Origin of the sequence: Mucilaginibacter terrae (genome assembly GCF_031951985.1) — a bacterium.
GTDB classification, from domain to species: Bacteria; Bacteroidota; Bacteroidia; order Sphingobacteriales; family Sphingobacteriaceae; genus Mucilaginibacter; species Mucilaginibacter terrae_A.
Genome location: NZ_JAVLVU010000001.1, coordinates 5,015,173 through 5,245,858 on the forward strand (window position 1 = coordinate 5,015,173; position 230,686 = coordinate 5,245,858).

179 protein-coding genes, 1 tRNA gene, 1 other RNA gene and 1 pseudogene (2 of these 182 running past the window's edge) are annotated in these 230,686 nt (G+C 42.6%); 110 read left to right on the plus strand and 72 right to left on the minus strand.

Translation table 11 applies throughout. From position 1 onward, the window contains the following. Nucleotides 1-1,173: the 3' portion of an FAD/NAD(P)-binding protein gene (locus QE417_RS21620; protein ID WP_311953651.1), read on the plus strand. 561 nt of this gene lie to the left of the window's left edge; only the last 1,173 of its 1,734 coding nucleotides appear in the window; its start codon lies off the left edge, out of view; its stop codon occupies nucleotides 1,171-1,173. A gap of 23 nt (nucleotides 1,174-1,196) precedes the next feature. After that, entirely contained in the window at nucleotides 1,197-1,778 is a 582-nt protein-coding gene (locus QE417_RS21625; RefSeq protein WP_311953654.1) for a DUF1543 domain-containing protein, read from the plus strand. Between the two features lie 244 nt (nucleotides 1,779-2,022). Here QE417_RS21625 and QE417_RS21630 read toward each other — a convergent pair whose 3' ends face one another. After that, nucleotides 2,023-5,520 (minus strand): alpha-L-rhamnosidase, encoded by a 3,498-nt coding sequence (locus QE417_RS21630; RefSeq protein ID WP_311953657.1) that lies wholly within the window; start codon nucleotides 5,518-5,520, stop codon nucleotides 2,023-2,025. Nucleotides 5,521-5,749: 229 nt separating this feature from the next. Between QE417_RS21630 and QE417_RS21635 the strand changes: the two genes are divergently transcribed. Next, nucleotides 5,750-7,384, plus strand: a complete 1,635-nt coding sequence (locus QE417_RS21635; RefSeq protein WP_311953660.1) for an ABC-F family ATP-binding cassette domain-containing protein — start codon at nucleotides 5,750-5,752, stop codon at nucleotides 7,382-7,384. Between the two features lie 114 nt (nucleotides 7,385-7,498). Here the strand turns inward: QE417_RS21635 and QE417_RS21640 are convergent, their stop codons facing one another. From QE417_RS21640 to QE417_RS21655, 4 genes are all read right to left on the minus strand, one after another. After that, nucleotides 7,499-8,158 (minus strand): hypothetical protein, encoded by a 660-nt coding sequence (locus QE417_RS21640; protein ID WP_311953662.1) that lies wholly within the window; start codon nucleotides 8,156-8,158, stop codon nucleotides 7,499-7,501. A 20-nt stretch (nucleotides 8,159-8,178) separates the two neighbouring features. Continuing rightward, a complete protein-coding gene (locus tag QE417_RS21645) occupies nucleotides 8,179-8,721 on the minus strand; it encodes a hypothetical protein (RefSeq protein WP_311953664.1) in 543 nt (180 codons plus the stop codon). Between the two features lie 78 nt (nucleotides 8,722-8,799). Beyond that, the gene (locus QE417_RS21650) at nucleotides 8,800-9,246 is read right to left on the minus strand and encodes a hypothetical protein (protein WP_311953665.1); all 447 of its coding nucleotides are present in this window, start codon (nucleotides 9,244-9,246) and stop codon (nucleotides 8,800-8,802) included. A gap of 65 nt (nucleotides 9,247-9,311) precedes the next feature. Continuing rightward, nucleotides 9,312-9,791: a hypothetical protein gene (locus tag QE417_RS21655; RefSeq protein WP_311953666.1), complete on the minus strand. Its 480-nt coding sequence runs from the start codon at nucleotides 9,789-9,791 to the stop codon at nucleotides 9,312-9,314. 204 nt (nucleotides 9,792-9,995) lie between these two features. Here QE417_RS21655 and QE417_RS21660 point away from each other — a divergent pair, with 204 nt between their 5' ends. Together QE417_RS21660 and QE417_RS21665 are read left to right on the plus strand one after the other, a co-directional pair. Further along, a complete protein-coding gene (locus QE417_RS21660) occupies nucleotides 9,996-11,993 on the plus strand; it encodes a sensor histidine kinase (RefSeq protein WP_311953669.1) in 1,998 nt (665 codons plus the stop codon). Then, the gene (locus tag QE417_RS21665) at nucleotides 11,986-12,621 is read left to right on the plus strand and encodes a response regulator transcription factor (protein ID WP_311953671.1); all 636 of its coding nucleotides are present in this window, start codon (nucleotides 11,986-11,988) and stop codon (nucleotides 12,619-12,621) included. Before QE417_RS21660 ends, QE417_RS21665 begins: the two co-directional genes overlap by 8 nt. A 112-nt stretch (nucleotides 12,622-12,733) precedes the next feature. Here QE417_RS21665 and QE417_RS21670 read toward each other — a convergent pair whose 3' ends face one another. The 10 genes from QE417_RS21670 to QE417_RS21715 form a co-directional block, all read right to left on the minus strand. Further along, on the minus strand, nucleotides 12,734-13,366 hold the full coding sequence (locus tag QE417_RS21670) for a nitroreductase family protein (protein ID WP_311953674.1): 633 nt from the start codon (nucleotides 13,364-13,366) through the stop codon (nucleotides 12,734-12,736). A gap of 61 nt (nucleotides 13,367-13,427) precedes the next feature. Further along, nucleotides 13,428-13,850 (minus strand): organic hydroperoxide resistance protein, encoded by a 423-nt coding sequence (locus tag QE417_RS21675; RefSeq protein WP_311953675.1) that lies wholly within the window; start codon nucleotides 13,848-13,850, stop codon nucleotides 13,428-13,430. A 22-nt stretch (nucleotides 13,851-13,872) separates the two neighbouring features. Beyond that, complete coding sequence (locus QE417_RS21680) at nucleotides 13,873-14,358, minus strand: type 1 glutamine amidotransferase domain-containing protein (protein WP_311953679.1); 486 nt, start codon at nucleotides 14,356-14,358, stop codon at nucleotides 13,873-13,875. Continuing rightward, entirely contained in the window at nucleotides 14,348-14,551 is a 204-nt protein-coding gene (locus QE417_RS21685) for a hypothetical protein (protein ID WP_311953682.1), read from the minus strand. Before QE417_RS21685 ends, QE417_RS21680 begins: the two co-directional genes overlap by 11 nt. A gap of 24 nt (nucleotides 14,552-14,575) precedes the next feature. Further along, on the minus strand, nucleotides 14,576-14,977 hold the full coding sequence (locus tag QE417_RS21690) for a DoxX family protein (RefSeq protein ID WP_311953684.1): 402 nt from the start codon (nucleotides 14,975-14,977) through the stop codon (nucleotides 14,576-14,578). Next, complete coding sequence (locus tag QE417_RS21695) at nucleotides 14,978-15,397, minus strand: MarR family winged helix-turn-helix transcriptional regulator (protein ID WP_311953687.1); 420 nt, start codon at nucleotides 15,395-15,397, stop codon at nucleotides 14,978-14,980. Nucleotides 15,398-15,660: 263 nt separating this feature from the next. Then, on the minus strand, nucleotides 15,661-16,692 hold the full coding sequence (locus tag QE417_RS21700) for a glycosyltransferase family 9 protein (protein WP_311953688.1): 1,032 nt from the start codon (nucleotides 16,690-16,692) through the stop codon (nucleotides 15,661-15,663). 47 nt (nucleotides 16,693-16,739) lie between these two features. Beyond that, the gene (locus tag QE417_RS21705; RefSeq protein ID WP_311953689.1) at nucleotides 16,740-17,303 is read right to left on the minus strand and encodes a D-glycero-alpha-D-manno-heptose-1,7-bisphosphate 7-phosphatase; all 564 of its coding nucleotides are present in this window, start codon (nucleotides 17,301-17,303) and stop codon (nucleotides 16,740-16,742) included. A 16-nt stretch (nucleotides 17,304-17,319) separates the two neighbouring features. Further along, complete coding sequence (locus QE417_RS21710; RefSeq protein ID WP_311953692.1) at nucleotides 17,320-18,609, minus strand: glycosyltransferase family 4 protein; 1,290 nt, start codon at nucleotides 18,607-18,609, stop codon at nucleotides 17,320-17,322. A gap of 11 nt (nucleotides 18,610-18,620) precedes the next feature. Further along, complete coding sequence (locus tag QE417_RS21715) at nucleotides 18,621-19,577, minus strand: glycosyltransferase family 4 protein (protein WP_311953694.1); 957 nt, start codon at nucleotides 19,575-19,577, stop codon at nucleotides 18,621-18,623. Between the two features lie 285 nt (nucleotides 19,578-19,862). On the opposite strand from QE417_RS21715, the gene QE417_RS21720 reads away from it, so the two are divergent. The 13 genes from QE417_RS21720 (at nucleotide 19,863) to QE417_RS21780 (ending at nucleotide 40,907) form a co-directional block, all read left to right on the plus strand. Beyond that, a complete protein-coding gene (locus QE417_RS21720; protein WP_311953695.1) occupies nucleotides 19,863-21,581 on the plus strand; it encodes a carbamoyltransferase family protein in 1,719 nt (572 codons plus the stop codon). Next, the gene (locus QE417_RS21725) at nucleotides 21,578-22,552 is read left to right on the plus strand and encodes a glycosyltransferase family 2 protein (RefSeq protein WP_311953697.1); all 975 of its coding nucleotides are present in this window, start codon (nucleotides 21,578-21,580) and stop codon (nucleotides 22,550-22,552) included. Before QE417_RS21720 ends, QE417_RS21725 begins: the two co-directional genes overlap by 4 nt. 2 nt (nucleotides 22,553-22,554) lie before the next feature. Then, nucleotides 22,555-23,574, plus strand: a complete 1,020-nt coding sequence (locus QE417_RS21730) for a glycosyltransferase family 9 protein (protein ID WP_311953701.1) — start codon at nucleotides 22,555-22,557, stop codon at nucleotides 23,572-23,574. A 78-nt stretch (nucleotides 23,575-23,652) separates the two neighbouring features. Next, on the plus strand, nucleotides 23,653-24,234 hold the full coding sequence (locus QE417_RS21735; RefSeq protein ID WP_311953703.1) for a sigma-70 family RNA polymerase sigma factor: 582 nt from the start codon (nucleotides 23,653-23,655) through the stop codon (nucleotides 24,232-24,234). A gap of 98 nt (nucleotides 24,235-24,332) precedes the next feature. Then, nucleotides 24,333-25,301, plus strand: coding sequence for a FecR family protein (locus tag QE417_RS21740; protein ID WP_311953706.1), 969 nt, complete (start codon nucleotides 24,333-24,335; stop codon nucleotides 25,299-25,301). Between the two features lie 154 nt (nucleotides 25,302-25,455). After that, on the plus strand, nucleotides 25,456-28,887 hold the full coding sequence (locus QE417_RS21745; protein WP_311953709.1) for a SusC/RagA family TonB-linked outer membrane protein: 3,432 nt from the start codon (nucleotides 25,456-25,458) through the stop codon (nucleotides 28,885-28,887). Nucleotides 28,888-28,911: 24 nt separating this feature from the next. Then, nucleotides 28,912-30,702 (plus strand): RagB/SusD family nutrient uptake outer membrane protein, encoded by a 1,791-nt coding sequence (locus QE417_RS21750; protein WP_311953711.1) that lies wholly within the window; start codon nucleotides 28,912-28,914, stop codon nucleotides 30,700-30,702. 109 nt (nucleotides 30,703-30,811) lie between these two features. Further along, on the plus strand, nucleotides 30,812-31,756 hold the full coding sequence (locus QE417_RS21755; RefSeq protein ID WP_311953713.1) for a hypothetical protein: 945 nt from the start codon (nucleotides 30,812-30,814) through the stop codon (nucleotides 31,754-31,756). A 23-nt stretch (nucleotides 31,757-31,779) separates the two neighbouring features. Then, complete coding sequence (locus QE417_RS21760; protein ID WP_311953716.1) at nucleotides 31,780-34,101, plus strand: GH92 family glycosyl hydrolase; 2,322 nt, start codon at nucleotides 31,780-31,782, stop codon at nucleotides 34,099-34,101. A gap of 47 nt (nucleotides 34,102-34,148) precedes the next feature. Beyond that, nucleotides 34,149-35,564 (plus strand): alpha-L-fucosidase, encoded by a 1,416-nt coding sequence (locus QE417_RS21765; RefSeq protein WP_311953717.1) that lies wholly within the window; start codon nucleotides 34,149-34,151, stop codon nucleotides 35,562-35,564. Nucleotides 35,565-35,602: 38 nt separating this feature from the next. Beyond that, nucleotides 35,603-37,876, plus strand: coding sequence for a GH92 family glycosyl hydrolase (locus QE417_RS21770; protein WP_311953719.1), 2,274 nt, complete (start codon nucleotides 35,603-35,605; stop codon nucleotides 37,874-37,876). A gap of 11 nt (nucleotides 37,877-37,887) precedes the next feature. Continuing rightward, nucleotides 37,888-39,027 carry a TlpA disulfide reductase family protein gene (locus tag QE417_RS21775; RefSeq protein WP_311953721.1) on the plus strand — a complete coding sequence of 380 codons (1,140 nt, stop codon included), beginning with the start codon at nucleotides 37,888-37,890 and terminating at the stop codon, nucleotides 39,025-39,027. 167 nt (nucleotides 39,028-39,194) lie between these two features. Next, nucleotides 39,195-40,907, plus strand: a complete 1,713-nt coding sequence (locus QE417_RS21780; RefSeq protein WP_311953724.1) for a S1C family serine protease — start codon at nucleotides 39,195-39,197, stop codon at nucleotides 40,905-40,907. A gap of 32 nt (nucleotides 40,908-40,939) precedes the next feature. On the opposite strand, the gene QE417_RS21785 is transcribed toward QE417_RS21780, so the two are convergent. Beyond that, nucleotides 40,940-41,254 (minus strand): phosphoribosylpyrophosphate synthetase, encoded by a 315-nt coding sequence (locus QE417_RS21785; protein ID WP_311953726.1) that lies wholly within the window; start codon nucleotides 41,252-41,254, stop codon nucleotides 40,940-40,942. A gap of 310 nt (nucleotides 41,255-41,564) precedes the next feature. Between QE417_RS21785 and QE417_RS21790 the strand changes: the two genes are divergently transcribed. From QE417_RS21790 to QE417_RS21800, 3 genes are read left to right on the plus strand one after another with little or no spacing between them, the layout of a single operon-like run. After that, on the plus strand, nucleotides 41,565-42,068 hold the full coding sequence (locus QE417_RS21790) for a MaoC family dehydratase (protein ID WP_311953729.1): 504 nt from the start codon (nucleotides 41,565-41,567) through the stop codon (nucleotides 42,066-42,068). A 13-nt stretch (nucleotides 42,069-42,081) separates the two neighbouring features. Then, on the plus strand, nucleotides 42,082-42,846 hold the full coding sequence (locus QE417_RS21795) for an alpha/beta fold hydrolase (protein ID WP_311953731.1): 765 nt from the start codon (nucleotides 42,082-42,084) through the stop codon (nucleotides 42,844-42,846). A gap of 10 nt (nucleotides 42,847-42,856) precedes the next feature. Continuing rightward, nucleotides 42,857-43,090 (plus strand): DUF2630 family protein, encoded by a 234-nt coding sequence (locus QE417_RS21800; RefSeq protein WP_311953733.1) that lies wholly within the window; start codon nucleotides 42,857-42,859, stop codon nucleotides 43,088-43,090. Nucleotides 43,091-43,469: 379 nt separating this feature from the next. Here the strand turns inward: QE417_RS21800 and QE417_RS21805 are convergent, their stop codons facing one another. Continuing rightward, complete coding sequence (locus tag QE417_RS21805; RefSeq protein WP_311953734.1) at nucleotides 43,470-44,240, minus strand: alpha/beta hydrolase; 771 nt, start codon at nucleotides 44,238-44,240, stop codon at nucleotides 43,470-43,472. A 392-nt stretch (nucleotides 44,241-44,632) separates the two neighbouring features. Here QE417_RS21805 and QE417_RS21810 point away from each other — a divergent pair, with 392 nt between their 5' ends. From QE417_RS21810 to QE417_RS21820, 3 genes are all read left to right on the plus strand, one after another. Then, nucleotides 44,633-45,790 (plus strand): PAS domain-containing sensor histidine kinase, encoded by a 1,158-nt coding sequence (locus tag QE417_RS21810; RefSeq protein ID WP_311953735.1) that lies wholly within the window; start codon nucleotides 44,633-44,635, stop codon nucleotides 45,788-45,790. A 202-nt stretch (nucleotides 45,791-45,992) separates the two neighbouring features. Then, nucleotides 45,993-47,039 (plus strand): alpha/beta hydrolase, encoded by a 1,047-nt coding sequence (locus QE417_RS21815; protein WP_311953736.1) that lies wholly within the window; start codon nucleotides 45,993-45,995, stop codon nucleotides 47,037-47,039. Nucleotides 47,040-47,349: 310 nt separating this feature from the next. After that, a complete protein-coding gene (locus QE417_RS21820) occupies nucleotides 47,350-49,806 on the plus strand; it encodes a tetratricopeptide repeat-containing sensor histidine kinase (RefSeq protein WP_311953737.1) in 2,457 nt (818 codons plus the stop codon). Nucleotides 49,807-49,921: 115 nt separating this feature from the next. On the opposite strand, the gene QE417_RS21825 is transcribed toward QE417_RS21820, so the two are convergent. The 5 genes from QE417_RS21825 to QE417_RS21845 form a co-directional block, all read right to left on the minus strand. Then, a complete protein-coding gene (locus QE417_RS21825) occupies nucleotides 49,922-51,424 on the minus strand; it encodes a GH1 family beta-glucosidase (protein WP_311953738.1) in 1,503 nt (500 codons plus the stop codon). Nucleotides 51,425-51,520: 96 nt separating this feature from the next. Then, nucleotides 51,521-52,687 (minus strand): IPT/TIG domain-containing protein, encoded by a 1,167-nt coding sequence (locus QE417_RS21830; protein WP_311953740.1) that lies wholly within the window; start codon nucleotides 52,685-52,687, stop codon nucleotides 51,521-51,523. 18 nt (nucleotides 52,688-52,705) lie between these two features. Next, complete coding sequence (locus QE417_RS21835) at nucleotides 52,706-54,304, minus strand: RagB/SusD family nutrient uptake outer membrane protein (protein ID WP_311953741.1); 1,599 nt, start codon at nucleotides 54,302-54,304, stop codon at nucleotides 52,706-52,708. A gap of 16 nt (nucleotides 54,305-54,320) precedes the next feature. Continuing rightward, entirely contained in the window at nucleotides 54,321-57,707 is a 3,387-nt protein-coding gene (locus QE417_RS21840) for a TonB-dependent receptor (protein ID WP_311953742.1), read from the minus strand. 188 nt (nucleotides 57,708-57,895) lie between these two features. After that, nucleotides 57,896-59,068, minus strand: a complete 1,173-nt coding sequence (locus tag QE417_RS21845) for a FecR family protein (protein ID WP_311953745.1) — start codon at nucleotides 59,066-59,068, stop codon at nucleotides 57,896-57,898. Between the two features lie 231 nt (nucleotides 59,069-59,299). Here QE417_RS21845 and QE417_RS21850 point away from each other — a divergent pair, with 231 nt between their 5' ends. Next, nucleotides 59,300-60,205, plus strand: a complete 906-nt coding sequence (locus QE417_RS21850) for a glycoside hydrolase family 16 protein (RefSeq protein ID WP_311953747.1) — start codon at nucleotides 59,300-59,302, stop codon at nucleotides 60,203-60,205. A gap of 77 nt (nucleotides 60,206-60,282) precedes the next feature. Here QE417_RS21850 and QE417_RS21855 read toward each other — a convergent pair whose 3' ends face one another. Both QE417_RS21855 and QE417_RS21860 read right to left on the minus strand, forming a co-directional pair. Continuing rightward, nucleotides 60,283-60,882, minus strand: coding sequence for an RNA polymerase sigma factor (locus QE417_RS21855; RefSeq protein WP_311953749.1), 600 nt, complete (start codon nucleotides 60,880-60,882; stop codon nucleotides 60,283-60,285). 368 nt (nucleotides 60,883-61,250) lie between these two features. Then, nucleotides 61,251-62,405, minus strand: a complete 1,155-nt coding sequence (locus QE417_RS21860; RefSeq protein WP_311953751.1) for an amine oxidase — start codon at nucleotides 62,403-62,405, stop codon at nucleotides 61,251-61,253. 339 nt (nucleotides 62,406-62,744) lie between these two features. Here QE417_RS21860 and QE417_RS21865 point away from each other — a divergent pair, with 339 nt between their 5' ends. Then, nucleotides 62,745-63,935, plus strand: a complete 1,191-nt coding sequence (locus QE417_RS21865; RefSeq protein ID WP_311953753.1) for a glycosyltransferase — start codon at nucleotides 62,745-62,747, stop codon at nucleotides 63,933-63,935. Further along, the gene (glf, locus tag QE417_RS21870; RefSeq protein WP_311953756.1) at nucleotides 63,935-65,059 is read left to right on the plus strand and encodes a UDP-galactopyranose mutase; all 1,125 of its coding nucleotides are present in this window, start codon (nucleotides 63,935-63,937) and stop codon (nucleotides 65,057-65,059) included. The genes QE417_RS21865 and glf overlap by 1 nt, the downstream gene beginning before the upstream one ends. Nucleotides 65,060-65,203: 144 nt before the next feature. Here glf and QE417_RS21875 read toward each other — a convergent pair whose 3' ends face one another. Next, complete coding sequence (locus tag QE417_RS21875; RefSeq protein ID WP_311953758.1) at nucleotides 65,204-65,755, minus strand: hypothetical protein; 552 nt, start codon at nucleotides 65,753-65,755, stop codon at nucleotides 65,204-65,206. Nucleotides 65,756-66,003: 248 nt separating this feature from the next. On the opposite strand from QE417_RS21875, the gene QE417_RS21880 reads away from it, so the two are divergent. The 17 genes from QE417_RS21880 to pgl all read left to right on the plus strand — a co-directional run bounded on the left by QE417_RS21880 (nucleotide 66,004) and on the right by pgl (nucleotide 88,805). Continuing rightward, nucleotides 66,004-66,600 (plus strand): Crp/Fnr family transcriptional regulator, encoded by a 597-nt coding sequence (locus QE417_RS21880; RefSeq protein WP_311953760.1) that lies wholly within the window; start codon nucleotides 66,004-66,006, stop codon nucleotides 66,598-66,600. Nucleotides 66,601-66,748: 148 nt separating this feature from the next. Then, the gene (locus QE417_RS21885; protein WP_311953762.1) at nucleotides 66,749-67,543 is read left to right on the plus strand and encodes an alpha/beta fold hydrolase; all 795 of its coding nucleotides are present in this window, start codon (nucleotides 66,749-66,751) and stop codon (nucleotides 67,541-67,543) included. 52 nt (nucleotides 67,544-67,595) lie between these two features. Continuing rightward, nucleotides 67,596-68,015: an OsmC family protein gene (locus QE417_RS21890; protein WP_311953764.1), complete on the plus strand. Its 420-nt coding sequence runs from the start codon at nucleotides 67,596-67,598 to the stop codon at nucleotides 68,013-68,015. A gap of 579 nt (nucleotides 68,016-68,594) precedes the next feature. Then, nucleotides 68,595-69,155, plus strand: a complete 561-nt coding sequence (locus QE417_RS21895; RefSeq protein ID WP_311953767.1) for an RNA polymerase sigma factor — start codon at nucleotides 68,595-68,597, stop codon at nucleotides 69,153-69,155. Nucleotides 69,156-69,259: 104 nt separating this feature from the next. Beyond that, nucleotides 69,260-70,231 carry a FecR family protein gene (locus QE417_RS21900; RefSeq protein WP_311953769.1) on the plus strand — a complete coding sequence of 324 codons (972 nt, stop codon included), beginning with the start codon at nucleotides 69,260-69,262 and terminating at the stop codon, nucleotides 70,229-70,231. A 221-nt stretch (nucleotides 70,232-70,452) separates the two neighbouring features. Then, nucleotides 70,453-73,797, plus strand: a complete 3,345-nt coding sequence (locus QE417_RS21905) for a TonB-dependent receptor (protein ID WP_311953773.1) — start codon at nucleotides 70,453-70,455, stop codon at nucleotides 73,795-73,797. Nucleotides 73,798-73,809: 12 nt separating this feature from the next. Continuing rightward, nucleotides 73,810-75,222 (plus strand): RagB/SusD family nutrient uptake outer membrane protein, encoded by a 1,413-nt coding sequence (locus QE417_RS21910; RefSeq protein WP_311953774.1) that lies wholly within the window; start codon nucleotides 73,810-73,812, stop codon nucleotides 75,220-75,222. Nucleotides 75,223-75,230: 8 nt separating this feature from the next. After that, nucleotides 75,231-77,804: a zinc-dependent metalloprotease gene (locus QE417_RS21915; RefSeq protein ID WP_311953776.1), complete on the plus strand. Its 2,574-nt coding sequence runs from the start codon at nucleotides 75,231-75,233 to the stop codon at nucleotides 77,802-77,804. 9 nt (nucleotides 77,805-77,813) lie between these two features. Beyond that, the gene (locus QE417_RS21920) at nucleotides 77,814-78,905 is read left to right on the plus strand and encodes a TlpA disulfide reductase family protein (protein ID WP_311953778.1); all 1,092 of its coding nucleotides are present in this window, start codon (nucleotides 77,814-77,816) and stop codon (nucleotides 78,903-78,905) included. Nucleotides 78,906-79,018: 113 nt separating this feature from the next. After that, complete coding sequence (locus QE417_RS21925; protein ID WP_311953780.1) at nucleotides 79,019-80,272, plus strand: amidohydrolase family protein; 1,254 nt, start codon at nucleotides 79,019-79,021, stop codon at nucleotides 80,270-80,272. A gap of 583 nt (nucleotides 80,273-80,855) precedes the next feature. Beyond that, nucleotides 80,856-82,844, plus strand: a complete 1,989-nt coding sequence (gene tkt / locus QE417_RS21930; RefSeq protein ID WP_311953783.1) for a transketolase — start codon at nucleotides 80,856-80,858, stop codon at nucleotides 82,842-82,844. A 33-nt stretch (nucleotides 82,845-82,877) separates the two neighbouring features. Next, on the plus strand, nucleotides 82,878-83,336 hold the full coding sequence (locus tag QE417_RS21935; RefSeq protein WP_311953785.1) for an RpiB/LacA/LacB family sugar-phosphate isomerase: 459 nt from the start codon (nucleotides 82,878-82,880) through the stop codon (nucleotides 83,334-83,336). Beyond that, nucleotides 83,333-84,463 (plus strand): transaldolase, encoded by a 1,131-nt coding sequence (gene tal, locus QE417_RS21940; RefSeq protein ID WP_311953788.1) that lies wholly within the window; start codon nucleotides 83,333-83,335, stop codon nucleotides 84,461-84,463. Before QE417_RS21935 ends, tal begins: the two co-directional genes overlap by 4 nt. Beyond that, complete coding sequence (locus tag QE417_RS21945; protein ID WP_311953791.1) at nucleotides 84,464-85,072, plus strand: HAD-IA family hydrolase; 609 nt, start codon at nucleotides 84,464-84,466, stop codon at nucleotides 85,070-85,072. It begins immediately after the preceding gene. Nucleotides 85,073-85,105: 33 nt separating this feature from the next. After that, nucleotides 85,106-86,515, plus strand: coding sequence for an NADP-dependent phosphogluconate dehydrogenase (gene gndA / locus QE417_RS21950; protein WP_311953794.1), 1,410 nt, complete (start codon nucleotides 85,106-85,108; stop codon nucleotides 86,513-86,515). Between the two features lie 32 nt (nucleotides 86,516-86,547). After that, nucleotides 86,548-88,050, plus strand: coding sequence for a glucose-6-phosphate dehydrogenase (gene zwf, locus QE417_RS21955; RefSeq protein WP_311953796.1), 1,503 nt, complete (start codon nucleotides 86,548-86,550; stop codon nucleotides 88,048-88,050). Between the two features lie 17 nt (nucleotides 88,051-88,067). Beyond that, nucleotides 88,068-88,805, plus strand: a complete 738-nt coding sequence (pgl, locus tag QE417_RS21960; RefSeq protein ID WP_311953799.1) for a 6-phosphogluconolactonase — start codon at nucleotides 88,068-88,070, stop codon at nucleotides 88,803-88,805. Nucleotides 88,806-89,048: 243 nt separating this feature from the next. Here pgl and QE417_RS21965 read toward each other — a convergent pair whose 3' ends face one another. From QE417_RS21965 to QE417_RS22035, 15 genes are all read right to left on the minus strand, one after another. Beyond that, nucleotides 89,049-90,167 (minus strand): FAD binding domain-containing protein, encoded by a 1,119-nt coding sequence (locus QE417_RS21965; protein WP_311953802.1) that lies wholly within the window; start codon nucleotides 90,165-90,167, stop codon nucleotides 89,049-89,051. An 8-nt stretch (nucleotides 90,168-90,175) separates the two neighbouring features. Then, nucleotides 90,176-90,565: an MFS transporter gene (locus QE417_RS21970; RefSeq protein ID WP_311953805.1), complete on the minus strand. Its 390-nt coding sequence runs from the start codon at nucleotides 90,563-90,565 to the stop codon at nucleotides 90,176-90,178. Beyond that, entirely contained in the window at nucleotides 90,534-91,337 is an 804-nt protein-coding gene (locus QE417_RS21975; protein ID WP_311953808.1) for an MFS transporter, read from the minus strand. Before QE417_RS21975 ends, QE417_RS21970 begins: the two co-directional genes overlap by 32 nt. A 133-nt stretch (nucleotides 91,338-91,470) precedes the next feature. Then, complete coding sequence (locus QE417_RS21980; protein ID WP_311953811.1) at nucleotides 91,471-92,061, minus strand: Crp/Fnr family transcriptional regulator; 591 nt, start codon at nucleotides 92,059-92,061, stop codon at nucleotides 91,471-91,473. 249 nt (nucleotides 92,062-92,310) lie between these two features. Further along, nucleotides 92,311-93,150 (minus strand): endonuclease/exonuclease/phosphatase family protein, encoded by an 840-nt coding sequence (locus QE417_RS21985; RefSeq protein WP_311953813.1) that lies wholly within the window; start codon nucleotides 93,148-93,150, stop codon nucleotides 92,311-92,313. Between the two features lie 21 nt (nucleotides 93,151-93,171). Then, nucleotides 93,172-94,956: a RagB/SusD family nutrient uptake outer membrane protein gene (locus tag QE417_RS21990; RefSeq protein WP_311953816.1), complete on the minus strand. Its 1,785-nt coding sequence runs from the start codon at nucleotides 94,954-94,956 to the stop codon at nucleotides 93,172-93,174. A 24-nt stretch (nucleotides 94,957-94,980) separates the two neighbouring features. Continuing rightward, nucleotides 94,981-98,574: a SusC/RagA family TonB-linked outer membrane protein gene (locus QE417_RS21995; protein WP_311953819.1), complete on the minus strand. Its 3,594-nt coding sequence runs from the start codon at nucleotides 98,572-98,574 to the stop codon at nucleotides 94,981-94,983. Nucleotides 98,575-98,705: 131 nt separating this feature from the next. Further along, on the minus strand, nucleotides 98,706-99,680 hold the full coding sequence (locus QE417_RS22000) for a FecR family protein (protein ID WP_311953821.1): 975 nt from the start codon (nucleotides 99,678-99,680) through the stop codon (nucleotides 98,706-98,708). 81 nt (nucleotides 99,681-99,761) lie between these two features. Further along, nucleotides 99,762-100,361: an RNA polymerase sigma factor gene (locus QE417_RS22005; protein WP_311953824.1), complete on the minus strand. Its 600-nt coding sequence runs from the start codon at nucleotides 100,359-100,361 to the stop codon at nucleotides 99,762-99,764. A gap of 817 nt (nucleotides 100,362-101,178) precedes the next feature. After that, nucleotides 101,179-102,861 carry an endo-1,4-beta-xylanase gene (locus QE417_RS22010; protein ID WP_311953827.1) on the minus strand — a complete coding sequence of 561 codons (1,683 nt, stop codon included), beginning with the start codon at nucleotides 102,859-102,861 and terminating at the stop codon, nucleotides 101,179-101,181. A 25-nt stretch (nucleotides 102,862-102,886) separates the two neighbouring features. Then, on the minus strand, nucleotides 102,887-103,843 hold the full coding sequence (locus QE417_RS22015) for a DUF5627 domain-containing protein (protein ID WP_311953829.1): 957 nt from the start codon (nucleotides 103,841-103,843) through the stop codon (nucleotides 102,887-102,889). Between the two features lie 53 nt (nucleotides 103,844-103,896). After that, nucleotides 103,897-105,657, minus strand: a complete 1,761-nt coding sequence (locus tag QE417_RS22020) for a RagB/SusD family nutrient uptake outer membrane protein (protein WP_311953832.1) — start codon at nucleotides 105,655-105,657, stop codon at nucleotides 103,897-103,899. Between the two features lie 20 nt (nucleotides 105,658-105,677). After that, nucleotides 105,678-108,707 (minus strand): SusC/RagA family TonB-linked outer membrane protein, encoded by a 3,030-nt coding sequence (locus QE417_RS22025; protein ID WP_311953835.1) that lies wholly within the window; start codon nucleotides 108,705-108,707, stop codon nucleotides 105,678-105,680. Nucleotides 108,708-108,745: 38 nt separating this feature from the next. Further along, a complete protein-coding gene (locus QE417_RS22030) occupies nucleotides 108,746-110,653 on the minus strand; it encodes a RagB/SusD family nutrient uptake outer membrane protein (protein WP_311953838.1) in 1,908 nt (635 codons plus the stop codon). Nucleotides 110,654-110,664: 11 nt separating this feature from the next. After that, the gene (locus QE417_RS22035; protein ID WP_311953842.1) at nucleotides 110,665-113,844 is read right to left on the minus strand and encodes a SusC/RagA family TonB-linked outer membrane protein; all 3,180 of its coding nucleotides are present in this window, start codon (nucleotides 113,842-113,844) and stop codon (nucleotides 110,665-110,667) included. A 1,342-nt stretch (nucleotides 113,845-115,186) separates the two neighbouring features. On the opposite strand from QE417_RS22035, the gene QE417_RS22040 reads away from it, so the two are divergent. Continuing rightward, nucleotides 115,187-119,278: a two-component regulator propeller domain-containing protein gene (locus QE417_RS22040; RefSeq protein WP_311953844.1), complete on the plus strand. Its 4,092-nt coding sequence runs from the start codon at nucleotides 115,187-115,189 to the stop codon at nucleotides 119,276-119,278. Nucleotides 119,279-119,774: 496 nt separating this feature from the next. Continuing rightward, nucleotides 119,775-120,995, plus strand: a complete 1,221-nt coding sequence (locus QE417_RS22045) for a hypothetical protein (RefSeq protein ID WP_311953847.1) — start codon at nucleotides 119,775-119,777, stop codon at nucleotides 120,993-120,995. 79 nt (nucleotides 120,996-121,074) lie between these two features. Here QE417_RS22045 and QE417_RS22050 read toward each other — a convergent pair whose 3' ends face one another. Beyond that, entirely contained in the window at nucleotides 121,075-122,583 is a 1,509-nt protein-coding gene (locus tag QE417_RS22050; RefSeq protein ID WP_311953848.1) for a DEAD/DEAH box helicase, read from the minus strand. 311 nt (nucleotides 122,584-122,894) lie between these two features. Then, nucleotides 122,895-126,053 carry a PAS domain-containing protein gene (locus QE417_RS22055; RefSeq protein WP_311953850.1) on the minus strand — a complete coding sequence of 1,053 codons (3,159 nt, stop codon included), beginning with the start codon at nucleotides 126,051-126,053 and terminating at the stop codon, nucleotides 122,895-122,897. Nucleotides 126,054-126,182: 129 nt separating this feature from the next. Between QE417_RS22055 and QE417_RS22060 the strand changes: the two genes are divergently transcribed. Next, nucleotides 126,183-126,566: a response regulator transcription factor gene (locus QE417_RS22060; protein ID WP_311953852.1), complete on the plus strand. Its 384-nt coding sequence runs from the start codon at nucleotides 126,183-126,185 to the stop codon at nucleotides 126,564-126,566. Between the two features lie 776 nt (nucleotides 126,567-127,342). Here QE417_RS22060 and QE417_RS22065 read toward each other — a convergent pair. Next, nucleotides 127,343-128,248, minus strand: coding sequence for an AraC family transcriptional regulator (locus QE417_RS22065; RefSeq protein WP_311953854.1), 906 nt, complete (start codon nucleotides 128,246-128,248; stop codon nucleotides 127,343-127,345). A gap of 396 nt (nucleotides 128,249-128,644) precedes the next feature. Between QE417_RS22065 and QE417_RS22070 the strand changes: the two genes are divergently transcribed. From QE417_RS22070 to QE417_RS22145, 16 genes are all read left to right on the plus strand, one after another. Next, on the plus strand, nucleotides 128,645-129,445 hold the full coding sequence (locus QE417_RS22070) for an SDR family NAD(P)-dependent oxidoreductase (protein ID WP_311953855.1): 801 nt from the start codon (nucleotides 128,645-128,647) through the stop codon (nucleotides 129,443-129,445). A gap of 31 nt (nucleotides 129,446-129,476) precedes the next feature. After that, nucleotides 129,477-130,703 (plus strand): enolase C-terminal domain-like protein, encoded by a 1,227-nt coding sequence (locus QE417_RS22075; RefSeq protein WP_311953858.1) that lies wholly within the window; start codon nucleotides 129,477-129,479, stop codon nucleotides 130,701-130,703. A gap of 22 nt (nucleotides 130,704-130,725) precedes the next feature. Continuing rightward, nucleotides 130,726-132,375, plus strand: coding sequence for a sodium:solute symporter (locus QE417_RS22080; protein WP_311953860.1), 1,650 nt, complete (start codon nucleotides 130,726-130,728; stop codon nucleotides 132,373-132,375). Nucleotides 132,376-132,977: 602 nt separating this feature from the next. Next, on the plus strand, nucleotides 132,978-134,369 hold the full coding sequence (locus tag QE417_RS22085) for a SusC/RagA family TonB-linked outer membrane protein (RefSeq protein ID WP_311953863.1): 1,392 nt from the start codon (nucleotides 132,978-132,980) through the stop codon (nucleotides 134,367-134,369). Further along, a complete protein-coding gene (locus QE417_RS22090; RefSeq protein ID WP_311953864.1) occupies nucleotides 134,329-136,251 on the plus strand; it encodes a SusC/RagA family TonB-linked outer membrane protein in 1,923 nt (640 codons plus the stop codon). The genes QE417_RS22085 and QE417_RS22090 overlap by 41 nt, the downstream gene beginning before the upstream one ends. Before the next feature lie 14 nt (nucleotides 136,252-136,265). Beyond that, nucleotides 136,266-138,179 (plus strand): RagB/SusD family nutrient uptake outer membrane protein, encoded by a 1,914-nt coding sequence (locus QE417_RS22095; RefSeq protein WP_311954694.1) that lies wholly within the window; start codon nucleotides 136,266-136,268, stop codon nucleotides 138,177-138,179. Nucleotides 138,180-138,212: 33 nt separating this feature from the next. Beyond that, nucleotides 138,213-139,454 (plus strand): DUF5000 domain-containing lipoprotein, encoded by a 1,242-nt coding sequence (locus QE417_RS22100; RefSeq protein WP_311953866.1) that lies wholly within the window; start codon nucleotides 138,213-138,215, stop codon nucleotides 139,452-139,454. 23 nt (nucleotides 139,455-139,477) lie between these two features. Further along, a complete protein-coding gene (locus QE417_RS22105; protein ID WP_311953868.1) occupies nucleotides 139,478-140,710 on the plus strand; it encodes a DUF4998 domain-containing protein in 1,233 nt (410 codons plus the stop codon). A gap of 165 nt (nucleotides 140,711-140,875) precedes the next feature. After that, nucleotides 140,876-142,816, plus strand: a complete 1,941-nt coding sequence (locus QE417_RS22110; RefSeq protein ID WP_311953871.1) for an SGNH/GDSL hydrolase family protein — start codon at nucleotides 140,876-140,878, stop codon at nucleotides 142,814-142,816. 155 nt (nucleotides 142,817-142,971) lie between these two features. Next, nucleotides 142,972-145,293: a glycoside hydrolase family 95 protein gene (locus QE417_RS22115; protein WP_311953875.1), complete on the plus strand. Its 2,322-nt coding sequence runs from the start codon at nucleotides 142,972-142,974 to the stop codon at nucleotides 145,291-145,293. A gap of 130 nt (nucleotides 145,294-145,423) precedes the next feature. Beyond that, the gene (locus tag QE417_RS22120) at nucleotides 145,424-147,358 is read left to right on the plus strand and encodes an alpha-galactosidase (protein WP_311953877.1); all 1,935 of its coding nucleotides are present in this window, start codon (nucleotides 145,424-145,426) and stop codon (nucleotides 147,356-147,358) included. A 20-nt stretch (nucleotides 147,359-147,378) separates the two neighbouring features. Beyond that, on the plus strand, nucleotides 147,379-149,580 hold the full coding sequence (locus QE417_RS22125; RefSeq protein WP_311953880.1) for an alpha-galactosidase: 2,202 nt from the start codon (nucleotides 147,379-147,381) through the stop codon (nucleotides 149,578-149,580). Between the two features lie 815 nt (nucleotides 149,581-150,395). Then, nucleotides 150,396-150,986: a TetR/AcrR family transcriptional regulator gene (locus QE417_RS22130; RefSeq protein WP_311953882.1), complete on the plus strand. Its 591-nt coding sequence runs from the start codon at nucleotides 150,396-150,398 to the stop codon at nucleotides 150,984-150,986. Nucleotides 150,987-151,113: 127 nt separating this feature from the next. After that, nucleotides 151,114-151,923 (plus strand): SDR family NAD(P)-dependent oxidoreductase, encoded by an 810-nt coding sequence (locus tag QE417_RS22135; protein WP_311953885.1) that lies wholly within the window; start codon nucleotides 151,114-151,116, stop codon nucleotides 151,921-151,923. 22 nt (nucleotides 151,924-151,945) lie between these two features. Further along, nucleotides 151,946-152,716, plus strand: coding sequence for an SDR family oxidoreductase (locus QE417_RS22140; RefSeq protein WP_311953887.1), 771 nt, complete (start codon nucleotides 151,946-151,948; stop codon nucleotides 152,714-152,716). Nucleotides 152,717-152,739: 23 nt separating this feature from the next. Next, the gene (locus tag QE417_RS22145) at nucleotides 152,740-153,741 is read left to right on the plus strand and encodes an NADP-dependent oxidoreductase (protein ID WP_311953888.1); all 1,002 of its coding nucleotides are present in this window, start codon (nucleotides 152,740-152,742) and stop codon (nucleotides 153,739-153,741) included. A gap of 259 nt (nucleotides 153,742-154,000) precedes the next feature. Here QE417_RS22145 and QE417_RS22150 read toward each other — a convergent pair whose 3' ends face one another. Further along, complete coding sequence (locus QE417_RS22150; RefSeq protein WP_311953890.1) at nucleotides 154,001-154,369, minus strand: response regulator; 369 nt, start codon at nucleotides 154,367-154,369, stop codon at nucleotides 154,001-154,003. A 242-nt stretch (nucleotides 154,370-154,611) separates the two neighbouring features. On the opposite strand from QE417_RS22150, the gene QE417_RS22155 reads away from it, so the two are divergent. The 13 genes from QE417_RS22155 to QE417_RS22215 all read left to right on the plus strand — a co-directional run bounded on the left by QE417_RS22155 (nucleotide 154,612) and on the right by QE417_RS22215 (nucleotide 168,573). Further along, a complete protein-coding gene (locus QE417_RS22155) occupies nucleotides 154,612-154,971 on the plus strand; it encodes a response regulator (RefSeq protein ID WP_311953893.1) in 360 nt (119 codons plus the stop codon). Nucleotides 154,972-155,048: 77 nt separating this feature from the next. After that, nucleotides 155,049-156,116 carry a PAS domain-containing sensor histidine kinase gene (locus QE417_RS22160; RefSeq protein WP_311953896.1) on the plus strand — a complete coding sequence of 356 codons (1,068 nt, stop codon included), beginning with the start codon at nucleotides 155,049-155,051 and terminating at the stop codon, nucleotides 156,114-156,116. Nucleotides 156,117-156,667: 551 nt separating this feature from the next. Next, a complete protein-coding gene (locus QE417_RS22165) occupies nucleotides 156,668-157,276 on the plus strand; it encodes a Crp/Fnr family transcriptional regulator (RefSeq protein ID WP_311953897.1) in 609 nt (202 codons plus the stop codon). Between the two features lie 45 nt (nucleotides 157,277-157,321). Continuing rightward, entirely contained in the window at nucleotides 157,322-158,107 is a 786-nt protein-coding gene (locus QE417_RS22170) for a sulfite exporter TauE/SafE family protein (RefSeq protein WP_311953899.1), read from the plus strand. A gap of 2 nt (nucleotides 158,108-158,109) precedes the next feature. Then, nucleotides 158,110-158,670 carry a YeeE/YedE family protein gene (locus QE417_RS22175; protein ID WP_311953900.1) on the plus strand — a complete coding sequence of 187 codons (561 nt, stop codon included), beginning with the start codon at nucleotides 158,110-158,112 and terminating at the stop codon, nucleotides 158,668-158,670. After that, nucleotides 158,667-159,077: a DUF6691 family protein gene (locus QE417_RS22180; protein WP_311953903.1), complete on the plus strand. Its 411-nt coding sequence runs from the start codon at nucleotides 158,667-158,669 to the stop codon at nucleotides 159,075-159,077. Before QE417_RS22175 ends, QE417_RS22180 begins: the two co-directional genes overlap by 4 nt. 11 nt (nucleotides 159,078-159,088) lie before the next feature. Next, nucleotides 159,089-160,423, plus strand: coding sequence for an MBL fold metallo-hydrolase (locus QE417_RS22185; protein ID WP_311953905.1), 1,335 nt, complete (start codon nucleotides 159,089-159,091; stop codon nucleotides 160,421-160,423). Between the two features lie 250 nt (nucleotides 160,424-160,673). Next, nucleotides 160,674-161,003, plus strand: a complete 330-nt coding sequence (locus QE417_RS22190) for a hypothetical protein (protein WP_311953906.1) — start codon at nucleotides 160,674-160,676, stop codon at nucleotides 161,001-161,003. A gap of 94 nt (nucleotides 161,004-161,097) precedes the next feature. Then, complete coding sequence (locus QE417_RS22195) at nucleotides 161,098-162,489, plus strand: TolC family protein (protein ID WP_311953907.1); 1,392 nt, start codon at nucleotides 161,098-161,100, stop codon at nucleotides 162,487-162,489. 7 nt (nucleotides 162,490-162,496) lie between these two features. Beyond that, nucleotides 162,497-165,739, plus strand: a complete 3,243-nt coding sequence (locus QE417_RS22200; RefSeq protein ID WP_311953908.1) for an efflux RND transporter permease subunit — start codon at nucleotides 162,497-162,499, stop codon at nucleotides 165,737-165,739. Between the two features lie 7 nt (nucleotides 165,740-165,746). Further along, entirely contained in the window at nucleotides 165,747-166,829 is a 1,083-nt protein-coding gene (locus QE417_RS22205; RefSeq protein ID WP_311953910.1) for an efflux RND transporter periplasmic adaptor subunit, read from the plus strand. 8 nt (nucleotides 166,830-166,837) lie between these two features. Then, nucleotides 166,838-167,266: a MarR family winged helix-turn-helix transcriptional regulator gene (locus tag QE417_RS22210; protein ID WP_311953912.1), complete on the plus strand. Its 429-nt coding sequence runs from the start codon at nucleotides 166,838-166,840 to the stop codon at nucleotides 167,264-167,266. Nucleotides 167,267-167,427: 161 nt separating this feature from the next. After that, entirely contained in the window at nucleotides 167,428-168,573 is a 1,146-nt protein-coding gene (locus tag QE417_RS22215) for an IS481 family transposase (protein ID WP_311948188.1), read from the plus strand. 13 nt (nucleotides 168,574-168,586) lie between these two features. Here the strand turns inward: QE417_RS22215 and QE417_RS22220 are convergent, their stop codons facing one another. The 10 genes and pseudogenes from QE417_RS22220 to QE417_RS22265 all read right to left on the minus strand — a co-directional run bounded on the left by QE417_RS22220 (nucleotide 168,587) and on the right by QE417_RS22265 (nucleotide 176,301). Then, nucleotides 168,587-169,549 carry an ISAon1 family transposase gene (locus QE417_RS22220; RefSeq protein ID WP_311953915.1) on the minus strand — a complete coding sequence of 321 codons (963 nt, stop codon included), beginning with the start codon at nucleotides 169,547-169,549 and terminating at the stop codon, nucleotides 168,587-168,589. After that, a pseudogene (locus QE417_RS23750) lies at nucleotides 169,542-169,898 on the minus strand (ISAon1 family transposase N-terminal region protein). The gene QE417_RS22220 and the pseudogene QE417_RS23750 overlap by 8 nt, the downstream one beginning before the upstream one ends. Before the next feature lie 169 nt (nucleotides 169,899-170,067). Next, nucleotides 170,068-170,152 (minus strand) — tRNA-Ser (locus QE417_RS22230). A gap of 104 nt (nucleotides 170,153-170,256) precedes the next feature. Then, entirely contained in the window at nucleotides 170,257-171,234 is a 978-nt protein-coding gene (locus QE417_RS22235) for a YihY/virulence factor BrkB family protein (protein WP_311953920.1), read from the minus strand. A gap of 10 nt (nucleotides 171,235-171,244) precedes the next feature. Beyond that, a complete protein-coding gene (locus QE417_RS22240) occupies nucleotides 171,245-171,652 on the minus strand; it encodes an acyl-CoA thioesterase (RefSeq protein ID WP_311953922.1) in 408 nt (135 codons plus the stop codon). Further along, nucleotides 171,652-172,707 (minus strand): endolytic transglycosylase MltG, encoded by a 1,056-nt coding sequence (gene mltG / locus QE417_RS22245; RefSeq protein ID WP_311953925.1) that lies wholly within the window; start codon nucleotides 172,705-172,707, stop codon nucleotides 171,652-171,654. The genes QE417_RS22240 and mltG overlap by 1 nt, the downstream gene beginning before the upstream one ends. A 20-nt stretch (nucleotides 172,708-172,727) precedes the next feature. Continuing rightward, nucleotides 172,728-173,066 carry a rhodanese-like domain-containing protein gene (locus tag QE417_RS22250; protein ID WP_311953927.1) on the minus strand — a complete coding sequence of 113 codons (339 nt, stop codon included), beginning with the start codon at nucleotides 173,064-173,066 and terminating at the stop codon, nucleotides 172,728-172,730. Next, the gene (locus tag QE417_RS22255; protein WP_311953929.1) at nucleotides 173,023-173,838 is read right to left on the minus strand and encodes a PASTA domain-containing protein; all 816 of its coding nucleotides are present in this window, start codon (nucleotides 173,836-173,838) and stop codon (nucleotides 173,023-173,025) included. Before QE417_RS22255 ends, QE417_RS22250 begins: the two co-directional genes overlap by 44 nt. A 178-nt stretch (nucleotides 173,839-174,016) precedes the next feature. Further along, nucleotides 174,017-174,934: a methionyl-tRNA formyltransferase gene (gene fmt, locus QE417_RS22260; protein WP_311953931.1), complete on the minus strand. Its 918-nt coding sequence runs from the start codon at nucleotides 174,932-174,934 to the stop codon at nucleotides 174,017-174,019. A gap of 113 nt (nucleotides 174,935-175,047) precedes the next feature. Beyond that, complete coding sequence (locus QE417_RS22265; protein ID WP_311953934.1) at nucleotides 175,048-176,301, minus strand: exo-beta-N-acetylmuramidase NamZ family protein; 1,254 nt, start codon at nucleotides 176,299-176,301, stop codon at nucleotides 175,048-175,050. Between the two features lie 99 nt (nucleotides 176,302-176,400). On the opposite strand from QE417_RS22265, the gene QE417_RS22270 reads away from it, so the two are divergent. Next, complete coding sequence (locus QE417_RS22270) at nucleotides 176,401-177,621, plus strand: ABC transporter permease (RefSeq protein WP_311953936.1); 1,221 nt, start codon at nucleotides 176,401-176,403, stop codon at nucleotides 177,619-177,621. Nucleotides 177,622-177,623: 2 nt separating this feature from the next. Here QE417_RS22270 and QE417_RS22275 read toward each other — a convergent pair whose 3' ends face one another. The 6 genes from QE417_RS22275 to QE417_RS22300 all read right to left on the minus strand — a co-directional run bounded on the left by QE417_RS22275 (nucleotide 177,624) and on the right by QE417_RS22300 (nucleotide 183,601). After that, nucleotides 177,624-179,129: a hypothetical protein gene (locus tag QE417_RS22275; RefSeq protein WP_311953938.1), complete on the minus strand. Its 1,506-nt coding sequence runs from the start codon at nucleotides 179,127-179,129 to the stop codon at nucleotides 177,624-177,626. Next, a complete protein-coding gene (locus QE417_RS22280; RefSeq protein ID WP_311953941.1) occupies nucleotides 179,126-179,677 on the minus strand; it encodes an RNA polymerase sigma factor in 552 nt (183 codons plus the stop codon). The genes QE417_RS22275 and QE417_RS22280 overlap by 4 nt, the downstream gene beginning before the upstream one ends. Before the next feature lie 36 nt (nucleotides 179,678-179,713). After that, nucleotides 179,714-180,151, minus strand: coding sequence for a hypothetical protein (locus tag QE417_RS22285; protein ID WP_311953943.1), 438 nt, complete (start codon nucleotides 180,149-180,151; stop codon nucleotides 179,714-179,716). A 69-nt stretch (nucleotides 180,152-180,220) separates the two neighbouring features. Next, nucleotides 180,221-181,024 carry a nucleoside triphosphate pyrophosphohydrolase gene (mazG, locus tag QE417_RS22290; protein ID WP_311953945.1) on the minus strand — a complete coding sequence of 268 codons (804 nt, stop codon included), beginning with the start codon at nucleotides 181,022-181,024 and terminating at the stop codon, nucleotides 180,221-180,223. Nucleotides 181,025-181,429: 405 nt separating this feature from the next. Further along, nucleotides 181,430-182,104, minus strand: coding sequence for a tRNA (5-methylaminomethyl-2-thiouridine)(34)-methyltransferase MnmD (gene mnmD / locus QE417_RS22295; RefSeq protein ID WP_311953947.1), 675 nt, complete (start codon nucleotides 182,102-182,104; stop codon nucleotides 181,430-181,432). 135 nt (nucleotides 182,105-182,239) lie between these two features. Continuing rightward, nucleotides 182,240-183,601: an MBL fold metallo-hydrolase gene (locus tag QE417_RS22300; protein WP_311953949.1), complete on the minus strand. Its 1,362-nt coding sequence runs from the start codon at nucleotides 183,599-183,601 to the stop codon at nucleotides 182,240-182,242. 159 nt (nucleotides 183,602-183,760) lie between these two features. Between QE417_RS22300 and QE417_RS22305 the strand changes: the two genes are divergently transcribed. Both QE417_RS22305 and QE417_RS22310 read left to right on the plus strand, forming a co-directional pair. Then, nucleotides 183,761-184,273, plus strand: a complete 513-nt coding sequence (locus tag QE417_RS22305; RefSeq protein WP_311953952.1) for a hypothetical protein — start codon at nucleotides 183,761-183,763, stop codon at nucleotides 184,271-184,273. Nucleotides 184,274-184,372: 99 nt separating this feature from the next. Continuing rightward, entirely contained in the window at nucleotides 184,373-185,239 is an 867-nt protein-coding gene (locus QE417_RS22310; protein WP_311953954.1) for a DUF808 domain-containing protein, read from the plus strand. 2 nt (nucleotides 185,240-185,241) lie between these two features. Here the strand turns inward: QE417_RS22310 and QE417_RS22315 are convergent, their stop codons facing one another. Together QE417_RS22315 and QE417_RS22320 are read right to left on the minus strand one after the other, a co-directional pair. Continuing rightward, complete coding sequence (locus tag QE417_RS22315; protein ID WP_311953957.1) at nucleotides 185,242-185,634, minus strand: group III truncated hemoglobin; 393 nt, start codon at nucleotides 185,632-185,634, stop codon at nucleotides 185,242-185,244. 88 nt (nucleotides 185,635-185,722) lie between these two features. Continuing rightward, entirely contained in the window at nucleotides 185,723-185,968 is a 246-nt protein-coding gene (locus QE417_RS22320; protein WP_311953960.1) for a hypothetical protein, read from the minus strand. 78 nt (nucleotides 185,969-186,046) lie between these two features. On the opposite strand from QE417_RS22320, the gene QE417_RS22325 reads away from it, so the two are divergent. Then, on the plus strand, nucleotides 186,047-186,805 hold the full coding sequence (locus tag QE417_RS22325; RefSeq protein WP_311953963.1) for a response regulator transcription factor: 759 nt from the start codon (nucleotides 186,047-186,049) through the stop codon (nucleotides 186,803-186,805). Between the two features lie 81 nt (nucleotides 186,806-186,886). Continuing rightward, nucleotides 186,887-187,288, plus strand: a complete 402-nt coding sequence (locus QE417_RS22330) for an energy transducer TonB (RefSeq protein ID WP_311953965.1) — start codon at nucleotides 186,887-186,889, stop codon at nucleotides 187,286-187,288. A gap of 54 nt (nucleotides 187,289-187,342) precedes the next feature. On the opposite strand, the gene QE417_RS22335 is transcribed toward QE417_RS22330, so the two are convergent. The 7 genes from QE417_RS22335 to QE417_RS22360 form a co-directional block, all read right to left on the minus strand. Next, on the minus strand, nucleotides 187,343-188,014 hold the full coding sequence (locus QE417_RS22335; protein ID WP_311953966.1) for a hypothetical protein: 672 nt from the start codon (nucleotides 188,012-188,014) through the stop codon (nucleotides 187,343-187,345). Nucleotides 188,015-188,181: 167 nt separating this feature from the next. Further along, nucleotides 188,182-188,646 carry a hypothetical protein gene (locus QE417_RS22340; protein ID WP_311953969.1) on the minus strand — a complete coding sequence of 155 codons (465 nt, stop codon included), beginning with the start codon at nucleotides 188,644-188,646 and terminating at the stop codon, nucleotides 188,182-188,184. 10 nt (nucleotides 188,647-188,656) lie between these two features. Continuing rightward, nucleotides 188,657-188,851, minus strand: coding sequence for a DUF3289 family protein (locus tag QE417_RS23715; protein ID WP_376717536.1), 195 nt, complete (start codon nucleotides 188,849-188,851; stop codon nucleotides 188,657-188,659). 327 nt (nucleotides 188,852-189,178) lie between these two features. Next, nucleotides 189,179-189,673, minus strand: coding sequence for a hypothetical protein (locus tag QE417_RS22345; RefSeq protein WP_311953971.1), 495 nt, complete (start codon nucleotides 189,671-189,673; stop codon nucleotides 189,179-189,181). A 44-nt stretch (nucleotides 189,674-189,717) separates the two neighbouring features. After that, nucleotides 189,718-190,695, minus strand: coding sequence for a hypothetical protein (locus QE417_RS22350; RefSeq protein WP_311953972.1), 978 nt, complete (start codon nucleotides 190,693-190,695; stop codon nucleotides 189,718-189,720). A gap of 27 nt (nucleotides 190,696-190,722) precedes the next feature. Continuing rightward, nucleotides 190,723-191,790 (minus strand): hypothetical protein, encoded by a 1,068-nt coding sequence (locus tag QE417_RS22355; protein WP_311953974.1) that lies wholly within the window; start codon nucleotides 191,788-191,790, stop codon nucleotides 190,723-190,725. A gap of 291 nt (nucleotides 191,791-192,081) precedes the next feature. After that, the gene (locus QE417_RS22360; RefSeq protein WP_311953975.1) at nucleotides 192,082-194,148 is read right to left on the minus strand and encodes a M13 family metallopeptidase; all 2,067 of its coding nucleotides are present in this window, start codon (nucleotides 194,146-194,148) and stop codon (nucleotides 192,082-192,084) included. 396 nt (nucleotides 194,149-194,544) lie between these two features. Between QE417_RS22360 and ssrA the strand changes: the two genes are divergently transcribed. From ssrA to QE417_RS22455, 19 genes are all read left to right on the plus strand, one after another. Then, nucleotides 194,545-194,912: a transfer-messenger RNA gene (gene ssrA / locus QE417_RS22365) on the plus strand. 247 nt (nucleotides 194,913-195,159) lie between these two features. Further along, nucleotides 195,160-196,377: a site-specific integrase gene (locus tag QE417_RS22370; RefSeq protein WP_311953977.1), complete on the plus strand. Its 1,218-nt coding sequence runs from the start codon at nucleotides 195,160-195,162 to the stop codon at nucleotides 196,375-196,377. 205 nt (nucleotides 196,378-196,582) lie between these two features. Beyond that, the gene (istA, locus tag QE417_RS22375) at nucleotides 196,583-198,106 is read left to right on the plus strand and encodes an IS21 family transposase (RefSeq protein WP_311951058.1); all 1,524 of its coding nucleotides are present in this window, start codon (nucleotides 196,583-196,585) and stop codon (nucleotides 198,104-198,106) included. A 27-nt stretch (nucleotides 198,107-198,133) separates the two neighbouring features. Then, entirely contained in the window at nucleotides 198,134-198,883 is a 750-nt protein-coding gene (gene istB / locus QE417_RS22380) for an IS21-like element helper ATPase IstB (RefSeq protein ID WP_446670065.1), read from the plus strand. Nucleotides 198,884-199,278: 395 nt separating this feature from the next. Further along, on the plus strand, nucleotides 199,279-199,665 hold the full coding sequence (locus QE417_RS22385) for a hypothetical protein (RefSeq protein WP_311953981.1): 387 nt from the start codon (nucleotides 199,279-199,281) through the stop codon (nucleotides 199,663-199,665). Between the two features lie 480 nt (nucleotides 199,666-200,145). Then, nucleotides 200,146-201,027, plus strand: coding sequence for a helix-turn-helix domain-containing protein (locus tag QE417_RS22390; RefSeq protein ID WP_311953983.1), 882 nt, complete (start codon nucleotides 200,146-200,148; stop codon nucleotides 201,025-201,027). 92 nt (nucleotides 201,028-201,119) lie between these two features. Beyond that, nucleotides 201,120-202,022 (plus strand): alpha/beta hydrolase, encoded by a 903-nt coding sequence (locus tag QE417_RS22395; protein ID WP_311953985.1) that lies wholly within the window; start codon nucleotides 201,120-201,122, stop codon nucleotides 202,020-202,022. 146 nt (nucleotides 202,023-202,168) lie between these two features. Beyond that, nucleotides 202,169-202,909: an SDR family NAD(P)-dependent oxidoreductase gene (locus QE417_RS22400; RefSeq protein ID WP_311953987.1), complete on the plus strand. Its 741-nt coding sequence runs from the start codon at nucleotides 202,169-202,171 to the stop codon at nucleotides 202,907-202,909. Between the two features lie 10 nt (nucleotides 202,910-202,919). After that, complete coding sequence (locus tag QE417_RS22405; RefSeq protein ID WP_311953990.1) at nucleotides 202,920-203,987, plus strand: SDR family oxidoreductase; 1,068 nt, start codon at nucleotides 202,920-202,922, stop codon at nucleotides 203,985-203,987. 11 nt (nucleotides 203,988-203,998) lie between these two features. Continuing rightward, complete coding sequence (locus QE417_RS22410) at nucleotides 203,999-204,739, plus strand: SDR family oxidoreductase (RefSeq protein ID WP_311953993.1); 741 nt, start codon at nucleotides 203,999-204,001, stop codon at nucleotides 204,737-204,739. Nucleotides 204,740-204,751: 12 nt separating this feature from the next. Then, nucleotides 204,752-205,198 (plus strand): hypothetical protein, encoded by a 447-nt coding sequence (locus QE417_RS22415; protein WP_311953996.1) that lies wholly within the window; start codon nucleotides 204,752-204,754, stop codon nucleotides 205,196-205,198. 1 nt (nucleotide 205,199) lies between these two features. Further along, a complete protein-coding gene (locus tag QE417_RS22420) occupies nucleotides 205,200-205,379 on the plus strand; it encodes a hypothetical protein (protein WP_311953999.1) in 180 nt (59 codons plus the stop codon). 3 nt (nucleotides 205,380-205,382) lie between these two features. Further along, on the plus strand, nucleotides 205,383-206,204 hold the full coding sequence (locus tag QE417_RS22425; RefSeq protein ID WP_311954002.1) for an aldo/keto reductase: 822 nt from the start codon (nucleotides 205,383-205,385) through the stop codon (nucleotides 206,202-206,204). After that, nucleotides 206,204-206,644 carry a nuclear transport factor 2 family protein gene (locus tag QE417_RS22430; RefSeq protein ID WP_311954003.1) on the plus strand — a complete coding sequence of 147 codons (441 nt, stop codon included), beginning with the start codon at nucleotides 206,204-206,206 and terminating at the stop codon, nucleotides 206,642-206,644. The genes QE417_RS22425 and QE417_RS22430 overlap by 1 nt, the downstream gene beginning before the upstream one ends. Before the next feature lie 11 nt (nucleotides 206,645-206,655). Further along, nucleotides 206,656-206,973 carry a putative quinol monooxygenase gene (locus QE417_RS22435; protein ID WP_311954005.1) on the plus strand — a complete coding sequence of 106 codons (318 nt, stop codon included), beginning with the start codon at nucleotides 206,656-206,658 and terminating at the stop codon, nucleotides 206,971-206,973. 10 nt (nucleotides 206,974-206,983) lie between these two features. Beyond that, nucleotides 206,984-207,292, plus strand: a complete 309-nt coding sequence (locus tag QE417_RS22440) for a putative quinol monooxygenase (protein WP_311954007.1) — start codon at nucleotides 206,984-206,986, stop codon at nucleotides 207,290-207,292. A gap of 5 nt (nucleotides 207,293-207,297) precedes the next feature. Beyond that, nucleotides 207,298-208,347 carry an aldo/keto reductase gene (locus QE417_RS22445; RefSeq protein WP_311954009.1) on the plus strand — a complete coding sequence of 350 codons (1,050 nt, stop codon included), beginning with the start codon at nucleotides 207,298-207,300 and terminating at the stop codon, nucleotides 208,345-208,347. A 17-nt stretch (nucleotides 208,348-208,364) separates the two neighbouring features. Continuing rightward, nucleotides 208,365-209,123, plus strand: coding sequence for an SDR family NAD(P)-dependent oxidoreductase (locus tag QE417_RS22450; RefSeq protein ID WP_311954012.1), 759 nt, complete (start codon nucleotides 208,365-208,367; stop codon nucleotides 209,121-209,123). A gap of 22 nt (nucleotides 209,124-209,145) precedes the next feature. Then, complete coding sequence (locus QE417_RS22455) at nucleotides 209,146-210,801, plus strand: amidohydrolase family protein (RefSeq protein WP_311954015.1); 1,656 nt, start codon at nucleotides 209,146-209,148, stop codon at nucleotides 210,799-210,801. 791 nt (nucleotides 210,802-211,592) lie between these two features. On the opposite strand, the gene QE417_RS22460 is transcribed toward QE417_RS22455, so the two are convergent. Both QE417_RS22460 and QE417_RS22465 read right to left on the minus strand, forming a co-directional pair. After that, complete coding sequence (locus tag QE417_RS22460; RefSeq protein WP_311954018.1) at nucleotides 211,593-212,693, minus strand: alpha/beta hydrolase-fold protein; 1,101 nt, start codon at nucleotides 212,691-212,693, stop codon at nucleotides 211,593-211,595. A 120-nt stretch (nucleotides 212,694-212,813) separates the two neighbouring features. Further along, on the minus strand, nucleotides 212,814-213,935 hold the full coding sequence (locus QE417_RS22465; RefSeq protein WP_311954021.1) for an alpha/beta hydrolase-fold protein: 1,122 nt from the start codon (nucleotides 213,933-213,935) through the stop codon (nucleotides 212,814-212,816). A 623-nt stretch (nucleotides 213,936-214,558) separates the two neighbouring features. Between QE417_RS22465 and QE417_RS22470 the strand changes: the two genes are divergently transcribed. From QE417_RS22470 to QE417_RS22505, 8 genes are all read left to right on the plus strand, one after another. Next, complete coding sequence (locus QE417_RS22470) at nucleotides 214,559-215,230, plus strand: helix-turn-helix domain-containing protein (protein ID WP_311954024.1); 672 nt, start codon at nucleotides 214,559-214,561, stop codon at nucleotides 215,228-215,230. A 10-nt stretch (nucleotides 215,231-215,240) separates the two neighbouring features. Further along, on the plus strand, nucleotides 215,241-216,755 hold the full coding sequence (locus tag QE417_RS22475; protein ID WP_311954026.1) for a gluconokinase: 1,515 nt from the start codon (nucleotides 215,241-215,243) through the stop codon (nucleotides 216,753-216,755). Nucleotides 216,756-217,282: 527 nt separating this feature from the next. Beyond that, the gene (locus tag QE417_RS22480) at nucleotides 217,283-218,119 is read left to right on the plus strand and encodes a fumarylacetoacetate hydrolase family protein (protein WP_311954027.1); all 837 of its coding nucleotides are present in this window, start codon (nucleotides 217,283-217,285) and stop codon (nucleotides 218,117-218,119) included. After that, nucleotides 218,116-219,711 (plus strand): aldehyde dehydrogenase (NADP(+)), encoded by a 1,596-nt coding sequence (locus QE417_RS22485; protein ID WP_311954030.1) that lies wholly within the window; start codon nucleotides 218,116-218,118, stop codon nucleotides 219,709-219,711. The genes QE417_RS22480 and QE417_RS22485 overlap by 4 nt, the downstream gene beginning before the upstream one ends. Before the next feature lie 23 nt (nucleotides 219,712-219,734). Next, a complete protein-coding gene (locus QE417_RS22490; RefSeq protein ID WP_311954033.1) occupies nucleotides 219,735-221,450 on the plus strand; it encodes an IlvD/Edd family dehydratase in 1,716 nt (571 codons plus the stop codon). Between the two features lie 16 nt (nucleotides 221,451-221,466). After that, on the plus strand, nucleotides 221,467-222,783 hold the full coding sequence (locus tag QE417_RS22495; protein ID WP_311954036.1) for a gluconate:H+ symporter: 1,317 nt from the start codon (nucleotides 221,467-221,469) through the stop codon (nucleotides 222,781-222,783). 146 nt (nucleotides 222,784-222,929) lie between these two features. Beyond that, nucleotides 222,930-226,112, plus strand: a complete 3,183-nt coding sequence (locus QE417_RS22500) for a SusC/RagA family TonB-linked outer membrane protein (RefSeq protein WP_311954039.1) — start codon at nucleotides 222,930-222,932, stop codon at nucleotides 226,110-226,112. A gap of 10 nt (nucleotides 226,113-226,122) precedes the next feature. Further along, nucleotides 226,123-227,637 carry a SusD/RagB family nutrient-binding outer membrane lipoprotein gene (locus QE417_RS22505; protein WP_311954043.1) on the plus strand — a complete coding sequence of 505 codons (1,515 nt, stop codon included), beginning with the start codon at nucleotides 226,123-226,125 and terminating at the stop codon, nucleotides 227,635-227,637. Nucleotides 227,638-227,927: 290 nt separating this feature from the next. Here QE417_RS22505 and QE417_RS22510 read toward each other — a convergent pair whose 3' ends face one another. Continuing rightward, on the minus strand, nucleotides 227,928-228,425 hold the full coding sequence (locus tag QE417_RS22510) for a hypothetical protein (protein ID WP_311954045.1): 498 nt from the start codon (nucleotides 228,423-228,425) through the stop codon (nucleotides 227,928-227,930). A gap of 250 nt (nucleotides 228,426-228,675) precedes the next feature. Here QE417_RS22510 and QE417_RS22515 point away from each other — a divergent pair, with 250 nt between their 5' ends. Together QE417_RS22515 and QE417_RS22520 are read left to right on the plus strand one after the other, a co-directional pair. Then, the gene (locus tag QE417_RS22515) at nucleotides 228,676-230,439 is read left to right on the plus strand and encodes an alpha-L-fucosidase (protein WP_311954050.1); all 1,764 of its coding nucleotides are present in this window, start codon (nucleotides 228,676-228,678) and stop codon (nucleotides 230,437-230,439) included. A 123-nt stretch (nucleotides 230,440-230,562) separates the two neighbouring features. Then, nucleotides 230,563-230,686, plus strand: the start of a protein-coding gene (locus QE417_RS22520; protein WP_311954053.1) for an RNA recognition motif domain-containing protein. 242 nt of this gene lie beyond the right edge of the window; only the first 124 of its 366 coding nucleotides appear in the window; it begins with the start codon at nucleotides 230,563-230,565; the stop codon falls past the right edge of the window.

The following is a 230,686-nucleotide window of genomic DNA, read 5'->3' on the forward strand; positions in this document are numbered from 1 at the left end:
TCGCCTTACCCGCCTCAAAAAATTGCCCTTCATGCCAATCACCCGGTAGCTGTTCGCGGTTCATCGTTAACAGCCATTGATGCGGTACGCACGCTGGCCCGCCATAACGGGGAGTTTAGTAAAGGGGAAGACGGAATTTTAAAATTTACCGCTAACCCTCAAAGTGAGCATTTTAGAATTGTGATGCACTCGCGAGAGGGTTTGCTGCCTGCAGTTAGGTTTCATTTACAAGATACACACCTGGGTAAAGATACCGTACTAAGCCCCGAAGAGGTTCAGGCTAACCGCGATGCTAACGATGGCTTTTTGAGTTTAGATTACGTTTTTGAGCAAAATTTTAAAGCAGGTATACGTGCCAACGACCCGGAATTTTATGAGAAAATAAAAGACCTGGATATGGAAGGCTTTGTTGACCAGGTAATGGGAATGCGCGAAAATATGGACCCGTTTGAATTGCTTAAACTGGAATATGCAGAAGCCGAGCAGTCTATTAAACGCAGAGAGTCGGTTTACTGGAAAGAAATGTTGGCTATCCTGAGTTTTGCTATGAATTACCCGGCTAAATATTTTTCGGCCGAGGACATGCTGAGATTGCAAAAAACATTGATGCCGCTTATTTCGGTAGTTATTGCCTTTGTGCCCCAAAGCTCGGCCGAAACCTTGCTGGCATTACATCAGGCCGACAGGCTAACCATGGTAGCGGTGGGTAAAGAGAGCGAAGTAATTCCGTTAGATGAAGGCGGTGTACTTTACCGGTACAAAAATGAACAGGGTGAAGTTATAGAGAGGCAATATCCATTATTTGTAGATTGCATAGGCCAACCCCATTTAAATTATGATGACCTGCCTTATGAAAGCCTTGCCCAAAATAACACCACCAGCCGTGCCCGCTTACGTTTTAAGGATAACGGGGTAGGGAAAGAGTTGAAACGTGAAGGCAATAATAATGTGGTTAAGTTTGAAAACGGCGACTATTATCTTACCGTATCCGGATTGGCAATTAATGACCATTTTCAGGTGGTTGATGAATTTAATGCCCTTAATGAACGTATTTATGTGATGGCTGTACCATTTATTGGTGGTTATAACCCCGACTACTCAGGGTTGGATTTTTGCGAGGCAGCCTCCGTAAAAATAGCCGAACGTTTGTTTAACACTGCGGTTGTAGCTTAGTAAGCTTCTTTTCGTTACCTATTATGGAAAATCAAACATTACCTGCACCGCTCAAACTATTCATGGTGTTGCTGGGCTCCAAAGCTCCGCAGCGTACAGTTGAACAGCATGACTATTTTTTCGGCATAGCATACAATTTGCGCGACCTGGTTACGCAAATGCAGGCTTTTTGGCCCGAGGCAGGCAATAGTTTGCATATCGATGGCTGGCGGGAAGTAAATGTGGTTGACGGGTATGCAATAAACGTAATGCCCAACAAGGGCCAATCGTCTTTGTTAAGGCTTTTCTTTATCAACCTTGGCGGGTACCAGCACGGCAAGCTCGAAGAGCAGCATTACAATTTACTTACGGTTAAAGAAGATAAGTCGGGCGCCCTTGCAGCCTCTAAACTTACACCTTTCTTTAAAAAAAGTACCATTGCAAAAGTAAAAGGGGCAAATGCTCATATTGATGAAAAATATGGCATTGATGTAGATGATGTATACCGCATTGAAGATGTACTAACGCAACAGGACAAAACCATGTACCACATCCAAATTACTCCCCGTTCACAACAGCCCGATGATGAAATTCACCTCGGCTATTTCAAGCTGAATAAGTTATAATACTAAAAAAGCTGTAACGTGTAGGTTACAGCTTTTATCATTAATCTTTCTTCGATTCTTTTACACAGTTGGGAACAGTTTTACCATTCTTTTTCTTGGTACCTTCCTTTTTGTAACCAGACCAGCATGGGTCTTTTTCTTTTTTTGTTGCCATAGTAGATGTTTTTATACAGTATGTACAATCATCGTTCCATTAAATAAGCCAAAAACTACTGGTTTTAAAAACCTTGCAATAGTGAGGGGATTATTTTTGAATTACTTCAAATTGATATTTACCCGGTGCAACTTCAAATCTATAATTACCGTCCGCGTTTTTCTTTTCGCTTATCTTAACTTTCAAAGTTTGTCCATTTTTTTGTTTAACCAGTTTAAATATGGAAGTTCCTTTAAGTATTACGGTAGCGCTGGTGTTAGCCGGCACGTTGATGTTATAAACTACCCCACCCGTTTTTAAAATCCATGAAGATTCGATCCGCCCGTACATAGAATCATAATACCCTTTGGCGTGTTTCATTTTTCCTTCAACATCAGGTTCCGGCGCTAAAATAAAATGCTTGAACCCTGGCGATAATGCATCTCTTTGAATGCCTGATGAATGTTCAAGCAACCATGCGCCTACGGCACCAAATGAGTAATGATTAAATGAATTCATGTTGTTGTTACCACCAAAGCCATCAGTATGGGTGTAGGAGTTCAAACGTTCCCAAATGGTTGTTGCGCCTTGCTTTACAGGGTACAACCATGATGGATAGGTGGTTTGCAATAATTGCCTGTATGCAGTTGATGTATTGCCTGTTTGTGATAAAGCAGATGAAACCCATGCGGTGCCTATAAAACCTGTCATTAAAGAATAAGGCGGGTACAACTGTCCTTTATCGTTCGTGTTTGCCCGGCTTACTGTTTCAACAAAATTGGCGGCAACTTTTGTTTTCAGGTCTTCGTTAACAATTCCGAACGCAAGTGGTACGGCATATGAGGTTTGTGTGTCTACAGGTTTATTTCTAAATGCAGTTTTCCCGGTTGCTTTATCAATGTAGGTGTTATTGAAGAAGGACATCCGCTCCAAAGCCAGTTGTTTATAGCGTTTATAATCGTTGGTTTTGCCCAGCAACGCGGCAATTTCTGCTATGCGTTGCAAATCATAAATATAGTACGCTTCCCATAATAAACTCTTCTCGGTTTTATCGTACTCGGGGCTTAGCCAGTCGCCCAGGCTTGCCCAGCGGGTGCGGTTCTTATCATCCATAACATTAGTTTGCGCATCAATTTGCGCAGTCATAAATGTGATATATTTGCTCATGGCCTCATAGTGCTCCTTCAGCATATCAACATCTTCGTATTGCTGATAGCTTTCCCAGGCTACTGTTATGCCCGCGCTTCCCCATAAAATATCTCCAAAGCCCCCGCCAAGCGGCGCCACATCCGAAAAACGGCCATCATCTCTTTGTACATCACGCATGGCCAGCATATGCCGCCTTAAAAACTGCGGTATATTAGCCAGGTAAGTTGCCGTTTTAGAAAACACCGATATATCGCCGCTCCAGCCCAGTCGCTCATTACGTTGCGGACAATCTGTAGGGATGGACATGAAATTGGCCAGGGTAGACCAGTTGATGTTCTCCCATAAACGGTTAACCAACGGATCGGAACATTCGTAACCTGAACTGAACTGATGAACCGAACTTAATACAACTCCCCTCACAGCAGCAATGGGCAAGGCCTTTTGTATACCTGTAACCTCAATGTACCTTAAACCGTGATAAGTAAAGCGCGGTGTAATAAATTCGTGCCCGCCACGGGCTATGTAAATTTCCTGAGCCATTGCCGCTCTGATGTTTTCGAGCATGATCATACCCGTGTTGCCTTTGTAAGCAGGTAAGTTGGGGTATTTAACTTCTGCAAACCTGAGCGTAATTTGCGTTCCGGGTTGCAAACCATTAAGTTCGATCCGGGGCACACCGGCAATATTCTGGCCAAGGTCGTAAACAAACACACCCGGTCTAACTTGCTCTACACTTCGTGCCGTTAGTTCCTTAACTTTCTTAACCGTTTCGCCAAACTGGCCGGTTATTGAAAGGTGGCTGTATTTAGCTACCGATGGCGTGTTTGAATCAGGTGGGCTAAGGTCTGTATTAATATTGCCTTCGAGCTTTACCTCAGTCGCTTTTTTCCAGCGCGAATCATCGTATGCCGATGTTGACCAACCCTGTACAGCAGTTTCTTTGCGTGCATCATACACTTCACCCTGAAAAAAACTTCCGTAAATTACAGGGCCGTTATTATTGTAGCGCCATGTTTCAGGCAAAGAAACGATCACTTCTTCCTTGCCATCCTCATAAGAGACAACAAGTTTGGCAAGAAGCGATTGCCGGTCGCCAAAAAAATTCCAGTTGTCGCCGCTGTAGGTACTTCCGCCGCTCCACCAACCCTCGCCAAGTATGGCGCCAATGGCGTTTTTACCGGCAACCATGTTTTTGGTAACATCAAAGGTTTGATATAACTGCGTGCGGGTATATTGGGTTAGTCCCGGGTTAAAGTAATCATCGTTTACACGCTTACCGTTCATGTAAACATCATATATGCCGCGCGCCGTTACATAAAGGCGGGCTTTACGAATGTTACTGCCTTTCGTATCGAAGGAGCTCCTCATCATGGGCATTGAATTTCGGCTCGGGTCATATATTAGCATTGTGGGCTTATTGGTTCCGGTAAGTAGTAAAGGCTGTTTATAAGAGGTATGCAATACATTGGACGGCCCCCTGAAATTACTGACGACTAAGTTGGAGAATGAAGCAGATTGATGTTCGGGAACTTTAAAACCAATATTGGCCAGTACCGGGAATGCGATAAAATCGCCTCCCTGGCCTATTGGGTTGAGCCCTAAACGGCCTATATGGTTTTCTTTACCTTCGCCATCCACCCAAAATTCTGTATTCCCCATTACCGATGATAGGTAAATGGTGTGCTTATTGTACCTGTTATCTTTATTAATAAGCGCAAGCGGCAATGGCAGGGTTTTTATTGGTTTATTAGCTTGATCGCCCGGTTTGTAACCCGACCGGTATATATTTAACAATGCTGCTGCACCGGTATTTAATGGCGCTATATCAAGCTCTACAAAAATGCTGGAGCTGTCTTTGCTGCTTTGTATGCCATAATAGTTTTTGTTTTTATCGAGCAGGCGCTGGTCGTTGGCGCCGTAAAGTAGCCCCCCACGGGTACTTTGGGTTTCGGAGTTGAGTTGAATTGTAAAATTCAGTTTAAAAACAGGCAAATATTGTGCATACAATAACATATCATCATCGCCGCCGCCAATCCACTTCGCGCCGCTCCAGGCAGTCTGCTTATCATCCATTAATCCCGTCTCGAACCATGAGGCGGCAGTATGTACCTTACTTTTCAAATCCCAAACCTTAACCACCCATTGGTAGCGGGTACGTACTGCTAAAGGTTTTCCGTCGTAAAGGATATTTAATGATTTATCATCAGTAACCCTACCCGAATTCCATGTTGTTTTGCCGGTTTCATCGGTTACTATTACCATGTAAGCTTTTTGCGCTGCACCGGGGGTGTTTGAAATCATCTGCCAGCTAAAACGTGGTTTTTTAACATCAATTCCGAGTGGAGTTGCGGTATACTCAGTTTTGAGACCAGTAATTGTTACATCATATGCGGCAAATGCATAGTGTACAAAACAAAAAAGTAGCAGGGTATATAAACAGAAGGGTTTAAATATTTTCATAACAGGCTTATTCACAAATAAACGTTTTATAAGGATAACCTGCTACAAGTTTTGAACTGTTTTCCTTATCCTCAATAATGCTTTCAATCTAATCGTATAATTAAACGGTAATATGCACTTATCATGTCGGGTTTTTCAGGGCATGTTTGGAGAACATAAAACGTAGCTTGGGCATCATAACAACTAAAGCCGATGCAATGGTTATATTTGCCACAAAATCAATATTACTGTGATCAACGTAAATAATATTTCCGTTTCGTTTGGTGGAACCACCTTGTTCAGCGATGTAACTTTTTCCATCAATGAAAATGATAAAATAGCCCTCATGGGTAAAAATGGTGCAGGTAAATCTACCATACTTAAAATTATAGCGGGTGCTGCCAAGCCAACTACCGGTAATGTAACCGGACCTAAAGAAGCGGTTATTGCCTATTTGCCGCAGCATTTGCTTACCCATGACAACGTTACCGTTTTTGAGGAAACCATGAAAGCTTTTGCGGAGGCCAATCAAATGCAAAAGGAGTTGGATGAAGTAAATGAGCAGCTTAATATTCGTACTGATTATGATAGTGATGAGTACATGAAGCTGATCGAAAGGGTATCAGAACTGAGCGAAAAAGTTTACACGGTAGAAGAAACCAATTATGACGCTGAGGTAGAGAAAGTGCTCAAAGGATTGGGTTTTGAGCGCAACGACTTTAACAGGCAAACTTCTGAATTTTCGGGCGGATGGCGCATGCGTATTGAGTTGGCCAAGATATTATTGAAAAAGCCTGATTTGATCTTGCTGGATGAGCCTACCAACCACATGGATATTGAGAGTATACAATGGCTCGAAGAGTTTTTGGTTAACTCGGCCAAGGCGGTAATGGTTATCTCGCACGACCGTGCCTTTGTAGATAATATCACTAATCGTACCATAGAAGTAACTATGGGGCGCATTTACGATTACAAAGCTAAGTACAGCCACTACCTGCAGTTACGTGCCGACCGCCGCATACATCAACTCAAAGCTTACGAAGAGCAGCAGCGTTTTATTGCCGATAACCAGGAATTTATTGACCGTTTCAGGGGCACCTACTCAAAAACATTGCAGGTGCAATCGCGTGTAAAAATGTTAGAAAAGCTGGAAGTGATCGAAATAGATGAGGTGGATACCTCGGCATTGCGGTTAAAGTTTCCGCCTTCACCGCGTTCGGGCCAGTACCCGCTCATGGTAGAAGATCTGACCAAGACCTATGGCGACCATGTAGTGTTTAAAAATGCATCAATGGTTATTGAACGGGGAGAAAAGGTGGCCTTTGTTGGTAAAAACGGCGAAGGTAAATCTACCATGATCAAAGCTATTATGAATGAGATAGATTTTGAAGGTAGCTTAAAGGTTGGGCATAATGCCAAAATTGGATACTTTGCGCAAAACCAGGCAGCTTTGCTTGATGAAAGCTTAACCGTTTTTGATACCATTGACCAGATACCATTAAGTGACAACACCATAAAAATTAAAGATCTTTTGGGTGCGTTTATGTTTAGCGGCGATGACACCACTAAAAAGGTTAAAGTACTATCGGGAGGGGAGAAGACGCGCCTGGCTATGATCAAGCTGCTTTTGGAGCCCGTAAATTTGCTGATACTGGATGAGCCCACCAACCATTTGGATATGAAAACCAAAGACATTATAAAGGATGCGCTCAGAGATTTTGACGGTACCTTGATCTTGGTATCTCACGACCGTGACTTTTTGGATGGCTTGGTTACCAAGGTGTTTGAATTTGGTAACAAGCGGGTGCGCGAACACTTTGAGGATATTAAAGGCTTTTTGGCCTACAAAAAGATGGATAGCTTAAAGGATATAGAACAAAGCTAATTCTTGCATAAAGTTACCTGGTCCCTGTTACTTTATCAGGGATCAGGTAAGAACGATATTGATAGAATGTTCATTTTACTGCTCATTCTAAAAAACCATCAAGGCACGAAATGCTTACATTCCGGCTGTTAATTTCAAATTACCAATATACAATTTGGCGTTGTTATCAAATTGCCAGGGCCCGCTGAAGTAAAAATATTTAGCAGCTTTGGGCATAAACATAACCGTTTCGGCCAGTTTGTTATCATCCAGGTATACGGCCATCTGCCTGCCATTTACTACCAGCTTAACATGAAGCGGCCTGTTAGCCGTTGCCGAAAGGTCGAACGTGGTATTGGCTTCCTTGTTGTCAAGTTCATAGTTGCCAATATTAACAGCATCGGCATCAGGGTAGTGCAGTTGCACAAATGCTCCACCATTACTAATGTGCTCTCTTACCGCATTATCTTTTACAAAACCAAAGCAAACCGGCGCTATATCTTTTATTTGTTCGGCAACTGCGAGCACGTCAAATTCAAAAGTGAACTTAGCGGGGAGCGGAATGTTTTTGTTAAGCTTATAGGTTGCCTTATCGCGTATCAGCAGCCATTTTCCTTCGTGCCCGGTGGGGTGTGCAACTATGGCAGCCGCATTTGTTTTAATACTGCGTGGCGACGCGCCTGTTTCATATGCCGAAAAATCTTCACTAAAACCACTGTTTTGCGCAGCTGATTTTAGAGCGAAAAAGCTGCTCAGTATACTAAGCAACCCGGTAATTAAAAAGTATTTTTTCATGGTTTGATGGTTAAGTTTAATCAATTATATGGAGCAGAAAACTTACCGTCTGTTACCGTCACAAAATCATTGCCGTCAAGCCGTCTCAGCTTTCCCGAAAACGTTCCTTTAACACCCCATTTGGTCAGGCTTGTTATTTTCAGGGTAAAATTGCTGCCATCAACATCACCTCCATTGTAAATAGTGGTGCCTACAATTTTGCCGTCTTTCATGTTCTGTATATAGTATTTCCCGGCCAGTAGCAAATCGCTTTCGGAGTCCACAGTATAAGTGGCTTCTTTGGCACCTTCGGTGCTCTGCATGTTAATGCCAAATCCGGTAACCATATCCTCTTTTTCCCACCCGCCAATAACTACAAAATGCACAGTATCGGTAGCGGGCTTATCATTCGCATTTACAAAGTAGTTGAATTCACGCTGCACGCCGTTAATTTTGCAAGTCAGGTATACTTCCTGGTCGTCGGTAGCACCGCCACCATTTTTACTACATGATGTAAAGTTTATTAATATGAACGCTATAACTGCAAGTAGGGCAGTACGCGTAAAAGTTAGCTGCTTTTTCATAAGGTAGTTAAACATTTAACTGCCGGGATGAATTGCTTCAACCCGGCAGCTGTGATTAAGATGTGATAGGAATTTATGTTATTTTAATTTGATGGAGATCTCCCCATCGTCCATACCGTCAATATTCTTTTCGGCAAAAACATCAGGCGCAGCCTTTTGCAGCGTTTTTAAAATATCGGTGGTTGAACCAACATGCTGCAAAACAATCGAAGAACCCGATGCACTGTATTTCATCTTGGTGCTTTCAATACCTTTTGCCGTTTGCAACTTGTCGTTTATTGCTTTTAATGTCGAAAAATCAACACCCGTAAGCTTAACCGTTGTCTTTTCAGTTGAAGTACCATCCTTTTTTTTACCAAACAGACCCAGTATCTTATCGCCGGTGCTCTTGGTACGGTCGGCGGTACGGCCTGCACGGTCAGCTTTGTCGGTAGCTCTGTCTACCTTGTCTAAAATAGCCTGGGCTTTGGTAAGCGTAGACCCGAATACCATCAGGGCTGCACAAATAATCATGATCTTTTTCATAGTTAAATTGATTTTTAATAAAATAATATACCTGAGAATGATAGCTTAATTTGTTCAGTGCTTATTTAGTAAGTGTAATCGCGGGTAAGGTCGGTAGCTTTGCTAACTGTAAAGTCTTTTAAATCTTCCTTCACTACACCGTTAATTTCAGCCTTGTAACTTACTTTGTAGGTTTCATTTCCGGGGCTTAGGCATTGTATACCCGCACTAATATTACTTAGTGGCTTAATTGATTCAATTACATAGGTTTTAGTGCTGCCACTAAAATTGTTTTTACCCAGGCTCACGCCGCTTTGGTTGTTTTGTACCTCGCCGTTTACTTTCCAAACCGTAGATTCGGAAGGATTATTGGTTAAACCAACCATTACGAACGACAAATAAGCAGACTCGGTAGCACCGGTAACCGTAATAGTAAATTTTGCGGTACGATCTCCGGATGCAGGGGTACTGTCATCACTGTCTTTTTTACCGCATGAGGTTAAACCTGCAATGAGGACGACCAAGGCAATAGCCGCGACTAATTTTTTTGAAAGATGCTTTTTCATAGTTAAAATATTTAATTGATAGATAGACCGCAAAACTATTGTAAGCCATATTGAAATGAAATCCCTTGATTAGTGTGTTTTTTACTACTGATTTTTAGGTATTTTAATTGCTTTTTAAGCAACATTGCACTTGGTTATGATTTTTAGGTTGATATTTGATATTTTGGGGATACCATCCCCGGATATTCAAAGTGTTGTTACCTGATGAAAAAGTACCTGATTTGCCTGTTTCTAATTTCTACCATAATTGCCCACGCACAGCAGCAGGTTCCGCTTGATGAAAAGCGGCACGTAGACAGCCTGGAAACCATATTACGGTCATCCAAACCAGATAGTGCCAAAACAATAGCCAGTTTTATGCTGGTGGAGTATTGGAAGTTTAAAGACACTACTAAAAGCAAAGTTTTCCTGTTAAAAGGGGAAAAACTGGCAGGTACCTCGGCCTACCTCAAGGCCTTATCCCATTTTTACGAGGGGCAATACTATTTTAACTGGAACACCGGTAAAGCGGCAGCAGCCTTTGCAAAAGCACAAAAAGCGTTGGCGGCATTTCATACACCGGTAGCCTACGGCAGGCTGGCAGCCGCGTGGTACAATTATGCATTAATGAACCGCGATAAAGGCTACGAGTTTATTACACGCATAGTAATGGAGCATGTATTGCCCAATGCGCAAAAAGCCGGTGATAAAACCATGCTTGCCCATTTTTATACCCAGCTATCAACCATATTAATGAATAACTATCAGTTTGCAAAAGCCAATAGTTATAACGATAAAGCAATTGCCTTATTAGAAAAAACAGATCCAAAGTCAACCAATCTTCTTTTCGCTTACCTGAGTGGTGTTAGCATCAACTGTTACAACCAAAAAACTGCGGTCGCAAAGGAGTTTTTGCAAAAGGCACAGGCCATGTTAGCACCATTTCCTGCTTCGCTTAATTATACGCTTTATTACTACAACGAGGCCTTGTACTATACCACGGTAAAAATGTACCCTCAATGTATTACAAGTGCAGATAAAGGAATAGTTTTAGCCAAAAAGTACAATCAAAAGCAGTTGTATCAACAATTTTCATTTCGCAAGTATGAAGCTTACGTACAGCAAAAAAACTATGCTAAAGCACAGGCAATTTTGTTGAATATTGTTAAAGAAGGTACGCTGCTGGCAACTGTAAATGATAAAGCTATGATCTATGGCGAATTAGCTAAAAACAGTAACCTGCTTGGCGATTATCATGAAGCTTATCTTTGGCAGGCGCGGTACCAGCAACTTACAGACAGTATTCATAAAACCCAAACTGAATTTAAGATCAGCGAGTTGGAAACCAAATACCGCTCGGTTGAAAATCAGAAAAGAATATCCCATTTGCAAGCCCAGAATAAGCAAGCCAAACTCCAAGCCAAAAATGAGCACCTTTTTAACTGGTTGCTGGGTACCGGTTGTTTATTGTTACTGGCCGTTTTGGGTATGGTGATGCTTAATGCGCGTAACCAACGCAAACTGGCAGCCCAAAAAGAGATAAATCACCGGCAACAGTTGCATGAACTTGAACAAAAGCAACAGCTTAAAATAACTAAGGCCATGCTTGATGGAGAAGAGCACGAGCGGGAACGCGTTGCGCGCGATTTGCATGACGGGTTAGGCGGTATGCTGGCCGGTGTTAAAATTGGGTTATCGGGGCTTACCGAAACCAAGAGCGATTACGCGCAGGATAAAGACCTGTACCGCATCATCAGTCAGCTCGATTCATCGGTAACCGAATTGCGGCGTATTGCCCGGAACTTATTGCCCGAAACGCTATTGAAATTTGGCCTGGAGGTGGCACTTAAAGATTTGAGCGAATTTTATATGCGCGATGGTTTACACATTGATTTTCAAACTTTTCATATTAGTAAAGATATACCCTTGTCGGTTCAGCTCAATATTTACCGCATAGTTCAGGAACTGCTTTCTAATGCCATAAAGCACGCACAGGCAACCAACATCCTTTTACAGTGCTCACAAAACGACTCGGTGTTCTTTATAACCATTGAAGATGACGGCATAGGTTTTGATACCGCTATCCTGAAAACCCGTAAGGGCATGGGTTTGGAAAACCTCAAGAACCGTATAAGCTACCTGAAAGGGAAGTTTGAATTACGTTCGGCCATTAACGAGGGGACATCCATTAACATAGAAATTAGTATCAACGCCGATGTTTGAAATACGCACTGCAATTGTTGATGACCATCCTATTGTAATTGAGGGGTTAAAAACCTTACTTGCTAATGAAACCAACCTGAAGATCATTGGTGGCTTTTGCAGAGGTGAGGAACTGTTATCTTACCTTGAAAATAGCACGCTCGACCTTGTATTACTGGATATTACCCTGCCAGACATAAGCGGTATTGAATTATGCCAAAGGATTAAGCAAATAGCCTTAACTACAAGTATACTCATATTAAGTAATCATACCGAACGTAGTATTATTATGCAGGCCATACAAAACGGTGCAAGTGGTTACCTGCTCAAAAATAGTTCTGTAGATGAGTTGCGGCATTGTATAGCCGAGGCTATAAAAGGCAATGTTTGTTACAGCAAGGAGGTGATGGAAATTATTAGCCGGCCATCTAAAAATGAGCTGCAAGGGTTACCAAGGCTTACACGCCGGGAAAAAGAAATACTCGGGCTTATAGCAGCAGGCAAAACCAGCCAAATGATAGCCCATGAATTGTTTTTAAGCCCACTCACCGTTGATACACACCGGAAGAACCTGATACAGAAATTTGGTGTTAAAAACGTGGCAGAACTTATTATGGAAGCAAACCGGCAGCAACAATTTAATGATTAGTTTTAAGGCTTTAAAAGTGTTTAAACTAAAAAGAGTTGCTATGTATAACAACTCTTTTTAGTTTTAAACTTTTTATGTGTTGCCTAAACTAAATTTTGCGGTTAAAAAACAATTACTTGTACTCTATCACAAATTCTTCGATTGGGTTGCGCACTTTTTTCATCGGTGCCAGCCAATCTGTTTCATCGCGGTATCCTAAATATAACAACGTTACGCTTTTTAAGCCTAAAGATTTAAGATCAAGTAATTCATCAACCAGGGCATTGTTAAAACCTTCTGCCGGAGTGCTGTCTATCTTAAGCTCAGCCGCTTGTGCAAGGGCCATTGCAAAGGCAATGTATGATTGCCTTGCGGTGTGTGCAAAGTTTTCCTCGGGAGTTTCATTCAAATAAATATTCTTGATCTTATCGGTATAGCTGCTAAACCTTCCGCGGGGCAAGCCTCTTTCATCGGTTATTCGATCATAAATGGTATCTATCCGCTCGGCGGTATACCTGTCCCATGCGGCAAATACCAGCACGTGCGAACAGTCTAACATGGCATCCGAGTTAAGCGAACTTGGTGCAAGTTTCTCCTTGATCTGCTGGCTTGAAACTACCAGTACACGAAACTGCTGCAGCCCCGAAGATGTAGGTGCCAAACGTGCGGCTTCTACAATTTTATCAATATCTTCCTGGCTTACTTTTTTAGTAGGATCGTATCTCTTTGTGGCATATCTCCACTTTAAATCTTCTATTAATGACATTTGATGATGTTTTATAAACAGCGGGACTAAATGCTGTTTATTAAGCCCCGCTGTAAAGTTTTTAATTATTGGTAACGGCTAATTTCACTTCAACATTACCACGGGTAGCGTTGGAGTAGGGGCAAACCTGGTGCGCCTTGGCTACCAGTTCGTTGGCTTTGTCCAGTTCAATTTCTTTAATATTTACATCAAGCTCTACAGCCAGGCCAAAACCACCCGCATCATTTTGCCCAATACTTACTTTGGCGGTTACGGTGGTTCCCCCGGTCGAAATCTTTTCCTGTTTTATAACCAAACTCAGGGCGCTGTCAAAACAGGCAGCATAACCTGCCGCAAACAATTGCTCGGGGTTAGTATAGTCATCATTGGCACCTCCAAGCGCTTTGGGCATTCTAACCTCAAGGTCTAAAACGCCGTTACTGCTTTTTACATGGCCATTACGGCCTCCGGTCGCGGTTGCATCCGCGGTGTATAACACTTTCATTTTTAACTCTTATAGTGAATAATTATTTTAAACGGGCTATCATTTTTTCGGCAACACTTTCAGACGATGCCGGGTTTTGCCCCGTGATAAATAAGCCATCTTCAACCACGTGTACGCCCCAGTCTTCTACCTTGCTATAGTTTGCACCTAATTTTTGCATTTCAGTTTCTACTAAAAAGGGCACCACGTCGGTTAGTTTCACGGCTGCTTCTTCGGTATTTGAAAAGCCGGTTACGTTTTTGCCTTTTACAAATGGCTCGCCGTTTTCAAACTTTACGTTTTTAAATGCACCGGGTGCATGGCAAACTGCGCCTACTAATTTGCCACTGTTGTAAAAATCCAGTATTAGTTGTGCCGATTTGGTGTCGTTAGCCAAGTCCCACAGCGGGCCATGGCCACCTGGGTAAAATATGGCATCAAAGTCTGATGCGTTCATTTCCGCAAGCTTATGCGTATTGGCAATTACCTCCTGTGCCTTAGCATCGCTGTAATAGCGTTTAGGTGGCATCGGTTTGTGCCGATGGTGCTTCGCTGTTAGGGTCAATAGGTGCCTGTCCGCCTTTAGGGGTGGCTACCACAACCTCGTAACCAGCATCGGTGAAAGTATAATATGGGGCAGCAAATTCTTCAACCCAAAAACCTGTTTTATGGCCGGTATTGCCTAATTCATCGTGTGAGGTAACTACAAATAAAATTTTCATTGGTGGATTTTTTTAATGATATAATTATTGGTTTTTCTTTTTGAGTGCATTGGTACTCCATAGCGCCCATAGGATAAGTACAGGTTGAAAAAACAATCGTATCAGTCTGGCCTTATCGGTATTAAGGCCAAAGGCATCTACTTTATTAATGTACTGAGAAATATTACCCGGGAAGATCAATACAAAGAAAACGGCGGTAATAATGCCAACCCATTTTCTGTTTTTCACTATAAAAATGAGCGCCAAACCTAAACTGATTTCTACTATACCTGATAATACAACCGTTAGATCCGGGTGTACAGGAAGCCATTTAGGCACTTGTGCCAAAAACTCAGACCGGTTGAAGGTAAGATGGCTTACACCGGCAAAGGCCAGGAAAGCACCCAGCACAATGCGGGCAACGCTTCGTATTTTAGAGGTATGCATTTATTTATGTAATACTTTGTTTAACAGGGATTTTAGCTGCAGGAGTTCATCAATAGACATGTTGGTGCATTTAACCAATTCCAGTGGAATATGCTTCGCTTGCTCTTTCAGTTGGGCTCCTGATGTTGTTAATGTGATGATCACGATACGCTCATCCTGTTTACCTCGCGTTCTGTTTACTAATCCCTTTTGTTCTAATCTTTTCAAAAGGGGGGTAAGAGTTCCGGTATCGAGGTGCAATTTTTCGCCTAATTGATTTACGGTCTGCTCTTTATGTTCCCACAAAACCATCAATACCAGGTATTGAGGATAGGTGATGTTTAATTGAGCCAGCAGTGGCCTGTATAAATTCGTTAAATTTCTGGAAAACGCATATGCCGGGAAACAGATTTGATTTTCGAGTTTCAGTAAATCTTCCATGATATAAAAACGCGTTATATTCATAAATGTTTTGCACAATATAATTTTGCACAATTATTTTTTATACTTCATGTTGTATGGCAAAGAGCGAACTGTTTTAAATTAATAATGATTAGTTGCCATGAATTGTAGGCATCAACTGATATTAGGTTTAAAAGAGCAAAGGCGATATAGATACCGAAAGGTACTTGGTGAGTTACGCAAGCCGAGATACTTAAGCTTGAGTGTGTAGGAATATATTTAAAAAGTGGTACAAGCCCAAGCTAAAGTGAATAAGCCTTAACTTTGAGCGTATCTATTGCTTTTAATATTTCGGTAACAGAAGGAATGGCTTTGAAATCTTTATAAATGCTGCTACCCAAATGGCGTATTATCTCGTTTTTACTACGTAAATTTTCCGGTACGCTGAATTCAAGTATTTGATTGGGGGAGTTCCACGGCGTATGCTGCGGATTGGTTTGCGCATATAATATAACAGTGGGCGTTTTAACTGCCGCAGCAATGTGAATGGTGCCGGTGTTTACCGATACCAGCATGGGTGCTATACTAATAAGCGTTATAAATTCAGATAGGGAAAACATACCACCGGCAGATAGTGAGCCTGTTCCAATTTTATTTTGAAGCTCATCAGTTAGCGGTTTTTCAGATGCCGATCCTGTTAGTAAAACCTGGTAGCCTTTTTTAACAAGCTCTTGGCCCAGTGCAACCCACCGATCTGCTGGGTATTGGCGTTTTTCTTCGCTTACCCCTGCATGCAGTATTAACCAGGGGTAATTAATATCAAATCCTTTGTCGGTAAGTTTTTGTGCTATTACAGGCTGCAATTCATGATCTACAGAAAGCAATAAGTCCTCATGATCAGTGTATGCACCTACCGATGCAACTAAGTCCAAATCACGGCGCACCTGGTGCTTAATGAGTTCGTACGGTTCTTTATCGGGCACCCAATCTGTTATTAAATGATATGGGTTTTCGCGGCAATAGGCCAATATGCGCGGAATACCGCTCAGGTAGGCCAGCATGGCTGTTGGTAAAGGGTTTTGACTAAAAACTGTAAATACTACCGCTGCATCAAAGTTTTGTTCCCTCAATTGGCCTATGATCTCGTTGAATTTTGACGGATCAGGCGCTTCAGCGGTTTTAACCCAAGGTAGGTCGTAAATAATAGCATCGTCAATTTCGGGCATATGTTTTATAATGCCCTTTGCCATGCTTGATGTAAGCACGGTTATTTTAGCGCCAAAGGTTTCTTTTAAGGCACGAATGGCCGGAGCGCTCATGATAAGATCGCCCATGTTATCGGGCCTTATGCACAATATGTTTTTGCAGTTTTGCCAGCCCGTCATGCCAGTTGCATATGTAAAATATCTTTTGCTGCCTGGTTTATGCTGCTGCATATGTAAGTAGGGGCACGCATAGGGCCTGTAAGCCACTCGGTTTCGTTGCCGTTATTAATCAGGATGGTTTTACACCCAGCCCGGTTACCCGCTTCCACATCGTTTAATATGTCACCTATCATCCACGATTCTTTTAAATCTATATGATGTTTGTTGGCTGCTTTTAATAACATGCCCGGCTTAGGTTTGCGGCAATCACAATCAATAGCGTAGTTCTCAACCTTACCTTCAGGATGGTGAGGGCAATAGTAAAAACCGCTCAAGCTAATTTCATAAACTTTAAGTAGTTCTCTTAAACAGCTTTCTACAGCAGGCAGCATGCTTTCACTGAACAGGCCGCGCGCAACACCTGCCTGGTTCGATATAATGATAAGCTTATAGCCATCTTGCTGTAAGCGCTGCAAACCTTCAATGGCATCGGGTTGGATGGTGATAAGCGCCGGGTCAACATTGTAAGGTATATCGGGTATCAGCGTACCGTCTTTATCTAAAAAAACTGCTTTTGCCATCGTTTGAAAGAGGATTTTAGGCAGCTTGTATTTTACTGTTTGATAGCAAAGCAATACTCTCTTTAGCCACCGGCTGCGTGCAGCGGTACAACTGATTTACATGGTGAGCTACCTCAGCCCATGTAAAGTGTGTATTTACGCGTTCAATGGCGTTGTGGCTAAATTCGTTACGTACTTCTTCATTATTAAGCAACCATGTAATTTTTTCGCCCAAAGCATCCGGGTCATGAGCGGGAACTAAAACGCCTGTTTCGCCATCGGCCACGCTATATTTTATGCCACCAACATTCGATCCTATTACGGGCGTACCGCAAGCCATGGCCTCTAATGGAGTTATGCCAAATGGTTCGTACCATGGTGTGGTAATAAACACATCGGCCGCAGCATAATAGTATTTAAGCTGATCGCGGTTTTTGCGGCCGGTAAAAATTACCTGGTTCTCCACGTGGTGTTGACGCACAATATCTATCAGCCTGGCATATTCAGGACAGGTTTCTTCTTCCAGTTCTTCGCACTCGCCGCCAACTATAACCAGTTTAATGGGTTTGCCGGTAGGCTTTACTTTGGCTAATGCCTGTATCACATTATCTACCCCCTTGCGGGGCACCATGCGGCCTAATTGTAAAATCAAATGTTCGCTTTGTGGCAACCCGGCAATTTTACGTGCACACTCTTTATCAATAGGGTAAAATTCGGTAGCGCTGAAACCACAGGGAATGATGGTGATTTTATTTTTTGGAGCGTTGTAATAATTAATGAGGTCATCCATATCCTGTGGGCATTCGGCAATAATATGGTTGGCCTGCTGCACGGCTTCTTCTTCAATAGTAAGGCGTTCTTCGGGGAATTTATCTTTTTCGGCCTGATGAATACGGCGTACATGGCCTAATGCATGGAAGGTGACCACAAATGGTATGTCCAATTCCTTTTTAATACCCATAGCTACCCATGCCGACATAAAGAAGTTGGCATGTACCAGCGAGTAATGCAGTTGACGGTTAATCATGAAATTGATCATGTTGTTTTTAAACTCGTCCATGTATTGCAGAATTTCTTCCTTAATAATTACTTCTGCCGGACCGGCGTTAACGTGTATAATCCTTACACCCGGCGACCAGTTAACCACTTCCTCAATTTCGGTGCTTTCGCGGCGTGTAAAAACATCAACAAGGTACCCAATGTGGGCAAGGTGTTTAGCCAGTTGAGCTACATAAACATTTTGGCCACCTGTATCAACTCCGCCAATATTGGCCAAAGGGGAGGCGTGCTCACTTATAAAAGCAATTCTTTTTTGCTGAAATTTCATAATCACGATGTTTAGGCCTGTAAAACCGTTGAGCTTTTACGGGCAGTTACTTCGGCAAATAATTGTTCCCAGTCGGCTGCAAAACGTTGGATGTTGAAGCGCTTTAAGGCTACTTCTCGTCCGTTGTTTCCAATCTCTCGGGCAAGTTCAGCATCGGCAATTAAAAGGTTCATTTTATCAATAAGGTAGTTGATATCGGTATGGATAAAGCCAGAGTAGCCGTTATCAATCACGGCCGACAATTCGGTTGTAGCCAAACCCACTACAGGTATTCCCATCATCATGGCCTCACAAATTGCAAGGCCTAAGCTTGTGTAGCGTATAGGATTAAAGAAAAAACGGTAATGGCTCTGAAACTCGGGCAACTGCGGGTGCAACACTTCCCCTAAACCTAATTCACCTGTTCCCATACCCACAAGATCAAGCGGTACCTGCTCGCGTACTTCTAAAAATACATCTAAGCCCAGCAAGCGGCCGCGGGATGGCAGGTTATTAATTACCACAATACCTTTAGCAATATTGCCTTTGTATGTAACAGGCGAAGTGGTTACACCATGTTCAATAACCCGGGTAGGTGTGCTGTTGCTATCCCACATCAAGCGGTTAAAGTGCGTAACGTGTACCAGTGTTACATCGGGCGTATCTAATATATGTTGGGTATCTGTTGGATGCTGGCGTGGCGGATCATGCTCAATGTACACCTTGGGCAGTTGGCGTTGCTCTTCAGATAGGATTTCAAATTGATCTTTAAGATAATTTTGATTGGTTTGATACAGTATGCAATCAAACTTATGGTTTTTCACTTCCTCGGCCGGTATCTCAATTACATTATCGCCAAACGGAAATGTTTCGCCCCGGCCATAATAACCTTCGGTTTTTTGGGGCTTCGTTGGGATGTAAATAGTGTAATTGCCTTGCGACAGATAGAACAGGTAGCTACCGTGTATGTGCCAGGTGAAAATTTTCATAAGTAAGAAAGCTCTTTAGTGTTGTTTGCTTCGCCATAAAGACAACAATAGAACCGCTTTATTTACTTATAGTTTTAAAATAGTATTTTTAATTAAATTATTTCATAATGAATTATAATTATGGCAAAATGTAACCTGCAGTATTTATTGAATTGGTAATTTTAATTAGATTATTTACCTGTTAGATTTAATAATTAAAAAATTTACTTAAAAGTAAACAACGCGTATGGGCGTTTGTAGTATGGTGTAACAAACCGAAAATTATAAAAGTTACACTTTACTATAATGTACGTATTAGGCATCAACGCTGTATTTCACGACTCGGCAGCGTGTATTATTAAAGACGGCGTTTTGCTTGCCGCAACCGAAGAGGAGCGATTTACCCACTTTAAACATGGCAAAAGGCCGGTGCCATTCTCAACCTGGGAACTACCATTTCATGCCATTGATTACTGCTTAAAGATAGCAGGGATTCACATCAATGATGTTGACCACATTGCATACTCATTCGACCCATACCTACTTATTGGCGAAAAATATCGTGGTAAATCAACTATCGAAATTCCCTTTGAAGAAGGTCGATCACATTTAGGAGATGATTTTAAAAATGTATGGGACCCGCTGTTTTTGTCGTCCATAATTAATGCTCCCGGTCAGTTGCGCGATGGGTACCCTCATCACCTGCAAAAGCGTTTTGTAGGCTGTAACATACCGCGCGAAAAGTGGCATTTTGTAGAGCACCACGTATCGCATGCTGCCAGTGCGTTTAATTGTTCGCCGTATAAAAACGCAGCAGTAATGACGGTTGACGGCAGGGGAGAACAGGCAACTACAACCTACAACATAGGCAGCGGCAATCAACTGGATAGGATAGGGCAGGTAAACATGCCGCACTCATTGGGTTTACTTTACGAAGATGTAACCACTTACCTCGGTTTCCTGCATTCATCAGATGAATACAAGGTAATGGCATTGGCATCATATGGCAAGCCCGATTTTGTTAAAGATTTCCGCGAGATAGTGCATTTAGGGAATAATGGTCAATACACCATCAACAACCAGCGCCTCGAAGAACGCTTCGGCCCTCAGCGTTTACGCCACGAAGATTTTACTTCGCATCATTTCAATATTGCCCACTCGCTGCAATTGGTTTTAGAAGAAAGCATGCTGGAGCTTACCGGCTGGCTGCAACAAGAAACAGGTGAAGAAAACCTTTGCCTTGCCGGTGGCGTAGCGCTAAACTGTGTAGCTAATGCCCGTTTACGTGATCGGGGAGCATTCAAGAATATTTGGGTACAACCCGCCTCGGGCGATGACGGTACGGCATTAGGTGCTGCCCTTTGGGTTGATGCCAAAGCGCGTAATACAGATGAACGTAATTTTGAAATGACGCATTGCTACTGGGGACCAGAATATACCGATGAGGAAATCGAAAAATCGATGAAACTGTGGAAGGTGCCTTATCGAAAACTCAATAACATTGCTGAAGAAACCGCCGATATATTGGCGCAAAATAAAATTATTGGCTGGTACCAGGGTCGCATGGAATTTGGTCCAAGGGCATTGGGAAGCCGTTCTATATTGGCATCGCCCATAACTGCCGAAATGCAGGCAAGGCTGAATGAGGTGAAAGATCGTGAAGATTTTCGCCCGGTGGCGCCTGTGGTGTTGGAAGAAGAAGCAGCCAATTGGTTTGAAGGCGCACAATACTCGCCGTTTATGCTTTTTGTATACGATGTAAAAGCCGACAAGGTTGATAAAATACCGGCGGTTACGCATACCGATGGCACTGCGCGCATACAAACCATTAATGAGCATCAGCATAAAAACTATTATGACCTGTTAAAGGCTTTTCAGCGCAAAACAGGGGTGCCGGTATTGGTAAATACTTCGTTCAATACCTTGGGTAAACCCATTGTTTGTACGCCAAGGGATGCTATCGAGTGTTTTTGGACTTCGCCTTTTGATGCTTTGGTTATTGGCTCTTTTGTGATAGAGAAATGAGCATAATAGCATCGGTTGTAATACCTACTTATTGTCGTCCGCAATTACTGCACAAGTGCCTCGAAGCATTGTTGCAACAGCAATTTGATAGGGAATCTTACGAAATTATTGTAGTGAGCGATGGCCCTGACGATGAGACAAAAAAAGAAGTAGAGCAATTTGCAGGCTACGATAAGCCCAAAGTAAGATACATTGCCTTGCCGGTAAAAAAAGGCCCTGCTGCCGCCCGTAATTTAGGCTGGCAAAGTGCCAAAGGCTATGTAATTGCATTTACCGATGATGATTGCCTCCCGCAAAAAACATGGTTACAAAACATGGTGAACAATTGTGCGCCGGGACAAGAAATTGCGCTAACAGGTAAAGTAGTTGTGCCTTTTAATAGCGAACGGCCAACCGACTACGAACTTAATACCGCAAACCTGCAAACGGCCGAATTTATTACCGCAAACTGTGCCTGCGCAAAAACAGTCCTCGAAAAAACAGGAGGGTTTGATGAAGAATTCAGTATGGCCTGGCGTGAGGATAGTGATCTGCACTTCAGGTTACTAAGTAAAGGCATTCCGATTAAAAGAGTGGGAAATGCGATAGTTGTTCATCCGGTGCGAAGTGCCCTGTGGGGGGTGAGTATAAAGGAGCAAAAGAAAACCATGTATGATGCCCTGCTTTACAAAAAGCACCCAAAACTATTCAGGAAAAGGATCAGGCCTGTATCGCCTTACCTGTATTATGCCATTGTAGTTGCTTTTGTGTTGATGCTATCAGGAATGATTTTTCAAGAACAAAATCTCACAATTACTGGTGGTGTTGCATGGTTGAGCTTTACGGTGTTGTTTATTTATAAGCGGTTAAACGAAAGTGATCTATCGCCAAAGCACGTTGCCGAAATGGTAGTGACGTCCCTTTTTATCCCGTTCTTGTCGGTTTATTGGCAGTGGTACGGTGCTGTTAAATACCGCGTATTATTTATATAACTATGAAATTACCTACCGAAGAGATAAAAAGCATTGCCATTTTCAGGGCCTTGCAGTTAGGAGATATGCTATGCATTATTCCTGCCATACGTGCTTTGCGCAACGCCAACCCGCAAGCCAAAATAACGCTTGTTGGCTTGCCTTGGAGCAAATCGTTTACCGAGCGGTTTAATCAATATTTTGACGATTTTATTCATTTCCCAGGCTACCCGGCATTACCCGAGCAGGTTTTCAACCCGGCCGATTTTCCCGCCTTTTTAGTGGATGTACAAAGCCGAAAGTTCGATTTAGCAATACAAATGCAAGGCAATGGCTCGGTGGTTAACCCCATGGTTGAACTTTTTGGGGCACACTATACCGCAGGCTATACCATTGAAGGGCATTATGCGCCCGATAATGGTTTATTTATGCCTTATCCTGATCATGGTCATGAAATAGAAAGGCATATTGCCTTAATGGAATTTTTAGGAATTAAATCACAGGGCACCGAACTGGAGTACCCCCTTATCGAAGATGATGAAAGCGCTTTGGCCGCGCTGCAACTGGGTATCGAACCTGGCCATTATGTTTGTGTGCACCCCGGTTCGCGCGGTGCATGGCGGCAATGGCCTGTTCAATATTTTGCGGCACTGGCCAATTATTGTGCCGGGCAAGGTTATAAAGTGGTAATAACCGGTACCAAGGAAGAGGCTGCTATTATTGACGACGTGATCTTGCACATGAACCATGAGCCCATTAACACAGCCGGGCAAACCAGCATGGGGGCGGTAGGTGTGCTTATCAAAAAATCGGCTTTGTTGATCTCCAATTGTACTGGCGTATCACACATGGCGGCGGCGTTTAAAACCCCAAGTATAGTCATTAGTATGGATGGTGAACCACACCGCTGGGGGCCGTTAGATACAACAACTCATCGTACTTTCGATTGGTTGAAATACCCCGATTTTGATTCGGTGTTTAATGAGCTTAAACAACTGTTAACAGTTAATACTAAAGTCAACGCCACTCCATTATTAAAATAGAAGCTTAAAGATAATTGTCATCATAATTTTTTAATACTTTTCTTATAATTTCATAACTTAGGCAATTAAACTATTGAATTGACTGAGTATAATTTATATACCGATGCCGAACTTGTTCATCTTTTAAAAGAAGGTGACGAGATTGCGTTTTCGGCTATATATGATAAGTACTGGAAAGTTTTGATGGGTTTAGCCTACAATCATACTAAAGACAGATTTTCTGCAGAAGAAATTGTGCAGGAGGTTTTTTTAAGCTTATGGAAAAGGAAGAATGAACTGGCGATCAATTCCCTTAATGCTTATTTAGCAACCGCTGTCAAGTTTTCCATATTTAAGCAAATACGCCAGGTTAAGCTTCGCGAGGCACTTATTCAACACCATTACTCCCCCGGTGTGTGCGACAGGCTTGAAGACCAGATCAACGCCAAATTTCTTCAAGAGTATATTGATGGTATTGTTGAGGAGTTGCCCGATAAATGCAAACAGGTATACATCTACAGCCGTAGGGATGGGCTTAAAAATTCAGAGATCTCATTAAAAATGAATATTGGTGAAAAAGCTGTTGAAGCCCATATTACCAAAGCCCTGAAATTAATACGCTTAAATTTAAAAGAAATTGGAGTTTTGATGTGCGTAGCAGTCGAAAAAATAATTTTTTGATCGCTTTTTTCTGCGTTTTGTAAAAAAAAACACTTATTTTTCTTTCTGTATATAGGGTATTTTACTCTTTGTAGTACTTCATTGTAAAATAACAGTTAATGGAGGAAAAATACTTAGATATATTAATCCAAAAGTATCTTAATAATACAGCAACTGCCGAAGAAATTAGGGCTTTGCATGACTGGTATAGATCTGTGAATGATGAAAGTCATGTTTTGCCTTACATAACATTGGAAGAGGAGCAGCATGCAAAGCAAAAAATGCTGTTAAAGCTGCAAAAACAAATTACGGCTAATAAACCTGCCGATAAGAAAGTACGTGCCTTTTACAAATATGCCGCCGTTGCAGCTGTGCTTATTATTGGAGTTTTTCTGGGTATAAGGCTGGAGTATTCAAACCGCCAGTTTAATGAGGCCGAAAAAACAACAATTGTAACCGGCTTTGGGCAACGCAAAATTATTCACCTTAATGATGGCTCAACAGTTTGGCTAAGTGCCGGTAGCAAAATAACTTACCCGGTTGCTTTTAAAGGCAAGCTGCGCGAGGTAAACTTTTTAGGCGAAGCTTATTTTGATATAGCCAAAGACAAAGCCCATCCTTTTATTATACATACCTTAAATACAACCACTAAGGTGTTGGGTACATCTTTCAATGTAAAAGCATTTCCTAAGCAATTAACTGTGGAGGTTGCTTTGGTTGAAGGAAAGGTATCGTTTAAAGGTCAAAAATCTGAAGTGATTTTATTACCTCATGAGCAGGTGGTTTACAATAAAACAGCCGGCACTTTAACCAAGAGCAAGTTTAGCGATGCAAATGATGTAGTTGCCCGCCGGGAGGGTGAATATAAGTTTGATAATATGCGTGTTAACGAGATTGCTGAAGAACTGACCCGAAATTTTAACGTAAATATAACGGTAGAAGGAGAGGTGAAAAATTGCACATTTTTTGGCCGGTTAAAAAAAGGCGAAACAGTTGACAGGTTTCTTAATAAAATGGGGCTTATTGTAAATGCATCGGTTTCTAAATCAGGGAATGGTTATTTAATTAAGGGAGGGGGATGTAAATGACCTAACCTTACTCTTCAAAAAAAGGCCTTCAAATTGCCCTGCGCTAACAGTAACAATGTTGAAGGCTGGTCAAATGCGTAAACTTTCAGCAAATACGATAAGGTTGGAGCCGGTGCCGTAGTTGCTATTAATCACATTTAAATTAAGTAAAGATATGAATTTTAATGTATCCCTTAATAAGGGAGGCAAACTGCTGCTTTTTATGAAAATCAGTACTTTAATTGTCGCGGTTATTTGTAGTGCTATGTTGTCTGTTACCGCGGCAACGGTTGAAGGCCAGGTGCTAAATACCAAAGTTTCAATTGATATAAGCGAAGTCAAATTAGACGACGCCATATCCAAAATTTCAAATGCTTCGGGTGTTAAATTTACCTATAACGGCACTATAGTTAATAGTGGCATTAAAGTAAGTGCACATGCCAAAGGTTTGGCTTTGAGTACGGTATTGGATGAATTGCTTAAACACACACCGTTTGTTTATAAGGCTATTGATGATGAGATAATTATTACTACAGGAAAGAGAATAGCCACTTATTCTGCCATGCAGCGTATCCTTACCGGTAAGGTAACTGATGAAAGGGGCCAGCCACTTCCCGGAGCATCGGTAAAAGTAAAGGGTAGCGATAGGGGAGCAATTACAGACGCAAAGGGTAATTACCAGGTGCAGGTGAATGATGAGAGTGAGGTTTTGGTGTTTACATTTATTGGTTACAAAACCAAGGAGATTGTTGCGTTGGGTGTTAAAACCCTGGATGTACAATTAGAACCTAATCCCGAAAATGAATTAAAAGAAGTTGCCGTAGTAGCTTTTGGTACACAACGCAAGGTGAGTATTGTAGGCGCACAATCAAGCGTTAAGGTGAGCGAACTTAAACAACCGGTTGCTAATATTACGAATGTGTTGGCAGGTAGATTGGCTGGTGTGGTAGCGGTACAACGCTCGGGCGAGCCCGGTGCAACCGCTTCCGATATTTGGATCAGGGGAATTTCTTCATTTAACACAAGCGGTCCGTTAGTGTTGATCGACGGCGTTACACGCGGCGATAATGTGAGCGGAACATCACTGTTAAACAATATCGATCCTGAAGACATTGAATCATTCACTGTTTTGAAAGATGCATCTGCCACAGCAGTTTACGGGGTAAGGGGTGCAAATGGTGTAATATTAATACAAACTAAAAAAGGTGTAGCAGGAAAGCCTGCCATTAACTTTAATTATTACGAAGGCATCAGCACGTTCACCCGCCTGCCGGAAATGGCCGATGGTGAAACATACATGAATTTGGTGAACGAGGCGCTTACCACACGTGGCCGCACACCTAAATATTCCAATGAGTACATCCAACGCACTATTAACAAAACCGACCCTTTATTATACCCTGATGTGGACTGGTTTGATGCTGTTTTTAATAAGCATAGCCGTAATCGTCATGGCAACCTCAATATAACAGGCGGTGTTCCAAGCGCCAAGTATTTTGTTTCTACAGGTTATTATGAAGAAACAGGTTTATTAAAAACCGATGACCTGGCTCAGTATAATTCGACTTTAAAATATTCGCGCTATAATTTTACCAGTAACCTTAACCTCGAAATAACCAAAAGCACGAAATTGGATCTGGGTGTACAGGGCTTCGTTTCTAACCGTAATGCACCCGCTATTTCGAGTAGTGATATTTTTTCGCAGGCAATGACTATTCCGCCGGTTGAATTCCCGATAATGTATCCGGGAAACCGCATACCGGGCCGCAGCGCAAACGGAGACCAACGTAATCCGTACGCAGATCTTACTCGTCGTGGTTATGCAAATTCCTTCAACAATCAGATTTTTTCAAACATCAGATTAACCCAGGATTTGTCTGTTCTTACCAAGGGCTTAACCTTTAGTACGATGTTTTCGGTGGATGTAACCAGTGGGCGCAATATTACCCGTACCAAAAGAGAGCCCACTTATTTCCCTAATGCTGATAAACCTTATAATGATGATGGCACACTTAACCTGGAAAGAACTTATGATGGTGATGGCAACTATCTTAAATTTTCTAATAACAGCTTCTTAGGACGAAAGTATTATACCGAGTCGTCTCTTAATTATGACAGGACGTTTGGTAGCCACAGGGTGGGCGGCTTGCTTTTGTACAATCAGGAAGATCGTACCAATGCCATAGGCTCATCTGATCAGGGTACTAACGTGGCCAATAACCAGTTTATTAACTCTATTCCTTACAGGTTACGTGGTATTGCTGCAAGAGCTACTTATTCCTACAAGGATCGTTATTTTGCTGAGTTTAATATGGGCTACAATGGTTCTGAAAACTTTGTTCCCACACGCCGGTATGGCTTCTTTCCAGCCTTTGGTATAGGCTGGATACCATCTCAGGAGAAGTTTTTTGAGCCTTTAAAAAATATCATCACCTACTTTAAAGTACGGTACACTAACGGTTATGCAGGCGAGGATCTTAATGGTGCCAGGAGGTTTGCCTATATCGACATATTGAATGATAACGCATCGGGTTATGGGTTTGGCAATAACGGGCAAACTAACTTTTCCGGGATCAGCATTCAGGACTATGCAGTTGATGTAACCTGGTCAAAATCACATAAACAAGATTTAGGCATTGAGCTAAAAACACTGAACGATAAACTCTCATTAACGGTAGATTTTTTTAAAGAACATCGTACCGGTATATTTTTAAGGCGCGGTGCCGTACCGTCATACGTAGGGTTAGTACAATCGCCTTACGGCAACCTTGGCGTTGTAGATAACAAGGGTGTAGAGGCAAGCTTACAAAACGATATTACCATTGGCAATGTAGGCCTTAATGTGCGTGGAAGCATAACTTACAATAAAGATAAGGCAATAGAGAACGATCAGCCTACGCCTACCTATCCATGGATGGATGCAAGAGGCACCAATGTACTGGCACAGTTTGGTTATATAGCCGAAGGTTTATTTAAAAACCAGCAAGAAATTGACAACAGTGCCGTTCCGGGTGCCAGGGAAAACATCCTGCCCGGCGATATAAAATACCGTGATTTAAATAATGATGGCGTAATTAACGCATATGACGTTACCCGTATAGGTCGTGGTGATATACCTGCTATTGTATATGGTTTTGGCCTTAATGTAAGTTATAAAAACTTTAACCTGGGCGGCTTTTTTCAGGGCACGGCACAGGCTCAGCGTTATATATCAGGTAAGGCAATTCAGCCGTTTTCAACCGATGGAGGTATAAGCAATGCCTATGCAATTGCAACTGATAGGTGGACTCCTGAAAACCCAGATCAAAATGCCATGTACCCAAGGCTGGCCTACGGCGATGCTGCCAATGCAAATAATACACTCACCAGCTCATGGTGGATCAAAGATGCCAGTTTTATTCGCTTAAAAACTGCAGAATTTGGTTATACATTCCCCAAAACTGCATTCCGCAAAATAGGTGTTAAAAGTGCCCGCATTTATATGATGGGTTACAACCTGATCACTATTAGCAAATTCAAGCTATGGGACCCGGAAATTAATACCGGAAATGGCACGACCTATCCAAACATAAAAACCCTTTCGCTGGGTATTAACGCACAGTTTTAATCACACGAACATACTAACACTGTTATGAAAAGAATAGCCATCCTTGCCATCATATTAATGGTTAGCATGAACATATCCTGCAAAAAAGATTTTTTTGACCAGGTACCAGATGACCGCCTTACACTCGAAGAAACTTTTAACAGCCGGGATGCATCAGAAAAGTTTCTGGCCAATGTGTATAACTTCATAAAAGACGAGTCTGAACAACGTTTCTCGGTGCCTTGGACAGCCGGTAGCGACGAAGCCGATTTTGTTTGGGGGTTTGCGCCAAGCAACAATATTAACAATGGCACTTATGATGCCTCAAGCGGTTTTATTAATACTTACTGGCAGTCATATTACCAGGCAATACGCTCGGCAAGCATATTCATGGCCAATATTGATAAAGTGCCCGATTTACCGGCATCGCTTAAAACACAGTATAAGGCCGAGGCAAAAGCGCTCAGAGCATACTTCTATTTTCAATTGATGCGTTTGTACGGCCCCATAATACTTATTGGGGAAGATGTTATTGCAGCCGACGCCTCTTTTGAGGAATTGCAAAAGCCCCGTAACTCTTATGATGAATGCGTGAATTATGTGGTTGCTGAAATGGATGCTGCCGCTGCCGCGTTACCGGTTACGGCTAACACCGCAAATTTAGGCAGAATGACGAAAAGCATCATTTTGGCTTATAAAGCAGAACTGCTGTTATCTGCCGCCAGCCCGCTTTTTAATGGTAATACCGATTATGCAGCTTTGAAAAACTCCGATGGGAAACAGCTGATTAATCAAACTTTCGACGCCACCAAGTGGAAACGTGCGGCCGATGCGGCTAAAGCTTTTTTAGACCAGTTTGTTCCCGGAACTTACACGTTGTTTAAAAAGAACGATGATAACGGAAATTACAGCGCCTACCTGTCATGCCGCGACGTGATGCTGGAGAACTGGAACAAGGAAGTGATTTTTGCACGTGATCAAAATAACATCCCGGGGCTACAATATGAGCGCGTACCGTACCACCAGGGTTACAGCGATGAGGTAAGAGCAAGCGGCGGGCTGGGTGCTACTCAAAATATGGTTGATGCCTATTTTACGGCCAACGGACGGTCAATTGATGATTCTGCTTCAGGGTATGTATCAAGCGGCTATACCGGCTACCAGGCACCCGGCGATGACCGGATAAGGGGAGTTTGGAACGCATGGGCCAATCGCGAGCCGAGGTTTTACGTAGGAATTACCTATACTGGCAGTAAATGGTTGAATACCAACTCCGGTGAAGTTATTACAGACATATTTGCCCACGGCAATTCAGGAAAAGCAACCGGCGGGAACGATTATTCGACCACAGGCTACATGGTGCGTAAAAATGTAAGTACCGGCACATGGTACGATGGTGGACGCTCATTGGTAATGCTGCGCTTGGCGCAATTATACCTGGATTATGCCGAGGCGCTTAACGAGGCCGAACCGGGCAACGCAGATATTCTGAAATACCTGAACTTAATACGTGAGCGTGCAGGTATCCCTCAATATGGCAGTTCATCGCTTCCGGCTCCTGCATCGCAAGCAGCCATGCGTGAAGCGATCAGGAAAGAAAGACGTGTAGAACTGGCGTTTGAAAACGTGCGCTTTTTTGATGTAAGGCGTTGGAAAATTGCCGAGGATACACAAAAGGGACCAATTAAAGGTTTAACTGTGGATGCTGATCCGCCTAACTTTTTCAACGTGGTTACTCTGGAAACACGCGTTTTTCAAAAGAAACACTACTTGTTTCCAATTCCACAGGCTGATATAAACAGCGATAAACAGCTAAAACAAAACACCGGCTGGTAAAAGCAACTATAAAAAGTAACATCAGGAGCCTGTAATGCAGGTTCCTGATTCATTCTCAAAGATTGGGCTACAGGATAGCCTATGTCTTAATTTTTAACAAACTACCTTAATGAAATCTATCTTCACTTCGGCAATGGCAATTAGCTTGCTCATCGTTGTCATATCATGTTCATGCTCAAAACCTAAGCAAACGGCTCCGTTTAAGTCGGTTAACGATAAACCGGGCGCTCCCCCCAAAACATGGAAAGAACATTGGTTCGAGCATATAAAAACAGTTAACCTGGTTTATTATGATGATAACGTAGCGTTTTATTATGATGATGGTGTAGATAAATCGGTTACCTGGCCATTTAAAGCAATGTCTGATGTTTGGGGCTATGTTAAAAAAACATATGGAGCTTACGGCGATTCATCAAGGCTATATGTAATATTTCATCAAAACTCTTACCCTGGCGGGCATCCGGCATCGTATTTTGATGCCAGTCATGATTACCGTAACACGCTTGATGCGGGTTTAAACTCATGGACAAACCCAACAGGCGAACAAATAGGAATGCCTATACACGAAATTGGCCATATTGTATGTGGTGCCAGTAATGGGGTACAGGGAGCACCATCTGATGCCATTTGGGGCGACAGTAAATTTATGGAGATTTTTAACTACGACGTGCTGATGAATATTGGCCGCGAAGATGAGGCTGCAAGAGTTTATCAGCAAATGGTTGATAAAAATCCCTACGAAGATTATCCGGGCAGGAAGTATCCGGGGGTAAAATGGTTTATTAATTGGTTTTATCCCATATATACTAAGTATGGTAAAGCGGAGCTTTTAAATAAATATTTTAAAGTAATTGCCGCTAATTATCCCAAACAAGGCAAAATGTACAAAAGAGACAGAGATATGAGCCTTGGTGAGTTTGTACATTTCTGGAGCGGAGCGGCCGGAGCCAATTTAAATGAACAGGCCAGGTTTGCATTTGGCCAATACTGGACGGCTGATGTACAAAACGATTTTTTACAGGCGCAAAAAGACTTTCCGAACGTGAAATATTAGTCATGGTTGTTATTTATAAACAAATGATCCAAGTCCAAAAAGCTGTTATTAACCAGCGTAAACTGTATCTTTTTTTGTTGATATTGTTATGCAATGCTGGTGCTTACGCGCAACAAGTTAAAACTGTATCTGATCCGGCCGATTGGGTAAACCCCCTGATGGGCACCGACTCGAAGCCCGAACTCTCCAACGGAAATACTTACCCGGCAGTTGGCACACCATGGGGAATGAACTATTGGTCGGCGCAAACCGGGGGCATGGGAGATGGGTGGATGTATACCTATTCAGCTGATAAAATAAGAGGGTTTAAACAAACGCATCAGCCTTCGCCATGGATGAACGATTACGGGCAGTTTGCAATTATGCCTGTAACCGGGCATATGAAATTTACTCAGGATGCACGTGCAAGCTGGTTCAGTCACAAATCCGAAGTGTCAAAACCCTATTATTACAGCGTTTACCTTGCCGATCATGATGTGCTGGCCGAAATGACCACTACGGAGCGCGCTGCCCATTTTCAGTTTAATTACCCACAGAGCGATAGTTCTTTTATTGTAATTGATGCCCTTGATGGTGGTTCTTACATCAAAGTAATTCCTAATGAAAATAAGATCATTGGTTACACCACTAAAAACGCGCGTAGTAACCCGGTGAATTTTAAAAATTACTTTGTTATTTATACCGATAAGCCATTTGCTCTTGCCCGCACATGGCATGGTAAAACCCTGGCCGGTGCCGATTCGCTTGAACTCATGGCCAAACATACCGGGGCTATCATTGGCTTTAAAACCACGAAAGGTGAAAAGATTCATTTGAGGGTAGCCTCGTCTTTCATTAGTTTTGAACAGGCCGAACTCAATTTAAAGCGCGAGATAGGTAACAATAATTTTGAGACTACTAAACAAAAAGCGCATAAGAGCTGGAATGATGTATTGGGACGATTACAGCCCGAAGGTGGAAGCTCAGACCAGATCCGTACTTTTTACTCCTGCCTGTACCGCACGGTAATGTTTCCAAACAAGCTGTACGAAGCAGATGCTCAAAACAAGGTAATACATTACAGTCCGTATACCGGTAAAACCATGCCGGGTTATAAGTTTGCCGGAACCGGATTTTGGGACACCTTTCGTGCGCTTTATCCCTTTCTTAATCTCATGTATCCATCTATCAACAAAGAAATGCAGGAGGGGCTAATTAATGATTATAAAGAGGGAGGGTGGCTTCCCGAATGGAGTAGCCCCGGTTATGCCGATATTATGGTGGGTAATAACTCGGCATCAGTAGTAGCCGAAGCTTACCTCAAGGGCCTGCGTGGATATGATATTAACAAACTATACGAAGCTTTAGTGCATGGCGCTAATAATGAGGGTCCCATCAGCGCTACCGGTAGGTACGGTGTAAAATACTACAATGAATTAGGCTATGTGCCTTATGATGTTAAAATAGATGAAAATGCCGCACGTACACTGGAGTATGCTTATGACGATTTTGCCATATATCAATTGGCTAAGGAACTCAAACGTCCTCAGTCCGAAATTGACCTGTACAAAAAGCGCAGCCAAAACTACCGCAACTTGTTTGACCCGGCTACGGGGTTAATGCGCGGAAAAAATAAGGATGGAAGCTTCCAATCGCCGTTTAACCCTTTTAAATGGGGCGATGCTTTTACGGAGGGTAATAGCTGGCATTATTCATGGTCGGTGTTTCATGATATTCAGGGATTGATTAACCTCATGGGAGGGCAAAAAAAGTTTGTATCTAAGTTAGATTCGGTTTTCTTACTGCCTCCGGTGTTTGATGACACTTATTATGGCGAAGTGATACACGAAATACGCGAGATGCAGATCATGAACATGGGGCAGTACGCACATGGTAATCAACCCATTCAGCACCTTATTTATTTATACAATTACGCCGGTCAACCCTGGAAGACACAATATTGGGCCCGTGAGGCAATAAACCGGTTATACAAGGCCACGCCCGACGGATATTGCGGCGATGAAGATAACGGTCAAACCTCGGCCTGGTATGTTTTCAGTGCTATGGGTTTTTACCCTGTTTGCCCCGCAAGCGATCAATATGTATTAGGTGCTCCCTTGTTTAAAAAAATGGTACTGCATTTAGAAAACGGTAAAACAGTTAGTATAAATGCGCCGCAAAACAATGCAACTAACCGTTATGTATCAACCCTTAGTTATAATGGTAAGCCGTATTCACTCAACTGGTTGAGCCATAAAACCTTGTTAAAAGGCGCCACGCTTGAGTTTAAAATGCAGGCAACGCCAAACAAGTTGAGAGGTACCAGGCAAGCCGATTTCCCCTTTTCATTAACTAACTATAAATAACAAATAAAATTAACTGCCGGGTTTACACCGGTAAAAACGGATCACATATGTTATCTAAAAAGCTTAAATCAATTTTTTTATCAGCATGTGCGTTATTAGCACTTAACGTAATATGCAAAGGCCAGGGTGCCAGGCCAGTTACTAAACACTCATTAAATGAGTTGCAGCAACAGTTTGTCGACCTGCGGTTCGGTATGTTTATTCATTTCAATATACCAACCTACATGAACCAGGATTGGCCCGATCCGGAGGCTCCGGCCAGCTTATTTAATCCTAAGAAGTTGAACGCCGATCAATGGGCCAAGGCAGCTAAATCAGCCAATATGAGTTATGGCTGTTTAACTACCAAACACCATAGCGGTTTTTGCATTTGGGATACCAAAAGTACCGATTACAATGTGATGAACAGCCCTTACAAAAAGGATGTGGTAAAGCAGTTTACTGATGCTTTCAGGGCTAATGGCTTAAAAGTAATGTTGTACTATTCTATTTTAGATACCCACCATAAGTTGCGCCCCAATCAAATTACACCCAAACACATTGAAATGATTAAAACGCAGCTTACCGAATTGCTTACCAAATACGGTAAAATAGAAGCGTTAATAATTGATGGGTGGGATGCGCCATGGTCGCGTATCAGTTACGATGATGTGCCGTTCGAAGATATCTATTATCTCATCAAATCTTTGCAGCCCGAGTGTTTGGTAATGGATTTGAACGGTGCCAAATACCCTGCCGAAGGATTGTATTATACCGATATTAAAACCTATGAAATGGGGGCAGGCCAGCGCATGGCAAAGGATAGCAAAAGAATGCCGTCACTTGCTTGTTTACCTATTAACCGCGCCTGGTTCTGGAAAACTGATTTCCCGGAAAAACCGGTAAGGGAACCGCAAAAAATAGTGAGTGAGCTTATAAAGCCTTTAAATGACGCAAGCTGTAATTTTATTTTAAATGTAGCGCCTAATCGCGATGGTTTAATTGATGAAAATGCACTGGCAAGTTTAACAGAAGTAGGTAAACTTTGGAAGAATGATGGCCCTACCACCAAACTTTCGCCGCTCGAAGCACCTATTATTTCAAGCAATATTGCTATTAACCAGGCTGCTAACTCCAGCTGGAGCGATGATATGAACATTATGGATTTTGCCAATGACGATAAATATGATTCGTCGTGGGATTCGAACCCAACAGTAAAAGAACCATGGTTTGAAATCGACTTCAAAAACGAAAAAAGCTTTAATGCCATTGTAGTTGCCGAGCAAAAAGCCAACATCAATAAATACAAATTACAGTATTGGGATGGTGCAGCCTGGAAGGAGCTATTCAATGGTACCAATACCGATCGTATTAAGCTTCATCGCTTTAACAGGGTGTGGGGCAGCAAAGTTCGCATTAATATAGAAGGTTATGCTCAAACACCGTCAATTGCCGAGTTCCAGGTATTTAACGAAAGACGATAGATCTGAGAGGTTTCTAATCCCCAATAACTTCATTTTTTATGATGAAAATTAATATATGTGCTTGTTTTTTGCTTTGGGCAACTTTAGCACAAGCCCAGCAAAAGTCTAAATTTACAAGCTACGTAAACCCGTTTATTGGTACCGGTGCGGTTGATAAAAATAGCTTATCCGGAAGCAACTTTCCGGGGCCTACCATGCCTTTCGGCTTTGTTCAGATTAGCCCCGATACACAGGATAATCCCGACAATCCTGCTTCGGGGTATGATTATAATGATAAAACCATAGTAGGTTTTAGTCATACCCATTTAAGCGGTACGGGCGTGGCCGATTTGTTCGACGTATTGTTTATGCCCGCCACCGGGCCAATACTACCTGTACCCGGCGATGCCAATAAACCGCAGAGTGGTTATCGTTCGCGCTTTTCACATCAGGATGAAGCCGCCCGGCCAGGATACTACCAGGTTAAACTGCAAGACTATGGCATTAATGCCGAACTTACCGCAACGGAGCATACAGGTATACACCGTTACACCTTTCCTAAAACCGGAAATGGGCATGTGATCATAGATATGGATCATTCCTTAAATAAAAAGCGCGATTACTGGTCGTGCAAAATTATTGGTGCTGAGATAAAGGTTGTGGACAATAAAACCGTAGAAGGCTACCGCATTATTACAGGTTGGGCAAAGCTCAGGAAGGTATATTTTCATGCCGAATTTTCGCAGCCCATAGTTAGCCAAACCCTGTTTAACGGCAGCCAACCTTTTGAAAGCATTAACATCATTAATGGTACAAACATTAAAGCTGCGCTCAATTTTAACACCACTTCAAATCAGCAGCTTTTAGTAAAGGTGGCTTTATCACCGGTGAGTATTGACAATGCCCGGCAAAATATGAAAGCAGAGTTGCCTGGTTGGAATTTTGACGAAACGGTTAATAAAGCAAGCAGCGCGTGGGAAAAAGAGCTAAGTAAGATCGAGATTGAAGGTACCCAAGAACAAAAGCAGATATTTTACACCGGCATGTACCACGCGTTTACGCAGCCCAATAACATGGCCGATGTAAATGGTGATTATCAGGCTACCGACATGACCATTAAAAACGCGCCTGATAAAAAGCATTATTCAACATTTTCATTGTGGGATACCTATCGTGCTGCGCATCCATTGTATACGCTTATACAGCCCGAGCGCACAGCAAATTTTATTAACAGTATGATGCGGCAGTATGATACATACGGTTATTTACCAATATGGCAATTGTGGGGCGATGAGAATTATTGTATGATAGGCAACCATGCCATACCAGTTATTGTTGATGCTGCGTTAAAAGGGCTTAAAGGTTTTGATTTAGATAAAGCTTATCAAGCAGTAAAAGGTTCTTCAAACATTGATCACCCTGGCTCACCATTCGCTGTGTGGGAAAAGTATAAATACATCCCCGAAGACCTGCAATCACAATCGGTATCAATTACGCTGGAAATGGCTTATGACGACTGGTGCGTTGCCCAGCTGGCTAAAAAGTTAGGGAAGAACGATGACTATGAGCATTTTATGCAGCGCTCGGAGTTTTACCAAAACCTTTACGATAAGCAAACCGGTTTTTTCAGGGCTAAAAATAAAAACGGTGATTGGATTGCGCCGTTTAACCCGCTGCAGTATGGAGGTAACGGTGGCAACCCTTATACCGAGGGCAATGCCTGGCAGTACTTTTGGTATGTGCCGCAAAATATACCGGGCTTAATCAAGCTCGTGGGCGGAAATAAAGCTTTTACGGCTAAGCTCGATCAGTTTTTTTCTTTAAAAGATCTTCCGGGCGAGGTAAATGGCAATGCCTCCGGTTTTATTGGCCAGTATGCACATGGCAACGAGCCCAGTCATCATGTGGCTTACTTGTATAATTATGCCCAGCAACCCTGGAAAACGCAAAGCTATGTTGCCAAAGTATTAAACGAACTCTACAACAATTCATCATCAGGCTACTCGGGTAACGAAGATTGTGGACAAATGTCGTCCTGGTATATTTTCAGTGCAATGGGCTTCTATCCGGTGAATCCGGCAAATGGCCTGTATAGCATTGGTTCGCCTGTTTTAAAACAAGCTATAATTAAGCTTGATAATGGAAAAACATTTACAGTAACTACACAAAATGCTGCAAAAGCAAACTGCTACATCCAATCGCTAAAGTTAAATGGTAAGCCTTATACGCATACCTACCTTACCCATGAAGATATTTTGAGAGGCGGAAAGCTTGAATTTGTAATGGGCAGCAAACCTAATTATAAGTGGGGCACAGGCAACACAAGTAACTAAAGAAACAACGTATGAAAATTAAGTTAATAGCTATTATTTGCCTGCTGCCCGCAATAGCAGTAGCGCAAAAGTCAAATTTCACAATCTCGGGACAGATAGGAAAACTTGGGAAACCAGCCAAGGTATATATAGATTATTCGGATAACGGCACCAATCATGAAGATTCGGCCCTGGTTATTGATGGTAAGTTTAAGCTTGCCGGAATGGTAAGCGGCATTACCACCTCACGCATATCGCTCGACCATACAGGTGAAGGCAAGGCACATTCCATTTATGCGCCCAATGCCGATGTGGTTTATATTTACTTTGGTAAAGAAAACATAGTGTTTCGTTCTGCCGATTCATTGGCAAATGCCGTAGTTGCCGGTTCCAAAGTTTATGATGAATTTCAGGCTTACAACAAACAAATAGGGGGTACTATAATGGCGCTTACCAAAGCCGTTAATGCTGAATTTTCCAGCGGTACACCCGCGCAGCAAAAGGATACAGCCTTTATTAAGGCCGTTGATGCCCGCTTCCGTCGTAACATAGAAAAAAGAAATGAAAAGCAATTTGAGTTTGCCCGAAACAACCCTGACTCATACTTCGCCTTGGTTGCGCTTTCCGAATCGGCAGGTACTAAAGTTGATGTAAATAAGGTTGAGCCTGTTTACAAAGCCCTGAAGGCCGAATATCGAAATACCGATATGGGCAAAGAGCTTGAGCAGCGCATAGAAGCTGCAGGCACCACTGCAGTAGGTGTACAGGCACCCGAATTTACGCAGAATAACGTAGAGGGTAAACCCGTTTCACTTTCAAGCCTCAAAGGCAAGTATGTGCTTATAGAGTTTTGGGCAAGCTGGTGTGCGCCTTGCCGTGCAGGCAACCCCAACCTGGTTAAGCAATACGAACTTTATAAAGACAAAGGTTTTGAAATAATTTCGGTATCGCTTGATAACGTGAAAGACAGGTGGATTGATGCGATAAAAAAAGACGGCTTGCCATGGTTACAGGTATCTGATTTAAAGGGCTGGAATAATGCCGTTGGACGCTTGTATGGTGTACGGGCCGTACCTCAAAGTTTTTTGTTAGATAAAGAAGGAAAAGTGATTGGTAACACCCTGCGTGATGAAACACTTAACGCTAAACTGGCTGAGTTATTCAATAACTAATCTGGTTATTCCATCTGTTTACTACAATCAATTATATAAAAAAACAGATACGAGGGTTAAATACCCTTTCATCTCAAGAAGCCATCAGGCAATAGTTTAATAGTTATCCCTCCCGGAAGCCGGAATTTTTCCGGCTTCCCTCTTTTTTAATGTTATCCCATTTTTTTATGATTAAGATTAAAAGCAATTATGTCATCATCACCATATGCTTTATAATAATCTTTACACTGGTAACCCGCGCACAAACCAGTAGTATAAGGCAAATAAAAAATAATGTAAGCGGCTTAACCAAGGGCGTTCATTATGCAATTGCTAAAGGTTATCAGGCATCAGTATTAATGTGGCAAATTGATGCCGAATCAGGCGCCCGTATGAGTGCTCAGTTTAGCGGTGTGGTGGTAAGTAAAGATGGTGTTATACTAAGCGCGGCTCATGTTGTAATGCCCGATAAAACGTATAAAGTGATGTTTCCGGATGGCCGCGAATGTGTGGCTAAAGGTTTAGGACGCATAACCATACCTCCAACTTTTATGCTACCTGATGCCGCTATGCTAAAAATTACAAGGAAAGGTGCGTGGCCATTTGCAGAAATGGGATGGTCATCCATATTAAAAGTTAATACGCCATGTATAAGTATTGCTTACCCCGAGAGCCAGGAGCAACGTAAACCAATGGTGAGATTTGGTCGAATTACATTGCTTAAAAATGAATACGGGTTCCTTCAATCGAGTTGCGTTATGGAGCCGGGTGATTCAGGAGGGCCTTTGTTTGACTTAAATGGCCGGGTTATTGGTATACATAGCGGTATTCAAATACCCGAAGTAATTAACTACGAAGTGCCAATTGATACCTATCGCAAATTTTGGCAAGCGTTAAGCAGGCCGGTTAACTATACATCTCTACCTTCTGATTCCGGTATAGTTACTGTTGATCCTTCAATTAAAGAAAGCAGCACAATATTTAACTCAAAAGATGTAATTGAATATTTAAAATCAAAGTTGGGCTGCGTAAAAATCAGCAGTGTAATAGATGGGCAAGAACAGCAAATTTTAGCAACCTTGCTATCAACAAAAGGTATGGTGGTTAAGCCTGCATACTATAATAAATCAATATTAGTAAGCAAAAGCTCACAGGTAGGCGAGCGGCCTGTAATTACAACGCCCGGCGGTAAAGCTATTAATGCCAGGGTAATAGCACGAAGCCAAACAAACGACCTTGTTTTGCTACTTGCAGATCATGTTGTTGAGGGGGGCATAAAGTTCGATAAGCTTAAAACTGATGCCATTGACTTTACAAACTTAGGCATGTTTTTAATTTCTCCCCGTCCTGATTCTGCTGCTAAAATCGGAGTGTTCGGAAGTTTGCTGTTAAATCTGCCTAAAATAACGAGTTACGGGTACATTGGCGCAGCAACCGATGTTAAAAACGATCAACTGATCATAACATTTATTCAACCTAACAGTGCAGCGCAAATTAGTGGGTTGCAAACCGGTGATGTAATACAAGCGGTGGATGGCAAACGGGTGGAAGATGCGCTTGATTTTTTAAAAGCACTTGAAAAGTTTAATGCAGGAGATACCACCTCAATCAAAATATTCAGAAATAACAGCGAGTATACTAAACGGGTAGTGTTAAAATACCCTCCGCAAAAGCCAGCAACACATCCGGCCGATTTGTTTGCCGGCGGAAAGAGCTTGCATAGGGATGGTTTTAACAAAGTGTTTGTTCACGACTCAGCCATAAAAGCAGCCGAATGCCGAGGCCCTGTATATGACACTAATGGCAGATTACTGGGCATTAATATAGCCAGACTGAGCAGAACAAGCACAGTAGCCATACCTGCAGCCACAATTAAAAAAATTGTATTAAGTAATTTATAACCAAGTCGTGTAAGTAAGTGATACCTTCACATTTAGCGCATGGTATCCATATCAATTCTTAGTTTTTTGATGAGTGCCTCATCAGCAGTTGTGGCATAGGCGCCGTAAGCTTCCACTAATACTCCCTTTTGTCTTTCAATAGTGCTTATACCATACAGTATGCTGCTATCCGAAGGATCTGTTTCGCCCTCAAACCTGTAAACTTTATCTACATGAAATTCTTCGGCATAAAATTGCTTGGAAAGTTGTGGACAATCCAGGTAGTTTTCTTTCAAATTGAAATCTAAATCATATCCATTGCTGCGGAGGTCGTTCAGTGCCTCGATGAGTGTATCAAATGTTTTCATAGCCTATTATAGTATAAATTGTATGCCAGGTATTAAAGTTTTGGAAAACAGTACTTTATTGAATTTTTTCTAATCTTCAAAATACTATTATTCGTCAATTTACTAAACATAGTTTAAGGTACAATACATTCTTAACATAAATAAGATTATACATCTTAATTAACAGCACTTGAGCGCTAATAATCCGGATGATCTCATAAAATAACGTTATGTCGTTATTGGTAAAGTGATAAAATAGATGTTAACTATTTGTTTTTCAGTTAAATAGTAATTGGTTGATTGTTTGGTAACTGTATCTGAAAATTAAGCTATGCAAACAACCAATCAATCAAACGCAGAAAAGTCATTTGATCCAAACGACTTCCTGATCGTGCCAGCCCGGTCATTTGAAGATCTGCAGGTAGGCGAAATATTCCGCGCCCCAAGCCGCACGCTCACTGATGCGCATTCAGCTGCATTTCAAACCGTATCATGTGATAATCATCCGGTTCATTATGACAACGTATGGGCTCAAAAGCACGGGCATAAAGCGCCGGTAGTACACGGTTTGCAAGTATTAGCTTTCACCGCTCCAGGTGCCACAATGTTCCCTCATGTTATTGGCGAAGTATTTATTGCCTTTACAGAATTGAACTGCAAATTTTTAAAAGAGGTTAATTCCGGTGATACCTTATACCCGGCCATCCGTATTATTTCACTTACTCCGCAGGGTGCCACCGGAATAGTGGAAACCGAAGCTACCATACACAATCAAAATGGGGAGTTGGTGTTAACCGGAACCCACAAATATTTATTAAAAACAGCTGCTAATTAAATCAATAAAAATCATGGATAATATATTAAAAGATCAAGTGCCTGCCGGACAAAAAAACTTCGTTTTAGTTCATGGAGCTTGGCAGGCACCGTATGCCTGGAACACCGTTAAAGAACTATTACTTGCCGAAGGCTTTAATGTTTCAGTAATACAATTGCCCGGTCACGGTGCTGATAATACACCACATAACTTGCTGCATATGGAAACTTATATTAACCATGTGGCCGGTGAGATTAAAAAGATTGGCTTGCCTGTAATTTTGGTTGGCCACAGCATGGCAGGCATTATTATATCAGGTGTAGCCGAAATTTTGCCGCAAACGGTTGATAAACTGGTTTATTTAGCTGCCTATCTTCCTAAAGATGGAGATTCGGCTTATTCCATATCGCTTAATGACAAACAATCGCTGCTGGGAGCATCACTGATCGTATCTGAAGACCAGGTGGAGTTTGACATTAACAAAGAAGATGTAACCCATATTTTTTGCCAGGATGCGACCGATGAGGTTAAACAGCTTGTAATGGAAAATTATCGCCCGGAACCAGGCGCTCCTTTTGGCGAACCTGTGGCGCTGAGCCATGAAAGTTTTGGTAGCGTTCCGAAGTATTACATTGAAACCGAATTGGATAACGGTATTGGTAGTATCCTGCAAAAACAAATGATTGCTGCTGCTGCTGTTAAAAATAGCTATGCTATTAATAGCGGTCACTTACCGGCACTATCCAAACCAAAAGAAGTGAGTGAAATTTTAAAACAGATAGCATTTCAGAACAATTAATTATTTTATTATGGAAGACGGCCAAATACTACATCATATTAAAAAACTAACAGAAACCGAAGAGCAGCTTTGGACAAAAGCAGAGCTTAATGAGCAAGAAGTTGATCAGTTGCACCGCATGAAACTGGAGCTTGACCAATGCTGGGATTTATTAAGGCACCGCAGGGCTTTAAGAGACTCTGGTCAAAACCCCGACAAGGCGCAACCGAGAGATATAGATTCTATTGAGAATGATGTAAAATAATTGTAATAATAGTCTCTTTACAGTAGGCTTGTTACATGTTTAACTCACTTTTATAATCGCAGTTATATTTGAGATTTCAACCATTAAAAGGGCAATAACCATAGGGGTATTGCCTTTTTATTTGCGCTTAAATTAGTGAGCTTAATTAAGGTTTTTACCTTTCAGGCTATTTTATAAGGTAATTGTTTCTAAAATACCTGTTTTTAAGTCTCATTCAGAAAAAGGAAGCTTCTTTACGATGCTTCGAAAGAAACTGGTAAGGTTATTTCCCATTGATGCGTATTATTCAATCGGGAGCGTGTGATACAAACTAAAAGCCCTTTTTTGCAGCTTTAACCGAGCCGCAAAAAAGGGTTTTAAAATGGTGTTTAATTTATGGTTATTTACCATTTGCAGCTGCTTCAATAACTGCAGCTACAGCTTTGGCCTGATTCATAAAAAGAGTATGCCCACCATTGATATGGGTAACTTTAGCATTTGCTCTTTTATTCATGGTATCTTCTAAACCCATATTTATAGTTTGGTCATTTGATGGTTTTACGGCGTAAACGGGTTTGTTTTTCCAGGCTGCAATGGTCACTTTATCTGTAAAGGCTTTTACTGTTAGCGGTATCTGCGAATCAAACATGAAGTTAGATTTCTCTATGCTTTCTCCGCTGGCAAAGGTTTCTCTGAATGTTGATTTGGCCAGGTAAACATTGCCTTTATCATCAGGGGGCAAAATTCCCTTTGGCTGCTCTTTCACAGTTTGCACCAAATCTAATGTAGATTCACCCGCATCTGGAATAAACGCAGCTACGTAAACCAGGCTACTAACTTTGTTGGAGTTACCTGCCTGTGTTATTACAGTACCTCCCCACGAGTGTCCAACCAAAACTGCAGGGCCATCCTGGCGTTCCAATGCAAAATTGGTGGCAGCCACATCGTTTTCAAGTGAGCTGGTTGGGTTTTGAACCAAGGTTACTTTATAACCATCATTAACAAGAATTTTGTAAACAGCTTCCCAACCCGATGCATCAGCAAATGCGCCATGAACTATCACAATATTTTTTACTTTGGTTGTTTGGGCTTTAAGCGAAGCAGGGCTTGCTAAAGTTAAAAAGGCCACTGCTGCAGCGGCAATCATTTTAGTTGTGTTTTTAGTTTTCATGAATTTGTTTAGCTGTATCAATTCATGAAATGTGCCATGGGTTAAATAATTGAAATTCAAATCATTGAATCGATTTTCTGATATGTTGATTTCGCGTTATACCGTTTATTTACGAATACGGCGCCGAAGCAATTGTGCAAGTTAACTTACAAATGAAATATGAAGAAACTATATACTTTTAGTTAGAGACTATGATCGTATTGCTCAATGCTGATTAACTACTGCACTTTAATAAAATAGCGATATACAGTAATTTTTGGCATTAATGCATTTTTTTTAATATTCTGATTTTCAATGTTTTGTGTGTTTGGTATGGGCTTTGGTTATAATGCTGTATTAACAATAGATTAATAACACGGTGCCCCAATTGTGGGCCTGCAACCACTCTCATTATGACACCTTATCTTTTAGACCAGCAAATTTCAGCCCCGCTTCTGGCTCTTACGGCCAGAAATTCAGAATCTTACAATGATTCTTTTAACAACCATATTTTCAATGAGATCTTTACTCATTCGAATATTGGGGTGTGGACACTTAAAGAAAAATCTTTACGCTTAAAGGTATCTTATGGCTTTCAGTTACTTTTAGGCCTTGCAGAGCAGCAAGATTATACTTTCACAGAGATATTTCAATTTGTTGCCCATTCGCAACGGTATCGGGTTGTAAAGGAGCTTAAAAGAGCTTGCAAGTGTGGTAATAACTTTGCCATTGAGTTTAAGTGCAAAGCAAATAAGCCCGGGGTAGAAGGGAAGTGGTTTAAATTAACAGGTAAAAGTTCTCATCATCCTAAAAGTTCAGGTGTGAGCTACCTTGGGTCGTTAACAGATATTACGGAAACTAAGAATCTGGAAACCTGGAATAGTGACCGGTTAGCTTTATTAGGCCATGAATTAAAAGGTCCTTTAAGTGCCATCAAACTCTATTTGCAACGGGCTCATAAAATATCAACCGAAAATAATATCAAGGATGCCGCCCTGTTTTTAAGCAAGGCCGATGACCAGGTTTCTTCCATGGCCTATTTAATGGAGGATTTGTTAACGTGCTCCACTATCGAGAATAAGCAAATGAACCTTGATGTAGAATACTTTGATCTGTCATCTATTGTTGAGCCAGTTATTGAAGAAATGAAATTGAAACACACAGATTATCATTTTATAAACTGTGTACCTGCAGCCATCAATTTAAGGGCCGATAAAAGGAAAATTAATCAGGTTATTAAAAATTACCTGACCAATGCAGTAAAGTATTCATTACCTGGCTCTGAAATTACTATTGGGGCACGTAACAACGACGGAAATTTGATCGTATTTGTAAAAGATACTGGGACGGGTATGGATCATGAGCACCTGGAAAAAGTATTTGACCGGTATTACAGAGTAAACGGCACCATGGCCGAAGGGCACGGACTTGGACTATACCTGGTTAAGGAAATTATTTCCCGTCACGGTGGAAATGTTTGGGTGCAAAGTGTACCTGATCAAGGCTCTGAGTTTTACTTTTCTATCCCCAAAAGCACAAATACTTTTAAACAAAACCATGGCTTAGTTTAAGCCATGTACTTTGGTGTTATACATTATCTGCCAGCCGTAAATCAACGGTATTTCACCAAATAAATTTCAGTAATTATTCATAATATTCTGATTGTTAGGTTCTTGTTGTTTGGATGGTAATTTGGAACTGATAAACAGTTGTTCCAAATTCGAGCTAAGCATGAGCCTTCAAATCGAGAGCAAAATAAAAAACAAAATCATCATGAAAACAGAACAAACTCTAAAAACAATGCTAATGGTGTTGGGCACACTTTTAGTATTTAACGGCGCTAATGCGCAACAGGTTGATGCAAACACCGACCAAAACATTGAGAAACAAACCCGTGCTTTTTTGAAAATCTTGAACTCTTCGGGAGGCAAACCACTTGAAACGTATTCTCCTAAAGATGCCAGAGCTGTACTCTCAGGTCTTCAGGCATCTGTTAAGGTAGATTTATCAGGTATTGCCATTACAGAGAAAAAGATACAGCAAGACGGTATGACCATCAGCCTGCATATTGTTAAGCCGGCGGGCGTTAAAAAAGTATTGCCTGTGTTTATGTATTTCCACGGCGGCGGGTGGATACTGGGCGATTTTCCAACACACCAGCGCCTGGTTAGAGACTTAGTTGTAAACTCGGGTGCAGCAGCTGTATTTGTTAATTACACACCATCGCCCGAGGCACAATTTCCGGTTGCCATTAACCAGGCTTATGCTGCTACCAAATGGGTTGCTGCTCATGGTACCGAGATTGGCGTAAATGGCAAAAAGCTTGCGGTAGCAGGTAACAGTGTTGGCGGTAATATGGCTGCGGTGGTTTCATTAATGGCCAAAGATAAAAATGGACCAGATATTAAACTGCAGGTGTTGTTTTGGCCGGTTACTGATGCCAATATGGAAACGGCTTCATATAATCAATATGCCGAAGGCAGGTTTTTAACTAAAGGATTAATGAACTGGTTTTGGAACAGCTATATCCCCGAGCCGGGCAAGCGCAATAATGTGTATGCATCGCCGCTGCAAGCACCTATTGAGCGCTTAAAAGGCTTGCCCAAAGCAATTGTTGAAGTTGCCGAAAATGATGTTTTGAGAGATGAAGGTGAAACTTACGCGCGTAAAATGAATGAAGCCGGAGTACCGGTAAGTTTAATGAGGTACCAGGGAATGATTCATGATTTTGGATTGTTAAATCCGCTTGCAAAAGTACCTGAGGTGCAGAGTGGAATTTTACAAGCAGCCGGTGAGCTTCATAAAGCATTGTTTAATTAAACGGTTATTACAGTTAATTACAATTCCTTTTGAAAGTATTATTATCATTTCGTAAAATAACGATATATCGTTATTTTACGAAATGATTTTGCTATATAAGTATTTGTGAATCAAAGTATTGATTTATGGTAAATTGTTTGATAGTTTTATAGTGCTCAAACAACTGAAACACATACCATTAACCATTAATGAAAATTGGACATCTCAAGCACTTATCATCAGTCATTTGTAAGGCAAAGAGTACTTTTAATTTATTATTTCACTGTGCATTCAGTTGCTCCTGTATACGCCTTAAAAAATCATGGTGCGTATGAAAGTTTGGATGTATTTACTGAGATTCTTACTTGTTTTAACTCCTTTCAGCCTTGCAAAGGCATCAGATGATACAGACTTAAAAAACGCACTACCCGATCTTTTACATCAATATCAAACAGCCGAAAGTGATATTGATAAAGCAAACAGCGCATTGCTAATAGCTAATTTTTATTTAAATAATAAAAGTTATAATCTGTTTTTAGATTCGTCCCTCCATTATACTCAAGTAGCCCAAAAACTAAGCCGTGGCATTAGCTATAATAAAGGCGTTGACGATGCCCTTGTATTGCAAGCCAAAATTTGGATCGAGAAAAAAAAAGTGCCTAAAATTACTGAGCTAACTAAAAACGCTACCGGATCACTCAAAGTAAGGCTTCACATTCTTTTGGGACTTTATTGGTTGGAAAAGCCGGGTTCGGACAAGGAGGATATGAACCAGGCTAATACTGAATTTAGCCTTGCCCGGAGTACTGCTCTTAAAGCAAGGATGCCCACACTTGCTACCTTAGCCGAAATTTACCAATTTAAATTATTAAAAGAGAACCAATGCGACTCAACCCTTTGCGCACAAAAATTTAATAGTGTTATTAACAGGTCCCTACGCCTTCGTAAGCCCGGACTGCTTGCAAAGGCATGGATAGAAAGGTCTAATCACTGCTATACTATACCTGATCGTGTAAATCTGCTTAAAACGGCTTTATCGTACTCAAAAGGTTTGCCTAACCAGGGAACTGCAATTTGGATAAAAAAGGAATTAGCTGATATGAACCTCCAGGAGGGTAAGCTCGATTCTGCAGAGCAGAAGTTATTGGAGGTTGTAAAATTATATAAGCTTGCCGGATATAAAAATTTGCAATTTACGTATGATCTGCTGATTGCCGTTTATAACAACAAGGGGCAGTATAAAAAGGCAATGTTTTACGGTATTGCTGCCGAAAAATGTGCGGAATTTACCGGTACAGATAAAGGCCTTGATCATTTTTACTACAATATATATCAAACTTGCGAATACTTAGGACAAAAGGCATTGGCCTCTGAATATTTAAAAAAAAGCATAGCTGAAACTGCTAAATCTCCAAACTATTTTCCGTATGGACTTTACCGGGGAGTTTTGTGGGAAAATATACGCAGCGGAAAGGCGAAAAGTGGCTTGGATGAACTTAAGAAGACTATAAAATTACACCCGCCTTTACCCAGCGATGAGTTATTTATTGCAACCCTTTTTAGTGATTGTTATGTTGCACTGAACAAACTTGATGTGGCTGAAAAATATCATGATCAGATAGCCGGGAAAGTTAAAAACTTAAGAAAGGATTATTCATACTATCAATGGTGCAGATGGGTGATCCCTTTTTACATGGCTCGTGGCAAATATTACAAAGCAAAGCCTTTTCTTGCCGAATTGCTGAATGCACCTCCAGGTATTAATCCACAGGGCGAAGTTGCAGTAGCACATTTTAATCAATTTAAAATTGATTCTGCTGAAGGCCGTTATCTTGATGCTATAAAACACAGTAATACCGGGCATAAAATACTCGATTCGATTTCTAATGCAGACAAGGTAAAACAGTCGGCCGAACTGCGCTTACAATATCAAACTGAGAAGAAAGAAAAAGAAAACCTGAAGCTCAGGAACAGAAATCATGTACAGCAAAGTGAAATTGAAAGAAGTTCTCTTGAAAAGAAATTAATTGGTACCGGCTTATTTGCGTCCTTTATAATCGTAGGGCTTATGTTGTACTTGTACAGGGCAAAACAGCATAGTAATAATGTGTTAAAAGTTCAGCAAAATGAAATTCAGTCACAAAACCGGCAATTAAACCAGTTGGTTGGCGAAAAGGAATGGCTGATCAAAGAAATACATCACCGTGTAAAAAACAATCTGCAAATAATTTCAAGTCTTTTAAATACTCAGTCGGCGTATCTTAATAATGAAGAGGCCAAAACCGCAATACGTGACAGCCAAAACCGTATGCAGGCTATTTCAATTGTTCATCAAAAGTTGTATCAATCAAATGACCTGGCAACCGTTGAGTTTAAGCTATACCTGGAAGAGCTTGTACAAAGTATTTGTGACTCATTTAGGTCAAAGCTAAATGTGAAATTTAAATTTGACGTAATTGAAGCCTATTTAAGTACAGCTGAATCGGTACCAATTGGTTTGATGCTTAACGAAGCTATAACCAACAGTATTAAATATGCATTTGCTCAAACCCAGTATCCCCAAATTACTGTTTCCTTAGCCCGAGCTGCTGATGGGATGTATATATTAACAATAAAGGATAACGGGCAAGGCCTGCCGGAAGATTTTGATATGTACAATTGTACGTCATTAGGTATTAATTTAATGGTGGGGCTTACCGAGCAGTTAGGAGGTACGTTCTCTATAAACAGCAACCATGGGACTATCATTACCATAGTTTTCCCTCCGTTTTTGCATGGTGCCGAGTAATGCACAATTAAGTAAAATAAAGCAACAGCAATACTCTTCAGTATTGCTGTTTAATAAGTTTAATGAACATATCAATGTAAGGGTTGCAAAATACCATAGGAAGCAGCACTATACATCAAACTAATTCGTTTTTTAAAGCAATGGTTTTAAAATATGCTGCACTTGCTTTGGGGATACGCTTTAGGTTTTTATAATTAAGGTAAAACAGCCCGAAACGGATTTCATATCCGCTGGCCCATTCAAAATTATCCATCATGCTCCAGTAGAAATAACCTTTAACAGGTACATTATCAGCCGTTGCTCTTTGGAGCTGGGTGAGGTAATTGCGCATAAAGGTTATCCGGTCGGTGTCATACACGTGTCCGTCTGCCGTGAGTTCATCAGAGCCGCTACAGCCATTCTCGGTAATGTATATTTCTTTTGCGTTCCATAAAATCTGTGCGTTTTTTGGGCCCCAGTATAAACATTCGGGGCCAAGCACCTGCCATTCTGAGGTACTACGGGGCTGTGATTTGGCAAAAGGAATAAACCGGTAACCTTCAGGATTATTGGCTGCCTCAACATATTGAGACGGCATATAAATATTTAGTCCAACAAAATCTAATGGGCTACTGATAATCTTTAGGTCTTCGCCTGTAAACTGCGGCGCGTTTGCACCAGCATTGCTCAAAAAACGGTCGGTATACCGCCCATCCATAATCACACTTAAATAACCGGCATTTTGCTCGCGCATAGCTAATTGAGAAGCCTTGATGTTTTCCGGGGTTTCAATGATCGGAACCGGCACATCCAGATTTTCTGCTATACCCACTTTAACACCCGAAGCTGTACGTGCCCTTATGGCCTGAACGGCCAGCCCATGTGCTAATACGGCGTTATGTCTCACCTGGTAGAGTGCTTTTTTATCCAGTTTTAAACCCGGTGCAAATTGTCCGTTACCATATCCCAATTCAACAAACGTTCTGATCTCGTTCATGGTAAAAAAATGTTTTACCCTGTCTCCCAGCTTATTTGCTACGTAACCTGCATATTCACCAAAAATATGTGCGGTTTCGCGCGATTGCCATCCATTATATTTATCGTGCAGCGCCTGCGGCAGATCCCAATGATACAAGGTAGCGAACGGTTGAATTCCATTAGCCAAAAGCTCATCCGTTAAGCGGTTGTAAAAATCAATACCTTTTAAATTTGGTGCCCCTTTGCCATCTGGAAAAATGCGCGGCCATGCTATAGAGAAACGAAACGACCGGGTGTTCATTTCTTTCATCAGCTTAATATCTTCCTTGTAACGATGATACATGTCACAGGCCACATCCCCATTCTCATTGTTTTTGATCTTGCCGGGTATGTGTGAAAAGGTATCCCAAATAGACTTTCCCCGTCCATCTTCGTTTACAGCCCCTTCCACCTGGTAAGATGCCGTAGCTGTGCCCCAAAGAAAACCTTTCGGAAATGATTTGTTGTTCACCCGGTTGTATATTTCCGGTGTGTTGGTATTAGTGGCAATATTGGTGTTTGATGTTAAAACAGGTACTGCTGAAATGCCCGCGATAGTAACTCCGGCCTTAATAAACTTGCGGCGATCTAAGTCCTGGTTCTTGGTTGGTTGTTTTGGCATATAATGCTAAAGTGGCGTTATAGTATATTTTATAGTGAGGTTTATATGGTAGTACTAAATGAAGTCGCTAACTAAATAGCGACTTCATTTCATTGGCTATATAAATCCAATATCATCAATGTAAATAGTTTCAGGTGCAGAAATTCCGCTCAATTCCTGGATGCGAAGTTGTTCCATGATCACCGGTCGTGTTCCGAAGCTTGTTAACGGAATGGTGAAATCTGTCCATTGTCCGGCTTTTAAGGTAACTACCACACCCTCGTTATCACTAATGGCTTGTTTGCCATCTTTATCGGGTCCCATCACCATTATACGCACCACGTTACCATCGCTTCCGGGGCCACCATAAATGGAGAGTTTAATGGCCGATTTGTCTGCAAGGCTTATAGTACCGCCAGCATTGCCTATTTGAAAACCGGCATAGCCGCCTAAATAAGTAACAGCAATGGAGTTACTGCCTCTTTTTACAGGTGATGTATTACTGAAATTTGGTTTATCGCCACCATTCCAGCCGCCAATCCACCAACCCTTGGCCAGTGCATCATCATAAATAAGGTACTTGAACCCAAAGGCAGTTTGTGATTTGGCTACACCGCCGGGTGTGGTTACATAAATGTAGGCCTGTACAACCCCAGCCGGTACTCTAACCTGAATTTGCGTAGGAGTAGGGGTGCCTACAATGGTAGCAGGGGTATTATCAAATGTAACTTTACTAACACCATTAAAATTAGTACCGGTTAAAGTGACAATATCACCGGCACTGCCTGCTAACGGGTCAAAGTTGGTAATAGTTGCGGTTGGCTGCTGTATTACAAAATCGAAATCGGTACGGCCTTTATTGGTTACAACGGTAAGTTTATTGGGTTGATTGCTGCCCCACGGGGTATTGATTGGTATGGTAATGATGATACTTTCGGAGGTAACCAGCGCCGGATTAAAGTAAGCCGGAACGCCATTGAACAGAACCTGTGAGGTTGATTTTAAATTAGATCCAAGGATTGCATAGAGGCCATTTAACTGCCCGCTGGTAACCGTAGAATCGAACGCCACTTTTTTAATTTTATCTGCTACCGAACTTGAATCAAGGTTGATGCGCGTGGTTACGTTTCTCAGCGTTGAGTCTTTGCTAACTGTTCTTACCCGGCTGATTACCGGCGTGCCCGAGTCCTCGTTTTTATCTTTTTTACACGAGGTAAATAAGGTAATCAGGCATAGCAGCATCGATATACCCCAAGTAATCTTTAAAATATTTTTACTTTTCATCTTGAATTTCTTTAGCTGTTATTTGAAAACATATGGAACCGGAGCTTGGTTAAGCTTTGCATTTTGCGCAACCTCGGTGGCCGGGTAAGGGAATACAAAATTTGCGTTGGTGGGTGTAAATTTTTGAGAGTAAGTAACCGGTGGTTTATCGGCACTGTAAATGCCACGTTCCTGGTTACTGATAGCTGCGATAGCCTTAGGATGCTGGTTTGTGAGAATACCGTTCCAGCCGTCCATGCGGTAAAGATCGAACCAGTAATCACCTTCAAAGGCAAACTCAACCCGGCGTTCGTGCAAAATAGAAGCCTGGGTAATGGCAGGTAAAGGGTTAAGGCCTGCGCGTGATCTTACCTTGTTAAACGGAATTAACGCGGCAGGGGCAGAAGTTGTGGCTCCACCGGCCAATACGGCTTCGGCCTCTATCAACAGTACATCTGCATAGCGCATTAAGTAAGTGTTGTTACCGGCCGAAAACTGTGCACCTAAGCCGCCATTGTCTGAAGGGGTTCCTACTACATATTTTTTAACCGCCGCGCGGGTGTCCTGTGCGTTTACATCACTCGGTACGGTGAAGCCTCCATTGGATTGGTTTAGCTCCGGGTATTTGGCACCCGCCAGCATAATTGTTGCATAAACACGCTGATCGCCGGGCTCGTAAGCCTGCTGTAGATCTATTGTAGGGCCAACAACGGCATAACCATCACCTGTGCCGGTAATAGTAGAGTTGTAAGCAAATGATGATTGCAATGAATTACCATGCCCATAAGATCCGCCGCCAAGCCACTGTATGGCAATAACCGATTCCTCGTTGTTGTTATTTGATGTTTTAAACAAGTCATTATATGTTTTGCCCTGAACATCAGCACCAAACAGTTTAAACTCACCACTATTAATAACCTTTTCGGCACAAGTGCGGGCATTGGCATAATCACCCAAATATAAGTAAACCTTTGCAAGCAATGCCGTAGCCGATCCGCTGGAAACATGCCCCTGGGCCTGCGAAGAGCCGCTGCGCACCATAGCTGTACAATTTGCTTCAGCAAATTTCAGATCGTTAACAATAAACTTGTAAACATCACTTACCGGGTTAGTATTGATCTGGAAATTGTCAACATAATCCAGGCTGTTTTCAATGATCGGTACGTTTCCCCATATCCTCACCAGGTGAAAATAAGCCAACGCACGCATCAGCCTCGCTTCGCCTAAGGCATTGTTTACTACTGCCGTTGGAACCGATGCCGGTACATTATTTTTCAGGTTATTGAGCAGTGCATTTGACTGGGCCACAACAGTAAACAGTGATTTCCAGCCGTCACTCAAAACCAGGTTATCACCGGTTACCGCAAATTTTCCAAAGTTGACCACATCACTTGAGTAGGTCCGGGCGTTACCGCCATATAGTTCGGTTATCGACCAACTGGCCTGGTTGTTCCAATGAAACCATGGCGCATTATACAGCGCATTGGTACTTGACTTCACCTGATCTGTATTTTGATAAAAATTATTGAGCGTAAGGGCACTCTCGGGCGGGCGGTTAAAAAACTCTTTTTTGCATCCGGCAAGCGTAAGGGCACTTAACAATATAAAAGCTGGTATATATTTAATATGTATTTTCATTTTGTTACCTCTGTTATTAAAATTCTGCATTTACACCAAAAGTGATGGTTCGTGGAATGGGGTATCTTCCAAGGTCAATATTGGTTTGAAAAACATTTTGGTTAGCAGATCCTATTTCAGGATCGTACCCTTTGTATGGGGTAAATGTGTAAAGGTTTTGTACGCTTGCATATACCCTTAACCGGCTCAGGCTTACACGGTTGATCAACTTAGCCGGTAAATTATATCCTAAGTTGATATTTTGTATCCTGAGGTATGATCCGCTTTCAATGTAACGGTCTGATATAACAAGGTTCGGGTTATCGGTACCTCCCTTTGGCGCCGGAATGTTTGAACCGGTGTTGGTTGGTGTCCAGAACCCGGCCACTGAAGCCAGTTGGTTTTGGTACAAGCTGGACATACCACCAATGGTACGGTTAAGCACATTTAAAATTTTTGCTCCGTATGAACCATTCAAAAATATCGATAGGTCGAATGCCTTAAAGCTGAAATTGTTGGTAAACCCATAAGTGAATTTTGGGTTCGGATTTCCCAGTGATGTTTGGTCATTCTGATCGATCTTGCCATCATTATTCAGATCCTGATACTGTATATCGCCCAGCCAGGTACCGCTTTGGGTAGGATTAATAGGGCGGCCAAACTGAACAGGGGCACCACGCAGTTGGGCATCGTTTTGGAAGATTCCGGCCACCTTATAGCCGTAAAATTCACCAATGGCGCTACCAACGGTGGTACGGGTTACAGGTAAATGCAGGAAACCGTTAACCACTTCGCCAATAAGCGGGCCGCTGTTATTGGCCAGTGATACTACCTTGTTGGCATAGTGAGAAAAGATGAGGGTTGAGTTCCATTTAAAATCTTCACCGCGTATGTTTTGCGTCCTGATCGTGAATTCAAAGCCCTTATTTTGCAAATTTCCACCATTAATGGTTGGCGGGTTAATACCCCCAAGATAGTTGGCATCGCCTATTAAATAAGCCGGCAAGGGTTGTTGAAACAAGAAGTTTTTCGAGGTTTTATTGTACCAGTCAAAAGTCAGGTCAATACGGTTACCAAACAAGCTTGCATCAATACCCAAGTCGGTTTGGATAGAGGTTTGCCAGGTAAGGTTGGGGTTAGGAATTTGGTTGAAGAAAAAGCCGGTGCCCAATCCTGTAGCTGAAGGAGTTAAGGATGAGCCGAACAAATACCCGCCTACATCCTGATTGCCTACCTGTCCGTATCCAACGCGTAGTTTTATATTATCGGCTACGGTTTTAAATTTTGCCATAAAAGGCTCATCCGAAACTCGCCATGATGCCGCGAAGGAAGGAAAGTAACCGGTATTATTTTCCGGTGTAAAGTTTGATGATTTATCGGCCCTTATGGTTGCCGTAATACTGTATTTGCCATTGTAAGTGTAGATACCACGAGCGTAAGCAGATTCAAGTACGCCACTGCCTTTAAACTCGTCATTTCTTGCTGTTGCTGCGTCGCCTAAGTTAAGGGTTTGCACATCGTTGCTGAAAAACTTTTGCCTGTAGGCAGACATACCCCGATAAGTATACTGCTGCACTTCGTGCCCTAACAGGGCGGTTACAGCATGTTTTGATTTAAAGGTATGCGAATACGTTAAGTACTCTTTCCAGTCCCAAAAGGTGTTTTGGGTAGTCAATTGATTTAATGATGCCGTGGTATTTACGTATTGTCCCCAGGCATAAGTTGGGTTAAACAGGCGGTTATCTGTAAAATTGAAATCGCCTCCCAGTTCTGACCTTAATGTTAGATCTTTTGACAAGCGGATATCAGCATACATATTGCCATTGATCTTATTGCGGATAAGATTATTAGTTATGCTTAAAGCCTGTGCAACCGGGTTAATGGCACCGCCTACCTGGTTAGCTGGTGGGCCTGCATACGAGCCGTCGGCGTTTAATACCGCTATGTCTGGCGCATTAAGTAGTGCATTATAAATTATGCCGTTATTGTCACTAAAAATAACGTTCTCGTTAGTACGGCTGCCAGATAAGGTCATACCTACATTCAGCCAGTTTTTTACCTGGCTGTTTACGTTCGAACGGAACGAATAGCGGTTAAAGCCCGATCCGATCACCATACCATCCTGTTTGAGGTAACCGCCCGACAGGTAATAGTTCGTACCTTCCTTGCCGCCCGAAATTGAAACCTGGTGGCTTTGCATTACGGCAGTGCGGAAAATTTCCCGCTGCCAATCCGTTCCCTTACCCAAAAGGCTTGGATCAGCAAATTCCGGACGCACGGCGCCATACAATTCGCCTAAGGCATTTTGCAGGTTGGCATATTGCTTCAGATCCATCATTTTAAGATACTTTGCAGGCTGCTGAAACCCCAGCCAACCATCATAGGTTACCTTAGACGCAGAGTTTTTACCCCGCTTGGTAGTAATGATAATAACGCCGTTAGATGCGCGGCTACCATAGATAGCGGCTGCTGATGCATCTTTTAATACATCCACAGATTCGATATCATTAGGATTGATGAGCGATAGCGGACTAACCGCAGTTTGATCATTATTAATGCTTTGTAATGGCGAAGTGCGGCTGGTACTGGCATTGGTTGCGTCACCTGAAACAGGTACACCATCTATCACATACAAGGGTTCGTTACTGCCACTTAAAGAGGTAATACCCCTGATGTGTACTGAGGTTGAACTCCCCGGTGCTCCGGAATTTTGAGTAATGGTAAGCCCTGCAGCTTTACCCTGCAGCATTTGGTCAATACTGGTTTGGGGCACATTTTGAATATCCCTGGCCGAAATGGATGAAACAGCGCCGTTTATATCTCCTCGCTTTTGCGTTCCATAACCAATCACCACCACGTTGTCAATTGATTTAACCGATTCCTGAAGTATAACATTGATCGTGGTTTGATTTTCTACCACAATTTCCTGGGTTACAAAACCAACGTAACTGTAACTTAGCGTTACGGTACCATTGGCAACCGCAATACTGTAATTACCGTTAGGGTCGGTAACGGTGCCGGCGGAAGCACCTTTAATTTTAACGGTTACGCCTGCAAGGGGCTGGCCTTTGTTGTCAAGTACCTTACCCTTCACGGTAATGGCTTGTACATCCGTTGTGGCAGATCCCGTGATCCGGCGGCGTAATACGACCGTCTTATTTTTAACAACATAGGTTAAGGGCTGTCCTTCAAAGCAAGAGGTTAAAACCTCCTCCAGCGTTGCGTTTTTAAAGGATAAATTTACCGGACGGGCACCTTTCAGCATCTCATCGGTATATAAAAACTGATATTTACTTTGGCGTTGTATTTCCTTAATCGCTTTTAACAAGGACGTATTCCCCTGATCTATGGTTAAGGTTTGCGCGTGTGTCGCGAAGGACAATTGAACAAAAAAAGTGATCAACAGTAAGAAGGTAATTCTCATAACCCGCAGTAATTTATGGGTGAAAGCAGTCGGCTTACACTCTGACAGAGCGTAAAAATTCATATATTTGAATAGTTTGGTTTGAATTGATTTATAATTGGCTCACAGTTATTTAAGTAAAAGCCAGACATTGACCGGGAGCGTTGCACCGCTTCCGGTTTTTACCCGAACTTTGATAGGAGTAAAGGTTAAGGCATAACTATAACGCTCCTTTCTTTTACTTTAAAATGAACCAGCCCGGTTGATTCCAGGGTGCTTAAAACCTCAGACAGGTCTTTTGAGCGTGGCACCGTACCCACGAACCCTTCATTCGTTATTTTGCCGTGATATTCAATGTCAACGTTGTACCAACGAGACAATTTCCTCATAATTCCCTCAATCTTTTCATGAGAGAAGTTGAAATTGCCGTTCTTCCATTCTATTGATTCCTCAGGATCGACCCGTACGATCTGAATTTTGCTGTTAACCCGTGCCTGATCTCCCGGAACCAGTATCTTGCGCTCTTCTCCTTTGGTAACCTGCACAGAGCCTTCAAGAAGGGTAGTGTTTGTGCTCGCTTCATCCTGGTAAGCCATCACATTAAAGTGGGTTCCTAATACTTTAATTTCCTGCTCGTTGGCATTGATGATAAACGGCTTCGCTTTATTTTTAGCCACTTCAAAGTAGCCTTCGCCTGTAAGTTCAACACGTCTGCTGTTACCCTCAAAGGTCACCGGGAAACGCAGCGAAGATGAAGCATTCAGCCAAACTTTGGTTCCATCGGGCAGGATGAGCTGATACTGTCCGCCTGCCGGTGTAGTGAGCGTATTGAAGGCAACATGATCATTTTTTTGGTTACCCAGTTCGCCATTATAAGTAAGCCTGCCTTTATCCATTTCAATAAAGGTTACGTTACCGTTGGTTGATATTTTACCGCTACTACTATTATTTAACGTTAATTTTTTACCATTCGCCAGGGTGAGTTCGGCCTTGTTGCTACCGGGTACTATAGTGGCTGATGGACGCTTTTGGGTAAGGGAGTTGTTTGGCTGACTAATTGGCCTTAAAAAGTAAAATCCAAGTGCAGCAATAAATAATATGCAAGCGGCAGCCCATCGCCACATAGGGTACCGCCTGGCAGGTAATTCCCGTACAACTCCCGATTCCATTACGTTGCTGAAGATCTGTTCCTTGTCAATTCCTTGCAGTTGTTCCTCAGGTTTGATATGCTCCCACATAGTTAGCATCGAATCATGCAACTCTTTATGGTTGCCATCCTGCTTCAAGGCCACCATCAGTTCCAGCAATTCTGTGCGCGTACATTTATTGTCGGCATATTGCTGCAATAAGTATTGCAATCTTGATTGTTGATCTGGTATCATATTAGAAAATGAATGAGGCTTGAAGGAAAGCTTTCTCTTGGTTTATAGGAAGAAGACGAATGAAGTTTTAAAACGTACTGCCTTGAAAAAAATATTTTTTCAACGGAATTATTTTCATCCTGAACAGTACGATTACCCTATCAGAGCGTCTTGTTAATAATTCCAGATCATATGAAACCTGATGATCGAATACCCGGAATTTATTTTTAAAACCAATTTAAAACCAATAGTATGAACAAAAAAATCAAAACAGCATTCCTGTTATCTATGGGGGTAGTGTCTATTGCCCTGATGTCATGTCAAAAGGGTGACGATTCATTAGCCACAAAAAAAACTGCTGTGGAAAGTACCGACAATGATAAAGCTTCGGCATTAGGACCATGGACCCGCTTGTTTACCGACGATTTTAACAACAGCAACAGTTTTAATAACTGGACTAAGGCAAACCGGGCCGATTACAATTCAGGTATTTGTATTTACGACCCTAACGTGCCGGTTACCGGTAATTATGACTCTAAAAATGTGCTGGTGTTAACAGCTACTAAAAATGGCAGCACCTATAAATCAGGCCTCATTAAGTCTAACTTTTCTTTTAAACCCAATGCAAATGAAGAATACCGCACAAGTGCTTCAATAAAACTGGTAGCCATAGACGGTACCACCTGGAAAGACTTCACACAAACTTATGGTGCATGGCCGGCTTTTTGGACAGTGCAGGAAACCAACTGGCCTGTTAAAGGCGAAATAGACATTGTAGAGGCGTACTCGTTTGGCAATTATGCCAAGTACGCAAGTAATTTATTTTACGGCACCTCTGCCAATAATAACCAACTGGGTAACACCTGCGAAAAACCTTACAATGTAAGCGCAGGTTGGCATACGTATGACGAGTATTGGAAAAATGTAAATGGAAGTGTAACGGTAACTATTCAGCTTGACGGGGTAACCGTTTCTACTTACACAAACGCAATTAACGGCAACTTGCAGCTGCAAAATTTTGGTCCGCACAATATTATCTTCAATCTTAACGTAGGTTCCAATAGCAACGTAGGCATATTTAATAACAGCCAGATAAACCTTTTTAGTAAAACCATGATGTGGGTTGATTATGTAACTGTTGATAAACGTACCTTATAAGGCAACTGAATAATTACTAAACAAAACGGCTCCCTGTTTAAATACAGCGGAGCCGTTTTGCTTTTATGATAGTTTGTTTATCGCAACAATTTTAGCAGTAAGATAACCAGCAGATAATCATGATCAGGCCGCTGACTCAGGTGCTTCCGCAGATGTTTTAAGGTTTCTGACAAGTGATTTTTGACCGTACTTTTCGAAAGGTTCATCATCTCAGCAATTTCATCATGGCTCATTCCATCTAATTTGCTGAGTTTAAAGATCTGCTTTTTCTGTTCAGAAAGTTCTTCCAGTGCCTGGCCAATAAGCAATTGCAAATCAGCAAGGTTCAGTCTTTCTTCGATGTTGTTTTTTTCATCATTTAACTGCACACTGATCATTTTGATCAGGTTGGTTTCCCGGGCCAATTTACGCAGGTAATCAATTGAGCGGTTACGGGCAGAACTGAAAAGGTAGGCCTGAAGACTATCAATTTCCGTAATAGTTGAACGCGTTGTCCACAGTTTCAAAAATATATCCTGTATGATCTCTGATGTTGCTTCTTCTGATTTGTTAAATTTAAAGACATAAACAGACAAACGGTTGAAGTAAGCATCATAAAGTTTCCTGAATGCTTGTTCATCTCCGTTTGAAACACTAATGAGTAAGCGTCGTTCTTCGAATGGATCAATTGACAACAAAGGCGTATCTTAAAAATAATTGGTAGAACAATAATATCAATTATTAATCAGCTTAGCATATTTTTCAAAATAATAATCTTGCATCCACCAATGGGTAGGTATTACATTACTTGAAATTTTTAGTTTATGATGGGGGTAATAATAAAGCGCCACAAGATTTGCGACTTCTGAACATCACGGAGCACTCGGGTATTATTTGCCTTTGTTCCAATCAGCCGGCCGTTTAGCTTACTAAACATAGCAATCAGTCCTACTACTACTACTAAACCATGGATGTTATATATACTGCTGTGGTTTAGTATAACAGTCAACACGCGCTTATATAAAACAATATTTTAACTTCTTTTAGGGTTATTCATATTGGTCATTTAATAAATCAAACGCTGAGAATTTCTTAAGGCTTTTGCGTATGGTTCATTTAAAATTCTAACCGATGTTCCATCTTCCAGATGCACTTCGTCCCAAAGGCCGCTTTGGTGCCAGTGAGTGAGGTTGTCCCAGTCGGGCCGGTCAATAATAGGGTATAGGCATATTCCCCAAAAAGGAACGCCTTGTTGTAATACTTTGAAGCATTGTTTGCTGATAAAATCAATCCATAACGGCCGGTCTTCTTTGGGGTGGCTGGTTTCTGTTAATACGATAGGCTTATTATAACGATTATATGCTTCTGTCAGCAATTTGCTCAAAGGCCTCCAGCGTGGGTCTTCCTCTTCATTTAACCAGGGTAAAAACTCATTAAAGCCAACTACCCATTGGTTATTATAGTAAAAGTTAACACCCATCAAATCCAGCATATCGGGCGATCCCCCAAGCTCGGGGCAAATGCGCCCAACCAATATATCCAACGCCTGATACTGTTCATCATGTACCCGGGCAGCCTCTTCAATTTCAGCTTGAGTAGCATAAAGAGGGGGCACAATATTAACAATAGGTTCGGTGGTAAGTATGCGAATGCCGGGGTCAATCTCTTTCATGGCCTTAATACCGGCAATGTAAGCACGCATCAAGGCATACTTTATGGTCCAGCCCTGACCGGTGCAATAGGGTGTAGTTCCGGCTGCCTCGCCACCCAACCATGATATAAAGCTTACCTCGTTAATAGGAGTTACTATTAATGTGTCTGTTGGATATAGTGCCCTGTAAAACTCAACAAATGCACCACAAACACCCACAAAACGTTTGGTAAAATGCGGATGCAACGGGCTAAGATCATCTGGGTAACCAAAATGGCATATATCCCATATTTGCTGAATACCATTCGCTTTGCCTTGTACAAGCATGGTTTTAACTACACTAAAATCGTAATGGTAAGGCTGCTTTTCTACATAGCTCCAGCGGATGCCTTCCCTAACCGTGGTAATACCAAAATCTTTAATATCGTTATAATCGCTATTTAAACGGCTTAAGTGATGTGTGGTGTTAATGAGATCTACCCGGTCGCCTACGGTATTCAGTTGGTCGGTGCATTCATAGCCGCCCATCCAAAAAGATTGAAACGGACTGCTATCATCAGAAGTATGCATGTGGTTTTTTTAATTATTAAGTAAGTTTAGCTCATGACTAAGTTGGAAGTATTTTGCTGGAGACCATGATATGGAAGTCATGAAATTTTACATCGGGATGCTTGTAGCAACAAGCAAACGTGGTTTTTGTTGTAATAAGTGTTAGCCAAGCGCTATATATATATCCAACCCGGTTAAAACGATCTCTGATGTGAGAAAAAAGATTTTCACACCATACATACCAAAAGGCAAGGTAATGATAACACTAAAATTTACAGATATTGAATTAAATAATAATTTATATTTTTTACTTTAAAACAATTGCAGCTATTGGCACTTTTAAAATAAACAAGTAAATATATGCAGTTAAATAGCGATCAGTCGATGGATCACTTAGGGCACGAATTGAAAGATCTGCCGAAAAACCTGGTTTGCTTTTCCCATCTCCGGTGGGACTTCGTATTCCAAAGGCCACAACATCTATTAACCCGCTTAGCAAAAGCCATGAAGGTTTTTTATGTGGAAGAACCGGTAGTTATTGCTTCGGAAAAGCTTCCACATTATTTATTGCAGCAACGGAGCGAGATCACGCTTATTATACCCCAACTTCCGGCTGGCTTAAACCCGGCCGAATCTGTAAGTGTACAGGAGCAGTTGTTGGATGATTTCATGATAGAGCATCAAATAACCAATTATGCTTTTTGGTATTATACCCCCATGGCGCTCGAATTTAGCCGGAAATACAAGCCCGAACTTACAGTTTTTGATTGTATGGATGAGTTGTCGGCATTTAAGTTTGCGCCTGAATCACTCAAGACCTTAGAAAAAGAATTATTAAAAAAGGCTGATGTTGTGTTTACTGGCGGGCATTCCTTATACGAGGCCAAAAAAGATAAGCATACTAATATTTATGCTTTTCCGAGTAGTATTGATAAATCGCATTTTGCCAAGGCAAGAATGCTAAAAAAAACTGCAGAAAATCAGGATGCCGCATACAGGCCAAAACTGGGATTTTATGGAGTTATTGATGAACGCTTTGATGCTGAACTTATAAAAGGAATAGCTGATGCGCGCCCCGATTGGGATTTAATGCTTTTGGGCCCGGTGGTGAAAATTGACCCTCAAACTTTGCCTCAAAAAGATAATATATACTATATAGGCACTAAAAGTTATGCCGAATTGCCTGATTTGATGGCCGCGTGGGACATAGCCTTGATACCATTTTTGCTTAACGAATCTACACGCTTTATAAGCCCAACCAAAACCCCCGAATATTTGGCTGCAGGATTGCCAGTTATATCAACCGCCATCAGGGATGTGGTCAATCCTTATGGTGAACTTGGTTTAGTATCCATTGGTGATACACCAGCAGAATTTGTAATGCTTAGCGAAAAGGAACTCGATCGTAAAGATAAAAAGGAATGGCAGCAAAAGGTCGACCTGTTCCTGTCTAACATCTCCTGGGACATTACCTGTGCGCAGATGGTAAGCGTAATGAGTACTGCATTAAACCCGGCGCCGGTTTTTCATAATACCTTAGTTCAGTCGTGATGTTTGATTACTTGATAGTAGGGGCGGGTTTTGCGGGCAGTGTGTTGGCAGAACGTCTTGCGGCAGCAGAAAATAAAAAAGTGCTGCTGATAGATAAAAGAAACCATATTGGCGGAAATGCTTATGATCATTATGATAATGAAGGTATCCTGATTCATAAATACGGGCCTCATATTTTTCACACCAACAGCCAGGAAGTTTTTAATTATCTGTCGAAATTTACTGAGTGGAGGCACTATCAGCACAAGGTATTGGCCGATCTTGACGGACAGCAGGTGCCGGTACCCATCAATTTAACCACCATTAATACGCTCTACAACTTAAACCTGAGCAGTAATGAACTCGAAGGGTTCTTTGCCGGTAAGGCAGAAGACGTTAAGCAGGTGCGTACCTCTGAAGATGTGGTGGTTAAAGCGGTGGGGCGCGATTTATATAACAAATTTTTTAAAGGCTATACCCAAAAGCAATGGGACTTAGATCCCTCAGAGCTTGATGCATCGGTAACGGCAAGGGTACCTACACGTACTAATAAAGACGATAGGTACTTTACCGATACATACCAGTCGATGCCGCTAAATGGTTATACCAAAATGTTCGAAAACATGCTTAACCACCCGAACATTAAAATTATGCTGAACACAGATTATCATGAAATAACAGATGATATCGCGTTCAATAAAATGATCTTTACCGGGCCGGTAGATGAGTATTTTGATTATTGTTATGGTAAGCTGCCGTACCGCTCGATCAATTTTAAATTCGAGACATTGGATAAAGAGCAATTTCAACGGACAGGAACGGTCAATTACCCGAATGATTATGCCTTTACCCGTATTACCGAGTTTAAGTATTTAACCGGGCAAAAGCATCATAAAACCAGTTTAGTATACGAGTTTCCAACAGCAAACGGCGATCCGTATTACCCTATTCCCCGACCTGAAAACGCTGAACTATATAAAAAATATAAAGCCCTGGCCGATCAGTCAGACACTTACTTTGTTGGCCGTTTAGCCACGTACAAATACTACAATATGGATCAGGTGGTTGCCCAGGCTTTGAGCATGTATAAAAAAATAAAGGCAGAGATTACTATTAAACCAATGCATAACGAAGCTGCTGCGTAAACCAATGCTTTTTTTTAAGTTCAATATATTATTATAAAAATAACTAATTGTTAGTGCATGTGTACCGGGCACAATGTGATTAAAATACCACATGAACACAGCAAACGAGCCGGTTAGGCCAGCATTAACCACTGCTTCGCCAGGTTAAACTGGTGCGATGCCAGTTGTGGTACCGACGATAACAGACCTAATGTTATCGAGTTTACCCAAACAGTAATGTGTGATATTTTGAGCTGGGAATTTTTCATGAATAATATCTTGTAAGGTCTTGATGTATACTTTTTCAACGGAACCAGAATTTGAGGATGTTAAAGCCACAGTATCTTGTATTGGTATTCCAGGCTCGGCACGGTAATTTTTCAATACCATACCCTGAATTTGTGTTGAGCCATCTGGAATGAAGATATTTATGATTTGTGCTCGTTTCACATCAACGGTTAAGTCGCCATTATTCATGATAAGATTCTCATCTTTACCCAGCTGAGAATCTGGATTATGCGAAGCAAGGCCGAATAATGATTGCCCGGAGTTAGTTAAATAAGCCGCAAGAAAAACGAGTTTTTCAATTTTTGATGGGGTCTTCTCAGCCACCGCGGATATGACCATGCCACCAAGCCTATGCCCCACAAGCATTACTTTGCCATTTATGCCCGACATGGCACTAAGCACTTTATCTCTGTAAGCGTTAAGTAGCACTGGCTACAAGTAATACGAATAATGTAAATTTTTTGATGATCTCGATGGCCTAATTGTTTAGGACATCACAAACATCGTCCTATGCTGCTGCAATAACTTTAACCCAGGTTAAAAATCGAAAAATAGTGAATAGTCTGTTAAACACATATAGGCATAAATAGAAATTAATGTTATTCTTGATAATAAGAAGCAGCAGTTAGCTTACTGGATTATTATTTGATTTTAGTTAATTTGATTTTTTTTATTGTATGTCAGAAAGCAAAACTGAAATTGAATTACTTAGAACAGTATTGGGATCGGCCGGAATGAAAGCCGAAGCTTTTGACCTGTCGTTGCCGTACTGGAAATTGAAGCATTACAAAAAAGGCGAGTTTTACAACGAATATAAAAACGTATGCAAACACCTCGGCTTTGTAATTAATGGCGTTTTTAGAATTTATAGAGTAAACAACGACACGGGTGAAGAGAAGAACATGTTGTTTTTTACCGATCATCAGTTTGTAGCATCTTATAAGAGCTTTTTAGCGCAAACGGCTTGCGATTATTATACTGAAGCAATGGTCGATTCGCTTATATTATATATACACATAGATCACCTGAATGAACTCTATGGCAAATCACACCCTTGGGAACGCTTCGGAAGAATTGTTGCTGAAACGGCTTTTCATGAAGTTATGATCAATACCGAAGGATTTTTATTTAAGACGCCCGAAGATCGTTATCGTGAGATGATGGATAAGCATCCAAATATCTTTAATTCGGTGCCGCTGTATCATATTGCTTCGTATCTGGGTATTCAGGGGCCATCTTTGAGCCGCATACGCAAAAGGATGGTTAGCAAGTAGCATTGTCGTCTTTTAATACTGTTCGATATACTAAATTCTATCTCAAATAAATTTTCATCCGTTTAATTCGATTTTAACCTGGGTTAAAATTATCTCGGGTGGATAGTCGGATGTTTGTGATGTCTTAAACAATTAGGCACTAACAAACATGAAATCTTCAATCATTATTCTGGCTTTGAGCGTATTAGGTTTTACTGCTAAAGCACAACACTCAAACAACAACAACTCAAAAACCATCGTACTTGTTCACGGAGCCTGGTCTGACGCATCATCATGGGATGCTGTTACCCCGCTACTAAAAGCCAAAGGCTACGAGGTGATCAATGTTAACCTCGCCGGTCATGGAAAAGATACCACCTCGTTTGCCGGTATCACCTTTCAAACTTATGTTGACCAGGTAAAGGCTGCCATCGGCTCACGCAATAACGTTGTCTTGGTAGGCCACAGCTTCGCCGGACTGGTAATTAGCCAGGTAGCCGAAGACGAACCCACACAGATCAAAGAACTGATCTACCTTGCAGCAGCTTTGCCGCATGATGGCGACAGTTTGCTTTCACTGGCTAAAGGTGATCCGGCATCCCACATTGGCAAATCTCTTACCATCGATCAGCAGCACGGCGCAGCCATCATTGCAAAGGATGCCGCAGCTGATATTTTCGCTGCTGACGCACCACTACAGGTTCAGCAATATATTGCCGCTAACCTTAAACCAGAACCCCTTGCGCCGCTGGCCACTCCGGTACACCTAACCGAAACCAACTTCGGCAGCGTTAAAAAGATGTACATCCATACCGTTAACGACAATGCCATCAGCTACCCTGCACAGCAGTATATGGTAAAAGCTGGTAAAGTGGCCAAAGTATATACCCTGCAAAGCAGCCACACTCCTTTCATTTCCATGCCTGGTAAACTGGCCGATATACTCATCGCTGAAAGAAAATAGTAACTCATTTAATAACAGATCAAAAATTTTTAACTCATAAAATCCAAAAATTATGAAACGTATTGCAAAAGCCTATTGGAATGGCACTTTACAAGAAGGAAAAGGGACAATCAGCACTCAAAGCACTGTGCTTAACGAAACTCAATATTCATTTAAAACGCGCTTTGCTGATGGCGTAGGAACTAATCCTGAAGAATTGATTGCCGCGGCACATGCGGGATGCTTTTCAATGGCACTAAGCGCTACACTCGCACATCATAACATTACTGCCGGAGATATATTTACCACAGCTACCGTTGATCTTGATATGCAGGCATTAAGCATCACGGGCATTCATTTGGATCTAAGAGCCAGTATGATCTATGGAGTTGATGAGGCCACATTTAATGAAATTGCAGAAGGCGCAAAAACACATTGCATTATTTCTAAGGCGTTAAATGTGCCAATTACACTCAGCGTTGTTTATGCATAATTGAACATTAAAACATTTGCTTAATAAAAAAAACCTCACTGGGTAATACCAGTGAGGTTTTTTTATTGGAATAGTATGATCAACTTTTTGCTACCTCGATGCTTCTGTCTCGAATTTCAATCATTTCCAGGTGGGTTTGAAATAGGATGATGTTTGTGGGGGATGCGTTGTAGGGTCTTCGGAACGCGGCATGGTAAACAGCGTAAGCAAGCCAACTACGGCAACCAAAAAGAAAGTTGATCAGGGTGAACTGATAATTGTTTAACGGCGAAATTTGTGATTTTCCTGACTGCCTTATTTAATGATCTTTATAGTCTACTGCTCGTTGAGATAAGCGCTGTTGCTACAGTTGCTATATCAGCCTCCTGATGCTTTTGTTTGCATGCCGTTACCAGGGTAATGGCTGCTAAGGCGATGCTAAGTATTTGAAAATTTTGTTTGGCTTTGGGCAATTTAAGTGGTTTGTAGCAATCCCGTATCCCTTATTCTACAGAAGGTCATATAACAATGATTTAAAATAACTTATTTCAACTGTAACTGAATTGTTATAAATTAGTGAATTATTATTAGCTGATAAGGATGCGCGGTTACAAAGAGGCGACGGATGAAGATCTATTTTTGTGGTTAAAGGAGGATGATGAGCGGGCATTCAACAATTTATTTGAACGTTATTGGGATCGTTTGCTCGAAACCGCATTTTATAAATTACAATCTCAAACCGAGGCCGAAGAGGTTGTACAGCAAATATTCCTCGATATTTGGCGTAACCGTGCGGTAACCCAGCTTAAATATACTTTCCGTACTTACATATCGGCTGCATTACGCTACTCAATTTATGCGGCCATTGCCCAGCGCAAAAAAAACAACCAGGTTTCTATTGATTCGCTCGAAACAGATGATTTTATTGACGACAGTACGCGCGAATGGTTAACATTTAACGATGTGCGTGATAAATTAGAACTTTTAGTGTCGCAATTGCCCGAAAAATGCGAATTGGTTTTTAGAATGAGCCGTGAAGATGGAAAAAGTGTAAAGGATATAGCCGAAGAGTTAAATATTTCGACAAAAACGGTAGAAGCTCATATAACTAAGGCGTTAAAAGTAATAAAATCAGGTATAAACCAGCTTTGGTTGTTCTAATTCTCTACATTAGACTTTAAATTTAATATTTTCTTAAAAAAAACTTAAACTGCACTAAGGGGTGTGCCTTGCTTTTTACACTATATAGTTGAAAAGCAAAATAAATGCCCGACATACAACCTCATTATATCAAAAAAATCACCCAAAAGTTTATGCAGGGTACCATTAGCGGTGCCGAAGCAGAACTCTTGGAACAATGGTATGCACAACACCCCCAACCTAAACCCGAATGGTTTTTAAATAATGAAAGCCGCGAGGAACTTAAACACCGGCTGTACAATAATATAAGTAAAGAGATAAAGCCTGTTAAAAAACTGTACCCGGTATGGGCAAAAATTGCCGCTGCGGTACTTATTGTTGCAACGGCGGGTATAGCGGTAGTTAAGCTGCAGCAAGCCGACCCAATTGAGCAATATACCGTTAGCAATGCACCCGGCCATGTACGCAAAGTAATGCTGCCCGATCATTCATTGGTTTGGTTAAAGGGTAACAGTAGTTTAGATTACCCCGAGCAGTTTAGCGATAGCACCCGCAACGTAACACTGCACGGCGAAGCCCTGTTTGAGGTAAGTAAAGACCGCCGCCATCCTTTTATTATTAGCACCGGTAATTACGTAACGCGTGTGTTAGGCACCAGCTTCAATATCAGCTCAAATAACACAGGCGCATTTAAACTTACCGTATTAACAGGTAAGGTACAGGTAAGCTCTACTGTAAATAAGGCTATGCAAAAACCGGTATTGGTTATGCCCGGCAAAGAGTTTGAAATGCTGAGTATGGTGGCACTGCCCCGGGTAGTTGTATCAACACTTGACCATAAGGATGCAGTGGTATCGGGGACGCAATACCCGATGAATTTTGAAGAAACAGGTTTTGATGAAATTAAGCGCAGGATAGAAGAGAAGTTTGATGTTACCATAAATACCGTTGCGGCGAGCTACCAACAGTGCCGCGTATCGGCCAATGTAACCGATCAATCGCTCCAAAACACGCTTAAAGTAATTTGCGCCGCTATTGGCGCCGAGTATACAGTGAACAAAAACATAATTACCATTACAGGAGGAGGCTGTAACTGATGAACTGAACTATACCCGCATAAAAAAAGCAGGAGTGCTACCAACACGCCTGCCCAAAATAGCTTTAGAAGCAACTCTCTGATTAATTTACTACTAAACCCAAACAAATGTACAAGAAATTGTTCAAATGGCCATCCTATGCTCTAAAAATAGGGTCGTACAGTAACTCCAGCGCAGTAGGAACGCCGGTTGCAAATGTTTCCCCCTTTTTAATACGGTTAATGAAGCTTTCGCTTTTGCACATACTATTGATTGCGCTTACGTTCCAGGTAAGTTTCTCTTCGCCCTTAAAAGCGCAGGAAATTTTGGAGCGCCGCATTAGTATTGCCCTAAATAACCAAAACCTCGAAGCCGCTTTAAAGAAAATAGCCGCCAAAGCTGAAGTAAGATTGGTTTATAACAATGCTATCTGGAAAAAGGCTGCCAACGTAAGCATAGCGGTTACCAACACCCGCCTGCGCGATGCTTTAGACGAAGTGCTTTCCTCATCCGAACTTTCATATGAGGTAATTAATGATCAGTTCATCGTACTTAAACAAAAACCGGCTAACAGAAAGGCAACAGTTGAGGTGCCCACGGTTACTGCCGAGCCCGAACAGCAAGTAGCAATGGCTGGTTTTGTGGTTGATGGCACCGTTACCGATGAGAATAACGAACCGCTACCCGGCGTAACTGTTAAGGTTAAAAATGGCTCGCAGGCAGTTATAACCAGTGAAAAGGGTAGGTACGCCATCGGCGTTTCGGCGCCTAACTCTGTATTAGAATTTTCGTTTGTTGGTTATAAAACTGTTGAAACCAAGGTTAGCGCTACTGCAACTATCAACCTTAAAATGCAGCCCGACCCGGGTAAGCTTGATGAGGTGCTTGTTATTGGTTACGGTACCACCACCCGTCGCACGAGTACTGGCTCGCAGGTCGGTATTACTGCCAAGGATATACAAAAGCAACCTGTTACCAACGTGTTACAAGCATTACAGGGCCAATTACCGGGTGTATTTATTACCCAAACCAACGGCTTACCGGGTGCGGGCATAAACGTGCAGATACGTGGTGTTAACTCGCTGAATCCGGCTCCGGCAAACGCTGCCAGGAATTTACCACTTTACATTATTGATGGTGTACCTTTCTTATCAACACCTATCAATGCGCAAACCACGGGCGGTACACTGCCATCTGCAGAAGGTGCAACAAGCCCCATGAACTCTATAAACCCGAGTGACATTGAGAGCATTGATATACTGAAAGATGCCGATGCAACTGCGATCTATGGTTCGCGCGGCGCTAATGGCGTTGTGTTGATCACTACCAAAAAAGGTAAAAGCGGCAAAACCACACTCGGCGTAAATATATCTACAGGCGCTTCTAAGGTGGCACACTTTGTTGACATGTTAAGCACACAACGTTACCTGGCCATACGCAGGCAGGCATTCATCAATGATAACATTACCCCTACTGTGGCCAATGCTCCTGACCTTTTAGTTTGGAACCAAAACGTTGATAATGATTTTCAGAGAACGCTTTTAGGTAAAACAGCACGTACCTATGATGCCAACGTTAACGTTTCGGGTGGCGAGAGGAATACTAACTTTTACCTAAGCGGCACATTTCACAAAGAAGGCAATATATATCCCGGTGAACAGGGTTATTATCGTGGTGGCGCAAATTTCAGCCTTAACCATTCATCCTCCGACCAGCGTTTCAACTTAGCTTTCTCAACAATATACTCGGCCGATAAGAACAACATCAGCACTACCGAACTTACAAGTTTTGCTTATACCCTTCCGCCCAATTACCAGTTGTACAACCCCGATGGCAGCTTGTTTTGGACACCGGCGTTGAACAATCCCTTAGGTTATCTTTATCAAACCAATGATAACAAGACCAGTAACTTATTAAGCAGCCTGGCGCTTAAATACACTTTGGCAAAAGGCTTAGACCTTAAATCGACCTTTGGTTATTCTAAATCAGACATGGAGCAATATGCAAAAAGGCCGTTATCATCATTGAACCCTACACCACCTTTCAATGCACCGGCACCAACGTCAGGCTCTGTTCAATCAGCATACAACTATACCAATACCTATATTATAGAGCCTCAGCTAACTTACAAAAGCAATATATGGAAAGGGACACTTGATGTGTTAGCCGGTGGTACATGGCAATTCACACAATCGAAAATGCCATACAATATAACAGCTACCGGTTTTGCATCTGATGCGTTCATAGATAACTTGTCGGCAGCATCCACACGTAACTTAACTACATCGTCCGTTGATTATAAGTATACCTCGGTATTTGGCCGTGCTACCTATAATGTGCAAAACAAGTACATCGCTAACTTCACCTTCCGTCGAGATGGCTCGTCACGTTTTGGCCCTAATAAGAGGTTCGGCAATTTTGGATCGGCTGCAGGTGCTTGGGTATTCTCAGAAGAAGACTTTGTAAAGAATACGCAAAAATGGCTAAGTTTCGGTAAACTGAGAGGAAGCTACGGTATTATAGGCAGCGATCAGATAGGTAATTACGCATACCTTGATAATTACTTTGCCAGCTCAGCTACTTATAATAACATTTCGGCTTTGACACCGGTACGTTTGGCCAACGCTAACTTTCAATGGGAATCGACCCATAAACTTGAGATAGGACTTGAATTAGGTTTTTTGAAAGATCGTTTATCATTGATAGCATCGTACTACCGTAGCCGTACCGGCAATCAGCTTATAAATTATCCGATAAGCGCTCAGGCGGGGTTTACCGCTTACCAAAGTAACTTAGGGGCCAAAGTTCAAAACTCAGGTTTAGAACTTAACCTGCGCAGTACCAACATACAAAGCAAGGATATTACCTGGATAACATCATTTAACATCACGCAAAATCACAACAAACTTATCTCCTTCCCTGGGATAGAAAGAACTTCATACTATACTCAGTATATAATAGGCAACCCGATTAGTTCATATTATTACTACCAATACAGGGGTATGGACCCTAATACCGGTTTGCCGGCATTTAATGACCTAAATAACGATGGACGTATATCGAACGGTTTGGTGGCGATAGGACGTGGTGACCGCTATTATCTTGGCACGCCTTACCCTAAGTTTTATGGTGGTTTAACCAACTCTATTACTTACAAGCGTTTTAATCTCGACTTTACCTTCCAATTCGTGAAACAAAAAGGACGTAATCTTTTGCCTTCAACATTTAACCCACCCGGCTTCATGACCAATGCCGCTGCAGATGTGGTAGAGCAATATCTTGCGCTTGGCTCGATCCAAAGATTAGCAACTACAAGTTTTGGCGCAGCATATACAGGCTACTCGAACTATAGTTTTTCTGATGCAACTGTTGTTGATGCTTCATTCATCCGCATGAAAAATGCAAGCTTGTCATACAGCTTACCTGCCGATTGGCTAAAAAAGATCAGCGCGCAAAGCCTAAGGATCTTTGTACAGGGACAAAACCTTTTTACCATTACAGGTTACAAAGGCTTCGATCCAGAGTCACAATCGGTAGCAACTCCTCCGCTCAGAACCATAGTTGCAGGCCTTCAGTGTTCATTTTAATTATTAAAGATCATGATCAGGAAAATAAAACATTTAACAGTTGTATGCCTTGGTGCTGCCATTTTGGGCAATACGGGCTGCTCCAAACTTATAGAGATAAAGCCACCGTTGAACGAAACCTCAGCCGCATTGGTCTTCCAGTCTGATGCAACAGCAAGAGCAGCGTTATCGGGCATGTACAATACGTTCTCGCAAAGTGCAACTCAAAACACTTCGCTTACCGTTAACAACACTCTTTTGGCCGATGATGTTGTATATTTAGGGGCAAATACATCGGCACGGGAATTAGCAGCTAACAGCTACACCGTACTGAGCACCATATCAACAGATCCGTTTAATACCTGGTACAATATCATATACCAGGCCAATGCCATAATCATTGGCATGCAAAACAACACGGCTATCTCAGCACAGACTAACAGACAGCTTACGGCCGAAGCAAAACTGATGAGGGCGTACTGTTATTTTTCGCTGGTGAACATCTTTGGTGATATACCGCTTGTATTAACAACAGATGCTACCATTTCCGCTTACCAACCGAAAGAAACAGCAGCCAACGTTTATCAGCAGATCATACGCGACCTTACTGATGCAAAAGCTAACCTGCTTGACAATTACGCTGTTACCGGGCAAGACCGTATAGGAGTCAACAGATTCACTGCCGCCGCATTACTGGCCAGGGTATATCTTTTCACGGGCCGCTATGCCGAAGCTGCATCAAATGCATCTGAGGTTATCGCATCAAATCTCTATAGCCTTACTCCGCAGGCCAATATAGGCACTGCGCTATTTGTAAAAAATAGCGCCGAAAGCATCTGGCAATTACCGCCGCCAATTAACCCTACCTTTCAATATACCAATGAGGCCGGCGCATTCATCCCTACCTCTTACACGCAGGATAATATATTTTACCGTATAAGACCTGAGTTCACCCAATTGTTCGCTTCTACAGATCTACGCCGTACCCGCTGGATGAATGATGCCATTATAAATGGAGCTACGTATAGCGTTCCGTTCAAATACAAATACCGCACCCAGGCGCTTGCCGTAGCGGCGGGCGTTACCGAATACCAGGTCATATTGCGTTTGGCAGAACAATACCTGATACGCGCCGAGGCACGGGCCCGGCTGGGTACAGATCTGGCAGGTGCACTTAGCGACCTTAACACAATTCGTACACGCGCAGGGGCTGTTACTACCAATACATCGGTACAAGCTGCGCTACTTGATGAGATCGCACTGGAGAATCGCAAAGAATTCTTTTGCGAACAGGCTTTTCGTTGGAACAATTTAAGACGTACCGGCCAGGCCGATGCGGTGCTGAATGCCCTAAAGAGCACTTACAGGCCAACATCTAAATTATTCCCTATACCACAGGTCGCATTAGATACCAACCCCAACTTAACTCAAACACCGGGTTACTAAACAGCAACATGAAAAATAACATATTTACTACTAAAGCCAGGCAAAAAAGCCTGGTTTTAGCCACTGCTTTGCTTGTAGTTTCGGCAGGTTCGTGCAGTATCTTCAAAAAAAAGAAGGCTAAACTGGTAGCGGCTACCACGGCGGCGGCCAAACCCAAGGTTGATACGGCGCGTAATGTGCTTAAGCCTTACAGCGAAATCATTACAGCTAAGGCGGTAACGCAAAAAGGGTTGTTTACCGTTCATAAAATTAATGAGCGCTACTTTTTTGAGATACCCAACAGCTTACTTAAAAAAGAGATACTGGCAGTAACCCGCCTTAGCAAATCAACCCCGGGCGCCGGTAACTACGGCGGCGAAGAGGTTGGCGAGCGTACGGTATTTTGGGAAAATGGCCCTAATAACAAATTGTTCCTCAAGGTATCGGCACTGGTAAGCGTGGCCGATTCAACCAATATGATAGCCAAGGCTGTGGCCAGCTCTAATTTAGATCCTATCATGGCGGCATTCCCCATCAAAGCTAAAAGCAAAGATTCGTCGGCAGTGGTTATTGATGTTACCGAGTTTTTAATTGGCGAGAACCCTTTAATGGCGTTTGATGCCAGCGCAAAACGTGCTTACAGTTTAGGCATGCAACTGGCCGACAGATCATACATCGAAAGTGTAAAAAGCTTTCCTATCAATACCGAGATTAAATCCATCAGAACATATATGGCCGCCCCGCCAACAGGGCCGGGAGGACCTTTACCTGCTGCAAGCCTTGCGGGTACTGTTACCCTGGGTATGAACTGTTCATTTGTACTATTACCCGAAAAGCCAATGCGTGTGCGTTATTTTGACCCGCGTGTAGGCTTTTTTGCCGGTGCTTACAACAAGTACAGCGATAACCAGCAAAAGGTAGAAAAAGAGACATTTATTCACCGCTGGAGATTGGAGCCAAAGGATGAAGACATCGAAAAATTCAAACGCGGCGAACTGGTTGAACCTAAAAAACAGATAGTTTATTACATAGATCCAGCTACGCCTAAAAAATGGCGTCAGTACCTAATTTTAGGTGTTAACGATTGGCAAAAAGCTTTTGAGCAGGCCGGTTTTAAAAATGCCATTGTAGGTAAAGAATGGCCTGAAAGCGATACTACCATGAGTTTGGACGATGCCCGTTTTTCGGTTATCCGCTACTTTGCATCGCCGCAGCAAAATGCCTATGGTCCTAACATTGCCGACCCTCGTACTGGCGAAATTATTGAAAGCCACATTGGCTGGTACCACAATGTAATGAGCCTGGTACACCGCTGGTACATGATTCAGTGTGGTGCTGTTGACCCGCGTGCCCGCAAAAATAAGTTTGATGATGCACTGATGGGCCAGTTGATCCGCTTTGTGTCATCGCACGAGATCGGTCATACGTTGGGCTTGCGCCACAACATGGGCTCGAGTAGTACCGTGCCGGTTGAAAAGCTAAGGGATAAAGCCTGGGTTGAAGCACACGGCCATACCCCATCAATAATGGATTATGCCCGTTTTAACTACGTGGCTCAGCCCGAAGACAATATCAGCGAAAAAGGCCTGTTCCCACGTATTAACGATTACGATAAATGGGCCATACAGTGGGGCTACAAACCAATTTTTGGTACTGCCGATGCCGAGGCTGACAAGAAAATATTGAACCGTATTACCATTGACAGCCTTGCCCGCAACAAACGCTTGTGGTTTGGTGGCGAGGGCCGCGATTACGATCCGCGCTCGCAATCAGAAGATTTGAGCGATGATGCTATTAAAGCCAGCTTATACGGCATTAAAAACCTGAAACGCATTGTTCCGCAACTTATAAACTGGACCCGCGAAGATGGTGAAGACTATAGCGATCTGCAGGATATGTATAAGGAAGCTGTTGGCCAGTTTGACCGCTATGCCTACCATGTTATGAAAAACTTAGGCGGCGTAAAAATAACGCCTAAAACTTACGATCAACAGGGAGCCGTATATGAGCCAGTTAGTTTAGCTAAACAAAAACAAGCCATTAAGTACTTTAACGAACAAGTATTTAAAACGCCTACATGGTTATTAAATAAGCAAATATTAAATAAAATAGAGCCAGGTTACGATTTTAATGCGGTTGAGAAATTGCAAAGCGGCATTTTGGCATCGGTTACCTCACAAAGCCGTTTGTACCGCATGATGGTTAATGAGCGCGATTATGGTAAAGGGGCTTATTCACCGCGCCAATGGTTGAACGATCTTAAATCTGGAATTTTTACTGAATTGAAATCAGGAGCAACCATTGACCAGTATCGCCGTAACCTGCAAAAAATGTATGTAGGCAGCATTATTACCATGTATAATAAGCGTTTTGCACTACAGGGTTCGCTTGATAATATTTTGGCGAGCGTTACTCCAACTGATGTTTTGCTGTACTCAAACGTTAAACCGTTGGCCTTTGCACACCTGAAAGAACTGCGTACCGATATTGGCAGCGCCATTGCCCGTACCAAAGATGCCGACAGCCGCATTCACCTGCAGTACTTAAAGCAAATGCTGGATAAGATACTAAACGAAACGCCTATACCGGGCCTTAATTACTAACCAGCAATTATGAAAAGTACAGGTAAAAATATCCTGCTGTTAAATCTACTACTACTTACAATGATAGGTATGCTGGGCTTTACTAAGCCCGGCTACCTTATCACAGGTAGTGTTTCGGCACCTGATGGTACAGTTTTTAAACTTTTCTACAGGTATGGCGACAAAGTAATTGCCGATTCTGTTGCTACAAAGAATAACACCTTTTCTCTCTCGGGAACTTTTCCTGAACCTGTGGTGTGTACGCTAAGCAATTCGGCAAACCAGCAAATCAAAATTTTTGTTGCCGAAAACAGCACTATTAAAGTTGAGGGCAAGGTTGAGCAGTTTGTAAACGCATCAATTACCAATAGTAGCGAGAATGCACTTTATAACCATTTTAACAGCAGCGCTCATGCAATTTCGGGGCGATACCGCGCCATGTTGAAGCAAAGCGGTGCCGCCATACGCGATACCGGCACCACAGCGTACAAAGTATACAAAGCAAGTCATGATAGTTTGGTGCAAAGCTTTGTAAAGCAGCATAGCAGTTCAACCGCGGCTGCTTTAGCCATAACTGATAGCTATGTAACCAATCCCGATAGGGTACGCGCGGCAGCCTGTTACAGCCTGCTATCGGCCAAGGGTAAAGAAACCATATATGCCAGGCGTATAAAACAGTTTTTTGAAGCCGAAAAAGTAATAGCACCGGGCCACAAAGCCCCCGATTTTACCCTTACCGATATTAACGGCAAGCCCGTAAAACTGAGCGATTACAAAGGAAAGTACATCCTGCTCGATTTTTGGGCCAGCTGGTGCGCACCGTGCCGCCACGAGCATCCGCTTATGATTGAGCTGTATAAAAAGTTCGGAGCAGATAAATTGACCTTCCTCAGCGTATCAATGGATGCCGGCAGTGCTCAATGGAAACAGGCGGTTAAAACCGACGGCCTGGTTTGGACACAACTGAACGATGCACAATCGATGAATGGCCGCGTGGCCGATGTTTATGGCATTAAAAGCCTGCCCTTTAATTGCATAATTGACCCCAACGGGCAAATAATCGCCACCAAACTCAGGGGCGAACAATTGTCGGGCTTTATTACTAAGCTTTTCGATAAGTAATGTGCCGGTTTAAATTAAAAGAGTTTTAGTTCTTCATTTGAGTTAATAGATCAGAAAAAGGCATTCCGCGAGGGAGTGCCTTTATTTTTTGTGTTACAAATAAAGTTATTACCATGAAATTGAATCGTAGTATGTACGCTAAATTACTGTTGCTGTGTTTGTTGTATGTTTGTGTAGGCAGCAGTACAGGCGCTGCAGATAATGATAGCACGCTTACCCTACAAAACGTAAACCTTGTTGATGTAGTTAACGGTACCGTAAAACCGCAAATGGCCATAGTTATTAAAAATGGCAAAATTGCAAAAATTGGTAACACCCAATCGGTAAAACCGCTTGGTAAGATAATGGATATGCAAAACGCATATGTTATACCCGGCTTAATTGATGTACATGCACACGTTACGGCTATGTTCAAGCCTAATGAAGAAACTACCTACAAGCACCTCAATTATTTTTTACGCCATGGCATAACTACCGTGCGTGATGCAGCTGGCAATGCCCCTGTATTGCAAAAAATGCATAAAGAAGTTAATGAAGGCAAAATACAGGCTGCCGATGTATACTACTCGGCATTTATGGCCGGTAGGTGGTATTATGACAGGGGGGTAGGTGCCCGCCGCGAACCTTACACCGCCTGGGAGCAATGCGTAAACCCCGGCGATGATTTGGATAAGGCCATGCAGGCCGCAAAAGACTGTGGCGCAACCGGCTTAAAGCTGTATCATAGTTTTGATAAAGATTTTTTAGTACAAATAGTAAAGGCCGCAAAAAAACACGGACTTAAAATTTGGGGCCACGCCATGATGTACCCGGCCAAGCCGCACGAGGTTGCAGCCGCTGGTGTTGAGGTTATATCGCACATTTACATGGTCGAATCGTACAGTACCGATACCCTCATCCGGTTACGCAAAACACCACAGCGGTATAAAGACAGCATAAAACTGGCAGTAAATATTAATGAGTTTTGCCGGGCAATGAAGCAAAATAACGCCATACTCGACGCCACCATCTGCGTATCGTACCCGCGCGAAAAATGGGTATTGCCAATGCTAAAACGAATGCACAACAAAGGCGTTAAAGTTGCCGCCGGCACCGACCAGATAGTGGACCTTGCTGCACCATATCCGAGATTAATGGACGAACTGACTTATTACGCCGATAGCTGTGGATTTACCAATGCCGAAGCTTTACGCACCGCTACCACCAACGCCGCCGAAACGATTGGTATGGAAAAGCAAATAGGAACAATAACCGTAGGAAAACGGGCAGATCTGGTAGTTTTAGAAGCAAACCCATTAATTAGCCTTAAAAATTTAAGGCAGCAGGTTTTAGTTATTCAATTAGGTAGAATTGTTCAGAAAGAATAAAATCATTGACTACTCAAATACACGCTAATTGAAAACGATCTTTAATAATTTAGTGGTCGGAGTTTAGATTTCGTGAGCAGGAGCTTCAATACTTGAAAAGTTTTCTTGGGAAAAAAACTGGTAATTTGAAGCTTTAATTAGGATGGTAAGCATGGTAGATACATATAAATATTAAATACGGATCGCTAATAGAAAGGCTGATATTGCCATAAAGGCAAAGACAGATGTTAACTTTGCGGGAGTTACTTGTCACTATTGTAAAAATTAAAAATGCCGCTGTGGTATCGCCATTTATGTTCATTTTGCTGCTTGCCGTTATGGGTAGCCGACATGATTTGAAACGTTGCTCATTAATGGCACTATTTTGGGCATTTTTAAGCCCCTGAATGGAGTATATCAAGATCAACGATGAATGTTTATTAATGAGCATCGTAAATTTCAGGTTTTAGCGGAATTATAAAACCGATATATCAATGTGATTTTATAATGACAGTTGAGGGAAACAAGCCCCCTCATAATATAGTTATGAAGATGTACCTTGTACAACAATTAGCTTAATTGTTCATATAATTAAAACATCACTATGGCAAACAACGCATCCGCCGACATTGAACAGCTCAGTATTAATACCATCAGGTTTTTAGCAACCGATATGGTGCAGAAGGCAAACTCCGGTCACCCAGGTTTACCTTTAGGGGCTGCCCCAATGGCTTACGTATTATGGAGCAAGTTTTTGAGATTTAACCCTGCCGAACCCCAATGGCCCAACCGCGACCGTTTCGTATTGTCGGCCGGGCATGGTTCGGCGCTGCTATATGCGCTGCTGCATTTATATGGGTATGATCTGCCCTTAGATGAGATCAAAAAATTCCGCCAGTTAGGTTCTAAAACTCCTGGGCACCCCGAATCTACCTTAACACCTGGTATCGAAGTTACCACTGGTCCGTTAGGACAAGGCTTTGGCAATGGTGTAGGTATGGCTATGGCTGCTGATTTTTTAGCTGCTAAATATAACAAAGACGGTATAAACCTTACAGACAACTATATATATGGTATTGTAAGTGATGGCGATTTGATGGAGGGCGTGGCTGCCGAAGCCGCATCACTTGCCGGACACCTTAAACTGGGCAAACTTATATATCTATACGATGATAATTTAATATCGTTAGATGGCCCTACTAACCTGGCCTTTACCGAAAACGTGGCCGAACGTTTCAGATCATACGGTTGGCAAACCCTAACAGTTGAAGATGGTAACGATTTAATAGGTATTGAAAATGCTATCCGCGAAGCGCAGGAAGAAAAAGAAAAACCCACGCTTATATCGGTAAAAACCATTATTGGCTATGGTAGTCCGCAACAGGGTACCAACAAGGTACATGGTAATGCATTGGGCGAAGATAACCTCAAAAAAACCAAAGAATTTTTTGGCTGGGACCCGGAGAAAACATTCTTCATTCCGGATGGCGTGAAAGAGCATTTACAGGGAGCAATTGACCGGGGAACAAAATTGCACGAAGAATGGAAAGCCACTTTTGATACCTATAAACAAAAATACCCTGATGAGGCTCAACTGTTTGCAACCAGTCAGGATGGTGAATTGCCCGAAGATTGGGACAAAGATATGCCTGTTTATAAGTTAGATGAGCAGCTGGCAACCCGCCAGGCATCAGGTAAAGCACTTGAGGCCTTGCGAAAAAATATTCCGTGGCTATTGGGTGGTTCGGCCGATTTGGCCAGCTCAACCGAAACACCGGGCAAAGATGGATCAGACGGATTTCAGCCGGGTAATTACGGCGGCCGCAACATTTGGTTCGGCGTGCGCGAACACGGTATGGGTGCCATTTTAAACGGAATGGCATCGTATGGTGGTACCAGGGTTTATGGCGGTACGTTTCTTACGTTTTCTGATTACATGCGTGGTTCAATTCGTTTGGCGGCATTAACCAAAGCTCCCGTAACTTACGTGTTTACGCACGATAGCATTGGTTTGGGCGAAGATGGTCCTACGCACCAACCCGTTGAGCAGGTATCGTCACTCCGTTTAACACCAAACTTAACCGTACTACGCCCTGCCGATGCTTATGAAACTAATGAAGCCTGGAAAATTGCCATGAGCCGTTTAAAAGGGCCGGTAGCATTGATCTTGTCGCGACAGAAACTTCCGGTTATCGATCAGCAAAAATATGCCCCGGCTACTAACGTATGGAAAGGTGGCTATATTTTAAGCGAAGCCGAAGGCGGTAACCCTGAAGTAATATTAATGGCAACAGGCTCAGAAGTGCATTTAATATTAGAAGCGCAACAACAACTGGCCACAGAGGGTATTAAAGCCCGCGTGGTAAGCATGCCATCTTTCGAAATATTCAACCAGCAGGATAAGCAATACCAGGATGAAGTATTACCGCCAACCCTGCACAAGCGTTTGGCTGTTGAAGCAGGTGTAACCTTAACCTGGTATAAATACATTACTGCCGAGGGCGATGTGATTGGGATTGATACCTTTGGCGAATCGGGTGAGGGTAACGCTGTGTTGGCTCATTTTGGTTTCACAACCGAAAATGTGGTTTAAAAAGGCTAAAGCACTTCTAAACAAATAACACTTATGAAAATAGGAATTGTGGCCGACCATGCCGGGTTTGAAGCCAAAAAGCAATTGTTAAATCAGCTTGCTCAAGCCGGCTATGATGCCAAAGACTACGGTGCCTTTGTATATGACGCTGCCGACGATTACCCCGATGTGGTTGTCCCGCTTGGCGAGGCCATTGCTAAAGGCGAGGTAAACAAGGGTATAGCCGTATGCGGCAGTGGGGTAGGCGTATCGGTAGCGGCCAATAAAATGCCCGGCGTAAGGGCAGCTTTAATTACCGATGGGTACTCAGCCCATCAGGGTGTTGAGCATGATGATATGAACCTCATTTGCCTGGGTGGCCGCGTAATTGGCCCCGCCCTTATTTGGGAAATTGTAGAATTATACCTTAAAGCAAAATATGATGGCGGAGAGCGTTTTCAGCGCCGCCTTGATAAAGTTATTGCCATAGAAAATAAATATTTGAAACCATGAAAAATCCATTAGCACGTATACCCGAATTTGGCCAAAGCATTTGGCTCGACTATATAAAAAGATCGTTTACCCAAGGTGGCGAACTTAAAAAACTGATTGACGAAGATGGCCTGAGAGGAGTAACCTCAAACCCGGCAATTTTTGAAGAAGCGATAGCGCACAGCAGTGACTACGATGATACCATAGCCGAGCTTAATCAGCAAAACCTATCGGCCGAGGAGGTTTTCCTGAAGATCGCCATAGAAGACGTACAAACCGCAGCCGATTTATTTAAAGGCGTTTACGAGAGTACCGATGCACTTGATGGGTATGTGAGTTTGGAAGTATCACCATCGCTTGCGCTTGATACGCAGGGCTCAATTGACGAAGCGCGTAGCTCATGGAAAACCCTGGACCGCAAAAACGTAATGATCAAAATTCCGGGAACAGAGCCGGGTTTGCCAGCTATTAAAGAATTGATCAGTGATGGCATAAATGTAAACGTTACCCTGCTGTTTAGCCTGGAACGATATCGTGCCGTAGCCGAAACGTATGTTGACGGTCTTGAACAACGTGCCGCCCGCGGCGAGGCAATTGATCATGTGGCATCGGTAGCGAGTTTCTTTCTAAGCCGGATAGATACCGTAGTTGACCCACTGCTTGATAAAATTATCAGCGAAAATGGCGACGATCATACTATAGCTTCGCAACTAAAAGGTAAAATAGCTATTGCCAGCGCCCGCGATGCGTATGCCATTTATAAAGAAGTATTTGGCTCAGAACGTTTTAAAGCACTGGAGGCAAAAGGCGCAAAGCCGCAACGTTTATTGTGGGCGAGCACCGGTGTTAAAAACAAAGATTATTCACCCTTAATGTATATTGAGGCATTAATTGGCCCGGATACGGTAAACACTGTTCCGAAAGAAACACTTGAAATTTACCGTGAGAGCGGCTCTCCGGCTGATCGTTTAGAGAATGGCATCGGTGAAGCCCGCCACGAACTATATCTGCTCGAAAACAAGTTAGGCATCGATTTAAACGCAATTACCAAAAAGCTGGAAGAAGAAGGCATTCAAAAGTTTATTAAGCCATTTGAAAGCCTGATGAAAGTGATTTCTGATAAACGCGAACAAATAAAAGCAGAGTAAATGGAACAGCCCATTAAAGTACTATTGCTTGATATTGGTGGTGTGTTATTAACAGATGGCTGGGAAACCTCATCCCGAGAAAAAGCTGCTGTTCACTTTAACATTGATGCTGTTGAGCTAAATCAACGGCATCGCAATGTTTTTGATGCATACGAGTCGGGCCGCATGACCTTGGATGATTACCTGCGTTTGGTTGTTTTTTACGAGGAACGATCTTTTACGCCAGACGAGTTCAAAGCGTTTATGATGGATCAATCGCAACCTTTGCAGCAAACCATCGATTTTATGCTGGATTTTAAAGCCAAATATAAGCTACCCATAGTGGCAGTAAATAACGAGCCCAAAGAGTTAAACGAACATCGCATCAATAAATGCGGGCTTAAAACTATTATCGACTTTTTTGTATCATCGTGCTATGTACACATGCGCAAGCCCGATCCTCGTATGTACCATCTGGCTTTAAATTTGGCACAAGTTAAACCTCATGAAGCACTTTATCTTGACGATAGAAAAGTTTATACCGAACTTGCTTCGGGCTTAGGCATTAAAGCCATACAGCATACATCGTTATCAAACACTATTCAACAATTAAAAACGTACGGCTTTTAAGCAAAAGATCAATTTAAACATCCTCACATTATTATGAAACAATATGAATTTGGTATAGTAGGTTTAGGCGTAATGGGCCGTAACCTGCTTTTCAATATGGCCGATCATGGCTATGCAGTGGCCGGTTTAGACCTTGACCAGGATAAGGTAAATGCCCTGCACACCGAAGCAACCGATAAACAAGACGTTCAAGGCAAAACATCGGCAAATGAGTTTGTGGGTTTACTAAAATCGCCCCGCGCAATATTACTTTTAGTGCCTGCTGGCAAACCGGTTGATGGTGCCATTGCCAGTTTGACCCCGTTTTTAGAGAAGGGTGATATTATTGTTGATGGCGGAAACTCTTATTTTACCGATACCGAACGCCGCTTTAAAGAACTGGAAGAAAAAGGTATTCACTTTTTTGGTATGGGTATTTCGGGCGGTGAAGAAGGCGCACGCTTTGGACCGAGCATGATGCCCGGCGGCGACCCGGCTGCCTATGAAAGACTAAGACCTGTATTTGAAGCCATTGCTGCCAAAGTTAACGGCGAACCTTGCGTAACTTATATGGGTACAGGTTCGGCAGGGCATTATGTAAAAATGGTGCATAACGGTATCGAGTATGGTATTATGCAACTCATTTCAGAAATGTATGATTTGCTAAAACGCGGGCTGAACTATTCTGATGACCAGTTGCAGCAAACTTTTGAATCATGGAATGAAGGCGAACTCAAATCATTTTTGTTGGAGATAACCGGCATCGTACTTAAAAAGGTTGATGACGAAACCGGCAATCGCCTGGTAAACATGATACTGGACGTAGCTCGTGCCAAAGGTACCGGTAAGTGGACATCGCAAAATGCAATGGATATTCAGGCTGCTATACCGGTAATTGATACCGCCGTAGCCATGCGCGATTTATCTAAATACAAAGAAGAACGCGTTAAAGCTGCCGAAAAACTGGTTTGGAACAACACTGAAAATGATACCGATGCCCACGGTGGTTTAATAGAGCATATTAAAAAAGCCTATCATTTTGCCGTGCTAACCATTTATGCACAAGGCATGGCGCAATTGCAACTGGCATCTAAAGAATATGGCTACGGACTTAAACTGGCTGATATTGCTAAAATATGGCGTGGTGGTTGCATCATACGTTCCACAACACTGGAAGATTTGATGCAGGCTTACTTAAAAGACCCGGAATTGCCAAACCTGATGCTCGACGATGTAATTGCAGGTAAGCTGGTTAATACACAGGAAGGAGCCCGCTTCAGCGTAAAATTTGCTGTTGATAAAGGTATTCCCGCACCGGCACTAATGTCGGCCTTAGGATATTTTGATGCATACCGCAGTGCCCGTTTGGCCACAAACATCATACAAGCCCAGCGCGATTATTTTGGCGCTCATACTTATGAGCGAACCGATAAAGAAGGCAAATTTCACACCCAATGGGATTAATCAAATCATGATCCACAACAAATTTTAGCCGAATGAAAAACAATAAAAAAACACCACCCACCATTATCGTAATATTTGGTGGCACCGGTGATTTAGCTAAGCGCAAATTAATACCTGCATTTTATAACCTGTTTAATGATGGTTGGATGCCCGAGCAATTTGCCATTGTTGGTTTAGGCCGTACCAAGCTCGATGATGAAGAATATCGCGAGAGGCTGCACGATGGCTTGAAAGAGTTTTCGAGAACCAAACCTACAGATGAGCAATGGGGTAAGTTTAAAGACAGTGTTACTTATTTCGTATCAGATATTGGCGATAAAAATTCATATACCGAGCTGGCCGGCAAATTAGACGCTATAGACCAGCAATGGGGAGGCCGTGCAAACAGGTTGTTTTACATGTCGGTTGCGCCCCGCTTTATTGGCGATGTGGCCAGTAATCTCTCCTCATCGGGTTTGGTTACCGATGCCGAAAAGGACAGGGTGGTAGTAGAAAAACCTTTCGGGCATGATAAAGAAAGTGCCATTGAGCTTAATAATTTGCTAACCAGTGTTTTCCAGGAAAAGCAGATATATCGCATTGACCATTACCTGGGTAAAGATACCGTTCAGAATATATTGGTATTTAGATTTGCCAATGCGCTGTTTGAACCTATTTGGAACCGCAACTTTATTGATAATGTGCAAATAACAGTTGCCGAGCAGGTTGGCGTGGAAGAAAGGGGAGGCTATTATGAAAGTGCAGGTGCTTTAAAAGATATGATCCAGAACCACCTGCTGCAGTTACTTTGTATGATTGCCATGGAGCCACCCATATCATTTGAGGCCGAAGAGATACGTAACCGTAAAATTGATGCATTGAGAGCGGTTAGGAAAATACAACCTGAAGACGTGCACCATTATGCCGTACGCGGACAATATGCCGAAGGCTGGATGCAGGGTAAAAAAGTGCCCGGCTACCGCGAAGAACAGGATGTTAACCCTCACTCAAACACTGAAACTTTTGCCGCACTAAAGATTTATTTAGATAACTGGCGCTGGCAAAATGTGCCGTTCTATCTTCGCACGGGCAAGCGTATGCAGGAAAAAACATCCTCCATCACCATTCAGTTCCGCCCTGTGCCACACTCCACTTTTGAGAGCACCCAGGCCGATAGTTTGGCACCTAATAAGTTAACCATTAACATACAACCGCAAATGGATATACGCTTGCGTTTTATGGCAAAAGACCCGGGTCTTGAAATGGATCTGACTTCGGCCGAAATGGTGTACGATTGTGCCTGCGGAAAAGTATCACCCGAAGCTTATGAAACCCTGTTATTGGATGCGATGCTGGGGGATGCTACCTTGTTTATGCGCAGCGACCAGGTTGAGCAAGCCTGGGAGGTAATTACACCAGTGCAAAAAGCATGGGAATCACGTCCATCTTTAGATTTCCCTAATTATACGGCAGGTTCATGGGGTCCCGAGAGTGCCGAAGCATTGATAGCCCGTCAGGGGCATACCTGGTTGGTAAACAAGCATCCTGTAACCTGATAACAAAGAGAATTAATATGATGCTTAAAGTATTTGATAATAAAGAGGAAATAAGTGCAACTGCGGCGCAATTGTTTATTGATATTGCCCAAAAGGCAGTAAGTGAACGTGGACGGTTTACTGTTGCATTAACCGGAGGCACATCGCCCGATGCATTGTACACGCTCCTAAGCTCGCCTGCATTTAAGGATAAGGTTGACTGGGCGCATACTTTTATTTTTTGGGGCGATGAGCGCTGGGTACCGCTAACCGATGATAAAAGCAACGCTAAAATGGCCCACCGCACTTTGTTGAGCAATGTTCCTATCCCTGAAAGCCAGATTTTTTATATGTGGGCCGATGGTAAAAGCCCCGAAGAATTTGCACAGGAATATGAGCAGCAGGTAAGGCAGGTTTTAGGCGATGCTTTAAGTTTCGACCTCGTGCTGTTAGGCATGGGTGGCGAAGGGCATACAGCTTCCTTATTTCCATATGAACCGGTTTTAAAAGAAAAAGACAAACTGGTATATGCTTATTTTCTTGCCTCGCAGGATATGTTCAGAGTAACATTAACCGCTCCACTAATTAATAAGGCCCAAAATATTGTGGTTATGCTATTGGGAGAAAGCAAAGCAGCTGCATTGCACGAGGTTTTAGAAGGCGAGCATAATCCTGAACTTTACCCCGCGCAATTATTAAATCCCGAAAACGGTAAACTGTTGTGGCTGGTAGACCAGGCAGCCGCAAAAGATTTAAAGGGCAATTACAACTCGTAAAATATACCATGTGAATATTTACTTTTAGGTACACAGCCTTTACAATAGGATAGGTGAGTTACTAAAAGGAGAAATTTGACGGTTTCAAAAATTTAAACGGCTTGCAATTAATTTGCAGGCCGTTTTTGTTTACACTAAATGAAAAGCATCCGGAAGTCAATTAAAAGAATGCCTGAATTTTACCGGCGAAAGGATGGTTTTAGTTTAGTGTGTGCTGCTGCTTAAACGTTTTGACAATGATGCTTATTTAAAACCAAGCCCGCTTTGAGCAGCCAATTGTTTTCCGTGAATATCCAATGCGGTAGCATGCCTGGTTTGATGTTCATTCCATTTTTGCAAAGCCGTTTCAAGATCCTCATTTTCTTGCAAGCTCATGGCTAATGTAATTGCATCCCTATATGCCTTGGCAGTTCCGGAAGCGGTATGCGGCCTGACTAAAGAAGCGGCATCACCCAATATAACCACACGGCCTTTATACATTTGCGGCGTTTTCATATCTAACATCACCTGTACAAAAGGATTAATTGTTTGACGCACACGGTTACTTAATATAGCAGGCAGTTCATGATCGGCCAGGGTGTTGAGTTCTTGTCTGTTCTTGCTGCTGAGGTACCCGGCTGGAACGGTGTACTCGCGCTTTTGGCCATTTTTATCGGTTAGTAATTCCGCTAATTCTAACGGTGTTTTATTTTGGTACCACACCCAGTTATATAAACGATTTCCCTTATTTAATTCGCCATTAGGCCCAGGTACCAGATAGCAAAGCAGGTGTGAGCCGGCATACGGGTAAATCGAAAACTTATCGGCAAAAAAGTCAACCTCTTCTTTGGTTAGATCCTGTTCCGCGATCAATCCGCGGTACGCCACATAACCGGCATACTTTGGATGGATGTTAGGAGCGATGTGATTTCTCACAACGGAGTTAAAGCCATCGGCACCAATTATCAGGTCTGCAGTTTTCACTTCGCCATTTTTAAAAATGGCTGTTACCTTTCCCTGTTCTTCTTCAACGCTATCCAACTCGTAACCCGAAAAGTATTTAGAGGATGGAAAAAAATTCTTCAGTTGTTTCCAGATATAGTTCCATGAAGTAAAAATTGTATCGTTGGGGTAAGTAAGTACAGCGTGTCCATTACTGTCTAATACCTGCCTTTGAGTAGCCGGTACACCGAAAACTGCTTTTGGCGCAATACCGCGTTCCATCAAATATTCCATCATGTCTGGCTGTATCACCAGTCCTGCACCCCTGTCTTTCATGTCGCCCAACGAGCGTTCATAAATTTCCACTTCAAATCCCTCGTCAGCAAGTGCTATAGCTGCACACAGTCCTCCAATAGAACCACCAATTATGATAATTTTCATGATTATAATTATTTAGAGATAGGTTTAGTGGTAGCAACATTTACAATAGCCATAATTGCTAAAAGCGCCATAAAGGATGTTGACCAGCTCCAGCCACCGGCGTTATATAATTGTATAGCCAGGTAAGACCCTAATGCACCACCTATAAAGTAACTGGTCATGTAAACTGTGTTAATACGGCTGTTAGCCAAATGGTCTAATGTGTATATTACCGCAATATTGGTAACCTGGGTAGCCTGCACACCAATATCTAACAGAATAACAGTGATCCATATGGCCGAAACAGTGCCTGGAAACACCTTTAATATACATATGCTTAGCAAGGTTAAACTTGTAGAAAACAGCAGTGACCTTGATGGTGAGCCTTTATCGGCCAGTTTGCCAAATAGTGGCGCCATAAGTGCGCCCGCCGCGGCAAGCAAACCGAACATACCTATGCCCGAAGCTGGATAATGAAAGGGCGCGTCGCTGAGGGTAAAAGGTTAACGTAACCCAAAATGCACTTAACGTTCCGAAGGCAAGCATGCCGGTTAAGGCAGTACGGCGCAGTAGCGGAAACCTGCCCAGTTGTGCAAGCGTAGATTTTAACAAACCGGCATACGTACCGGTAAAGCGTTCGGGCATGGAAGGAAAATCGGCCTGCATGAGTATAGCAGTGCCCAATACCATAGCCGCCGAAATAAGATATACATATTGCCAGCCTAACCACCCGGTAATAAAACCGCTGAACACGCGGGCCACTAAAATACCTACCAGTATTCCGGTAAATATCTGACCTACTATTTTGCCGCGATTCTCCTTAACCAGGCTGGCTGCCATAGGCAATATCACCTGTGCAACAACTGAAAATATGCCTATAAGAAGGCTCCCGGCATATAACGTTATTAAGTTTGGCGAAAACGCTACCAGTAATAAAGACACGATCAACCCGACCTGCAAATACAGGATCAGTTTTTTACGCTCTATCATATCACCTACCGGTGTTAGAAAGAACAAGCCTATACCATACCCAATTTGAGACAGAACTGAAATACTTCCCGCCTTTTCGGTACTGATATGAAATTGCATTGCAATTGCATGTAAAATAGGCTGGCTGTAATAAACATTAGCTACGGCTATACCGGCGGTAGCTGCCATAATAAATACCTGGGTTCGTGTGAGAGATGCCATTGTATTGTTGTGATGTTACTTTAATAATTGTCCTGAATGGACAATACAAAGGTGCCACAGGAGAGGCTTCTGTACCAATGAACTGGTTTAGGAAATAAGGGCGAACTGGTTTAAGAAAAAAAGTTGAACTAAATTAACTTTCCCGTGAAACGCGCTTGTTACGTAGCTTGGAAAGGTATTCGGTGGTCATTCCTAAAAATGAGGCCAAAGCATATTGAGGCACTTTGCTAACAATGGATGGATAGCGTTCTAAAAAGAGTTCGTAGCGTTGTTCGGCGGTCTTGGTTAAATTTACGATCACCCTTCGGGCCATGTGCGCTGCTGTGTTTTCGGCCAGTATGCGGAAAAGGGTTTCATAAACATGCTTACTTTTTTTGAGCTGTTGTTCCGCCTCATAACTAATTTGCAATACCACACTGTCTTCCAGTGCCATAACAAACATTGATGCCGGTTGCTGAAATATATAGCTGTTATAGTCAGATATCCACCAATCGTCAATGGCAAACTGTATGGTGTGTTCCTGCCCCTCATCACCTATTACATAAGCGCGAAAACTACCTGTTACTACGTAATACCTGTATTTAGCAACAAACTCCGGCTGTACAATAAACTGCCGTTTTTTTACCTTGCTAACTTTAAAGCTTTGGCAAAATTCCTCAAACTCTTCATCGGTAAAAAACAAGCGTTTATGAATATGTGCTTTAAAGCTTGTGAAGTCTGTCATGCCGGATAGCCGTTAATTCTTGACCACAATATACGGTTTGGAATAAATAATACGAAGAAGTGCAGATGGTAAACATGATTTTCAGGCAGTAAGCAGATTGCTCCGCCTACCCCAATCCTGACTTAAGAAGCGGTATTTAATTTTTTTGGGCTTGTTTTGCTAATACTTGATAATCTTCCCCGGGGGGTAAAATAAAAAAGCGCAGTATTCTTTTGAAAACTGCGCTTTTTTAAACCATAGGTTGCTATTTTATTTTAACTCTAACTCCGCTAAAACCGGAAAGTGGTCAGACGGGAATTTACCGTAATAGGTATCTGTTAAAATTCCCCACTTGTTTGCGGTAAATGATTTGGTCATAAATATATGATCAATCACTTCCTGGCCGCGTGGCGTTCTGAAGCTGTTGAACGAGGCATTATTGGCATAAGGGTATTTAACTTTCGTATAAGTGTCTGATAGCAGACCAGACTCGGCCAGCTGTTTGTACCATTCGCTGTTTCTGTCGCCGTTGAGGTCACCGGTTAAAATTGCAGGAATATTGCCTGCTATCTCGCCAATTTTTTTCAATATCAATTTGCTGCTTTCTTTACGGGCAACTACGCCCTGGTGGTCAAAATGCACGTTGAAAAAATAGAACTGCTTTTTAGTTTTCACATCCTGAAGAAAAACCCATGAGCATATGCGGTTGCAGCAGGTAGCATCCCAACCTAAGCCGGGTTTATCGGGGGTTTGAGACAGCCAGAAATCACCACTTTTGAGTAATTTGAACCGGCTTGTTTTATAAAAGATCGCCGAATGCTCGCCACCGTCTTTACCGTCGTCACGGCCTTTGCCATAACGGGCATATTCAGGTAACGCAGCGCTCATATCATCCAATTGATTTTTAAGCCCTTCTTGTATACCTAAAACATCAAACCCGTGAAAACGGATAAGATTGGAAACCACCGGCGCACGGTTTACCCACAGATTACCTGTATCGCGCGGATTGTCGAATCGTATATTGAATGTGCCGACTGTTATTTGTTGTGCGCTTACTAAATGCGTTGCAGATAGAATTAAAGCGGCTATGAACCAAATTTTTATTTTCATTTTGTAATAGTTGATAGATAATTATTTCCAGTCTGGATTTTGTTTCAAGTTTGGATTGCGCTGCAAATCAGCCAATGGAATGGGATAATAGTAGTTTCGGTCATCCCATTTTCTTGGTACTTCATTCATCCATATTAATTCTCCAGATGTTCCGTTTTTTAACAATTGTGAATTCACGGCATTAGCTGTTCCAATTTTTGGTGAAACATTAACATAGGTAACACCAGCCACGGGGGTAGGCGCAGTACCTTGATAAAAAGCAACGTCCAGTATGCCGTCTTCGTTCAAGTCCATTGGCGTGTTTAATGCCGGTACATAAAACCCATTCCACTCCTGTTCCATTAACGGGCCTCTTTTCCATCTCAAAAGGTCCGAAAAACGGAATCCTTCCAAACTTAATTCAATGCCGCGCTCCCTGCGTATCTCTAAAATGGTTGGATCGGTTATCCCCGGAAAGTAATTATCAACAAGATACTGATCAACCACGGTAGGTTTGGCAGCAAGCCCCCCGGTAATGCCTGCTCTGGCGCGTAAAGCTCCTATGGTGGCCGCCCATTCGGCGTTGGTTAACGTACCTAATTCTGCTTTTGCCTCTGCAAAGTTCAGCAGCACCTCAGCATAACGGAATAAAGATACGGCATTAGTGTTCAATGCGCCTGCATCCAAGCTTTCGTCGTCCAAAGTCCATTTTATAGGCTGATAACCCGTAAAGGTATACGAAAATACAGGAGGGGCAGGCACTAACTGACCATTGCGCAAACGCTTGTAATCACCCATTCGAATGGTTTGTTTCAGGCGCAGGTCGCGGTTTTTAACCTCGTCTTTAAATAGTGTGGTACGATAAGTTGGGTCGTTAGTATACGGAGTGCCGTCCAGTTTGAGGTAGGTGTTTATAAAAGTGCGTGTAAAGCTGGCTTTTGCACCGTAAGTACCGCTTGTCCACCACCAGTTTGCCTCATTTAATATGCCCAAACTTGCATCAGCTACAGCTGCCTGCAAAACCTCCTGGGTATTTGGGGCAGTGCTGGTAAACACCTGGCGGTATGATGTTCCGGGCCCACCATTTGTGTTTATAGAGAACCCTCCGTTTTTCATGATCTGGTCTGCAGATGATACCGCTTCATTTAACCAGCGGTCTGCGGTGCCGGTAAGACCCAGCTCTGCATGGTATTTTCTAAAGGTGCCTTCAAACAAGCATACTCTTGATTTAAGCGCATAAGCCACCCATTTAGTAACAGTTGTACGGCTTGGATCGTTAGTGGCCTGAATATTAGTACAGGCATAATCTAAGTCGGCCAGTACAGAGTCCATAACCAGCGTACGCTTATCCCTGCCAGCTGTGAGTGACGGATCATCGGCGTTTAGCGCCTTGTTGATCCATGGCACATCACCAAAACGCTTTACCTTTTCCATGTAAAAGTATGCCCTGAAGTAACGGGCAATTCCAAGGTAGTTTTTGCGTGTGGCAACCGGTACGGCCGGATTGTTACAGTTTTCAATAAAATAATTAATCTGGCGAAGATCACGCCAAACCCAGCCTGAGCTGGTGTTTGCGCCGAATGCTCCCGGGCGAATAAAGTCGGGCACGGCTTTTACAGCCAGGTAATCTGACATGGCATCCTGACTGGTTGAATTTTTGGGAAGGAAATCAAGGCCGTAAAATGCGTTCGTAGCTATTTTTAACCCGCTTTCGGTTCCAAATACGATTTCTTTTGAAGGAGTGGATTGGGGTTGCTGATCTAATTTTTGACAGGCTGCAAAGGTGATACAACCCAATAAGATCATGATAATATGTTGTCGTTTCATTTTGATCTGGTATTTGTTTTTTGTTTAAAAGCCAATGTTTAAGCCCAGAGAGTAACTCTTTAAAATTGGATAGTTATATCCGTCACCGTTGGTGGCATTTGGGTTCAGGTCCTGGTCAACAGGAACTGCGTTCTCAACATCAATGGTGTTTTTAACAATTTTGTACATAGGTGAGTAAGTAAACAGGTTTTCTCCCGAGAAAAATACTTTGGCACTGCGTGCGCCAATACGACTTAGCCATTTGGCCGGTAGCGTATATCCTATTTGCAGGTTTTTCATGCGCAGGTAGGCCACGTTTTGGAGGTAGCGGGTTTGCGCCACACCCAAAGTACGGTTAGTATTGCTTGATGCCGCGCGCGACATGGTACGCGGAAAGTAAGCGTCGGTGTTTTCAGGCGTCCACATGTTGCCTAAATGAAATTTAGGAATGTTGTTGTAAGGGCGGTTGTATTGTCCCCAAAACATTTCGGTTTCGGTGCTTGGATACCATTGCTGCTTGCCCACACCCTGAAAAAAAGTAGAGAAAGAGAAGTTATGCCAGTTTGCACCCAGATTAACACCGTAAGTATACCTTGGTGCCGAATTGCCTATAATTCTTCTATCGCCCGATTTGCCTACTTTGTTTTCGCCAACGTTTATAAATCCGTCACCGTTCAGGTCGCGCAGTTTAATATCGCCCGGAAACCATAAGCCAGATGGAGAAGCGCGCATTTGAGGGTCTTGCTTGGCGTGCGATGCAATATCAGCCGCATCTTTAAAAAAGCCTTCGGTTTCATAACCCCAAATCTCACCTAAAGTCTGTCCTTCGTAGTAATCGCTCAGCAGCTTATCCGGATTATTATATTTGTCAATTTTTGTCTTATTATCAGCAAGCGTTAACCTTACGTTATAGCTGAACGGGCTTTTACCGGCACCAATGCGGTCGTTCCAGGCTAATGATAGCTCCCAGCCGCGTGTGGTTAAGTTGGCGTAGTTACCTTTTGGCGCATCGGCCCCAAAAACGGCCGGGGGAGTAATGGCCGATGTAAACATATCCGTTGTTTTACGCGAGTAAATATCACCACTAAAGCTTAAGCGGCCGGCAAGCATGGCAAGGTCCAAACCAATGTTTGTTGTGGTCGATGTTTCCCAGGTCAAACCATCGGGCAATACAAAATCCAAACGGGTGGTTGCCGGGCGTGTACCATTAAGGATTACTCCGGATTGGCTGATAGGGAAATTTTCGACAAACCGGTAAGATGGAATGTTACCATTGCCTAACGAGCCGTACGAGGCACGTAGTTTTAAGTCGGATATCAATTTATCTGAAACCTTCCAGAACGGTTCGTTATTAATTCTCCATCCGGCAGATACCGACGGGAAGAAGCCATAGCGTTGATAAGATGGGAACTTAGAAGAACCGTCATAACGTGCATTTACCTCAAGCAAATATCTGTCTTTAAACGAGTAATTGAGCCTCGAAAAGCCTCCCGAAATAACCCAACGCTCATAGCCACCTGTACCGCCTGCAGGAGTAATGTACTGACCAACGGTGAGATTTGGGTCCATAGCGCTTTCAAACAAAATACCATTGCGCTGCACAGCAACCCTGTTATAGGTAGATTGTTCAAAGTTGTAACCCACCATTGCTTTAAAGTAATGATCGTTACCAAAGTGGTTTTCGTACTCAGTGTAAATATTTGTTGCCAGGTAACGTGTTTTACGGGTATCAAACATCAAATCGTTGGTTGTGGTACCTACATAGCCAGTTACACCTTTAGAGTTACTGTACGGCACCTGCACTCTTCTCTGATTTCTGTCTTCATTGGTGTTACGGAAGGTGAAATCGGCGTTGATACGAAATTTATTATTGAAGAATTTGCTCCTTAAACTGGCAATGTTTCTAAGTACTTCTCTGCGGGTATCCAAGCCGTTTTTGCCATAAATAAAGTCGCCCACTGTGTATGCCGAAGCAAACGTTAACGACCCGTCGGGATTGAAGAGCGGCATTGTAGGCTTACCTTCATCAGCAATGTTCCTCCATATACCGCCGCCTTCGCCCACGTTTATCGGGTTGTGGTAGTTCATAACAGAGTAATCGGTATTGTTTTCAAAACTCAGCCACGGAAAAACTTGTATAGAGCCTCTTCCTCTTAAGTTTTTCATGTTGTAATCGTCACTGTTATACCTGAACAAGCCCGATTGATTTAACATCCGGCCCGAAACTAAATAAGTTGCCCTGTCACTTCCGCCGCTAACCGAGAGGTTATTTTCCAATGCCGTATTATGGTCTTTATATAAAGCCTTATAATAATCGGTACTGCCGTAATAGGTATATTCGCCGGTAGTTGGGTTAACTTCCACTTCATTATACGGCTGGCCCGATTCTGCTCTTCTTTTAAACTCGTCGAGGTATGCCTGCGAAAATTTTTGTGTTTTATTGGCATTTTGAGGAAAGGCACCGTCGCCGTTAACAAACGCTTCGGCAAACATTTTTGCCCAGGTATAACCATCGGTTACATAATCGGGCCGGGTTACCGGAGCTTTGAAGGCAAAATTAGTGCTGTAAGAAACATTAGTTTGCCCTTTTTGGCCTTTTTTAGTAGTTATTAATACCACACCAAATACTCCTCTTGCCCCATAAATAGCGGCCGAAGCTGCATCTTTTAAGATGGATACGGTTTCAATGTCATTGGGGTTTAGTAAACTCGGGTCGCCTTCAAAACCGTCGATCAAAACAAGTGCGCTTCCGCCCTGGCCAATAGATGTGGTACCCCTGATGTTATAGCTGGGCGATTGTGTGGGCTTGCCGTCCAGCATTTTAAGATTAAGGTTGGGCAGCAAGCCCTGTAAGCCTTGACTTAGGTTGGTAATGGGCCTGTTTTCAAGGTTTTTTGCAGTTATCTGGTCAACAGCGCCGGTAGCATTAGCTCTTTTTTGAGTGCCGTAGCCTACCACAATTACCTCGTTTAAACTACCGGTTTCGGCTTTTAAAGTGATATTTAGCGGCGCGTTTTCACCATCTTTTACTACTACCTTAGTTAAGTTTAAGGTTACGTAGGATACAAAGCTTACAGTTAAATTGTAAGTGCCGGCCGGAACGCTTATTTCAAAAGCTCCGTCGGCTCCAACCATGGTTGCTTTGTTAAGCTCTTTAATAAGCACCGTAGCACCTGGCAATGGTTCGCCCTGCTCATCTTTTACCGTGCCCGAAATTCGTGCAGGTGCCGCATTACTTACTTGTTTTACAGGCGCAATAACCACAGGTTTTTGCCTTTCTACCTTAAGTAAAATATGCTCATCATCAACCTGCTGTACCGACCCCTGATAACCTGATAGTAATTGTTTAAGGATGTTAATCACTAATTCGTTATCAGCATTCAGGCTAATTTGTTTATTGGAGTCAAAGTTGTTTGAGTTATAACCAATTTTAAATGGTGTTTTTTGTTCGATAAGTTTGAATACGTTTTTAATACTCTCGTTTTTTACCGAAATGCTGATGCGCGTAGTGTTCATGGTTTGTGCATCGGCCGAAAATGACGGTGTTGTAGCGGTAATTAAAATGAGCAATATGCCCAGGAAAGCAGGGAATTTCCTGAAATTGCTTTTGATTGAAAAAAATTGATAAAGATTTCTCATTTTTACTAATGTTATTACTATGATTTAGGAATCGTTGAAATGACATGGCCTGCTGCTGCAGCAGCCATAAACAGGCAGGTGTTCTCAAGGCATCAGCCTGTTTTAGTTTTTAATAAAGCGTTATATCATAATTAGTGGCAGTTTTTAGCGTGTATGATGATTTTGTTTTGGGCAGATTTGTAAGTGATGCCGGTTAGCTGATTAAGCACCCTCAATACTTCAGAAAGCGGTTCGCGCGAAAACCCTATTGTATAATTACATTTTCCTACCGGCTTATCGGCAAGCTCAATATTGCAGTTGTAACGGCGTGATAAAGCCATTACTATTTCCTGTATATCGGCATCTTCAAAATAAAGTCCACCGTTTTGCCACGAAGCAATTTTTTCTGCATCGGCGGTAGTAATTGTATAGTGCTGGTTGTTTAAATTATAATTAAGCATCAGGTTATGCGTAAGTATGCTGCCCAGTTGTTTAGCATTTCCTGTTTGCTTTTTTTCGCTTACACGCACCCGGCCCTTCACTACGGCCACTTTAATATTGCTTTCATTATCATAGGCATGCACATTAAATTCGGTACCTAATACGCGGGTTTGCAATTTGCCGGTACTCACTATAAATGGTTTTGAAGCATCATGTGCAACCCTGAAGTATGCCTCACCCGAAAGCTTTACATTGCGTTTTTTTTCATTAAAATCAGCACTAACAATAAGTTTTGACGATGCGTTGAGCACAACCTCTGTACTATCAGGTAACCTGATAATTTTTCTTTCGCCGGCTACTGTGCTAAATTGTTGCCTGGTTACAACAGGGGTGGGTAATGGTTTGGTATAAAGTATATATGCCAGCGGTATTAATAACAAAGCTGCCGCAATGCGCATGTAGGGGCGCATAATTGTGTAAACGTTGCGTGGTAATGCAATACTTTTTGCTACCTGTTTGCGTGAGGCTTTAAGTAGTTTTTCTTCAGTATTGTGTTCAACATCCGGAGAATTCTTATCGAGAATGCGAAGCCAGTTCTCTATCCGCTGTGCTTCTTGGGGTGTGCAGCTCCCCTCACGGTATTTTTGCAGTAAAATTCTAACCTGTGCCGATTCTTTATGCTTCATCTGCACCTATAATCGGCCTTAACGGCAAATAGTACCGTTAAATAATCATCAAAAATCTGTTAAATTAAATACCGGATGCGGTTAGCAGCAAAAGCATACCTTTAAAACCACTATAAGCAAAGAGATACTTTCCATACGATTAAAGCGCATTTGCAGTCGCTTAAGAGCAATGGTTAAGTTGTTTTTTACCGTTTGTTCTGATAGTGACAGGCGGGCAGCAATATCTTTCACCGGCAATTGTTCCTGGCGGCTAAGCGTAAAAACATTCTTTATGCTTTCGGGCATTTTGTCAACCTCGATGCTAAACCACTCCTGCAATTCTGCGGCAAGTAAACTTTCGTCTGCTGCGGGCGCAACTTCTGCATTATATTCGGGCAGTAAAGCTTCATAGTTTACAATTTCGCGGTTGGCCGCCACGTAATAGTCAATCACTTTATACTTGGCAGCTTTATATAAATAGGGTAAAAGAGAATCATCTATGTTAATCCCGAAACGATTATTCCATAATGATATGAATATATCCTGAACGGCTTCCTGTGCGTTCTCTGATGAACTAATGCGGGAATTGATATACCTGAACAGAACCCGATCATATTTTTTCATAAGAGATAGCAGTGCCTTTTGATCGTCGGCCTGCATCTGGCTCAACAATTTGGTGTCTAAAGGCTGATTGCTTTTCATCGCCTCAAACCTACGAGCGATGCTTTAAGTGATTGTTACGGTTACATCAAATAAATTGTTAAATAAAATAGTAGTATGCACTAATCCATCTGCAGCCGGAAGCCACAAGCAGGTGAATTTTTTTGGTAGTGAGTAAAACAAGCTGTATTCGGATCAAGACTATTTTGCATTGCTTTTCTGATCAGCATAGGAAATACGATATTGCTGATTTGGTTTTAAATAGACCAAATTCTTTTGAAAGTCGAACACGGTATTAAATCTTTTCAGCACGTCGCTTCCCAAATAATGCACGTTGATTCCTGGCATTGGCTTGCCTTGCGTCATAATTTGCGCGGGAAGCTTTTACGACTGGCAAAGATGTTTGCCCGAAACCATAAAATGTGATGTCATTAGTGCCAGGACTAATTGATATTTCATGGAAATTTATTTCATGATGATGGGGCACTTGAACAGCTCAATCTCTTTGAGTTGTCACTATTATTTTCCGAAAGCCTAAAGTACTTAATAAGTTAAATAAACAACCTTTCTTTACGCCACCGAAGTTATGCCCAATAATCATACGGATGGCTGCCACTAACAACCAATCAAATCTCCGGCCTAAATAGTTAATCTCATTGGTGGTTAACTAAGCGGCAGGGGAAACTTTTGTAATTCTCGCCAAAAACCAGATTCTCCGTCGTTAAAAAAGGGACGTAAGAATCTGGTACATTAAATTTAAAGCGAGAAGAAGCTGTATCCACAAATTGCACCTGGCAATTTTATAAAATCGCCGTACGGGCAAATCAAAATGTGCTATTACAATTTATAAAGCGACGATTTATTTTTTAGATAGTGCTTCAACAACTCCTGTAAATGCGGGTTTTCTAACAAAGCTTTCGTTCCATAAGCCAATGGGTTCTCCGGCACGCCATGATGAGTTTGCCGGGCTATCAAGCGGGCTCCATATGCAAATACCGTATTGCTGAGCTTTCGGAATTATTTCAAAGTATTTCTCGATAACGTAGCGGTACATGTCTTTTTGTTCTGCATACTCTGCAGCGGTTACCGTTGGTGTTTTTTTGTCTGATATTCCCATATCTAACTCAGACACTTTTATCAGTTTACCCGTAGCAGCAAGCAGCCTGAACATTTCATCAACTTTTGATCTGTCTAATTTCGAATCGATATGCATTTGCGTGCCTATCCCGTCTATTTTTACACCCTGCTTTTCAATATAAGCAACATAATCAATTAGTCCGCGGCATTTATTCAAATTATACTCCAGGTTATAATCATTAATGAAATGAATATCTGTTGGATTTCCATATTGCCTTGCCAACTGAAATGCTTTTACAGCATAGTCTTTACCCATATAATCTTGCCAGTAAAACTCATCGGCTTTTAATGTACGCCCAACTCCGGTTTTTAGCTCTGCCGGTTTGTTGTCGTCCATGGGCTCATTAACCACATCCCAAACTTTTACATAACCTTTGGCTGCGGTAACCATTCCTTTTATCCATTGGTCCATAGCATTGGTGATGAGCGTTTTTTTCTCTGCGGCCGTTTTTTCAACAGTTGTTACACCACCTTTTTCGTTATACTTTTTCAGTGTAATGTTATCAAAGTAATAACTGGTGGCGTTTTTGCCCAAATTAAAAGCAATGGCGCCACAGGTGGCCATTTCGGTGGTTACAGTGATTTCTTTTGTATAGGTTGTCCATGTAGGAGTTGCTGATAAAGTGCCAAAGAAATCATAATGCTTATACTGCCCCGGGGAGGTATGAGCCTGGGTGCCAAAAGAGGCGTTAGCATCTGAACGTATTTTCATGCTTAGCTCATACTTTTCGCCCACGGCTACAACCGGCGAAAATTTCAGGAAAAACTGTGCATTCCAATCATTAGCCTGTACGCTGGCATTAGTTAGCTTTAATGCCCGCCCAACCCCGTTAAAACCACCACCCGCAGTTGTAAAACTTTTTACAGCAGTGCCCGATGTTTCATAGTTTGGCGCGTCATCAGTTTCAAAATCGGCTGATGTAACCAAATCCCAGGTAGGACCTGATGGTGCCGATGATACGGTTGGCGCTATCAGTTTATTTAGGTACGTTGCGTTTTGGTTGGCATGCCAGGCCAGTGTATGTCCGTATATGGTTATGCCAGCATCTTTAGCAGTGGCTATCAATTGCTCCACACTTTTTAATGACAGCTCGCCATTGGCCTGCACAACGGCACCATGTTTCATCTCATAACCCAATGTTATCTCATCAAAATTACTGTTGATAAGCCGGTACATTAAGCCTTTGCTAACATAGTCATTTAATGAAACTGCTGCTCCTAATTTAAAACCGGGCCGGGCCTGCCTGTCTAAATAAGATTTTAATGGTTGGTAAGAATTAATTTGCTCCTGTGCAGTAATTGTTGCTGGTTTTTCTACATTAAACTCAAGTGCTTCTTGTTTAGAGCAGGAAGCTAAAGCTATTAATCCGGAAAGGGTTAATGCTGATATGTAATTTTTTTTCATTGTGTTTCGATCTGAAATTCGTTAACTACTTAGTGGGATTGAATGTCTCCATTTTCACACCACGGTCACGCATAACAAGGGTATCGGTAGCGGCAACACGCAAGTCGGTTGCTTCAATCTGATAGTTCAGGTAAAGTGCATCACGATCTTGTGATCCCCAACTGTTTTTTTCGCCCCTTTTTACAAACTTTCCGGTACCTGTAGCGGTAAATCCTGTTGCGGCGGCAGTAACTGTACAGTTGCCATTAGCATCAAAAGTTAAAAGCAGCGGACAGTTTACATCAATATTACCGGCACCTTTAAGTACTATAGGCAGTTCAGCCTGTCTTAAAGATCTTGTAGCAAGTGCTTTTATCTCGTCTTTTTCTACATATTGATTTCTCCTGATAATAGTTTTAGTTAACTCCGGGTGCCCGTTTTTACCTTCTACCACATCTTTTCCACGGCGCAAATAATTCCCTGCCCATGTATTGATGTACTTAACGGCGTATAAAGTGAAATTTTTCGCCCTCATAATAGAGTCGGCATTAGTAACGGTTGTCATCGTTATCGGGATCACGTAGGTAGCCTTGGTGGTAAGCGGGTCGGCAAAATAGGCATCGGTTAACTGTACCTCCACACCTCCGGCAATTTTGCCTTTAGGTATTACGATGGTATTAGATGCCAGGCGGTAGTAGGAGGCGGGCATCGGTAACACATCGCCACTATAATCAGGTGGGTTAAATTTCAAGCCCTGTGTTAGTGCGTTATTAACCGCAATGCCAATGGTTACATCTGCTTTGTTTGAATAAACACCACCAATGGTGGCCATTATCTGACATTTGAATTGATTATCAAGCGAAGTGTCAAACAAGTCTTCTCCCAGCGTTATTGTTCGCACAGGGTATTGATAGGCAAAATATACAGCGTTGTGGGTATAGTCCGCGAACACTACGTCTTCATTTTTACATGACGCCAGCGCCACGAGTAAAAACAAACCCACAATTTTTTATTCTTTTCATCACTTTAGTATTATCTATTTAATTGTTTTGATTACTACCAGCCGGTATTTTGCTGAATGGCGTTAAACTTTAAAGTTTCGCTGTAAGGTATAGGCCCATAAATCATAAAACTTTGGTAAGACCTGCTTTCAACCGTGATAGGCAAATAGTTGGATTGCGAAATATTTACGCCTGTTGCCGCTTCGTTTAAACCAGCGTTCCAGCGGCGTAAATCCCAAAACCTGAAACCTTCAAAGCACAGTTCCAATCTCCGCTCGTTTCTGATCAAAGTACGCATTGCACCTTGGTCACCTTTTATCGATTCAAGGTAAGCGTCGCCGTTGGTAAGCCCAATGCCGGCACGCTGGCGTATCTTTTTAATTACATCGTAAGCAGAGTAAGCACGTGGGCCGTTTCCTAACGGGCCATAAGCTTCGTTAGCGGCTTCTGCATAGTTCAAATAAATTTCGGTGTAGCGTATGTGCGGGCGGTAGTGCTTTTGGTTGCTTATAGAGCTCGCGTTGCGGTTAACATCCTGGCGCAATAATTTACGCATGTAATACCCTGTACGGGTAGATGTTTCTACTTTGTTGAGTCCATCATTCGTATTCCTGTCGTTAGCTGTGTAAATTGTTGTATTACCCGGACCGGCTGTACTGCCATTTAACAGGATGTAGGCTGCTAAGCGAGGATCGCGATTGGTATACGGTGCCGCATCACTATAATTACTACTGGCACTACCAATTGGGTAACCATTAAGAGCCGGAAACGCGTTTACCAGATTTTGGGTAGGATTTAAACGGCCCAAACCAGATAGCGTAGGAGGGAAGTGGTCTGCTTCCAGATCGCTGTTCTGCGCAATACTGGTACGCCACATTATCTCAGCCGGATTGGCACCCGAACCGAGGCCATCAATCTGGTTGCCACTTCCGCCGGCATACCAGGTAAGGCCGTTGGTGGCAAACCCATTCAGCCCGCCGTTTAGGTCAATAACCGCAGCAGCAGCCTCTGCCGCATTTGCCCAGGTAGTTGTAGAACCGCCTGCATAAGCCGGACTTGCCGCCATTAAGGTTGCTTTTGCCCGTATGGCTTTTGCAATTCGTGCGGTCATTCGCTGGCTAAATAATTTGCCAAATACCCGGTTATAGGTTTCTGTAAGTATGCCGCTGTATTTTGCCGGAATTTCTGTTGTAGATGATATATCCTTATAATCAAGCGGAAGCAGTTCCTCAGCACGGTTAAGGTCGCTATAGATCTGTTGCACACAGTCCTCAAACTTTGCCCGTGGTTGGTTAAAGTCAGACGTAGGCGACTCCGGTGTAAGTAAAATAGGGTAACCGTATAATGTGCCACCAATTTTACCGGCGTGCGCTTGCAGCATGTAATAGCTAAAAAGCGCCCTTAAGCCATAGCCCTCGCCCTTTAACCGGTCTTTAAACATTTGATTAAGCGTGGGGTTCTGTGCATCAAAAACTACCTTATCGGCTTCTGTCAAAAACATGTTAATGTATTGTATGGCAGCCTTTGAATTGGTCCACTGGTCAAGCGGGTTAAAGCTGGCTGTCCATTGCCCGGTAGCTACTTTAGAGAAATTATTATTTCTATCGTTGCTCACGGCATCATCTGTAGCCACGTCACTAAATACCCAGCCATTTGTGGGTATACGGGTATAGCCATTTAAAAGTAGCCCGTGTGCAAGCAGCGGCTCATCATAAATGTTCTCAAATTTGCCATTATTCTGCAGGCCGGGTTCAACAAACTTTTTGCAGCCGCACAGTGCAAGTATTGTTATAAATAGTATTGGAAATTTTTTCATGTTGTAAATATTTATAAGCCTTAAAAGCCGGCTTTTACGCCTACATTATAAAACCGTGTTTGCGGCGCCGTTCCAATGTTCATCTCCATTAATTTTCTTTCTTTAGCAATGGTTAGCAGGTTAAAGCCACTTACATACATGCCGAGAGATTTTAAGATATTTCCTTTGATTACTCCCTCCGGCAAATCGTATGAAAGCTGCACCTTTGAAAGATCGAACCTGTTGGTACTGTATAACCAGAAATCAGAATTACGGAAATTATTATCACTGGTTAAGGTGGTTAAGCGTGGAAAGGTTGCAACATCTTTTGTTGCCTCGGTCCAGCGGTTACGCACAACTTCAGAATACTTGTCTTGCCCGTCTACCCAAAAATAAGAGCTGTTTTTCATGGCTTTAGCGCCAAAACGCCCGGTGGCTAAGGCAAAAAAGGTAAAGTTTTTCCAGCGGGTAGTGAGGTTGAAACCCAATGTAAGCGGGGCGCCATTCCAACCACCACGGCCAAGGTAAACTTCATCCTGGTTGTTAATTATTCCGTCGCCGTTTACATCCTTGTACTTGATATCGCCGGCCTTAACCTGGCCAAATGCAGGCTGAGGAGCACCCGTTCCGCTATTGGCGGCTGTAGCTTCTGCAGCGGTCCTGTAAAATCCTTCGTTCTGCAGGCCCCAAATGGCATCCAGTGGTTTTCCCTGACGGTTTTGGTACGAATTGGCAAAGAACTCGGCGCGTTTAGTGGCTTTGGTGGTATAATAAGTTGCCGTTGTACCAAATATCCATTCTACTTGTCCCGAACGCTTACGTACATTGATGTTAAGGTCAAACCCGGTGCGTTGATCTGCATCAAAATTTACATAAGGAATAAATGATGAATTAAATACAGAGAAATAGTTAGGGAAAAGGAAAGTACTCTGAATAGCATTATCTACAATTTGATTTCTGAACACGTTTGCAGAAACTGATAATGTGTTGTTAAAAAAGGCACCGTCAATTCCTAAAGATATTTCGCGGCGTTTAGCAAACGTTAATGCCGGGTTAGCACCTCTGCGCGAATCGGTTGTTTGTGAAAGGGTTCCGTCATTCCAACTGTAATATGAGCCATCGCGCTGTGTATAGATATTTTGATAGTAAAAATAATCTGCTACATCCAGGTCGGTATAAATTATACCCGCTGATGCGGTAAGCTTAAGGCTGTTAACGAATTTACTGTTTTTTAGAAACGATTCTTCACTTATTCTCCAGCCAAGTGATGCTGTTGGCGAAAAACCGTATGCTTTATCGTCCATAAATTTTGGTGAATAAACCATTGCACCGGTAAAATCAGCATAGTATTTCTGTTTGTAATTATAACCAACCTGTAAACCTGTGTTTGAGTTAGTAACGTTTTGGTATTGAGCTGACTGTGCCTGGCGGTAAGCCGCACCTACCAGTAAAGCCGAGATGTTGTGTTTATTGGCAATGCTGGTGTTGTAATTAAACTGGCCCGAAAAAGAGATGGTTTGACGGTAACGGCTATCAGATATATTTTGTATACCTGTGCGGGTATCGGTACCGTATGGTGTTAGCGAACCAATAACGTCTTTTCCGTTGTAGCTGGTCCAGTTTGGCTGGTACACGGTGTAGCCATTGTTGTAGCCCTGGTTATAGCTGTTTTGGTAATCTACGCCAAGACTGGTAGAAAATGAAAGTCCTTTCAGCAATCCTGCCAAGTCGGCATCCACACCTGTGGTAAATTGCAACTGCCGACTGATAAATTTGTTGCTTCCGCCGGCGTAAATAGCGGCAAAGGGGTTAGTTTGATCAAGCTGCGTACCGCCGAGAAGATATTTACCGTCAATTATATTAGAGCTTCCATTGGCAATAATATTTGATGGTGCATCAGTGCCTTCAATATAGCTTAGGGGTATAAGCGGTGTAAACCTTAACGGGCGCAAGGTTGCGGCACTTGCCCAATAATCGGTGTTAACACCTCTGCCGCTGTAAAATACCGCGCTTGCATCAACGTGAGCCTTTAAAAATTTGGTTAGCTGCATATCTACATTGCCGCGTACGTTGATCCTGTCATTAGTGTTATTGGTTTTAGCAGCTCCAAAATTGAGCAGAGAACCTGCAGACCAAAAACCGATATTGGTATAATACCGTGCACGTTCGTTACCTCCCGATATTTCGGTTGTAATGTCATACCGGTTAAAGCTGCGTTTAAGGTATTCTGATGAATAATAATCAACGTTTGGATAACGGTAAGGGTTGGCACCCGAAGCATAATTGTAAATATCTTCCTGGGTGTACAGCGTACCTAAACCATCATTAGCACGGGCTTCATTATACAAAGTCATATACTCGGCCGAACCCAGGTATTTTGGATAACCTTTGGGTACGTTAATCCCTGCATTACCACGTACTTTAATCTGTTGCCCGTTGCCTTCGCCACGTTTTGTAGTAATGAGCACAACCCCCTTGGCACCACGGCTGCCGTACAAGGCTACTGCAGCGGCGCTTTTAAGAAAAGTGATCTGGTCAATTTCTGACGGCATTATATTGTCTATCTCCCGTGGAACGCCGTCAATTAGTACCAGGTAACTGTTCATACCCCATATATTTCCATGAAAGCCTGAGGCCAGAGCTTCAATACCTTCAAAGCCTGAGGTGGTGAAATTTTTATCAAAGATGGGTCTATAATTAACCGTTGAAACACCACCCAGTAACTCACTTGCGGGTGCCTTACGGAACGCCACCGGTACAAAATCTGTCTCTTTTATAAGTACAATTTGTTTCAGCGTGTCTGATACAGGCAGCTTTGCGGGTGCATAACCTTGTGCATTAACCGTTAAAAAGGTATTTAAAGGAGCTTTCAGCGTAAAAAATCCAATATCATTACTTCTTGTTTCTGAGCTACTCCCTTCATTAATTATTTTTGCGCCCTTAACAGGCTCGCCATATTGCCCGCGGACAACGGCGCTGATCGTTATTTTGACGGTATCCTGCCCCCTGGCTACGCTGGTGATCAGCGCTAACAGAAAGCATAATGCCATCCCTATATTTGAATACTTCATTGCTAATGTCTTTATTTTGTGTTTGTAGATAAATTAGCTTACCAGCCTGGGTTTTGCTTAAATTCGGGGTACATGTTTACGTCGGCCCTTTTTAAAGGGAACCAATAATGCTTCTCGGTAAATGGCCGCTGAAGTATGGTGCGCTCACGTAAATTAATTACCCGATTATCTTTAGGGTCTACTGTGGGGTCTAAAGCACTTGCCCTGTCAAACTCAATAGCCGTTTTCAAGGTGTAAGGAAGATCAATGAATTGCATCCATCTCCGCAGGTCATTAAAACGATGCCCTTCAAACGAAAGCTCTACTGCACGTTCGCGCCTAACCTCTTTCATAAACTCATCTGCCGAACCTTGAAATTTAGCTGCTACCTTGCCTGCACCCGCACGATCACGGATCACGTTAACAGCATCTAACGCAGTTTTTGAAAAAGCAGGGTCTTTTCCTAATGGAGAGCCGTAACCAACGGTTGCCGCTTCGGCATACATCAGGTAAATATCAGCCAAACGCATATAGGGTACCCTAATGTTGAGGTTTTGGCCGTAAGCATAACCTTGGTCAAACCTGTTTGAAGTAATGGGCGTAAACTTAAATAGTAAGAAACCTGTACGGCTACCTACACGTTCATCGCGTGAGCTGCCGCCGGTATATAAATTGGCATAACGGTTAAACTCCGCTATGTTTGAAGGCATTGAGCCTTTTACCATTTTTATGCCGTCAAAAACAATGTCGTTATAAAAGCGTGGGTCGCGGTTTTTCCATGGATACTGAGGGTCATAACCAGATTCCGGGTCGGCCTTTGTCATATCGGGTATAGGCAAGCCGTTTTTCATCCCGTAATTTTTTACATAATTAGCGGTAGGGGTAAACACCACGTTACCTTCTTCAATGGTAGGGCCGGGTGTATATTGCTTGGCTGTACCATAGGTTGAACCATGCGCGTCCCAATATGGCCCTCTAAAGAGTGCTTCTGTACCGTCGGGGCCGCTGCCGCCCGGCAACTGCCAGTTTTGGCCAAATGTGTAAAAGTTAGTATAGTAGCGGTTAAATGGCAATAATTTGTAAGGTGCCTGGCCGCTTTCGGTAAGGACTAACAACTCGGCAAATGCTGCTGATGCCTTTTTACAAAGTTCAACGTCATAGCCACGGTTGCCTGTTGATACCATGTTCATGAGCGGACTTGCTGCCCATAAATAGTTTTTACCCAAATAGCCCAGTGCCATAGCCTTGTCAATTCTTTGCTGGTTTTTGCCTGGGGTTCTGCTACCGGGGCCGGTGTTATCCCAATTCAAAGGAAGCAGATCTGCAGCCTCTCTAAAGTCTTTTGCGGCCAGAGCAGCGCACTCCTGATACTTTAGACGAGGTTCTCGCAAATCCTGATCTGCAGGTAATACTTTATTGATATATGGCAAACCGCCAAAATATTGCATCAGCTGGAAATGAAACCATCCCCTGAAAAACAATAACTGGCCTTTGATGAGATTGCGTTCTTCATCGGTTGCATTTTTAAGCAGTGCCATGTTCTCCAGCCCGAGGTTAGCTTTCCTTATACCGTACCAGGCAAGCGGCCAAAGGCCTTTCGAAAAACGATCATCGCTGGTGTTGGCATTGTTAACATCCATCCAACCCGCTCCCCAGCCGTCAAACTCCCGCTGCCAGCCCCAAAAATCTCCGTTATCTATCTTATTAACGAGATGAAAGTTTAAAGCTGATGATTGTATCTCGTCATCGCCCCAGTTCCAGCTGTTGGTCCAGTAACGATTTGTAAAGTCGGGTATACAGTTATATAATTCTTCGGTGAAACCCTGGAAGTTTGTAAAGTCTTTAAAGGCTGTTTCGGCCGATACAACAGACTCCGGACTGCGGTCCAGATATTTTTTACATGAAATGTTTCCGGTTACGCAAGAGATGAGCGCTACCGATACAATTGTTCTTATATTTCTTTTCATAACGAACATCTTTAGAAAGTGATATTTGCACCAAAATTGTAGCGTTTAACAGTTGGATATGCACCCTGCGATGCCCAGCCCTGTCCGCCGGAACTTTGGTAATTGGCTTCGCGGTCATCAGGCATTTTACTCCATACCGCCAAGTTGTTGCCGTTTACAAACACTCTGAGCGTTGATATACCTATTTTTTTTACCCACGGCTGGTTAAAGGTGTATGCGATCTCCGCATTTTTTAACCTGATGTAAGAAGCGTCGTAGAAATAGCGGTTTCCATCCTGATAACCACTTGGGGTGGATGCCCAGCGCGGCAAAGGAACGTCGGGGTTATTATTATCTTTTGACCAATAGCTACCCTGATCAAATGCCAGGGTGTTTTGCCCACCGAACGAGTTAAGAACAACCTGCCGTGTTACGTTATTAACCCCATAAAATTGAACAAATGCGCTAAAGTTTTTATAATCCAACCCCAATGTGGCGTTGTAAGTGTTTTCTGGATTGCCGGTATGTCCGTACGGAATATTATCGCTGGCATTTATCACACCATCTGCGTTATAATCAAGAATGTAAAAATTACCGGGTATTTTCTGATTGTCATTTTCGGCATGTGCTGTACTCGCATAAACCTCATCCCAATTGTTGTAATAACCTGAACTTACGTATGAGTAATTCTGGAAAATCTGCTTACCCTCGGTTTTTTGATAATCGGGGAGGAGCTGAGGAATATCAGCTACTATTACCTTATTTTGAGCGTGTGTGAAGTTTATATTTGACCATAGTCGGATATTTTGTGTTAACGATTTACTGAACCTTATGTCAAATTCGTAACCGCTTGCATCTACCCGTCCTTTATTAGCAGTAGGCGCATTTGCTCCATAATATGAAGGAATGGCCCTGTTGCCGCCTGAACTAAGAATGTCGGTTCTTCTGTCGCGAAAAACGTCGACACTACCGGTAAGTACGCCGTTAAATAGGCCAAAATCTATACCTATGTTTGCTTTCTTAACCTTTTCCCATCTTACGTTAGGGTTACCTACACTTGTTTGGCGGTACCATTGATAAACGCTTTGTTCGGCAGGAATACCTGATGTTCCGAGCCTGGTTCTGCCGCCAAAGCTCCATTCAGAAAGATAAGCAAAGCGCGGTGAACCGCTGTCATCGCCAATGTCTCCGTAAGAGCCGCGCAGTTTTAGTAAATTGACGAACTTTAGTGGCTTCATAAATTTCTCTTCAGAGATCATCCAGTTTGCCCCGGCCGAAGAGAAGAATGCGAAACGGTAATCGGGTGCAAATTTTTCTGACCCGTTGTATGCCCCATTGTACTCAAAGTTATATTTACCGCGATAGCCGTAAGTGGTCCTGAAAACCCACTCTTCCCGGTACGATGGGATTACACTACCTGTAGCAATTTGATCCCTGTTCCAAAGACCGGTTGCAGTAACGGCGTGATCTTTGGCTATTGTTGTATTATAATTTAATTGAACCTGCGAAAACAAGCGGCGCAAGGTTGCTCCATTATCTACCGCGCCGCCGGCAGCTGCCCAACGGTCGCTCTCCTTAAAGCTGAATTGTGTGCTTGGATCTTTATCTGCAGAATAGCTGACGTTGCCTGTTTGCGGGTCGATGTATTTTTGTTGAGTTGGGTTGTTAACGTCGTTAATTCCGCGGCCATTCTCAATAAAAGTATTATCTACCGATACGTTTCCCCTGATGCTAAGGCCTTTAACAAACATGTTCAGGCTTTGCTCAATGGTAAAGTCTGTTGTAATTCTGGATGTGGTAATTGTTTCAGAACCACTGGTAGCCAAAAGCATGGCGGAGTTGGTACCCTGACCTGTGTTTGGTGCATAATAACCCCAGCTGCCATCAGAATATTTAGGCAAGAATAAGTTTGGTGCAGTATAATAAGCTGCTCCCCATGTATTATACTCGTTAATATTAATCCAGGGTCTTTTACGTACGCCCCTTGAACCGTAAATGTTGGTGCGGAATGTAGTGCTCGGTGTTATTTGAAAATCGAGGTTGCTGCGTATATTCAATCGATTGAAGGCGTAGCCAGCAGTATATCCTCTGTTATTGTCAAACGTTTTAAAAAGGTCACCTTCTTTCAGGTAATCAGCACTTGTAAAATATTTTACACTTTTAGTACCCCCTGTAATATTCATGTTGGCATTGTAAGACAATGCATCATTTTTGAACAAAGTTTCCACCCAGTCAACGTTCGGATAGCGTTCGCGCTCTGTTTCATTAGCCGGAAATCTGTACTTATTGATGATGTCTTGCGGCATAATATCGTTCCAGGCAGTGGGTCTTAAGGCCAATTCATTTTCAATGGCCCTGTTACGTAGCTGAAACATGTCGTAAGAATCTAACCTGCCGGGTAACTTTGAAGGAGATTTTACAACGGTGTTTACCGAAGCACGGATCTCTGCTTTTCCTTCACGTCCTCTTTTTGTAGTAATGAGTATAACCCCATTGGCACCACGTACACCAAAAACAGCTGTGGCAGAAGCATCTTTAAGAACAGAAACTGTTGCTACAGAGGCTATGTCAATGTTGTTGATAGAACGTTCAACTCCATCTACCAGAACCAAAGGACTGGCATTGTTCCAGGTACTACGTGCACGTATTAAAATTTGAGGATCTTCGCCCCCCGGGATACCCGTACTTGCAGTTGTAACCACGCCGGGTAAGTTACCTGTAAGGGCAGCTCCCAAGCTGGATACACCTCCGGTGCGCTCAAGTGTTTTGCTGTCGGTTTGAACTATAGCGCCTACCACGCTTTGCTTTTTTTGCTGTCCGTAGGCTACCGTAACAACTACCTCGCCTAATTGCGATACATTATCCTTAAGATTAACGTTTACAAAGTCCTTATCCTTAACGTCTATTTCTTGGGTAGTCATACCTACATAGCTAATGACTAACACAGGAGCAGAGCCTCTTACCGTTACAGCAAACTCGCCTTTACTATTAGTTTGTGTAACTGTATTTGTTCCTTTAACACGTACTACTGCACCAACAATGGTGTTTTTTTGCGTATCAAATACCTGGCCCTTTACAGAACGCTGTCCCTGCGCAACAGATACCCCAACAAAGGTTATAAGCAGCAGAACAGTTAGATAAAACATTTTGGCAGGGCAGCTATAACGATCAGATCGCCCGTTACCGCGTTGCGCTTTAATGTATGTTTTCATTAGTAAATTGGTTTAGGGTCTTTTCAAATTCACTATCAACTACTATTGTAGCTGGCACGAATTCCTTGTTTTTTAAATAAATTAAAAGCTTCATCATTCCCTTTAAATAAGGAGATGGTATAAGTAAATTCATATCGATAATCTATTTGGTTTAAATAATCATTGATAATAAATATTTGAAGGCGCCTTATTTACAGGTTACGCGCACCGTACAACTCTTAACCTTATTGCATGTTAATAGCGCAATAAATGCCTTGCCTATACTTGAAGCCGGCATTATTAAGTCTTTGAAAAAAGTTTAATACTGGTTAATTGGTACTTGGTGCGTTGCCGTCAAATTGCAGTTATATGCACAAAAAATTTAATACGGCTATTTATAGTAGCCGAATGGTTGAGAGTATAAAGTTCTAATCCATAGATTTAATTTAGGGTTACTAATTAGTTTATAAAATTGGTTTCGTTTTGCCCTAAAGGATTGGGCTATAATTGGGGAATTGCAAAGCATCATTAAGAGCCGAAGATCAAGAGTATGAGATGATTTTATATTCGTACACTTTTGAGCTGTTGCCGGCTGTTAAGGCTAATTGGTTCCTGAAATCAAAACTACAGGAGTGTTACAGATGGATAATGCTAATATGTTGAAAAAGCGGGTAAAAATGTACGCTACTCCTAAGTACATGCTGCACTTTTGTTCAAAAGGGGAAGTCGTATTTTATTAAAAAGCCTGTTAATGAGCGCTGAGCGCATATTTTAGTTGAAGTTTATTAGCACTGGCGTAACCTTTCTGGTGCCATAAATAATTAAGCGAATGCCCAGGCAGGTGAAAAAAATCAATACCTTAAGCCTATATAAGTATAAATAATTTTAGATCTAATTAACTTGGAGTGATTTGTTCTCGCAAGAGCAGTAGCTAATTAACAGGGTTTAAAATCATAGCTACTAAAAGTCGAGATTTTCGTATTTAATTGATTTATGAAAATTATCAAGCGTTTGCAGTGAACAAATAAAATGTTTTTGCATATACCGGAACAATTGTTAATTTTAACGCAACCTTTTCTTTCAGAGAAAAAAACCAATTATAAATTTCAATCGATTACATAATTATTTGTAAGTGTGTGTTTGCGAACTGCCAAAACAGTACAAATTATTGTATTTGATACTGTCAAGTGTAGCTTCGGAATAGGCCGGAATATTTTTTTACGTAACTGCCGCATGTTACGTAAATCAGAACTGATTATATTTTCAATTAGACGCCATTAGGCGCAATTTTATGAGGATGAACGTTAAAATGCCATATCGGCCGAATAGTCTACGGAAAATAATTTTTCTTTTGGTGTCGGCCATGTTTTGTGTTTTTGCTGCAAAATCACAGCATATTAAAGCAAACTTTGACAAACACACCGTAAAAGATGGATTGTCTTCTAACACCGTTTACGATGTTATTAAAGATAAATATGGTTTTGTGTGGATAGCAACAGATGATGGTCTTAACCGTTTTGACGGCACTAATTTTACTTTTTACCGCAATAAAGACAATGACACCAGCAGTTTGAGAATAAATTATATCAGTAGTTTATACGAGGACAGCTTAGGGCAGTTATGGATAGGCACCAGCGGGGGCGGTTTTAGCCTGTATAATCGTAAAAAAGATGCCTTTTACAATTTTAATGTTACAATTGATAAAGAGTGGATTAGTGAGGCAATTACCGGGATGATGGAAGACAATAAGGGAAATCTTTGGATTACCTCTTTTGATGGGCTTTACCGGGTGCAACTTAAAACGCGGCAGGTTAAACATATACAAGTAAAGGGACTTAGGCAAACAGAGCCGATGTTGTGTATTTACAAGGATCATCGTCAGCGGTTGTGGATAGGTACGCAAAATGGACTTGTATTATTTGATGCAGTTAGCGGCAAAGTCACGCGCTTTTCACATAACGATAGTGACCCCAATTCGCTGGTTAATAACAATGTGTTAAGTATAACCGAAGATAATACCGGCAATATATGGGCCGGTACCCTTGATGGTTTAAGTATGCTTTCACCCAACTTGAAGAGCTTTCGAAATTACCGCAAATCTAATTCGTCTGCAGGTGGGCTGAGTAACAATTATATCCATGCAATTAAAGCCGATGATAAAAATCAGCTATGGATCGGTACCGACGGCGGATTGAATATTCTTGACATCAAAAATCAACAATTTACTGTATACCACCCTAACGAACGCAATAATGGCGGGATCAATAGCGAATCCATCCGTTCTATTTACTTTGATAATCATGGTATATGCTGGTTGGGAACTTACCAGGGCGGTTTAAATAAGTTCGACCGAAACTTTACGCACTTTAATCACAAGCAACGAAATGCTTTTGATCATCAGGGCCTGAGTGCTGCAGTGGTTACATCGTTTGCCGAAACTGCGGATAATAATGTGTTTGTTGGCACCGACGGAGGCGGGCTGAATTTGTTTCGTTCAAAAACAGGGGTGTTTGATCATATCAATATTACACCATCAAAAACCAATATCCGGCCTAAATTATCGATCATGGGCCTTGAAATGGCTAATCCACAAACGCTTTGGATTTCTACCTACTTTGATGGTTTATTCGCCTATAATCCTCAAAATGGCACTTACCGTCAATTTGTTAAAGAAAGAGCACCGTTGGGGCTAAGCAACAACAATATATTTTGTACACATTTAGACCGCAATGGAAACTTATGGATTGGTACAGATGGCGGCGGGGTTAATATGCTTGATAAGAAACAGCAAACTATTCGCTATTTTATAAATCCAAGCGGTAACTCAGAAGACTCCCGTTATCCTGCTAATAACGTTATCCGCACTATTGAAGAAGACGGATCAGGAAAAATATGGATCGGTACATTTGGTGCTGGTGTTTCTGTTTATGATCCTGATAGTAAGCGGTTTGTTACTTATAATAAAGGTAATAGCCAACTTCCTAACAACTATGTGCTAACTATACTTAAAGACCATAGCGGGCAAATTTGGGTGGGTACCAATGGTGGTGGTATCAGCCTGTTCAATCCTCAAACAGGTAAATTCCGTACTTTTTCGGAAAAGGATGGTTTGGCCAACGACATCGTTCATAAAATATTAGAAGATAAACAAGGTAAGATATGGGCCAGTACCAACCAAGGCCTCAGCAGCCTTGACCGGCAAACATTTGTTATCACTAATTATGATGCGCAAAATGGTCTGCAAAACAGTCCTTTTGTACTTGGCGCTGGTCTTGTATTAACCAATGGCGATATCTACTTCGGCGGGCAAAATGGTATCAATTACTTCTCACCATCCGATATTAGAAAAAACCTGCGGAAACCCGGAATAGCCCTGGTTAACCTTTATGTTGAAAACAAGAAGGTGCTTCCCGAAGAAAACGGGCCTTTAACCGAACCCATACTTTATGCCCGCAAAATTGAGATAAGACATAAACAAAGCTTTGCAATAGAGTATGTAGCACTCAATTATACCAACCCATCTCAAAACCAATACGAGTACAAGTTAAGAGGCTTTGATAAGGAGTGGATACGTGCGGGTAAAAGTCATAAAGCTTTATATACCAATCTTAGCCCCGGAACATATGAATTTCATGTACGTGCAATTAATAACGACGGTGTTTCAAATGAAAAAGCCAGGACGATTACGGTAGTGATTTTACCGCCTTTTTGGTTAACACCCCTGGCGTTTTTCTTTTACATTGCTATTGTAGCAGGCTTAATTTTTTACGTTCGTAAAAAGGAAATACGCAAGCTAAGGACTCAGTTTTTATTAGAACAGGAAAGGCAGCAGGCCAAACAAATGATAGAGCAGGAGCGCTCTGCTGCAGAGCATGCGCACATGCTTGACCAGATGAAGATCAAGTTTTTAACTAACCTGAGCCACGAATTCAGAACTCCGATCTCGCTCATTATGGGGCCTGTAGAAAATTTGCTGGCCGGAGATTCGCCCACACAGATCAAACCACAACTGGAGTTAGTTAGACGAAATGGTCGTCGCTTGCTGAACCTTGTCAACCAGCTTCTTGATTTTAGAAAAATGGAACAAGGTGAGCTAACGCTAAATCTCAGCGCTACAGATTTACGTGCCTTTTTAAAAGATACTACCGATTCATTTGTTGACATGGCAGAAAGGAAGGGAGTTGAATACAAAGTAAAACTACCTCAACATACCCTTAAAGCCTTGTTGGACGTCAATAAATTGGAGCGCATTCTTTTCAATCTGTTATCTAATGCTTTTAAATTTACTGATGAAGGAGGAAAAGTAACTATACAGATTAATGTTTTAACCGTTTCTAAAGACACCTTGAATCTTTTTTGCCAGATTAGCGACACGGGCATTGGCATAGCTGCAGAAGATTTACCTAATGTTTTCAACAGGTTCTATCAAACTGATAACAGTGCGGTAATTAACAATCAGGGATCGGGTATAGGCCTTTCTATTGCAAAAGAGTTTATTCGCTTGCATGGTGGTAACATTAAAGCTGAAAGCGAACCGGGATTAGGCAGTACCTTCAGTTTCGAGATACCATTAAGTATAGCCGTTAATGAGGTTCCGGTAGATCTTAACGATGATTTTATGCCTCAGCAAAATATTGAAGCGGAGGAGATGGAGCCAGCACAAAAAGAGTTGCCGCTTATTTTGATAATAGATGATGAGGCCGACTTTAGGTTTTATCTAAAAGAAAACCTAAAGCAATATTACCGTATTATTGAGGCACCCAATGGCCATAAAGGATGGCAGTTGGCACTTTCTATGCATCCCGACCTTATTATTTCGGATGTAAGTATGCCGGTTATGGACGGTATGGCACTAAGCAGAAAACTTAAAAAAGACAAACGAACGCTGCACATCCCGTTAATCGTGCTTACGGCATCAAATCAGGAAACAGACGAATTGATGGCGTTAGAATCTGAAGCAAATGATTTTATAACCAAGCCGTTTAACTTTGCCATATTGCAAACCAAAATTCGCAATCTGCTTGCTCTTAATGATAAGTTAAAGGCTACCTATTCCCGACTTATTAAGATAACGCTTGATGAGGTAGAAGTAGAGTCGGAAGAAGAAAAGTTTTTGAAGGCTGTGATGTTATACATCGAAAATAACCTGAATGATCCACAGTTGTCGGTAGACGGCATAAGCCGTGAATTTCGTATGAGCCGGGGCTCATTTTATAACAAGATATTGGAACTTACAGGCTTAGTCCCGGTAAAATTGATAAACTCGGTAAAATTAGAGAGAGCCGTACAACTCATTGAAAAAAGTGATTTGAACGTAGCGCAGATCGCATATCAGGTTGGATTTTCGGCACCGAATTATTTTTCAAAAGCCTTTAAAGAAAAATACCACATGTCTCCTTCTGAATATATTCAAAGCAACCGGAAACGTAGGGAAAAGCCCGTGGTCTCTAATTGATTAAACCAGTTACAGGCGCTTAAAATACAGATTTTCAATATCCGATTCTGATAATATCGGATTAACTTTCCTTTCACCCAGCTTTGTTTCTAAACGATGCGATGGTGATGCCTTTAACAATACTTTAGCTCAACAGAGTTCAACCCGAAAGTTATGCGCGGTGAAGTGCAGTCAAAACGCATACGTTTGGCCAGGTGAAGACTATCATTGCGTAACGCGGAGCAAGCCATGTTTTCGCTACGCTTAAACGGCTTGCTACTTAACAGGAAAAGTCTTGCGAAGGTTATGTTCGCACTTTGTTTAAACGAGTTTTAGAAATTTTATAACGTGATTTTCCATCACATAATCCCACCGAAATTGCATATCTTGTCTTATGCGTTTCCGGTTGATAGCACTGTATATTTTATGCCTGTTTGCGTGCCCTGCAACAGCCCAGGTTAATGTCACAATCGAACAAATAAATAAGATAAACATAATTGATGCCGGAGGGTATCTTATGGGCGGTTACCGGAATGAGTATGAACTTTTTTTGGAAAACGGCCAATGGCGCAGCTACCAGACCCGGGAAAAATACGACCGTCAAAATTTTAAACGCAAGAAGCCCGAAGAGTTTTTTGAGCACAAAGATTCCCTGATGCACCGCTTTATTAAAGCCGTGCCTCGGGATTCCCTAATACAATTTCTGAAATCCATATCAACGATAAGATCGAAGTTCGTTGCGACCGACCTAAAAGTTTCCATACCCATGCTCAAGCAGCAGATCGACACCGCGTACCTGAAATATCTCCCGGCAGATAAGCACGCCATCTTCCACTCATTTTACGATACCCCGCAGAAACTGAACACTATATTGGAGGCGCTTCAAAAAGGTGCATGGACAGATGACTGGCCTTTGGCAGCTATCGAAGTGATCAAAACCACAGGTGACACTATAAAAGTTCAAACCACGCGGCAGGTTGACTTTATGCTCCCATGGAAAGTCAATGGTACGCCAACCTATGATTTGAGCATCAACCGCTTCTTTATGACGGCAACGGGTTTGCTAAATCACCGCATGAACGGCAGAAATCTCGCAGGCAATGTTCAGGGCGAGGTTCAACACCGGTATGCTGCCAATGCCCTCGAAAGATTGCGGTGGGAAGAGATAGCACCTGCCAATACCGCCTATGTCAAACAGCATTTCGACATCATCAGGATTTCAAAAAGCAACGACCAAAGCTATTACGTGTTCAGGCCGTTAAGGTTAGCTAATAAAAAAGTAGTAATACACGGCACACTGGACATTACTAAAAAGGAGCAACTTCAAAAGCTTGTGAACTTTGCCGAAGACACCCTGCACCATTTCTTAAAAAAGCCAGCCTTTATGATGGATAGTTGCAAAAAAATACAAGGATGCGAGATAAGATTTGTGTTTACTTTAGGAGCATCCAATCATAGTGTATATACAATGTTTACACCTGAATTGGCTGCTTTCTTGAAAAAAATTGATGCCAGGACACTTGTTCCATTTACGATATACGCCGGGGAGCGTACCGAAGATAACTGGGTGGCATTACCTGACGGAAGATTTGTGCTGACTGCATATGTTGATGATAAAGGCATAGGCATCAACAGGTTCATTGCTCCAGATGGCGTAAAACAACGCAAATTTGTATTTATGGTATTCGACAACAGAGGTAAGCTGCTAAAAGCCCCATATTTATTTCAGGACAGATGATTTATATTAGTAGCTCAAACAGAATACATCATATATTCAATTTATACATATTTTAACTATTATTTTGAGGTTAAAATTATTAAACTGCTATTTTTTGTGTGAGCCTTTGAGCCATCACATCTTTGATCTGTTCTTCAAGTTTAGATTTATAATCTTCTTGTAACCACTCAAGATAGTTTTTGGTCGCTTTTCCCAGGCATTTACCGTATTGCTTTACACGCCAGGTAACTTCAGTTTCTAATTGAGCGGCCAAGGCAAGTGCCTCGGCAATGGTGTCGCTATTATCGGTACACATTTGCGCGTGTTGATCAATTGATGCAGCAATTATGGTGCTGGGCTTCCGTCCTGCTTCAATCGCTTCGTGATAAGCCTGTTGTACATCAAATGCAATCTCTAAGGTATTTGGAAACATGGATCGCATTTCCGAAGGCATTTTATGCGAATCATGACTGCTGTGTATTTGTATACTCTCATTATAGGCATCAGGATGATCAAACACAAACTGCCAGTCAACCGCGGCATTCCATTGGCCAAACCTGTCAACGTTATTTCCCAAATCAATAATGGTAAACGTTTTCTTTTTGGGTAAACGCCTGGAGCCGCGGCCAATCATTTGATGGTACAACGTTAATGATGTGGTTGCCCTGTTTAAAATGACAGTTTGTATGGTAGGTTCATCAAATCCGGTTGTCAGGATAGAAACTGATGTTAAAATAGCATTCTTAGTTTTTTTCAGCCATAGCAAAATATCCGCACGTTCTGTCGCAGTGGTTTCATTGTCCAGATGTTTGGCAGGATAACCGGCGTCGTTAAACATTTGGCAAACCGCCTTTGATGCAAAAATGCCATTATTGAAAATTAATACTTTTTTGTTTTTTGAATGCTCTTCATAAGCATGTAACAATAATTCAAGCATAGCCGGTGAGGCGTAAAGCTCATCTGATGTGGTGGTAGTAAAATCACCGTGAGTACCTGTTTGCAACGTATTCAACTCTACATCATAACGCCATGTTGTTGGCGCGGCTAAAAATCCGTTTTCAATAAGTGATTCAATACTTTCGCCAATAATCAGTTCGTCATAAGTCTTATACATCGGCAAACTGGCATCTGAGCTGTAAGGCGTTGCTGTAACACCAATAACACGGGCATTAGCAAATTTGTCTATCAGTTTCTGGAAAGAATTATGATGAGCTTCGTCTATAATCAAGAGTCCTATATCATCAATGTTTATATCTCCGGTTTCAATGCGATTTTTCAGCGTTTCAACCATGGCTACGTAACATTTAAACTCGTTAGTTTTCTTAACCCGTTTTACTTGACTATTGATTACCTTATTCACTATGCCGCATTTTTTCAAGGTAATGGATGTTTGATTGCAAAGCTCCTGCCGATGCGTTAATATCATAACATTTTGCTTATACTTTAGAATAAACTGGTTGGCGATTTCCGAAAATATGACTGTCTTTCCGCCGCCGGTAGGCAATTGATACAGCAGTTTATAAGTATTGGACACTTGTTCCATTTTAGTAAACAACTTGTTAAGATCATTGCGTTGATAATCGTAAAGCTGGGTATTACATTCAATCATTTTCTTTAAGGTAAATCAGTGTGTTTTATTAAAGATTAGTGCAGTTCAATGTTGCTATCAATTCAGGTTATATTTACTCTCAATCAATAATGTGGCCAAATCCTTCCGTTAAGTCATAAAGAATAGTATAGAGACACATCATGAACATTGCACTCCGCTTACTATAGTGTGTAAAACATTGCAGCGTTTACAAGCAAAAGGTTTAACCGTAGAAAATCAAGACCATGATCGAGCCAATGAGCCGTAATGCGTTTGGCTTCTTTAACAACCTGGCGGTTTTGATAATTGAAGTTGGGTTGAAAATTGTGGAACTATTGTTTGAAAGATGCCACATCAGGCAATTCAAACCAAAATGTTGACCCTTTACCAACTTCGCTTTTAACCGCTATTAAACCGCCATGCAACTGTATGATCTCTGAACTTAAATATAAGCCAATACCAAAGCCTGATATATGTTTGGCCAGCATTGATTCCACACGATAGTATCGGTCAAATATCCGCTTTTGATCTTCTTCGTTTATGCCCAATCCCTGATCTTGGACGCTTACCCGCACCTTATCCGCTATATGCTCACAATGAACGGATATGGGAGTGCCTTTGGGCGAATACTTAACCGCATTATTAATCAGGTTTGTAATAACTGATTCTATTTTGTCTTTATCGGCCTCCAGCATAACCTGCCCGCACTTTTCAAATCGTATGCGCGAGCCGGACATTGTTAGTTCAGCTTCGCCGATTACATCACCCAATAGTTCAGAAAGGTCGAACAGGGATTTTTCAAGCACCATTTTGCCTGACTCAAGTCGCGAAACGTTGAGAAAGCTGTTGATCATAGCCTCCATTTTTTTAACCTGTAAACCAGATTTTGTTATGGCATCCTGCAAAAATGGATCACCACTGTTTTTAAGCTTGATTGCCGTTACCTGTATAAGCGCCTTTAGAGACGTAAGCGGCGTTTTTAGCTCGTGGCTTGTAATACCAATAAAATCATTTTTGCGCTGTTCATCTTTCTTCTGTTCGGTAACGTCGAAAAGCACACCACTCAGGCGGGTGGCTCGATGCCGGTCATCAAATATAGCTTTCCCTTTAGCCCTCACTACACGGGGGCGCTCATCCAACGGGTTCAGTATGGTATAATGAATGTCGTAATTTCCGCCTGATGCGTAAGATACCGCGTCTTCAATACTTTTTGCAACCGCAGCCCGTTCCGGCTCAGCAATCGCTGCTATCGCTTTACTAAGTTCAATATCTTCATCAGGATCAAAACCGAACCATGATTTCGTAATTTCATTGCCAGCGAGTTTTCCTGTTTGCGGATTCAAATCCCAGGTGCCAAGCCCGGCTGCTTCTACCGCCAACTGCAGGTCGTCCTGGCTTATCTTCAGCGCTGCATTCAACATGGCCAAATTCTCATTAATTACAGTTTGCTGGTCATTGGCAGATTGCAGTTCTTCATTAGTTGCCGCAAGTTCTTCGTTGAGTTGCTGTACTTCTTCTCTTGCTTTTACCTGCGCGGTGAGGTCGATAGCGTTAACAATAACGCCAATAATATTGTTGTACGCATCGCGGTATGGCTGGTAAACAAAGTTCAGGTATAGCGTTTCAAGCCTATTATTACGTAGTAATTTTACCGGCCGCTCATTCGCTTCAATAGTTTCACCTGTTGTATATACCCGCTTTAGTAATTCTTCAATTCCCTGGCCTTTGGCTTCGGGCAACCCGTCAAATATCGGCTTTTTCATCAACGCTTGCCGCGGTTTACCCCATAGCTCAATTATCCGGTCATTTGCCACATCAACGATATGATCTGGCCCCATCAGGATGCCTTTGGATACCGGGGAACGCATGATGATGTTAAACAAGCTTTTTTGACTTTGTTCAGCCTGTAACTTAGCGGTCACAAGGTCGGTCACATCAGCCGCGGTGTTCATCACACCGTAAACATTACCCTTGTCATCAAAGAGTGGCGTAAAATCGTAATTAAAATAGAACGGCTTTAGTGCTCCGTCAATCATCAGATCGACCTGGTTATTCCGCGCGTGATAAGCCACACCTGTTCTGTAGACCTCAGCGAGCGCTTCATAAACACCGGTGCCGGCCAGTTCAGGCAATACTTCGGAGTAAGTTCTGCCGATTAAGTCTGAACCGCGGTTCCAGGTATCGATCAGGGCCTGATTAACCATCTCAATACACATTTCCCTGCCTGTGTAAACTGCGATTGGAAAAGGTGCGCTCTCCACCAGGCTGCGTATCTTTTGCTCACTGATGCCAAGTTGGTTTACAATCTCCTGCAAACTACGCTGGCTGATACTTAATTCCTCATTGGTTGCCGAAAGCTCCTCGTTCATGGCAGTCAGCTCCTCGTTTAGGGCCTGCTGTTCACGCTCGCTTTCTAAAAGTTTGTTAGTACGTTCCCTTACCTTTTCTTCAAGATTTTCATTCAATAAGGCAAGCTCGTCCTGCGCCTGTTTCAATTCTTCGTTGGTGGCGGCCATTTCTTCGTTGGCAGCCGTCAGCTCCTCATTGCCGGCCTGCAGTTTTTCAAATGCCTGTTGTAAACGGGCGTTCAACAGCCCGGCTTCCTGTGCGCTTATTTCCAGCATCTTGCGGGCAGTAACATGTTCGGTAACATCATACTTAAAGCTCAATATAGCGTTCACCTCACCATGTTCGTTACGCAGGGGCTGGTACACTACATTAAAATAATGATCACTGAGTTGGCCACCGTTTTCTGAAGCAAGTGGCACACATATCTCGGTATTGATGTAAGGTTCACCGGTACTATACACATTTTTAAGCGTGTGCCATATAGGCTTATCTGCAATCTCCGGAACGGCAGCCAGGAGCGGCATACCCATTACCTCGCGGTTCGGGAAAAGCTCTCGCTGGTATTGCGGGTTAATATAGGAGTACACCATGTCAGGGCCGCTGATGATAGCGATTTGCGCCGGAACGGAATGGAAGAGCATTTCCATCTGATGGCTCAGGTTTTCTGCATATATCTTTTTATTACGCTCCTGATCAACGGACACTCTCAGTATATTATTGTCGATTACCTGCGCCGACACGTTCCGGGTTTCATGGATAATATAAACTATATTGCCGTCAGCGTCTAACACCGGCTTGTGTACAGTATCCCAATGAGTTTCCTTTAAATTGCTGCTGTTGCTATGGTCGGGAACGTCGAACCGTGCCACTGGCATGCGATGTGCTATCCCGGTTGCCAGTACTTTTTCTAATGATGCGGCTATGTCGCCTTCCGCACCGTTCGCCCATTCCGGCACCTTTGGGAAAATATCGAATAAGTATTTGCCGGTGATTTCTTCGCGGCTTTTACCGGTAAGTTTCAAATAATCATCGCTGGCCGTAAGTATATAAAGCGCCGGTGAAAGCACCATGCAGCAGGTGGGAAGAGTTTCGAATACGCGCAAAGCAACAGGCGGCAGAGCCGGATTGCTGTTTGTTTTCATAAATGTGTAGACTGTAGATGTAAATCAATACAAAAATAAGTAAAAAACAAAAAAACTCTACCGGTATATTAGTAAGTAAAAAAATTAATGATTTATGTATTTTTGCAGGCTTTCCCTAATTAAATATTGATGAAAAAAAATAAAGTGTTGCTGGTGGAAGATAATGACGAGATCAGCTCGATTGTAAGTTGGTTACTGGAAGAGGAGGGTTACGCTGTTAATTCCACAACTCACCTGCCGGCAAAGCAACTTGCCGCATTTGAGCCAGACCTTATCGTACTTGACGAATGGCTTGCCGATATCGGTGGGCATATGCTATGCAAAGAGATCAAGGCCATGGCCGAGCTGGCACATGTACCGGTCATTATATTTTCCACAGCTACTGATATTGAAGAACTGATGGCAAGTTGCGGAGCCGACGGCTTTGTGCGTAAACCATTTGACCTGCAAGAATTGACCCGTGAGGTAGGCCGATTGTTGAATCCTCATAAAATTTCCGCCTCTTATAATTGAGAATCACATACGTTTGCAATTCACTCAAACTGCTCAACCGCTTGTGTAAACTATTCGATAAGCTATCCCCGAAGAAATCGTTAAAATGTATAAATCACTTAAGTGTTAATCATTGTTATGCTTAATGGAAAACGATGCGATTACACGATCTAATACTGTTTTAAAGTTACCGTTATAGCTACCTTTTACATTATTGTTGATCATGACTACTGTTGTGGTTTCTATCGTTTTTCCCTTTACAACGGATTGGTATCCTTTTCCTAATATCATTGAACGTTCCGCCAAAGGTATGCTGAGCTGCTTAGCCGGTATTTGTTGTTATTGTCCGGTTCATTAACCTGTTTTTCCAGCACTACCGGATGCTGAGGGTATTTCTTGAAGATGTATTTATTGACAGCTTTGGATGTCGCTTCAGTTCCGAATTCAATAATTATTCCCACCATTTTTTTTCTTTAACCGAGTTAAGATTCCATAGTCTGTCAAGCTTAACTTCAAATCTTCCAGTGTGTTGATTATCAAGAATTGAATAACTGAAACCGGAAGACTTAATTTACATTAAAGTCATGCGATTTTAGCAGCAACAAGATTTCCTCCGTCGACATGAAATTGATGGTCCAGGTGATCCCAAAATCAGGTTTAATCTTGGTTAACATTACACATGGCATAATATCAGCGATACTCAAGCCAGGTCGCCGTCTAAGATATTATTACAATTTGATCTAATAAATAATAGCCTCTCTTTACTAATGCAGCAAAAATGGATGACAAAATTTTAATCATTCAGTCTCCTTAGATGTAGTTTTGAAAGAAGCAACCTTATACTGCTCTGGCGAAACCCCCATATATTTTTTAAATACTCTTGAAAAATAATAAGGGTCATCATACCCCAGTTCAATAGCTACTTCCTTAATTTTTGATTCGTTTGAATAAAGCAACTGGCAGGCCTTTTGCATTTTTATATTAATGAAATAGTCCATTGGCGGCATTCCGGTCGATTTTCTAAACAGGGTTGAAAAATGAGAGCTTGACATTTTATGGTGAGAAGCCATATCATCAATGGATAGTTTTTTATGCAAATTATCACGCATGTGCCTGATGGTTAATGTGGTAAGGTCGGTGCTTTCTTCTTTGGCAACAGGTATATGTTTTTCGGGGAATAAGAAAGTAGCTACAAAACTGTAAAGACAAAAGCTGGTATTACATAGATTTTCTTTACTGTAACCCAACTCAAGGCTTTGGCACATATCATTCCAAAGCTCAATACCTTTGGCGTTAAATGGTATTGGTACCGGGCCTTTATGCTGATCAATATTTAAAAAGCTGTTAAACGTTTTAAGGTTTTCGCCATTAAAATGTACCCAATATATGGTCCATGGGTCTTCGGCATCAGCCCAGTACCTTATACATTGTTCGGTAGCCGGAATTATGGTGTACTGGTTGGCAGTAAGTTGGTATCTTTTATCGCCTATTACATAATTGCCTTTGCCATTAAGGCAATAGAACACAATATTATCTTCGCAGCCTTTACGCCATTCGCGGTAATGGCCGTATGCTTTCGGGAAAAAACCAATATGTGCTACATAGATCTGAAAAAATCCCGGCTCCCTGGTGAAAAATTCTTTATAAACTTTCGGAGGTAAATTGATCAATACCTCTCCTTCAAAGCCATCCCGTTTTTTCATTGTAATTGGTTAGTATAACTGGTGGTAAATTAAAGCATTTTACATTAAAAGCTTTATATGATAAATATAGATAGTATACTGCGTTAATAAAAATAGTATTGAAGAGCAATAGGGGATGAATTCATCAACTACTAAATTTTTTATGAAATTTTATAGCAAGAAGAATAATCCATCAAAATCAAAGTATTAGCTATTAAAATAGCCCCTTGCAGATTTTAATTTTGGAGCAATGGTGCCCACTTACCAATTAACGGGAGCCAGTTATAAATCGCATACCACTTACTTTTAATGTTAAATACTGTCAGGCGTGTTTTACCTGAATTTGAACCGCTTTTTGCGTTTAAATACAGTTTAATAAACATTGTATGAGTAACGGGCGATTTTGAGAACCATTATATGAATACAGATTTATTAGCGGGCAAAGTGGTGCTTTTAACAGGAGGCACCGAAGGTATTGGATTTGAATGCGCAAAAGTATATAATGCAGCCGGTGCAAAGGTTTGTATTATTAGCAACAGTCTTCAAAGTTTAAACCAGGCTAAAAACAATTTACATAACCAGGGTATACATTATGTATGTACCGATATTTCGGTAGCTGATGAAGTGCAAGCTGCGATAGAGGAAACCATAATGGTTTTTGGTAAAATTGATATTGTTCATAATAATGCCGGCATATCAAATCCTTCGAGCACACTTTGCGAAACAACAGATGACGAGTGGAACAGGCTATTTGATGTAAATGTTAAAGGCATCTACCACACTACTAAATACGCTATAGATCAGCTTATAAAAAACCGTGGCGTTATTTTAAACACGGGCAGCCTGGTTGGCGAAATAGGGCAGGAGCGCCACGCAGCATACACGGCAACTAAGGGCGCTATAAGTGCCTTAACCAAATCTATGGCGCTTGATTACGCAGCCAGCGGCATACGCGTAAATGCGGTAGCACCGGCCGGTGTGTGGACGCCGATGCTACGCAGTTGGAGTCATCAGCAAATTAATAAGCATGAAATTGAAGATTATTTAGATAACATTCATGCGCTTGGCTATTGCCCCAACAGCGATGTAATTGCAGATGCTTGTCTTTTTCTTGTTTCAGATCAGGCACGTTTTATCACTGGGTGCGTGCTGCCGGTAACCGGTGGTGCCGAACTGGGCTATCGAAAAATTTTGCAGCCTAATCAGGCAAGTGTATAATAATCCTATTTAAAATCAGAACATATTTTTCATGATAAAAAAGATAGTCATCGATGATAAAAGGTATCGTTTAGATGGTGATGCCGGAAGTGATGCTGTTCACCGCGATCCTGTTTACTCATATGCAGTCACCCAACTGGTAGATGATAATGGCTATACCGGCACAGGGCTGGCCTTTACTTTAGGTGTCGGAAACGAGCTGGTATGCCAGGCTGCCAAGTATTATGCCGAGCAATTAGTTGGTAAGGATATTGAAGAATTGATGGCCGATTTTGGAAGCTTTTTTAATAAGCTATCTAACGATCAGCAGTTCAGATGGCTGGGGCCGCATAAAGGTGTTGTTCAACTTGCATTGGCATCGGTAACAAATGCTTGTTATGATTTATGGGCAAAACGCAGAGGCGTTCCGTTGTGGAAATTACTTACCGGTTTATCACCTGAGCAAGTTGTGGCCACACTTGATCTTACTTATCTCGAAGATGAACTCACCAGGGCCGAAGCTGTGGATCTCCTCACAACCATGCAGAAAGGTGCCGACAGCCGGAAAAGTATTTTGAAAACAGGGTACCCCGGCTATGATACATCAGTAGGGTGGTTTAATTACAGCGATGAAAAAGTGCGCGACAATTGTAAGAAAGCGGTGGATGCAGGGTTTACAGCATTAAAGCTTAAGGTAGGTTCTGAAGATTTTGAGCGCGATATACGCCGGGCCAACCTGGTGCGCGAGGTTGCAGGTGATGAGGTAAAAGTAATGCTTGATGCCAACCAGCAATGGAATTTACCACAAGCCACTTATATTTGTAAGCAGCTTACAAATATGAATCCGTATTGGATTGAAGAACCAACTCACCCTGACGATGTTATAGCACATCAGATACTTGCAAAAACCATTGCACCTGTAAAACTTGCCCTGGGCGAACATGTGCCTAACAAAATTATTTTCAAAAATTATCTGCAGGCCAAAGCAGCATCATTTATCCAGGTAGATGCCGTACGGGTTGGTGGGGTAAGTGAGTTTATTACAGTTAGTTTGTTATGTAAAAAGTACGGCATACCCGTGGTACCTCATGTGGGCGATATGGGGCAAATTCACCAACACCTGGTTTTGTTTAATCATATATCGATGGGGCATGAGGCCTTATTTCTGGAGCATATACCACATTTGAAAAAATATTTCCTTCATCCGGCAAATGTGGTAAACGGCGTATACCAAACGCCTGTGGAGCCAGGCAGCAGCAGCGATTTGTTGCCATCTTAAAAGCATTAGCATATCAAGCAACATGATAAACAGCATCGACGGTGTAATAAGCTTAATATATATTATCGCCATATTTATAATTGGTCTGTGGGCGGGCATCAGGCACAAAGCCAAAAGTAACGGAAGCTCCGCTAATGAATATTTTTTAGCTGGCAAAACCCTGCGCTGGCCTATGATTGGTTTGGCGCTATTTGCTACCAATATTTCATGTATACATTTGGTGAGTTTGGCTCAGAGCGGGTTTGACTCTGGATTGCTTAACGGCAATTTCGAATGGATGGCTTCGTTTACGCTGATTTTGCTGGCAGTATTTTTTGTTCCATTCTATCTCAAATCAGGCGTATCCACGCTGCCCGATTTTTTAGAAAAAAGATATGACCGCGCCAGTCGCGATTGGTTGGCAATTGTATCGGTTGCTTCGGCCATAATAATACATATTGCCTTTTCGTTATTGGCCGGGGGGATTGTGTTGCAAACGCTTTTAGGGATTAATATGTATTATAGCGTTATTGCTATCGCCATCATCACTGCTGTTTACACTATAGTTGGCGGATTAACTGCCGTAGTGGTTACAGAATCCATACAAACGGTGGTGCTGCTCGCCGGCGCTATAATTATGAGTTTGGTTGCTTACAACAAAATGGGTGGTTGGCAACCCATGGTAAACGTGCTCGAGCAAACCAACCAGTTGCAAAAACTGTCAATGATGCGCCCTCACGGCGATGCAAGTGGCTTGCCGTGGTATGCCGTGTTTTTGGGCTATCCTATATTAGGTATTTGGTATTGGTGTGCCGATCAAACTATTGTACAAAGAGTTTTAGGCGCTAAAGACGAAAATCATGGCCGTGCAGGCTCACTGTTTTGCGGTTTCATGAAAATTTTGCCGGTGTTTATTTTTGTTATGCCCGGTTTATTTGCCTGGACCTTGTATAAAACCGGACAGCTAAATATTGATAGTTTAAAGGTAATACACGAGGGCAAAGAAACAATTAACAGCAAAGGAATATACACCCTGATGATCTTACAGCTTGTGCCCAAGGGACTGGCCGGTATACTTGTGGCTGCGTTATTGTCGGGTTTAATGAGCCAGATATCTGGGGCTTTAAACTCCATATCAACTTTGGTAAGTTATGATATGTATAAACGCTGGCGCCCTCAGGCTACTGATGATTCATTAGTGAAAGTGGGAAAGATAGCTGCCGGTGCTTCACTGGTTTTTTCATTATTGCTCTTGCCGCTTCTCAACCGGTACGAAAGTATTTTTAACGGATTGAATGATATTATTGCGCACATTGCTCCGCCCATTACCTGCGTTTTTTTACTCGGGGTGTTTTGGAAAGGGGCATCCGCTCAATCGGCAAAACTTACACTATACCTGGGTTCGGCCTTGGGCGTGTTGGTTTTTATAACCGGAAAGGTTTTTCCGGCATCGCTTATAGGTCAAATACCATTTATGGTAATGGCGTTCTATTTATTTTGCGTTTGTGTGGCCATTCAGGTTGTTACGGCAAAGCTTTACCCTGTAGTTTATAGTCCGCAAAGCGAGGTGCTGTATTGGCAATCGCCATTTGAAGCGCTTAAATCTCCGGGATGGAAAGGTATAGGCAATTACAAGTTTTTGTCGGTTATGCTTATCGTTATCATGTCGGTTCTATTCTGGATATTCCGGTAAGTATTTTCAATCAACTCTCCAATATATTTATCAAATAAGGAGCCTTACAGGTCCTGAATTAATCGTTAGGTAAATTGCTTTAATGGTTGGTTTATTTAGTAGTAAAATACATGCTATTTTTAATTATAGAAAGCACTTGCCCGTGTGATGTTGCTTTTTTACTATCCACGGATGGATTGTTCTTATAGCGCTTGTGTTTAAAATAGTAGAATTATCCATCAACTTTGGTGATTAATCCATTTTTGAGCAATAGATTACTCTCTAAATTTAGGGTACCAATTATAAACAAACATAAAATTATGAAAGTAAACATTTACGCTTACCAGGTAAGTTCCATGTACGCTATTTTAGCCTCAACATCCTGAGCATTAGCAAAATCCTAATCAGTTTTTCCAAAAAAAAGTAAGGTGACTTGATCATCTTAAAGCTTATTTAAACAGCAGTATTACTGCGTAAACAATGTGCTTAAAAGGCCGGTGGCATTGCTATGCCTTTGGCAGAAATCATGCAGTAGTTTAAGTAAGCCAGGAAGCGGTTAGTCTCTTGCGTTAATGCAGTTTGTCGAACAAGCGTATCATCCCCTAAAAGATTTTATTAACAAGATGAAGAAACAACTACAAAAGTGTTGTATTACACCCCATTTTAAAAAGCAAAGTATGCGCTTTGCTTTGATGTGTAGTGTTTTACTGGTATTACTGTCAATTGGCTATACAGGTAAAAGCTATGCCCAAACCGGGAACAAAATTTTAATAACAGGTACTGTAACAGATTCAACGGGCACTAAAATAAGTGGAGCAACCATTAATGCCGTTAATCAAAAAAATGTTGGCGCTGTTACTGATGCCAACGGCTACTTTAGCCTTAATGTAGCTCCGGGCACAGTACTCCGCATAAGTATAATAGGTTATACACCGCAAACAGTAACCGTATCAGCCAATAACAAGGTACTATCGATAGCCTTGGTGTCAACCGCAACTCAAACAGGTGAGGTTGTGGTAACAGCTTACGGACGTAAACAACGAAAAGAAGCCGTTGTAGGCTCTGTAACCACTGTGCAGCCGGGCGAACTCAAAATACCCGCCAGTAACTTAACCAATGCCTTGGCCGGTCAGGTAGCTGGTATTATAGCGTATCAACCCAGCGGTCAGCCGGGGCAGGACAACGCCTCGTTTTTTATCAGGGGCGTAACTACGTTCGGCTATAAGCGCGACCCATTGATTTTAATTGATAACGTAGAATTATCAACAAGCGACCTTGCCAGGCTGCAGGTTGATGATATAGCCAGTTTCTCGATATTAAAGGATGCAAGTGCTACGGCATTATATGGCGCCAGAGGTGCCAATGGTGTAATATTAGTTACCACCAAAGAAGGTAAGGTAGGCAAGGCAGCCATCAATTTCAGGGTTGAAACCTCCACGTCTCAATCTGTTAAAAACCTTCAACTGGCTGATCCTATTACTTACATGCGTTTGTTTAACGAGGCCACCATTACGCGCGATCCGTTAAGCCCGCTTCCGTTTACTCAAAATAAAATCATCAATACCCAGGCTACTCTTAACAACGCGCCAGGAAGCAACAAATATGTTTATCCGGCGGTTGACTGGCTTAACATGCTCTTTAAAAAACGCACTACAACACAGCGTGCCGATATGAGTGTAAGTGGTGGCGGCGGTGTAGCTCGTTATTATGTATCTGGCTCGTATAATATTGACCACGGTATACTGCGCCAGGACATTAACAACAATAACGATAACAATGTTAAGTTTCGCAACTACCAGATACGCTCAAACGTAAATGTTAACCTTACCAAAACTACCGAAATGGTGGTAAGGTTATCAGGCACATTTAATGATTATAATGGCCCGCTTACCAGCGATGCGTCCTTTTCTACTGATTTATATAATATAGCCATGCATACCAGCCCGGTATTGTTTCCGGCTTATTACGAACCCGATGCTGCTAACCAAAAAAACCCAGCACATACTTTTTGGTAATGCGCTTGCACCTGGCAGCAGCGGTCAATCAAATGCCATTGCCTATGTAAACCCGTATGCCTCATTACTACGCGGACATAAAAACTTTTCACAGTCGCGTATGTCGGCTCAGTTGGAATTAAACCAGGACCTGAAATTTATTACGCCCGGGCTTAATGTTCATGGCTTATTTCACACCAACAGGTATTCGTACTTCGAGTCGTCAATGGGCTACTCGCCATTTTACTACAATATTGGCAGTTATGATAAGTTAAGCAACGTTTACACCTTATCATGGTTAAACTCACAGCCCGGAGCAGCTACAGAGTATCTGGCTTACAATAATGACCCTAAAACAAGCAGCTTAAATACTTATGTGTTTTTTCAGGGTGTAATTGATTACAGCCGCAGGTTTGGCAATCATAACGTAAGCAGTTCTTTAATTGGTACACAGCAGCAAACCTTATACGGTAATGCAGGTACGCTATTTAACTCATTGCCCTATCGTAACCTAACCTTAGCGGGCCGCGCTACCTACTCGTACAAAAGCCGTTACTTTTTAGAGTTTAACTTTGGTTATAATGGTACCGAGCGCTTTTCAAGCAATAACAGGTATGGGTTTTTTCCAACCATTGGCGGCTCTTGGATAGTGTCTGAAGAAAAGTTTTGGGGTAATAAGTTATACGATGTAATTTCTCGAATGAAGCTTCGCGCCAGCTATGGTCTTGTTGGCAACGACCAGATCGGCTCTCAGCGTTTTTACTACCTATCTGATGTTAATTTAAACGGCGGCAACCCGGCAACCTTCGGTACTAATAATGGATACACCCGTAATGGGGTAGTAATTAATAACTATTCAAATACGGATATTACCTGGGAAACTTCGCGCCAGTTAAACCTGGGTATGGAGTTAACGCTGTTTAAAAACTTAAACTTAGTTGCCGAGGTTTACAAATACCACCGGTATAATATTTTGCAAACACGTACCGCCATTCCTACCACGGTTGGGTTGGAATCAAGCGTGAGCGCGAATTTTGGTACGGCAAACTCAAAAGGTATCGATCTGCAGGCTGATTATAAACAAACGTTAAGCAAAAGTTTATGGTTGCAGGGCAGGGGTAACTTTACGCTGGCATCAACTAAGTATGACAAGTACGAAGAGCCCCAGTACAATGAGGCTTACCGCTATCAATCGGGCCAGTATATTAACCGCAACTATGGCTATATAGCCGAGCGTTTGTTTGTTGATGATGTTGAAGCACGTAACTCGCCAACCCAGATATTTTCGAGTAATGGTGTTGCACCCCAAGGGGGCGATATTAAGTACCGCGATTTAAATGGCGATGGTAAAATTGATGGTGCCGACCAAACCTTTATCGGCTTTCCAACCGTTCCGCGCATAGTTTATGGCTATGGCTTATCGTCGGGCTATAAAAACTTTGACCTATCGGCATTCTTCCAGGGACAGGCACAAGTATCTTTCTTCATCGACCCGAGCCGTACAAGTCCGTTCATTCAAAGCCCTGATGCAGCTTACGCAAGCGGCAACACCCAGTTGCTGAAAGCCTTTGCCGACGACCATTGGTCTGAAGATAATCAAAACCTGTATGCTCAATACCCACGCCTGGGTGTAAACGGTGCACAGATTGAAAATAACCGTCAAAACAGTACCTGGTGGATGCGCAGCGGTAGCTTCATGCGGTTAAAGTCGTTAGAAATTGGCTACACGCTTCCGCAGCGCATAGCGCAAAAAATGAAGATGACCAAGTGCCGTATTTACTTCAACGGATTAAACTTATATACCTGGAGCCCTTTCAAGCTTTGGGACCCGGAAATAGGAGGCAATGGCTTTGCATACCCTATTCAAAAGGTGTTTAACATTGGTCTTAATGTTAACTTATAATAACAGCATAAGTGATGAAAATAAAGGATAAAATTCAAATAGTGTGTTTGGCGGTGAGTTTGCTGTTAGGCACTTCCTGTAAAAAGTATCTTGATGTGGCCCCCGATAATACCGGCACCCTCGAGTATGCTTTCAGAAACCGTAACGAGGCCGAAAACTACCTGTTTACTTGCTATGCTACGTTACAGCAATTTTACGATGTATCGGCCAATGCCTCTTTCGTAACCTCGGGCGAAATAATTTACCCCAACAACCTCTCTAAGCATCCGCTTAACGAAACGGGCTTTAATTTACTGCGCGGAACGCAAACGAGCAGTAATCCCGGGTTAAACTGGTGGGACGGTGAAAATCACGGGCAATCGATATTCAGGGCGTTAAGACGCTGTAATATCATGCTCGAAAACATCAACAACCCGGTTGATTTAACCGAGACAGAAAAAAGACGCTGGATTGCCGAAGTGAAGTTTTTAAAGGCTTACTATCATTTTTACCTGGCGCGCATGTATGGACCAATTCCGCTCATTAAAAATAACTTGAACATTACCGATGATATTCAAAGTATGAAGGTGAAGCGTGAAACCATGGACAACGTATTTGCCTACATCGTATCATTATTGGATGAAGCCGCGCCCGATCTGCCAGCTGTAATTGGTAACCAGGCGCAGGAGTTGGGCCGAATAACCCGTTCCATAGCCTTATCAGTAAAGGCAGAAGTGCTTGTTACGGCAGCAAGCCCGTTGTTCAATGGTAACGCCGATTATACCAGTCTTAAAAACAAAGACGGGCAGGCCTTATTCTCGCCATATAATGCTCAAAAATGGCAAGTGGCGGCTGATGCATGCAAGGCGGCTATAACCGAGTGCGAGGCTCGCGGTGCTAAGTTATATACATTCATTGCACCCGCCAATATCACAAAACTACCCGATTCGTTACGTACGGTTTTAACACTGCAAAACGCTGTTACCGAGAAATGGGAATTAAACTCCGAATTGATCTGGGCATTAAATCCCACGTTTCCGTTCCAGGGGTATGCAACACCGCGTATGACCTCTAAGTCGGCCATTAATATATTTTCAAACCCTTCAACCTTTGCGGTGCCGTTGGCTATGCAGGAAACGTTTTATACTGATAAAGGCGTGCCTGTAAGTGAAGATAAAACCTTTGATTACGCTAACCGGTACAGCATTAAAACCGGCGACAATGCGAGCCGCTTTTACATAGCTAAAGACTATGCTACCGTTAAAGAACATTTTAACCGCGAGCCTCGCTTTTATGCCAGCCTTGGTTTTGATGGCGGCATTTGGTTTGGTAACGGTAAAGTTGATGTTAACGATATGTACCACGTAGAAGCACGTGGCAATAAATCGTTAGCTGGTCCTAAAGATTTAAACACCTTGAACATAACCGGTTATTGGCCTAAAAAGCTTGCCAATTATTTATCCGTTTATGATGATGGTTTTCAGGAGCAAAGCTTCCGTTTACCTTTAATTCGTTTGTCGGGTTTATACCTGCTTTACGCCGAAGCACTTAATGAAGTAAGCGGCCCCACAGCCGAGGTTAACACTTATGTTGACCGTGTAAGGGCCCGTGCAGGCTTAAAAGGAGTTCAGGAATCGTGGACGTCTTTCTCAAACAATCCATCAAAGTATACCACAAAAGACGGCATGCGCCAGATTATACACCAGGAGCGCCGCATCGAGCTTTGTTTTGAAGCCCAAAGCGGTTGGGATTTGCGCCGTTGGAAAGAGTTGCAAAACATACTAAGCGTACCCATGCAAGGCTGGAACATATATGAAGAACAGGCAGTTAATTATTACAAACCCAACACGGTGTTTGTATCGGTATTCGGTTTAAGAAACTACCTGTGGCCTATAAAAGACAACGATTTAATTATAAACAGTAACCTGGTACAAAATCCTTACTGGTAGTATTATTAATTAATGCAATAAACAAGCAAGTTTATGAAAGCTGTTAAAAATAAGATATTAAGATTAGGCGTATACCTGCTGGTACTTGCCATGATCTCCCTTGCCGCCTGTAAAAAAATGGAAGGGTATAATACCGGCCCCGTATCTACCGATACCACCAAACCCGGAACAGTAAGCAATGTAAAAGTTACCAATTTTAACGGTGGCGCTTATATTACTTACAACTTGCCTAATTCAAGTAACATACTGTATGTTCAGGGGCAATATAAAATAAACGATAAAACCACCCGTCAAACCAAGTCAAGCTATTACACCGACACCATTTTGGTTGATGGTTTTGCTCAAAGTAAGGATTACGATGTAACCCTGAATGTAGTGAGCCGTGCCAATGTAATGTCGGACCCGGTGGTTGTAAAGGTTCATCCCGATGTTCCGATCTATAAACTGGTTAAGCCAACGGTTAAAATAGTAGCCGATTTTGGTGGAGTGACTATAACTGCCTTAAATCCTAAAAAGAAGGAAATGGGTTACATTTTGCTGGCACTCGATAATTCTACCAATGCCCTTGAGGTGCAAGATCAGCATTACAGTAATTCAGATACGGTGCAATATTCGGTACGCGGGTATGAGGCAAAATCAAGAAGATTTGGTCTTTACGTAACCGACAAATTTGGAAACATATCAGACACAACGTTGATTACCTTGACACCACTGTTTGAAGCCCTGCTGGATAAGAGTAAATTTTCGAGCTACCGCACCAATAGTGATAGTCCTATTGCTTATGGTTGGGATGTGCCGTATTTATGGGACGGTAAAACCGACGGTTATTCAAACGGTTGGCATACAGCTCCAGGTGTACCCGGTCCAATGCAGGTTACGTTCGGCTTGGGCGTATCGGCTCAGTTAAGCAGGTTTATATTGTGGGAAAGGCCGCTGGAATATACCTATGCGCATGGCAACCCACGCGATTTTACCATGTGGGCATCTAATGCAGCATCTCCTCAGGATGTAAGATTGCCAGAGGTGGCAGCAGTAGGCACAGTTGTGGGTGATTGGGTCAATTTGGGAAATTATCGTTTCCCACCTCCGCCATCGGGCCTTACGCCTGGTTTTACCAATGCTGCCGATGAGGATTTTGTTAAAAAAGGAGTCAACTTCAACTTTGCAAGCGGATCGCAACCAGTAAGGTACCTGCGTATGATGGTGCACCGTACATGGTCAAACGGCGACTTTGCACATGCCATGGAAGTTTCAGTTTACGGAAAAGTTCAATAGCACATCTTAATTATAAAAATTACATGAAGAATTTATATAAACTGCTTTTGGCTTTCCTGGTGGGAGTGGCCATTTACAGTTGCAGTAAACAAGACACCGATTTTAAAAACTTTTTGGGCGACAAGGAGATCACTTACCCAGGTATTGTATCAAACGTACGCTCGCGTGCAGGTAATTTGCGTACTGCCCTCGTGTGGAACCCAAGTCCTGATCCAACCGTTAGCCGATACGTAATCTATTGGAATAACCGGGCAGATTCATTGGTAGTTACATCAAATAATCACAACCCGGCCGATACCATTCGTGCCATTGTGCCTAACTTAAACGAGTACATTTACTCCTTTACCATATTTTCATATGATGGTAAGGGAAATCGCTCGGTGCCGTTGAGCGTAAATAATGTGAAAGTATATGGGCCGGTTTACCAAAGTGGTTTACAAAACCGTGCATTTAACGCGGCCAACCCATATGTGGTTAACCCCGATGGCTCTCTTAAACTCAATTTTTTACAACAGGATACAAGCGTTATAACCGTGGGTACAACCATAAGGTACACCAACCGCTCAGGCGTTATTGAGGAGCGTATAATTCCTCGCGATAGCTTGTCTATCACCATACCTAATTATAAGGGAAATACCCAAATTCAATATCGTACTGGTTATTTACCTGAAAAAAGCGCTTTAGACATATTCAACGTATCTAAGTTCGACAACTTTGCTACCATTGCCGATGGGTTGTCTGTTTGTAGTAAATCCTTATTTAAGGAAGTACGCTTGACGGGTGATGCCGGTACCTACAGTTCTGAAACTACCATAAGTAAGCTTTGGGATGGAAGTAACGGTCCACAGGGCTACCCCAACATTTTCCATAGCGATGGAGATCATCGCTTGCCGCATACCATCACTTTTGATATGGGTAAGGTTTACACCGGTTTAAGCCAGGTTGAACAAACCGGGCGCGATTGCTGTAATAACCCCGATCAGTATGAAATTTGGGGTATAGCCGACATAACTAATGCCGCTACAACACTTAATCCTAATGATGCCGGCTGGCCGGCCGAAGCACAGGCAAAAGGCTGGAAGCTTTTGAAAGATGTGAGGCGTACTGATGACGGTCGTGCCGCGCTAAAAATAGCGTTGGATAGCAACCTGCCTCCGGTAAGATACATCAGGGTTCGTATAAAACATGTTACCACCGGCGATAGCTATTACAGTAACATGAGCGAAATGACTTTCTTTAATGATGTATTTAAATAAATAAAAACTATCAGTGTATTAAGGCCGGGCTTTACTGCCCGGCCTTATGCTATTAACGGTTATTTATAAATCATTAAAGAGCATGAATGGACTATAAATTTCATATAAACTCTAATTGTTAATTTGTAATAGTAAAAAAAGTTGAACTTTAATTATGCAAACTTTGTGAAACGGATTTGCGTTGCGGCAGTAATTTTACTGCCTTTTACAGTATTGTATGCCAGTGCACAAAGCAATTACGATAAATGGAAAGGTTTTGAGCGTGTATCCGTTAAGGTAAATAATTTTAACGGGTATTATGTAAAACCTCAACATCCTTTAAAGGGCAACCCGTGGGTTTGGCGGGCATCTTTTCCTGATTGGCATACTGATATTGATAGTATACTTTTAACAAAAGGATTCCATATTGCTTATCTGGATGCCGATAATTTATATGGCAATGCGTTGGCCATGCAAGCCTGGGATGCTTTTTACCGGCAACTTACAGCACAGCTAAACTTATCAGCTAAACCAGCACTCGAAGCTGTGAGCAGGGGAGCTTTATATGCTTTGACATGGGCTAAGCGTAATCCCGATAAGGTAAGCTGTATTTATGCCGAAACGCCCGTTTACGATGTTAAAAGCTGGCCCGGGGGTAAAGGGAAAGGCATTGGCGACAGCGCCGCCTGGAATGAATTTAAATCAATATTTAAGTTTACCGAACAACAGGCACTTGCTTATCATGATAACCCAATTGATAATTTAGAAGGCTTAGCAGCTTTTAAAGTTCCCGTGCTTAATGTAGTTGGGTTATGGGACCAAATAACGCCGCTTGCCGAGAATGCTGCCTTGTTTGTAAGCCGTTACAATGCCTTAGGCGGCCCTGCGACGGTTATACCCGTTACAGCAGGCCCTCAAACCATGAACGGGCATCATATCCCGATACCAAATGTTGAGCAACTGGCTAATTTTATAATAAATAATACCGCCGCTATTGAGCCTTTACCTTATTCAAGGTACATAAATGTTAGGTCGGGCATTGCAAATTTTGAGCGATCTGCTGTGATCAAAAAGAAAGCTGTAGTTGCGTTTTTAGGAGGATCAATAACCTACAACCCTGGCTGGCGGCAAAAGGTATGCACCTATCTTCAGGAGTTTTACCCACAAACCCAATTTCGTTTTATTGCTGCAGGCATTCCTTCATTAGGTAGTTTACCACATGCGTTTCGGTTGCAGCAGGATGTGCTCGATTCGGGTAAGGTGGATCTGCTTTTTTTAGAAGCCGCGGTAAACGATCGAGTTAACGGCACTGATAGTCTTACCCAGGTTCGTGATCTGGAAGGAATTGTAAGGCATGCCAAAAGAGCTAACCCTAATATGGATATTGTGATGATGGAGTTTGCCGACCCTGATAAAAATCATGATTATGACGGGGGGAAAACGCCGGTCGAGGTTACCAACCATGAATTGGTAGCCAATAGTTACGGTTTAGCCTCAATTAATTTGGCTAAAGAGGTGCATGATAAAATAAAGAACAGGGAATTTAGCTGGGATGATGATTTTAAAGACCTTCACCCATCGGTTTTTGGGCAGGAATTATACTTTGCCAACATTAAGGAGTTGTTTGCCATATGCCGTGAGAAAACTGCCCAGGCAACTGTTGTTTACAAACAATTACCCTCAAAGCTAAATAAGTTTAGTTTTGCCAACGGCTCGTATTATACTATTAAAAACGCTAAAACTGACAAAAACTGGAGTTTAAATGCTAACTGGCATCCCACAGATAATACCGGCACCCGTGAAGGATTTGTGAATATTCCGGTGTTGAGTGCTACAACGGCCGGAGCAAGGCTTACACTAAAATTTAAAGGTGATGCCATTGGCATAGCAGTATTATCCGGACCTGATGCCGGAGCGATCAACTATTCAATTGATAATGGGGCTTACAAGCGTTTGTCATTATATACACCCTGGAGCAGTTCTTTGCACTTGCCTTGGTATTTGTTATTGGGGGCGGGGTTGAGTAATACTACCCATAGTTTGAGCATTATAATAGATGATGCTAAACCTGAAGGCAGTTTGGGCAAGGCCTGCCGCATTGTAAATTTTTTGGTAAACAAACCTTGATAGGAGCGGGATTATATCGAAGAATAATCCATCCTGTTTAAAGTTTTATCCATTTTTAAACAAATGGCGGCTTAATATTTTTACCAAAGCCAATTATAAAATCCACTGCCGTCAGTTCGATAAAAAAAGAATGCGGTACAGTTTAAGTATCTCCGATGAAAAAAATTCTATTTAGCCTTATAGTAGTAACTGTAAGTATTCAAAGTAATGCCCAGTCTTTAAAGGTATGGTTTAATAAGCCGGCCTCTCAATGGGAAGAAACATTGCCCTTGGGTAACGGCAGGCTTGGCATGACGCCTACCAGCGGTGTAATTGATGAAAAGATAGTACTCAATGATATAACTTTATGGTCAGGTGCGCCACAGGATGCTAATAATTACGAAGCCTACAAAAGCCTGCCCAAAATAAGGAGCTTACTTGCCGAAGGTAAAAACGACGAGGCGCAAGCACTTATCGACAAGAATTTTATATGCAAGGGCATTGGTTCGGGGGGAGTACCATTTGGCTGTTACCAGATGCTGGGCGATTTGGATATACGTTTTAATTACGCCCAACAACTCAGTGAGGCAGATGTAAAAGAATACTACCGCGAATTATCACTTGATAATGCGGTTGCCAAATGTTCGTATCGTATTGGCGGCGTAACTTACCATCGCGAGTATATAACCAGTTTTGGCACCGATGTTTGCATGGTACGCCTCTGGGCCGATAAACCGGGGCAAATTAGCTGTAATATAAAACTTACCCGTCCCGAAAAATCAAAAACGGATGTTACAAAAAACACGCTTCAAATGGAAGGCGAACTTAACAGCGGCACCGCTGAGCCCGGCATGCAGTATTTGGCCAAAGTGCAGGCCAAACTAACCGGAGGTAAATTAAATGCCAATGGTAATACTCTCGAAATAAAAAACGCCAATGAAGTGGTGCTGTATGTATCGGCATGCACAAATTACAAAAATTCTGCTTATAAAAATTATATAACAAAACAGTTAAATGAGGCTTTTAACGGTAACTATAACCTCCAAAAAAAACAGCATATAACAAAGTATCAAAAGCTTTTTAACCGTGTTAATGTAAAAATAGGCAACAATACGGCAGCTCAGTTGCCAACAAATGAACGTTTGGCAGCATTTCGCACAACGCCCGACAAAGATTTGGCCTTGCCTGTGTTGTTTTATCAGTTTGGCCGCTACCTGTCAATAAGCAGTACCAGGGTAGGTTTGCTTCCGCCTAACCTGCAAGGCTTATGGGCTAATCAAGTACAAACGCCGTGGAACGGCGATTACCATTTGGATGTTAACGTGCAAATGAATCATTGGCCGTTGGAAGTGTCAAACCTATCGGAACTTAATCTACCGCTGGCCGAGTTGGTTAAGGGCATGGTTAAACCCGGAGAGCGCAGCGCCAAAGCCTACTACAATGCTGATGGTTGGGTGGCGCACGTGATAACCAACATATGGGGTTTTACCGAACCGGGCGAAAGCGCATCATGGGGAGTAACCAAATCAGGTTCGGGGTGGTTGTGCAATAATTTATGGGAACATTACGCCTTTTCAGAAGATAAGAATTATCTGAAAACTATTTACCCCATATTAAAAGGATCGGCCATGTTTTACAGCAGCATGCTTATTCACGATCAAAAAACCGGCTGGCTGGTTACATCACCATCATCATCGCCCGAGAACAGCTTTTACCTTCCCAATGGTAAAACTGCCAGTATATGTGAAGGCCCTACAATTGATAATCAAATCATCAGAGAGTTATTTGCCAACGTAATTACCGCTGCTAAAGCTTTAAATACTGACAAGGCATTGGTAAAAAGCCTCGAATATAAGTTGAAACAGCTCCCACCGGCAGGTATGGTAGCTAAAGACGGCCGTTTAATGGAGTGGTTGCATGAATATAAGGAAACTGATCCGCAGCATCGTCATATCTCTCATTTATACGGCTTATTCCCGGCACCGCTTATTACCCCCGAATTAACACCGGAGCTTGCCGAGGCTTGTAAAAAAACCTTGGATGTTAGGGGAGACGATGGCCCAAGTTGGTCAATTGCTTACAAACAACTGTTTTGGGCACGGCTGCACGACGGCAACAGGGCGTACAAACTCTTTAAAGAAATTATGAAACCCACACTTAAAACCGATATTAATTATGGTGCAGGTGGTGGCGTTTACCCCAACCTGCTTTCGGCAGGGCCGCCGTTTCAAATTGATGGCAACTTTGGTGCAGCTGCTGGTATTGCCGAAATGCTTATACAAAGCCATGCAGGTTTTATTGAGTTGTTACCTGCCATACCTGATCAATGGAAAACATCAGGCAGTGTAAGCGGTATAAAGGGTAGGGGGAACGTTACCTTGAGCTTCACCTGGAAGAATGGTAAAGTAACAGCCTACAAAGTCACAGCTCCTGATGCCCGCCGGGTTAAAATAAAGGTTAACGGGGTATTAAAACAAGTAGTAATTACCAAAGCCTGATTTACCTATGATACTAATTAGGAGATTTTTTTTAGTTGCCATTTTTTGCTATTTAGGCTTTCTGTCGTCATTTGCAAAGCAAAAAGATATAAGGCTTGCATTGCAGAAAGCAAACGTTGATATAGTAAAAATGGCGTATGGGAAAGCCGGGTTAATAACATATAATCTTAAAACAGGCACATATAGCGTTACTGATAATGGACATAGCTATATCAGTAGTGCTTTTGCAAACCTGAAGTTGAATGATGATACCCTTTCATCAACCGGCAGCTTTAGCCGTAAGTATAGCAAGACCGTTATTTCGAACGGATTTGGCAAAGGAACCAGGCATGTTATCACATTAACCGCAAGCGGAATGCCATTGTTGCAACAAATATTTTATACCTATCCAGGCCGCAATTATTTTTTTGTGCAATTAAAAGTTACCGGCAAGCAATTGACAAGTAATTATATGTCGCCGCTTGTAGCCCGGTTTACATCATTAGGTAAAGGAGAGCGTAGCATTTTTATGCCATTTGATAATGATACTTTTATAAGCTACAATGCTAAAGATTTAAATAAAGGAGTTACCAATACCAGCGCTGAAGTTGGCTTGGTTTACAATTCCGAAAAAAATGGCATCATAGCCGGTTCGGTTGAGCATGAACTTTGGAAAACAGGTGTAAGCGTAGCCAATTTAACCAATGCGCACAATTTAAAAGTATGGGCCGGATATGCCGACAAGGATGTAACGCGCGATACCGTGCCTCATGGTATAGTAAAAGGAACCGTACTGCAATCGCCCTTAATGATGGTTGGCTATTTTGCCGATTGGCGCAAAGGATTGGAGGAGTACGGAAAGTGTAACCGAATTGCCGAACCACCATATGTATTCAATTGGACCAAGGCAACCCCCATTGGCTGGAATAGCTGGGGCGTACTGCAGGATAAGCTTACTTATGATAAAGCTGTTGAAGTAACCAATTTTTTTGCCGACAGTCTTAAAGCTTTCCGCTCAGGCAGTACCGCTTATATAGATTTAGATGCCTACTGGGACTTTTTAAAACAAGGCGATGATTTTAGTAAATTAAAAGAATTTGCAGATTACTGTAAAAGTAAAGGCTTACAACCCGGCGCATACTGGGCGCCTTTTACCGATTGGGGCCATAAAAGTGGCGGCAGCCGTAAAGCCGAAGGAAGCGATTACACCTATGCTGAGTTATGGACCAAAACAGGCAGGGGATATCATGATATTGATGGCGCGAGGGCATTAGATCCAACGCATCCGGGTACAAAAAAACGTATAGATTACTTTATAGATCATTTAAAGGCATGTGGTTTTAAAATGATCAAGATCGACTTTTTAGGTCATGCGGCCATAGAGGCCAAGCAGTTTCATGACCCTGCGGTTACTACAGGCATGCAGGCGTTTCGTGTGGGCATGGAGTATCTGGTTAACAGGATGGATAATCAAATGCTTATTTATGCGGCTATATCGCCCAATATAGCTACCGGTCGGTATGTACACAGCAGGCGTGTGGCTTGCGATGCCTTTAAAACCATCGAACATACTAAGTACACGCTTAATAGTCTTAGCTATGGCTGGTGGCAAACATATGTTTACAATTTTATAGATGCCGATCATGTGGTGTTTGCCAATGAGCCAATTGGCGCCAACAGGGCAAGGCTGCTATCTGCACTAATTACCGGTACATTTATTACAGGAGACGACTTTTCGGCAAATGGGGTTTGGAAAGAACGGGCAAAGCAATTTTACCAAAGTAAAGCACTGCTTAAAGTATTAAAAAGCGGCAAAGCTTTCCAGCCGGTAGATGCCGCTACAGGTATTGGCGCGTCAACTGCTTTTTGGCGCAGGGATGGTAATGAATTTTACCTGGCCGTTTTTAATTACGATAAAGAAGCACAGCATCATGATATAACCTTTGCTGAATTAGGCATCGATCCGAGAGATATCAGGCAATGCACTGAAATACTGCAAGACAAAAGCTTTGCGTATAGTAATAAGCTAAGCATCGACATTGCCGGTGCAGATGCGGCACTCTACAAGTTTAATCTGAACAAATAATTTTTACATCTACCTTTAGCATGACCATAAAGCAGCATTTTACCTACCTAAAATTCACGATCATTCTGATAGCTACATTTGGTAAGCTCTCGGCCCAGGTAATTACCATTCCTATCGAAACTTCGAGCAAGGCTGTTGTGCTTCAGGTTGGTGCCGATAAGCAGTTGCGTACCATTTACATGGGGCAAAAGTTAGCCGATAGCAAAGAGTACGAAAGTATATCCAATGAGTACAAGCAAACTGAAGATCATGCTGGTTTGCTCAATTCGGCTTATACACCTTCGGGGGCACGGAATTTGGTTGAGCCGGCCATTACCGTAACACATACTGACGGCAATCAATCTCTTGACCTGCGGTACGTTAGTCATGAAGTAAAAACTGTAAGCGAAGGTGTTTCTTTGCTTACAGTTACATTACAAGATAATGTTTATAATTTTTACGTAACGCTGTGTTATAAATCGTACAACAAAAATGATGTAATTGAGCAATGGAGTATAATAAGGCATAATGAAAAGAGCAGCGTAACCTTGCAGAAATTTGCTTCTGCCAACTTGCATATAAAGGGCAATGGCTTTTGGTTAAAGCAGTTTCATGGCGATTGGGCTAAAGAGATGCAGCCCGAAGAATCGAAGCTTACGCATGGCATCAAAACAATCGACTCCAAATTAGGTACACGTGCAAATTTATTTATGCCATCAGTGTTTGCCATATCTATGGGCAGTCCGGCACATGAGGATGAAGGAAGTGTGCTTTTAGGTGGCTTGGAATGGAGCGGCAATTTTAAGGTGGATTTTGAAGTTGATAACCAGGATAACTTACGGCTTATTGCCGGAATGAATAATTACGCCTCTGCTTATAAACTTAAAGCGGGCGATGAATTTGCTACCCCGCCGCTGGTTTATACCCTGTCAAACCAGGGAACTGGTTATGCCAGCCGAAACCTACAAAGCTGGGCCCGTAACTTTAAAATATTAGAAGGCAAGGGTAACAGGCTAACATTGCTGAATAATTGGGAAGCCACCTACTTTGATTTTAACGAGCAAAAGCTTGGTGAGTTACTTAAAGATACCCGCAAACTGGGGGTGGACTTATTTTTACTTGATGATGGCTGGTTTGGCAATAACTATCCCCGTAATGGCGACAATGCTGGTTTGGGCGATTGGCAGGAAAACCGCAAAAAACTACCTAACGGCATTGCCTCAATTGCCAGGCAGGCAGCAGCAGATGGTGTGAAATTTGGAATATGGATTGAACCTGAGATGGTTAATCCTAAGAGCAATCTGTATAAAAATCATCCCGATTGGGTGGTTAAGCAACCTAAGCGCGACGAGTATTATTTTAGAAATCAGCTGGCTTTGGATCTAAGCAACCCTAAGGTACAGGATTTTGTATATCACATCGTCGATTCTTTGTTTATTAAAGCACCATCGCTTGCTTATATAAAATGGGATTGTAATGCTGTTATTTACAATGCCTATTCTGTGTACCTCAAAAGCGAGCAATCTAATTTTTATGTTGAATATGTACGCGGACTGTATAAGGTTTTGCAAAAAATTAGGGCTAAGTACCCAACAGTTCCTATTATGCTTTGCTCAGGTGGCGGCGGCCGCGTTGATTACGGCGCTTTGCAGTACTTTACCGAGTTTTGGCCAAGTGATAATACTGATCCTATGGAGCGAATATTTATTCAATGGAACTATTCTTATTTTTATCCTGCAATTGCTACATCAGCCCACGTTACTGATTGGGGCAAGCAGCCTATAAAATTCCGTACTGATGTGGCCATGATGGGTAAGCTTGGATTTGACATCGTACTGGACAAGTTAAGCTCTTCTGATATGCAGTTTTGCCAGCAAGCTGTTGTGAATTATAACAGTATAAAAGAAGTGATATGGCATGGTGACCAATACCGTCTCCGTAGTCCTTATGAGCATAACATGGCGTCGATGATGTATGTAGACGAAGCCAAAACCTCGGCGGTTATATTTAATTACCTGGTAAATAACAGGTATGGTGAAAGCAGTAGATTACCTGTTAAACTAAAAGGACTTGACCCCCAAAAGCGCTACCGGATAGAGGAGGTCAATGTCTATCCCGGTACACGAACCAGTATAAATTCAAATTTTCAACTTTCAGGTGATTTTTTGATGAACGTTGGTATTAATCCCGATGTAAACGCACAGCGCACCAGCGTTATTTTGAAAATAGTTCAGGTTAAATAGCGTTTCAAAAGCACAGATGGTTTCTATTCCTTTACGATAGATGAATGCTCCAATACATAACAGCGCATATCCTTTGATTTATGTAACTTAACTAACCTTTAACGATCATAATTTCATCCAATATGCCTTATTCGCCGGATACCTGCAGGTATGTCAGAGCAGATTAAAAATAAGATCATGCAGCCCTTCTATAGACGAACCCGATCCCGGTAAAAGGAACAGGCTTGGGACGCTCACTGAATTGCGGTATCATCGTTAAGGTTCATAACGGTGACGAAAGCCAGAAAAGGATATTTATGGCCTTTAAAATTACGTCACCTATATAGTAAAATTAAAGCAGTCAATAACGACATCCTAACCAAACCGGAAGCCTAAATAGATGCCTATCTGAATGATCAAAAAGCTTTAGTAAATGGTTTGCCCTCGGTCAATAATATCGCTGATCAGTTGAGTCTGACACTCAGGTATCTGAGTGATCTGCTGCGTAATTTAACCGGTCAAACCACGCAACAGTTTATCCACGGAATAATGATCGATAAAGCCAAAGAATATCTTCATTGATCCATCACTTGTCGTCATGCAAATTCACTGTTGAGGGGATAAGAACCGCTTTGGATAAAACTTTAAGCACCTTTAGTTATTTTATTCGATCATGCGCAAGTTTGATGAATGGAGTACCTGTAACCTGATTTCATTATAGCTGGCTATTAAAGCGGGACGTATATTGTCACGGCATGATCAAAAACGATGGTACAACTAAAAAGCTTTTACATTATATACTTTTTAGTATATTTTTGTATCGTAATCAAAACGCCATGTTGACGAAAGCAGAGAGAACAAAACAGTTTATTTTAGAGACCGCAGCTCCAATTTTTAATCAAAAGGGAATTTCGGGAGCCAACATTGACGATGTACTGGATGCCGCTAAATTAACCAAGGGCTGCCTTTACGGGCATTTTGAAAATAAGGAGGATCTGGCCTTACAGGTTGTTGATCACATGCTTGTCAATAATGGTGAAAAAATGATGGCAACAATTAGTAAAGGCAAAACAGCCAAAGCCAAAGTGTTTGCCTTTCTTGATTTTTATAAGGACCCATTGAATACTCATTTGAAAGGCGGCTGTCCTATTTTTAACATTGCTGTAGAATCTGATGATAATTTCCCGGTCATCAAAGAGAAGATCGCGGGTGTAATCAGGAATGGTCAAAACATCTTTATCAGTATCTTAAACCAAGGCATACAAGCAGGTGAATTTTCTGCAACCCTTGATCCGGCTGTATATGCGTTTAAGGCGGTAGCTGCTGTAGAAGGTGGCTTGGTAATGTGCAGGGCAATTAATAGTGCCAAACCTATGGCGGGCCTAATTAAAAGTCTTAAGGCGGAGTTAGAAGCTTATGTAAGCTAAGTTTTTAATGACGATATAGTACACTAAAAGTATCTTATTGGTCTAAATAACTAAGTTTTTCGATTCATAAACCGGAATTTAAATCGTTCGATTAAAATATACTAAAAAGTCTAAAATATAAGAAACTATGCAATCTAATAAAACCATATTGGTCACTGGTGCCTCATCAGGCATCGGGCTGCTTGTAGCCAGCAAACTGCACGAAAACGGTTACCACGTGATCGGCACAAGTCGTGACCCCAAAAAGCATCAGGCAAAATTGCCATTTAAGGTACTGCCGTTAGATTTGAATGATGACCATTCGATAGCGTGTTTTGGCAAGTTGCTGTTTAGTGAGGTTGAACAGTTAGATGTACTGATAAATAATGCTGGTTACCTGGTAAACGGGCTTGCCGAAGAAACCTCTATTGAGTTAGGTAAGCAACAATTTGAAACAAACTTTTGGGGAACGATCAAATTGACCAACGAATTGCTGCCCTATTTCAGGAAACAGAAAGATGGAAAAATAATTACCATTGGTTCCCTGCTGGGTTTGGTAGGGTTGCCAAATGTATCCTATTATGCAGCATCTAAACATGCCCTCGAAGGTTACTTTAAGTCGTTACGTTTCGAATTGGCCCAGTTTAATATTAAGGTGGTTATGGTTGAGCCAATGAGTTTTAAAACCAGTATTGGCGAAAGCGGAACTGTTGCCGCAGGAACGATCAAAGACTATGACATGTTAAGGCAAAGAGTGACTGCTTATACTAAAACTACATTTGATAAGGCACCCCAACCCACACCGGTCATAACTACCTTATTGCAAGCAGTTAAAGAAAAAAATCCTAAGTTTAACTATCCAGTAGGAAAAGGCTCGTCATTCATACTCTTGCTTCAGCACTTCGCTTATAAAACTTTTGAGAGGTCGATCCTAAGATCAGTTAACTCATCAAAATAGTATCAACGTAAGAAACTTAGTTATGCAATTGAAAGGAAAAACTGTATTAATTACCGGTGGTGCATCAGGTATAGGGCTGGAAGCCGCAAAGCAATTTATAGCGAAAGATGCAAAAGTTATCATTACTGGTCGTAACCAGGAAAAAATAGATGCCACATTAAAAAGCCTGCCAGGCATCACAGCAATTAAAAGTGATGTTTCGGATGCAGGTGAAGCGCGGCTGTTGTTTGAGCAGGTGAGGTTATTGGGTGGTATAGATATTTTATATAATAACGCGGGCGTATTAACCACGCCAATTAACCTGGGCATGGCAGATGACCGTCATTTTGACGATGCCGCCTATGAGATCAATGTCAATTACCTATCGGTGGTAAGGCTCAATGATCTTTTTATGGACATGCTTAAATCCCGGAAAGAAAGTGCTATAATCAATACCACTTCCCTGTTAAGCTACGTACCTGCTATACTGGAGGCCACTTACTCTGCATCGAAGGTGGCATTGCAATTTTACACCCGAACGCTAAGAAAACATTTGGAGATCCTGAATAGTAACGTGAAGGTTTTTGAATTACTGCCGCCTTTGGTGGCTACCGAAATGACGGCTGCCAGAGACGATAAAAAAATGACCCCTGAAAAAATGGTGAATGAACTGATTGCCGGGCTTGAAAATGACCGATTGACTATTCGAGTGGGTGATAGTAAGACGGTCTATTTACTCAACCGCTTTTTTCCAAAGCTGGCCTTCAGCCTGGTCAACCCGAAGAGAAGTTACGAACTCCTGATTCATAATTAATAACTCACTCTAAAATTGATACAATGAAAGCATTTATTATAGATAAATACAAAAGCAAAGATGGTGGCCGTATTGGCGAGGTGCCTGTACCGGAACCCAAGGCAGGCGAGGTACTGGTGGAAATTTATGCCACCGGCATTAACCTGCTCGATTCGAAGATCAGAAGCGGCGAGTTCAAGATCATCTTACCTTACAAAATACCTTTTATTTTAGGGCATGATTTGGCAGGCGTAGTTACCAAAGTTGGTATCGGTGTGCGCCGCTTTAAAGTGGGCGATGAGGTGTACGCAAGGCCGGCCGATCACCATATTGGCACATTTGCTGAATTTATTGCCGTAAAAGAGGCCGACCTGGCGCTGAAACCGAGCGATCTTTCTATGGAGGAAGCTGCATCTGTACCGCTTGTAGGGCTTACCGCATGGCAGGCACTCATCGAAAAAGGCAATCTTAAAAGAGGGCAGAAGGTGTTTATACAAGCCGGTTCGGGTGGTGTAGGTACCTTTGCTATTCAATTGGCAAAACACTTGGGTGCAACTGTAGCAACCACTACAAGTGCAGCTAATACGCAACTGGTAAAAAACCTTGGGGCAGATGTGGTGATCGATTACCGGAAAGATGATTTCGAAAAAATACTGAGCGGGTATGACCTGGTATTGAATAGCCAGAATGCTAAAACACTGGAAAAATCCTTACGCATTTTAAAACCAGGCGGTAAACTTATTTCTATCTCGGGCCCGCCCGACCCGGAGTTTGCAGCGGAGATCGGTGCTGCCTGGTACGTTAAACTGTTTATGCGCATTTTGAGTGCCACAACGCGTAAAAAAGCAAAGAAGCTTAATGTCGATTATTCTTTTCTCTTCATGAAGGCCAATGGTAGTCAGCTTGCAGATATCACATCCCTCATCAATGCCGGCATCATCAGGCCGGTCATGGATAAAGTATTTCCTTTCCAGGCAATAAAGGAAGCGATCACTTATGTGGAAAGCGGACGCGCTAAAGGCAAAGTGGTAGTTAAGGTCAAATAAGTATATGATCAGAATAACAAACCCTAAAGCAGTAAGCTGCCTTGGGCAAAGGTAGCTTTACAACTATGTTATCACGATTTTAACCATTTACGGAGCTAAGGAATAGCTTTTTGGTTCCCCAGTTCATCACGCACGTAATTTTCAGGTAATTGAGCTTTACTTTAACATTGTCGTTAGAGTAAGGCTCAATCTGTAAGACCATTCCTGTAAGTCAATAACCTAATGATCAGCCGGCCATTATCATACAACTATTTTAAGATCATGCGTATTTAAACACCTCCTGAACGAGTTGCTCGATATCAAATGGTTTTGATATGTAGTGATCAGCCTTGCAATCCTTTTCATGACTGGTGTGCCAGCCGTGAGTTGCGGAAACTATGATGATCGGGGTAGCCGAAGTTTGAGGTGTAGCTTTTAAGGCTTTGCATATATCGCGGCCATCCATGTCGCCTATCATTACATCCAGTAGAATGATATCCGGTGAAAATGACGCTACCAAAGTGCTGACATCCCTTCCATTATTGGCGGTGAGAACATCACACCCTGCTGACTCTAAAACCATAGAGATGATCTCTAATATATCGTCATCATCATCTACTACTAATACTCTTTTTCTTTTATCGGGCATTACTCAGCAAGGTATAAATTATCAACTGAATTAGGTTGCAATAGTTTTGTTCAACTGCATTTATACTTTCTCGCCAGCTTTAGAACTGTCTGCGATATGATACGCCTTGATTTAATATTGGTCAAGCAACGGTTGTAGTTTTAAATAGCCTGCATAAATGTGCAATAGATCATAAATGTGATATCGCCTAAACGTAGAAACTGGAAACATTTTTTCTTAGTGGTTAATATAGCTTTGAGTGTATGAAACGTATCCTTGTAATTGACGATGATGAAGACCTGCTGGATATTTTCAGCATTTTATTTCGTGATGCAGGTTATAATGTTATAACTTCGAATCACAGTGATACAGCGAACGAGATACAGGAGATCGGACCGGATCTCGTTATCCTGGATATCCGGATCAGCGGCTCGCCACATACCGGTGAAGATATTTGCAGGAATATCAAGCAAAAATTCAAAAGTGCTAAGATTCCTGTGTTTCTGATCTCTGCCGAAACAGATATCAGCGAGATCGCCTTCAGGTGCGGTGCTGACAGATTCGTAACAAAACCGTTTGATATTCCCAGTCTGCTTATGGAGATCAGGAAATTTTTAAAATAAGTTATCTCGCTGCACCTTTATGCCTGAAGCAGCATTTCGGGGGGCTAATTTAATAGTATCTTTGCCGAAATTTCTCCATGGAACAGGATCAAACCTTATACGTTTCGCAGGAACATCTGGACATTGCATTAAACCATGCCAAACTCGGTTTTTGGGAGCTGGAGCTTGAAAGCACAATGATGATCTGCACGCCTCAATGTAAGATTAACGTTGGTGCCGGCGACAAACCTACCGTAAGCTATGAGGATTTGATCAACTCCATTATTCCTGAAGACAGGGAGAAAATGCAAGCTGATGTATCTGCTGCATTGGTGCCCGGCGGAGGCACTTATCACTCACAGTACAGGGTAATTCATCCTGACGGAAGCCTGCATTGGATAGAAGCAAACGGAAAGGTTCTTTACCTTAATGAAAAACCTTATCGTATGGTAGGCACCACGCTCGATATTACCGGTAAGAAAGACATTGAGATGCTTAAAGATGAGTTGCTTAGTTTTGCTACTCATGAACTTAAAACCCCCGTTACGGTTATTAAAGGATACCTGCAAATACTTCACGCTTTTATCGAAAAAACCGGCAACATCAAGTATGCCGAACTTTCAAAAAAAAGTTTGGCTGCAACGGAAAGAATGACCAAGCTTTTAGGGGAGATCGCCGCTCCTGCAAATCGAAGAGGGGATCAGATCATATTACAAAAACAGCAGTTTGACGTTTGCGCGCTTTTGATAGAAACTGTTGCCAGCATCAATATGGTTAATCCTCAAACCCTGTTGAACCTCAATGCTTCAGGCCCTGTCTTCGTTACGGCTGATCGTGACCGTATCAGCCAGGTACTCATCAACCTGTTGAATAATGCCATTAAATTCTCGCCAGAATTGTCGGAAATCAATATACAGGTTGAGCAAGATGAAGATCAGGTAAAGATCAGTATTCGTGACCGCGGAATTGGGATGTTAGAAACGGAACATACTAAAATATTTCAGAAATATTTCAGATCAGAAAATGTTAAAAATAATGTGGAGGGTTCGGGTATAGGCCTTTACCTGTCCAGCGAGATCATCACGCGCCATGGGGGACGTATCTGGGTGGAACAACCTGACGATAGATGCGGGAGTATATTCATCTTCACCATCCCCAAAGCTTAGTTACAAACGGACACTGACTTTCCTGTCCTGTTGATCGTGTAACATTTTCAGAGCGTCTGTTATATTGTTGCAAATTTTAGATGTTTCTTTAACACAAACTTGCCTAAGAAAACCAGGCAGCGTGGTGGCTGAAAATTTCTATTTCTACAATTTAGGTAAACGTAAATTTTATTGCCTGTGGCTGATCTTAAAAATTTATTTTAGAAGCATGTTTAGTGCGCAGACAAAATATGCAGGGTTTATCATCGGTGCGCTATTTGTATTGACTGTGCCACTATCTGCCTGGGCACAACATAATGGTATCTAACAAGCAAAAAAGGATTACAATGAGGGCGACTACACGGCGTCGTTGAAAATTGCGCTTAACGTCTATCGGTCAGGTACGCAAACTAAACACCCTCAGACTATTGCCGATGCCGGTAACTTGATCGGTCTAATCCGCCTTGCGCAGGCTCAACCAGCAGATCCGGATCATTTTACAAAACCTTATCCTAAGTCTTCGATTGATATTACTGGTAAAGATCTTCACGCTATTATCTTATTTTTGTACCATGAAACTGTTTGGATCTGTATTGGAGCAACAACTTCAAGCCAATAGCCAGCTCAAAATACTGCCTGCCGGTACCATATTGATGCGATCCAATAGTTTTGTTCGCGCAATACCCATACTGTTATCTGGGAGTATGCGGGTGATACGACAGGAGGACGAAGGTCGCGAGATCTTACTTTACTACATTCAGCCAGGTGAAAGTTGCATCATGTCTTTTCTGGCCGGAATACATGAAGATACCAGTAAAGTTAAATTGGTAGTTGAAGAAGATTCAGAAGCCTTGATGTTACCTGTAGCGAAAGCCAGCGAGTGGATAAAGATCTATCCCGAGTGGGCCGATTTTATCTTTAAACTTTATCACCGGCGTTTTGAAGAGCTGCTGGACGTAATTAATGCGGTGGCCTTTCAGAAACTTGACGATCGGATAGTTTCGCTTTTAAAAAGAAAAGCCAGCGTTTATGGCTCGAGCGAATTCAGTGTTACCCATCAGCAACTGGCAGAAGAATTAGGTACTACCCGGGAGGTTGTATCCCGCCTGCTCAAACAAATGGAAAAACAACAACTTATAAAGCTCGCCCGAAATAAGATCACGTTAATTACCGCTCTGTAACATAGGTCACCAACTGGTGTTTCTCCATAAGCTACCTTTGTTGCCATGGAAATAGCAGGATATGTGGCCGCACTTTTAATAGGTTTATCATTAGGCCTTATTGGCGGCGGTGGTTCCATTTTAACAGTGCCTATCCTCGTTTACTTTTTTAAGATCGACGCGCTGACAGCTACCGTTTACTCACTTTTTATTGTGGGTTTTACCAGTTTGGCTGGTGCCATTAGTCATTATCAAAAAGGAAATGTCAATTTCAGAGTAGCTTTTTTATTTGGATTTCCTTCCCTGGTATCTGTTTTCATCATGAGGAAATGGTTAATGCCCGCTATTCCACACCATTTGATGAATATTGCGTCTTTTGAACTTACCAAGCCGCTATTGCTTATGTTAGTATTTGCTATGTTAATGGTAGCAGCTTCGGTAAGTATGGTGCGTAACAAACAGGTTACTGCCAACGATGAACCTCCAAATCACACCATTCTTTTTATCCAGGGGCTACTTGTAGGGGTCATTACCGGTTTCGTGGGTGTTGGCGGCGGCTTTCTGATCATACCCTCGTTGATCAAATTTGCCGCATTGCCCATGCGAAAGGCAGTAGGTACCTCCTTAATGATCATGTCCATCAGTTCCCTGCTTGGCGTCGTGGGCGATGTAAGCCGGCAGGCAACTATAAATTATAATTTTTTAATTTCATTTTCAGCTTTTACCATAACCGGAATCATTGTTGGCGCTTATTTTACAAAGTTTATCAATGATGCAAAACTAAAACCCGTATTCGGGTGGTTCGTGCTGTTCATGGGGATATTTGTATTCTTCACAACTTTAATTAAATAAAAATGGATTTTATTAAACATCCCTGGCCCTGGTATGTGGCCGGGCCGCTTATAGGACTTATCGTACCAGCATTGCTATTATTGGGCAACAAAACTTTTGGTATATCTTCTTCGCTCAGGCATATCTGTGCTGCCTGCATCCCGGCAAATATTTCATTTTTTAAATATGATTGGAGGAAAGAAAGCTGGAACCTGTTTTTTGCAGCGGGTATCGTGCTTGGAGGGTTTATAGCTAATTATTTTTTGTCCTATTCTGCACCTGTCAAAATCAATCCAGCCACAGTTGTATTACTCAAGCAGCAAGGTGTAAAGGATTTTAATGGATTATTACCGCACGATATATTCAGCTTAAAAGAATTATTTACACTAAGGGGATTTGTATTTATTGTAATAGGAGGTTTTCTGGTGGGTTTTGGTACCCGTTATGCAGGCGGCTGCACATCAGGCCATGCCATTATGGGCATCTCCTCGTTGCAATTGCCATCGCTGGTGGCTACCTGTTGCTTTATGATCGGTGGCTTTGTAATGACCTGGTTTATTTTGCCTTATTTACTGCAGCTATGAAAAATATCAAATTCATCATAATGGGCCTGCTGTTCGGTATTATCCTCGTTAAATCAGAAGTGATCTCTTGGTTCCGCATACAGGAAATGTTCCGTTTGCAATCATTTCATATGTACGGCGTAATCGGTAGCGCCATTTTGGTAGGGCTCATTTCTATTCAACTCATCAGGCGGTTCAAGCTAAAGACGGTTAACCAGGAGCCTGTCGTCATCCCCAAAAAAAAGTTTCATTGGGGCAATGTTTATGGTGGTTTAATATTTGGATTAGGCTGGGCCATTACCGGGGCGTGTCCGGGGCCGCTTTTTGCGGAGATAGGCAGTGGCTTTGGGGTGATCGTGGTAACGCTTTTAAGCGCCATTGCCGGAACGTGGATTTACGGTGTATTACGTGAAAGGTTACCTCATTAATTATTGAACAAATGAAGATCGAACAATTTGAAGATAAAGAGTTATCACATTACTCTTATGCCATATTAAGCGAAACCACAGGTGAAGTGATTTTGGTCGACCCTTCCAGGGATGTTGCACCTTATTTAGCTTTTGCCGAACAACACCATGCAACCATCATTGGGGTAATTGAAACACACCCACATGCTGATTTTGTAAGCGGGCATTTAGAATTACATCACCTTACCGGTGCAACCATTTATTGCTCGGCTTTGGTGGGTGCCAAATATCCGCACCAGCCTTTTGACGAGGGTAACGCGATCTGTTTTGGTGATGTTAAGCTTAAGTGTTTAAACACGCCGGGACATTCGCCCGATAGTATCAGTATTGTTTTAGAGCAGGATGGTGATGATAAAGCGGTATTTACCGGCGATACCTTGTTTATCGGCGATTGCGGCAGACCTGATCTAAGGGAAACAGCAGGTAATGTAAGAGCGAAGCGGGAAGAACTGGCGGTACTGATGTACCGTTCTTTACGAAAAAAACTATTGGTATTAAACGATAACGTGGTGGTTTACCCTGCGCATGGCGCAGGTACACTCTGCGGAAAAGCATTAAGCAAAGCCAATTGTAGTACCATAGGAGCAGAAAAGACAGGTAATTGGTCATTAATGCAGATGACGGAAGGTGAATTTGTAGCAGAATTGTTGAAAGACCAACCTTTCATCCCCAAATACTTTCCTTATGATGTGGAGGTCAATAAACAAGGTGCAGGAAGTTTAGCTGCATCGCTTGCTGCTGTTAACAGGCTAACAGACGTTAAATTAGACAATGGTATCATGATCATAGATACCCGTGCAGAGGCTATCTTCAACACGGGGCATTTGCATGGTTCTATCAACCTGCAGGCCGCAGGTAAGTTTGAAACCTGGTTGGGTAGTATCATTGCACCCGGGGAAGCGTATTATTTGGTTTCTGACAGTAATAGTGACCTCGAAAAAATCTTATTACGCTGTGCTAAGATCGGTTATGAAAGTGCTGTGAAGGGAGCCTTTGTGTTGCAGGGAGGAGAACAATTGACACCAGACCTGGACCTGCGGCAATTTAAAGCAAAACCTGAAATTTATACGATTATAGATGTCAGGAACGAAAGTGAAGTTAAGGAAGGTAAGGTGTTTAATAATGCAATAAATATCCCATTACCGGAACTCCGAGAAAGAGTAGGAGAGATACCTATTAATAAACCAATTGTTGTTCATTGTGCGGGTGGGTATCGCAGTGCCGCGGGATATGGTATAATTAACAACACCTATCGATCTATGACAACAATATATAATTTAGGTAAATCAATTACTGAGTTTGTTTAATTGCAGAGGCAATGTAAGAAAGTCATTTTTACGATGGTTACGCTATGTATTATATTGTTGGGGTTTCAAGTTATCTGAGTTTTGATTTTCGGGTTCAATAAAACGAGGCTTGTTGAAGAAAGAGTATTTGCAATAATTTTGTTACCTACCCGCATCTACACAAAACTTTCTCACCTTTAAGCGTTAAATACCTTAACAAGTTATCGTGCACCAATTAAAAACATATAAACTTATCCTATCAATAGCCGCAATGTTATTTCTTGCCAAGCCGTTCCTGGGGTTTAGTGTGTATGGGCAGTTGCAGGATAATGCGAAGGAAAATACACTTTTGGTCAAGGTGTTCGCTAAGCGTAAACCGGAATTTATGGAAGAAGCGATCACCCGGTCTGCGGTATTCCAGGCCATGCTGAAAGAAAAAGCAGATAAGTTTGTTTTTACTTTTGCCGCAATACTTTTAAGTCTTTTTCCATTACTATCTATTGCTGAGAAAACTATCCCTGGCCGGTATAACTACCGTAGAAAACAAGATATAACGGCCATAGATCCCATCTATTTGCTTACCTGCAGGCTGGCTATTTGATGTATTAAGATCGTCCGTTCCCGCGGACTAAGATCCTAATAAGTGCAGCTACCCGCTGTGCTTTTCTATTCACATCATTTAAGTATTTATTACAATGCTACGTTTTAAACATAGCTGGTGCCTGGCTTTGTTGCTATTGGCATCCGTTTCGTTATATGCACAGGTTCCCGAAAAGAGCATATCCCTTAAACAACTGCTGGATCAGGTGGCTCATAATGCACCAACGCTGCTCACCGATTCATCGGCCATATTAATTAAAGAGGCGCAAGCACGCGAAACCGGTTATAACTGGCTGCCAAACCTCAAACTGAACTACCAGGCCGACCTTGGTACTAACAATAACGTAGGCGGCGGTTACTTTGGCTTTGGCATGGTGCCTACCAATAACAGGGGAGTGCGCGATGAGAGTAATTCTACTGCTGTACTGTCCAACCTGGGTATTGCCGCCTTTGATATGGAGATCTATAATTTTGGAGCTTATAAAGCGCAAAATAAAGTGGCCAGTGCCGATGTTACGGTGCAGCAAAACCAGTTCAACACATCCAAATACAACCTTCAGGCCTACACTATTGACAATTACCTGCAACTACTAAGGCTGCAAGAGTATATAGAGATCCAGGCGCGCAACATCCAGCGTAACCAGGAGATCAGACGTTCCATACAGGCTTTGGCTAAAAGCGGCATACGTGCCGGTGTTGACACCAGTATTGCCGAGGCTGAACTATCCAAATCAAGGCTGAACTATATCGAGTTAAAGAACCAGGCCAAACAATTGCAACTTAAGTTGTCGGCCATCAGTGGAATGCCTTACCAGGCAATCGTGCCTGATACCACTGCCGAAACCAAACTGTTCGCACAGTCGGCTGAGAGTCGTTTGTTTTATGCCGATACGCTTAACCATCCGGTCATTAAGTATTACGAATCCCTGTACGACAACAGCCTGCAGCGTGAAGACCTCGTTAAAAAAAGTTATAACCCTAAAGTGTCTTTTCAGGCGGCAGCCTGGGGCCGTGCCGCCAGTTTAGATGCCAACAATGGCTACACCAGTTTGAATAATGGTTGGGGTTTTCAGCGTGGGAACTATTTGGTAGGCGTTGGGATAACGTATAACCTGTTCGATCTGAAAAGAAAAAACCTCAAGCTCACTACACAAAAGATCAATTCGCAGTATACGCTTACCAAGCTAAACGAGCAAAAGGTGCTCCTGGCTGCCAGTGCAACGAAGGCCGATGCCAATGTAGTAACCGCTATGGAGCGACTTGAGGAAATACCCAAGCAACTTAAGGCGGCCACCGCCGCTTACCGGCAAAAGTTCTCGCTATACAAAAGCGGGTTGACCGATATCATCGAGTTAAATGCAGCCTTAAATCTTTTATATCGTGCCGAGATAGATTATATATCGGCTAAGTACAGCTATACCCAGGCACTGTTCCAAAAGGCAGTAACCGAAAACCAGGTGAACACAGTTATTAACCTATTAAACTAAACAAATTATGTCAATGGTTACTTCTGCACTGAAAAGGCCGGTTACAACAGTTATTGTGACCATCAGCCTTTTGCTATTCTCAGTGCTTAGCGCTATCAAGATCCCAATAGATATATTTCCGCAATTGAACATGCCCACCATGTATGTGATCGAATCATATGGTGGTATGTCGCCCCAGCAAATGGAGGGTTTCTTTTCCACCCGTTTGCAGGATCAGTTTCTGTATGTGAATGGTATCAAGTCTATCACCAGTAAAAATATACAAGGCTTAACCCTGCTTAAGCTCAGCTTTTATGAAGGTACCGATATGGGCGAGGCCTCGGCACAGGTGGCCTTACAAGTGAACCGTGCTATGAAATTTTTTCCGCCTGGGGCCTTACCGCCGCAGGTACTCCGTTTCGATGCCTCGTCACTGCCGGTCGGGCAGTTGGTGCTGTCTTCTAAAACACGCAGCTTAAAAGATATTTATGATCTGGCTACCACCCGCGTACGGCCTATGTTCTCGTCGGTTGCCGGTTTATCGGCCCCGCCGCCTTTTGGTGCCAATTCCCGTTCCGTGATCATCAATGTTGATCCTAATAAAATGCGGAGCTATAGCTTAACGCCGGATGAAGTGGTTGGCGCTTTGTCTAAATACAACGTCATGTCGCCATCGGGTAACCTGCGTATGGACAATACCATGTACGTAACCACCATGAACTCCCTGATCAGCAAGGTGGAAGATTTTGGCAATATCCCGGTCATCAGCAAGAACGGTAACCCGGTATTTGTCAAAGATATTGCACGCGTATCTGACGGTGCCGACGTGACCGTGAGTTACGCGCTAATTAACGGCAAACGGTCAGTGTATATCCCTGCGGTTAAAACGGCCGATGCCTCTACCTGGGCAGTGGTGCAAGCCTTAAAAAGTAAACTGCCCGATATTCAAAGCTTATTACCTGATGATGTAAAGGTATCGTATGAATTTGACCAGTCGGTATTCGTGATCAACGCGGTAGAAAGCTTGTTGACCGAGGGCGGCCTTGGCGCATTACTCACCGGATTAATGGTATTACTTTTCCTGCGCGACTGGCGTAGCAGTTTGATCGTGGTGATCACCATCCCGGTATCGATCATCATTGGCGTGATGCTGTTAGGCTTCTTTGGGCAGACCATCAACATCATGACCCTGAGCGGACTGGCACTGGCTATCGGTATTTTGGTCGATCAGGCTACGGTGACCATTGAGAATATTCACCAGCATTTGGAAATGGGCAAATCTAAAAAGCTGGCTATATACGATGCCTGTGAAGAAATTTCCTTCCCATTGCTGCTCATATTGCTTTGTATATTGGCGGTATTCGCACCGTCTTTCCTCATGACCGGCGTGCCTAAAGCCATGTTCCTGCCGCTGTCGCTGTCGATCGGGTTGACCATGATCGTTTCTTACATCATTGCCCAAACCCTGGTGCCTATCTTAAGCAACTGGATGATCAATGCCGAACAATACCAGCATGGACATCATGGGCAGATTCATGCTCACGCCGGAGAAGCATTAGATAAGCAGGAAGAACAACAGGTACGCAGCCATTTAAAAGCTGAGCAGGAAGAGCCTGAACAGAACGACCTATTCGAGCGGGTTAAACTGCGCTATATGACCATCATCCAAAAATGGATGCCCAATAAAAAGCTTATCGTGCCGGTTTACCTCGTTTTGGTGTTAGCATTAGCTTTAGGCGGTTTCCTGCTTATTGGTAAGGATATGATGCCTAAACTAAACAATGGCCAGTTCCAGATCCGGATCAAAGAACCGGATGGTACGCGTTTGGAACGGACCGAAACCAAGCTGAAACAGGTTTTGCAAATTGTGGATAGTACCTCCAACCACCATGTGGCGATCAGTTCGGGTTATGTAGGATTGATACCAAGTAGCTATGGTGTAAGTAACCTGTATGTATTCAATACCGGTACTCATGAGGCAATACTACAGGTGAATTTGGATGCTGATTACCATGTGAACATGGATGATTTTAAGGAAGCTTTGCGCAAGAACATAGCCTATGCTATCCCCGAACTCCGGGTAACTTTTGAACCCATCGATATGACAGAAAAGATCATGAGCCAGGGTGCCGCTACACCGATCGAGGTAACTGTTGCCGGGAAAGATATGGCGCAGATAGAGGCTTACTGCAACAAACTGGTGAACAAGCTGAAACAAGTTTATTACCTGCGCGATGTGCAGATCAACCAGCCCCTCAAGTTCCCGGTGGTAAAGATCACTTTGGACCGGATGAAACTGGCACAGATGGGTTTGAATGTGAGCGAGATCTCCCGGTCTGTAACGGCCAGTACCTCGTCCAGCCGGTTCTCCGAAAAGAACCAGTGGTTGGACGAAAAGGCATCTAACACCTACCAGGTACAGGTGCAGATACCCGAATATGTGATGAATAATATGGACGAGATACGGGAGATACCTTTGGTGAAAGGGCAAAGCAGCCCAGTTTTAGGTGATGTGGCTGAGTTCAAAACGGTTTATGTGCCTGGCGAATATGACCGCATGGGGCCAAGGCGCTACCTGACCGTGAGTGCAAATATCCATCAAAAAGATCTTGGTTCGGCTACAGATGCCGTGCAGGCCGCGGTGAAGTCGTTAGGCACACCGCCAAAAGGTATCGTTACCCAGGTGCAGGGTATGTCGAGTTTGTTGACCGATACTTTATCCAGCCTGCAAAACGGATTGCTGTTCGCTATTCTCGTAATCTTTCTGTTATTGGCGGCTAACTATCAATCGGTAAAACTATCGTTAACGGTATTGTCTACCGTGCCGGCTGTGGTGTTAGGTTCCATCGGTGCTTTACTGCTAACCGGCTCAACCTTGAATCTGCAAAGTTATATGGGCATGATCATGTCGGTCGGTGTATCGGTAGCTAATGCTATCCTGATCGTGACCAATGCCGAGAAGTTGCGATTAGAATACCAGGATGCCACTAAAGCATCGGTTACAAGTGCGTCCATTCGCTTGCGTCCAATCTTAATGACCAGTTTAGCCATGATCGCAGGTATGATCCCCATGGCATCGGGTATGGGTGAGGCCGGCGAGCAATCAGCTCCATTAGGTCGTGCTGTTATTGGTGGCCTGTTTGCCTCTACCATTGCTGCGCTGTTCATCCTGCCACTGGTATTTGCCTGGGTACAGAATAAAACGACCTATGATTCGCCTTCCTTAATGCCTGAAAAGTCAACCGAAGACCTCATCTTAAATCAACAATAACATTATTATGAAACACCATTTGATCTTTACCGCAGTATTAGCTGCTACTTTATATAGTTGCTCAGGACCGCAAAAACCGGTTGATATGACCGATGAAAAAAAGAAAACCGAAAGTAAGTTTGAGATCGGCACCGTGTCGGAAAAAGCCATGTCAAGTTATGTACGACTGCCCGGCCAACTCAAGCCGTTCAACGAAGTGAACATCTTTGCCAAGATCAATAGCTTTGTAAAAACGATCAATGTAGACCGTGGCACGCTGGTACATAAAGGGCAGTTGCTGGCCGTATTGGAAGCGCCCGAAATGGCCTCGCAGGTACAGTCGGCCCAGGCCCGTTTTTTGCAAGCACAGGAATCGGCCAATGCCAGCCGCGAGAAATACCGGAGACTGAAAGAAGCTGCAAAAGAGGAGGGAGCGGTATCGCCGCTGGACCTGGACAATGCCCTATCTAAAATGAAAGCCGATCAGGCGGTGGTGATGTCAGAAAGATCGAACGCGGCATCGGTAAGCGACATTCAGGCATATTTGAATATCCGTGCACCATTCGATGGGATGATCGTACAACGTAATGTATCGGCTGGTGCACTGGTAGGGCCGGGTAAATCTACCGACCAGCCTATGCTGGTACTGCAAGACACCCGTAAGCTTCGCCTGGAAGTGATGATCCCTGAAACGTATGTAGAAAAGGTCGATCTTAAACAAAAAGTAAGTTTTGTTTTCAATGCGCTTCCAGGTCAGGAAAACAAGGCCTACATTAGCCGGTCGGCCAATGCCCTGGGTACCCAGCGTTCAGAGGCCATAGAGGTGGATGTCAATAACAAAGACCAGCGTTTAAAACCGGGCATGTATGGCGAGGTGAAGATCCCGCTCGTTTTTGGCGCAAAATCATTACTGGTACCTAATAATGCTATTGTAAGATCCACCGAGCGCCAGTATGTGATCAAGGTGGTCAATGGTAAGGCCGTGTATGCAGATGTTAAAGAGGGCATTGCCGGCGATGAGTCGACCGAGGTTTTCGGAAACCTGAAAGCAGGAGATCGCATTGTGCTGCATGCCGGTGATGAGCTGAAAGAAGGGGAGAGCATTAAATAAAAAGATCCATGGAATTTGCAGGTGATATTGTACTCCAGTTGATGGTTACTTACCGGTCATTAAATGGGCAAATGACTGAGCTGCTCGAAGCCTCCGATATTGCACAACACTATCAATTATTGGTGGTGTTGTGCAGGATCGGTGGGGCTGCCACGCAAACTGAATTGATCAGGTACTTGAAAATGAATGAGTCGACCGTAAGGGCATCGATATTGGTGTTGGAACAAAAGGGATACGTTACCAAAGTAAAAAGCAATCGCGACCAACGAAGTCATATCATTCAGGTTACCACATTAGCTAAGAATTTACTGGGAAATATTGAAAGTATTTTGGGCAATGTTGACAGCGTTGCCTTTCGGGGCTTAGACCAAGCGCAATTGTTTCAGTTTTGGTATGCGCTGATCAAGATTAATCAAAACTTGAGCAATTTTGTATAAATTGGATATTTCAGGAAGCTTGACCAGCCTGTTCCGTACGCTATGGAGCACCTAATTGTGTAAGCCATAAAAAATGACAATTGATGATCAATAAATTTGAGATAGTCACAATTTAATCTGACAGTTACAATAATTTAAAACACGTAACAGAGATTAGTATTATGACAACCCAAGCAAAGATCATCAAAAACAAGATGGGCATATTGGAGCTTGCCCAGCATTTAGGAAACGTATCACAGGCCTGTAAAGTGATGGGCTACTCACGTGATAGCTTCTACAGGTTCAAGGAACTTTATGACCAGGGCGGCGAACTTGCCCTTCAGGAAATCAGCAGACGGAAGCCGATCTTAAAGAACCGTGTAGAAGAGCATGTAGAGCAAGCTGTTGTTGCAATGGCCATAGATCAACCGGCTTTAGGCCAGTTAAGGGTGTCCAATGAGCTTAAAAAGCAAGGCATATTAATATCTCCCGGGGGAGTAAGAAGTATCTGGTTGCGCCACGATCTGCAAACCTTTAAGCTTCGTTTAAAGGCATTAGAAGCCAAATCGGCACAGGAAGGATTGGTGTTAACCGAAGCACAGGTAGTTGCTTTAGAAAAGGCTAAAGAAGAAAAGAAAGCACATGGTGAAATAGAAACACACCATCCCGGCTATCTGGGTGCACAGGACACTTACTATGTCGGCAACATCAAAGGTGTTGGCCATATTTACCAGCAAACATTTATTGATACTTATGCTAAAGTGGCCTTTACTAAACTATATGACAGAAAGAATGCACTGGTAGCAGCAGAGATGCTCAATGATAAAGTGGTGCCGTTTTACGAGCAACATGACCTGCGTTTATTACGGATACTTACCGACACAGGGACAGAATATTGCGGCTCAAGAGAGCAGCATGAGTTCCAGTTATACCTGGCCATTGAAGATATAGACCATACTAAAACAAAAGCTAAAAGTCCACAAACCAATGGGATCTGCGAGCGGTTTCACCGCACTATTCAGGATGAGTTCTATGCTATTGCTTTCCGAAAAAAGATCTATCGTAGCATTGCTGAATTGCAGGCAGATCTGGATAGGTGGATGACTGGTTACAATAATGAGCGGACACATAGTGGAAAATACTGCTTTGGCAAAACACCAATGCAAACATTTACTGATAGCATTCCGATGGCACAGGAAAAGTTATTGGAGAGACTCGCCGAAGACCAGATTCTTCAGAGCCCCCACAAAAAGCGCTCAGAAGAATCTGAGTCGATGCCGTTAGACGAGAAAAAGCTATATTCACAAATCACATCTGACAACTTATAAAACCACCTAACTGTCAGATCAAGTAGTGGCTATTACATCTAACGCCTCTTGAAGTGGCCCTGAAAGCTTTGATCTTGGCGTTGAATGATTCGGCCGATGCGTTTGTGCTGCGGTTATCAAAGAAGTTCAGGATAGATTCATAATGAGTTTGAACTGATCTGGCCACGGTTTTAAAAGCATCAATACCCGCGCTTTCTACATCATTATACCAGATCGCTAACCGCTTAAATGCCTGCTGCTTGTTCTTGCAGATGGTAAAGACCTGTCCTAAGCGGATGGATAGGTTGTACGCTTTATATAACTCCGGGTAGCGGGGAAAGACCAGGTCTGCCCTTTGTTTTTGTGATGCTGTCCATTTGGATGGATGTTTGAATAACAGGTAGCGGCTACGTGCCAGTAATTGCTTCAACGTATCACCATTGGTGAATACTTCCGGCTGATAGCTTTGTTTGTTCTTTTTAGCAGCTTCTACCGCTTGGTTTTCCTGCTCCAGCGCTTCCCAGCGGTATTTGATACTTGCCTCCTGCACGGCATCATAAGCCAGTTTCTGCACATGGAAACGGTCGATCACCCGGCTGGCATTACTAAAGCACCGGCGGATGGCTTTGATCATGTTTGAGGCCATGTCCATTGTTACCTCCTTTACCTGGTTACGCTTACGGGCAGGGATACGTTCCAATACCGCCGCGATCTGTTCGGCCTGTGTGCCTTTGAGCATCGCTACGATAGCCCGTTTACCGCCTTTGGCTTCCTTATTAGTGATGATGGTATACAGCTCGCCATTGCTTAATGCTGTTTCATCTATACTCAGCGAGGGGCCTATATTATCTTCGAACAGCATCCATTCATCTGCATGATCTTTCTGCTCCCAGCCGTGAAAGTCGCTCAGGTGATCTTTGTATTGCTGTTGTAACTGTTTACCATCAACGGAATACAAACGGCCTAATAAATGGTAACTGATGGGGTTATTATCCAAATATACCTTTTAAAAAAGTGCCGAATTCTGTTGTCATTCGTGCTCCTTTTCTTGCTAAATCCCAGTCTCTTGTGATAACTTCACCGCTTGCTTTTACTTCCCATCTGCGTCTTTTAATACAAAGTGCTACCTAATGTCCACGAATTGGAAAATCCTGGATAGCCGTTTCGGGTAAGAACCCTTTTGATTCCAGTTGCGATTTTTCATACCCCAAAGGCGGCACGTTCTTTTCTTCCAAATGGATATTCAATTGCCCAGTCTCGGACGAGCGGACATCGGTAAGTTCAAAGTATTCTAAGATGCCTTCAGGTAAGATCAGGCGGACAAGGGTTTCGTATGCTGCGGACAAGTCTGTAAATATTTATTGTCACACAAAAAAATAAACTTTTTTATTCCACCACAAGTTTTTTGCTTGATCCCAAGTTTTTTGCTTGATCCAGTTTTGGTAGGTATTGAAAACAAAAAAGCCCTTTAATCTTACAATTAAAGGGCTTTTCACACTTTTAAAATGTTTTTAGCGGAGAGTTAGGGATTCGAACCCCAGGACCTGTTACAGTCAACAGTTTTCAAGACTGCCGCAATCGACCACTCTGCCAACTCTCCGGGGACAAAAGTACAAATCCGGAGCGAATTGGCAAATTGAAAATGCAATATTTTGCTGTTTTTGTACGTTTTGTAGTTAACCCTTTTATTATCAATTCAATAATTTATTGTAACTGCCTGTTTTTAGGGCCGCGGAACGTGTTTTGGCGCGGTTTTACGATCTTGATGCTGCGTTTGGAGAGGTCGACAGAGGCATTTAATTCAAACCCGATCAAAATAATCAGGGAATTTATGTACAGCCATATCATCATTACAATGAGGGTGCCTATAGAACCGTACACCTTATTGTAGGATGAAAAGTTGTTGATGTAGTATGAAAAGCCTACCGATGTTAGCACGGCAAGGGCAGTAGCCAGTATTGAGCCAGGGCTGAAGAACCGCCACCTGCGTTTATGTGCAGGACCGTATTTATACAGGATAGACACTACGGTAAAAAATATCATCACTACAATAAGCCATCGGCTTAATGATAACAGCCATAACCATAAATGCGCTGCTTTAAACAGATGCGATTTTAAGAAGTTAATAAGCGCTTGCCCGGCTATGAGTACGGCAATGGCAAATAACAACGAGAAGCTGATAATTACCGTCAAATAAACAGATACCAGCCTGCGTTTTATCAAACTCCTGGTTTCATGTATCAATGATGATTTATTAAACGATTGCATGAGCTTGTACACCCCGTTTGAGGCAAAGTACAAGGCCGTTACAAAACCTATGGATAACAACTTGCCGTTTTGGTTTTTAATAATATCAGTTAGGGTGCTTTTAAAAGCCTCAAAGGCATTGCTGGGTAATATAACTGCAATAAGCTCAAATAAGGTTTGCTGAAAGTGCTTAATTGGCACAAACGGTATTAGCGTAAACAGGAAGATAGTAGCCGGAAAAAAGGCCAGCATAAAGCTGTATGCCAAAGAAGATGCTTTGTTTACTAATGAACTTTTTTTTAATTCGCCAATAAAAAAAACGGCCACAGTATACAGTGGCAACGGACGAAATCCAGGCAGTATAACCGATTTTGTCCATTCTATAAAAGCGCTGTAAATACTTGTTTTAAGAAGTAACCTGTGCAACCAGTCCATTTAACCAAAGCTACTCAAAAAACGGCTTGAGTTTATCTAAAAATTCCTGTTGGGGCAGGCAGGGGCGGTTGGTTTGCATGTTTACAAACACCAGCAGGGTTTCGCCCACGTGTATATGTTCTTCTTTTTCGTTGTATAAATCGTACCTGAAATGAATTTTAACGCCGGGCATCTTGTCCATTGTTACCTTAATGCTAATCTCTTCGTCGTAACGGGCAGGTTTCATGTAGCGGCACTTCATTTCAAGCACCGGCATCATAATGCCGTTTTCTTCCATCCAGGCATAGGTAAGGCCAAGGCTGCGCAGCATTTCTACGCGGCCTACCTCATAAAACTCGGCATAGTTGCCGTAGTACATATAACCCATCTGGTCGGTTTCGCCGTAGCGTACGCGTACTTTGGTAGTGTAAGTGAACATTAGCGCTTAATACCTCTTTCGTCTAAAGCTTTCTGAAAACGGCGCGCATTGGCCAAATGCTCGGCAACGGTTGTGGCAAAATTATGGTAACCCGAAAAATCTTCTTTAGCGCACATGTAAATATAATTATGCTCCTTAGGGCTAAGTACAGCCTTAACGGCGTTAACCGATGGCATCATGATTGGGCCTGGAGGCAAACCCGTAACACGGTATGTATTATAAGGCGATGGGGTAGAAAGATATTTTCTTAAAACCCGTTTAATAGTAAAATCACCGGTTGCATATATAACAGTTGGGTCGGCTTCTAATTTAATGCCGCGTTTGAGGCGGTTTAAGTACAGGCCGGCTATCATGGGCATCTCATCATCATGCAATGCTTCGGCATCAACTATGGAAGCTAAAATTGATACCTGGATAGGAGTGAGGTTAAGCGCGGCTGCCTGTTGTTTACGGTTAGCTGTCCAAAACTTTTCATACTCCTTGTGCATTTTTTCAAAAAACTGGCCTGCAGAGGTGTTCCAATACATTTGGTAGGTATTGGGCATAAACATGGTGTACACGTTATCGGTCGTAAACCCGTACTGCTCCACAAATTTGGTCGAATCGAGTAACCCAAGTAAGGCTACCGAATCGGCCTCAATTTGCTTGGCAATATGCCCTGCAAACTGTGCTTTTAAGCGCCAGCTTTTAAATTTCAGGTCAACCGGCTCTTGTGTGCCCGATGCCAGCATGTTAATGAGCTTGCGGTTGCTGGTGCCCTCTTTTAAACGGTAGCGGCCCGGTTTTACACGATCAACGTAGTGCATGTTGTGTGCTGCCCATAAAAAAGTAGTGGTATCTTTAACAATGCCTTGCTCGCGTATGGTTTGGTAAACCTCGTTAAAGCCTGCTCCGGTACGTATGTAAAGATATTCCTGCTTATCGGTTACATTGGGGCCAAACCAGCGCAGGTAGTACATTACGCCGGTTATACCTAATGCCAGTATTATAATTGCCACCAGGGCAATAATGAATTTTTTGAATGTACCGCCTGATGATGATTGTTCGGTAGACATATTTTTATTTAATGTAGATGTTAACTTTTTAAACGCTGTATGGCGGTTAACCCGCCGGTAAGGTTACGGGTATGGGTATAACCGTTTTGTTGTAAAATTGATTGCGCCGTGCGGCTCCTGATACCGGCTTTACAAATGAGTATGATCTCATCTGCCGGGTCCCATTCCAAATCTTCTAACCGGTTTAGTAAGTGCCCAACGGGTATGTTTAAACCGCCTATGTTATGGGTATAAAACTCTATCGGTTCGCGTACATCCAAAATGTGCAGCGCTTCGCTGTTATCAAGCCTTTCGAGTAGTTCGATGGCTTTAATGTCAGGGTTGTTGCTGTTCGGGCTGTTGCTGAGGTTGTGGCTCATTGGTTGATTTGCCTTGAGTAACGGTTAAATTTACACGGGTGCCGATGCTGGTTTTGGCCGTAGAATCGGTGCGCATAGGGAACTGACGAACAACCACAAGGTTGGTCGAATCGGTAATTGAACCTTCGTAAGTAATGTTACCTATGCTCAAACCGGCACCACGAATGGCAAAACGGGCAGCATCCAAATCCTGGTTAAGCAGGTCAGGTATATCCACTTCGTTAGCGCCCGCGCCATCGCCCAATACCAGATCAACAACCGAACCTTTGGGTAATTTTTGACCGGTTTTTATCACCTGACCACCAAAGCGTACTTCAAGTACACGGTCGCGGGCAATATCGGAGCGGTAGGTAGTATCGCCTACTTTTAAGCCGGTGTTTGATAGTATGGCCACTGCCTCGCGATAGGTACTTTGCTCTAAATCGGGCAAATTAACAGGCGGGGCCTGGGTGGTTACCATGGTTAAATAAATGGTACGGTTTTCTTTTACCTTGGTACCGGCATCGGGGTCTTGTTCTAAAATTGTGCCCGGCGGCTGATCCTGCACGTAAACCGAATCAATTTTGTATTGAAAGCCCTGCTCTTCGAGCATTGCAGTGGCACGCTCAACGGTAAGGCCTTTTAATTGAGGAACCGGAATGCCATCGCCATGACGGGTGTAATAACCTAAACTGAGGTAAGCAATAAATATAACAGCCACCACTGTACCAATGGCACCTAAAATATGGAATCGGAAATCTTTAGTTTTTAAGTAAGTCCAGAAATTTCTCATCTGTGGCTGTAAAAGTAATTGCTTAAATAAATGCTATCAAACATAACTTATTATTTCGGGATTTTAAATTCCCGAGGTTAAGCCTAAAATAGCAGGTGCAAAGGTAGGAAAAAAGTCGCCCCACCCAAACCCTCTCCGCCTTAGGCGGAAAGATTTTTATAGTCATTCTTCAACCATATTACAATTTCACGCCGCGCAAAAACTCTTCAATGCCCATGCGTTTTTTGCCTTCTAATTGTGCCTCGGTTACGCTGATGTAGCCATGGGTACAGGCAAATTTCAGGTAGGTTTTATTATCTGTTAGGTATTTGCCCGGTTCAACCTCAGGTGCAGATGATTCTTTTGCAATCTTGTATATCTTAAATGTTTTACCGTTTAGCTCGGTAAAGGCAGCCGGGTAGGGGCTTAAGCCGCGTATCATGTTATAAACTTTATCAACCGGTTGGTTCCAGTTTATACGGCAGTCTTCTTTAAAAATTTTAGGGGCATGTTTCAGTTCCTGGCCATCGGTCAGCTGGTCTTGAGGCTGCTCGGTGTACCGGCCGCTTTCAATAGCTTTTACCGTTTTTACCAACAGTCCGGCACCTTTGATCATAAGGCGGTCGTGATACTCGCCTGCAGTTACATCATCGTCGATGGTTATTTTTTCTTTAAACAGAATGGCCCCGGTATCGATCTCTTGCTTAATAAAAAAGGTAGTAGCCCCACTTTCGGGTTCGCCGTTAATAATAGCCCAGTTTATTGGGGCAGCACCCCGGTATTGGGGCAGCAGCGAAGCATGCAGGTTAATGGTTCCTTTTGGTGGCATACTCCAAACCACTTCGGGCAACATACGGAAAGCCACAACTACCTGCAGATCGGCTTTGAGGTTTTGGAGTTGGAGTAAAAATTCTGGGTCGCGCAGTTTTTCGGGCTGTAAAACCCTTAAACCCTGCGATACCGCATACTGCTTAACGGCCGATTCGCTCAATTTTTGCCCCCGGCCTGCAGGCTTATCGGGCGCGGTAACTACGCCCACTATATTGCAACCAGCCTCTAACAACGCCTGTAATGATGCCACGGCAAAATCGGGCGTGCCCATGAATATTATTCTCATTTATATTTCTATCGATATAACGTCATTGCGAGGTACGAAGCAATCTCTGCTCAGGCATAACGGCCATACATAGTTCAGAGATTGCTTCCTACCTCGCAATGACACGGTGTGTATTAATTGTACAATAAATACTTGTTCCTAACTTCTTTAAACTTGCTCAAGCCCGGCTGCCAGCTTTGGCGTATCTGGGCTTCGGTTTGGCCTACTTCTATTTGCTTTTGTAGCTGGGTTGAACCGGCCAGTTTGGTAAAGTAGGCGTTAAAAAACTTTGTTTTGTCGGGAAAGTTTTGATAAAACGAAAGTAGCCATTCGAGATCAAGTTTGGCGCTTTTGCGTATCAGGCCAGTATCATAATTACGGTAATCGGTGCCAAAACATTCCACATTCTTTTGCGGCGGATTATCGCTCATGCCTGGTATGCTTTTAGGCGTAAACGAAAATGAGTATTTGCCCTTCAGCGCCGGATGCCCAACCACCTGAAAAGGGAACATGGTACCTCGGCCAAGACTTAAGGTTGTTCCCTCAAAAAAGCATATACCAGGGTATAACAGTATAGACTGTGCCGAATTAAGGTTAGGTGACGGGCTGATAGGCAATACATAAGGCAGGTTATGATTGTAGTTAGCTACCTTAATAACTTTAAGCTTGCACTTTACCTTGTTTTTAAGCCAGCCCTCGCCGTTTATCATCTGGGCATATTCGGCAATGGTCATGCCGTGTACCACAGGGATGGGATGCATACCCACGAATGATTTGTAAGCCGTATCCAACACAGGGCCATCTACATAAAAGCCGTTAGGGTTAGGGCGGTCGAGCACCATCAGCTCAATATTGTTTTCGGCGCAGGCCTCCATAATGTAATGCAGGGTTGATATGTAGGTGTAAAAGCGTGCGCCTACATCCTGAATATCAAAAATCATCAGGTCGATGCCTTTTAGATCGGCCGGGGTAGGTTTGGTTTTATTGCCGTATAGTGATATTACAGGTATGCCTGTTTTACTATCCACTGCGTTGTTTACCGTAGCACCATCGCTGGCATCGCCCCTGAAACCATGCTCGGGCCCATATATTTTTTTTATGGCAATCCCGCGCTTCACCAGGCTATCAACCAAGGGTATTTTGTTTTTGCCGATGATGGATGTAGGATTAACTACCATGCCTATGTTGCGGCCTTTTAAATAGCTGATGTATAGCTCAGTTTGATCGGCAGCTGAAATGATTTGTGCATTAATTTGAACTTGCTGAGCTTGCTGCACCACCTCCGTAGCCTTTGCCTGTGCGGTTGCCTGATTGGTGTTTTTTGTAGTGCCACACGACGCCGTTAAGTTTAACAGCAGGCAGCCAATACTAAAGCCAATGTTTTTCATGTAGGTAAAGTAAATGTATTACAGGTAATGATGCAATGCTGATGCCAACATTCGGCACGAAATCTGCATATTTGCGAAAGTACAAAAAAACTGTTTGCCTTGAATTTTTCATCATTTATTGCTCAGCGGCTTACTTTTCAAAGCAAGCGCACATTTTCAAAGCTGATTGTGCGTATTGCCATTGTGGGCATAATGCTCGGTTTAGGCGTAATGATACTTTCAATAGCTATTGTAAAAGGCTTTAAACGGGAGATACAAGACAAGGTGCGGGGCTTTGCCGGCGATATACAGATCACCAAGTTCGATAATAACTTTTCGTACGAGAATTCACCCTTTATGGTTGATACCGGCTTTGTTCGTAAGGTTCAGGCCAGTCCGCTGGTTAAAGAAATTATGCCCTACGCCACTAAGCCAGGCATTATAAAAGCCAACGGCGAAATTGAAGGCGTGGTATTAAAAGGGGTGGATAAGAGCTACGACTGGGGCATTTTTAAAAGCACCCTCGTAGGCGGAAAGGTAATTGACTTTGCCGATTCGGCCGCATCGCAAAACCAGGTTATGCTATCCAGCCGTATTGCAAACCGGCTAAAGCTTAAGGTGGGCGATGATTTGCTGATGTACTTTATTCAGGAACCTATGCGCAAGCGTAAGCTCAATATTGTGGGCGTATACAGCGTTGGGGTAGAGGATGTAGACAAAACCTTTGTAATTGGCAACCTGGCACTAATACAACGCCTGAACGGATGGACGCACCGCGAAGCCGGTGGTTTTGAAATTCAGATAAAAGATTTTGACAATTTAACACAGGCCAGCAACGAGGTGAACACCGTACTGCCCACTTACCTGCGTTTGTACACCATAAACGAAACCTACCCGGCAATATTTGAGTGGCTTAGCCTGCTTGATGTAAATACACAGGTAATGCTTGTACTCATGATCATTGTAGCTACCATCAACATGATTTCGGCCCTGCTGATCATGATATTGGAGCGCACAGCCATGATCGGTATGTTTAAAGCATTAGGCGCAACTAACTGGAGCATACAATCGGTATTTTTATATAATGCCGCATATTTAATTGGCGTAGGTCTGTTGCTGGGTAATACCTTTGGCTTAGGTATAAGCTGGTTTCAGCAAAAAACACATTTTTTCAAGCTCGACCAGGCATCTTACTACATGAACTTTGTACCTATCGAGCTCACGGTTTTTGATGTGGTTGTACTCAATGTAGGCACATTGGTTATTTGTTTGGTGGTGTTGTTATTGCCATCAATGCTGGTAAGCCGTATACAGCCTGTTAAAGCAATCCGCTTTAAGTAAGCTTACTTTTTACTCCCCTGAAATTTAAACTGGAGGTTTAACCCGCCCGAACCAAAACGTATTTGCTGCGACCCCAAACCTCCTAACGGATATTTAAAGAATGGCTCGATAACCAGTCGGTTATGCTTAGTGATCTGGTAACCTACACCCATGCTCAGGTTTAGTGTACGGGCAAAGTTAAAGCCGGTAAAACTTTTGCTGGCCGATGCATCAGGCACGCTGGCCGCTGATGTAGTTATAGCACCGGGGATGTTATTGGTAAAGCGGTAATTAAAATTCTCGCTGATGAACGTGCCCGAACTTACGCCGGCCGATATGTAGGCATCCGTTTTTTGCGGACTAAACTCATACTTGATGTTAACAGGCACATCTAACCCTGTCAAACTAACATTATAGCCCGATACCGATGGCGTTGCAGCTACTTTTAACGAATTAAAGCCCAATTGGGTGGTTGGAGACGCAGGTAATACTTCAACCCGCGCATTATTACTGGCCGCTATGGCATCGCTTTGTATACTGGCCGTTACCGGTTGATTTTCATAGCTTAACGTGTTTCTGCCTATGGCAATACCAGTGGAAAGTTTGATGTTCTTAGTCAACCTGATATCGGTACTAAAACCAGCACCTGTATTCATTTGCGTTTTGCTGCCCTCAGCATAGTTAAAGTAAGTAGCGGCATAAACGCCGTACAGTATCTTCTTATCGGCATCTAACTTATTCTCAGTTTTATCTTTTTTAGCATTGATGTTCTCTTTGTTTTGCTCCTTAGCCAGCAAAGCCGCCATGCGTGATTGCGCCACATTAGCTGAGGCCGAATCTTTTTGAACGGCTATAACGCTTTTTGGCTGTTGACTCGCAACCGTTTTTTGCTGCGCTAAAATATTTTGTTGAGCTATGTTGCTATTGCTATCGGCACTAATTAAAACAGGTGTTACCCCACTTGCATTTTTGCTGTTATTGTTTGCCGGTGATAGGGCAGAAACAGCCGGGTTTGCTGGATTGACATTTGTATTAGCCAGTAAATTATTATTAACTGGAGTATTGGAAGCCGGATAGTAAGGCGTTGCAGCAACCTGATCCTGTTTTTTATATGTGTTGAGGGTGCCTGCAAATTGCTCAATCGGTGCTGGTGTTATGGTATTTGCTGCATCGCCGGGCTTAACATTATTAGTTTGATTATTGCTGTTGGTTGATGCAGCAGATGATTCACCATTGCCTTGAAGCGGGGAGTTTTGACGGCTATTAGGCTGCGTGTTTTTAATAACAGGCTTAACAGCAACCTGCTCCGTTTTTTGAGGCTGATTTGCAAACCATAAGCCAAATGCCGCTAATATTAAAAGCACGGCGGCGGCACTCATCCACCACATTGGTATGATACGGTTCTTCTTCTTCTCCGGAAATTTTTGGCGCAGCAGCAACCAGCCCTCGTTGGCGGGAGCGGTGTCTTCGTAATTATCAAACACCTCGCTTATGCGTTTCCTCAATTCATTATCCAACTGTTCACTCATGGCGTATGTGCTTCTGTGGTTAATGCTTTTCTTAATTTCTCTTTGGCACGGCTCAAATACACTCTTGACGAGCTCGAGGGTATATTCAGCATTTCGGCAATTTCATCATGGTTGTAACCATCAATTTCATACAGGTTAAATATGGTACGCTGTATAGCGGGTAAATCATCCATTAACTTTAGTATATCTTTTGCATTAAGCTGGTTTACAGCTGTATAATTATCACCAATATGATTAGCGTATTCCATATCGGTATGCAATTGGTATTTAAGGTCTTTACGGCGGCGGTCAATCGATGTGTTGATAATAATGCGGCGCATCCACGCTTTAAACGAGCGCTCAATATTATACGTTTGTATGGTATTGAATACTTTAATAAACGAGTCGTTCACCACTTCCAACGCATCGTCCCGGCTGTCGCAATAACGCAAACCTACACCCATAGCATAGCCATAGAACTGCTTGTAAAGCTGTTCCTGGTATTTTAATGAGCCTGATTTACAGCGCTGAATCAGTTCCTGTTCGGCGCTGCTGGGGTTATCGTGCATTCAGGAGGTAGGCGTTTTTTATTACAGGTGTTTTGGTTATTGCTTTTTAAGTATATAAATATATCTCAGGGTGTCGTTGTAAGCTTCCATCCTTAAATCGGTGCCGTTAATAGCATAAGCGTACGACCCATTTAAATGAAACGGCGGAGAATTAAGGTTTGCTCCGCTGTTGGCTGTGGCCGTACTGTCTGACCACACGGCCATGGCCGTTGTAAAACCGTATATACCGCGGCTGGGGGCATGTATGCCTTCAGGGTCGGTAACATTGTACTTATTACCATTTAAAACCAATTGAATATTAGTTTTAACCGAATCGCGGGCATTAGTTAAGTTATTTTTATGCTCTCGTATAAACTGTCCTTTAAACGTTCCCTGCGGTGCTGTTACGGGCGAATCATTACTTCCCGGGTCTTTTAAACAACTGCTCAAACCCACTATCAGCATTAAAACAGGAAATATATGCTTCTTTATCATAACCAAAACAAGTAGTATGTAAGGGTATACGCATGTAATCAGCTTATTGTAACAGCTGGGATTAAAAAATTATAATTTTTTTGCTTCGTTCCAGTAAATGTCCATTTCGGCCAGGGTCATGTCTTGTAACAGCTTGCCGTTTTCCTGTGCGCGTTTTTCGAGATGCTGGAAGCGTTTAATGAATTTACGATTGGTTTTTTCAAGCGCATCCTCAGGGTTGATGTTAATGAACCTCGCGTAATTGATCAAAGAAAACATCAGGTCGCCAAACTCGCTTTCGGCGCGGTCGTGGTCGATCACGCTGTCGTCCTCGGCATTAAATTCATCCCTGAACTCCTGCATTTCCTCCTCCACCTTTTCCCAAACCTGGCTTTTGTTTTCCCAGTCGAAACCAATACCCCGGGCTTTTTCCTGTATGCGCGATGCTTTGACCAGCGCAGGCAAGGAGGCAGGTACACCACCCAGTACCGATTTGTTACCTTCCTGCAGTTTTATCTTTTCCCAGTTGCGCTTTACGTCGGCCTCATCATTAACCTCTGTATCGCTGTAAATGTGCGGGTGCCGGTTAATCAGTTTATCGCATATGCTGTTCAGTACATCGGTAATGTTAAAGGCGTTGGTTTCGGATGCAATACGGGCGTAAAAAACGAGGTGCAACATCACATCGCCCAGCTCTTTTTTAATTTCGTTTAAGTCATTACCCAAAATAGCGTCAGATAGTTCGTAGGTTTCTTCGATGGTAAGATGGCGTAAACTTTCGAGGGTTTGCTTTTTATCCCACGGACAGTTTTCGCGCAAATCATCCATGATATGGAGCAGGCGTGTAAATGCGGTATCGGGTTTATGAGCGGTAGCAGGGGGGATTAGAGCCATATTAAATGTTTTTTACAAAAATACGCATTGCATATTTAAGGCAAACTGTTTTTAGCAGAGCTTGTGGTAATTCAAGAATCAAAAAAAATATGCAGGCTTTTGGTAAAAGGATAGGGGTATTGCAGATGTACATACCCCGTAAAAGCATACTTTAAATGAGTAGCTCCTGACGGAGCACATGGGGGTACTTACTTATTGCTACAAATAGGTAGCCCCGATGGGCAATGTCATTCAGTTAAGGATAGATAGTTTCTATTTATGCAAGATATGATATCAGTAAAGTGGTCTGTGAGGACACAGACCACGGCGGGTTAGCCGACGCCTGTGTCCTCACAGGCGTCTTCTTTCTTAACTTAATGACATTGCCCGATGGGACACAGCAACTTGCAAGTGATTTGAAGACTGTTAAAGCGGTTTTGTGGCCCGCAGCATTTCGCGCTTGCCGGGTGCGCCGGGGGCTTTTTCAACCTTTAGCCCCATGCCTTTAAGCATGCGTTTTAAATTGCCGGTAATAGCATAGGTAACAAATACGCCACCGGGGGCTAAGTACTTAACGGTATGCCCAATAGCTTCCTCATTCCACATATGGGGCTGATGAATGGCCGCAAAAGCATCAAAGTAAATTACGTTGAATTGTTGATCGGTAGCGTAGTTGAGCAGTTGGGTGTGCGCTATGTGCAACTCCGTAAAATTATTAAGTTGTACAGGGTTTTGTAAGGCCTCCTGATAATTTTGCTGCAAGCCCGACCATATATGACCGGGCACATATTCATTATAACCCGTTTGTGCGATCATCTCCGGCGAAAGGGGATAAGCCTCAATGCCTGTATAGTTGAGCTTAATTTGCTCCGATGTACAATAATCGGCAGTTAGTAAAAAGTTCAATCCTGTACCAAAGCCTACTTCCAGCACCGATGCTTGTTTTGCATCAGCGGCAGCTAAGAAGTGCTTTAAACCTGTATTTAAAAATACATGCTTGCTCTCTTGCAAAGCCCCGTGTTTGGAGTGATAGTTTTCGCCCACCTCGGCATTATAAATGCTTTTGGAGCCGTCGGCTGTGGTAACGATGGATAGATTCATCTTTTGTAATGAGTGATTTGGTGAATGAGTGGATGAGTGAATTTTTATGACAGCTTGTTATAAAATTGTGTTCATGGTTGATAGTAATAGTTTTTAAAACTCACTCATTCACCAATTCACTCAATCACTCATTGGCTATTTAAATTCCACTATGGCCTCGCCCAAATCAAACACCGGTACATTGGTAATTTGCGCGGCAATAATGCTGCGTGCTGCTGCCGAACGGTATCCGGCGGCACAATGTACCACAATGGGCCTGTCGGTTGGTATTTCGGCTATGCGCTTACGTACCTCGGGTAGTGGGATGGCTAAGGCATCATCAAAAATGAGTCCGGCGTTTATTTCATTCCAGTTGCGGGTTTCTACAACGGTATAGTTTTGCGGGTTGGCTTTAAAGTCGGCTAAATCAAGTTCGGCCGGTTTTTCGGTGGCTTGCACGGGGTTGGTTAGCGCACCTTTTATTTGCAGTTCATAGCCAATTTTAGCGGCACGACTTATAGCCAGTTCCAGCTTTTCGGCGTCTGCAGCTACCAGGTAAAAAGGCTCTTTAGGCTCCACAATAGCACCCAGCCAGGTTTCAAACTTGCCTTGTAATTGTATGTTGATGGCGTTTTTAAGGTGCCCTTTATTAAAATCGACCTTAGGGCGGGTATCAACCACTAACACATCGCTTTGTAGTTGGGCACCGGCAGGTAAGCGCTCAACGCCTTGTAACGATTGCTCATAAGCCGGGGCTCCGTTTTTATTCAGCTCTACATCATACCCAAAATAAGTAGGGGCAAAGGGCTGGTCGGCGGTTAATTCGTTCACAAACTTCAGTTCGTCCATTAATTGCAAGGCATAGTTCTCGCGCAGTTCGCGGCCTATGGTGCTGTGCAAATCGGGGCTCATGTTTTTACCGCATAACGAGCCGGGGCCGTGCGCAGGGTAAACCACCACATCTTCAGGCAAAGTCATGAGTTTGTGGCGGGTGCTTTGGTACATCTGTCTCGCCAGATCTTCTTTTTTGGCAGTAACGTTACCGGCCTCTTCGCGTAGATCGGGGCGGCCAACATCGCCTACAAATAGCGTATCGCCACTAAATAGGGTAGTGCTTTGACCGTTCTCATCCTCAACCAGCACACAGATCGAATCGGGCGAGTGGCCCGGCGTATTCAGGGCTTTCAGTTTAATATCGGCCAGGGTAATTACATCGCCCTCGTCAAACGTTTGGTGCGGATAGGCTGCACCCAGCAGACGGCTCACGTAAATGGTAGCATCGGTGGTTTCATGAATTTCGAGGTGTGAGCTTACAAAATCGGCATGGGGGTGGGTTTCAATTACGCCCACAATATCGGCCTCGTGCAAGGCCGCAAAATCATAATAAGGCTGCGGGTTGCGGGCCGGATCAATCACTACAATTTGGCCGGCACGAAGCACGGCGTAAGAAGCATGGGCAAGGTCGGTATCGTAAAACTGATGTATAAGCATGTGTGGCGCAAAGATAACCTTTTGCAAAAGCAAGGCAAATTGATGCTTGTCACTCTTTTGCCATTATGCTGGCTGCTTTTAAGTAAAATTGCTGCATATCGCAAACACACCACGTGTAATGGCGTTTAATGTGATGTATTTAATTTCCCGGATGCGCAGGCACCCGGCTTATTCAATCTACTCATCATGTTTAAATATACTTTTATAGCCCTTGCATTGGCCGCTATGTTCTTCTCCTCATGCGGACAAAAAATGAAGATGGTACAAACCGCCAAAACCGACTCGTTAGCCGTTGAAGCCGTTTGGAAACAATATGTAAGTGCATTAACCGCTAAGAATGCCAAACAGCTCACTAAATTATCATTAAAGCAGGTATACTGTCAGCCCTGCGCCATACAAACCGGTGGAGGGGATTTAGTTAACATTAATGATTTTGCTAAAACCATGTTTGCAAGCATTTACAAAACCCAGCTTTGGCAAGCCATAAAAGGCTCAAAGCATTTAATGGTAACCGAGCAGATCAAAAAATACAAACCCCTCAACCTCAATGTAACCGGCGACGCCTTGCTGGTGCACGATGTGTGGTACGTAACCAGCCAGCCCGATAAAATAAAAGGTTTTGAAAGCCAGCGTTATGCCTTTCAGTTTGTGAAAGATGGCGGGCAGTATAAGTTTTTTGGATTAACGGCGGTGAATTGAGCAACCTGTTGAATTTATCACAATGGGGGCTTTATTGAGCATAAACTGTCTTAATCAAAGTTTAAACTTATATTGCGGCTTCTACCAAAATTAACACACATGGCTTCCGGTTTTTTTGCAATTTTAGATGATATAGGTGCTTTAATGGACGATGTGGCCGTTACCACCAAACTGGCCGCACGTAAAACGGCAGGCATTTTGGGCGATGATTTGGCCGTTAATGCCGAGAAGGCCACAGGTTTTTTATCATCACGGGAGTTGCCGGTGTTGTGGGCCATTACCAAGGGCTCATTCATTAATAAATTGATCATAGTACCCATCGCCTTGCTGCTGAGCGCTTTTTATCCGCCGGCTATTAAGGTGATCTTGCTTTTAGGCGGATTTTACCTGGCTTACGAAGGCGTGGAGAAGATCGTCGAGTTCCTGTTTCATCGTGATAAAACCGGGCACGAGGTGGTTAAAGAAGCCGAACAAGATGATAAGGATGCAGAAAAAACGAAGGTCAAATCGGCCATTGCTACTGATTTTATTCTTTCTATCGAAATTGTAATTATAGCACTTGGCAGCGTTGCCAATGAAACTTTGATCAAGCAGATACTCACCGTTTCGGCAGTAGCTATTTTGGCTACAGTTGGTGTTTATGGTATTGTAGCATTAATTGTGCGCATGGACGATGCCGGGTTCAATCTCATTAAACGCTCTGGCGATAAGGGTTTTTTAGCGGGATTGGGCAAATTACTGGTTAAAGCCCTGCCCGTAATCATCAAAATTTTAGGTGTGGTAGGTACCGTTGCCTTGATACTGGTTGCCGGAGGTATATTTGTGCACAACATCGAATACCTGCACCACCTACTGGGAGGCCTACCCTCCATATTTGGCGAATTGGCCATGGGCATACTTGCCGGACTGGTTGCCATACCTGTAATGGCCGGTGGCAAGAAGCTGTTAGCGGCGGTTAAAGCATAAGGTTACATAATAGCCCCACGGTTCCCCTGAAAATGGGCCACTTTGATCTCGAACATTTTGGCAATGTTGTAGGCACGGCTCTTGGCTTCTTCGGCTTTTTCGCCGTTGAACAATTCATCTACAGTTTCGTTAAATAAAGCTTTCCAGCGTTCAAAATGTTCGTGCTTGACGGGCATGTTGGCATGCGGCGGAAAGGGGCGGCCGTGGTAAGTATGTTCATCAAGCAGCAGCGTTTGCCAAAAGTTGTACATCTTTTGCAGGTGCTCGGGCCAGCGGTCTTCAATACGTTTGTTGAAGATCGGGGATAGCAAATCGTCCTCGCGTATTTTTCCGTAAAAGGTATTTACGAGTAGTTTTACATCATCAAGGCTTAATATTTCCCGCTGTGCTTCCATCGGCACAAAATTAAACAAAACAGAGGTGCAAGCCTAACCCTACCAACAATCATTACATCATACAGATACTGATTACTGTTAGGTAAGCTTATGCTTTGCCATTTTGACTACGCAGTTTTAACTCCTCTTTAATTTTATTAAACGATGATAGTGCGGGCCAAACGCACATAAACGGTATTATAAATTGTACAAGTAACCCCGGTTTGGCCTTCAGGTAAATAAAGGTTAGCATCATGATAACCCATAAAACGGCAAACCCAATGAGTATACCTTTGAGTATTGAGCGCTTTTGGTGGAGTTCGGGCAAACTCATTTCTGATAATTTTTTGGTCATGCGGAGTGAGTGTTTTGCAAAGTTGTACAGCCTGTTGTTTTTAAGCACTACACTTTAGTGTAAATTTGCGATGAGCAAATGAAAGATAAAACACAATCGAGCCTGTTAACCCGTAGTAAAGTTAATAAACCCGAAACCGACCATACACAACAGCAACTTTATCTTGAAGCGGTAAAGGCTTTTGCACGGCTAACATACGAGAGTGTTTATGTGATCAACTACGAGGACATGTCGTTTGAGTACGTGTCACAAAATCCTTTGTTTTTGTGCGGGTATACGGCTGATGAGGTGCTGGCCATGGGTTACGATTTTTATTTTAAAAACGTAACCGAACCCGATTTACAGCTGCTTACTGTAATTAATAATGCCGGGTTCGATTTTTATGATAAGCTGCCCCCGGCCGATCGCAAGCTGTACAGCATTAGCTATGATTTTCATTTGGTAAATAAAGATGGCAACCGTACACTCGTTAACCACAAGCTTACGCCCTTGTTTTTAACGGCCGACCAAAAGATCTGGAAATCCATGTGTATCGTGTCTATATCGCACTATCAAACGGCAGGCAATGTATTTATACACAAGCAGGGGAGCGACAATACCTGGCAGCTTGACCTGACCACCGGCCTGTGGCGCAAAAACAGTAAACCCAAACTCAGCCAGCGCGAAACCGAAATTTTGCGCCTCCACGCCCAGGGCCTCACCATAAACCAAATAGCCGAAAAAATATTTATAGCCCCCGACACGGTAAAATATCACCGCCGCCGCATATTTGAGCAGTTAAATGTGAAGAATATGGTAGAAGCGTTGGGTTATGCGGTGAGTAGCAGGATTATTTGAGTGATTGCTTGTAAACAATAATTTACTGTTGCCGTTTGCGCTTTTTTGTATTTTGCAATACTAATTTTAACAAAAACAATTATGAAATATACACTTGCTTTATTTGCTGCGCTTAGTTGTGCATCATTATCACAAGCTCAAACCAAACCTGCTGCTGATGCCAATATGGTTTACAGTGTAGCTCAAAAAATGCCGGTTTTTCCGGGTGGCGAAAAAGCATTTGGACAGTACCTTAATAAAAACTTGCGCTATCCTAAAAAAGCCAAGGACAAGAAAATTCAGGGGAAAGTATTTGTGAGCATGATCATCGAAAAAGATGGCTCGGTAAAAAATGTACAGGTTGCACGTGGTACGTCCTCCCCCGAACTCAATGCCGAAGCCGTTCGCGTATTAGCCGTATCACCCAAATGGACTCCCGGTCAGCAAAACGGAAAGGTGGTTAGGGTGTATCAAATGGTGCCTATTGAGTTTAGTTTACTGTAAGATATTATATTTAGTGGCGTACTAAGACTGCGTGAGCGTTGTATGCCAATAAATCTAATATTCATAGTTTTCTTTTGACATATTTATCCAGCCAATCCAATAATCAACACCCTCTTTTCCAGCTCCGCTTGGGTCAGTAGTGAAAAAATGTGGTATCAAGTCGAATACTTGTTCAATATCATTCCGTGATAAAAAGTAAGTGAGGCACTCAAGCATTTTAGAGAAAGATGAAAATATAATAGGCCCCGATCCATTAAATTCTGCCTCATAACTTTGAAATCTGATTGGATATTCATCCTCCTCAACATACATCCTTCCATCAAATACTAAATAGCCGCCATCATTCCCCTCTGTAGCAAATGGATATATCTTTTCAGCGATTAAATGCTTAGAAACGTTGTTATCTACCAAATCTTTTAGCTCTTGTAATGGTTTTTCAGGGTTGGAAAAAGGTAATCTCACTATAGAGCAATCGCCATCTAAAAAATAATATGCTTGATGCCATTCTAAAAAACTTTTGGGTAAAACAACATCATACATTTGCATAAATTGTTGATATGTACTCAGCTTAATATTACCCTCAAGCGGTCTCCATTTGAACCAACCATTATCATCAGGAGTTGTCTCCATCATCGCATCAGGCACATCAGAAGTATACACCGATAAACGCGGAGACTGAGTTAAAAAAACTGAAAAAAAGGATGTTATGATGTTTTTATTATTCATAATATAATAATTCTTTAAATCAACTTAACTGCCCTGTGTTCCCGCAAACGTCCCGCTTGTGGTTATTAAGATATTGCCTAAAACTTGGAATAGGATTGATAAATTAAAAGCTTTAAAGTACTAAAAACGTATAAACCACAAGCGGGACGCTTGCGGTAGCGAGGTGTTTAATCTTTAATATCCCGAATAGTAACTGATGTGTCAGAATCATCCAAAACTGGCTGCCCATCTTCAAATTTCTCAATACCAATTAATTTGCCATTTACCCATATTGCCCCCCTAACCATATCTTCCATTCGCGAATACTTTTTTACAATATCTGTACTGTAAGAATTTCCTTTTAAATTAGTTCTTTCGGTTTCCCGGTAGAATACCATTAAATAATTAGCGTATCTTTTATAGTCAGATGCCTTATGTTTATTGATGTAATTGGATAAATATTTATCGAAATTTTTAGTATCGCGATAATCTTTAATTAAGAAAACATCCATTTTTGTAATAGATACTCTATTATTTTCTTTAGTTGTATCTAAATAGTTAAGTACCTTAAACGGAACTATTTTGAATATACTTTGCGATTGGCAACTGCATATAAAATATATTGAGCTGATTAACAGGATTAATTTTTTCATAGGTAGATTATTAAAAATGGCCTGTAATTAATTTTTTAACGTGTATTACCGTTTCAAATGGTCGATAATCTCTTTTGTGTTGAAGAATCCACCAGTCAGCAAATCCATAATGATATTTTTGATATGTTAATGCATCGATCTTGTCTAAACCAAAATGATCATGAATCGTAATGTCTAAAGTTGCCGACCAATAACCATTACCCATGCTCTCGCAAGCGTCCCGCTTGTGGTTGTTTTTATAAGGTTTCCAATTTGAAATAAGAATTGATTTTAAGTACTAAAAATGTGTAACCATAAGCGGGACGCTTGCGAGAGCGGGGAGAGTTGTTTCCATCATTTAATTGGGCACATCAGAATTGGACACCGCTAAGCGAAGTGACTGATTTAAAAATGCTTTAAAGAAGAGCTTTATAAGCTTTTATTACTATTCATTAATATGAGTAAAATAACTTTCATCTGCCATTCCTCTGTAGCAATTACCATAGAGCAGCTTATGATTATGCAACACCAGCCACTAGCTGAAATGATAGAATTAGTTTGATCGCAGCATTACTACATCATTTACTATTACCCCTTGCTTAGATAACTCTATTCTTATATAATCCCGCTGTTTTTCCGATAATCTCGAGCCATTCAAATCAAGATATTTAAGTAATTTTAGTCCTTTTAAAATAGCTAAATTTTTTTCAACATCAGCACTCCGGCTAAAGCACAATTCTAATGTAATCAACTGGTTAAGGTTAATAAAGTTGGCTGGTAAATTTTTTACGAAAAGATTTTCCAACCTAAGTTCCTTTAATGATTTGAGTTCAACAATTATATTAAAATGTTCAAAGTATATTCCATTTTCAGGTAGATCCTCACCTGAATTCCAAGAGGTATGAAATACTGTTTTAGAGTTATAAATATCTATTACCTTTTTCTTACCTAAAATCTCTAAAAAGGAATTCTTATTTTTCAATTCATCAATAAAGTTATCGTAAGTATCATAATAGAATTCGTTTTTTTGAAAATTTGATTGAGCCATACAAGTCACATTAAAGGTAAAACAAATAATTGAAAACAATATTTTCATAAGTTTTCAATCTTGTCCTTGATAGAATAAAAGGCATTATTAGATTCGATCCATAAATTTTCCTCTAATTTTAAAAAAACTGCTTGATCTCCGTTGCTGTTCCTCATACTTTTGATTCTATTAAGCAATGCTTCCACCTGTGAATGATATGAGGAATTATATAGATTGGTAAAACTTGTTTTGTCAAATACCAATACACCTGCGGTAACATTTCTAAAAAAGGCTCTCTCAATAGTTTGCTCTATACCTTCTTTAAACCCACCCCACAAATTGCTTGCAGTATTTGATGGATTGTAAGTTTTGACTTCATATGCAATAAAGCCAGTGTTAATTATTGAAAAACCCATATTCCTACTTAAACTATTTCTTCGAAGTTTTAATTTTTGGGCAATTGGGTTTCCAAATCTATCTGTATGATTTACAATCATAAAAGAATAACCATTCTCAACTTCAGTATATTTATGCTCTGTTAATAAATCTACATATATTTGATTTGTTGGATTGAAATTGTCAATCATTTTTGCATTTGCAAGCATTCGAGCCATTGAAATACTTGGAATACTCGCGACTCGTTTTGCAAAAATCCCCTCTCCAATTGCACCTATAGCTTTTCGATATCCATCACCTCCATCTAAACCTTTTGTTGTTAAATGTAAGTGCCGAATAGAGGTGTTGTTTGATTGCCTGAAAGCTGAATAAATATATTGATTAAAATTTTTTATAATCATTGAAACTGGATGATTGTCTGGGTAATCGTCTATAGGAGGATTACTAAAAGCATAATATTTTGTGTATTCATTTAATTGTTCAAAATAAGCATTCGTAAAATCAAGATTCTCTGGATTGAAATCTCCATTATTGATTATAATAGGATCAAGTCCATTTACATTTAACTCTAAAGGGATGGTCGATTCAATATCATGCTCTAAAAATATCTTTTTGAAAGCAATGAAATCAGTTGATGGGTTCTCCATCAAATAATCTACCGCCCAATTAATAAACTATATATTATCAGCTGTATATCCATTGTTTACCAAATAGTTAACAAGCTCGGTAGTTATAGCCAAGTTATTAGCCAAAAATGTTTGCTTGTTAATATCGGTAATATTAAGGCTGGTAATTAAAGAACCTGATAAGCTCGATTGAGTTACTTCTATACTTTCCCAATGCCCCGAATCTCCGGCAGTACATCCCCCGCCGGGGCCAGGTATTACTCCGCCTCCCGGTCCATCAACGCCACCATCGCCATTTCCCGGGTCGTTACTAACACATCCATCCGAACTATCAGGAACCCACTTTTGTATCCATATAGTTCCACCGCCATATGGGGCAGTTTGGTTGCTTATTCCTCCCGGTGTTACATTAATAGTTCCGTTAGTAGTTGATGGGTCGGCAGGTAAGCCGGTAGTGCCACTAAAAATATAATAAGATGCTTCGCCGCCACCACCTCCTCCCGAACCATCATCGCCAAATACGGCAGTAAAAAAATCACCCAATAATTGTATTATCGTTGCTATTGCACCTCCACCTCCAAAGCCACTATCCGGAGCACGGTAAGTGCATCCCAAGTCGCCCCCCATCCAATCGCCGCGATGTAGCCAACACCAAAAATGTGAAAATAAATCACCTAATGATGCAGTGCGGTATTTTGTATTTTGAGTTGCTTTGCTAAACTGACCAATATTCATTGATCCCCATTTTAGTAACTGTCCTTTTTCATATTTAAATGAGGTTACATTACCATCTTGAAAAGAGTAAGACATCAGGTTCCCGGAAAACTCTTTAGCCCCCGGATTTAAATCCTGCCATTTGTACGCCCAAACTTTGAGCTTACCGTTCTCTTTAGTAAAATATAGCGATGAATTTTCTGCTATGGATACCTGCACAACGTGCATCCAATTTATTACACGTTGTTGTGCAGTACCCATGTGTAGATCAGATCGCATGGAAGTGGGGAGATTTTGCTGTATCCAATCACTTATTTCGGCAGGTTTAATATGGTTTTTAGGATCAATATAATGCAGGAAACTATTAATGTCCTTTACTTCAGCACCTCCGTTATTTTGCATCCAATTCCGCCCGTCGTCTTTCCGACACGAATTGTTTAAAAGCAAAATAAGAATCAGATAAATAATCCCAAGGAATTTTGGTAAAGCAGAGAGACAAGTTTTCATAATGCGATAAGCGGTTTGTTATTGAAAGGTAATAATATTTTAGCAGAATTAAAATATTATAAATAACAATGCCTAATACTCTATTTTACAATATTCTAATACGCACCATCTTTTAAACAAAAAATCCCGTCCTCATGAGGACGGGATTGGGATTTAAAACTTAAGACCCTTTGAAGCTCTTGCAGCTTACCAGATCTTAATGCGGTCTTCGGGCTTTTTGTACATTTTGTTGCCCGGTTGTATGTTAAATGCTTTGTACCAGGCATCCATATTGGTTATAGGCGCGTTGGTGCGGAACTGTTCAGGTGAGTGTGGGTCGGTTAAAATCTGCTGCATTGAAGCCTCTGGGCGTTTTTTACCTCTCCAAACTTGTGCCCAAGATAAGAAAAATCGTTGGTCGGGTGTAAAGCCGTCAATTTTGGTGTTCGATTTACCTTGTTTGGTTTTTTTGAAGGCCTCGTATGCCACGTTCAAGCCACCTAAATCGGCCAGGTTTTCGCCTAAGGTTAATTTACCGTTTACGTGTACGGTATCTAACACGGTAAAGGCGTTGTACTGGTTTACCACTAAATCGGCACGGGTTTTAAACTTATCGGCATCGTCTTTTTTCCACCAGTCGCGCAGGGTGCCGTCGGCATCGTACTGGCGGCCCTGGTCGTCAAAACCGTGGGTCATTTCGTGACCTATTACTGCACCAATACCACCGTAGTTAATGGCATCATCGGCATTAAAATCAAAGAAAGGGAACTGCAAAATACCTGCAGGGAACACAATTTCGTTGTTTACCGGGCTGTAGTAAGCGTTAACGGTAGGAGGGGTCATTCCCCACTCGGTCTTGTCAACAGGCTTTCCTAAACGGCTCACCATGTCATTGTAGCTCCATACACCAATGCGGCGCAGGTTACCATAATAATCGTTACGGTCAATAGTTAAGCCGTTATAGGTTTCCCATTTATCGGTATAGCCAATTTTAACGGTAAAGGCGTTAAGTTTTTTAAGGGCGCGGGCTTTGGTGTCGGCTGTCATCCAGTCTAAACGCTGAATGCGCTCGCCCAAAGTAACTTTAAGGTTGTTTACCAAACCTACCATGTACTGCTTGGCGGCAGGGGTAAAGTATTTGGCCACATAAAGCTGACCCAGCAATTCGCCCAGGCTGCCATCAACCAAACCGGTCATACGCTCGTAACGTGGAGCCTGCACCTGCTGACCGCTTAATACGCTGCTGAATTTAAACTGGCTTTTAACAAATGGCGAGCTTAACGAACCTGCCGAACCGCGAAGGATTCCCCATTTCAAGTAAGTTTTCCAATCGGCAACCGGTATAGTACCCAAAAGGCCGTCGGCAGTGGTCATGAATGATGGCGATGAAACCAAAACCGAATCAGGGCTGCCCACTTTTAACTTAGGTAAAATTTCAACCCAGTTTAAGTGAGGCGTAGTTTTAGCTAATGCCGGGGTAGCAAATTTGTTGTAAGTTTTGTTAGGGTCGCGCATGGCCACACGGGTCATTTGTGCTTCGGCCAGTTTGCTCTCGATACCAAAAATTGTTTCGGCATTTTTGGCTGCGGTTTGCGCATCGGTACCGGTTAAGGTAAACAGCTCAACAATATATTGTTTGTAAGCATCCTGTATGCGTTTGGTGCGGGCATCGCTTTTTAAATAGTAATCACGATCGGGCAAACTGGTGCCACCCTGACCAAAACCTACGATGTATTTGGTTGGGTTTTTAGAATCCTGCCTTACACCAAAGCTAAACAGCGGACTGCCCAGCGCGTTGGCGCGCTCATGAACTATCTCATTAACCACGCCGTTAACATCGGCAATGGCATCAATGCGTTGCAAATCGGCCTGGATAGGGGTATAGCCACGTTTTTCGATAGCTACCGAATCCATACCGCTGGCGTATAGATCACCTACACGCTGCTCAATGCTGCCTTTAGGAGCACCGGTTTTGGCGCTGATTTCGGCAGTAATGGCTTGCAGTTTTTTCTTGTTGCCATCGTTAAGCATAATAAAGCTACCCCAGCGGGTTTCTTTAGCCGGAATTTCGTTGGCTTTTAACCAGCCACCGTTGGCGTACTCAAAAAAGTCGTCGCCTGGTTTAACCGACTTATCCATATTAGCCGGGTCGATAAATTTTTTAGGGGGATCGGCCTTAGCCTTTTTGTTTTTTCCACCATCGCCGGCCTGCACGTTTGCCGAAAAGCAAAGCGCTGCTGCGGCCAGCATCCAATTTCCAAAATTATATTTCATGCACTTAATCAAATAAGGTTTTAAAAGTAAGCATTTTAACCATTTATGCAAATGTAACCCTACGTAATTGTTACATGGCTAAGTATAAAATTTTGTTTGGGGATGATGAAAAGCGGCGTTCGGCAATATTATGTCAGTACTGACACCATCCTGTCAGTGTTCAAGGCACGTTCAAATGCTTTAGGAGTCGCGGGTGTTTAATTCATTTTGATGAAACACTAAATTGAACACCACGCAGAAACAAGGGAAAATCGAGTAATTGTGAGGTTACAAGAAGAAAAATCAAAACGACAGGGAAGGCTCATATACTAATTAAGCATTATTTTAAACTATGGCCTCAAAATTGTAGCTTTGTAACTGCTTAACTGCAACTGGCTACTGCCACTCTATAAAAATGGGGTCGACCGGAATTGACAGGATGGAGATAAGTAAGTAAGCATGCAGCGCGTTGTGTGAATTAGCGCTTAAATCTGAACGCTCAAACTTACAAATGGCGAAAATAACTACGCCTTAGCTGCCTAATTTAGAATTAGCATAGCTTTTGTCCCGCCGGTTTTCCGTTTCATCGGATCGGCAATCGGGGCATCGAAAGATGAAACTGGCTTGCTTAGGGTGTGATAAGCGGGCGAGATAAAGCACCTACGGAAGATGGTACAGGTGAGCAACTGACCTTCCCCTTCCCGACAATTTAACAGAGCTAAGCATGTAGAAAGCTTACCTTATACCATGTTTGGACGAGGGTTCGAATCCCTCCGGCTCCACTAAGTTCAGTATTAAAACAGACTAAAAGCCTGCAAATCAGATGATTGCAGGCTTTTGTTTTTTGGTTAAAAACTATATTATTCATCAATTCCCAATAAAAAGGAGCGTAATTCGGTGAGTAATTTTCATGAAAAAGCTACTCACCAAATCGACTTATCGTTTTGATAATCAAGATGTTCAAAAAATGAACATCTTGTATAGAATTAATTGCAAGCTTAATTTTGTTTCACTTTTAATGCTTAAAACATTATGAAAACTAATTTCAGCTTGCTTTTTTATTTAAAGAAGCCAAAGAACTATCAAGGAGGCTTTATGCCGATCTATCTCCGTATCACTGTTAACGGCCAACGTTCTGAAACGACTACATGCAGAGAATGCGACCCAACTAATTGGAACGGCATTGCCGGTCGCTTAAAGGGTACAAAAGAGGACACAAGGTCTTTTAACGCTTACCTGGACAACTTGCAGAAACAGGTTTATGAAGCTCACAGCCAATTAAGCGAAGCGCAAAGTTTGATAACTGCCGAAACCCTAAAAAATAAATTTTTAGGTAAAGATGAAAAAGTGAGAATGCTTATCGGCGTATTTAAAGACCATAACAAGAAGATCGGTGCTTTGGTTGGAAAAGAATACGCTGCCGGTACTTACGTACGTTATCAAACCTCTTTGAAACATACCCAGGACTTTCTGCAATGGAAATATAAAGTTTCAGATATTGATATTAAAAAAATTGACCACGACTTTATCACGAACTACGAATTTTACTTACGGACCGAACGTAATTGCGCAAACAACTCTGCTTTTAAATATATCAAGAACTTTAAAAAGGTTATCGGGATTTGTCTATCGAGCGGATGGTTAGATAAAGACCCTTTTGTCAACTATAAAATAAGAATCAAACAGGTTGATAGGGTTTTTCTTAACGAGGATGATTTGCAAAAAATGGCTGATAAGGTGTTTTCCACTGATCGACTGAACCAGGTCAGGGATATATTTCTTTTCTGTTGTTTTACAGGATTGGCCTACGCTGATGTCAGCAAACTGGGAAGAAATGAAATAACCAAAGGCCCTGACGGGGAAATTTGGATTTTTACCAAGCGGAAAAAAACAGACACACCAAGCAGAATTCCACTATTGCCACCAGCGTTAAGCTTAGTAAATAAGTATGCAGATAACCCGGTATGTATTAATTCCGGTAAAGCTTTTCCTGTATGTACAAACCAAAAAATGAACGCCTATTTAAAGGAGATAGCCGGTGTTTGTGAAATAAACAAGCAATTGACCTTCCATATAGCACGTCATACATTCGCTACTACTGTGACGCTATCAAATGGTGTTCCGATAGAAAGTGTGAGTAAAATGCTTGGTCACACAAATATTAAAACCACGCAACACTACGCTAAGATATTAGACTTAAAGGTTAGTCAGGACATGGCTATGCTTAAACAAAGATTAGCAAACAATTGAAATTTCAGAAAGCGGTATAGGTGGAGATTCTGATGAAAGTGACCATTCCATTCCGGGGCAAGCTGACCACCCATTCCGCGGCAAACTGACCAGGGTATTCCGGGCGAAAGTGACCACTGTAATAGTGTAGCTGGTGCTGAAGAGCGAACCATCCTAAGGAGGCAGACATATACACCTCCTAAGCATGGCCAACTTAACAATCAGCATGAGTAAGATAAGAAAGATCTTAAAGTTGTACAGCCAGCAGCGTCCTCTAATGAGCATAGCTGCCCAGGTTGACGCATCCCGAAACACCGTAAAGAAGTACGTATCCGCCTTTAAGGCCAGCGGCTGCACGTTTGAAGAAGTCAATTCCCTGAACGATAAGGAGCTGGAAGACTTTTTTGGCAAGACCAGAGAGCAGCCACCCAGCAGCCGTATGCAGTCCATGCTACGGTGCTTCCCCCACGTAGATAAAGAACTGAAGCGTACCGGCATGACCCGCTATATGCTGTGGGAGGCCTATATCAAAGAGTTTCCTGATGGCTACAGGTACAGCCAGTTCTGCTTTTACTACAACCAATGGAAGGCCAGGGTCAATCCAACCATGCACATGGATCACAAAGCCGGAGATAAGCTGTATGTGGATTTTGCTGGTGAAAAGATGAACCTTACCGATAAGGATACCGGTGAGATCATATCAGTAGAAGTCTTTGTAGCCATACTAGGTGCCAGCCAGCTTACTTATGCAGAGGCTGTTATGAGCCAGCAAAAGGAAGACTTTATTGCCGCCTGCGAGAATACCCTGCACTTTATCGGCGGCGTACCCGCCGCCATTGTGCCGGATAACCTCAAAGCTGCCGTAACCAAAAGCAGCCGCTATGAGCCTACCCTGAATGAGACTTTTGAGGACTTTGCCGAACATTACGGTACCACCATCTTACCTGCGCGGGCGTACCGCCCGCGTGATAAAGCGCTGGTGGAAGGTGCTGTTAAGATCCTTTATAGCAAGGTCTATGCACCTTTAAACAAACAAACCTATCATTCTCTTGCAGACCTCAATGCAGCGATATGGGAAGCCCTGGAGGTGCATAACACCCAGTTCCTCAAAGGACGTAACTATAGCCGCAGGCTTCAGTTCGAGGAAGTAGAAAGGCATACACTCACCCCGCTTCCGGTCATGCGCTACCAGTTCAAACAGCACTTCTATGCCAAAGTGATCAAGAACGGGCATGTTAACCTGGGCCCTGATAAACACTACTACAGCGTTCCTTACCGCTACATCGGTAAACGGGTAAAGCTTTTATACTCACGCACAACCGTAGAGATCTTTTCTAACTATGAGCGGATCGCGCTGCACAAACGCAATAAGAATCCTTACGGCTATACGACAGATAAAGAGCACTTGGCCACCACACACCGCTTTAAGGCGGACTGGTCACCTGATATGTTCCTGGACTGGGCGGCCTCGATCCATGAGGATGTCAGGCTGTATATCCTGAAGATACTGGACCGCAAGCAGCACCCGGAACAGGCCTACAAGTCCTGCCTGGGGGTATTGGGCTTTGCCAAGAAAGCGGGTAACGAGCGCCTGATCGTCGCCTGCCAGCGTGCTTTAAGCTATGGTATTTACAACTATAAGACTATACAAACTATCCTGGAGAACAACATGGACAGCTATGAAGAAAGCCTGTTCGCAGACGAGCTGCCTATGCCCAGCCACAATAATATTAGAGGGGATTACAAATAAGCATTAATAACAAACAACTATAACAACATGAATCAAGACACCTTAGACAAACTGCGGAAGATGAAGTTCTTCGGCATGTTCCATGCTTTCAAAAGCAGCGTGGAAACCGGTAAAACGAATGATTATACAGCAGATGAACTGCTGGGCCACCTGGTAGATGCCGAATGGGACGACCGCCAGAACAGGCGCATTGAGCGCACGATCCTATATGCCAAGTTCCGCTATAAAGCCGCTATAGAGGACGTTCACTACCATGCTGAACGAAGTATCGACCGCAACCAGATCATGCGCTTGGCCGAATGTACGTTCATTGACCGCTTTGAAAACATCCTGGTCACTGGCAGCACCGGTATCGGCAAAAGCTACGTGGCTTCAGCTATTGGCCATCAGGCCTGTATCCAGGGCTACCGGGTATTCTATGCCAGCACGCCCAAGCTGTTTGCCAAGCTCAAAATGGCTAAGGCTGATGGCTCGTATATCAAGGAGATCGCTAAACTGGAAAGGACACAACTGCTCATACTTGACGACTTTGGGATACAGCCTTTTGATGCCCAGAGCAGGGCTGCCCTGCTGGAGATCATCGAGGACCGGCACGGTAAGACCTCGCTAATCATTACCTCTCAGCTGCCGGTAAGCAAGTGGTTTGAAGTGATTGGTGAAAAGACAATTGCTGATGCTATCCTGGACCGGATCGTTCACGATGCACACCGGATAGAACTGAAAGGAGAATCGATGAGAAGAAAGCGTGTACCCATAACGGCAAACAACCTTGAATAAAAATAACTTTTAAATACCTATTTTTGACAACGCTTCTTAAGCACCCGCTGCACATCTCACGTCAGCAAATTGCCTGGTCAGTTTGGCCCGGAACAGGGTGGTCAACTTCTCCATAACATACAGTAGATACCTTTTCATTATTTGTCTTACCGGATAAAGGTTCTAAGCCGAATGATAGTCATCCATACTGGCAACAGTTAAATGAGTTTAGCAAAACGATGTACGAATTAATGAGGCCATTAACTTACAAAAGTGATTTGGGCGATAAGGAAGTTTGGCAGCACGCTAAAGAAACAATATTTGACTTGTGGCAAAAGGCATTGCCGATGCTTATTAATTGCCCATACAATCAAAGTTATCTATTGTATGCACTCAGGTATTTAAGGGAAAAGCCTATGAAGTCATCGATGAGGCCTTGCAGGTATAGCCTGGAACGCCCGGTACTCACATTTATATTGTCCGTTCAGGGGGAGTATTTGAAACTATCGGTAGAGGTTACAGTGGGAAGCCGGGTAATTATCGTACAGCATAAACCGCACTTTTTTATTTTCGATGAGCAGATAGGATACTGTTACCAAATGAGAAGCATTCAGGATGATGTATTATTAAACTGGATGGTAGATAACAATAATCAAATTACGGTTTTAAAGGATGATTTCGAGGAGTTCGATAACGAAATTATAAGCAGGCTTGCCAGTTCTTATCAGGTTTTCTTTTCAGCCAGCAGTAAAAAACGTTTTGACTATGATTACGAGTTGGTGAAAGACAAATTGGAAGCATGAGTAAATGCGTGACTGATCAGCAGCTGCGGCAAACGGCTCCATTCTTACGCCGTCAGCCTCGCCGCGAGAGCAAAGCGCAGTTGCCCTTTGCAAGAAAATGCCCCTCAATCACCATAGGCGCAAAGGTAGCCCGCGCCGGAATAAACTGTCAAGGCTATACGGAGCGGGGCCGAATTGTCCGCTTTTCAGCGGCTGGCCCCGGCCTTGACAGTTTATCCGGCTAAGCGCTTTCGGTTGCTTACATGGTAATTAAGCGGCTGGTGTTCTTTAATAAAATTTTGTTACGGGCACTGGCACCTAACGGTAACTTATCGACGATCTTAGAATGTTGTCTTTCTTACTATAATCATAAAAATCATTGTTAAAGTCCAGCCTGAGGAGTAAATGCGATCACTTTAAAATCGATTGCATTTTTTATTCAATCATTAAAAATATCTATTCTGTTTCAATTCTTATGTTTGCATAACAGATTTAGAGGAGATGATCCCAATTTATAACATATCAGATTTTCCATCTTTCCAGGCTATAGACGATCAATTTATGCTGGAACGCTTTGAGAGCTTGCAGCGCCCTCCAAAGTTGCAGTGGCCGCACAAGCATAGTTTTTACGAAATCATGTGGCTGACATCAGGCACATCGGTAAATGTAATCGACTATCATCAAGTAACGGTCGAGCCGGATATGCTGTTTTTCATCTCACCAGGTCAGTTGCACCTGATGAATCACGCACAATCCGTTAAAGGTTTTTCGCTGACCTTCACGGAATCATTTTTACTGATTAATGCCACCAATAAAAACGCCTTGAAAGAGTTTGCCTTTTTAGATAATAGCTATGCCAGCCCTTTCTTTAAACTCGACAGCGAGGCGATTGCTGAACTATCTCCAATTTTGGAATTAATGATGAATGAAGTTATTCGAAAGGAAAAATCACCTCTTATCATAGCTAATCTGCTGTTTGTTTACCTGAACCGCATACAGCGACTTATTAATCAGCAATCTACAGGCGACACAGATCCCAATAATGTAGTACGCTATAAATTACTTAAAAAACTAATTGAAGATAACTTTAAAACCCAAAATAGTATTGCCTTTTATGCGGATAAGCTGAACCTGACCAGTCACCGGGTTAACGAAATTTGTAAAGCAGTGACCGGAAAAGCTGTCGGCGTGGTCATCCGTGACCGTGTTTTACTGGAAGCCAAACGCCTGCTCGTGCATAGTGAGCAGGCTATCGGGCAGATCGGTGACGAACTCGGTTTTAGAGACTTTTCTTATTTTTCCCGTCAATTCAAAAGACAGGAAGGCCTTACTCCGGCAGAATACCGTAAAACAATGCACGGTAAGTACCAAAGCTCGTATTAAAAGTGCCAATTTTCTGCCCTCCAATGGCAGGGCTTTTGTTTCATTTCAGTAACGAATCGTAAAGTTATAACGAATCTTAACTGAAAAAATCTATGCAAACTACAACAGAAACTATCCGTTTTAAAAGCGAAGGAATTAATTGCGCAGGCACTATTTACAAACCTGAAGGTCATGGCCCTTTTCCCGCCGTATTGATGTCTCACGGCTTTGGCGCGGTAAGGGCAATGCGCAATATTCCCGAAGTAGGCCAGCTATTAGCAGAAGCTGGCATTTTAGCCCTGGCTATCGACTTCAGGTTTCTTGGGGACAGCGAAGGCTTTCCACGCCAGCAGGTATTACCGAATGCGCAACGACAGGATCTTCGTAATGCCATATCCTATCTGGAGACGCGCAGTGATGTCAATAAGGACAAAATCGGCTTATGGGGAACTTCGTTCAGCGGTGGCCAGTCCATTAGGGTAGCTGCTTTTGACCGACGCATCAAAGCTTTAGTCGCTCAGGTTCCAGCCACAGATCTCTTCCGTCAGATACGCTACGAGGCACCTGAAGCCCAACAAAAAATCTTGCAGGACGCCATAGACAAAGAACGGGCACGTCATTTTGCGGGAGAGGAACCCCATACGATGAAATTAGCCGATCAGGAAGGTTCACCTTCCGTTTTCGGTGTAGAATCACTGGATTGGGCTACCCGTAATGAAGCCGAACATGCAAGCTTCTATAACGCGGTTACAATTACGTCCCTCGAAGAAGCGATCCAAACCGCGCCAGGGGATTATATAGCCGCAGTATCACCTACACCCTTTCTGGTCATCATGGCTGAACCTGATAAAACAGTTGTTATCACCTTGACAGAAAAAGCCTTTAAACAGGCCCAGCAACCTAAGAAGTTGATCCGGTATCAAGGGTTACACTACGATGTTTATGATAGACCAGAAATATTAAAAATGGCATCCGAAGCTGCCAGGGACTGGTTTGTTGAGCATCTATCTGTATAATTAAACTTTAATACGAAGCGGTACCGAGATCTGCGGATCAAAATTCGTTTACTCAAAAAAGTACGAAAAGTACCAATTGTTATCCTTCACGTTCTAACAGTACGGCATCACTCAGCCGTACTTTTGTTTCATCAATATTAAAAATTATGGATACTCCATTAAAAGATAAAATCGCTTTAGTTACCGGGGCCTATAAGGGTCTGGGCAAGGCCATTGCGTTCAGCCTGGTTAAAGCCGGTGCAACGGTAATTGTAAACTATAACAGCAGTAAAACGGAAGCAGCAGCAATCGTTCAGCAAATTGAAAATACCGGAGGAAAGGCATTCGCCATCCAGGCCGATGTTTCCGATGAAGCCGCGGTTAAGGCTTTATATGAAGAAATTGAGAAAGTTGCAGGGGGCGTGGATATCCTGGTTAATAACGCTGGAATCAACCCCACTAAAACGCTGGAAACCGTTACACTTAATGATTTTAAGCAATCGCTGGACATTAATTTGACGTCAGCTTTTCTAACTACCCAACTGGCTCTACCCGGAATGATCGAAAAAAACTTCGGAAGAATCATTAACCTCACTTCTGTAGCTGCCCAATTGGGCGGCGTCATCGGCCCGCATTATGCGGCAGCCAAAGCCGGAATGATCGGCTTAACCCATTCGTACGCATCATTGCTGGCTAAGTACGGCGGTATAACTGCTAATGCTATTGCACCTGCGCTGATCGAGACAGATATGCTGAAAAGCAATACCAATATTAAACCTACACTAATCCCTTTAGGTCGTTTCGGACAACCCGAGGAGGTTGCCGATGTGGTTTTGTTATTGGCAACCAACGGATACATCACCGGTCAAACCATCAGCGTGAACGGCGGCTGGTACATGACCTCTTAATATTTATCAAATGGAACAAAAAAGAGTAGCCCTTATCGTGGGCGGAAATGGAATCGTTGGCCGTAATATGGCCAAATACCTGCAAACCCGTGATATATGGGATGATGTAATCATTACATCCAATCGTGAGCCTGATTTTGAAACGGAGGCAACTTTCGTTCGGATGGACTTAACTGACCCTGCTGCCGTCGAAAAGAATTCAACCACACTGGCAAATGTAAGTCATGTATTTTATGCCGCCTACATCGAGAAGAAAACCTTAGCGGAACAAACCAGCACGAATGTTCAGTTACTTCAAAACCTGGTTTTAGGCTTGGAAGAAATTGCCCCTGGTTTTAAGCACCTCACTTTTATACAGGGTGGTAAGGCTTACGGTGCGCATTTAGGTAAATACAAAACCCCGGCATTGGAAACGGATTCACGTCATTTTCCGCCTAACTTTTACTATAGCCAGCAAGACTTTCTGATCAAACAATCGGAAGGTAAAGCCTGGAGCTGGACGGCCGTTAGGCCCGATATTATGGTCGGTTTTGCCGTAGGAAACCCCATGAACATGGCTAACCTGATCGCGGTTTATGCAACACTGTGTAAAGAATTGAACGTGCCGTTTCGTTTTCCGGGATCTGATCAAGCTTACCGCGTGCTGGTTAATATCACTGATAGCGAAATATTAGGAAAAGGTATGGAGTATGCCGCATTACATGAGGAATGTTATGGGCAGATCTACAACATAACTAATGGCGATATTTTCCGCTGGGAGCAAATCTGGCCCAAGATCGCAGACTACTTCAAGGTGCAAATGGATAGCCCGATCACTTTCCCGCTGACTGATTACATGTCCGATAAAGAAGAGGTTTGGGCAGACATCGTAGAAAGGTACGGACTAAAAGCCCATACCATTAAGGAACTTGCAAACTGGCTTTTTGGCGACTTTATCTTTAATGTGGAGGCGGATGCATTTTTCGATGTGAACAAGTTCCGCAGGGCTGGTTTCCACGAAATGCAGGTTGAAAGCTTTGAATCATTTAAAAACACCTTTGACGAATTGAAGGCCCAACATATTATACCTAATTATTAATACTACGAGAAATGAACACATACGATTTAAAAGATAAAGTGATCCTGATTGCAGGCGGTAGCTCGGGGATGGGCTTAGCCCTTGCACAAAAGGCGGCAGATTATGGTGCAACCGTACATCTGGTGGGTACGAATCAAGAAAAGCTTCAAAAAGAAGTTGAAACTATCAAAGCTAAAGGTAATGCGACCGTCCATATATTCACCCACATACTGGATATCAGTAATGAAAGTGAGGTAAAAGAACTAGCTGAGCAGATCCAGCAGCTGGACCATCTGGTTACTACAGCAGCACGATTGACTTTTAAACCGTTGGCCGACCTTACCAAAACTGAGATTGGCCATATGATCGATTCCAAACTATGGGGCCCGATCCTGTTAACCAAATATTTGTTTCCAAAAATAGATAGTCAGGGCAGCATTGTTTACTTCTCTGGTGTGGCGGCGGACAAAGGAAGCGCTGGAGCAAGTATAGTTGGCGCAGTCAACAGTGCTTTGCACGGTTTAGCAAAAAATCTTGTCTATGAACTAAGCCCGGTTAGAGTTAATGTAGTGTCACCTGGTTTGGTGGAGTCACCTACATGGGATTTTATTGGAGAGAATGACCGCCCAGGTTTTTATGAGACCGCCGCTGAAGGCTTACCCGCCAAACGTATCGGTCAGCCGGAGGATTTGGCAGATGCAGCACTTTACCTTATGAACAACAAATATACCAACGGAACAGTGCTCACCGTAGACGGTGGTGCTAATGCCTAATCAATAAACGCGATGGCTTACCACGAAATCACAACTATTGATCCGCTTTACATATCCATCACCGATTCCCGTGAAGGCGTAGACGATTATCAGTTGGAGTTAAAGGCTTCGGCTGACTATCTGGCCTGTAAAAAGGATTGTGTCTGGTTGCGTTTATTTTATATGGACAGCGCATTACCAAAGGCTACAAAGGAAAATTTAGCTGCCCGCAAGCAATGGATGACCGACAATGAACGCTTGCTTAAAACCCATGTAAAAGCAATTGTAAATGTGGTCGAAGATCCTTTTTATGAACAGGCAAAAAGAATAAAGATAGAAAAAGCCTATGGTGTTTGCGGCACTTGTTGCAAGACCTTGTCAGAGGCGTTGGACTGGATTGCAGTGAACGTTTCCTTGCCAGAAATCATAAAGATCGATAAACGGCAAGTTGTGAAAGAAGTAAATTTAATAAAGAATTGAAATGATGGGAAAAACCCTGTTTTGCAAGCGAAGCACCTCAAAAGAGTTGTTCTGGTGCGGTTGTTTTCTTACCGTAAAAATGTTGCTGATGGTCATTTGTTATACCTCGGGTTTTACACAACTACAAGGCGATTATCATCAGGCTTTACTTCCGGTCATCGATCACTCATTAATTCCATAAAAAATGTTAAAACGGATCATCCCCTCATCAGGCGAAAACTTACCGGTTATCGGCCTCGGCACCTGGCAAACGTTTGATGCTCCTAATAGCCAGTCTTATCCGGTATTAGAGAATGTATTACGAAAAATGCATCAGTCAGGCGGCAGCCTGATTGACAGTTCACCCATGTACGGCCGGTCTGAACAGGTGATCGGCGATATCACTTCGCAAATGGATATAGCAGATCAATATTTCTATGCGACCAAAGTATGGACCAGAGGGTTACAGGAGGGCATCCGGCAAATGGAAAATTCCATGCTTAAGATGAAGCGCAAAAATCTGGATCTGATTCAGATACACAATCTCACCGACTGGCAAACGCACTTGCCTATTTTACAGCGCTGGAAAGAAACAGGCAGGATCAAATACGTCGGTATTACGCACTATACAGATTCAAGCCATGAAGAATTGGAAAAGATAATGCGCACACAGCAGGTGGATTTTGTTCAGTTCAATTTTTCCATCAGTGAACGGCATGCGGAAAAGCGCTTGCTGGATGCCGCTGCTGATATGGGCGTTGCGACAATAATCAACCGGCCATTCGGCTCCGGCAATTTGTTCAGCAAGGTCAAGGGTAAAGCATTACCGGCCTGGGCTAAAGATTTCAAAATCGAAAGCTGGAGCGCCTACTTTTTAAAATACATCGTTTCCCATCCTGCGGCTACCTGCGTGATACCCGCGACAGCGGATATATCCCATGCCGCCGATAATTTCAAAGCTGGAAGCGGCGACTTACCGGACCAGGCTGCCCGTGAAAAAATGGTAACCTATTTAAAACAATTGTAATGAATAAGCTTAAAGAGATAGAAGAGATCAAGCAATTAAAATCAAGGTACTTCAGGTGCCTGGATGCAAAAGATTGGCCTGGTTTAGCCGCCTGCCTGACCGAGGATGTAACTTTTGATTACCCCCCGGGCAAAATCCATGTGAGCGGTAGTGAGCAGCTGATCGCCAATTTTTCGAACAGGCACGCGACCACGGTAACGGCGCATACCGGCTCCATGCCTGATATCGAATTGAAAGACGCCGGTCATGCCGAGGGCAATTGGTTCATGACCGATTACATCATTGGCATGAACGAAGAGAAACAACAAACCATTACCCAGGGTTTCGGTCGCTATTTTGAAACCTATATCCGGGAGAACGGGAAATGGCTGATCAAAAGCATTTTGCTCGAAAGAAGCCTCATCGTTAACCCTCAAGTGAAAATTGTATTGCCTAAATAAAATGAATCGTGATGAAAAAAACAAATAAGGTAACCGTGCTGGCTGAGTATACGATTCTGCCGGGATTTGAGAAAGAAGTGATGGAAGCTGCAGAGATTGTTTGGCTGGAAACCCTGAAAGAACCGGGTTGCGAGTCTTATTTTTTTACAACAAGAAAAGAGTCTCCAAACGCCGTGTTTTGCTATGAAGTATTTCGGTCACAAGCGGAATTTGACCAGCACTTAAGTGCTGATTATACGCAGGATTTCCTGGAGAAACTTAAAGGCAAGGTGGAAGGCGGTGTCCGTAAAACGACCTTTGTGGAAGATTTTGAACATACTATTAATTAAACGAAAAAACATGCAATCAGCAGACAACATCAGCCTTACCGCTGAAATCAATATCCTGCCCGGCTTTGAAAATGAAGTATTAGCTGCCGCTGAAATGATCTGGATCGCCACCCGTAAAGAGATTGGATGTGAAGCCTTTTTGTTTAACACGAAGAAAGACACACCAAATGTAATCGTTTTCTTTGAAGTATTTAAATCACAGGCAGACTTCGACGCGCATGTGGGCTTCGATCACACCGTCGCTTTTATCAACTTTCTAAAAGGCAAAGTTGTTGGGGACGGTCCATCATTAACTTTTTTAAATCAATACAAAGACTAACCGATATGGAATACAGACAATTAGGAAATTCGGGGCTTCGGGTTCCGGTTTTAAGTTTCGGTACCGCGACTTTTGGCGGAGGAAATGATTTTTTTAAGGCCTGGGGAAGTACGCAGGTAGATGAAGCTACCCGCATGGTAAATCTATGCATGGATGCCGGCGTTAACCTTTTCGATACGTCCAACGCTTATTCATCAGGCGCGGCTGAAGAAATATTAGGTAAGGCTGTAAGCAGCATCAGGGATCAGGTACTCATTTCAACGAAAGCAACATTCCCAACAGGTGGCGGATCAAATGATTACGGCTCGTCACGTATTCATTTAATCAAAGCCTGTGAAGACAGTCTGAAACGTTTGGGAACGGACTATATCGATATTTACCACATGCATGGTTTCGACGCTAATACGCCGATCTATGAAACGCTGAAAGCTTTGGAAACCCTGGTGGAAAGCGGAAAAGTCCGTTATATCGCCTGCTCTAATTTCTCAGGCTGGCACCTGATGAAATCTTTATCCATCTCAGAGCGTCACGGCTGGTCCAAATACATAGCACACCAGGCTTATTATTCATTACTAAACCGTGATTGTGAGTGGGAATTGATGCCATTGGGTATTGAAGAACAGATCGGCACGATCGTATGGAGCCCCTTAGCCAGTGGCAAACTGAGCGGTAAATATCGTCGCGGCCAGGAAGCGCCAAAAGACTCCCGTGTTGCACAGGGCGGAAACCCTGTTAAGGGAATCTCTGCAGACGACGAAAGATTGTACAACATTGTAGATGTACTGGATGAATTGGTTGAAGAAACCGGTAAAACCCCGGCTCAAATTTCTTTGAACTGGCTATTGCAGCGTCCGACCGTCGCCAACATCATCATCGGTGCGAGGAATGAAGAACAATTGAAGCAGAATCTGGAAGCGGTTGGCTGGAATTTGACTACAGAACAGGTAAAAAGACTGGATAAAGTAAGTGAGGTATTGCCTGCTTACCCATACTGGCATCAGCGCCAGTTCAGCATGCTTAAGAATGACCCAGATCTGTATGGTGACCGCAAATAATTAACGTAATATTACCTATGAATAAAGTATTGATAACCGGAGCTACTTCGGGAATTGGTGAGGCTTGCGCGCACGTATTTGCTGAAAATAATTATGACCTGATCATCACCGGCCGCAGGCTTGACCGTTTGGAAAAGCTGGCCGCTGAGATTAAAGAGAAGCACCAGGTAAATGTCCTGACCCTGAACTTTGACGTGAGGAACCGGGAAGACGTAATTAGTTACCTTGGCCGTGTTCCGGCTGAATGGCAACAGGTCGATGTGCTGATTAATAATGCCGGTTTAAGCAGCGGCCTGGAACCTTTTCAGGACTGCAATTTTGATGACTGGGACCTCATGGTGGATACCAATGTGAAGGGCTTATTATATGTCAGTAAAATCGTGGCTAACTGGATGATCGCAAATAAAAAAGGTCATATCGTTAATCTAAGTTCTATTGCAGGTATTGAAGTTTATCCCAATGGCAACGTTTACTGTGCCAGCAAACATGCGGTTGACGCGTTGAACAAAGCGATGCGGATCGATTTATTATCCAGCGGTATACGGGTGACGGGTATCTATCCAGGCTCTGTGGAAACGGAGTTTTCAAATGTAAGGTTTAAAGGCGACGATACCCGTGCCAAAAAGGTTTATGAAGGTTATGATCCATTGGTAGCGGCGGATATTGCTGAAACTATTTTTTGGACGACTTCAAGGTCCGCGCATGTCAATATCAATGAACTGGTGATCATGCCAACTGCACAGGCAACGGCAACAAACTATTTCAGAAAATCATAACGCATATTTATTTCCATCTCCTATGAGAAAAATATTTTTTACCCTGTCCATGCTCGGCATCACCGGGATGGCCTGGAGTCAAAGCACCACGGTGCTGCAGCACGTCAATCTGATCGATGGCACAGGCAAAGCCCTGCAAACAGACAGAAGCATCACGATCAAAAACGGGATCATCACCCGTATCGCTGCGGCAAATAATGAGACACCAAAAGATGCCAGAATCGTTGATCTTACCGGGAAATATATCATGCCCGAAATAATCAATGTTCACGGGCACCTGGGGATCATGAAAGACACCACCATGTCGGCAGCAAATTATACCCCTGCGAATATTAAGCATCAACTGCTCAGGTACCAGCAATTCGGCGTGGGTACGATATTATCTATGGGTACTGAACAACCGTCCATATTCTCTCTGAAAGATTCTTCCCGTGCAGGCCATATTCCGGGCGCAACCATTTACTCGGCTATTTATGGCTTCGGCGTGAAAAATGCCATACCCCCCGCAAGTATGGGTATGACAAATGTTTACCGGCCGGAAACGCCCGAACAGGCCATAATGGAAGTGGATTCAGTTGCCGCATTAAAACCGGATATGATCAAGATCTGGGTAGATGACTTTTGGGGCGCTTACCCGAAAATGAAACCGGAGATCTATGCCGCCATCATTAAAGAAGCCCACCTTAAGGGCTTGCGTGTTGCCGCGCATTTATATCACCTAGAAGATGCGCGTAAACTGGTTGACCTGGGATTAGATATCATGGCACACAGTATCAGGGATGCCGAAATAGATGCCTCGCTGATCGAAGCCATGAAAAAGCATCACGTCATTTATATTGCCACATTATCGCTGGATGAGTTTGCCTACAGCTATTCGCAAAATCCGGACTGGCTGAACGACCCCGTTTTCAGGGCATCGCTGGAACCCGGTGTTTTTGACATGATCACCAGCCCCGCCTACCAGGCAAAGATTGCCAAAGACCCTAAGACTCCCCAGGAAATGGCCGCTCTACCGGTAGCGATGCGTAACCTTTACAAATTGTGGCAGGCAGGAATCCTGATCGGCGTTGGAACAGATTCGGGCGCTTTACCTATCAGGCCACAAGGCTTTTCGGAACACATGGAAATGGAGCTGTATGTAAAAGCAGGGCTAAGCCCGATGGATGCTATCGTTGCGGCAACCCAGAATGGTGCGAAAATCTTAGGCATCAGTGAAAAACAAGGCACGCTGCAGACAGGTAAAAAAGCTGACTTTATTGTATTAGAAGCAAACCCGTTGGATAACATCAAAAATACACGAACTATCGAATCGGTTTGGAAAGATGGTGAGAAAGTCAGTGACGGGCCTTTGGCCGGCACACCTTATGCTGAAGCGAACAATGGTAAGATCGTGATCCTTGCCCACATTAAAATATTGCCGGGTTACGAAGCGGATATCAAAAAGGCTGCTGAAGAAGTTTGGGCGGCCACATCCAAAGAACCGGGGAATGAAAACTTTATATTCAACGTGGAGAAAAATGATCCTGCTACTATCGTGTTTTACGAGGTTTTTCATGACCAGCAGGCTTACGATGCGCATCGCACATCGGAGCATGTTGGAACATTTCGTAAGAAATTAAAAGGCAAGGTAATTGGTGACGGACCTTCAGTTACATACTTGTCACAGCTTCATAAATAACATAAAAATGGCTTTAAGTTCAACAGTGGTTTCATATTTTTCAGCGTTAAGTTAATCCTGCGCAAGCACAGCACTCTAAATCTAAACATAGGGTTTGTTTTTACGGACGAATGGACGTTTTTAAAAGTCCCTACGAGAAATAAGCTTTCCTTAAAAGGTAATTATTGAAATATTTCTTATCTTTAAATTATAGATTTGCAATTAATCTGTAAAAAGGAGTGGTGAGTAATTCGGTGAGTAAGAATTTTAATCCACATAAAATATTGAATATCAGACCGGTATAAGTTTAATTCAAAACCCTCCGGCTCCACTTGAAAAAACCGAACCTAAAGTTCGGTTTTTTTATGCCATTCAAGATATTTAAATATTTGATTTTTAAATAGTTAAATATGAAAAAAATGGTGGTCGTGTAGGTGTGGATCTTACTTTTATAAAGTTATTTGAGGCACTGGGCAATGTTAATTATCTTTCTAAGGCTATTGAGGTGATAGACAATTGTGAGTAAATATTGCATCCGGCAATAAACCTAAGTGCGAATTTATTAATGGAGTTAGTGGTACACTATCATGTTTACTGGATAGGGAAATTAACGGAAGCCCATGTTCTATAAGATAGACCATGGCTCAAAATGATTTGAGTATTGTTCGCAATGTGATTATTCGACGGTAAAAACTTTGCTGAGGAAGTGAGGCGAAGCTTAATATTAGCTGATCTTGCCGAAAATTACAGCACTACGATTTGAATACGAGACAATCATTAAATATGCCGAAAGTTTAGCTATTACAATAGTTTTAGTTCTTGAAAATTAAGGGTGCAAAACCATACAAGCCGCGGCGCCAACTTAACCATTCATGACCTGTTTCAGGAGATTCCGCGTATGCATATTTGATCTTCTGCCTATCTAACATAGCACGAAAAGCACCCACCGATCCTGGAAATGGAGCAGGTTCTTTTGTTCCAAGGCTAAGCCAGAGTACCTTGATTTTTTTATTAACCGAAGCGCCGTCTTTAAATTTACCGTCTAAAAAGGTTTCGGGGTTTAGCGTATCGGTTCCCGGATAATTAGATGTTCCACTGAACCCGGCAACATATGCAAACTTATCCAGGTTGTTCATCATGATACGCATGGTTTGATTTGCTCCCATAGAAAGTCCTGCAATAGCACGGTGTTCGCGATCAGCTATTGTGCGAAATTTCAGATCTGTCATCGGGATGATTTCATTTATCATCACTTCTTCAAATACCGAAACAGAACGGGCATTATTATCCTGCTGCATACCGGTTTGTGGCTTGTAGGCATAGCCGTTATCCATCACAATAATCATTTCTACAGCTTTTTTATCTGCTATCAAATTATCAAGAATAAGGTTAGCTTTTCCCTGCATTGCCCAGCCGGTTTCGTCCTCAAAACTTCCATGCTGTAAATAGAGCACAGGATAGCGCCTTTTTTGATCATTTGTATAACCCGGCGGCGTGTAAACAAAGCAACGCCGCCAGGAATTTGTGAGTTTTGAGAAGTAGATATTCTCGGTAATCATACCGTGAGGAACAGCTTTAAGACTGTAAAAATCTCTATCCGTGGCCGGAATCTCGATACCGCTTCCTAAACGGCCTGCCCCATAAAAATACAAACTTCCGGGGTCGGGCACTGCTGCTCCATCAATTAATAGCTGGTAATAATGAAACCCTTCATCTTGCGGAAGAGATTCACCGGTCCAAATGCCTTTTTCATTTTTGGTTAGCGCATATTTTTTGCCTCCTAAATCAAGTTGTACGCTGTTGGCTTGCGGGGCAGCAAGGCTTGCCCTAACCCTGCGTTCGCTGTTCACCTGAGGGAACAATCGGCCCGGCTGATTAGTGGTTGCGGGTTTAAAATCTTCAACTGGTGCCATTGATTGACCTGACTGCGCAAAACATAGGTTACAGCATATTACGGCAGCAGAAATGAAAACGGAGCAGCTATATTTCATATATCGATTATCTTTAAACTACTGATGGTTATAATAACTGAATTAGTTTTTAAATAATAATGGAGCCAGTTGGTGCAGGCTACGGCGCCAGGTTTGAAATTCATGGCCGGTTTTGTCCGAAACGTATGAAACAGCATTATACCCTGCACCTTTAAGTGCAGCTACCGCATTGTTTACACCATCGGGTCTTTCGCGGCTGCCGCAACTGATGAAAATAAGCTTAGGTTTGCTTTTACCGGCCATCTCTTCAGGATTATATGTGCCGCCGCTTAAAAGTGCATAGTAATCAAAGGTATCAGGTTTGTTCAAAGTTATAGTATGTGTTTCCATACCACCCATTGACAGGCCTGCCATTGCCCGGTGAGCTTTATTGGCTATGGTACGAAAGTTGGCATCAACGTAGGGGATAAGCTCTTCGGTAAGTACGGTTTGGAAAGCATCTATTTTAAAATTCCGTATACCACCGGGGCGTACATCATTGGTCATACCATAAGTCATTACTATTATGAACGGTGTGGCCTTGTTTTCGCTGATCAGGTTATCCATAATGAGGTTAGCATGGCCCTGATTGCTCCAGGCAGTTTCATCTTCGCCCCAACCATGTTGTAAATATAATACCGGGTATTTTTTTGATTTATCTTTTTCGTAACCCGGCGGGGTGTAAACAAATGCCCTGCGAGATGTATTGGTGCTTTTAGACGGAAACAGGATTTGCTGAACATGGCCATGCGGAACACTCTTAAGTGCATAAAAATCTTTGTCATGTGCCGGTATCTCAATGCCACTTTCCCAACGGGTCGAACCGTAAAAATTAAGTGTACCGGGGTCATTAAAAACTCCGCCATCTACCGTAAGATGATAATAATGAAAACCCTCGTCCATAGGGCCTTCGGTGGTGCCCGTAAAATATCCATCGGTACCTTTCGTAAGTTTTGTACCTCCTCTGCCGCCCAGGCCCAGGCTTACCCTTATACTATCAGCCTGCGGAGCTTTTATGCGAAAACGGGCATACCCTTGTGAATTAACCTGTGGATATTCTTGCCCTGGCTGGTTAAACGTGGAGGGTTTAAAATCGTCGGCTAAATTACCTTGAGTAGTTTGTGCCTGGCTAATTCCGCAAGTTAACACGGTTGCCAAAATAGCAGTAATTGATCTTAAGCGCATGTTATTTAGGTTTATTTGGTTTTAAATTAGCGGTGCATATAGTTTAAATATTTTTTCAAATGACTATTGTTAGTATTTTCAGTACGAACGAATCAAGCAGCGTTCTATAATAGTTACCATAACCAATAATTTAATCGATTGCAAAGCTTTATAGTATTTGCATTTAAATACATTTGATGGCAGTATAAAATTGCTTGTGCTATAATTGGTTATTCAAATATAGTGTTGATGCAGAATAAATTACTATACAATTAAAAAAAATTTAATCGATTGTAAAGTTTGGATATTTTTAATTTAATATTGGCAATATGAAATCAATTACTGAAACATGAATATTTCAGTAAGCTTTAACTTATAAGATGTAGCACAGCAGGCATCAAAACTTTATAAATATAATAGCTCAATATCGTATTTGAATGAACCAAGTGACGCTCCAGCAAGGCGTTTCCAGGGAGTTAGCGGCATTTTCGCACATACTTGAGATAACACTTGTTAAAAACACTACAATCCAACTCAATTCCTTTTCAAAAAGGAGTATGGATTGTATTTGTATGTACTATATCACTGAAGGGAAATTTGACTGGGTCATAAATGGTAAAGCTTGCACAGTGTATCCGGGCGATATGGCCATTTTACTCCCCGGTCAGTGCATTGCAGGAGAAAACGACATACTTAATATTGGCAGCTATTATGTAATAAAGCTGGCTGTATCCCCGGCCGGCAAAGCCCTGTTGGGTAAATGGAGTTTACTTACTCAAAAAGAAAAGTCTTCTGTTGATCGTATACTTTGCCACAACAGAAATTACTCTGCCGTTAACCTGCGCGAAGCGCATGCAATAATACAATCGCTGATTGCCGAACTAAAAAATGAAGAAGTAGGTGCAATTACCATGGTAAACTATATGCTCGATCAGTTGATCGTTCTTACATGCAGGCAACTCATTCGTCAAAGCAATTTACGGCGCGATTTCCCGCAAACCTTTCTTAACCTTGAACAGATGTTGAGGAAAGACCTATCTCATCAATGGACAGTAGAGGAAATGGCCGTATTAACAGGTATGGGTACAACCGCATTTACCGAAAAGGTGAAATCTTTTTCGGGATTTTCACCCTTAAATTACCTTATCAATATAAGAATATCAGAAGCTATTAAAATGCTGAAACGCGGCGATGCAAATGCTACCGAAATTGCTTATGCTACAGGCTTTTACTCATCACAACATTTTTCAACTACCTTCAAAAAACTAACCGGTTATACGCCGAGCGAGTTTCGGAAGAATAACCAAGCAGAATAAACCTCAAATTATGAACTGTATCATTACCATTGAATTGGGTACCAATGCGGTACGGGTATTTGCCTTCGATTTAAAAGGCGAGGTTATAGGTTTTAAAAAAGGAACCTATCCCACGTTTCATGAACACCCTGATCATAGTGAGCAGGACCCTGAGCAAATGTTTATTACAATGCTTTATGTGTTAAAAAAACTTCTTAACGAGGTAGTTTATGCGGCCAAATTAGAGGTGAGTTGCATCTGCTTTAGTTCTTCGATGCACAGTTTACTGGCTGTAGATAAGGATGGTATCCCGTTAGGCAATGCCATTACGTGGGCCGATAACCGCGGCAAAAAAGAGGCCGGTACACTAAAAGGTACAGCTTTAGGTAACGCGCTTTACGAAGCAACAGGAACACCTATACACCCGATGTCGCCCCTGGTTAAAATTGCCTGGCTGCGAAATAACGACCCCGAGCGGTTTAAAATAACCCATAAGTTTTTGTCGATTAAAAGCTATATCATACAGCAACTTACCGGCACCTGTATCATAGATCATAGTATTGCATCGGCTACGGGTTTGATGAATATTCACAGCATGGAATGGGATAGATCGGCCCTTGATTTTGCAGGTATAAGCGCACAACGGCTACCCGATCTGGTGCCTGTTTTCTTTTCAGATATTAAACTCAAGCGCGAATATCAAAATTCTTTGAGGCTGTCTTCGGCAGTTAAAATACTTATTGGCTCGAGCGACGGTTGCCTGGCCACGCTTGGTGCGGGCGTTTGGGATGCCGGACGGGCTACCATAACGATCGAAGACAGTGGGGCGTTTCGTGTTATTGGTAAAGAGGTGATCAATGACCCCATGCAGCAACTGTTCAACTATCGTCTAACCAATGAGCTTGTGGTATCAGGCGGGCCAACTAACAATGGTGGGGTTATTTTTGAATGGTTTGCAAACCAGCTTGGCGAGCAGGGGAGTAGCTACGATATAGATCAGGCATTTAATATGCTGATCAGGGAGGCCTCGACCGTGCCGGCCGGTTCAGATGGACTTTTGTTTTTGCCTTACCTTTTAGGGGAGCGGGCACCTATATGGAATGCCAATGCACGGGGCTGCTATTTTGGTTTGCATATACGCCATGAGCGTCAACACATGATCAGGGCAACTATTGAAGGTATATTGTTCGAAATGTTTAGCATAGGCAAAACAATGGAAGCACATCGTAAAATAGAAAGTCTCTCTATTAACGGCAGTTTTGCTTCCATTCCGTTCTGTACACAAATGATCGCAGATATGTTTAACAGGCCGGTAAACACGTTGAGCCATGGCGATAGCATAGGTGTTGGCGCATTCTTGCTGAGCGCTACAGATTTGGGCATATTCTCTGATCTTGAAACGGCATCCAAGCAGGTACGTATGCATCAAACCTTTTTGCCTGATGCCAAGGCTCATGATATTTACCAGCAGTATTTCAGGATATTTGAAAATTTGATCAAGAAGCTTGGAGATGAATTTGATGATCTGGCTTCGCTATCTGTATAACGCCATGGATCTTTTAAAAGCCGACTTTAATACCCTAAAACCCAATGATGCGTTCGCCCGGTGCCGATATTCCCAGGGAGATATATCACTTAGGTTCAATTCAAGGGAAAAAGGACCTGTTTTATTTTGATTGGTGGAAATTTTAATAAAAGATTTAAAAAAAGTAATATCATTTATTTTATTGAGAGGGATACAATTGAGTTTGTATCCCTTTTGCATTACAGTAACTTGTTAAGGTTTGTGTGCGCTTGTAATTATTTGATTGTTAATATTTTATGTGTATTTTTTATTAAACGGGTTAACCTAACTTACACAAGGTACAATTAAATACCAACTGAAAAGTAGCTGTTATTCTGATAAATGAATGCTGTAGGCGATCATCTTTTTCTGTACAAAAATCAACGCTGGTTATTATTGGAAGTTTTTACGTTTTCTGCTCTGCTTATTTGTACTAATCAATTATAGCCCACTTGGCTAATCATTTCATGGCATTTTAAACAACGTACAAAAAGTACGCTTAACCGCATATGCATATATACCGATCAAACGACCAGGTTATCGTAAAGCATGATAACATTTTTTACACTTCAGAAAGCTGGACATGGGATGTATTCATCAACAGGCCGGCCTTACATGCAAGTATACTGAATGAACTTCCTCATGCACATCAGGATAAGCAACTGGAGCAACTAATTCAGCAGGCCGGAGCGCCTGTACACTCGCAAGAGGTTTGGGCTTCTGGTGTAACTTATCTGCGCAGCAGGGAAGCGCGCATTAATGAATCAAAAGATGCTGGCGGTGGCGATTTTTATGCAAAAGTATATAATGCCGAACGACCTGAACTTTTCTTTAAATCGGCACCTTACCGGGTTGCGGGCTGTTATCAGCCCGTGCGCATCAGGAAAGATTCGCAATGGAACGTGCCCGAACCTGAACTAACCCTGTTTATTTGCAGCCAGGGCACAATTGAAGGTTATACCATTGGTAACGATATGTCATCAAGAGATATTGAAGGCGAAAATCCTCTTTACCTTCCACAAGCTAAATCTTATGACGGTGCAGCCGCATTAGGTCCTTGTTTGTATGTGCCCGAAAGTTCCATTTCCCCGGATGCTCTTATTCAGTTAGAAATTATACGTAGCCGCGAAATGATATTCAGGGACGAGATAAGCATTAACCGCATGAAACGCTCTCATACCGAACTGGCAGGTTATCTGACCAGGGAAATGTCTTTTCCGCACGGTGTATATTTAATGACCGGTACAGGGATCGTTCCTCCCGACAGCTTTACCTTAAAAACAGGTGATGTGATCAAAATTACCATTGAGCACATAGGCACACTCATTAATACAGTTACTAAATGATAGCTATCAATATAGAAGGCAAACAACTTATAGCCGGTCGCGCAGTTGCTACCGGTAATCACGGCGATGCCGGTGCCGATAGAATATTAGGGAAGCCTTTACCTTTTAAATATTATCAGGCTACCAAAGGCGAGATCGACGAGGCGGTTATTGCTGCTAAACAGTCTTTTCCAGCATTTCGAAGCAAATCAGGAAAAGAACGAGCCGATTTACTTGACGAAATTGCTACTGAAATCACAGCGATTGGCGATGATCTTATTTTACTGGCCAACCTGGAAACTGCCTTGCCCGAGCAACGGCTTATGGGCGAACGCCAGCGCACATTGGATCAAATTAAGGCTTTTGCCGGTTTGCTTAGAGAGGGAAGCTGGGTTAACGCCACCATAGAGCATGGCGACCCCGACAGAACACCATTACCCAAACCGGATCTAAGATCGATGCAAACCGCTTTAGGCCCGGTTGCAGTGTTTGGTGCCAGCAATTTTCCGTTCGCTTTTTCGGTGGCCGGTGGAGATACCATATCGGCTTTGGCAGCTGGATGTCCGGTGGTATTCAAGGCTCATCCAGCTCATCCCGGAACCTGTGAACTGGTGGGCAAGGCCATTGTTGAAGCAGTAAAAAAGTGCAACATGCCCGATGGTGTTTTTTCAATGTTGCACGGCGACGGTCCAACCGTAGGTGCTGAATTGGTTGTTCATCCCGGTATTAAAGCAGTGGCCTTTACGGGGTCGTACAAAGCAGGCCGCGCTATTTATAACGCGGCAGCAGCAAGGCCCGAACCAATACCCGTTTATGCAGAAATGGGAAGTACCAACCCTGTATTTGTGTTGCCGGAGGCCATGAAACTAAAGGGCGAATCCATAGCCAGGGGCTTTGCGGCAGCTTTAACATTAGGTGTCGGACAGTTTTGTACAAACCCTGGTTTATTGGTGTACCACAGCGACTGGGCCGGATGGCCGTTCAAAGAAAAGCTTGCCGAAGCCATTTCTTCATCACAAGGAGGCACCATGCTTACCGAACAAATTGCCGGGTCTTATCAGGCAGGCATTGTTTCAAGAGGTGATACACCCGGGTTGGAAACATTAGCCAAAGGATTACCAGCCACCAATTCAGCTTATCAAACACCAGTTCTGTTTCATGCAGACGCAAATCTGCTTATGCAGACGCCACATTTAGAAGAAGAATTATTTGGCCCGTCGGCAATAGCGGTTGCGGCCAAATCAAGAGAAGAATTATTGAGCCTGGCAGAAAACCTGTCTGGGCATTTAACCGCCACTGTGCATGGTACAGATGAAGACCTTGCGGCTTACAAAGATCTTTTAGATGTGTTGGTAAGGAAAGTTGGCCGACTGATCATCAATGGTTTTCCAACCGGGGTTGAGGTGAGCCATGCTATGGTGCATGGCGGGCCATTTCCTGCTACAACCGATGCACGCAGCACATCTGTAGGTACCGCTGCCATTTTTAGGTTTACACGTCCTGTATGTTTTCAGGGAATGCCACAAGCCTTACTGCCCGATGAGCTGAAAGACAATAATCCAATGGGAATATGGCAAACAGTTAACGGAAAGCTCACACGATCAATTATCTAACTATAACATAAAATACAAAATATATGGCACCATACAGGAGTTCAGAGTGGTTTGGCAAGACAGGAAAAATGGGTTTTCTTTACAGGAGCTGGATGAAAAATCAGGGCACGCCTGATCATATGTTCGATGGCAGGCCGGTAATAGGCATTTGCAACACATGGTCGGAGTTAACACCCTGTAACGGGCATTTCAGAGACCTTGCCGAATCAGTAAAACGAGGAGTACTGGAAGCTGGTGGTTTCCCGGTAGAATTTCCCATCATGTCTCTTGGCGAAACTTTACTAAAGCCCACTGCAATGCTGTTTCGCAATTTGGCCAGCATGGATACCGAGGAGTCGATACGTGGAAACCCTATTGATGGGGTAGTGCTGTTAACAGGATGCGATAAAACAACGCCATCCACCATGATGGGTGCAGCAAGTGTTGATCTGCCCACCATTGTGGTTCCGGGAGGGCCAATGCTTAACGGTAAGTACAAGGGTACTGATATTGGCTCGGGAACTGCAGTTTGGAAACTAACCGACGACCTCAAAACTAACAAGATCAGCTACAACGAATACCTGGCAGCCGAAGGATGCATGTCGCGCAGTGCCGGGCATTGCATGACCATGGGAACAGCCTCAACTATGGCCTGTATGGTAGAGTCACTCGGTATGTGCTTACCAGGCTCAGCAGCCACGCCGGCAGTAGATTCCCGTAAAAAGATAATGGCTCATATGTCGGGCAGACGAATAGTGGAAATGGTGAAGGAAGACCTGAAAATATCTAAAGTCCTTACCCGTGCGGCATTTGAAAATGCAATTAAAGTAAATGCAGCAATAGGCGGATCATCCAACTTTGTAATTCATTTGACAGCTATAGCAGGCCGAATAGGAGTGGAACTTAATTTGGACGATTTTGATAAATTAGGGAGTAAGATACCGCTGTTACTAAACCTCATGCCTTCGGGTAAATACTTGATGGAAGATTTTTACTATGCTGGAGGCTTACCGGTAATTATTGATCAGCTGAGAAAAGAACTCAACATGGAAAACATTACCGTAACCGGGAAAGGACATGGCGAAAACATAGCTGAGCTTAACACCTGCTATAATACAGAGGTAATTGCGCCTTTAAACGAACCACTGATACCAGAAGCCGGCATTGCCGTGCTTAAGGGTAATTTGGCCGTAAACGGTGCTGTAATTAAACCATCAGCAGCATCGCCCGAATTAATGGTGCACACGGGCAGAGCCGTTGTATTTGAAACCATAGAAGATTATCATGCCCGGGTAGATGATCCTGAACTGGATATTGATGAAACGTGCGTAATGGTACTGCAAAATGTAGGACCGGTAGGTTACCCCGGAATGCCCGAAGTGGGTAACATGATATTACCTCAAAAGCTGTTAGAAAAAGGAATTACCGACATGGTAAGGATTTCGGATGGCCGAATGAGCGGTACCGCTTACGGTACAGTTGTTTTGCACGTATCGCCCGAAGCGGCCATTGGTGGGGCGCTTGCGCTGGTAAAAAACGGCGACATGATTACTCTTGATGTACCTGCACGCAAGATCCATTTAGAGGTATCTGACGAAGAACTGGCACTTCGCAGGGCCCAATGGGTTCAGCCTGCATATCATACCGACAGGGGATACGTGTCCATGTACCAAAGGCATGTACAACAGGCCGATAAAGGTGCCGATCTGGATTTCCTGGTAGGTGGTTCCGGCTCTTCTGTTCAACGTGATTCGCATTGATCTTAGCTTTTCTTAAATGATATTACTTTCCCTGCTTTTTTGTATCCTGATGCTGGTGGTGCTTATCACCTGGGTTAAGGCGAATGCCTTTCTCAGCTTTGTGTGCGTAGCCATTGTTGCCGGGTTGTTGCTGGGTGTTCCTGCCGGTAATATTATGCAGTCGGTAAACAAAGGCATAGGCGATAGTCTGGGTTCGGTTGTGGCGGTCATCATTTTTGGCGCAATGTTGGGGAAAATTGTTGCCGAAAGTGGGGCAGCGCATCAAATAAGCGGCTTTATGCGCAAAATATTTGGTAGCAAGTATATTCATTACGGCATGGCGCTTACCGGTCTCATCATCGGTATACCCCTTTACTACAACGTAGGGTTCATTTTAGCCATACCAGTTATATTTTCGGTAGCCTATCAATATAAATTGCCATCGGTTTTTGTAGGGTTGCCTATGCTTACGGCGCTTTCGGTTATGCATGGTTTCGTTCCGCCGCACCCGTCGCCAATGACACTGATCGGCATATTTCATGCCGACCTTAATAAGACGTTTTTATACGGTCTTATTATCTCCATTCCTACTATTATTATTGCCGGGCCTGTGTTTGCCGGCAGGTTTCGGCACTTTGTACAAGCCAACAACATATCATTACTGTCAACACCCCAAGCTTCTTACGAGCAATTACCCGGAGTACTAAACAGTATAATTTCGTCACTACTTCCTGTAATTCTTATTGCATTTGCAAACCTGGTACCTATGCTGGTACCCGGCAACGGCGTACTGGTTTTGATGGTGCGCTTTTTTGGAGACCCGGTAGTGGCTATGTTAATAACCCTGGTATTTACTACCATTAGCTTAGGTATTTTACAGGGAAAGCGTGTTGTTGAGGTGATGAATTGCTATACAAGTGCAATTAAAGATATATCAATGATCCTCTTGATCATCGGTAGCGCAGGTGCGCTTAAGCAAATCTTTATCGATAGCCGGCTTAGCCTGGAGTTGGGCGAAATGCTGGCCGGCTATGCTTTTAATCCTTTGATACTGGCCTGGGTTACAACTGCCCTGCTAAGAGTTTGTTTAGGGTCGGCAACTGTTGCCGGCTTAACGGCTGCCGGTATTTTATATCCCTTAGCAGCGCATCAGGGCGTAAACCCTAATCTGCTGGTACTTTCAATAGGTGCAGGCAGTTTATTTGGCTCGCACGTAAACGACTCAGCTTTTTGGCTTTACAAGGAATATTTTCATTTAACATTGAAAGAAACCTTCAAGTCCTGGACGGCTATGGAAAGCATGGTTGCCGTTTTAGGATTGTGCGGTGTATTGCTACTGGACTTTATTACCTAATAATCGCTCACAAAATTTAAACTATAAAATATGGAAAGAAACTTAATGTGACCACATAAAATGAATCGCAGTGCCGGAGGTGGCTGCAATCCAAACGGTCAGAAACCATGACCCATGCAAGATCTTAAGAACCAATTAAAACCATAATGATGAAGAAAAATTATACTAATTACGCTTTAGTGCAGGTTTCTCTCACCTGCATTATTGTAACTTGTTGCCTTACGGCGGCCGAGGCCAGCCGGGGCACCTTAAATGGCAATAAGCCTTGGGACGCTCCCAATTTATCGCTTATTACTGCAGATGTAACCGTAACCGGGCATGTTACCGATGATAAGGGAGAACCGTTGGTGGGGGTATCTGTAACCGAACAAGGCACTACCCGCGGCACTGTTACCGATGTTAATGGGGCGTACACTATTAAAGCGGCCGATAATGCTGTTTTGGTATTTAATTACGTAGGGTTTGAGAGCAAGACTGTTACTATAGCTGGCAAAACGGTCATCAACGTAACATTAGCAGCTAAAAACAATGCCCTTACCGAAGTGTTAGTGACAGCCTTAGGTATTAAACGTGAAGCCAAAAAGTTAGGCTATGCCGCTGAGAGCGTTAAGGTTGCAGAAATTACCACCAATCGGACTACTAATTTTGCCAATGCTTTAGAGGGTAAAGTAGCCGGATTAGATATTACACCGCCAGCCAGCGGTCCGGGTGGAAGTACGAAAATTCGTTTGCGCGGACAGTCATCATTTTCGGCTAATAACTCTCCGTTAATCGTAGTGAACGGCTTGCCCATGTCGCAAAGCGCTGGCAGTACCGATGGTTATACCCAAATAAACGACCTTGGTGATAATTTGCAACAAATTAATCCTGATGATATTGAGTCGATGACCGTATTGAAAGGGGCAACGGCAGCGGCACTTTATGGATCACGTGCTGCTAATGGTGCCATAATTATAACTACTAAAACCGGTAATAAGAATGTTGGCATAGGTGTGGAGTTTACCTCAAACTTTACGCAGGACCAGGCATTGGATTACACCGACTTTCAGTATGAATATGGCCAGGGAGAAAATAACGTGCGCCCCAAAACGCAGGGGGAAGCACAAAGTTCGGGTGGCTGGAGTTTTGGTGAAAAATTTGATAACGTTCCAACATTTCAATTTGATGGCGTAAAACGACCATACGCACCTGAACGAAATAGGGTTAGCAAATTCTTCAGACGTGGAAACACATTTACCAACACGCTGGCATTATCTGGCGGTAGCGAGAAAGGTAGTTTTCGCTTTGCTTATTCTAACCAGGACGCACAGGGCATTATACCTAATAATGATTATCATAAAAAGATATTTAACCTGGGTTTAAATTACAATTTCACGCCTAAGTTTTTGGCGCAGGTTTACATTAATTACGCCCATGAAAATGATAATAATAAGCCGGTTATAGGTATTCAGGGGGGCTCTATCCCAACTTATATCTACCGCTTTGCCAACTCGGTAAGTTTAGATGTACTTAGAAACGGAGCTGTTGATGCAAATGGAAATGAAACGCCAACCTCGCGCTTTAACACATTAACTAATCCCTATTATTTAATGGGAAGGCAGTTCAACAAGCAAACCAAAGATCACCTGCTTGGAACGATTACCTTACGCTACCAGTTTTTTGATTGGTTGTATGCACAAGGCCGGGTGAATATGGACTATTCGGTGGTGCCTTTTGAAAGAAACGATGCAACCGGAATGCTTGCACTTTCTCCTGCACCTGCTGGTCAGTTTAATGGTTTGTACACCGTAAATAACAATACTAACCGCCAAATGAATATGGATTTCCTTTTGGGCGGTGGAAAAAAGTTTGGTGATTTTTCTATGGATTTTACCTTTGGTGGCAATACGTTCCCTTCTTACAATCAGAACTTTACAGAGACAGCTACTAATTTTTACGTTCGGGGCCTGTACACCATTGGTAATGGAGTTACCACCACATCTACTTATGGTATCACCAAATCGAAAATAAATTCATTGTATGGTACGGCCGAGTTTGGTTACAAATCATACCTTTTCCTTAATGTAACAGGTAGAAATGACTGGTTTTCGGTTTTAAACCCTCAAAATAATAGTTACTTCTATCCATCAGTAAGTGGCAGTTTCTTATTCTCCGAGTTGTTGGGTGATAAAAGACCTAAATGGTTAAACTTTGGTAAGTTAAGGGGCTCTTACGCCTATGTGGGCAGTGATAATGGTATAGGTGCATACAGTAACACACTTACCTTTGGCCTTCAGCAAAATTTATTTAATGGCGTGCCACTTGGTCTTATAAATAACGCCGGTACACCAAATCCAAATCTAAAGCCTTACTCGCTTAAAGAAAAGGAAATAGGTATTGAGTTGCGTATGTTCAATAACAGGGTAAATCTTGATGTTGCCGCGTACGACAAAAAAACAACTAACCAGGCACTCAGTATTGCACTATCTAATGCCTCCGGGTATACCAGCACTATTTTAAATTTAGGTAGTTTACAAAACAGAGGTGTAGAGTTTAATTTGGAAGTTGTGCCTGTTAAAAAAAGAGACTTTACCTGGCGCTCGTCTTTCAATACGGCTATGAACCGGTCTAAAGTGCTTGAATTGGCTATAGGTCAAAAACAATTACAGGTTGGATCGGGTGAGTTTTTTGGTTCAATAGTACATCAGGTAGGATTACCATTAAATCAAATTCAAGGTCCTACCTATCGCCGCGATGCTAACGGAAACATCATTGTAGCAGGAGGTAAGCCGGTAGCCAGTGCATTACCGGTATTATTTGGTAGCGCCCTGCCCAAAGCCACCGGTGGTTGGGTAAATAACTTTACTTACAAACGCCTTAATTTACTGGTACATATTGATTATAAAGCTGGCGGTAAAATGCTGTCAAGCACCAACCTCAATGCCTTAAGGCAGGGGCTTTCCAAAGCATCGCTGCCCGGTCGTGAGGGTGGAGTGGTATTCCCTGGGGTAAATGCCGACGGTACGCCTAATACTACCGCTGTAAATGCCGAAGATTTTTATGCCAATTATCGTTCTCAAGGCATCCTCGATCCATTTATTTACAACAGCAGTTTTGTTAAGCTAAGAAACCTATCCTTAAGCTACGATCTTACCGGATTGGTAAGTAAAAAATATATTAAAGGACTCGTTTTATCTGCGGTGTGTCGTAACGTGCTTATCATTAAAAAATATGTTGATAATATAGATCCTGAAGCCATGTCTTCCAGTGGTGATAACTTAACAGGGTATGAGCAGGCCTCATTGCCTACTTACCGCACTTTTGGATTTAACCTGAATGTCAAATTTTAAAAAGACAATTATGAAGAAGCGATCATTACTAACCATACTTACTTCCACATTGTTGTTAGCGGCAAGCTGCGACAAAGGATTTGAAGAACTTAATGTTAATCCCAACAATCCAACCAGTTTAGATGCGGCATACTTGTTTACTAATGCCGAATACTCAAACTACAATTCACTTTTTGAGTTCGAACAAACTATTGTTCAACAGTTTATTAACCCGTTTGGAGGCGTAACATCTGCGTTTAACTTTAACGTGTTAAACCAGGGCTTTACCTCGGCCCGCTGGACCAATACCTACAATGGGTCAGTTAAGCTCATTACACAAGTTATTAGCCAGGTAAAAGATGTACCAGCCCGTTCAAACTTATACAATGAAGCCAGGATATGGAGGGCTTACCAGTTTATGACTTTGGTAGATACCTACGGCGATGTGCCTTACACCGAAGCAGGCCAAGCTTATCTGAACAATATTTACAACCCTAAGTATGATAAGCAACAAACCATTTATGCCGATATAGTTAAAGAACTCACTGAAGCTTCTGCCGCGCTCGACCCTGCTAAAGACATTGTAACCGCCGACCTGTTTTACTCAGGAAGAGTGGCACAATGGAAAAGGTTAGGTTACTCTCTTTTATTACGTGCAGGTATGCGTTATAGCAAGTTAGACCCCGCTAAAGCACAATCAATTGTGCAAGCTGCCTTTGCCGGTGGCGTAATGCAATCTAATGACGATAATTGTTTAATTAAGTACACGCAGCAATTTCCAAATGTGGTAAGCACAGGCGTATCGGTATTAACTAATACGTATTACCTGGCAGAGCCCTTTGTTAGCCAACTCAAAAATTCCAAAGATCCCCGGTTAAAATACTGGTCGGCCAAGTACAGCGATCCGGGCAAGGCACCAAGTTTGGTTGGAGATACAACAACTGTAAATCAATTTGGCTTACCCGTAGGTTATGATTCGGGCACCTTGCCTACTGCACCGGGTTTCCGTGGCGCAGTGGGTGCCGGGTTTAATTATTCTCAAGTAAATTATGCTGTTTTAGGTAAAGTTACCACACCGCAATTTTTTGTTACCTATGCGCAAACGCAATTTTTGCTGGCAGAGGCTGCTTTTAGAGGCTGGATCACAGGATCAGCTTCTACTTACTATAATAATGGCATAAAGGGAGCTATGGGGCAAATGGTGGCTTATGATGCCAGTGCTGTAATACCTGAAAATACACAAAATGTATACCTTAACAGTGCACCTATTGTTTACAATGATGCCAATGCCTTGAATTTGATTAATACACAGTACTGGATCAATTCTTTTAACAATGGGCCCGAAGCATGGGCTAATTTCCGGCGGTCCGGATTTCCGGCATTAGCACCTAATAAATATCCCGGAAAGCAAATTAAAGGCGATTTTGTAAGGCGATTTAATTATCCACTGGCAGAAGCATCTGTAAACCTGGAAAATTACAGAGCCGCGGTTGCAAGTATAGGTGGTTCAGACGATTTGGATACCCGGGTATTCTGGGATAAGTAATAAAGTAGTAATTATATGCAGTAAATAATATAATAAAATGTGCGCCATCATAAAAGATGGCGCACATTTTAGTATATAAAAAAGTCGTCATAAAAGTTTTTACAACACATTGATACAACTTTGGTGCGCACAAACCCGTTAACAGTATTAAGCACTGTAGTATTGGTATATCTGCAAAAAAATATGTTTCATTTTTTGCAGATATATAGCAGATGCTGTTAAAGACGCCATTCCCGGCGAATCAAAAAAAGGCAGACCTGTGGCGTTAAGCCTTTTCGGTAAAAATTTCTTTAATCAGCGAACAAAGTATAGTTTGGCAGGTAAGATCTTGTAAGCACAATGGGTTCCGTATTATACGGCGCCTTGGGGAATAACTTAACAGTTACTTTAACAACGTAATGATTGTTAACGGCGTTAAGAGGCATCCAAATATCTCCATTCTCATCTTGTGGATCATTAGTCTTGTTGCTGTATGCAACTTCTGTGAAATTTAAATGAATAATATTCTCGTTGTCTTGGAAATTCGGTCCCGCTGATTCCGGATGAGAGGTAGCGCCACCAGGACCATCCTCACGCCAATTATATACATTTTGAAACTTCTCGTAATACGCTAATGAATAGCTTGCTTCATAATGGTCTATTAAACTTAAAACAGCAGGATTAATATTTAACGTAAACGACGATTCATCTAAATATACATCACGTTGATACCTATGCGTGTTGTTGTAAGGACCACTATAAATCATTTTATTGCGTTGCATCACTACAGGCGCATTGGAATGTGCCACGCAGTTTTTACATTACCGGGGCATGGAAATATCAGCAAAAATTGCTTAATAGTTAATGCAATAATTGAGATATTGTTTTATTAAAAAATATTGCTTTGAGGAAAAGATTACTTAATGAAACGTTGGTATGATCTTATCATAATATTTTGTCTGATTTATACAAGTAAATGTCTGATATGGTCAATAATTTAACTTAAATATTTACTTGTTTTATCGCGACTAATTTTAACGGTAAATTATTGTATAGAAAATGAGAAGTTCCGCCACAGTATTGCTGATGTTATGCCTTAGCGCAGCCAGCAGTTACGCACAGCAATCCACCCATAAATACAGCAGGTCCAAACATCAGCCCATTCCTGCAATACCCCGCGTACTTTCTTTAGATAGTATTAGCATGGGTGATAGTAAAGCTTTTCCAGAAGAACAATTAAATATCCCAATTGCTAAGGGGCCGTTTGAGCCTAATTGGGCATCAATTGAAAAGAACTACCCGGGCGAACCTGAATGGTTGAGGGATGCTAAATTTGGTATTTGGGTGCATTTTGGCCCACAGGCCTCGGGCGAAAGCGGCGATTGGTATGCACGCAAAATGTATGTTCCTGGTACAACCGCCTATAAAAACCATTTAAAGAAATACGGGCACCCATCCGAAGTGGGTTACAAGGAAATATTAAAGGATTGGAACCCTAAACAATTGGACCCGGTTAAATTAGCTAAGATATACAAGGACGCAGGGGCGCGCTTTATGATGATCCAGGGCGTTCATCATGATAATTATGATCTTTGGAACTCTCAGTATCAACCCTGGAACTCGGTTAATGTGGGTCCTAAACGCGATATAATAGGGGAGTGGTCAAAAGCGGCAAGGGCCTCGGGGATACGTTTTGGGGTTACATTCCATCACGAGTATACCTGGTGGTGGTGGCAAACCGCCTTTGGTAGTGATACTCAAGGCCCTAAAAAGGGTATTCCATATGATGGTAACCTTACGCTTGCTGATGGCAAGGGTAAATGGTGGGAAGGCCTTGACCCAAGGCTTTTGTACGGTATCGATCTCCGCGAATACAAAGGGGTTGACGCCGCTGCCAAGTCGCCATGGACTCCACCCTCAGCCGGTATATTTTCCAGGCATCTGGCTTACGATAAATGGTACGCAACCAACTGGGCGCAACGCATGATGGATGTTGTACAACATTATGATCCTGATTTTATTTATACCGACGGAACTGTGCAAGGCCCGTTTACAGGGGATGGTACCGGCACCGGTTACAAGGCAAACGCCATGCAAACAGTAATAGCCGATTTTTATAACCGCACACTGGCCAAGCGTGGCAAAGTAAATACTTTCAGTGTTGTTAAATTCCGGAATAATACCAATGGTACCGTAACCACAGAAGAGTTTGGCATACCGGCCAATATTAAAACCGACCAACCCTGGATTGCCGAAGTACCTGTTGGAGACTGGTTTTACGAACCCGGTTTTACTTACGATTCAGGTATGATGATCAAGTATATTACCGAGGCTATTGCCAGGGATGGCAATGCTGCTATTTGCGTGTCTCTTTTGCCCGACGGTTCGCTGGACGAAGGAAGCCAAAAAATGCTTAAGGAAGTAGGTGTTTGGATGCGCATAAACGGCGAGGCAGTATATGGTAGCCGTGCCTGGGTTATTCCTGGCGAAGGCAAGGAAACAAACGGCAAAATTAAAATGTTACCGGGTGGCAAATTGGAACGGAGACAAGCTGAATTTAAATTTGATGAGCAGGATTTTCGTTTTACAGTGGGTAAAAACAAAGCGCTGTACGTATTCAGTATGGTAATACCCCAAGTTGGTTCTGTTTTAAATGTAAAATCGTTAGGTACCGATGCCAAGCACCTTGGGCACCCCATAAAGAGTGTAAGTATGTTAGGTTATAACGGTAAACTGAAGTGGGAACAAACCAATGGTGGGTTGAAGATCACTTACCCGAATGTAACATCATTAGCAACATCTGTTGTTTTTAAAATTGATTAAGGTGGTATATCTATAGTTGGTAATACTACTGGAACCTTAAAACCTTTCAGTTTCCAACTATATTATCAGCATTAACATTGCAATGGATAATGGTTGGGAGATATTTAATAAGATTCATCGTATATGACAAAACTATTTATAGTTGGGTTTGATAGAAAAACTACAGAAGATGCTTTATTTAAACAATTTGCTGATTTTGGTGATGTTGTAAGGGTAAAGATCATCACCGATCAGCATACCGGCTTGA

Bases quoted from the DNA above. Each gene is read 5' to 3' on its own strand.
- QE417_RS21825 (WP_311953738.1), bottom strand. From the start codon at position 51,424: ATGCCAAAACAACCAACCAAGAACCAGGACTTAGATCGCCGCAAGTTT.
- QE417_RS21835 (WP_311953741.1), bottom strand. From the start codon at position 54,304: ATGAAAATACATATTAAATATATACCAGCTTTTATATTGTTAAGTGCC.
- QE417_RS21720 (WP_311953695.1), top strand. From the start codon at position 19,863: ATGTACGTATTAGGCATCAACGCTGTATTTCACGACTCGGCAGCGTGT.
- QE417_RS22210 (WP_311953912.1), top strand. From the start codon at position 166,838: ATGGAATTTGCAGGTGATATTGTACTCCAGTTGATGGTTACTTACCGG.
- QE417_RS22120 (WP_311953877.1), top strand. From the start codon at position 145,424: ATGGCGTATGGGAAAGCCGGGTTAATAACATATAATCTTAAAACAGGC.
- QE417_RS22440 (WP_311954007.1), top strand. From the start codon at position 206,984: ATGCAATCAGCAGACAACATCAGCCTTACCGCTGAAATCAATATCCTG.
- QE417_RS21860 (WP_311953751.1), bottom strand. From the start codon at position 62,405: ATGCATACTTCTGATGATAGCAGTCCGTTTCAATCTTTTTGGATGGGC.
- QE417_RS21845 (WP_311953745.1), bottom strand. From the start codon at position 59,068: ATGATACCAGATCAACAATCAAGATTGCAATACTTATTGCAGCAATAT.
- QE417_RS22195 (WP_311953907.1), top strand. From the start codon at position 161,098: ATGCTACGTTTTAAACATAGCTGGTGCCTGGCTTTGTTGCTATTGGCA.
- QE417_RS21885 (WP_311953762.1), top strand. From the start codon at position 66,749: ATGAAATCTTCAATCATTATTCTGGCTTTGAGCGTATTAGGTTTTACT.
- QE417_RS23715 (WP_376717536.1), bottom strand. From the start codon at position 188,851: ATGGGTAATGGTTATTGGTCGGCAACTTTAGACATTACGATTCATGAT.
- QE417_RS22500 (WP_311954039.1), top strand. From the start codon at position 222,930: ATGATGAAGAAAAATTATACTAATTACGCTTTAGTGCAGGTTTCTCTC.
- QE417_RS21765 (WP_311953717.1), top strand. From the start codon at position 34,149: ATGTTATCTAAAAAGCTTAAATCAATTTTTTTATCAGCATGTGCGTTA.
- QE417_RS22395 (WP_311953985.1), top strand. From the start codon at position 201,120: ATGCAAACTACAACAGAAACTATCCGTTTTAAAAGCGAAGGAATTAAT.
- QE417_RS21750 (WP_311953711.1), top strand. From the start codon at position 28,912: ATGAAAAGAATAGCCATCCTTGCCATCATATTAATGGTTAGCATGAAC.
- QE417_RS22205 (WP_311953910.1), top strand. From the start codon at position 165,747: ATGAAACACCATTTGATCTTTACCGCAGTATTAGCTGCTACTTTATAT.
- QE417_RS22240 (WP_311953922.1), bottom strand. From the start codon at position 171,652: ATGTTCACTTACACTACCAAAGTACGCGTACGCTACGGCGAAACCGAC.
- mltG (WP_311953925.1), bottom strand. From the start codon at position 172,707: ATGTCTACCGAACAATCATCATCAGGCGGTACATTCAAAAAATTCATT.
- QE417_RS21880 (WP_311953760.1), top strand. From the start codon at position 66,004: ATGTCAGAAAGCAAAACTGAAATTGAATTACTTAGAACAGTATTGGGA.
- QE417_RS21740 (WP_311953706.1), top strand. From the start codon at position 24,333: ATGGAGGAAAAATACTTAGATATATTAATCCAAAAGTATCTTAATAAT.
- QE417_RS22080 (WP_311953860.1), top strand. From the start codon at position 130,726: ATGATAAACAGCATCGACGGTGTAATAAGCTTAATATATATTATCGCC.
- QE417_RS22000 (WP_311953821.1), bottom strand. From the start codon at position 99,680: ATGAAGCATAAAGAATCGGCACAGGTTAGAATTTTACTGCAAAAATAC.
- QE417_RS21690 (WP_311953684.1), bottom strand. From the start codon at position 14,977: ATGCATACCTCTAAAATACGAAGCGTTGCCCGCATTGTGCTGGGTGCT.
- QE417_RS22285 (WP_311953943.1), bottom strand. From the start codon at position 180,151: ATGATAAAGAAGCATATATTTCCTGTTTTAATGCTGATAGTGGGTTTG.
- QE417_RS21745 (WP_311953709.1), top strand. From the start codon at position 25,456: ATGAATTTTAATGTATCCCTTAATAAGGGAGGCAAACTGCTGCTTTTT.
- QE417_RS22410 (WP_311953993.1), top strand. From the start codon at position 203,999: ATGAACACATACGATTTAAAAGATAAAGTGATCCTGATTGCAGGCGGT.
- QE417_RS21975 (WP_311953808.1), bottom strand. From the start codon at position 91,337: ATGGCATCTCTCACACGAACCCAGGTATTTATTATGGCAGCTACCGCC.
- QE417_RS22115 (WP_311953875.1), top strand. From the start codon at position 142,972: ATGAAAAAAATTCTATTTAGCCTTATAGTAGTAACTGTAAGTATTCAA.
- QE417_RS21670 (WP_311953674.1), bottom strand. From the start codon at position 13,366: ATGTCATTAATAGAAGATTTAAAGTGGAGATATGCCACAAAGAGATAC.
- QE417_RS22470 (WP_311954024.1), top strand. From the start codon at position 214,559: ATGGCCATTTTACTCCCCGGTCAGTGCATTGCAGGAGAAAACGACATA.
- QE417_RS22010 (WP_311953827.1), bottom strand. From the start codon at position 102,861: ATGAAAAAAAATTACATATCAGCATTAACCCTTTCCGGATTAATAGCT.
- QE417_RS22445 (WP_311954009.1), top strand. From the start codon at position 207,298: ATGGAATACAGACAATTAGGAAATTCGGGGCTTCGGGTTCCGGTTTTA.
- QE417_RS21655 (WP_311953666.1), bottom strand. From the start codon at position 9,791: ATGAAAAAGCATCTTTCAAAAAAATTAGTCGCGGCTATTGCCTTGGTC.
- QE417_RS22190 (WP_311953906.1), top strand. From the start codon at position 160,674: ATGTTATTTCTTGCCAAGCCGTTCCTGGGGTTTAGTGTGTATGGGCAG.
- QE417_RS22255 (WP_311953929.1), bottom strand. From the start codon at position 173,838: ATGAGAAATTTCTGGACTTACTTAAAAACTAAAGATTTCCGATTCCAT.
- QE417_RS21760 (WP_311953716.1), top strand. From the start codon at position 31,780: ATGATCCAAGTCCAAAAAGCTGTTATTAACCAGCGTAAACTGTATCTT.
- pgl (WP_311953799.1), top strand. From the start codon at position 88,068: ATGATGCTTAAAGTATTTGATAATAAAGAGGAAATAAGTGCAACTGCG.
- QE417_RS22385 (WP_311953981.1), top strand. From the start codon at position 199,279: ATGAAGTCATCGATGAGGCCTTGCAGGTATAGCCTGGAACGCCCGGTA.
- istA (WP_311951058.1), top strand. From the start codon at position 196,583: ATGAGTAAGATAAGAAAGATCTTAAAGTTGTACAGCCAGCAGCGTCCT.
- QE417_RS21965 (WP_311953802.1), bottom strand. From the start codon at position 90,167: ATGAAAATTATCATAATTGGTGGTTCTATTGGAGGACTGTGTGCAGCT.
- QE417_RS22325 (WP_311953963.1), top strand. From the start codon at position 186,047: ATGAAAGATAAAACACAATCGAGCCTGTTAACCCGTAGTAAAGTTAAT.
- QE417_RS21900 (WP_311953769.1), top strand. From the start codon at position 69,260: ATGCCCGACATACAACCTCATTATATCAAAAAAATCACCCAAAAGTTT.
- QE417_RS21925 (WP_311953780.1), top strand. From the start codon at position 79,019: ATGAAATTGAATCGTAGTATGTACGCTAAATTACTGTTGCTGTGTTTG.
- QE417_RS22310 (WP_311953954.1), top strand. From the start codon at position 184,373: ATGGCTTCCGGTTTTTTTGCAATTTTAGATGATATAGGTGCTTTAATG.
- QE417_RS21810 (WP_311953735.1), top strand. From the start codon at position 44,633: ATGACACCTTATCTTTTAGACCAGCAAATTTCAGCCCCGCTTCTGGCT.
- QE417_RS21650 (WP_311953665.1), bottom strand. From the start codon at position 9,246: ATGAAAAAGATCATGATTATTTGTGCAGCCCTGATGGTATTCGGGTCT.
- QE417_RS21680 (WP_311953679.1), bottom strand. From the start codon at position 14,358: ATGCCACCTAAACGCTATTACAGCGATGCTAAGGCACAGGAGGTAATT.
- QE417_RS21905 (WP_311953773.1), top strand. From the start codon at position 70,453: ATGAAGCTTTCGCTTTTGCACATACTATTGATTGCGCTTACGTTCCAG.
- QE417_RS22275 (WP_311953938.1), bottom strand. From the start codon at position 179,129: ATGAGTGAACAGTTGGATAATGAATTGAGGAAACGCATAAGCGAGGTG.
- QE417_RS21660 (WP_311953669.1), top strand. From the start codon at position 9,996: ATGAAAAAGTACCTGATTTGCCTGTTTCTAATTTCTACCATAATTGCC.
- QE417_RS21820 (WP_311953737.1), top strand. From the start codon at position 47,350: ATGAAAGTTTGGATGTATTTACTGAGATTCTTACTTGTTTTAACTCCT.
- QE417_RS22180 (WP_311953903.1), top strand. From the start codon at position 158,667: ATGAAAAATATCAAATTCATCATAATGGGCCTGCTGTTCGGTATTATC.
- QE417_RS21625 (WP_311953654.1), top strand. From the start codon at position 1,197: ATGGAAAATCAAACATTACCTGCACCGCTCAAACTATTCATGGTGTTG.
- QE417_RS22200 (WP_311953908.1), top strand. From the start codon at position 162,497: ATGTCAATGGTTACTTCTGCACTGAAAAGGCCGGTTACAACAGTTATT.
- QE417_RS21730 (WP_311953701.1), top strand. From the start codon at position 22,555: ATGAAATTACCTACCGAAGAGATAAAAAGCATTGCCATTTTCAGGGCC.
- QE417_RS22350 (WP_311953972.1), bottom strand. From the start codon at position 190,695: ATGGAGAACCCATCAACTGATTTCATTGCTTTCAAAAAGATATTTTTA.
- QE417_RS22075 (WP_311953858.1), top strand. From the start codon at position 129,477: ATGATAAAAAAGATAGTCATCGATGATAAAAGGTATCGTTTAGATGGT.
- QE417_RS22450 (WP_311954012.1), top strand. From the start codon at position 208,365: ATGAATAAAGTATTGATAACCGGAGCTACTTCGGGAATTGGTGAGGCT.
- QE417_RS22140 (WP_311953887.1), top strand. From the start codon at position 151,946: ATGCAATTGAAAGGAAAAACTGTATTAATTACCGGTGGTGCATCAGGT.
- QE417_RS22055 (WP_311953850.1), bottom strand. From the start codon at position 126,053: ATGAAAACAAACAGCAATCCGGCTCTGCCGCCTGTTGCTTTGCGCGTA.
- QE417_RS21970 (WP_311953805.1), bottom strand. From the start codon at position 90,565: ATGGCGCCACTATTTGGCAAACTGGCCGATAAAGGCTCACCATCAAGG.
- QE417_RS21945 (WP_311953791.1), top strand. From the start codon at position 84,464: ATGGAACAGCCCATTAAAGTACTATTGCTTGATATTGGTGGTGTGTTA.
- QE417_RS21630 (WP_311953657.1), bottom strand. From the start codon at position 5,520: ATGAAAATATTTAAACCCTTCTGTTTATATACCCTGCTACTTTTTTGT.
- QE417_RS22050 (WP_311953848.1), bottom strand. From the start codon at position 122,583: ATGATTGAATGTAATACCCAGCTTTACGATTATCAACGCAATGATCTT.
- QE417_RS22135 (WP_311953885.1), top strand. From the start codon at position 151,114: ATGCAATCTAATAAAACCATATTGGTCACTGGTGCCTCATCAGGCATC.
- QE417_RS22320 (WP_311953960.1), bottom strand. From the start codon at position 185,968: ATGACCAAAAAATTATCAGAAATGAGTTTGCCCGAACTCCACCAAAAG.
- QE417_RS21725 (WP_311953697.1), top strand. From the start codon at position 21,578: ATGAGCATAATAGCATCGGTTGTAATACCTACTTATTGTCGTCCGCAA.
- QE417_RS22305 (WP_311953952.1), top strand. From the start codon at position 183,761: ATGTTTAAATATACTTTTATAGCCCTTGCATTGGCCGCTATGTTCTTC.
- QE417_RS21995 (WP_311953819.1), bottom strand. From the start codon at position 98,574: ATGAGAAATCTTTATCAATTTTTTTCAATCAAAAGCAATTTCAGGAAA.
- QE417_RS21700 (WP_311953688.1), bottom strand. From the start codon at position 16,692: ATGGGCGATCTTATCATGAGCGCTCCGGCCATTCGTGCCTTAAAAGAA.
- QE417_RS22335 (WP_311953966.1), bottom strand. From the start codon at position 188,014: ATGAATAATAAAAACATCATAACATCCTTTTTTTCAGTTTTTTTAACT.
- QE417_RS22035 (WP_311953842.1), bottom strand. From the start codon at position 113,844: ATGAAAACATACATTAAAGCGCAACGCGGTAACGGGCGATCTGATCGT.
- QE417_RS21705 (WP_311953689.1), bottom strand. From the start codon at position 17,303: ATGGCAAAAGCAGTTTTTTTAGATAAAGACGGTACGCTGATACCCGAT.
- QE417_RS21910 (WP_311953774.1), top strand. From the start codon at position 73,810: ATGATCAGGAAAATAAAACATTTAACAGTTGTATGCCTTGGTGCTGCC.
- QE417_RS22460 (WP_311954018.1), bottom strand. From the start codon at position 212,693: ATGGCACCAGTTGAAGATTTTAAACCCGCAACCACTAATCAGCCGGGC.
- QE417_RS21920 (WP_311953778.1), top strand. From the start codon at position 77,814: ATGAAAAGTACAGGTAAAAATATCCTGCTGTTAAATCTACTACTACTT.
- QE417_RS22330 (WP_311953965.1), top strand. From the start codon at position 186,887: ATGAAATATACACTTGCTTTATTTGCTGCGCTTAGTTGTGCATCATTA.
- QE417_RS21935 (WP_311953785.1), top strand. From the start codon at position 82,878: ATGAAAATAGGAATTGTGGCCGACCATGCCGGGTTTGAAGCCAAAAAG.
- QE417_RS21685 (WP_311953682.1), bottom strand. From the start codon at position 14,551: ATGAAAATTTTATTTGTAGTTACCTCACACGATGAATTAGGCAATACC.
- QE417_RS22315 (WP_311953957.1), bottom strand. From the start codon at position 185,634: ATGGAAGCACAGCGGGAAATATTAAGCCTTGATGATGTAAAACTACTC.
- QE417_RS21665 (WP_311953671.1), top strand. From the start codon at position 11,986: ATGTTTGAAATACGCACTGCAATTGTTGATGACCATCCTATTGTAATT.
- mnmD (WP_311953947.1), bottom strand. From the start codon at position 182,104: ATGAATCTATCCATCGTTACCACAGCCGACGGCTCCAAAAGCATTTAT.
- QE417_RS22370 (WP_311953977.1), top strand. From the start codon at position 195,160: ATGAAAACTAATTTCAGCTTGCTTTTTTATTTAAAGAAGCCAAAGAAC.
- QE417_RS22145 (WP_311953888.1), top strand. From the start codon at position 152,740: ATGAAAGCATTTATTATAGATAAATACAAAAGCAAAGATGGTGGCCGT.
- QE417_RS21805 (WP_311953734.1), bottom strand. From the start codon at position 44,240: ATGAAAACTAAAAACACAACTAAAATGATTGCCGCTGCAGCAGTGGCC.
- QE417_RS22435 (WP_311954005.1), top strand. From the start codon at position 206,656: ATGAAAAAAACAAATAAGGTAACCGTGCTGGCTGAGTATACGATTCTG.
- QE417_RS22485 (WP_311954030.1), top strand. From the start codon at position 218,116: ATGATAGCTATCAATATAGAAGGCAAACAACTTATAGCCGGTCGCGCA.
- QE417_RS22045 (WP_311953847.1), top strand. From the start codon at position 119,775: ATGGGCGGTTACCGGAATGAGTATGAACTTTTTTTGGAAAACGGCCAA.
- QE417_RS22215 (WP_311948188.1), top strand. From the start codon at position 167,428: ATGACAACCCAAGCAAAGATCATCAAAAACAAGATGGGCATATTGGAG.
- QE417_RS22175 (WP_311953900.1), top strand. From the start codon at position 158,110: ATGGATTTTATTAAACATCCCTGGCCCTGGTATGTGGCCGGGCCGCTT.
- QE417_RS22455 (WP_311954015.1), top strand. From the start codon at position 209,146: ATGAGAAAAATATTTTTTACCCTGTCCATGCTCGGCATCACCGGGATG.
- mazG (WP_311953945.1), bottom strand. From the start codon at position 181,024: ATGGCTCTAATCCCCCCTGCTACCGCTCATAAACCCGATACCGCATTT.
- QE417_RS22360 (WP_311953975.1), bottom strand. From the start codon at position 194,148: ATGAAATATAATTTTGGAAATTGGATGCTGGCCGCAGCAGCGCTTTGC.
- QE417_RS21645 (WP_311953664.1), bottom strand. From the start codon at position 8,721: ATGAAAAAGCAGCTAACTTTTACGCGTACTGCCCTACTTGCAGTTATA.
- QE417_RS21790 (WP_311953729.1), top strand. From the start codon at position 41,565: ATGCAAACAACCAATCAATCAAACGCAGAAAAGTCATTTGATCCAAAC.
- QE417_RS22280 (WP_311953941.1), bottom strand. From the start codon at position 179,677: ATGCACGATAACCCCAGCAGCGCCGAACAGGAACTGATTCAGCGCTGT.
- QE417_RS22430 (WP_311954003.1), top strand. From the start codon at position 206,204: ATGAATAAGCTTAAAGAGATAGAAGAGATCAAGCAATTAAAATCAAGG.
- QE417_RS22405 (WP_311953990.1), top strand. From the start codon at position 202,920: ATGGAACAAAAAAGAGTAGCCCTTATCGTGGGCGGAAATGGAATCGTT.
- tal (WP_311953788.1), top strand. From the start codon at position 83,333: ATGAAAAATCCATTAGCACGTATACCCGAATTTGGCCAAAGCATTTGG.
- QE417_RS21800 (WP_311953733.1), top strand. From the start codon at position 42,857: ATGGAAGACGGCCAAATACTACATCATATTAAAAAACTAACAGAAACC.
- QE417_RS21815 (WP_311953736.1), top strand. From the start codon at position 45,993: ATGAAAACAGAACAAACTCTAAAAACAATGCTAATGGTGTTGGGCACA.
- QE417_RS21980 (WP_311953811.1), bottom strand. From the start codon at position 92,061: ATGACAGACTTCACAAGCTTTAAAGCACATATTCATAAACGCTTGTTT.
- QE417_RS22090 (WP_311953864.1), top strand. From the start codon at position 134,329: ATGCTGCTAACCAAAAAAACCCAGCACATACTTTTTGGTAATGCGCTT.
- QE417_RS22005 (WP_311953824.1), bottom strand. From the start codon at position 100,361: ATGAAAAGCAATCAGCCTTTAGACACCAAATTGTTGAGCCAGATGCAG.
- QE417_RS22235 (WP_311953920.1), bottom strand. From the start codon at position 171,234: ATGGACTGGTTGCACAGGTTACTTCTTAAAACAAGTATTTACAGCGCT.
- QE417_RS22415 (WP_311953996.1), top strand. From the start codon at position 204,752: ATGGCTTACCACGAAATCACAACTATTGATCCGCTTTACATATCCATC.
- QE417_RS22155 (WP_311953893.1), top strand. From the start codon at position 154,612: ATGAAACGTATCCTTGTAATTGACGATGATGAAGACCTGCTGGATATT.
- QE417_RS21915 (WP_311953776.1), top strand. From the start codon at position 75,231: ATGAAAAATAACATATTTACTACTAAAGCCAGGCAAAAAAGCCTGGTT.
- QE417_RS22085 (WP_311953863.1), top strand. From the start codon at position 132,978: ATGAAGAAACAACTACAAAAGTGTTGTATTACACCCCATTTTAAAAAG.
- QE417_RS22355 (WP_311953974.1), bottom strand. From the start codon at position 191,790: ATGCAAAATAACGGAGGTGCTGAAGTAAAGGACATTAATAGTTTCCTG.
- QE417_RS21830 (WP_311953740.1), bottom strand. From the start codon at position 52,687: ATGAAAAGTAAAAATATTTTAAAGATTACTTGGGGTATATCGATGCTG.
- QE417_RS21890 (WP_311953764.1), top strand. From the start codon at position 67,596: ATGAAACGTATTGCAAAAGCCTATTGGAATGGCACTTTACAAGAAGGA.
- QE417_RS22475 (WP_311954026.1), top strand. From the start codon at position 215,241: ATGAACTGTATCATTACCATTGAATTGGGTACCAATGCGGTACGGGTA.
- QE417_RS22465 (WP_311954021.1), bottom strand. From the start codon at position 213,935: ATGCGCTTAAGATCAATTACTGCTATTTTGGCAACCGTGTTAACTTGC.
- QE417_RS22425 (WP_311954002.1), top strand. From the start codon at position 205,383: ATGTTAAAACGGATCATCCCCTCATCAGGCGAAAACTTACCGGTTATC.
- QE417_RS22150 (WP_311953890.1), bottom strand. From the start codon at position 154,369: ATGCCCGATAAAAGAAAAAGAGTATTAGTAGTAGATGATGATGACGAT.
- glf (WP_311953756.1), top strand. From the start codon at position 63,935: ATGTTTGATTACTTGATAGTAGGGGCGGGTTTTGCGGGCAGTGTGTTG.
- QE417_RS22345 (WP_311953971.1), bottom strand. From the start codon at position 189,673: ATGGCTCAATCAAATTTTCAAAAAAACGAATTCTATTATGATACTTAC.
- QE417_RS21710 (WP_311953692.1), bottom strand. From the start codon at position 18,609: ATGAAATTTCAGCAAAAAAGAATTGCTTTTATAAGTGAGCACGCCTCC.
- QE417_RS22390 (WP_311953983.1), top strand. From the start codon at position 200,146: ATGATCCCAATTTATAACATATCAGATTTTCCATCTTTCCAGGCTATA.
- QE417_RS22020 (WP_311953832.1), bottom strand. From the start codon at position 105,657: ATGAAAAAATTTCCAATACTATTTATAACAATACTTGCACTGTGCGGC.
- QE417_RS22100 (WP_311953866.1), top strand. From the start codon at position 138,213: ATGAAAGCTGTTAAAAATAAGATATTAAGATTAGGCGTATACCTGCTG.
- QE417_RS21865 (WP_311953753.1), top strand. From the start codon at position 62,745: ATGCAGTTAAATAGCGATCAGTCGATGGATCACTTAGGGCACGAATTG.
- QE417_RS21755 (WP_311953713.1), top strand. From the start codon at position 30,812: ATGAAATCTATCTTCACTTCGGCAATGGCAATTAGCTTGCTCATCGTT.
- QE417_RS22400 (WP_311953987.1), top strand. From the start codon at position 202,169: ATGGATACTCCATTAAAAGATAAAATCGCTTTAGTTACCGGGGCCTAT.
- QE417_RS22070 (WP_311953855.1), top strand. From the start codon at position 128,645: ATGAATACAGATTTATTAGCGGGCAAAGTGGTGCTTTTAACAGGAGGC.
- QE417_RS22125 (WP_311953880.1), top strand. From the start codon at position 147,379: ATGACCATAAAGCAGCATTTTACCTACCTAAAATTCACGATCATTCTG.
- QE417_RS22480 (WP_311954027.1), top strand. From the start codon at position 217,283: ATGCATATATACCGATCAAACGACCAGGTTATCGTAAAGCATGATAAC.
- QE417_RS21695 (WP_311953687.1), bottom strand. From the start codon at position 15,397: ATGGAAGATTTACTGAAACTCGAAAATCAAATCTGTTTCCCGGCATAT.
- QE417_RS22250 (WP_311953927.1), bottom strand. From the start codon at position 173,066: ATGAGCCACAACCTCAGCAACAGCCCGAACAGCAACAACCCTGACATT.
- QE417_RS22495 (WP_311954036.1), top strand. From the start codon at position 221,467: ATGATATTACTTTCCCTGCTTTTTTGTATCCTGATGCTGGTGGTGCTT.
- gndA (WP_311953794.1), top strand. From the start codon at position 85,106: ATGAAACAATATGAATTTGGTATAGTAGGTTTAGGCGTAATGGGCCGT.
- fmt (WP_311953931.1), bottom strand. From the start codon at position 174,934: ATGAGAATAATATTCATGGGCACGCCCGATTTTGCCGTGGCATCATTA.
- istB (WP_446670065.1), top strand. From the start codon at position 198,134: ATGAATCAAGACACCTTAGACAAACTGCGGAAGATGAAGTTCTTCGGC.
- QE417_RS21895 (WP_311953767.1), top strand. From the start codon at position 68,595: ATGCGCGGTTACAAAGAGGCGACGGATGAAGATCTATTTTTGTGGTTA.
- QE417_RS22105 (WP_311953868.1), top strand. From the start codon at position 139,478: ATGAAGAATTTATATAAACTGCTTTTGGCTTTCCTGGTGGGAGTGGCC.
- QE417_RS22185 (WP_311953905.1), top strand. From the start codon at position 159,089: ATGAAGATCGAACAATTTGAAGATAAAGAGTTATCACATTACTCTTAT.
- QE417_RS22065 (WP_311953854.1), bottom strand. From the start codon at position 128,248: ATGAAAAAACGGGATGGCTTTGAAGGAGAGGTATTGATCAATTTACCT.
- QE417_RS22505 (WP_311954043.1), top strand. From the start codon at position 226,123: ATGAAGAAGCGATCATTACTAACCATACTTACTTCCACATTGTTGTTA.
- QE417_RS22040 (WP_311953844.1), top strand. From the start codon at position 115,187: ATGTTTTGTGTTTTTGCTGCAAAATCACAGCATATTAAAGCAAACTTT.
- QE417_RS22030 (WP_311953838.1), bottom strand. From the start codon at position 110,653: ATGAAAAGAAATATAAGAACAATTGTATCGGTAGCGCTCATCTCTTGC.
- QE417_RS22165 (WP_311953897.1), top strand. From the start codon at position 156,668: ATGAAACTGTTTGGATCTGTATTGGAGCAACAACTTCAAGCCAATAGC.
- QE417_RS22515 (WP_311954050.1), top strand. From the start codon at position 228,676: ATGAGAAGTTCCGCCACAGTATTGCTGATGTTATGCCTTAGCGCAGCC.
- QE417_RS21785 (WP_311953726.1), bottom strand. From the start codon at position 41,254: ATGAAAACATTTGATACACTCATCGAGGCACTGAACGACCTCCGCAGC.
- QE417_RS21795 (WP_311953731.1), top strand. From the start codon at position 42,082: ATGGATAATATATTAAAAGATCAAGTGCCTGCCGGACAAAAAAACTTC.
- QE417_RS22490 (WP_311954033.1), top strand. From the start codon at position 219,735: ATGGCACCATACAGGAGTTCAGAGTGGTTTGGCAAGACAGGAAAAATG.
- QE417_RS22095 (WP_311954694.1), top strand. From the start codon at position 136,266: ATGAAAATAAAGGATAAAATTCAAATAGTGTGTTTGGCGGTGAGTTTG.
- QE417_RS21780 (WP_311953724.1), top strand. From the start codon at position 39,195: ATGATTAAGATTAAAAGCAATTATGTCATCATCACCATATGCTTTATA.
- QE417_RS21775 (WP_311953721.1), top strand. From the start codon at position 37,888: ATGAAAATTAAGTTAATAGCTATTATTTGCCTGCTGCCCGCAATAGCA.
- QE417_RS21985 (WP_311953813.1), bottom strand. From the start codon at position 93,150: ATGAAAATAAAAATTTGGTTCATAGCCGCTTTAATTCTATCTGCAACG.
- QE417_RS21840 (WP_311953742.1), bottom strand. From the start codon at position 57,707: ATGAGAATTACCTTCTTACTGTTGATCACTTTTTTTGTTCAATTGTCC.
- QE417_RS22340 (WP_311953969.1), bottom strand. From the start codon at position 188,646: ATGAAAAAATTAATCCTGTTAATCAGCTCAATATATTTTATATGCAGT.
- QE417_RS22170 (WP_311953899.1), top strand. From the start codon at position 157,322: ATGGAAATAGCAGGATATGTGGCCGCACTTTTAATAGGTTTATCATTA.
- QE417_RS22130 (WP_311953882.1), top strand. From the start codon at position 150,396: ATGTTGACGAAAGCAGAGAGAACAAAACAGTTTATTTTAGAGACCGCA.
- QE417_RS22060 (WP_311953852.1), top strand. From the start codon at position 126,183: ATGAAAAAAAATAAAGTGTTGCTGGTGGAAGATAATGACGAGATCAGC.
- zwf (WP_311953796.1), top strand. From the start codon at position 86,548: ATGAAAAACAATAAAAAAACACCACCCACCATTATCGTAATATTTGGT.
- QE417_RS21990 (WP_311953816.1), bottom strand. From the start codon at position 94,956: ATGAAACGACAACATATTATCATGATCTTATTGGGTTGTATCACCTTT.
- QE417_RS21850 (WP_311953747.1), top strand. From the start codon at position 59,300: ATGAACAAAAAAATCAAAACAGCATTCCTGTTATCTATGGGGGTAGTG.
- QE417_RS22265 (WP_311953934.1), bottom strand. From the start codon at position 176,301: ATGAAAAACATTGGCTTTAGTATTGGCTGCCTGCTGTTAAACTTAACG.
- QE417_RS21715 (WP_311953694.1), bottom strand. From the start codon at position 19,577: ATGAAAATTTTCACCTGGCACATACACGGTAGCTACCTGTTCTATCTG.
- QE417_RS22160 (WP_311953896.1), top strand. From the start codon at position 155,049: ATGGAACAGGATCAAACCTTATACGTTTCGCAGGAACATCTGGACATT.
- QE417_RS22420 (WP_311953999.1), top strand. From the start codon at position 205,200: ATGATGGGAAAAACCCTGTTTTGCAAGCGAAGCACCTCAAAAGAGTTG.
- QE417_RS22025 (WP_311953835.1), bottom strand. From the start codon at position 108,707: ATGAAGTATTCAAATATAGGGATGGCATTATGCTTTCTGTTAGCGCTG.
- tkt (WP_311953783.1), top strand. From the start codon at position 80,856: ATGGCAAACAACGCATCCGCCGACATTGAACAGCTCAGTATTAATACC.
- QE417_RS21770 (WP_311953719.1), top strand. From the start codon at position 35,603: ATGATGAAAATTAATATATGTGCTTGTTTTTTGCTTTGGGCAACTTTA.
- QE417_RS21675 (WP_311953675.1), bottom strand. From the start codon at position 13,850: ATGAAAGTGTTATACACCGCGGATGCAACCGCGACCGGAGGCCGTAAT.
- QE417_RS21640 (WP_311953662.1), bottom strand. From the start codon at position 8,158: ATGAAAAAATACTTTTTAATTACCGGGTTGCTTAGTATACTGAGCAGC.